A 216,132-nucleotide genomic window follows, 5' to 3' on the forward strand; every position below is an offset into this window, starting at 1 on the left:
CGAGCCACCACATCCACTGTCCAGGAGACTGGATGGGGGCCAGGTAGTAGAACAACCCGCTTACGGGTTGTCCCTGGGCGTACGTCCCGACCCAGCCGGGCATTCCGGCCCACTGGGCTTCGAGGATGCGCCCGAGGAACTGGATGTTCGCCTGCAGCGCGCGGACGAGAATCATGGGCAGGACGCTCGCGTAGATGAGCTTCACGGGGAAGCGACCCCGTGCACCCTTCACCCGGGAGTGGGAGAGGGGAATCTCCACGCGGACGCTCTCTGCGTACACGACCACGATGAAGATGAGCAGGGTCGTGATGAGCGCGAGAATCTGCCCTTCACCCATGAACAGGACCTGAAGGCCCTGTGGCGTCAGGAGGCTCGGAACGTCCACACTGCCGGTCAGCATGCCGAACCAGGTGGCGAAGAGGCCAGCCTCGTTCGACCCGATTCCGGGGACGGCGAAGAAGCCACCCACGAGACTCTGGCTGACACCGGCGATGATGAACAGGCCAATCCCTGACCCGACGCCCCACTTCGAGACGACCTCGTCCATGAACAGGATGAGGATACCGCCGACGAAGATTTGGGCGAAGATGAGCCACTTTACGCCACTCAGTCCAATTCCGAGATTCTGGGCGACCTGTGGGTCTGCGGGGAGGAAGTCTCCGGCGAAGACCATCGGGAGGCCGGTCAGACAGATCATCACCACCACCAGGAACTTCTGGAGGCCCTGATAGAGGATCTGGTCTCTCGGGTTGTTCGTATCGAGGCCCAAGAGGTCTGCGCCGCCGAGTAGCTGCAGCACAATGCTTGCGGTGACGATTGGACCGATACCGAGCTGCAGGATTGTCCCCTGACCACCCGCGAGGATGGAGCGGAACTGCCCGAACACGTCTGACTGCCCGGAGCCGAGTCCGTACAGGAACACGTTCGTCAGGAAGAAATACAACACCAGAATGCCGGCTGTCCAGCCGAGCTTGCGCCGGAATGGGACGTGTCCCTCCGGCCGACGGACTGACGGCATTCGGGTGAGCACCGGTTCAGCAGCCTCCTTCCAGCCCATTTGTCTACTCCGCGTCCTCGTCTTCGTCTTCGTCGTCTGCTTCGAGTTCAGCCTGGCGCTCTTCGCCGCGCTCACTGAGGATGGCGTCGCCGCCTTCGCCCTCGATGAGCTCGCGTGCGCTCTCGCTGAAGTCGTCAGCCGTTACGACGAGCTGGTTACGAATCTGGCTGCCACCGAGGACTTTGACGACGTCTACATCGTAGCCGTCCTCGACGATGTCGCGGACGTCCAGTTTGAAGCCGTTGTCTGTCTCTTCGGCGAGGCCGTCTGCGGCGTAAACGGCCGCGTTCTCGTCTAACGTCTGCACGTCGATGGTGCTGACGTCCTCACGGACGGCTGGTGGACGGGTGAACCCGTGCTTGCCAAGCGGTTCGTAGTTGTGGAACTCGTGTTTTGCGCGCCCCGCGCGACCACGGCCACCACGGTTACCGGCACCGCGCCGGTTCTTGTGGGTACCGCCGCCGTGAGTGCGAGAGCCACGCTGGCGTCGTTTCTTACTGGTCATGATTATCGCATCGCCTCGAGGAGCTGGTCGATCTCCTCTGTCGTGTGCTTACCGAGTTCGCCACCCTCTTTAGTGACGTGCTTGATGCCCTTGTGACCCTTGCGCGGTGGGTGCAGGCGAAGCACTGGAGAGAGGCCCTGCTCGCGGAGCGTCGTCTCGTCTGCGTAGATGGCGTCCGCGAGGGCTTCGATACTGTCGTAGTCGGTGTTCTCGGACACCCAGTCGTCGTCGACCGTCGCCTTGCCTTCGAGTGGCTCTGCGCGGGTGCGAATGAGCGTCTCGACGACCTCCTGGCTTGGGATGCCGTGGGCAACGTAGTCGTTGACCTTGGTGACCATGCCGCGGTAGGTCTCCGTCTCGGGGACGAAGGTTGCGTGGTTGACTTTGTGGATGTTGAGCATGGAGAGCGTGTCGCGGACGCTCTGTTCCATGTTCACTTCACCGCGAATCTGGACGAGTGCTCGCATTATTCGATCACCTCACGCTGTTCGCGGGCGTGCTGGGGCACGCGTGCCTCAGCCGTGTTGCGAAGCGCGTTGAAGGTTGCTTTCGCGAAGTTGACCGTCGTGCGGGTGTTCCCCGACGAGCGGGTCCAGATGTCTTCGATACCGGCGAGTTCGAGCACCGAACGGACGGTTTCCCCGCCCGCGAGTCCGAGCCCGCGTGGTGCGGGCTGGAGCTCGACCTCGACGCTGCCTGCCTTGCCGGACGTGCGGAGTGCGACGGTGTGGGGTCGCCCACAGCCACATTCCCACGACCCGCAGCCACGCGAGACGTCGATGATGTTCAGTTTTGCGCGCTCGATTGCCTTCTGGATGGAGCCACCGACCTGGTCGTCTCGTCCCTGGGCGTAGCCAACGTAACCGTCGCGGTTACCGATGGCGACGACCGAGCGGAACTTGACACGTCGGCCGGAGTCGGTCATGCGCTGGACCATGTTGATGTCCAGGACGTCGTCTTCGAGCCCCGGGAGGAGCTGGTCGACGATCTGGGGTTCCTTGAGCGGAAGCCCCGAGCTGAGGGCGTCTTCCATCGTGGTGATGTCGCCCTCTGCGACCTTCCGGCCGAGTCGGGTTCGTGGCTCCCAGCCGTTGTTGTTGCTCATAATTCGTTCTCCATTCGTTCACGCACTTCGTCGAAGTGCTCGGGGAGTTCGGTCGCGTCGAACTCGCCGCTGTAGAGTGGTTCGTCGAGCGATGCTGCGTACTCGGCAATGTGCTCGCCGCGGGTGCGAGACCAGTCTGCGAGGACGCTCTCGTTGTGCGGGATGTCGAGTCCCGCGTCGATTGCGCCTTCCTGAACTGCGAACACTTTGTTGCCGGGGGTTGCCGTGTTAAGGCCGATGTCGAGCACTGCCTCTTCGAGGCCTGCCTCGAGCGCGCGCTTGCCGGCGAGGAAGCCGGTCAGGTACGCGGCGGGCAGGTTACCAGTCGGAGCTTTCCAGCCGAAATCGGCGAGGTCGGCGGACGTCGCACTCGCGAGTGTTACGTCGCCTTCGTCTCCAGCCGTGATCAGCTGCGCCCTGATGTGCTGGTTGCTCTTGCGAGCGACCAGACGAGGCTTGCCGGATTTCAACAGGCGCAACCTCTGATGGTAGTCCGTTCGGACCTCGCGGCGGCGCCGCATCGGAACCTTGTATCGTGGTCCGTTAGCCATTATTCGTCACCGTACTGTTGTTCGATGTAGTTGAGCAGGTACTGGACACTGCGGAACTCGCCACCGCTTGCCTTGTTGTAGAGCGAGCGGTACTGCGTGCGGTCGAGTTCGCCCTCGTCGCGGAGTTCCTTGAGCTTCTTTCGCTGTGCGCGAATGCGGCTCGTCCAGTCCTTTTTCTTGTTCTGTCGTGCGCCAGCCTTCCCTTTGCGGGAACCGGGGCCTTTGCGGTGGCCGTAGGCGCGCTTCTCGTTGCGCTTTCGGGCACGGCCACGCGAGTTGCCTCGCTTGTCCTTCGCCTTGATAGACCCGTCCGCGACGAGTTCGCGGATGTCCTCGCGCGTGATTGCCTCTGCAATCTCGGCGGACGCTTCTGGGTCCATCCAGACTTTGTTCTTCCCGACGTCCAGGACGTCGGCAGCGAGTCGTCGCTGTGCTTTCAGGTCGCTCATTCGTCTGTCACCTCAACTTCGACGTAGGTTGGGTTGAGCACGCGAATGCCGCGGTCCTCCGCTTCCTCCTCGATGCGCTCGCGCTTGCGAGCACCGACCGTGGAGGCGATGCGGGCCGCCTGCGTGTCACCGTCGACGCCGTCTAAGTCGTCGACGTTGAAGACGCGGACTTCTTCGAAGCCGCTCGGGTGCCGCCCTCGAATCGATTTCGGGGTGCGGTAGCCGGCTTCGACCATCGGGCCCTTGCCCTTGATGCCGCGTCGCTGCTTCGAGAGGCCGCCGCGTGGCTTGCGCCACGAGGTCGGCGTCCGCTTTTTCTTGTGATAGTCCTGGCGGTTGAACTGCGGTTTGTTCACGCGAGCACGCTTCTGCAGGAGGCGTGCTTCCTCGTCGTCGAGGTCGGGGGTCTTGTTGACCAGTCCGCGTGGTTGCAGTTCGGTCTCGACGTCTTCGGCGTCGGCCTCCTCGGCCTCCGCGTCTTCGTCTTCGACTTCGGCGTCCGTCTCTTCTGAGACTTCGAGCCCGCCAACGTCCGCTTTGATACGGGCGGCGAGCGCGTTGCCGATGCCGTCGACCTCGGCGAGGTCAGCCTGGGAGGCACGGGCTACGTCTTCGACCGTCTCGTAGCCTGCTTCGCGGAGTGCCTCGGCTTTTGCCTCGCCGACACCGCTAATGTCGGTCAGTTCATTTGGTGCGTCTTCGTCTGCCATCAGGCGTCACCTCGCTGTGGTTTTTCGATGATGTAGACGCCGTCCTGGAACACCCGAGTGTCCTTGCCTTTGACGCGGGTGAGCTGTTCGATGTCCGCTGCGGTCTGGCCGACGTGTTCCTTGTCGGGACCGGAGAGGGTCACCTCTTCGCCGTCAACCTGGACTTCCGTGTCGCCGTGGATGGTGGTCCGTCGCGGGGACTTCTCACCGAGGAAGTTCTGGATGACGACGTCGTCACCTTCGACGCGAACCTGCATTGGGAAGTGAGAGTAGAAGACTTCCATCTTGTACTCCCAGCCCGCGGTCACGCCGTGGAACATGTTCTCGATGTGACTCGAGAACGTCCCGATGGTGGCGTTCGTCTTGGCTTTCTCTACGTCACTCTCGACGACGAGGACGTCGTCCTCGACCGTGATGGTGACGTTCGGGTACCAGAAGCGGCGCGTTACCGATCCTTCTGGGCCGCTAATTGTGACGTCGAAGCGATCTACTTCGGCCGTCACGTCGTCCGGAATTTCGAGTTCTACTCGTGCCATGGTTCAGTACACGTACGCGATGATCTGGCCACCGATGCCCTGTTCGCGGGCCTCGTAATGGCTCATGATCCCGTGGCTGGTGGTCACGACGAGGGTCCCGTAGTCACGGGCCGGGAGGAATCGCTTCTCCCATTTCTCGAAGTCGTCTGCACCCGCCGAGTAGCGGGGCTTGACCGAACCACATTCGTTTATCGCGCCTTTCAGTTCGACCTCGAATCGACCGGCTTTGCCGTCTTCGACGAACTCGAAGCCGTTGATGTACCCGCGGTCGTAGAAGACCTCAAGCACGCTGCCGATGATGTTCGAGGCGGGCTCAACTGTCTGGGTCAGATGACCGACACTCTCTGCATTGTCGATGCCCGAGAGTGCGCTGCTGAGTGGGTCGTTGTCCGCCATGTTACTTGTATTTCTTGAAGCCCATGCTTCGGGCAATCTCACGGAAGCACTGCCGGCAGAGCCAGATATCGTACTTGCTCACCAGGCCCTGCTTGCGACCGCATCGCTGGCACTGGTGGAGCTGGCCCGTTCGCTTCGTGGCGTGCTCGCCGAGTTCCTCGCTCATTTGTTCACCTCCACATCGTACGTCGATTCGAGGTACGCGATGGCGTCCTCGGCCGTCAGTCTGTGACCTGACGGAATCTGTCGGTTCACCTTGTCGCGCTTTGCGACGCGGTAGCCGGGACGGACGAGGTTGACGGTGACGTCAAGCCCGTAAATCCCGATGTTCGGGTCGTACTCCTGGCTCGGGAACTCGGTGTGTTCCGCGACCCCGAAGCTGAAGTTCCCGTTGTCGTCGAACTGGGTTTTCTTGAGGTCGACCAGCTTGAGCGCCGTCGTGAGGAACTCCGCTGCTTCGTCGTGGCGGAGCGTCACTTTCGCCCCGATTGGGTCACCCTCGCGGATGCCGAAGTCGGGGACCGTGCGCTTTGCGAGCGTCCGAACGCTCTCTTGGCCGGTCACGCTCTCTAAGATGTCCTCCGCGTTGGCGAGCTCGCGCCCACCGCGGCCGACGCCCATGTGGACGACGACCTTCTCGACGCGAGGCTGTCGCATCTCGTGGAATTCAGCTTCGCTCATTCGTCATCACCCGTGAAGTTCTCGTCGATGACGACGAGGTAGTCTTCGAGCGTTTCGAACGAGCCATCTTCCTGTTCGACGACGACGTGGTTCGGAGCCGACGACGGCGAAATCTCGATGGACGCGAGCGTCCCGATTTCGCCAGCGTGCTGGCCCTTCGTCGCGGTCACGAGCGCACCCTCTTCGTAGACGAAGTGGACGACGACTTCCCCGTCGCTGTCGACGACGAGCGAGTCCTTCGTGCTGTAGCCAGGGTCCTCGTCGAAGAGGAGCGTCTGGCCGTTGTGCAGTGCGAGCTGCGTCTTGCCGCCCTGCACGGTGCGCTTGCCGGTAATCTTCCCGAGCTTCGAGTCGGCTGCGTCCGCGGAAATCGCGGACAGTGCGAGACGGCCACCCTCGTCTGGGAAGACGCGGTAGTACTCGTCGCGCTCGGTGAACGACAGGATGTCGAACATACCGATTGGCCGGCGTTCGTCGGTTACGTGTGTTCCATTTACCAGCACCGTGCCCTGGTTGAGCGCGTAGCGTGCTTCTTTCTTCGAGTCGACGTAGCCGAGCACGTCGCGAAGGATGATGAGCAGCGGCACGCCCTCTTCGCCGTGGGGGCCTGCGCCCGCTTTCACGGTGAAGACGGCGGTCTTGCGCTCGACCGGCCAGGACTTTGGCACTGAGAGTCGCTTCTGGTGTTTACTCATTGTCTGCCTCCAGGCGCGTCTCGCGCACGTCGTCTTCCAGGTTCAGCTCGGTCACGCGGACGTTGCTGGTGTCGAGTGCACGGGGGACCTCTTCGCCGTCTGCCTTCTCGATGGTGACACCCTCGACGTGGATGACGACCTTCTTCAGGTCCACCTTGATGACTTCGCCTTCTTCGCCGGCGAAATCACCGCGCATGACCTCGACGATGTCGCCCACGTTGACGCGGACGTTTCGCTTGCCGTACTCCTCGCGGAGGTCGTCCGAGAGGGTCGCACGGACCTGGCGCTGACGCTCGTGCAGCGGTGCGCGCGCGGTCTGGTTTCGCTGTTTGGTTGGTTGTCGAGTCATACTATCATCGTAGCTGTGGAAGCGATGCTTCCGAAGCGTTCTGCGACCTCACGCCCGATTGGACCCTTGATTTCGGTCCCGCGTGGGTCTTCGTTCTCATCGACGATGACGGCGGCATTATCCTGGAACTTGACTCGCTGTCCGTCGGGACGGCGAATCGGTTTCCGCTGGCGGATAATGACGGCCTCGAGGACCTGCCGGCGCATTTCCGGGGTCCCCTTCGTCACGGAGACGGTCACCTTGTCCGCGAGCCCCGCTTTGGGGTGGCGGTTGATGGTGCCGGAGTAGCCGGCAACGCTGATGACCTTGAGTTCGCGTGCGCCCGTGTTGTCGGCACACGTGATAATCGAACCCTTCTCGAGTCCTTGCGTGATGTCAGCTTTGAGTGCTTTCATCAGGCATCGCCTCCTGTTGTCTCGACCACGACGTGTGCTTTCGTCTTCGAAAGCGGTCGTGTCTCTGCGATACGAACCGTGTCGCCGACCTCCAGACCCAGGCACTCAGGTGCGTGGGCCGGGATGCGCGAGCGTCGCTTCATGTACCGGTCGTATTTCGGTACTTTCACGTCGTACTCGCGTTCGACGATCACGGTTTTATCCATATCCGTCGAAGCTACTTTGCCTTCGAGGAGCTGGCCGCGCACGGACAGCGTGCCGTGGAACGGACAGTTCTCGTCAGCGCAGGTAGCTTCCGGTTCTGGTACGTTCAGTCCTAACGCCATTTGGAATCTCCTGTAGTTTCTGTGCGTAGAGCAGGGTGTGAGAGCAGTCGGGCCCCATCCACCGTAACGTAAGCCGCATCCTCGCCTGCTGGTTTGGATGCGGTCCCGGCCTCCTTGCGGTCGGCCGCAGCTTCATCTATGGGTCCGAATTCGAGTATCGAGGCCTGCTTGGGCACGTGCGTAACCCGAGACCCCACCTCGATGCGGAGCATCTGGGTGGTCTCACCGACGACACGCCCCGCTATCCCGACGAGGTCGGGGTTGGCGGCGGCAGCGACCCGCACGTGCAGGCCGATGAGTTCGTGTCGTGGGAGTGTCTCGGGTGTCAGCATTTCGTTATTCCTCGTCGAAGTCGCCTTCTTCCGCCTGAATCGTCTTGATTCGGGCGATCGTTCGGCGAAGTTCTGAAGTTCGACCGGGGTTCTCAGGCGCGCCACCGGCGGCCTGAATCGCGCGGTCGTTCAGCAGTTCGGTTTCGAGTTCTTCGAGTTCCGCCTCGCGCTCTGCGGGCGTCATGTCGCGAATCTCGTCTGTGTAGAGGATTGCCATTATGCTTCATCCTCCTCGTCTTCGTCGTCGGCTTCCATCTCGGAGAGCAGTTCCTCTGCTTCCTCCTCGACGGCTTCGTCGAGTTCTTCTTCGTCTTCGGCGGCTGCCTCCTCACCGTCTGGCGAGGTTGGGGCTTTGCCTTCTTCGTGCTCGACGTTCTCTTCGACGATTTCTTCCTCGGCGACCTCTGCGGCCTCGGCAGGCGTCTCGGCTTCGTCTTCGGGTTCCGCTTCCTCATCCTCGTCGGACTCGGCGAGCAGGTCCTCGACACCCTCGTCGTCGGTTTCGACTTCCGGCGCGTCTTCGACGTCGACGTCGTCGTAGATTTCGAAGTCGTCAGGCAGCTGGGCCTCTGGCGGGATGATTTTCACCGTCACGCCGATGGTCCCGAGCTTCATGACTGCGGTTGCCTGACCCTCGTCGACGATGGCCTCGGCGGGTTCACCGTTGTGCTTGATGTATCCACGGTTGAACTTCTCCACGCGCGAGCGTGCGCCGGTGACCTTTCCGGACAGGACGATTTCGGCGCCGAGTGCGCCGGCGTCCATGATGCGGTCGATGGTCGTGTGACCGGCTTTCCGGAAGTACCAGCCGCGTTCGAGCGCGTTGGCGAGGCGGTCTGCGACGATCTGCGCGTTCAGGTCAGGTTCTTCGACTTCCTGGACGTCGATCTGTGGGTCTTCTAAGTTGAAGCGGTCTTCGAGCTGGCGGGTGACCTTTCGGATGTTCTTCCCGCCTTTCCCGATGACCATCCCGGGCTTCTCGGCCTTGAGGATGATCTGGGTGCCCATTGGCGTCTTGGCGACTTCCATGCCGCCGTAGCCGGCGCGAGCGAGTTCTTCGCCGAAGAACTCGTCGATCTGGGTGCGCTGGAGACCGTCTTCGATGAACTGGTGTTCGTCTGCCATCAGTTCTCGACCTCCTGGACGATGATTTCGACGTCAACCTGTGGGGTGTTCCACGAGGTGGCGCGGCCCATGGCACGCGGTTTGCGGCCTGGCACTTCGCCAACCTTGTGGGCGGCGATGTGGATAATCTCCATCGTGTCGCCGTCGAAGCCCTGGTTGCTTGCGTTCGCGGAGACGTTTTCGAGCAGGTCGAGGAAAGCCTTCGAGGCCTTCTCTGGGTAGCGACCTGCGTCCCAACCGTCGATGTCCGACCGGTGGCCGACGCCCGAATTGTGGGACTTAAACGGCACCGAGCGCTTGCCTTCGACGACCTGTGAGAGGTAGTCTTTGGCTGCGCCGACGGTCATGCCCTTGATTTCGCGGGCAATCTCCTTGCTGTGCTTGTGACTCATGTGACGCTCCCGAAGCATCGCTTTCGCCGTGGTGTCCGGGTCCGCGTCCACGCTGTAGCTGATTCCCATGGTTTACTTGAGGGGCACGAACTTCGAGGAACGGGTTGCCCCGATACCAGCCTGTCCGTGGGTAACCGACTTGCGCGTGAGCTGGAACTCGCCCAGATAGTGGCCGATCATCTCCGGCTCGATACGCACGCGCTCGAACGACTGTCCCGTGTAGACGGAGAACGTCTTGCCGACGAACGCCGGCAGGACAGGCATGTTGCGCAGGTGCGTTCGAATCGGGTTGTCGGCCGACTCTTGCGCGTCTCGGCTCGCCGCCTTCTCCATGAGCTTCTCCTGCTCGATGGACAGGCCGCGTTTGATACTTCGCCGCATCCGTGCGGGGAGCAGTTCCGCAACTTCTTCGAGCTCCATGTCCTGCAGCTCGTCGAGCGTGTGACCGCGGTAGGTGAACTCACCCTCACGGCCGGTACGGTAGTCAGAACTCATTTGGAACCTCGCTTTCTGCCAGTGCGTTTGGAGGCGATGTCACCGACCTTGCGGCCAGGTGGTGCATTCCGGGAGACGGACTTCGGTCGTCCCGGGTGCTGGCGGCCACCGCCACCGAATGGGTGGTCGACGGCGTTCATCGCAACACCACGGACGCGCGGCCACTTCGAGCCGCGTGCCTTCATCTTGTGGTACTTCTTCCCGGCTTTGACGACCGGTTTCTCGGTCCGGCCACCACCAGCGACCACGCCAATCGTGGCGCGACACTGTGGGTCCAGACGCTTGATTTCGCCACTTGGCAGTTTGACGACTGCGTTCTGGCGGTTGTGGGTGATGAGCAGCGCGCTCACGCCGGATGCGCGAGCGAACTTGCCACCGTCACCAGGCTGGCGCTCTACGTTGCACACCGGAATCCCCTCGGGGACTTCGGCGAGCGGGAGCGTGTTGCCCGGCTTGATTTCGGCACTGATGCCGACCTGGACGGTGTCGCCCACACCGACGCCTTCGGCGACGAGGATGAGACGCTGGTCGCCGTCTTCGAATTCGACGGCGGCGACCGGTGCGCTCCGTGCTGGGTCGTGTTCGATGTCGACGACCGTGCCGGAGATGACGTCTTTGTCCTCGGTTTTGCGGTGCGAGAGTTCTGCCTTGTATCGGTGCGACGGGGCCCGGAACGTGGGCGTGCCGCGACCGCGTCGTTGACCAAGAATTCTGCGTCCCATGGTTAGAACACCCCAATTCGAGAGGCGACTTCCTGGGCGTCGTCGTCCTCAGACAGCGACACCGTGGCCTTCTTCGTGCCGTCTGGGGTCACCTGCGTGTTGACGGAGGTGACGGACACGTCGAAGCGCGTTGAAATCTCCTCTTTGATTTCGTCTTTGCTTGCGTCGAGGTCGACGATGAACTGGAGCTTGTTGTCGAAGTCCATGGCGTTCATCGCTTTCTCCGTCACGTACGGGTACTTGATGAGGCTCATCGGTTTGCGACCTCCTCGAGCGCGCTTTCGGTCCAGATGGTGAGGCGGCCGGCCTGCGTGCCGGGTGCCAGGTCCTCTGCGGACAGGTTCGCCGCGGTTGCGACGTCGACACCGGCGAGGTTGCGGGCTGCCTTCGATGGCTCACCAGCCGTGACGAAGAGGATGGACTTTGGACGGCGGTACTTGCGACCGCGCATCTTCCCTTTGCCTGCGCGCACCTTGCGGTTGTCCGCGCGTTCGATGTCGGCGTCGACACCGAGGGCTTCGAGGAGCGAAACGACTTCCTTCGTCTTCACGAGGTCCTCGAACTCGTCGGAGACGACGAGTGGGAGCGCGACATCCTCGTCGAACTTGTGACCGCGCTCGGTCACGAGTTCTTTGTCGGTCGTCGCAGCGATGGCGCTGCGGACGGCGAGTTTGCGCTCTTTCTTGTTGATGCTCAGCGAGCGGTCCTTCTCGGGTTTCGGTGGGTGCGCTGGGCGACCACCGACGGCCTGTGGCACGCGACGCCCGACGCCGTTCTGGCGCGGAACGTGAGCCATGCCACGGCCACTCCCCATCGATTCTGCGGGCGTTCTCAGCCCGGCGTATGGGTCGGACCCGTAGTCCTGTTTCCGGTTTGCCTGGGCGGCGAGGACAGCGCGCTTGATGAGGTCGGGACGGAATTCCGTCTCGAACACCTCGGGAAGGTCAAGCGAACCGGCCTCAGAGCCGTCCAGACTGCGAATTGTTGCCTTCATTATCCTTGGTTCGATGCGGTGGAGACGTAGCGCACCTCAGGGTCGAGGCGCGGTTGGTCGTTCGGTCGGATGGCCGGTCGGAAGCGCAGGAGGCGCTTGTCCGGGCCCGGAAGCGAGCCCTTGACGAGCGCGTATGGGCCGTCGACTTCGCCGTAGCCGACGAAACCGCCGTCGACGCTGGCATCGTCGCCGTCACCGAGCGCGATGAGCCGTTTGTTCAGCTCGGTGCGCTGGTGGTACCCCATCTGGCCCTGCTGTGGAACGGTCGAGCGAACGCGGCTCGGGTTCCATGGGCCGAGGTTACCGATGCGACGCCGCCATCCCTGGCGGGCGTGCTTGCCCTTGCGTTTCTGGACGCCCCAGCGCTTGACGGGACCCTGGGTACCCTTACCCTTGGTCACACCGCCAACGTCGAGGTACTCACCGGCGCGGAAGACGTCCGACATCTCGTGGACGCCGCCCTCGGCGATGAGCTCGAGTCCGTACTCGACGCGCTCTTCCATGGAACCGCCGCCGATGCGGGATTCCATGACGTCGGGGCGCTTCTTCGGAATGCTCTTGATGTCGGAGGGGACCGTGTGCGTGATGACACGCAGGTCCGCAATCGTTCCGGCCTCAAGGGCTTCCTGCAGCTCTTCTTTGGCACTTTCATCTTGCTCGCTTGGGACGTCCAGGACGCGGGAGAGTTCCGGGTGGAACTCGTCGGTCCAGACCTCCGTCAGCGGACGCTTTCCGTACGGCGTTTGTTCGTAGGCTCGGAGCGCGACGGCGCGCATTGGCGGCGTCTCCACGATGGTGACGGGGACGGTTTCCTCCATCCCGTTGCGAGGCGATTCTGCCTCGTCGTTAATCATCACCACGTGGGTCATGCCGGCTTTGTAACCTGCGAAGCCCTGCAGTGCGGGCTGGCCGTCGTCGGATGGCCATGAGCCGAACCGCGGGACTTCACTGGCCGCGCGTTTCCGCGGCCCGTAGCCCAGCGAACCTTTGCGTGGTCTGCTTGGTTGTGGCATCGTATCACTCTTTGAGTGTCAGGTAGGCAAGCACGGCGAACAGAGCCTCTTCCGTTCGCACGGTCTTGCTACCTTGATTCGGGATCGCATTGAGCCAAAGGTCGAACCGGCTGGGGGCGCCTGGTTCGACACGCGGCGTAGCCGCGTCTGTGTCCCAGATCCCGCTCCGATGAGCGGCGATCTCAGCTTCCTCAACGCCGAGTATTTCCACAAGCCCTCTATCGGGCGACCCAAATACGATGGTCGCGCCATCTGTTTGGATGCGTCCGGCCAGCGCCCCGAGTCGCCCCACGGAGAGTTCCTCCCCGTGGCGCGAGGTTGCAATTCGGAGCCCGGCGTCCTCACGGCCGAGAGCTTCTGGGAGGTCCATGCGTTCGACGGCAAACCCGGGTGGGGCTTGGTCGACGATTTTCGCACGGACCGGACGTCGCGAAGAGATCCTGATGGTCACGCGCTCCCCCACATCGGGCGTCTCCATCGATGGAGGCACGATGAGGGAGATCGGGTGTTGCAGGCCGCAATTGACCCGAACGCGCCCGTCAGGTCCGACCTCGGTCACGATTCCCTGTCTTATCGACTCCGAATCGTCTGATTCGGAGCCGGTCTGTGTCGCGGTGCGAAGCGGGGGGAGAATGCCCGCATACTGCAACTCGTCTCGTTTCCCCCACGCCTCCTTGCGGAGGTAGGGGGGCGTTGCGGCGTACCGCAACACGGTCTCGACGAAGTCGCCTCCCCATCGATTCTCCCCTGCTTCGTCGGGGAAGATGGACACACGGTCCACGTTGAATATCGTGGCCGCGCGGGCGACGTAGCCGATTTTTCGAGTTGCCTCGCGTTTGTCCTCAGCCTCTCTGACGAGAGACGAGGGGACGAGGATGCTGACAGTCATACTGTCCGCATTCGCGCCTCGACACTAGACTGTGCCGATTGTACCGTATCCTGTGTTAAAAAGGCCTCGCTTCGTCTGTGGGCTTGTGAGGGCCTGACACTCACGTTTGTGAGACTTTCGAGGGGTCCGTGGTTCGCCCCGCCCTCACACGATTTCGTACCCGATTCGCAACTCTTTTATTCCATCCTCCTCCTCTATTCGAATGCAGTTGAACGCCCCAACAGGCACGCGCTGATAGTGTAGTGGTATCACGTGACCTTGCCATGGTCACAACCTGGGTTCAAATCCCAGTCAGCGCACTTCTACCGAGAACAAAACCGTGAGCGACGCAAGCGTCGCTCACACGTTCGTTCGAGGATGCAGGCGGTACACTGGTGATTTGAATCAGGGAGCGAGAGGTGAGCGAAGCGAACGGGAGCGACCGTGGTTCAAATCCCGAAGTGGTCTGCGACCGCTACGATGTTCGCGAAAACTCCGTTTTCGCTCACCTCCAATGCGGAGAAGCCGCATCGAGGCTCGCAATTCCGAAGGAATTGCTCACTTCCCGGCGAACAAGTTCGCCGACGTTCGTGAAAGCGCTGCTTTCACTCACTCCTAGTCAGCGCACTTCTTCAAATTCAAATCCCTCCCAACGAACCCTCACGCGTGAGCGTATTCGCTCGCGCGAGTCAAGATAACAATAAAGAGCCACGTCAGCCGAAGAAAAGCCCCACCCCGGGAAAAAGTCGCCTCAGTCGTCGTCGGCTTCCAGTGCGACTTCCTGTGGAATGCCGTCCACGGTCACGCCGCCGGTGAGTTGGCGGTACGGGTACGGCATGTCGATGCCTTCCTCGTCGAACCGTTCTTTGACGGCCTGGACGTATTCGGACCGCGTTTTCACGAAGTCGGCGCGGTTCGGGTTCTTAATCCAGAATCGGGACTGGAGACCGACGGCACTGTCGCCGAGTTCCGTGACGCGGACCGTCGTGCCGGGGTCGTCGAGGATGCTTTCGATTTTCTCGGCTTCTTCGATGATGATGTCCGTCGCCTGGTTAATGTCGTCCTCGTAGCCGATGCCGAAGACGAACTTCTGGCGGAGGGTGTCGAAGGCGACGGGGTTAATCAGTGGGTTGTTCGCGAGGTCGGCGTTCGGGACGGTGATGAGCTGGTTGTCGAACGTCTTGACGCGGGTGACGCGCAGGTCGATGTCCTGGACGCGACCGGCGTAGCCCTCCCACTCAATCCAGTCGCCGATTTCGAACGGCCGGTCTTTCAGGATGAACAGTCCGGCGACGAAGTTGCTGAGTAGGTCCTGTGCGGCGAACCCGAAGGCCAGCGCGAGCGCACCGCCGAGGGTGGCGAAGGCGGCGAGGAATGCGCCGAACCCGGCCACTGTGAACGCCACGGCGAGCGCGAAAAAGAGGGTGAGGACGCCGACCACCTTTTCCGCGAGGTTCGCGATGGTGTCGTCGAAGCCGCGTCTGTCCATCGCCCGGTTGGCGAGTGGCGCGAGGATGAATCTGCCGATGAGGTAGACGACGACGAACGCGAGGATGAACGCCGCTACTTTCCCGAACAGTTCGGTATATTCGGCGAATAATTCTCCTACTGTCGGAAACCCTGCTTGCAGTAGCATGAACGTGTATCCGTCGGCAAGGACGGAGACGGTAAAGTAGTTCCGGCCAGTTGTCACGTGGCTCAATCTTCGCGCGGCGACCACCATACTTCGACGCCGACGGTTCCGTCGCCGAGGTGGAGCGGCGAGCGTTCGGTGTCGGTCGTCACCGTGAGCGGCCGCGGGAAGGTGATTTGCTCGCCATCGACGGTGACGGTAATCTCCTCTACGTCCTCGCGTTCGAGGAGTTCCTCCAGTTCGGAGAGGCGTTCGGTGAGGGTCGAACGTTCGATATCCGACTGTTTTGCGAGTGGTTCAATGCCCCCGATGACGGGCTGGATGTTCACGTCTTTGCTCCGATTCGAGAGGACGGCGTTGATTGCCGCCCCGACGAGGATGACGAGACCGCTGAAGTAGAGCCACGTCAGGAGGATGATGATGCCCGCGACGACGCCGCCTTCGCCGTCGGTTCGGAACTCGGTGTAGAAGCGAAACAGCGTCTCGAACAGCGCGAGGCCGACGGCGGCAAAGGTGACGCCGGGCAAGACTTCTCGCACGGAGACGTCCGTGTCGGGGAAGATGTAGAACATGGGGAAGAAGGCGAGCGAGAGGCCGACGACGAGGATTCCTCGCTGGACGACCCACCGAACTGCGGGTGACCCAAACTCTGGCAGACTCGTCTCGACCCACCCGCCGACGAGCAGGGCGACGGCCACCGCTGCGAGGACGATGAGACCGTCGCTGAGCGAGTCAAAGAAGGTGTTCTCGGCCTCCGTCTCGTAGATGTCCGAAAAGGCGGTGTCGAGGCCGCGGAAGATGCGCAAGGTCCCCCAGATGAGCACGACGAGACCGAGGATGGAAACGCTCGTCGAAGCGCCTCCGGTCTGGAGTTCCTCGACGAGAATGTTTCCCGCGTTTTCGGTCAACACGGCTTGCATCAACCGCAGGAATCCGTCCTGAAGCGTCTGGTTACCGACCGTCGAGATGACGGCGGTGACGAGCAAGAGGAGCGGGAGCAGGGAGACGAAGGCGTGGTAGGCGATAGAGCCCGCCATAAACGTAATATTCTCCGTCCGAATCTCGTGGACGACGGCGCGGGCCACGGTGACCGGCCGGTCGAGGCGCGCGTTCATATCCACTACACGTCACCATCCCGGAAAAACACGACGGCGAGGACAACGACTTTGCCGCCTGCCCGAGGGGTTGTCACTATGACCGTCGTTGCACTTCTCAGCGTCGCACCCGTCAAAGAAGGAAGTATGGCGAGCGAAGTCGCCAAAGCCGTCGCCGCCCTCGACGACTTCGACGTCGAATACGAGACGAATCCGATGGGGACCGTCATCGAAACCGAGGACGTAGACGAACTGTTCGCTGCCGTCAAGGCGGCCCACAAGGCGGTTTCGGGCGACCGCGTGAGCACGTTCCTGAAGATAGACGACAAGCGGACGAAGACCCAGTCCGCCCGCGACAAAGTCGCTGCCGTAGAGCGTGAACTCGGCCACGACGCCCGCAGCGACCGGTAGCCGCGGGCCGCTCGCCGCAGTCTCGAACTGATAAACGGTTTATCCGGCCAGTCGTAACCTGTCTGCATGGAGAGTCTCAATCGGATGACCTTAGAGCTCGTAGACGAGGCGCTCGACTTCGCCGACGAACTGGCGATCGAGGCGTTCGAACTCGACAACGAGGCGACGGTCATCGACTTCGGCGTCGAGGCGCTCGGCGGCATCGAAGCCGGCCTGTTGCTCACGGAGATACAGACCGCGGGCCTCGCGACCGTCCAGACCCGGATGGACGAGGTCGCCGGCGCACCGATGCCCCACGTCGAACTGTCTACCGACCACCCGGCGTTCGCCCTGCTCTGCTCGCAAAAGGCAGGCTGGGAACTCGCCGTCGACGACTTCGAGGGCCTCGGCAGCGGCCCCGCCCGTGCGCTCGTCGCAGAGGAAGACGAGTTTAGCCGGATTGGCTACCGCGACGACTTCGACTTCGCGACCCTCGCCGTCGAATCCAATACGCTCCCGACTGAGGCCGTCGCAGAACAGGTCGCGGAGATGGCCGACGTCCCGACCAACGCCGTCTTCCTGCCGGCTTTCTCGACAGCGAGCATCACCGGCAGCGTCAGTATCGCCGCCCGTGCCGCGGAACTCGCCGCGTTCCGGCTGTCTGAACTCGGCTACGATCCGCTCTCTATCCTCTCGGTGAGCGCGAGCGCGCCGGTCGCGCCCGTCGCCGGGTCCGAGGAGGGGGCCATCGCCCGCACGAACGACGCGCTGGCCTACGGCGGCCGGGTCCACCTCGTCGTCGAAGACGAGTTCGACCGCTTCGACGAGATTGTCTCGACCGCGACCGACGAGTTCGGGACGCCTTTCGCGGAAATCTTCGAATCGGTGGACTGGGACTTCTACAAGGTTCCAGAGTCGCTGTTCGCCCCGGCACAGGTCACGGTTGACGTAGTCGGCGGGCCGACCCACGTCTTCGGGGACACTCACGACGACCTGCTCGCGGAGAGTTTCGAACTGTGAAGTTCAAGGTCGTCCCCGTGCCCCCGGAGTCGCTTGACTTCGTCGAGACCGCTCACCGCGCCGTACCGCTCGTCGCCGGGTCGGTGGACGACTGCTGTGCGCGGATGATGGCGAAGGCGAACGTCCCGGCACGCGACCAGGCCCGCGAGTGGCTCACCTTCCTGCAGGCACTCGGCCTTGCCAAGGAGGGTGACTCCGGCTTCTCCCGCGTCCGCAAGGACTACGACACGGAGACGCTCGCCGCCGCCTTCCGCGAGCGCGTCTTCGGCGCGGACGAACTGATCACCCTCCTCGAAGACGCAGACGGCGTGCTCACCCCACTCGAGGCGTTCGACCGCTTCGAGGACACCGTCCCGAACTGGGAGCGTCACCGCCACCCGGAAACCTGGGAAGACATCTGGACGGAACGCGTCCGCCGACTGCTCGAATGGGCCGTCCTCCTCGACCTCGCCTCCCGGGCGGACGGTGGCTACCGAGCCTGAGCCTTTTACCTGTTGAGCGCGTTCGACAGAATGATGACTGCAGTCGACACGATTCTCTTCGATATCGACGACACCCTCTGTACCTATCGACGGTCTGCGGCCGAGATTCTCGACCACTCCTTCGACTCGACCGGCATCGACCCGTTCTTCACGGTCCAGGACTACTTCGCTCGCTTCCACGAGTTCACGGAAGCCGACACCATCGACGAACTGCGCGCGAACTGCTTCGCCGCCATCGCGACCGACGGTGGCTACGACGCCGACGTTGGTCGAAACGTCGCGGAGGCCTTTGCCGCCGAGCGCGACCACGGCGACGTGGTGTTTCTGCCGGGCGCACAGGAAGCCCTGGAGGCGCTGGCAGACCACCGCCTCGGCATCGTGACCAACGGGAGTCCGGACATGCAGACGCCGAAAATCGAGAGCCTCGGCATCGGCGACCACTTCGACGTGGTCGTCCACGCCGGGTACGACGGCCCTGCGAAACCGTCGCCCGACCCCTTTTATACGGCCTTAGACGCGCTCGATTCCGCTCCGGAACGGGCCGTCCACGTCGGCAACTCGCTCGAAGCGGACATTCCCGGCGCGCAGGCGGCGGGCGTCGGCGCAATCTGGGTGCCAGACCACACCGACGCGACGCCGACCGACTACCAGCCGGATTACACGGTCGAGACGCTCCACGACCTTATCGACAGGCCATGGTCTGCCTGAGATGGCAGCACCCGTCTCCATCTGCGAACGTCTCCCCTCGGTAGACGAATTTCTCGCGCTCCGCGAAGCCGCGGACATGGCTCCGCGCTCTCGGGAAGCGGTCGAACGAGGCCTCTCCAACTCGGTGTTCGGCGTCGTCGCCGTCCACGACGAGACTGATGAAGTGGTCGGCATGGGACGCATCGTCGGCGACGACGGGTCGGTCTACCACATCTGCGATATGGCCGTCCAACCGGAGTTACAGGAGCAGGGCATCGGGTCGCGAATCATGGACGCGCTGATGGCATACATCGAAGAAACCGCCCCACCGAAGGCATACGTCAACCTCATGGCCGACGTGGACGGCTTCTACGAACGCTGGGGGTTCGAACGCACGGCCCCCGCCTCGAAGGGGATGTATCGGCGAACCGAATAGACGCGAGCTTTTTGGGACTCCTCGGTGAATGCTCAGGTCATGGCTCCCGCGGGAACTCTCTCCGATACGTACCTCGCCGCCATCCAGCACGACCTCGCGGAGCTTCCGCCCGAGTCCACGCTGGTCGGCGTCGTCAGAAAGCCGACGCGCTGGTTTTCCGGCGCGGTCGATGAGAACATCCCCGAACTCGGCCCGCCCGACGCACTGCTTTCGGAAACCAAAATCCGACAGGAGGACATGAAGATGCAGGGCTTCTGTGACGAGGAGGCGCACAACGCGGCGTGGGAGGACTGTGATTTCGAGGCGAACTACCGCGAACACCTCCAGTCGGGGGAGGCACAGGAGGCGATGGCTCGGCTGCGTGAACGTCTCGACGCGGGGGAAAACCTCGCGCTCGTCTGTTTCGAGAATACCCAAAAGAAGCGGTGTCACCGGACGATTCTCCGCGAAGAACTCGACGCGAATCGGTGATTACTCGACGACCTTCGTGACCGTCCCGACGCCCTTGCTCCGGCCCTCACGGAAGACGAATCGCTGGCCGACTTCGACGTGATACGGACGGAACTTGAAGCGGACGCGAGTCTTCCCGGTGTCGCCGGGGAGCAACTGCCCCTCGTTTGGCGTGAACGTCACCGTCTCGCTGATGGTCTCTAGGTGGATGACTGGTTCGTAGCCGTCGCCGATCCGCGTCGGGTGATTGAGCACCATCACCTCGGCTTCGAACTCGCGGACGGCGGTCGGGGCGGCGTCCCGTCGGACGAGCACCATCCCGCGCTGGATGTCTCCTTCTTTGACCCCCTTGAGCGCGATGCCGACGATTCGCCCGGCCTTCGCGTGGTCGACGCGATGGTAGTGCATCTCGATAGAGCGCACCTCCACCTCTCGATACGTTCCGTCTGCCATCGGCCCGAGCAGCAACTCGTCGCCCGCATCGACCGTCCCCGACCGGATGGTTCCCGAGGCGACGGGGCCGACGCCGACGACGTTGTACGAGCGGTCTACGTACATCGAGAAGTCACCCTCGCCGAAGGCTGTCTTCGGCAACTGTTCGAACATCCGGTCTAACAGGTCGAGGCCGGCCATCGTCACGGAACTCGTCCGCAGAATTGGGATGACCTGCGGGTTTATCTCCTCGATTGCGGCCTCGACGCCGTGGCGCGACACCGAGAGCGGCGTCTTTCCGGCCATGCGGAGCATTCGCTCGATTTCGTGTTCGACCTCGACGACGCGCTCGTCGCTCACGGCGTCGGCTTTCGTGATGGCGACGATGGTCGGGAGGTCCATCGCGAGCAGGACGCCGAGGTGTTCTTTCGTCGTCTTCGTGGGGCCGTCGTCCGCGGCGACGACGAGCAGGCCGTAGTCGAGTTTCTGCCCGACGAGGCCACGAATCGTCGTCCGGAGCCACGGTTCGTGCCCGACCGTGTCCACGAAGGAGACGAGGCGGTCTGCTCGCTCGACGATTTGGGCGCGTTCCTCCTTTCTGAACGGGTTGTGCATTCGGAGCGGCCCCTCGTCGGTGAAGCCGTAGACACCGTAGGAGAGGTCAGCAGAGAGGCCGCGTTCGACTTCGTGTGGCTGGACGTCCAGATAGGCACGCGTGCCACCCTCGCCGTCGTCCGACTGGCCGGTGACGAGCGACCCGACGAGCGTGCTCTTGCCGTGGTCTACGTGGCCTGCCGTGCCGACAACGATGTGTTCGTCGTCGGTTTCGAGAACTGCGCCTTCGAGGATTGTGGCGACGCCGACGATGCCGCCGTTTATTCCCCAGGTCTGTACCGTCTCGATGTGCGCGCCTGCCTCTTCTGCCAGAAACGAGAGGACGTCCATCGACTCCGCGAATGCGTCGGGTTCTAAGCCCGCCAGCCCGCCGTCGTCGGTGACGCCAACGACGTACAGCGCCTCGCCGTCCCCCGAGAGGACGCGGTGGCGCAGTTGCGCCGCGAGGCTTTCGAGCCGGCCACCTGCCAGATGCAGGTCCTTGCTGAGCCGTTCTTTGAACTCGACGTTCCCATCCTCCTGTTCACCGCGTTTGAGTGCGCTTTCGAGGATGGCCCGGTCGGGGCTCATGCCCTCAGTTAGTTCACCGTCGAAGAAAAGTGTTGTCAGGTGTGTTAACAATAGTCATTCAAACCGATACCCGAGACACTGGCTTACACCCAGTTACGCGAGAATCTGGTCGATGGCTTCGAGAAAACCGTCGCCGTAGGCCCCGTCGGTGACCGAATCGGCCGCAGCCTTCGCCTGCTCGTCAGCGTTAGCCATGGCGAACGACCGGCCCACGACCTCGAAGGTGGACACGTCGTTCTCAGAATCGCCGATTGCGACGAAGTCCTCGGGGTCGAGGCCGAGGTGGGCCGCCGCGACGGTGAGCGCCTTCCCCTTGCTCATCTCGGTGTCCTTTACGTGGTAGGCAAAGCCCGTATCGACCACTTCGAGGCCGTGTCGTTCGGCGATTTCGTAGAGTGGTTCTTTCGGCGAGTCGAGTGAGACGGCGACTTCCGTCTCCCGCCAGCGGTTGACGAAGTCCGGCTTCCCCCAGCCGAGGTCGTAGCCGGCTTCGACGTACTCGTCTGCGACGGCCTGTGCGCCCTCGCGGTTGCCGAGGTGTTCGAGCAAGCTTTCTGCGGCAACCACACCGCCGTTTTCGGCGATGACGCGAATCGGAATCCCGATGAAATCACAGAGGCCGACAGGGTACGGCAGGGCCTTCCCGGTCGCGATGACGACGGGGGCGTCCCACCCGCGAATGACGGGAAACACCCGTTCGTCGAGAGACCGGTCTGCACGACTCAGCGTACCGTCGATGTCGAGGACGAGCGGCGGAACCATACCGCAAACTGTGTGCCCAGCGGCTTACAGGTTTCCGCTTTCGCCGAAAAAGAAGCGGTGCTCAGTTCGCGCGGAAGGTACCGAGCGTCTCGAAGCTCGAGCCCTGTGGGCCGGTCCAGAGGACGGTGAGTTCCGTCCCTGCGTTCACAGCGTACTTCGTGGTGTGGGAGTCGCCCGCCTTGATGGCGCTACCCGAGGGCATCCAAAACTCGAACTGGTCGTAGCCCTCGTCGTCTACGTACTCGAGATAGAGCACGTCGGTCACGTGGTCGCCACCCTGGTGGGTGACGGTGACCGTCCCGTCGGTGTTCTGTTCGAAACTGAACGAGACGGCGGGGACTTCCACGTCGCTTCCACTGGAGCCGTCGACGTAGCTGCCGCCGGAGCCGCCCATGAAGCCGCCGTCGGTCTCCTCTAAGTCTTCCCAGAGCGATTTGGTGTCCACGTCCGTGGTCACGACGACTGCCCGTCCGTCCTTGCTCACGGTGATTTCCGCGGTGTTCTCCTCGAACTCCTCGGATTCCTCTTTCATGCGCTCGATGAGGGCTTCGACGTTTTCGGCGCTCGCAGCCTCTTCTTCGTCGTAGACGAGGACGATTTTGTTCTCGGTCGTCTCGCCGTTGATGGTCGCACCCCAGCCCATCGCCTCTAAGTCGTCGAGAACAGCCTTGATTTCCTTTTCCTCGTCTGGGACCCAGTCCTTGAGGAGGCTGACTTCGAGGTTGAGGCCAATGGCCATCGTCGCGTCGCCGAGTTCCATCATCAGCGTCCTCGCGTTGTCGTTCGCGTCGTAGTACCGCTCTACGTCGCCCGCGTCGGACTGGACCATCTGTTTGATGGTCGTCTCTGCGCGCACGTCAGCGTCGAGGAGCATGCCGAGCAACAGGTTCTCGTCGCCGACGGCGAGGGTGCCGGACATGACTGCCTCAGACTCGCCGGACATCCCGTAGCCGTAGGGCGTCTCGTAGCTGTAGAGCGTGTACCCCTCGTAGGTGGACTTTGAGAGTTCCTCACCCGAGTTCTCCATCTCGGCTTCGATTTCGTCGACGATGGCCTTGCCGTTGAACTTACCCGAGACGACCATCGACATGCCTCCGCGGCTGAAGTCGGTCTCCGCGTAGCCGATTGCGGTGACGTGCTTCATCGCCTTGACGTCGACCGAGTCGATCTCATTGTCGAGTTCTTCGAGCCCCTCGAACAGTTCTGGTGGGAGCTGTTCTTCGTTCTCGTAGAAGCTCTGGACGTTGAGTGAGGCGAACAGGTGGTTATCGACGTTGAGGACTGCCTCTGGATCGTATAACCACGTCGAATAGGATGGCGGACCTCCCGCATTCCCCCCAATGTCTTCGAGTTGCGTGCAACCTGCTAGAGAACCAATGGACGCGAGTGCGAATGTAGCTCCCCCGGCTTTCAAAAAGTTTCGTCGCGATGCCATACATGTCATTCAACTTCAGTTATTATATATTTATTCATTCTCCAAAAATTATATATATGGAATAGTAATGTGCGAGACTATTTAGCTTAATTTTTAGAGAGGCGTTCGTACGCGGCGGTCACCCGTTTGAACGCCTCTTCGCTGCCGCGCTCGGTGTCGGGATGGGTCTCCTTTACGCGTTTTCGGTAGGCCTGTTTCACGCTTGCTTCGTCTGCACCGGGTTCGAGGCCGAGCACACGGTAGGCGTCTGCGAGCGACTGTTGGTTGCGCGACGGCGGCCGTCCCACGCGCCCGCGGGTTTGCGCCCCCTGTCTTCTACCCTGTCTCGGTCCCTGCCACTGCTGGCGCGGGCCGGCACCGAAGCCACCGCGCTCCTGGCGCGGGGGGCGTCGCGCCGCGTTGGCCTGTCGGTGGACCTGCTCCTGGAGTTTCCCGGACGCGTGGAACCAGAGCAGATACGTCGTCGCACCGAACAGCGCCGCCGCCACGAGCATCGCGGGCGAGAAGACGAAACTGAGCACCAGAAACAGCACCGTCATGCCCGCGAAGACGGAGACGAGTCCGATGAGGAGCCGCGACTGTGTCACGCCTATGCATTCGGCCTACACGACCCTAAAGTTCTCGCCCATCACAGTCAAGTGGCGGGCTGTGGTAGGTTTACACATGTCCGTCTCCGGTACCTGCCAGATCTGTGGGGAGCGCGAAATCACGGACGACTGTGGCCGTTGTGGTCGACTCGTCTGTGACGTCCACTTCGACGAGTCGCTCGGGTACTGCACCGAGTGCGCCACGGAGGTTCGCGGCGCGAAAGAACCGACGCCACAGCGCCAGCCTGACGACGACGACGATATCTTCCCGGACGAAGTCGAGAGACACCAGAGTTAGGGACGATATCGGTTCAACCGCTTTTTCAGCCGCTTTGCCGCCTCACCGGCGGCTTTGTCGAACGTTTCGCCCTCGCCAGCGAAGATAATACCCCGCGAGGAGTTTACGAGGCCGACGCCGTCTGCGAGGCCGAACTCGACCGCCGCCTCGGCGTCACCACCCTGTGCGCCCACGCCGGGGACGAGAAACGGAATGTCCGGAACCTGCTCGCGGACGGTTTCGAGGTCCTCCTGCGTCGTCGCCCCCACCACGAGGCCGACGTTTCCATTGGCGTTCCAGAGGTCGGCGAGGGCGGCCACGCGCTCGTAGAGTTTCTCGCCAGAGTCGAGCGTGAGGTTCTGTAAATCTGCTCCGCCGGGGTTCGAGGTGCGACAGAGGACGAACACGCCCTTTTCTGCCTGCGAGAGGAACGGTTCGAGCGTGTCGCGGCCCATGTAGGGGTTTACCGTGATGGCGTCTGCGTCGTCTAAGAGCTTCGCGTACTTTCGGGCAGTGTTCCCGATGTCGCCGCGTTTCGCGTCCAAGAGGACGGGGACGTCCTTCCCGTGTGCGTACGCGATGGTCTCTTTGAGTGCCAACCACCCGTCGCGGTCCTCGTAGAACGCCGCGTTCGGCTTGTACGCGACGGCGTGTTCGTGCGTCGCGTCGATGATGCGCCGGTTGAACGCCCACCGGGGCAGGTCGTACTCCTGAAGGTGGTCGGGGATGCGGTCTGCGTCCGCGTCGAGTCCCACGCACACGACGCTGTCCTTGGATTCGATACCCCGGGCAACCCAGTCGAAGAAGGCCTCGGTCATAGAATAGGGTCGTTCGGGGGGCTTTACCAGTGTATCCCTTCGCGGCAGATTCAACTGTGTGGCCCGCTTTCACTCGTATATGATACGCGCGGTCGGGTTCGACCTCGACTATACCCTCGCCGTTCCGGAACGCGACCGACAGACGCTGCTTCACGAGGCCGCAGCGGCCGTCGATGCTCCCCAACTCTCTCGGCAGGCCTATCTGGACGCCCACCGACGCAACCTCTCGAACGAGACGCGCGAACCCATCTTCGCAGACCTCCTCGCCGACCACGAAACGCAGGTTTCGCCCGCCGACCTCTCTGCGGCCTACCGGAACGCAATCAATAACGCGCTCGTCCCGGTGTCGGGTGCGAAGCGGCTGGTCGATACCCTCCGGAAATCCTACCGCGTCGGTCTCCTCACCGACGGCCCCATCGTCGCCCAGCAGGCGAAACTGGAACGGCTCGGCTGGCAGAACCTCTTCGACGCGACGCTCATCAGCGGGGCGCTTCCCGCTGGCAAACCCGACGGGCGCGCCTTCCGCGCGCTGCTCGCTGAACTCGACGCGGAACCGGCGGAGACCGTCTACATCGGTGACCATCCCGACCTCGACGTGCAGGGCGCGAAGGAAATGGCAATGTACGCGGTCCACGTCGTCGGCCCCGACGAGGAGCCATCTCCCGTCGCAGACGCGGTCATCGACCGCGCCGACCTGGTCGAGACGCTGCCGAAAGTGCTGAAATCGTTCTAATCAGGCCTCGACGGCCGCGGCGAACACGTCGAGAATCCATTTGACTTGCGCCCCGTCCTCGATGAAAACCAGTGCTTTCGGCGGTTCGGTCGCCTTCGGGCGCACGCGAAGGTTCGCTTCGTCCGCACTCGCCACAACCGCGTCCAGTCCAACCTCGAATTCGACGTGTGCCCGGTCGGGGTGGACGAACACCCGGGCGATGTGCTCGCCGTCGCGTTCGACGTCGTACGCCCGGGCGAGGTCCGAGAGCGGTCGCAGGTCGGCTGCGGCTACTGCGTTCGTCACCACGAGCGGGCCGAGGGGGCCCTGTTCGTGCCCCTCCAGTTCCGAGGCGAGCAACTGCGCGAGGCGGATGCCGTCTGTCTCGCGTTCTTTGACCATGGTTCGTCCACGTCGCGGGGCGGTTTATGCCTTCAGAGTTCTCCCAGCGCCGCCTTCGCTTCCGCGTCCACGGCGACGCCTCGGCGGTGGGCGAAGAGGACGGCCGCCGTCTCGATTGTCACGCCCAGCTCCCGCTGGAGTTCGTTGACCGCGGCGACGGCTTCCTGTTTACTGTGACCGTCCGCGATGAGGTGGTCTAATATCTTCTCGAAGGTAGACCGCTCTTGAAGGAGACTCGCGTCGGGGGCGAAGTTATCGGGAATCGTCACGTCGTCCGGGTCGAACTCACAGATGAGCGTGCCGTCGTCACGGCTGAGCAGGCCCTGGCTCACGGCGATGTCCACGAGCCGTTTCGCCTGGTCAGGAGAGAACCAGTCGCGGTCGAGCGAGAGGGCGACGACGAACTCGCTCTCTGCGAGTTTGCGCTTTCCTTTCGTGCGAAACGGTGCGGCGGCGGCTACCCGGAGACTCATCGTTTGTGACGACTTTCACGCGCCGGCGTAAGTTTGCCGGTGTCCACCGGTCGCGCGGGCCAAACGCGGGCCAGGCGAGCGTAGCGGTGCGAGTCGTGCGATTCAAGTACTCCGTTTGCCATTGATGGGATATGAAAGACCAGGGACGCTCCATGCGCAAACGCACGGGTGGGCGACGTCGCCCGTTCCGTAACAAGAAAAAGCACGAACTCGGCCGCCAGCCGACCGAGACGCACGTCGGCGAGCCGAAGTTCCGCGTGGTCGAAGGCCGCGGGAACACCGAAAAGCTTCGCGCCATCGCGACGAACGCCGTCACCATCGCGAAGGGCGACGGCTCCTCCGTCTCCGCGACCATCCAGAACGTCAAAGAAAACAACTCCGACCCGAACTACGCCCGTCGTAACATCATCACGAAGGGCGCAATCCTCGTCACGAACGAGGGCGAAGTCCGCGTCACCTCCCGTCCCGGTCAGGACGGACAGGTAAACGGCGTCATCGTCGAATAACCGCTCGAATTTCTCTTCACTTTCCGTTCGTCGAGCGACAGCCCTCTTACGGGCGCGGGGCCGCCTTCTGCAACGCCGTCTCCGCGATATTGCCGCCGTAGTCGGCACTCCGCGAAAGTGAGTCGACGATGAGGCCGAGCAACTGGGCGCGTTGTGGGTTCAGGTCGCGGATGAGGTTGTCCACGTTTCGGGTCTGCTCGTCGATGTCGCCGATTTGCTCGCTCGCGTCGTTCGCGAGGCGGGTGGCGCGTTCTGGGTCCTCTTCGAGGAGTGCGTCCATCGCCATCTCGACGATGGTCGCCGCGTCCTCGTAGAGCGTCTGAATCGCGCTCGCGGACTCCTCGGGAATCTCACCGAGTTCGAGCGTGATGTTCGCGATTTTCGAGGCGTGGTCCGCGATGCGTTCGAGCTGTCGGGCGCTCGAATGGTAATCGAACGTCGTCTCCCGGGGGAGGCCGATTTCCGTGGCGGCCGTCGGATTTCGCAGTGCAGAGCGGAAGACGCGAGAAATCATGAACCAGAGGCGGTCGACGTCGTCGTCACGCTCCATCACGTCGCGGGCGAGGTCGTCGTCGTTTTCGACGAGGGCGACGACGGCGTCTTTGAGCATCGTGAGGGCCACGAGCCGCATACGCGTGATGGCGTTTAGCACCGAGAGCTCGGCAGAGTCGAGGAGGTCCTGGAGAACCACGCGGTCTGCTGTCTCCTCTATCACTTCGAGGCCGACGAGTCCCTGCGTGGCCTGCCGGATGGCCCGGCGCTGTTCTGCCGTGACCCGAGAGGTTTCGAGCGTGATGATGTCGAACCCGCTTACGTACATCGTGACGATGGCGCGCATGAGTTCGTCGCCTTTGAGTCCGACGATGTCGAGGGTTCCCTCGATGTGGGTCGAGTCGTCGTTCGGCGTGAGAACCAGCGAATCGTCTTCTTTGAAGAACGCAACTTCGCTGCCGGCTTTGATTCCATTGTCCGTCGCCCACGACTTGGGAAGCGAGACGGTGAATGTCGAGCCTCCTGTGATTTGCACCTTCCGCGTTTCCATATACACCCTCTTATCCATCCCGGTGCACAATAAATCGTCCTATATCTACATATCTCAACGAATTTCTCCTTTCATCTCTCCGATACTCGAATACTGGCAGATAATTCAATCCGTGTAATAGTTGTAATTTGATTCTACGGAGAGTTTTCGGTCAGAACCTGAGGCTTGGCGATATTTGTAACCCACCCACGGTGACCGTAAACATTCTAAAACCCGTGAGTACCACGGTGACTGTATTCTTTGTTGAATTGTCTCATAATGAGTACTATATAGAAATCATAGGAGGGTATTTATTCCTCTCTCTGGTTTTCACAGGTGATGGCAGACAAACCTGACTTCGTTTCGCGTCGCAAATTTATCACCGCTACAGCAGGCGTCGGCGCACTGAGCATCGCAGGGTGTGTCAGTGAAGGTGGTTCCGGCGACGGGCAGAACAACAACGGCGACAACAACACGAGCGAAGGCGGCAATGGCGGCAACGGGGAACTCTCGGGTACGGTCGAAATTGCGGGTTCCTCCACTGTCTTCCCGCTCGCAGAGGCAGTCTCCGTCGAGTTCCGCAAAGAGCACCCGAACGTCGAGTTCAACATCCGCTCGACCGGGTCCGGTGGCGGCTTCAGCGACTTCTTCTGTCAGGACAAGACGCACTTCAACAACGCGTCCCGTCCGATGAAAGACAGCGAGAAGCAGCTCTGTGAAGACGCCGGTGTCGAGTGGCTCGAGTTGAACGTCGCGACTGACGCCCTCACCGTCGTCGTCCACAACGATGCCGACTGGGTCGACTGCGTGACCATCGAGGAACTCAAACAGATTTGGGAGCCAAACGGCGCGACCAAGTGGAGCGACATCCGCTCTGAGTGGCCAGACAAGGAGTTCGAACTCTACGGCGCAGCATCCACCTCCGGTACGTTCGACTACTTCACCGAGGCCGTCATCGGCGAAGAAGGCTCCCACCGTCAGGACTACACCGCGACCGAGAAAGACCGCTCCATCGTCCAGGGTGTCTCCGGCAGCCAGTACGCGATGGGTTACTTCGGCTTCTCGTACTACTACAACAACCCAGACACGGTGAAGGCGCTCAAAATCGACAACGGCGACGGCTGCATCGAGCCATCGCTCGAAACGGCCAAGGGTGGCGAATACACGCCGCTCGCCCGTCCGCTGTTCACCTACCCGAAAAAGAGCGCGCTCAAAGAGCCACACGTCGCCGAGTTCGCGAAGTTCTTCGTCGAGCAGAGCGCGAACCAGGAAATCGTCGCGAACCAGGTCGGCTACGTCCCGAACACCGAAGAGGACATGCAGAAACAACTCGACAAGCTGACCGCCGCAATCGAAGAAGTCCAGGGCTAAGCGCACCCGTTCGAAACGAAGCGCTTTTTTTGAAACCCCAAAAATTACCTCCACGTAAATGAGCACTGATTATCAAGCATCCGATATGACCACGCGTGTCGCGAATTCGCCGAGAGAGCGGCTAATTCGGTGGTTTTTCTTCGCGTGTGCGGCCGTATCGGTGTTGACCACGCTCGGAATCATCCTCGCGCTCGTGGGCGACGCGGCGAGGTTCTTCCGGGTTACGGGCACGACGCTGATGGGCATCGCACCGGAACAGACCGTTACGTTCACGCAGTTCTTCCTCGGTGAAACGTGGGCACCGGCGATTAGGCCGGTTCAGTTCGGTGTGCTTCCGCTCATCGCCGGCACACTCACCGTGATGGTTGGGTCCGCACTCGTCGCCCTTCCGCTCGGACTCGCCACGGCAATTTACCTGAGCGAGTACGCGAGCTCGTCCGTTCGCTCGGTGCTCAAACCGCTCCTCGAAGTGCTTGCCGGGGTCCCAACCGTCGTCTACGGGATTTTTGCACTCATCTACATCACCCCCGCGCTCAAGACGTTCATCCCGCAACTCGGCACGTTCAACGCGCTCTCTGCGTCGCTCATGGTCGGTATCATGATTATCCCGATGGTCTCTTCTATCAGCGAAGACGCGATGAGCGCGGTGCCAGACTCGCTCCGACAGGCCGGATACGGCCTCGGAGCCACCAAGTTCGACGTCTCGACTGGCATCGTCATCCCGGCGGCAATTTCGGGTATCGCCTCCTCGTTCATTCTCGCTCTGTCTCGCGCAATCGGGGAGACGATGATTGTGGTCGTCGCCGCGGGTGCGACGCCAAAACTCGTGAATCCGCTCCTGCCGAACGCCTACCTCGAATCGATTCAGACGATGACTGCAGCCATGATTCAACTCGGCGTCGGCGACATCGCGGCCCAGGGACCGGCCTACCGCAGCCTGTTCGCGATTGGGCTCACCCTGTTCGTCATCACGCTCGCTATGAACTTCGTCAGTAACCTCATCGCACAACACTACCGGGAGAGCTACGAATAATGGCGACACAGACTGGCACCCAGCAACAGACGGACTTCGGGCAAGTGAGCCGCACGAAGGGCATCATCTTCAAAAACGCGCTGCTCGCTTCGGCCCTCATCGGTATCGTCTCGCTCGCCACGCTGCTCGTGTACGTCACCTTAGACGCGGTTCGACCGGAAACCGCGAGTACGGGTTGGTCTATCACCTACCTCGCGTACGTCCTCGTCGCGCTCGGGACGGTTGGCTACTTCTCGCTTCGAAACAGAGAGGGGCTTCAGGTCGGATTTTCCACCACCGGCCTCCCAATCGCCGGCGTCATGCTCGGCGCGGCGATTCTCGTCATCTTCGTGGACGTGTTGGACGACGACGTGTGGTTCTACCACATGGTCGGCTTCGCTCTCGCTGGCGCACTCGTCTACGCTCACCGAAAGCTTCGCTCGTCGTCGAGCGCTTACGAGCGCCTGCTCGTTGGCCTCGTCGTGTTCGGCTATGTGATGCTCGGCATTCCGGGATACTTCTACAGCGTTCCAGAAATTCTGCTCATCTTCGTACCATTCGAACCCGTCCGATGGTTCTCCCTACTCTCGACGTTCAGCGTCGCGGCGGCGATTCTCACGGGCCGATACATGGCTGGGAAGTACGACAGCCAACGAACGGGACTCATCGCCGGCGCGCTCGTGTTCGGGGCCTCGCTCGTGAGCACCTTCGCGTTCATGTTCGCCGGTCTCGACCCGAGCATCGGGACGATTTTCGCACTCACCGTCGGCGTGCCGACGGCGCTCTACGTCGAACACCTGTACAGCGATCCTGAATCCGTCGGGTCGCGGTCTGGACTGCTCATCCCCGTCGTCGTCCTCGCCGGTCTGCTCGTGGTCGAAACCCTCGTCGGCGTGCTCGGCTTCGCCGGTCCGGAGGCGTGGATCGACTGGCAGTTCCTCACGAGCCTGCCCCATCCCGAAGCCGAGCAGGCAGGGATTTACCCAGCGCTCGTCGGCTCCGTGATGCTAATGGCCGTCGTCGTCGTGCTCGCGTTCCCAATCGGCGTCGGCGCGGCAGTGTACTTAGAAGAGTACGCCCCGGACAACCGCTACACGCGGTTCATCCAGCTCAACATCGCGAACCTCGCCGGCGTTCCGTCGGTCGTGTACGGCCTGCTCGGACTCGGCCTGTTCATCAACTTCCTGAACATGGGTATCGGGTCCGTGCTCGTCGGCGGGATTACGCTGTCACTGCTCATCCTGCCAATCGTCATCATCTCCTCGCAGGAAGCGATTCGCGCCGTGCCAGACTCGCTTCGGCAGGCGTCCTACGGGATGGGCGCGACGAAGTGGCAGACCATCCGCGAGGTCGTCCTCCCCCGGTCGATTCCGGGCATCCTCACCGGGACGATTCTCGCCATCGGTCGCGCACTCGGCGAAACCGCGCCGCTCATCATGATTGCCGCTCCGACGGTCACCTACTCGGTTCCGGCGAAGCTCTCTGACGCGGCCAGCGCGATGCCGCTCATGATCTTCAACTGGGCGGACCGGCCACAGGACGACTTCCAGTATGGTGTGCTCGCGGCGGGCGTCGTGACGGTGCTCGTCGTCCTCCTGACGATGAACTCCATCGCGATTGTGCTCCGCAACAGGTATCAGAGCGAGAACTAACCATGTCACAAGAGAATATGACTTCGAACGAAGAGGTAGAGACAGACGACCCAACCAACGACGGGATGTTGCTCGAAACAGACGTCACTGCCGGTCTCTCGGGCGACGCCTCCTCGTTGAGTACGGGTCGCGCAGTCGTCGAAGCACGCGACATCAACGTGTTTTACCACGACGACCAGGCACTACAGAACATCGACCTCGCCATCCCCGAAAAGCAGGTCACGGCGCTCATCGGCCCCTCGGGCTGTGGGAAGTCCACCTTCCTGCGCTGTATCAACCGCATGAACGACCTCATCGACGCCGCGCGCGTCGAGGGCGAACTCCTGCTCGAGGGCAAGAACGTCTACGACGACGACGTGGACCCCGTGGCGCTCCGTCGCCGCGTCGGCATGGTGTTCCAGCACCCGAACCCGTTCCCGAAGAGCATCTACGACAACGTCGCCTACGGGCTGAAGATTCAGGGCAAGACCGACAACATGGACGAGAAGGTCGAAAACGCCCTCAAAGCCGCGGCCCTCTGGGACGAGGTCAAAGACCGCCTCGACGAATCCGGGCTCGAACTCTCGGGTGGCCAACAACAGCGCCTCTGTATCGCCCGCGCTATCGCCGTGGACCCGGAAGTCATCCTGATGGACGAACCGGCGAGTGCGCTCGACCCCGTCGCAACCTCGCAAATCGAGGACCTCATCGAGGAACTCTCCGAGCAGTACACCGTCATCATCGTCACCCACAACATGCAGCAGGCAGCGCGCATCTCTGACAAGACGGCGGTGTTCCTGACCGGCGGGGAACTCGTCGAGTTCGACGACACGAACAAAATCTTCGAGAACCCCGAGAGCCAGCGGGTCGAAGATTACATTACTGGCAAGTTCGGATAAAAACCATGGCACGACAAACGTTCCAAGAGCAGATGGGGACGCTCCGAGAGGACGTTCTCTACATGAGCGAGGTCGTCCTCGAACGGCTCCGCATGGGCTTAGACGCCTTAGAACAGAAAGACCGCGAACTCGCCCAGGAAGTCATCGACGGCGACGACGAGGTCAACCAGCTCTATCTTGACTTAGAACAGGACTGCATCGACCTCATCGCCCTCCAGCAGCCAGTCGCCTCCGACCTGCGCTTTATCGCCTCTTCGTTCAAAATCATCACCGACTTAGAGCGCATCGCGGACCTCGCGACCAACCTCGGCCAGTATACCCTCTCTGCTTCCCGGGACATGTTCCCCGAAGTCGACATCCAGGAAATCGGCTCCTTCACCATGGAAATGGTCGAAGACGCCATGGACGCCTACGCCGACAACGACGCCGACGCAACCTTCGAAATCTCCGAACGCGACGACGAACTCGACGCACTCTGTGAGCGCGCCTCCAGCCTCGTCGTCCGCGACCTCATCGAGACCGAAGTCGACGACGCAACCAGCGAGAAAGAAGTCGAGAAACTCATGCAGGACGTTTCCCGACTCCTCCTCACCATCCGCGACTTAGAACGCGTCGGCGACCACGCAGTCAACATCTCGGCCCGGACGCTCTACATGGTCGAGAACGACGACACCCTGATCTACTGACCGCATCTTTTTCCGCTTAGGGTTCGCTGCGCGAACCGCTCAGCGCAAAAACACGCCTGAAAAAGGCCGGTCACTCGCTTCGCTCGTGACCGGTAGACTAACTGGACCGCGACCGCAGAACCGCATTTTCGAATAAAACTGAGACGTGGTCAGTCACGCTGCCGGTTGCGTCGCTCCGGGTCGGAGGTATCCACCCGCGAAGTCCGGAATGTGGGTAAGCGTAGTCCCAGGCGTCCCTTCTAATACGGCGAGTGCCTCCTCGTTTGGTTCACCGAATACTTCGTACAGCTTGAATTCGAGGAGTTCTGCGGCCTTCTTTACGCGGTCATCGACGCCGCCCATGTGGGCGTCCATCGCGGCCGCGTCCGGGAACACGTGAATCGTGGTCACCTCCGTCTCGTCTTCGTTGAAGTACGAGAGGTGCACGACGGTCCCGGGCTTGTCCTGTTCTAACTGCTTCGTCACCGACTGAATGAGTTCCTTGTACTCGGCGGCTTTGCCGTCCTTGATGCGATGCGTGCTTCTAAATACGATTGGGTTTGCCATCTCTATCCCCTCGCGTTCTCCTGAACGCCACGTAGGACTACGCCTTCGAGACGCTTAACCGCGCATTCAACTTGTGTTCGTGGCGGATTGTCGTCTCATCTCTCAACATAGAGTCCGAACAAAATCACTGGCAAGCAGTTCTACCGCGAGCGAAGCGAGCGGCCTTTTTCATGGCGGGCGAGACGCGCACCGTCTCGCTGCTTCCGCGAATCTCCGATTCGCAGAACAAGTTTTTCGAGGAGCGGGTCGCGAAGCGACCCCGACGAAGAAAAAGTTGCTATTGGAAGCCGATTCTGGAGTGCCGACCCGCAGTCGGCTCCGTCGCACCGCCCTTGAACTCGTCTTTCATGCGCTCGAAGTACTCCATCATGTCGTCGTTGATGGTCGGGCGGACGTTCTCCATGGCCTTGCGGAAGTGGCGCATCTCCACGACGTCCGCGTCGTCGTCCTCGCGCAGCGCCTGGATGGCGGCTTCACGCGCGATGGATTCGAGGTCGGAGCCGACGTAGCCCTCGGTAATCTCGGCGATTTCTTTGAGGCTCACGTCCGCGGCGAGCGGCATGTTCTTCGTGTGGATTTCTAAGATTTCCTCGCGGCCTTCTTCGCTTGGCTCGCCGATGAGGACGAGGCGGTCGAAGCGACCCGAGCGGATGAGCGCGGGGTCGATCATGTCCGGGCGATTGGTCGCGGCGATGACCATGACGTTGCCACGGTCTTCGAGGCCGTCCAGTTCCGTCAGGAGCTGGTTGACGACGCGCTCTGAGACGTTCGAGCCCACGTCGCGGCCACGGCTTGGCGCGAGGCTGTCGAGTTCGTCGAAGAAGATGACCGTCGGGGCGACCTGCCGCGCCTTGCGGAAGGTCTGACGGATGGCCTTCTCAGATTCGCCGACCCACTTAGAGAGCAGCTGCGGGCCGCGCACCGAGATGAAGTTCGCGTTCGTCTCGTTTGCGACGGCTTTCGCGATGAGCGTCTTGCCCGTGCCGGGTGGGCCGTAGAGCAGCACACCGGCTGGTGGGTCGATGCCCATGCGGGTGAACTTCTCGGGTGAGTTCATCGGCCACTCGACGGACTCCTTGACGTTCTGCTTGGCCTCTGCGAGGCCGCCGACGTCGTCCCAGGTAATCTTCGGGAGTTCGACGAGCACCTCGCGCATCGCCGAGGGGTCCACTTCCGTGAGCGCGCCCCGGAAGTCGGACCACTTGATAATCATGCGGTCGATGAGCGACGGCGGAATGTCCTCTTCGTCTAAGTCGATTTCAGGCAGGTACCGCCGGAGGGCCTTCATCGCGGCTTCCTTCGTGAGCGACTCGATGTCGGCACCGACGAAGCCGTGGGTCTCCTCTGCGAGTCCGTCGAGACTCACGTCGTCTGCGAGGGGCATCCCGCGAGTGTGGACCTGTAGGATTTCCTTGCGGCCTTCCTCGTCGGGAACGCCGATTTCGATTTCGCGGTCGAAGCGGCCTGGTCTGCGGAGGGCGGGGTCCACGGAATCGACGCGGTTGGTCGCCGCGATGACGATGACGTTGCCCCGGGCTTCTAAGCCGTCCATCATCGTGAGCAACTGGGCGACGACGCGGCGTTCGACTTCCCCGGTCACGTCCTCGCGCTTTGGCGCGATGGAGTCGAGTTCGTCGATGAAGATGATAGATGGCGACTCCTCTGCGGCGTCTTCGAAGATTTCGCGCAGTTGCTGTTCGGATTCGCCGTAGTACTTGGAGATAATCTCAGGACCAGCGATGGAGAAGAAACTCGCGCTGGTTTCGTTGGCGACGGCTTTGGCGAGCAGCGTCTTGCCCGTCCCCGGCGGGCCGTGCAGGAGCACACCTTGCGGTGGCTCGATGCCCAGTTTCTTGAATATCTGGGGATGCTTCATCGGCAGTTCGACCATCTCGCGGACGCGCTGAATCTCTTGTTGGAGGCCACCGATGTCCTCGTAGGTGATGCCACCGCCGGTCTTCTCGAAGCCGCTGATTGGCTCCTCGCGGAGTTCGACCTCCGTGTCCTCGGTGATGAGGACGACGCCTTCTGGGTCCGTCTCGACGGCGATGAGCGGGATGGCCTGGCCGGGAGAGCGCATGAACGGGTGGTTCGTGCTCGACATTACGGGGACGATGTCGCGCTCGACCACCGGGCGCTTCAGAATCTGGCGCTTGACCATGCCGGCCGCGTCGGAGCCGAACTGGACGCTCGCATCCTCTGGTGGGGCGAGGACCAGTTTCTCTGCCTTCTTCGCCTCGGCTTTGCGGATGGTGACCCGCTCGCCGATGCCGACGTCTGCGTTCTGTCGGGTGAACCCGTCGATACGGACCGTATCAGTGTTCCAGTCCTGCCGGTCCGCCCGCCACACCTTCGCCGCCGTCACATCGCCGCCCTCGATTTGGATGATATCGCCCGGGCTGAGCTTCAAATGTAACAGCGTATCCGGGTCGAGGCGGGCGATGCCCCGGCCCGAGTCATTTGGGTACGCTTTCGCGACCTCTAGTTGAACTTCATTCATGCTAGTTTCACGTTCGGGGAGATGAGTATACTCTGTCTTCGACGGCGATATGCTTTTTGCTCCCAGCACTCACGGGGTATCACGTTTTCGCCTGCCTGCGCAGGGTCCCTGCCAGCGGCTGACACGCGTCTGACGCCACGTCGATACCGGGTGCTTTTCTCACCGGGCCGCGTCCCCTCGCGTATGCGAACAGTTGCGTTCGACGGCCGAATGGGAGCGAGCGGGGACATGCTCCTCGGCGCGCTGCTGGCGGCGGGTGCGTCTCCCGACGCCCTTGCGCCGGTCGAAGCCGCGCTCGACATCCGCTACGACGTTCGAACCGTGGACAAAAACGGCATCTCGGCGACGAAGGTGGACGTCCTCCTCACCGACCAGCCGGAGGCTGCCCGCCGCACCCACGAGGATGCGGAGGGCTACGACTACGACGAGGACGACGAGACGGAGCACGAGCATAGCCACGAGGACGGACACGACCATTCCCACGAGCATGGCCACGCACACGACCACGAACATGACCACGGCCACGAACACGGTCATACCCATTCACATGACCACGCTCACGACCACAGCCACGGGCACACACACGCCGAAGGTGCCGGCCCCCACCGCACCTACGCCGAAGTAATCGAAATCGTCGAGCGGATGGAACTCCCGACGGCCGTCGAGCAGGACGCGAAAGCGGTCTTCAAAATCCTCGGTGAGGCCGAGGCGACGGTCCACGACACCGACTTGGACGATACGCATTTCCATGAGGTCGGTGCCGACGACGCCATCGCTGACGTGGTGGGCGCGTGTCTCCTCTTCGCCGACATCGCCCCCGAGCAAGTCGTGACGACGCCGCTTTCGGTCGGCGGCGGCGAGGCGGACATGGCCCACGGGCGGTATCCGATTCCGACCCCTGCGGTCGTCGAAATTGCGGCGCAGGCCGACTGGGAACTGCAGGGCGGTCCTGTCGAGGCCGAACTGCTCACGCCTACGGGCGCGGCGATTCTCGCCCACTTCGCGACGGGTGTCGACTCCCTGCCCGCGCTGAAACTCGAACAGTCCGGCTACGGCGCTGGCGGCTGGTCGTTCCCAGACCGTCCGAACGTCCTGCGGGCGATGGTCGGCGCGGCCCGCGGCGGCCTCGTCCAGGAGTCCATCACCGTTCTCGAAACGAACGTGGACGACGTTTCTCCCGAGATTCTCGGCGGCCTCCAGGACGCACTCTCCGAACGCGGCGCGCTCGACGTGAGCATCATCCCGATGACGATGAAGAAAGCACGCCCCGGCCACCTCGTGAAGGTCGTCGTCCGCGCGGAGGACGCAGACCGCGTCGCGAGGAAACTCGCAGAAGAGACGGGCACGCTCGGCGTTCGCGAGATGGTCGTTCGCCATCGCTGGACGGCCAAGCGACACTTCGAGACGGTCACCCTCGACATCGATGGCGAAACGTACGACGTATCGGTCAAGCTGGCGACCGACACCGACGACGTCCGCTATGACGTGAGCGCGGAGTACGAGGACGCTGCGGCGGTGGCGGAGGCGACGGGCCTGCCAATCCGCGAAATCATGCGCCGGGCGGAGAACGCCGTCGACGACGCCTAATTCTCGCGTCGGTCGATTTCTGCTTTGTGTTCGACGAGTGCCTCTTCGAGCGTGAGTTCGCCCGTCGCGACTCGGCGGGCGAGTGCTTCCCCGATGGTTCGGTTCTCATCGGATTGCTCGCGCGAGCGGTTTTTGATGACCTGTAACTCCCCGGCGGTCGGTTCGATGGTGCGCTCGGTCACGCGTTCGCCCGAGAGGTGGGCGATGTTGATGGCGGCGATGACGTCGCCCATCCCTCGCGCACCCGTCCCGAGGTAGGGAGTCGTACCAGTCTCGTCTACGAGTTCGATGGGAATGCCGTCCAGGTCGTCGATGAGTTTTGCCCCCTGTAATCGCGCGCCATCGCCGATTCTGACGAGCGGGTCGACCGCACCCTCGATTTCTTTCAGGATGATTGCTGCGGCCTGCGCCAGTGGGACGTGGAACGTGGCGATGATCATCTCACCGTTCAACACCGCGATGCCGGGGCGTTCGCCGGGGTCGATGCCGACGATGGTGCGGCCGCCGCCGCTTCGCATGAGTGCAAGCGCCTCCTCGACGGCCTGTCGGCACTCGTCTCCCGTCGTTCTGACGACGCTCACGTCGGTCGCCACCTCGTCGTTTTCGCCTGTGATGACGACCTTCGTCCCTGCTGGCAGGTCGTCGTCGGGTTCGATGGTGGTGAACTGCACCCCGCGCTCGCGCAGTTCCGCAACCGCCTCGTGATACACTTCGAAATCCGCAGTAGCGACGACTATCACTCCCCTACTATCTGCGCCCCAGGTGACTAAATCCTTCGGCAGACCGGACCCTTTTTGCTGAAGACGGCAAAAGGAAACCTGTGTCTAACGAGCCCGTTCCGACTGGTTGTGCTCCACTCGATTCGTTGCTCGGCGGCGGCTTCGAGCGCGGCACCGTGACCCAGATTTACGGCCCGCCAGCGTCCGGAAAGACCAATCTGGCGCTCGCCGCGGCCGTCGAAACCGCTGCCGCCGGTCGGACCGTCCTCTACATCGATACGGAAGGGCTCTCCATCGACCGATTTCAGCAACTCGCGGAGGGCCGGGGTGAAGATGTCTCCGAACTCGCCGCCAACATCGTCATCTCCGAGGCCCACGACTTCGCAGAACAGGAGGCTGCGGTCCGGGATGCGACTGAGCTCGCCGCCCGCGCGGACCTCATCGTCCTCGACAGCGCGACCGGTTTCTACCGCCTCGAACGGACGACCGAGGAGGAAGGCGAGGCCCTCAGGAAGGTCGCCAGACAGATGACGCACTTGCTGTCACTGGCCCGGAAACACGACCTCGCCGTGGTCATCACCAATCAGGTATTCACCGACCCTGAGGGAGATTCAGCGCGACCCCTCGGCGGACACACCCTCGCCCACTGGACGGGGACGGTCCTCCGCCTCGACCGGTTCCGCGGCGGCAATCGCCGGGCGACCATCGAGAAACACCGGGCGAAAGCGACCGGTGAGTCGGCGCGATTCCAGATTACACAGCAGGGGCTCGTCGGCGTGGACGACATCTAAAAAACGAGACTGCGGGGTGTTCTCTATAATTCGCCGAGTTTACGAAGCAACTGCCCCTTGTAAATCTCGTCTGAACGCATGTCTTTCATCTCGATGACGTTGCGTTCGAGTTTATCGAGTGCGACGTAGAAGGCGTTCTCTGCGCCGTAGCCTTCGCCGGAGCCGGCTACCTGGCCGCGGTCAGACCGAATGCGAATCTGACACTGGATGAGCGGGGTGCCGCGGAGTTTCTCCTTGTGTTCGTGGAACCGAACGTGGGCGTGCTGGACCGTCATCCGCTGGTACTTGTCCACGACGGCTTCGATGCTCTCGCGAATCTCGTCGCGGCTGAGCGTTTCGAGCAGGTTGACGTTGGTAATCTGGACGTCGAGGTGTTCTTCCTCCGTGTAACTCAGTGCACGCAGGACGTCGGTCTTGGTCAGCACGCCGGCGATGAGATTGTCGTTCTCCTCGGGCGTGACGACGAGGCCTGCGTAGTCGTTTTCGAGCATCCCGGAGACGGCGTCACGCACAGACGCGCCGAGCGTAATCGTGCGCACGGGACTGCTCATGATGTCGTAAACGGGCAGGTCGAGCATTCGCTCGATGTCGCCGGAGCGCTCGCCCGTCGTCGCTTTGTTCATGTCGCGAACGACGAAATCGACGATGTCGTGGGTCGTGACCATCCCGGTCAAGTGGCCGTCGTCGTTGACCACGGGGAGGCGGGAGACGCCGTGTTCGCGCAGGAGGTTGATGGCCTGCCCGACCCGGTCTGTCTCGTGGACGGAGACGACGTTATCGGTATAGATCTGGTCGACGGTGAGGACGTCTAAGTTCTCCAGGACGGCTTCCAGAATGGCGTCTGCGGTGACGATTCCCCAGAGCGCATCGGCTTCGAAGACGGGGGCGACTTTCGTCCCGCCTTCGACCAGCATCCGGGCGACTTCGCGGATGTTGGTGGTTCGTTCGACCTTCGGGGCGGACTTCATCAACGCGGCCACTTTCGTCGAGTCTTCGACGTGTGACTGGAGCAGTTCGCGCTGGGTCACGAGGCCGGCGTACTCGCCGTCGTTCGTGACGATGATACCCTTCGGGTTCTCCCGTTCGAAAATTGACCGCACTTTACCCAGTCGCTGGTCGACATCGACTTCGACAAAATCGTTAGTGGCAATATCAGCAATGTCCATCAATTCATCCCCAGATTGTCAAAGGTGCGCAGGCCTAATGAAATCTAGGGCCAACCCGGCGACAAGACCTATATCGTGCGAGTCCCTATCACACCGAGTGATACCGGACATTGGGGTGTTCGGCCCGTACACGTATCTCGTCACAGAACTCCTCTGGGGGTCGGTGGCGCTTGTTCTTCTCTGGTACTCGAACGCCTGGCGAGCGGCGGCCAGAACCGTCGCGGTTCTCTACCCCTTCGCGTACGTCTGGGACTGGTATACGCTCACCGTCGGCGTCTTCGCGATTCCGCTCCGAACGGGGGTCGATTTGCTAGGAATTCCCATCGAGGAACACATCTTCATGCTCGTCGTGCCAGCGATGGTCATCGGCACGCACGAGTCACTGAAAAAGCGGCTCGACGACTCAGAGTAGGGCGGCGACGAGCCAGCCCGTACCGACCGCCAGCAAGCAGGCCGCGAGATTCCCCGCCGCGTTCAGGGCCGTGAGTCCGTGTTCGCCACGCTCCCAGAGCAGACTCGTCTCGACCGAGAACGACGAGAACGTCGTGAACGCGCCACAGGCCCCTGTCCCGACGAGGAGCATGACGTCGTCGCCCACACCGACGAAGGTGAGCGTCCCGAGGACGAAACTCCCGACGACGTTGACGGTGAGGTTGCCATAGGGCAGTCGTCCCTCGGGGACTCGTCCCGCGACGAGGTAGCGGGCCATCGCGCCGAGTGCTCCGCCGAGACCGACGAGGTACGCGGGATTCACGACTCCACCTCTCGATTCCCCGGGGTGGCACCGGGGAGGGATTGTGCGAGGAACCGTCCGACGAACACGGCGGCGAAGCCGAGTGCGTAGTTCGCGACGACGTTCACCAGCGCGAGTTCCGGCGAGAGCGCCGTCTCGACGGCGAACGTGGAGTAGGTCGTGAGCGAGGAGAGAAATCCGGTCGTCATGGCGAGGCGAAGTGGTCGGGAGACGACGCCGAGAAATCGCTGTTCGTAGACGAAAAAGCCGAGCAGCAGACTGCCGACGACGTTCACGACCAGCGTGCCCGGAATCCCCGGGAGCACCGTACTCGTGGCGTAGCGAAGGTTCGCACCCGCAAAGCCCCCCACCGCGATGAGCGTGAGTGCTTCTGCGGTCGCGAGGGGGTGGTCTCTACTCATGCGACTATTCGAGGGTGGGTGAGGCCAGTATAAGATTGTGGTGAAGTCACGGGCGAGACCAATACTGTCAAATAGCTAACCACAAGTTGGTAGTTTGCACTGAAACGATGTCCTCCACCATCGATGCAGCTGCCCTCACGAAGCGATACGGGCAGACAACGGCCGTCGACGCCCTCTCCCTCTCGATTCCCGCCGGCACCGTGTACGGCTTTCTCGGCCCGAACGGCGCAGGAAAAACGACCACAATGCGGATGCTCACGGGCCTCACGCGCCCGACGAGCGGCACGGTCCGCATCAACGGCATCGAGGCGAACAACCGCACTGCGATTCGGTCGCAGTTCGGCTACCTCCCCGAAGAACCGCCCCTTTACGACGAGTTGACCGGATTCGAGCAACTCGACTACATCGCCGGTCTCAGGGATTTAGACCCGGAAACGGCGCGAGCACGCGCCGACGACCTCCTCTCACGACTCGACCTCGCTGCCGACGCCGGAGAACCCATCGGCGAGTACTCGAAAGGGATGCGCCAGAAACTCGCCTTCGTTCAGGCCGTCCTCCACGACCCGCCCGTCCTCCTGCTCGACGAACCGACGAGTGGCCTCGACCCCCGCGCGGCGCGGACGCTGCGCGAGCTAATCACCGCGTACGCAGACGAAGGGACGACCATCTTCCTCTCTACGCACATTCTCCCCGTCGTCGAGGAACTCGCGGATACCATCGGCGTCCTCGCCGACGGGAAACTCGTCGCTGAGGGGGCACCCGAGACGCTCACGCGCCGGGCCGAAACCGGCGAGGAGCGCACCCTCGAGGAGGCGTTCCTCGAAGTGACGGACGAACTGCGGCCCGAAGACGGAGCGACCGATGCCTGAGGCGGACTGGCTCAGGCAGGGCGGCTCCATCGGACGCACCGAATTTCGCCGGACCGTCCGGGCGCTTCGCGCAGACCGGGCGCGCTTCGCGCTCATCGGCTTCGGACTGGTCGCGATGACCCTGTTCATGTCCGCAGGTGCGTTCTTCTTCGCGGTCGTCCTTCGGGACGTTTCGACGCCCATCGAACTCCCCGCGACAGTCTACGGGACGCTGTCGCTGTTCTGGTTCTTCGCCGTGTTCTTGTTCACCCAGCGAATCAGCTCTCAGCGCCCGCGCATCGACGCAGACGAACTCATGCGTGCGACCGTCTCGACTCGCGCGATCGCCACCGGCCTCGTCATCGCCGAGTTCTTCCGGGCGGCCACCTACCTCACGCTCCCGTCGCTGCTCCTCTCCGGGGCGGTCGTCTACGGGCTTCGTGCCCCCCTGCTCCTCGTCTCACTCCCCGTCGCGGTGCTGGTCTGGGTGCTCACCGCCGTCATCGTCGGGGCCGTCCTCGGATTCGGCGGCGCGTTGCTCGTCGCCAAATCCCGCTTCGTCGCCCGCCACAAGACCGTCCTCGGGTCGGTCGCGGCCCTCCTCGCCATGGGTGGCTATTTCGTCTTTCAGATTCCACAGGGTCCGTCGGTAGCACTCCTCGCGTGGACGCCCTTCGGCTGGTTCATCGACGTCGTGACGCTCGGCTCGCCCATCGCGAGTTCACCCCTCCGAGTAGTCGGTGGCCTGCTCACCGTCGGTTGTCTCGTCGTCGGCGGTGGCTGGCTAGTCGAACGCATCACCGCAGAACTGTGGTTCACCGACCCGGTAGACCCGGACGAAACGCCTGCTGAACCCGCTCGCGCGACGGCTCCGACCGCCGATTCGCTCGCCGAAGCGACCCACCCGCTCTCGATACCGGCTGGTATCCTGAGCCAGCCGACCCGCCGCGTGGCCCAGCTCGCGCTCGTTCGAACCCGCAGAGACCCTCATCGGCTCTTGTTCCTGTTTTTCCCACTGATTTTCCTCACGAGTTTCCTCGGCCCGGTGGTCAGGAACCCGGAACTGCTCCGCTTGGTCGCGCCGCCGGCACTCGCGCTCCTCCTTCCATGGCTCGCAGGCGGCCTGTTCGCGCTGAACCCACTCGGCGATGAAGGCGCCCTGCTGCCGGGAACGCTGACCGCCATCCCCTCTGGCAGTCACTACGTCCGCGGCCTCGCCTCCCCTGGACTCCTGCTCTGTTTGCCACTCGCGCTCGCCCTGCCTGCGGTGTCGGGGCTGGTCAGCCCCTACTCACTGAGACAAATCGGCGCACTCACCGCGTTGAGTGCGCTCCTCACGCTCTGTGCGGTCGCGCTCGCACCCGCTATCGGCATGCGGTTTCCTCGGTTCAGCGCGATAACGACCCGCCGCAGCCGCGACATCGTTCCCCCGAGCCTGTCGGCTGTGGCGCTCTACTCGCTGTCTACGGCCGGTCTCGGCGCGGTGGCCGCGGCGTCGCTACTCGTTCCCGCGACGGCGCGAATGCTCGCCAGAGTCGTCTTCTCGCTCATCCCCGGGGCGATTCTCTCCATCCTGGCGAACCAGGGACTTTCCGTGCTCTCTGGTCCGGCATATTGGTTCGCGGGCGTTGGCCCCCACATCACCGACCTCTCGCTCTCCGCGGTTCGGTGGGGCGGGTACGCCGTCCCAATGGCGCTCGCCTGCTTGCTCGCACTCGTCGGGTACCGCAACGCGGTTACCCGTTTCAACCGATACACCATCGCGTAGCCACTGTGGCGGCCTACATGACGTACAACTTATCAAAACCCAGTAACACATTTTATTGCTCGGTCGGTCGAACTAGCAGGGGCAATGACCGCTGTAAAAATCATCAAAGTGCTCGGCACGTCGTCTGAATCCTGGGAAGCCGCCGCGAAGGAGGCCGTCAAAGTAGCCGCCAAGTCGGTCGAAGACATCCACGGCGTCGAAGTCGAAGATTGGACGGCAGACGTAGAAAACGGGGAAATCGTGATGTACAAGGCGACGGTGGAAATCGCCTTCCCAGTCCACGAGGAAATGTAACCGCGAAAAAATACGTCCGAAGGGGAGTTGGCAATGGGGGTACGGGCTCCAGTTTTTACATCCCGTAGTCGGGATTCGACTCGACGAGGAACAGGGTGTTCCCCTCCACGTCTCTTGCGATGGCCTCGGTGCCGTAGTCTTGCGTTTTTGGCTCGCTAACGAACTCGACGCCCCGAGCGCGCAGGTCCTCGTAGGCGGCTTGACAGTCCTCCACCGCGTAGACGAGCATCGGGTTGTTTCCCACGAGGGGACGCAGTTGTTCCTCGTCTCGTCCGCCGTACCACGAGATGTCGTGTAGTGCGATTTCAACGCCCTCCTGTCCCGGTACGGCGATGGTCACCCACCGGTCGCCCTCCTCCTCCATTGGGATGTCAGCCTTCAGTTCGAAGCCGAGTTTCTCCGTGTAGAACGCGAGAACGGCATCCTGGTCTTCGACGATTAACGACGCGTGGGTCAGGCCCGAAATCGGGCTCATCTGGGTCTTGCTCATGGTGACTTCCTCCGCAAATTGAGTACGACGGAAGTGGGGTTATTCGTGCGCCAAGTGCGGAGTGAAAGTGATTTTCAGAGGTGGTGATTTTGCCCGTCTGAGCCACCCGAAAGCACTTGTTCTCTCCTGTCAACCCCTCAAGTATGCTGTACGATGTCCCCTCCCCTACCCACGGCTACATGCCCGTCGTCCTCGTATTCTGGCTGTACGTCGGGGTGACGCTCGCCATCACGCTTGCCATCACCTTCGCGCTGGGGGCCGTTGGCGTTCCCTTCAACATGGGAGTCCTGGTGTTCGTCGGGGTCGGCATCCTTCTGCTCCCGGTGTTCCTCCCCAAGTTCCGACAACGATTGCCGGGACGAGTCGAGGCGGAGTGAAGACGGCTGGAACTTCGATTGTTTCTTGGTAGATTTGAACCTCGGTCGCTAGTGCTCCCAAATTCAATCTGAGTTGAGTGCCATCAGAAAGTAGTAGGTTCGAGCAGATGTTGAACCACGGTCGCTCGCTCTGCTCGCTCCCTGGTTCAAACTGCCCTCACGTCAAAACGTCACTCAGCGCAGCCGACTCGCTGTGCTCGTCGGATTTGCGCTGAGATAAGTGAGTGGGTTCGGGCAGATTTGAACTGCCGATCTCCTCCATGTCAAGGAGGTGTCATAACCAGCCTAGACCACGAACCCTTGCTGGTGTGCTTCCAACTGCATTCCTTCGTAACCCGCCGGGGTAATTGAAGGTTTCGAATCGGGAGCGAATACACCGCCGCCGGAGTGCGTTTTTCTCCTACCATTCCTCGAACCACGACGAATCACGATTCTCCCGCCTCGAAGACACAATTCTCGCCAGCGATGCGCACACGCCTCACCAGTGCCATCGACGACACGGCGACACGCTTAAGTTGATGTACGAATTTGTACATTGTAAGACAAAGAAGTACATTGGTGATACAATGAGGGAATTTATCGAGCGTGTGACGGAGGGCGAGGACTTGACCATCGAACAGGCCAGAGAAGCGGCGACGCGCATCTTCGACGGCGCGACGGAGGCGCAGATGGGGGCGCTGCTCACCGCGCTCCGGGCCAAGGGCGAGACGGAGGACGAGATCGCGGGCTTCGCACAGGGCATGCGAGAGGCCGCACTCACCATCGAACCGGCACGAAACGGCAAGCCGCTCGTGGACACCTGTGGGACCGGCGGCGACGACTACGACACCATCAACGTCTCCACGACGAGTGCCGTCGTGGCCTCGGGCGCGGGCGTCGCCATCGCGAAACACGGCAACTACTCCGTCTCCTCGTCGTCGGGGAGTGCGGACGTGCTCGAAACGCTCGGCGTGAACGTGAAGGCAGACCCCGCGGACGTGGAGGCGGCCATCGAACGCGACGGCATCGGCTTCATGCTCGCGCAGGTGTTCCACCCGGCGATGAAGGCCGTCATCGGCCCACGCCGCGAACTCGGCATCCGGACCATCTTCAACGTCCTCGGACCGCTCACCAACCCTGCCGGGGCCGACGCACAGGTCATCGGCGTCTACGACCCCGACCTCGTACCCGTCATCGCCCGCGCTCTCTCGCACATGGACGTCGAACGCGCACTCGTCGTCCACGGCGCTGGTCTCGACGAAATCGCCATCCACGACGAGACAGTCGTCGCGGAGGTCACGGGCGAGGACATCGAGGAGTACACCATCACGCCCGCCGACCTCGGCCTCGAGGCACACCCAATCGAAGCCGTCGCCGGGAGCACGCCCGAAGCCAACGCCCGCGACCTCGAGGGCATCGTCGCAGGCGAGGTTACGGGCGCGAAACGTGACATCATCCTCGCGAACGCTGGCGCGGCAATCTACATCTCCGGGGAGGCCACGTCGCTCGAAGCCGGCGTCGACCGCGCACGCGAGGCCATCGACTCCGGTGCCGCGCTGGAAAAACTGAACAAACTCCGCCAGACTGTGGTGGCATGACGCGGGTGAAAATCTGCGGACTCACGACAGAAGACGACCTGCAGGCCGCAGTTACGGCGGGTGCGGACGCCGTCGGCTTCATCTGTGACGTCCCAGTCGAGACACCTCGCGAAGTCGACCCGCACGAAGCAGCAACGCTCGCCCAGGCGACGCCGCCGTTCGTCACCAGCGTGCTCGTCACCATGCCGGAATCCGTCGACCGGGTTTGTTCCCTCGTCGCCCGGGTCGAACCGGACGCGGTCCAACTCCACACGACACTCACTCCCGACGAAGTGGGCGAAATCAGTCGCCGGACGAACGTCACCGTCGTCCAGCGCGTAGAGGCGGACGACGCCCGCGTACCGAAGTACGCTGCCGTCGCGGACGCGCTCCTCGTCGATTCCGTCGACGAGCAGGGCGCGGGCGGTACGGGAACCACCGCAGACTGGTCACAGACCGCTGGCCTCGTCGCGTCTATCGACGCACCGGTCGTCCTCGCAGGTGGCCTCACGCCCGAGAACGTCGCGACGGCCATTGACCAGGTCAGCCCGTTCGCCGTCGATGTCGCGAGCGGCGTCGAGACGAGACCGGGCCACAAGGACCACGAGAAATTACACGCCTTTGTCCGCGCCACCCACCGGCAGGTGATGGTTCGGTGACGACCCGTTCGCTCACGCGCGATGCATTCGTCGCGCTCGCAGCAGAGGAGCGCCCTGCGGTTGTGCGACTCGCCGTCGAACTGGACGCGAACATCGACCCGCTCGCTGCGCACGCGGAACTCGCAGAGGGCGACTACTCGTTCCTCCTCGAAAGCGCAGAGAAGGTCGCCTCGAGCGACCCAGCCGGCGCGTTTTCCCCAGACACCGACGACCGCCACGCCCGCTACTCCTTCGTGGGCTACGACCCAGACGGTGTCGTGACGATTTCGCCAAACGAAGCTACGACAGAAGGGTTCGACGGCGCACTTGCCTCGCTCTCGCCGCCGGGTGAGGGAGACGTCCTCGACACACTATGTGAAACGCTCCCTGACCTCCCGCTTCGCGGCTTCGAGGCCGCTGGCCGCCAGCACCTTCAGGGCGGGTTGGTCGGGTTCATCTCGTACGATGCGGTGTACGACCTCTGGCTGGACGAAGTGGGCGTCGAACGACCCGCGTGCCCACTGCCGGACGCACAGTTCGTTCTCTCTACGAAGACGGTCGTCTTCGACCACGCAGAGGAGTCGATTTCGCTGGTGTTCACGCCGGTCGTCACTCCGGACACCGACGCTGGAGACCTCTACGACGACCTCGTCGCGGAGGCGGCCCGCGTCGAATCCCGCCTGCAAGCGGCGGACGCCGTCTCCCTTGGTCGGTTCACCCGCGAAGACGAACACGCAGACCCACGCGACGAGTACGAGGCGGCCGTCGACCGGGCGAAAGAACACGTCCTCGACGGCGACATCTATCAGGGCGTCATCTCCCGAAAGCGCGAACTCACGGGCGACGTGGACCCGAAGGCGCTCTACGCCGCGCTTCGAGAGGTCAACCCTTCGCCCTACATGTACCTCCTGCGTGCGGGCGACCTGAGCGTCGTCGGCGCGAGTCCGGAGACGCTCGTCTCTGTCAGCGGCGATACCGTCGTGAGCAACCCCATCGCGGGGACGTGCGGGCGCGGTGGGAGTCCCGGCGAGGACCGCCGACTAGCCGGCGAGATGCTCGCGGACGACAAGGAACGGGCGGAGCACACGATGCTCGTGGACCTCGCGCGAAACGACGTCCGCCGGGTGGCAGAACCCGGGTCCGTCCGGGTCGAGGAGTTCATGAACGTCCTCAAATATTCCCACGTCCAGCACATCGAGAGCACCGTCACGGGACGGTTGGCTCCCGAGTACGACGCCTTCGACGCGACGCGGGCGTCCTTCCCGGCGGGAACGCTCTCCGGTGCGCCCAAAGTCCGGGCGATGGAACTCATCCACGACCTCGAAGCCGGGCCGCGCGGCCTCTACGGCGGCGGCGTCGGCTACTACTCGTGGACGGGAGACGCGGACTTCGCCATCGTCATTCGGACGGCGACCATCGACCACGGGGAGACAGACCGGGTGACGATTCAGGCTGGCGCTGGCATCGTCGCCGACTCGGACCCGGCGAGCGAGTACGAGGAGACAGAAAAGAAGATGGGCGGCGTCCTCGCCGCCATCGAGCGGCTCGAACTGCCTGAGGTGACGCCATGACCGAGGTGCTGTTCGTCGATAACTTCGACTCGTTCACCTACAACCTCGTCGAGTACGTGAGCACGCACGCGGAGACGACGGTCGTGAAGAATACAGTCTCTCTCGACGAAATTCGGGCCGCAGACCCGGACGCCCTGATTCTCAGTCCGGGGCCGGGGCACCCGAAAAACGAGCGTGACGTGGGGGTCACGCGAGCGGTGCTTCGGGAACTGAGCCCCGAGATTCCGACGCTCGGCGTCTGTCTGGGGCTCGAAGCCGCCGTCTACGAGTACGGCGGGGAGATCGGTCGTGCGCCATTTCCCGTCCACGGGAAAGCCTCGGCCATCTCGCACGACGGGGCGGGGGTCTTTTCGGGGCTACCGCAGGGCTTTCGCGCCGGGCGCTATCACTCGCTCGTCGCGACTGCGGTGCCAGACTGTTTTACCGTGGCTGCGCGGTCGGACGACGACCTCGTGATGGGCGTCAGGCACACCGAGTATCCACTCGAGTGTGTGCAGTTTCATCCGGAAAGCGTGCTCACCGAACGGGGTCACGACGTCATCGAGAACTTTCTCGCGGGCGTTTAGAGGAAGACGCCGAGCACCCAGAGTATCGCCACCGCGCCGATGGCGAGCAGGAGAAGTTTCCAGGCGATGTGAAGGAGCACCCGACCCACGAGTACCATCGCTGCCAGTAACACGAGCGTCATGAGCAGCGCCGGCGGCGACGTGAGGCCTTCGAGCGCGAGTGGAATCATGATACGACCGGTATGAGATGGCGACGGATAATCGTATGGGCTGAAAACCCCCCATCGTTTCTGCTGAACCATCCCCTCACTCTGCCGATTATTCGCGAAATGATTCACTTTCACCCCGGTCTGGTGAGGGTTATTAGTGTCACACGCGTACCTACAAGTGGAGCCAAAATCAGCAACATCTCCCGCAATGGAGGTGTGAAATAAACAGCTGAGTTACAACTTCCCAATTGCCCTGAAAATCGCGAATGCCAAAGGGTTATTTGGGTGGACTCAGTACAAAATCGCCGTTACAAATGTCGCGTATGATGCCACACTTTGAAAGTCGTATCGCCCGACAGAGTGCCTCTGTCGGTTGTCGAGGGGAGTTATGAGCCGCGCAAACCTCTCCGCCGACGAGATTACCCTGCCACGAAAACGAACCGATGGTGAGACGCTCGCAGACCGGATGACCGCGAATGCGTACAACAACATCTTGCCTGCTCGATACCTTCGCAAGGACGCAAACGGGGACCTCATTGAGACCCAGGAGGACCTGTTCGTCCGCGTCGCGAAGAACATCGCACTCGCAGAAGCCGTCTACGAGGCCGAAAACCGCGGAATCGAACTCACCGCCCGCCCCGAGCAGCTGAAGCCCCGCCACCCCCGCCGCGACGAGCTCGCCGCGGAAGTGTTCGGTGACGGGACAAAAGCCACGGACGACGTAACGGTCGTCCTCACCGAGCGCAACGTCAACAAGTTCGACTACGATACCATCGTCCCGGAACTCCCTGCAGAAATCAAGGAGACGGTCGAATCCGTCCGCACCGAGTTCCAGGACCTGATGGAGGGGCTCAATTTCATCCCGAACTCGCCGACACTGATGAACGCGGGCGACGAACTCCAGCAACTCTCTGCCTGTTTCGTCGATTCGCCCGCAGACGACCTCACGGACATCCACAAGACGGCCATGGAGGCCGCAGAAGTGTTCCAGTCTGGCGGCGGCATGGGGTACGCCTTCTGGCAACTCCGCCCGTACGGTGACGCAGTCGGTTCGACCGGCGGCATCGCCTCCGGTCCGATCACGTTCATGCGGACGTTCGACCAGATGTGCGAGACCATCGCGCAGGGTGGGACGCGCCGTGGCGCACAGATGGGCGTCATGCGCGTCAGTCACCCGGACGTCATCGAATTTCTCCACGCGAAGAACAAGGACGTCTCGCTCGCGGTCACGCTCCGTCTCAACGACCCAGACGACTACACGTACACGAGCTTCAACGAGGCGCTCGAAGAAGCTCGCACCCTCATCGACGAGGAAGGGCGGGTGCCAAAGCACCTGCGCAACGCCGTCGAGGGCCATCTTTCTAATTTCAACATCTCGGTGGGCATCACCGACGACTTCATGGACGCACTCTACAACGAGGAGGAGTTCGTCTTCACCAACCCACGCACCGAACAGCCACACATCGCCACGAAAGAGACCAAGGAGATGTACGACCGCTACGGTCTCGGTCACTACGTCACCCCTGGCGAGGAACTCAAGATTCCGGCCGTCGAAATCTGGGACCACATCATCGACGGGTCGTGGGAGAACGGCGAACCCGGCGTCATCTACTTAGAGCGCGTCAACAAGGAGCACTCCTTCGACGTCGAGAAACACCCAGACCACCGCATCCTCGCGACGAATCCATGCGGCGAACAGCCGCTCGAAGAATACGAGGCGTGTAACCTCGGCCACATCAATCTCTCTACCATCGCCGACCTCGACGCGCCCGACTGGCGCGTCTGGTACGACGAGCACGGCGAGAACTACGGCTCGACCGAGGAGGCCATGCAGGCGTTCCTCGCCGACGCCATCGACTGGGACGAGTTCGACCACCGCATCGAGTGGGGGACGCGCTTCCTCGAAAACGTCGTCACCATGTCCGACTTCCCGGTGCCGAAAATCGAAGAGAAGGTCCGCAACATGCGGAAAATCGGCCTCGGCGTCATGGGTCTCGCCCAACTCTACATCCAGCTTGGCATCCGCTACGGCTCTGAGGAGGGCAACGAACTCGTCCGCCAGCTCATGATGCACATCAACCACGGCTCGAAGTGGGCCTCCCACGAACTCGCGGAAGACCGCGGGTCGTTCAACGACTGGGGAGATTCGAAGTACGCGAACCCGACCGAGTACCGCGACTGGTTCGAACACCACACCGGCCTCTCGGCCGACGAGTGGGCAGACGGCTTCTCAATTCGCAACCACAACACGACGACAGTCGCCCCGACCGGGACGACATCCATGGTCGGCAACACGACCGGAGGCATCGAGCCAATCTACAACGTCGCCTACTTCAAGAACGTCTCCGACGACGTGCAGGGCGACGAGATGCTCGTCGAGTTCGACGACTACTTCCTGCGCGTTTTGGAGGCAAACGACATCGACGCCGAGGCCGTACAGGAGGAAGCAGTCGAGCAGATGCAAAGCAACACCTTCGAGGGCGTCACGTCGCTCTCGACGGTCCCTGACGCGATTGGCGAACTGTTCGTCGTCACCGCAGACCTCACCGGCCTCGAACACGCAGGCGTCCAGTGTGCCGCACAGGCTGGCGTGGACTCGGCGATTTCGAAGACCTGCAACTTCCCGAACTCCGCGAGCAAGGAAGACATGGACGAGGTGTACCGCTACATCTACGACAACGGCGGGAAGGGCGTCACCGTCTACCGCGACGGCACCCGCAGCAAGCAGGTGCTCACGACGCGGGCGAAGAACGCAGACTTCGCCGACGACGACGAGGCCGCAGAAGCCATCGTCGAGCAGATTACGGAGGTCTTCGGGTCGATGGAGGAGTTCTTAGACCACGAGGAGGTCAAAGCCGCACTCGACGCGCAACTCGACTCCGTCGCCGCCTCGGCCGCGAAGGGCAATCTCTACGCCGAGAAGCGCCCGCGCCCGGACGTCCTCTACGGCGTCACCCAGCGCATTTCGACCGGCTACGGCAAACTGTACGTCAACATCAACGAGGACGAACAGGGCCGACCGTTCGAACTGTTCGCGAACATCGGCAACTCTGGCGGGTTCACCGCGAGCTTCACCGAGTCGCTCGCGAAGACCGTCTCCACCGCCCTGCGTTCGGGCGTCGACCCAGAAGAGATTGCTGGCGAACTGAAAGGCATCCGCTCGCCGAAAATCGCCTGGGACAAGGGCGAACAGATTCAGTCCATCCCGGACGCCATCGGCACCGCGATGCGCCGGTATCTGGACGGCGAAATCGACAAGACCTACCCACAGCAGCGCAACCTCGCCGAGATTGCAAAAGAGAGCGCGCCACAAGCCGACGACACGGAGACCGACGGTGGCGCAGCCGCGAAGCCAGCCGACGACGACGCGACGCAGTCGCTCATCGACGCCGGCGAGAGTCCGGAGTGTCCCGACTGTGGCTCGATGACGCTCTACTTCTCTGAAGGCTGCAAGACCTGCGAATCCTGTGGCTGGTCCGAGTGCAGTTAAGCGAACCATAGCGGAACGCGACTTCTCCGATTTTTCTCACGCCGTGACTGGCAAGGCGTGGCCTGCTATCGTTAAGCGGCAACCAGAATGACGGTCGGAAACGCGGATTCTCGATTGTTTACAACCGCTCTACCGACGAAATTTGAATGTTGTCAATAGGTCTAACAGAGTCCATGTGCGTCACTCCAGAGCGGTCTGATTCGAAACGGTGGGCGAGATTAGTTGTTCTGCCGAAATTTAGTGTTGCTGTGACCGACTAACTGACTGGCCGGTCCGGTCAAACCCGCCGAGTGATAGTGTTTCCGACACTATTAGTTAGTAATCCAACAAGTTTTTACAGTTGGCTCTTTGACATCGGTTCATGCCCTCCCCCCGCAGTTCGTCTCCCTCCAATAGCACCCGCCGCAGGCTCCTTTCGCTCACGGGGTCTGCGATTCTCGGGTCGCTCGCTGGCTGTGTTGACCGCGTTCCCTTGTTTTCGGACAGGGACACGGAATCTAAGCCGACGACTGGCAACCCCCAGACAGACCTCGAACCACGACCGGAGACGGAAACGGGGACGCCCGAGCCCGAACTCGCGCTCCACACCGAATACAATTCCCGAGAGCGGTTTGGGTCGCCCGGCGACTCGTTCGACGACTTCGAAGACCTCTCGTCGTGGCAGGCGGTCGAAGGCAAACTCTCGGTGGACACAGAAACGTACGTCACCGGGTCCCAGAGCATGCGAGTGACTGGTCCGGCGGACGAGAAAGCGGTTTTCGACCGCCACCTCGAAACGCCGCTGAACCTGGCCGAAAACGACCTGTCGTTCGAGTTTCGCTCGGAGAACCCGGGGAAAGTGGCCGTGCTCGTCTACGCCTACGACGCCGACGACAACTGGGCGGTGCTCGAACTCCGGAGCGTCACCTACCGGCCACCGGACGTCGGCTGGTTCCGGACGTGTCCAGGCGTGTTCAAGACGAGCGAGACGGACCCCGACCTCTCGCAGGTCGAACGCCTCCACGTCGAGGTCATCAACACCGCAGACACGGACACGAACTCGTGGCTGGACGACATGCGCGTCGTCCCGAAGGCGGACACCGGCTACGTCGTACTGAGTTGGGACGACGGCTTCACCAACTTCTACGAGCAGGGTGCGCCGCTGCACGACGAATACGACGTGCCTGCGGTTCACGCCTATCCACCCTACGCAGAGGAGTCGCCCGGCGTCTCGTTCATGACCGAAGCACAGATTCGCGAACGACAGGAGGCAGGCGACGAAATCGTCTCCCACGCGACCATCCAGAAGCGATTCTCCGAGATTTCGCCCGACCGCCTCGCGGAGAAACTCGAACGCAACAAGCAGTGGCTCGTCGACCGCGAGTTCGAGGGAGCGGACTTCATCGTCTACCCGGCAAACGACTTCGACCGGGCCGCCCTCGACACCATCTCCGAGTACCACTATATGGGTGGAATGAATCAGTCGGGAAGTACCAACACGACGAGCGTCTACGGCTTCGACCCGCTCGTCCTCCCGCGAACCATCGGCCACGACCTCGACATCTCGAAGCGGGCAGTCGATATGGCCGCCGCGCACAACCAGTGTGCAATCCTCAACTTCCATCACTTCAAGAAACGGCACACGATGCCGGTTGCGGACTACGAAAAACTCCTCCAGCACATCACGGAGAAGCAGGGCATCGAGGTGATTACCTTCTCCGACCTGTGGGAGTTGCGAAAAACTGGCCCCTGACTGCGCTCACTTGACCGTGACCCACGTCAGGAAGACGAGCGCGACGAACTGCAGCGCACGCAGGACGGCGACCGCCCCTTGAACCGTCGGGTCGGAGCCGTAGAACATCTGCATGGTGAAGAAGAAATACAGCGCCATGGCGTTCTCTACGAGCATCACCGCGCCGAAGGCGATGAGGCCGAGGATGGTGTTCGTCCGGAACGTCCGATAGTTGCGCGCCCACACGAAGGTGAGCGCCGCGAGCAGGAGAATGTTGAGTCCTGCGAGCGTGCTTGCGATCAGTAGTTCAGTTCCCATTGCCATCGTGAGTCACTCCATTTGGTCGGTGATTCGTTCGAATGTGTCCCGGTGGTGCTCGAACTGGTCCGTGAGGAAGTAGAGCGCACCGTAGCCGTCCCCGCCCGGTTCGACGACGCCGTGTTCGACCAGCATGTCGAGGTGGTGGCGTATCGTGTTGTAGTCCACGTCGAGTTCCGTCGAGAGTTGGTTCGCGTTGTGGGGGCGTTCTGAGAGGGTTCTGATGATGCGGACGCGGTTTGCGCCCCCTCGCATGCCCACGAGCAGGTACCACAGCACCTTTTCCATCGGTCGTCTACAGGGTGTTCAGTTGGTGGCAACGACAAAAGTCTCTCTCATCTGACTGTCTGGGAGACCCAGCCGCTTGGCCCACTCGGGAAGGCGGGAAGTTCTTCGCGCGACTGGACCGTCCCGTCCCCGGCCACCGCTCGCGCAGTGACCCGGTGTTGGGAACCGGGGTGGTCGTAGGTGTAGGTCCACTGTCGCCAGACGTCCTCGCCGGGGAGCGGTTCGGAAAGCGTCGCCTGCTCCCAATTTCCGCCACCCGTGGTGACCTCGACAGCTGAAATGTCCCTGAGGCCGGCGTAGGCGTGGCCGCCGACGGTCACGGTCCCGTCGCCGTTGTCGTTCACGAGCCAGAGTTTCGCCACGAGGTTCACCGGCCCGGTGCCGTGCCAGCCGCGTTCTTCCCAGTAGCCGTCTACCTGTTTGTCGAGGAATTCGATTTCTGTGAGCCACTTGACGTTGACTTCGCCCCAGTGGCCCGGAATGAGCACCCTGACGGGCGCACCGTGACTCCGCGGCAGTGGATTGCCGTTCATCCCGTACGTGAGGAACCCAGTGCGCAGGGCGGCAATCGGGAACTCGACGTAGTAGCCGTCTCCGGCGTGGAGCATCGCGCACTCACACCCCGACGCGGGCGTCACGCGGTCGAGGATGGGCGCGAGCGGTGTCCCGGTCCAGAGGGCGGTGTCCATCTTCTGTCCGTTGAGCGAGTCACCGACACACCGGAGGGTGACGAACCGTTGTTCGACGGGGAGTGCCCGCAAGTCGTCGTACGTGATGGTCAGGTCCTCGTCGACTGCGCCGGTGAGGGTGAGCGTCCACTCTTCTGCGGCCAGCCGAGGATTCACCGCGGCGATGTCCACCTCGTAGAACGACGTACTCACGAGAGGTTCGAGTCCGGCCACGGCGAGCGATTTCACTTCAGCCTCGGCGAGAAGCGTTTGAATCTCCTGGGTCTGGTCCGGGGTGAGACCAAGTGGTTGGTCCGCCGTCTCGTCTGCGTCACGCGACCCGAGGACGTACGAGAGGAGTGAGAAGCCAGCCACGCCGGCGATGGCAGTGAGCACACGTCTGCGAGCCCGTGAGTCTGCCCCACTGGTCGAGACGCCCGATTCGGTGAGTGCGAGGACGGCGGCTGCCGGAATCGCCGCGGCGAGGGCGAGAACCGGTTCGGCGGTGAGCAGCGTGACGGCCGCCCACGTCAGGCCGAGGGCCGTGGTCACGGAAACGAACCTGCTTCGCTGACGCCACCCGGTCGCCAGCGCGGCGGCCGAGAGACACGCAATGAGGAGGACTGCGAGGGTTATGGCGGCAAAGAGGTTCAGTTTCTGGCCGAGGTCCCCGAGGACGACGATGGCGAACGTGACGAGCGATGCCGGCGCGACCCGCGAAAGTGTCGCTTCGAGTGGTGCGCCCACGAACCCGGGGGTAAAGCCAGCGGCTGCGTACGACCCCGCCACGGCCGCGACGCCCGCGAGCAGGACGCGGGCGATACCGATGCGAACCAGTCGACTTCGTGGGAGCAAGTTCATCGGCGATTAGCTCCGGATGCGGGCGACGACCAGCGCGACGCCAATGAGGGCTACGAGGGCGACGCCGATGGCTGCGGTCGGACTGAGCAGTCCGCCGGCCGACTCGTCCATGTTGTCACCGGACATGTCGTCGCCAGCCATCTCGTCTTCGGTCATGTCCTCAGCCATGTCTCCGTCGGTCATAGCGTCGTCGGACATGGTCTCATCTGACATACTGTCGTCCGTCATCGAGTCGTCAGACATATTGTCACCAGTCATCTCGTCGTCGCCCATCCCGTCGTCGGTCATATTGTCGTCAGTCATGTTGTCTTCCTGGGCGAAGCTAGCCTCTGTCGCCGCGCCGACACCGCCGACGGTGAGGGCGATTGCGACGAGGAGAATTCCTACCGCTGTCACGAGTTTCTGCATGGTCAGGTGAACAGAGTCTTCGGGGGTGTATACGGATTTTTCAACATCTGGACAAACTTATTCTAGAATTTCTTCCGATTCCACGACACAACGCTCAAGCGTCTCGCGCGGGGAGTGGATGTATGGCGCAGGAAGTCGGCGGCCGCCCGTGTCCGCTCTGTGAAGAGCCAATGTACCACCGCCACTGCAAATACGTCTGTCCGAATCACGGCGTCATCTACGACTGTGCGGACACCTTCTGGTAGCTACTCGGCTGCATGCAGGCGTCTCAAGAGCGGCCCGGCGACGAGCAGGAAGGCGAGGGCCGCCGCGCCAAGCACAACCGGAAGCCCGACTCCCGAGACGCCTTCTGTCGTGAGTGTCTCCATCGAACTCCCAGCGAGGACGCCCGCAATCGCCCACGGAGCCTCACCGACGAGCGTTCCGACGACGAACGGCCACGTTCTGACTCCGGCGAGGCCCGCACTGTAGGAGATGATGTCCGTCGGGATGGGGATGAGTCGCGAGGCGATGACCCCGCGTGTCTCGCCCGTCGCGGAGAAGAACTGCGACCCCACGTCGCGGGCCTTCCCGATGATGCCATTCTCTGGGAAGTACCGTACGAGGAAGAACGGCGGGACGGCGGTCACTACGATTCCGACCAGCGCGATGGGGATGCCCACCGTGACACCGTAGACGTAGCCGACGACGATGGAGAGCGGTGTGACCGGCCAGGCGACGAGCGGTCGAAGGAGATAGGCAAGCGCGAGTACGACGGCGAAGCGCACCGGGTCGTCTGTGAGTCGGGCGAACGCAGTGAACAACTCGCGCGGGGAGAAGGCGAGCGAGGCGACGAGGATGGCGCTCCCCACGAGCGCGATGCCCACGAGTTGCCGCCGCGTCGCCCGGTCCATGTCGGTTCTCTGCCGGAACGGGGTAAACCAGTTTTGGCTCACCGGTTTGCTTTTTACCGTTTCGCGTGAACGACGAGTGTGCCCACACGCGATACGGTCGAACTCGGGGTGGAACTCCTCTCGAAGCTCGAACTGGAGGAACTCACGCTCGCCGAGGCGATAGACCGCATCGAAACCATCACGACGAACCCGGCGACGACGCGCGAGATTCTGGACGTCGCGGAGATGCGCGGCGTCATCGAGCGCGACGGGACGCTTCTCAGACCGCAGAGTGGCAACTACGTCAAATTCGAGAGTGAGGTCGTCACAAAGGAGGGGGAATTCACCTGCCGACGGTGCAACGCGGCTATCACGACGGGTTACTTTATCAAGATGCAGGCGGGAGAACTCGGGCCGTTTGGGTCCTCGTGTATCCGGAAGGTCACCGGCCGCGACTGAGTTCGTCGATGAGCTGTTCTATGAGTGCCTGCTGTTGTTCTAAGAGCGCGCTCTGCTGTTCTACGGCCGCTGTCAGTGCTTCGAGTTGTGCCTGAACGTCGTCTGCGTCAGCTGCGGGCGCTGCAACCTCGGTCGGTGGGGATTCGTCGGATTCCGCCTCGTGGTCACCGAACATCGCCGTGACCTGTCGTTGGTCGTCCGGTGATTCGCTCTCGGTTTCAGCCGCCTCAGCGCGGCCACTGCCGAGGGGTTTCAGCCCACTCTCTTCGAAGTCGTCTTCGATGGACTCGTGGGTCGGTTCCTGTTCATCAGGCGCGACCTGCGCGTTGAACGCTTCGAGCGTGGGCACGTCGTAGTAGTCGAACAGCTCCGATTCGAGCGTCTGACGAACGAGCCGGGCCTTCTCGTTCGGGCACTTGATGCGCTCGGGTCTGCCCGCACGCGAGAGGACGATTGCCGTGGCGACGCTCCCGTCTTCGAACGAGAGGCCAGTCAACTCGTCGAAGGGATAGTCATCGAACTCTGCGTCCCAGACGGCCTGCCCGACGTGCTTGACCAGGCGCTTGCTCGTGATGGCGAGCGTGAGTTCGCTAAACCGGTAGGCCGCGGCGAGCGTCTCGTCTGCGTCCATCACGCCGGCGGCAGCGAGGATGCCCGCGAGCAGCGGCTGGAGGATGTCGTCGGTTCGCTTTCCCGGCACGGTGAACGACTCCGTCCGGTCTACGTACTCCAGTTCGAAGGTGTCCTTTCGCCGCCCGCTCGCGACGGCGAGGCGGTCTACGTCGTGGCCGAACTCCGTGACGGATTCGTCGCTGAGGAGGCCCTCCGCGCGGTAGACGAGCGTGCGCGTCGGGGTGACGTAGACCCGGTCGTCACCCCCGAGGTGGACGTTGGCCGTGACCTGCTCGTCCCCAAGATGTTGGTGGACGAGGTCTGGCAGATTCATGGTAATTCATGTGATGGAATAGGTATAAAACCGCATGATGACTCGGGTGAAGATGAGAAGCTTAAAGAAGTCCCTCCTGCTACGGAAAAATGAGCCCGGGTGGCTTAGCTGGACATAGCGCCGCACTCATAGGGTTACGAGATTCGGTGCGGAGCCTTGGAAGCTCCCGACATGTTCCCGGAGGCTTTGCCGAGCCTCTAACCTGGGACATGCGGAGATCGAGGGTTCGGAGCCCTCCCCGGGCATTAATTCTGCAATCGTCGCTCACTCTGTGAGCGACACGGCTGGCAGAATTCTGGGTCGGAAATGCGACGAACCCGTAGGTGTGACGCGAACAGCGTGAGCGTCATGCAGGGAGCACCGTAGGTGCGACCGTGGTTCGGAGCCCCCTTCTCACCCGAACGAGGGGCCGTCGTTGACCAACGGCCCGAATTCGTCGATTGGAACGCCTTCCATCGTCTGGAGGCTGAGGCCGTGACGCCGGACAATCATCGCCAGGTCGAACGCCGAGGCGCGGTCGGGGGCCTCGTAGATGCAGAGGAAGTCGTAGTCGCCGAGCAGGGCGAGGGTCGTCTCGATTTCGATGGGCAAGGTTTCGGTCTCGCGGTAAATCTCACCCCACGACGACGCGAGTTCCTGCATGTTCTGGTAGTCTTTGTCGATGACGTCGACGAGCGAAACCCAGGTGGGCATGTGTTAGTCTCACACTAACAGACGTAAAAATAATTTGGGCGGCTTGGAGAACAATCTTCGGTGACGACCGGTCGGCTCACCCGACCAGTCTAAGTTGCTGTGGTGTTGTTCCGGTTACGCGTTCGATGACGTCCTCGTTTTCGAGGTCCAGTTTCACCCTCGTCACGAACCAGAGGACAGAGCCGTCGAACGCCTCGCCGATGTGGGCGTCCACGTCGTCGACGAGTTCGGCGAAGGTCAAGGCTCCGTGTTCGCCGAGGCAGGCTTTGATCGCGTCGCGCACTGCCCCGTATTTCTCGTCGTCGATACTTGCGTCGTCACGGTCGAAGTCGGGATACTGCGTGGAGATTGGTTGGTGCATGCTAGCACAGATGCTGGCCGAGATAATAGACGTGACTGCTGTAGTGGCACCGTCGTTGTCACAATAGCACTCGATGGGCATATATTCGAAAATAAAGAATCAAAAATAAATTCATTATTTTAACGAAATTTAAGACGGGACGCTGTGAGCGCTCCGTATGGACGTTTCCAGGCGGTCGTGGTTGAAACGCATCGGTGCGGTCGGAACTGGCGCGGTGCTCAGTAGTTCGCTCGCTTCGGCGGCGACGAAGCCGTCTGTCGATTGGCGACCTGCGGATTCCTCGAACTACACGAACACGTCTCGGACGGCGGCGGACATCGACTGGGTGGTCGTCCACACCATCGAGGGTAGCGACGAGACTGGCATCTCTGTTTTCCAGGACCCGGATTCGAACGTGAGCGCCCACTACGTCGTCGACGACGATGGCTATCAGGCTCAGTGTGTCTACGACGAGGACGAGGCGTGGCACGCGGGCAACAGCGATTACAACGCCCAGTCAATCGGCATTGAGCACGGCGGTAATGCCAGCCAGTCGAGTTTCCCGGACGTGCAGTATCAGGCGTCGGCTGAAATCTGCGCGTACGTCTGTGATGCCTACGACATCCCGAAAGAACACGTCGCCGGCATCCCCGACTGCAACGCCGCGGGCGGCGGCATCATTGGCCACGACCAGGTCCCGGACCCGTACAACTGCTCGCAGGGTGGCGGCGCGAGCAACCACACGGACCCCGGTGACAATTGGGACTGGGATTACTACATGGAACTCGTCGGCGGGACGAACAACGGCGGTGGCGGGTCGTACAGTTGGCCAACGTACTCCTACGGTGACCAGGCGGAGGCCGTCTACTCGATTCAGTATCTCCTCGAAGACCACGGCTACGCGCTTCAGTATCACGATGGCATCTACGGCTCCGAAGTCGAGAGCACCGTCGAACAGTTCCAGGCCGACACCGGCCTCGCGGTCGATGGAATCTGCGGACCGAACACGTGGGAACATCTCTACGTGGTCGTCTCCGGGCCGAACGACGACCCGTACTGGGCGACCTACGGCGCACAGCACCACCTCAAGCACGGCGAGGGCTATTCCATCGCCGTCGACGGCTACTACGGCGCAGAGACAGAGGGCGCAATCGAGGACTTCCAGTCGAGCGCTGGACTGACCGTAGACGGCGTCGTCGGCCACGACACCTGGCAGGCGCTCGTCGACATCTAAGCAGGCGATTTTTCTCCCACTGGCGCGTGGCACCGACCATGCACATCCGCCTCGCCACGCCGGCCGACGCACCGGAAGTGGCCGCCATCTACGCGCCGATGGTCCGCGAGACCACGGTCTCCTTCGAAACCGACCCACCCACGGAAACCGAGATGCGCGTTCGCATCGAGAAAACGCTCCCGGGCCACCCGTGGCTCGTGTGCGAAGGTGACGGCGGGACGATTCTCGGCTACGCCTACGCGGGCACTCACAACTCGCGTGAAGCCTATCAGTGGACAGTCAACGTCTCCGTGTACATCCACGAGGACGCCCGTGGGCAAGGACTGGGCCGGCGCCTCTACGAGACGCTGTTCGAAATTCTCCGTCTCCAGGGGTTCTACACGGCGTTCGCCATCATCACTGTCCCGAACGATGCGAGCGTCGCGCTCCACGAGTCGCTGGGCTTCGAATCGGTCGGTGTCATCGAATCGGCCGGCTACAAACACGGCGGCTGGCACGATGTCTCCTATTGGCGGCGCACGCTCACCGTCCCACTCGACGACCCGACGCCACCGCGCTCGCTCGACCAGCTTGATTCCGCCGTACTCGACGGGATCCTCGACACGCCAACGTCCTGAGTCCGGCAGGGTATGTTGTGCTGATCGCTGTGCGGCACTGTCGCACACTTTCTCTATATTTCTGTCGTTTCGAGGTCCGAACGTGCGTATCTGGCGAAGACCGCCTTTTTGTGGCCTTCAGACGACACATTGGCGCGTCTGAGCTTATGAACTTATTTAAACAATTCTGGCTACGTTTAATACCTCGTGAAGAGATTAGACAGTTGGCGCGGGAGTCCGATTGTTATACTTCCCCCCTAACATCCTTCCCCCCCGACTCCCCGCGTCCACTATTGTACGTCGAAGCGTGCCTTCCAGTCGGCGACGAGGTCGTTTGCGGCCGTTTCTGTCGCGACCATCTCGTGTCTGTAGTGTTCGCCCTCCGGTGCCTGAATCAGGCGGTCGAACGAGACGGCCCAGTCGCCCGCTCTCGTTTGTCTGAGACTGATGGTGGCGTAGCCGTCGTCACGCCGCCACTCGCGTTTGCTCCCGATAGGGTCACGTTCGGTCCAGCTCATACCTATTCCTATGCAGTCACTAAGGTAAGCCCCGCGAACCGAATACGCTCTTTAGGCTCCGCCGCCTACCTCGACCGATGCCCTCCCACCCGTCGGACTACCGAGTCATTCGGTCTCTCGCGGTCACGGCCAACGATGTCGTGATGGCCTATGAGACCAACCGGTCCCGTCGTGACCAGCAGGCGGTCATCAGAGTCACGCCGCCGTTTAACGGTCGGATGCGTGCGCGACTCCATCTCGTCCGGCACGGAGACACCTACGATTCAGCCAGTGTCGAACCGCTCCACATCGACCCCGCCGCGCTCGTCACCAACCCGCCCGCTTACCCGCATGCGACGGACACAGAAGCCGAACTCAGAGCCGACCCATCGACGCCGTACTCGGTCGACGCCCACTACGAGTACCACCGAAACGCCATTTCAGCGTGGCGCAGTGCCGTTTCCAGTCGGATTGGGGAAACAGTCACGCATTCTGGTAGGCACGGCCCACACACCGTTCTCGTGAAGGTTCTTGGAAAGGAATCCGGCAATGTAGAATAATTGGTTCTCCACGGGCTTTGAAGGTTTTAGTCCATTTTTAGGGAGTCATGAAACGTTTTCAGACTGTTTTCTTAGCGTGAAATGGGCGAAAACTGTCCAAACGCTCCACCCATTATATGCTACCTCCTATCGTAGACATGTGTGAGGTAATTGGGGTGTCCTCCATGAACGAATCCGCCATGAATGATAACAGGTCCTCACTCGCCGCCCGCCCCGACGCGGGCGACTCCGGAGACCCGACTGCATCGCTCGCAACCGTATCCGCGAAGTACAGAGACGAACTCGTCCGCTCGTTCGAGGCTGTGGCCTTCTGGTCAGCAATCGCACTTCCCTTCCTCCACGTGCCATTGCTCGTTGACGGACTCGACACGCCTCCAAAGCAGGTCGCGTTCGCCGCCCTCCTCGTCCTCAACGTCGTGATGCTCGTCGTGGGCCATTCCCACCACGACCGCGAACGCTGAGGATTTATTCCCGTTCGGGAGCAATTTCCGAGCATGGATCTCGACGTCGTCCCGCTCGGCCGTACCGGTTTACACGTTTCAGAAGTCGCCTTCGGGACGTGGCGCTTCGGTCGTGAGAACGACCGCGGCGACATCGAAGTGGGCGAAGACCGCGCCCACGAACTGTTAGACGCCTACGCAGAGCACGGCGGCCGCTTTATCGATACTGCAGACATCTACGGTGATGGCCGGGCAGAGGAGTACATCGGCGACTGGCTCGCGGGCCGCGACCGCGAAGAGTTCACTATCGCCTCGAAGATTTACTGGCCGACCCGGCAGGACCCGAACGGCCGCGGGCTGAACCGAAAGCACATCCGAAAGGAGATAGACCGGATTTTAGAGCGTCTCGGAACGAGTTTCGTGGACATCCTCTACATCCACCGCTGGGACGACGACACTCCGCCCGAGCAGTTCATGCGAACCCTGAACGGCCTCGTCGAAGACGGGAAGGTAAACCACCTCGGCACCTCCACGTTCGAACCGAACGCCTGGAAGGTCACCCGCGCGAACGAAATCGCAGACCGGCGGGGCTACGAACCGTTCACCGTCGCTCAACCGCGATACAACCTCGTCAACCGGGAAATCGAGGGGAATTATCTGGAGATGGCCTCTCACTACGGGCTCGCTATCGTCCCGTGGAGTCCGCTCGCCGGCGGGTTCCTCTCTGGAAAATACAAACGAACCGAGGAACCGCCCGAGGGAACTCGTGGCGCGACCGACTCCCAGTTCGCGGACACCTACCTCACGAGCGCGAACTTCGACGTGATGGAGGAAGTCTCTGAGGTCGCCCGCGAAGTCGGCACGTCACCGGTCGCGGTCAGTCTCGCCTGGTTGCTTCACCACGACGCGGTGACGGCTCCGATTATCGGCGCACGCACCGTAGAGCAGTTAGAAGAGAACCTCGCGGCCACCGACATCACCCTCTCGCGGACGCAGTTCGAACGCCTCGCAAACGCGAAATAACGGTTATCCTGTTCCCGAACCAACGTATTGGGGATGAACACGTCTTCGATGGATTCGATCGTCGAAAAGCTCCGCTCGGCTGCAACCGTGTCGTCGGTGTACGGTGAACCGGTCGAACACGGTGAAAAGACCGTGATTCCGGTCGCCCGCATCGCCTTCGGCTTCGGCGGTGGCTACGGGTCGAGTGAGGAACACGAAGCGGACGACGAGGAGGCGACCGAACACGAGACTGAGGAGGGTGGCGGTGCTGGCGGCGGTGTCGTCGCGATGCCCCTCGGCGTCGTGGAAATCACGGAGGCGGACACACGATTCATTCGATTCAGCGACCGAAAACGCGCCGCGAGAAACCTTATCCTCGGGATATTCATTGGGCTCCTGCTCAGCCGCAGCTTGCGAAGGCGAAGTTAGTAGCCGTGGCATCACACTTCGACACCGTTGACCGAATCAGTGTGAGCTCCTGTCTGGATACTATTTTGAGGTGGTGCGCAGCATGACTAGCTGATTCCGATCGATTTTCTAGGTCGATTGTGCGTGGCTGTGTACACGTTGTACTACAGATATCCAAGATCGGACAGTCGATCCTCTATCTGATCGTCAAGCACATTGTCCACTTCACCCGTCCGATACGTAAGCGACTCGTACTCGTCATATTCGATGTCTTTGCGAACTAACTTTGACGGGACACGTCCTGTCATTCTCGTTGGTACGGGCACGTCTGCAGTTGCAAGCGTGATTGGAGCGACATCGATTAACTCTAAACTCCCGTTCCAGTCCAGATTGAACGCCGGGCCGCTCCCAATGAACACGCCCACCGTCTTGTGGTCGAACACATTGGTTTTGATGAATCTCTTCCCGAATAGTTTCGTTTTCACCGGATTGTTCATCTTGTTTGGATAGAACAAGATATCACACGCGCTATTGGTGTACGGTCCCGAGTAAACGTCTTCTCTCCGCACGACGCGTTCGAACGCCGATTCTCCATCGGGTGTTTCAATTGTAGATAATAACTCGATTATCTCGTCTCGAATCGTTTCGTATTCGTTCAGGTCTACGATACCACTCGCCTCTCTACCTTTGACATTTAGTCGAATACCTAGTTCGGAGCTGCTTCGGCAATAGGCAACCGATGATTCCACTTCGACGACGACCTCTATTGCCTTTTTTACGTTGTAGGGGAGCATCGAAAGCGTGATCTCCCCAAGTCCAACCCGCTGAAGCACTGCATACATCTGTCCCGGAGAGATGCCCATCCCCCGTAAGAGGCGTACCGTGTGTTGAATCGCAGTAGTGGTACTCTCAGTTCGGTCCGAGCGGTTCACCTGTGTCAACGTCTGCTTTGCCGAACGAAGCGAATGATCGTGACGGGTCGTTGTGGTTTCAACATATCCTGCGTCTCGAAGAATTTCGTTGATGTAGATTGTATAGCCGTTGGCCGGTCCGATGCCATGGTCTGAACAAACGATTATCGTATCATCAGTATCTACGATGCTCACTAACTCACCAACAAACTCGTCGGCTTTTTTGTAAACTTGGAGGAACTCCTCGTCCGTATCGAAATTATGAAATACCGCGTCCGTCTTTTGCACCTGGATGATTCCGACATCCCACTCGTAGTTCGTCAGCAGGTATTTTGCCGCCTTCGTTCGCATTTCTATCAGATTCACATAATCATTGAGTTTTTTCTCGGCATCGTTGCTCAATTCGTACTCGGCATAGATTCGATATGTTTCGCCGATTGCCTGACTAATCTCCGACCGAATATTCGCTGGATAACCCGGTGCTTTCTCGGGTGCAAGATAGCCTGGAACGATTACCCCATTAATTTCCTCAACTGGATGCGTAACTGGAAGATTCAATACAATGGACTGGCGGTTTTTTTCAGTTAAATAATTCCACAGTGCTGGTGCCCGGACATCATTTCGCGTTATCAGTGTTGACTCTGTTGGAGCCCTTGCATCATGAGAGAAAAAATCGTAGACACTGTGGTAGCTTGGATCTACGCCCGTGTACATCGAAGGCCAGGCGCTTCCCGTCCATGGCGGCATCGTCGACGCAAGCGGTGTCGCTACGCCTTTCGAACGGAGCGAAGCGAAATTGGGGAGTTCATCAGAAAACCTGTTTAAATACTCAAAGTCAAGTGCGTCGAATCCAAGAACGAGGGTTTTTCCAGACATGTCAATTATTAATGTTCGACTGCTATCCGTATTAAGCTTTGGTAGAGCCCCCCAAATCTGGTACTCCACGTTCAGGAAATAATGATATAATTATGTCTATTTGGGGAATTTTCAGCTATTCTATCATTAAACGCTGGTGATAAGCAATACAGAGATCTCTGCGGTGTGTTGCTACTCGGCTGTTTCGTTGCTCTGGGTAGTCCCCAACAGTTCGGTATGGATGTCCCGCCCCTTGAGCAGCAGGAAGCCGGTGAAGATGACGAGGAATCCGGCGGCAGTGTAGACGTCGATGACCTCGTCCAAGAACAGGAACCCACTGAGCGCCGCGAAGATGGGTGCGACGTAGGAGACGAGGTTGATTTCGACGGGGCCGAGGCGGTCTAACAGGTCGAAGTAGATGAGAAAGCCAATCGCACTCGCCACGAGGGAGAGGTACGCAAGTGCGAGCAGCCCCTCGTTCGTCCAGACGACGTCTCCGAGCGACTCGTTTGGGAGGGCGAGACTCACAGCGTGCATGAGCACGGCCCCACCGAGCATCGACCACGCCTCCATCGTCTCGATGGGGAGGTCTGCCTCGATGCGGCGGGTAAGCACGCTCCCGAAGGAAAATGAGAGCGCGGCGAGGAAGACGAGGAACTTCGCGACCACGTCCTCGGTGAGGAGGTTAGCAGGGTCTGGGCGTGCGAGGATGGTGACGCCGACGAGGGCGATGACCATGCCGACTACACCGGCGACGGTGAGGCGCTGACTCGGCAACAGCGCACGAGCGAACGAGGTGGTCAGGATGGGTGAGAGGCTGATGATGACGGCGGCGGCGGCGCTCGTCGTCTGCGTCTCGCCGATGAACAGGAAGATGTGGTAGCCAGCGATGAGCAGGACTGCGCCGACGATTACGAGATACCACTCCTCGCGCGTCCGTGGAAGCCAGTGGTCGGTCACGTACACGGCGTAGGCGAGCATGAACACCGCCGCGATGTCGTAGCGGAGGGCGGCGAACAGCACGGGTGGGAAGAAGTCGAGGCCCGCCTTGATAGCCATGAACGCAGACCCCCAGATTGCGGCGAGGACGACGAACAGCAGGAGATTCCGATAGCGCACACCGGTGATGGAGTGTCAGCGTGCCTCAACCTTTCGTTAGGGAACGCGCTCGCCGCGAAGTGCGATGAGGATGTCCTCGCGCGTGATGATGCCGACGAGGACGTTGTTTTCGACCACCGGGAGGCGATTGATGTCGCGCTCTACGTCGGTCACGAGGTCGATGATGTGGTCTAAGTCGTCGTCAGGGGAGACGGTCACCACGTCGGTGGTCATCACGTCCCTGATTGGCTTGCCTGCGTTCTTCACGAGGTCGATGTTCACGTCGAGTTCGTTCCACGAGAGGTCGAAGCCGTAGGTCTGGCTTTCGAGAAACGGTGGGAAGCCAATGGGAATCCAGAGGGTGCGGTGGGAGGGCTGGAAGATTTCGACGAGGTCGCCCTGCGTGACGATGCCGACGACGTGGTCCGCCTCGTCCACGACCGGGAAACCGTTGAAATCAGCCTGCGCGAGTCGCGTGAGTACGGAACTCACCTCGTCGTCTGGGTGGACCGTCTCTACGTCGGTCGTCATGATGTCGCGTGCGAGGAGTGCCATGTGCAAACACACATCTTCCGAGGCCGTAGTGGTTGCGGTACCCTGAAATATCAGTGAGCTATCCTAAAACACACATTTAAATCATCTGGGAACATACCAGCAGGCATGGCCGTGTACGGCCGATGCACCCTTCGTAACCTGTTCGACGATTCGCCCACGCCGCACATCGCACACCCTCCTCGCACTCACCATCGCCATTTTTACGTCGCGACTGATGGGTCCTACCGGGAGTCGGGTGGCGGGCTTGGGGTCGTCATCGAAACGCACGACGGCGAGCGCGTGGCTCGGCTTTCGGTGCCCGATTCGCCGCCGGACAACAACGTCGCCGAGTACCGGGCGCTCCACCTCGGACTCGACGTGCTCGCCGCGCGTGCGCCGCCGACGGCGCGGGTCGGCGTGCTCGTGGACCACGCGAATCTCGCGGCGAACGTGAACACGGCGACCATCCTCGCCCAGGACGCAGACTGGCTGCCACACCACCAGTTCACGATTCCGACCCGCGCAGAACACCACTGGCGGGGGATTCGAGCGCGCATCTGTGGGTTCGCGGAACTGCGCGCCGCCCAGATTTCCTCTGGCGACAACCCGGCGCACTCGCTTGCGAACGCGCCGGACCAGTACGGTCACGTCAATAACGAGCCACCGCGTTGCGTGCTGCCACAGCCCTTTGACGTGCCCCACTCCCCGAGCGAGACGGGCGTGCCGCCGCCGTCTCGCGCCGACCGTCACGCCGGAGATTAACCTATGACCTACGCCGAGGAACTCGACGTCCAGCGCGCCAGCAAAGACGAATTTTTCAAGCGACACCCACACTCGCCCATCCCGCACGACCAGCGCGAGGGGTTCCGTGGCCTGTCCTACTACGACCCGAACCCGGACCTCCGGTTCGTCGTCCCGCTCCACGAACACGAGGAGAAAGAAGAACTCTTGCTCGACACGAGCACCGAGGGCGTCCGCCAGTACCTCCGCTGGGGCGAGTTCCGCGTCGAAATCGACGGCGAGGAGGTTGCGATTCAGGCCTACCGAACCGACGAACACGAACAGCGCCTGTTCATCCCCTTCCGCGACCGGACGAGCGGCAACGAGACCTACGGCGCGGGTCGCTACCTCGATTTAGAGGGCGACGACCGCGACGGCGAGCAGTGGGTTCTCGATTTCAACCTCGCGTACAATCCGTACTGTGCGTACTCGGAGGCCTACGAGTGTCCGCTGCCACCGGGTGAAAACTGGCTGCAAGTGCCGGTGAAAGCCGGCGAGAAGAACTACGAACCGGCGTGAGCGATTAGTTGTTCTCCTGGGCGTCCACGACGGCCACGGATGCCAGATTCACGATGTCCTTGACCTCGTCGCCGCGCTGGAGGACGTGGACAGGTTTGTTCATGCCGACGAGCATCGGCCCGATGGCCTCCGCGCCGCCGAGGCGCTGCAGTAGTTTGTACGCGATGTTCCCCGCCTCCAGATTTGGGAACACGAGTACGTTGGCCGACTTCTTCAGATCCGAGAACGAGTACGTCCCGTCGAGAATGCTCTTGACGACGGCGGTGTCGGCCTGCATCTCCCCGTCAACCGGGAAGTCCACGGTTGGGTCGGCGCGGAGCGTGCGGGCCGCGCGGCGGACCTTCGCCGTGCCCTCGTTGTCCACCGAACCGAAGTTCGAGTACGAGAGCAGGGCCGCACGCGGTTCGACGTTGAAGCGGCGTGCGAGCGTCGCCGTGTGCTTGGTAATCTCTGCGAGCACTTCTTCGGTTGGGTCCAGATTGACCGTGGTGTCCACGCAGAAGATGACGCGGTTCTTGAACGTGAGCATGTACACCCCGGCGGCGTAGTTGGCGTCTTCTGCCGTGCCGATGACCTGCAGCGGCGGGCGCAGCGCGGAGGGGTAGTGGTGGGTGAGGCCGGTGAGCATCGCGTCGGCGTCGCCCATCTCGACCATCACGCTGCCGAGGTAGTTGCCGTCGGCGATGAGTTCGTCCGCCTCACGCCGGGTGACGCCCTTGCGCCGACGCAGTTCGTAGAGACGCTCTGCGTACGGTTTCAGGTTGCTCTCGTCTGGGTCCACGATTTCGGGTTCGAATTCGAGACCGAGACGCTGGGCGGTCTGCCAGATTTCCTCCTGACTGCCGATGAGGATTGGCTCCGCGATGCCCTGCTCGACGAGCTGGTAGGCCGCACGCACCATCTTCTCGTCGTCGCCTTCTGCGAGGACGACGCGCTTTGGGTCGAGTTTCGCCTTGTTGAGGACGACGCGCATCATCTCGCGGGACTTCCCGAGGCGCGCTTCGAGTTTCTCGACGTAGCGGTCGATGTCGAGGTCGATGCGAGCGGCGTCGCTCTTGATGGCCGCTTTCGCGACGGCCGGAGCCACCTCGAACAGCACGCGCGGGTCGACCGGTTTCGGAATGATGTAATCCGGGCCGAACTGAATCGGCTGGTCGCCGTAGGCCTTGACCACGGCGTCGGGGACGTCCTGTCGGGCGAGGCGGGCGAGGGCTTCTGCGGCGGCGACCTTCATCTCCTCGTTGATCTCGCTGGCGCGCACATCGAGTGCGCCCCGGAAGATGAAGGGGAACCCGAGGACGTTGTTCACCTGATTCGGGTAGTCAGAGCGGCCCGTCGCCATAATCACCGTGTCCTGTCGGGCGTCTTTGGCGTCCTCGTAGGTGATTTCTGGGTCGGGGTTCGCCATCGCGAAGATGACAGGGTCGTTCGCCATCGACCGAACCATATCTTGGCTCACGATGCCGGCGACCGAGAGGCCGACGAACACGTCTGCGCCTTCCATCGCGTCGGCGAGGTCGCCCTCGGGGATGTCGCGGGCGAATTGGCGTTTGTACTGGTTCACCTCGCCTGCCTCGGCACGTTGTTCGGTGATGATGCCCGAGGAATCGCACATGGTGATGTTCTCTTTTTTTGCGCCGAGTGAGACGTAGAACCGGGCGGTTGCGATGGCGCTCGCCCCAGCCCCGGAAAACACGATGTCGAGTTTGTCGATGTCCTTGCCCACCACGTCCGTCGCGTTGAGCAGGGCGGCCCCAGAGATGATGGCCGTCCCGTGCTGGTCGTCGTGGAACACGGGGATGTTCATCTCCTTTCGCAGGCGCTCCTCGATGGTGAAACACTCGGGGGCCTTGATGTCCTCTAAGTTGATGCCCCCGAACGTCGGTTCCATCGCCTTCGTCGCGGCGATGATGGCCTCCGGGTCATCGAGGTCGAGTTCGATGTCGAAGACGTCGATGTCGGCGAACCGCTTGAACAGGACGCCCTTGCCCTCCATCACCGGTTTCGAGGCCTGTGCGCCGATGTCCCCAAGGCCGAGCACCGCAGACCCGTTCGACACCACGCCCACCATGTTCCCCTTCGCGGTGTAGGTGTAGGCGTCGTCGGGATTTTTCTCGATTTCGAGACACGGTGCGGCCACCCCGGGCGAGTACGCGAGGCTCAGGTCGCGTTGGGTGTTCGTTGGCTTTGTCGTCGAAATCTCCAGTTTGCCTGGCGGGTCGCGCTTGTGGTATGCGAGAGAATCCTCATCAAGTCCCATGGGTGTACTCCCGCAGGGTTCCCTAAAAAGCTATGCGAAGTCAGAGTTCGACGACTGTCGAAAACAGGGTGTGCCGCGGCAAACCTTACGCGAATCGGTCGTCGGTCGTGTCGCTATCGTCACCGTTCACGTCGCCCAGCGATTCTTCGTCATCCATCGGTCCGACTTCGTCCGTCGATTCATCTTCGGCCCGCACGGCCCGCCGCTGGGCCGGGATGAGGTCGAACTCGCCGTAAGAGTCGCCGAGCACGAACAGCGCGTAGTACCGGAAGAACACGGCAAATGGCACCTGCACGAACAGGATGTAGAGCAACACCAGCAGTCCGAGCGGAATGGCCAGGATGACGAGGAAGGCGAGCACTGCGGTGCTCAGGCCACCTGCCGCCGTGAATATCCCGAAGCCGAGTAGTGCCGCGATGCCGAGTACGGGCAACAATACGACGGCGAGTGCGATGGCGGCGAGGATGCCCGCAGCAAAACCGAGCAACCACCGGAGAATAACGAAGAGACCGTACTGCTTCCACTGAGCACGAAGAATTGGCCAGAAACGCCGCCACCCGGCGATTACGCCGAGGTCTTCGCGCATCATCACGGGGACGACGAAGTCCGTGGTGAGCGTGAGCCCGATACCGAGCAAGAGCGCGATGATGAGCAAGAACGGAATCAGGAGGATGAGAAACAGCGGCGAGAAGGCGAAGATGAACACTGCGCCGATTGCGAGAAACGGCGCGAGGATGAGCAAGACGAGGACGAGGGTGAACACGAACAGGCGCACGCCCTTTCCGAACCAGCGGTTGAACGGTCCGCGGATGCGGACTTCCTCGCTTCGCACGGCGTCCACGAAGACGAACTGGAAGACGGAACTCAACACTCCGAACAGAAGCGCGAGTAACCCGACGACGACGCCGATGACGAGCACGATGGCGAGAATGTCACCCTGCCCGTCGATGGGTGGAATCTCGCCGCCCGGTGTGTCTCCGGCTGGAACCGAGAAGTTCGTGCCACCCCCACCGCCGCTGACGCCGCCGATGAAGAAGACGATGAGCGCGAGTTTGAGCCACTTGCGGAAGTCGAACGGAAAGAGGAACTCTCGAGTCGCCTGAATGGAGTCCTCGATCCCGTCGATAGCGTACCACGACATGTCAGGTGAATCAAAAGTCACGCAGGGGTAAGAAGCTACCCCTGACCCGACTCGGACACATCTAAGTACTACCGGGACTGAGTTCCGACCAATGAACCTCCGTTACCGGCATCTGGCCGCCGTTACGGCGGGGCTGACCTACCTCCTCATCCTACTTGGGGTGTACACGAGTCTGATGGGCGCAGGAGCATCGTGCAGTTTGCAGTGGCCACTCTGTGACGGCGGCTTCCTGCCCCAGACCGCCGCCGGCTGGATCGAGTGGACCCACCGACTGGTCGCGATGATAACCGGCTTCTTCATCCTCGGGACGGCCTACGGCGCGTGGAAGCACAAATCCGACCCACGCCTGAAGAAGGCCACCGCCGTCGCGACGGTGTTTCTCCCGACGCAGATTCTGCTCGGCGCAGTCACGGTGAAGGGCTACATCTGGTTCGGCAACATCCAGCACCTCGTCGTGCTCGCCCACCACGGAACGGCGATGATTATCTTCGCCGCAACCGTGGCCACGACGGCCTGGGCCTATTCGGCTGACAGGAGCGAGAAAACCACGGTTCCGTCACGCAATTCTGCCCCTGCAGACGACTAACATCACGAAACGTTATTATCTGTCAGGTGGCCTTTTTACTGCATGGACCGCAAGGTAGCTGCTGACATGGATCGCCGCGCATATCTGAAACTCGTCGGAGCCGGCGGAGCCGCCGGAATGATGGGTCTCGCTGGCTGTACCGGTGGCGGTGGGGACGGCACCCCGACCACGACCACGACCGAAGACGGTGGCAACGGAACCACGACCACTGGTGACGGAAACGGCGACGTGACGACTATTACGCCCGGCACCGCGCCCGGATTCGCCCCCTTCGAGTTCAAGCAAGGCGACGAACTGGTCGGCTTCGACATCGACCTGACCGCGGCCGTCGTGGAGAACATGGACGGCTACGAACTCGGTGAGTGGCAGGAGTTCGAGTTCGCGTCGCTCATCCCCGCGCTCACGAGCGAGAACATCGACCTCATCGCCGCCGCGATGACGATAAACGACGAACGTAAACAGACGATTGCGTTCTCCGACCCCTACTACGAGGCAGACCAGTCGGTGCTCGTCGCCGCTGGCGGTGACTTCTCGCCGTCCTCGCTCGACGACCTGAACGGCCACCCGGTCGGGGCACAGAAGGGGACCACTGGCGAATCCATCGTTCAGGAACAGGTTCCGGACGCAACCTACCGCGGCTACGACAACTACGTCCTCGCGGTGCGTGACCTCGAGAACGGCAACGTAGACGCCGTCGTGCTCGACAAGCCGGTCGCCGAAAACTTCGCCTCGAACTCCAACGTCGAAGTCGCGTTCGTCGAGGAAACCGGCGAACAGTACGGCCTTGGTGTGCGCCAGGATTCAGACTTCCTCGACGCGCTCAATCAGGCGCTCGCCACCGTGCAGGACGACGGCACCTACGACGAACTCGTGAACAAGTGGTTCGGACAGGAATAAGCCAGTAGATGACAGCCACAGCCCCTATCTTGCAGGCGAGTGACTGGGCGTTCATCGCCGAGAACGCCGAGTTTATCATCGATGGGCTGGTGGTCACGATTCTGCTTACACTTTCGAGTATCACACTCGGGTTCCTCATCGGTTTTCCAGCTGGAGCCATCGAAGTGTACGGAAGCGGCCCGCTCAAGTGGGCCGTCGAGACGGCGGGTGTCGTCATTCGCGGCATCCCAATCGTCGTCATCCTCGTGTACATTTTCTTCGTGCTCTCGCTGAGTAACGACCCCTTCTGGGCGGCGACAATCGGGCTCGGCCTCCGTGGTGGGGCATATCAGTCGCAGATTTTCCGCGGTGCGTTCCAGAGCGTGTCGACCGGACAGATGGAAGCCGCGCGGTCGATTGGCCTCTCGCGTCTGCAGGCGATTCGCCACGTCATCGTCCCGCAGGCGCTCCGTCGGAGCGTCCCCGGATTCCAGAACGAGTTCACCATCGTGCTGAAAGACACGAGTGTCGCACTCGTGGTGGGGCTCTCCGAGATGCTCACGCGCGGCCGGGACCTCTACCTCCAGCCAGAGGGTGGGTCTGCCGTGCTCGAAGTGTTCTTGACCATCAGCGCCATCTACTTCGTCCTCACGTTCGTGACCAACCGCAGCCTCGACAAACTCAACGATTACTATGCAATTCCCGGAGGGAACTCACGATGACTGACCCACTGCTTCGCGTCGAAAACATCTCTAAGTCCTACGGCGACGAGGAGGTGCTTCGCGACATTAGCTTCGAGATGGACGCCGGTGACGTCGAAGTGCTCATCGGGCCGTCAGGCAGCGGGAAGTCTACGATGCTTCGGTGTGTGAACCGCCTCACCGAAATCGACTCAGGTGCTATCTATCTGGACGGCGAGGAAGTCACCGCACCCGGCTACGACGTGAACAAACTCCGCCGCGAAGTGGGCATGGTGTTCCAGGACTTCAACCTCTTTGCCCACCTCAAAGCCCGCGAGAACATCACGCTTGGCCTGCGGAAAGTCCGCGGCATGAGCAAGGAAGAGGCGAACGAACGGGCGATGCGACACTTAGAGCAAGTCGGTCTCGCCAATCAGGCGGACTCCTACCCGGCGCAACTCTCCGGCGGGCAGAAACAGCGCGTCGGCATCGCCCGGGCGCTCGCGATGGACCCAAAACTCATGTTGTTCGACGAACCGACGAGTGCACTCGACCCCGAACTCATCGGCGAGGTGCTCGCCGTCATGCGAAAACTCGCAGAAGAGGGCATGACCATGCTCGTTGTCACCCACGAGATGAGCTTCGCGCGTGAAGTGGCCTCCGGCATCTCGTTTCTCGCCGGTGGCTCGCTCGTCGAGCGCGGCCCACCCGAACAGCTGTTCAGGAACCCGGAACACGAACGCACCCGTCAGTTCCTGAGCCGCCTCTCGACGACGGAGTCACACGGATGAGCGACGCGGCGACCCGCCGAAACCGCCGCCAACTTCTCGGGCGAACAGGCCGACTGCTCGCCCTCGCCGTTGGCGTCCTCTTCTGGGGGTGGCTCATTGCCCGCTGGCTGAACGCGTGGCTGTTCTCCGGCGTGACGGGCATCGGCCCCGACGAGCCGTTCGTCTCACCCGGCATCTTCGCTGGCCTCGCGGAGACGTTCACCTCGACGGCCGCCATGCTCGGCCCGTTCGGCGGGCCGGTGAACCTCGTCGGCGAGTTGTTCCTCTACGCCGCCCAGACGCCGCAGGGACTTCCGCAACTCGCCGGTGCGGTGTGGCTCACCATCGTCCTCACCGTCCTCGGCCTCGCGTTCGGTCTCGTCATCGCGATTCCCCTCTCGGTCGCCCGCGTCTACGGCGGCCCATTCGCTCGGGGTATTGCACTTGGCTACATCGAGTTGATTCGCGGGACGCCGCTGCTCGCACAGTTGTTCGTCCTCCACTTCGGGACGGGGCTTTCGGGTTTCATCCGCGAGTTCCCCGGCGTCGGCCAGAGCATCATCCCCGACCAGTTCGTCTGGGTGGCCATCATCGGCTTTACCATCAACAGCGCGGCGTATCAGGCCGAGTATATCCGGTCTGCGCTGCTCTCGGTCGAAGCCGGCCAGCTGACGGCGGCCAGAGCGGTCGGCCTCTCGCAACTCGAAGCGATTCGCTACGTCGTGCTTCCACAGGGGCTTCGCTTTGCGATTCCTGGCTGGTCGAACGAGTTCGTCTACCTCATCAAGTACTCCTCGCTCGCGGCGTTCATCACCGTCCCCGAACTGTTCTTCACCTCCCAGGAACTCGCAACGGTCGGCTATCAGATTACCGTCGTCTACACGCTGGCGGCGCTCATCTATCTCGCGCTCGTCCTCTCTGCGTCGAAGCTGATGGGACGGGTCGAAGCAGTCGTCTCGATTCCGGGACTTGGGCACGTCGAAGGACGAACCCACTGACCTCTTTCGTTTTAGAAGAAATCAGAGAGGCCAGACTGGGAGTCTGAACTCTCTTTCTCGCTGTCGTCGTCCGCGCTCGCTTCGTCTTCTTCGTCAGCCGTCTCCTCGTCTGCTTCCGGTTCCATCTCGGTGCGGTGTGCGCCCTCGAACGCCCCTCCCGAGTGCTCGACTGCCTGTGCTTCCTTCAGTTCTTCTGCGTCTTCGATGATGCCCTGGACCTTGTTCGTGTCCTTGCCACTGCCCGTGAGGAAGGAGAGGTGGTCTGCGTCGAGGTTGTACCGCGCTGCAACTGCCACCGTCAGGTCTCGGTTCTTGCAGTGGTAGGTCATCCCCGCGAGATACGGCAGGATGTCCCGGCGGGCGGTGCCCATCGAGACGCCGCTCGTCTCGGCGATTTTCTGGGCGATGTAGTCACGCTTGTTCCGGGTGCCCTTCGAGCGACCGAGTTTCGACCAGTAACTCGGCGGTCCGTAGCGCGTCCACCCGCCTTTCGTGCCGTTGCGCGAGGCGGCGACGCCCGCCGTCATGTTGTCGCCCGCGTAGCGCCAGTAGGAGTAGTTCTGGGTCTTGCGAACCCGCCCGAGCCAGATGTCCGCCTTTCCGAGGTGGTCGTAGGCGTCTGCGAGTTCCTCGCCCGCGTAGTCTTTGGGCATGTTGTCCTCGATCCAGTTGATGAGGTCGTCGGGCGTCTCGTCTACGTCGTAGGACTGTTTGAGCGCCTCCTCCGCGCCGAGCTTCTTGATAACGTTGTCGAGGTAGTCGAAGATGCCCGTAGACCGGTCGCGCTCGCCCGTGACGACCTTGTCCGCGGTCAGGCGGTCGGTCGATTCGGCGAGTGCCTGCAGGTCGTTTACCGCCCCACGGAGGTCGCCCTTGTTCGCCTCCGCTATCTTTTCGAGCGCCTCGTCCTCGAACTCGACGTCCTCCTTGCGACAGATGTCCCGGAGGACGGGCACGATAGAGCGCATCCGCACGTCGCGAAACTGGATGTTCTCACAGGCGTTGCGAAGCGAGTTCGACATGTCGTAGTACTCGTTGGCGATGAGCACCATGGGCTGGCTCGCTTCCTTTACGAGCCGCGTGAGCGCCCGCGCCCCGCCGCGGTCTGCGTTGCCGTGGATGTTGTCGGCTTCGTCTAAGATGATGAGTCGTCGCTCCGCCGCGCCCGTCTGGGTGAGCGTTCCGCTCTTTGCGGCCTCGCCCGCGACCCGCTCGATGACGCTCGCCGTCCGCTGGTCAGAGGCGTTGAGTTCGATGGTGTCCCACCCGAAGTCCGCGGCGAGCGCGTGGACCGCGGACGTCTTGCCGACGCCGGGACTGCCGTGGACGATGGCGGCTTTCCGGTGTGAGTCCCAGCCCTGTGCCCACTCCTTGAGTTCGGTTCTGGCACTGTCGTTGCCGCGAACTTCAGAAAGCGTCTTCGGGCGGTACTTCTCCGTCCAATCCATTGACGCAGGGTACGCGCGAGCGGCGTTTAGTGGTTGCGGAGTCCCGGTTACCCACCCGAAAAAACAGTGTCCGCGCTGTTCAGACCGCTGGCGTCGCGTCCGCGCGGAGTTGTGCGCCGAGGGCGACCCACGCCGCACCGAAGGGCGCGCCGAATGCGAGCCACGCGAGGTCGATTCCGATGACGGTTCCGAGCGCGCTCAGAGCGACGAGCCCACCGATGAACAGGGGCAGGTTGACGACGAGCAGACCCGCACCGAGGCGCGAGACGCCAGCACGCCAGAGGACGATGCCGTAACCCGTCGCGAGGATGAGCGTGGCGAACATCGCGAGTCCCCAGATAGTCCCGCCGAGCGTCGCGCCCTCCTGGGTGGGGTCGACGAGCGTCGGGGCCAGGACGTTCATCGCGCTGCCGACGATCATGGTCGCGAGCGTGAGCGTTATGAGGTAGACGAGCGCCGTCCCGACCCGACCGTACTGCTGGCTAAAGCGGGAGTGGACCGCCCAGAGGCCGACTGCGATGAGGCCGTAGGCCGTGATGGCGACGAGGCCGAGCAGCCAGTAGAGCGACCCACCCGGCGAAATCGCCGGAATCGTGTTTTCGAGATAGGTGAGCGCGTAGAGAACGCCGCCCACGATGGCCGCGAGGGCAGCGATGCGCACCCGGTCTGTCGTCCACGCGGACGACGGAAGGGTGACTGATTCGGTTTGAACCATAGTGAAACCTCTGTGCCCGACTCGGGAGTCGCGTTTCAGTACCCGACCACCGTTCGAGTCACCGTGAATATCTACCGCTCAGATAATAAACACTATTCTCGATTTTTGACCCGATACGGGAGAATTCGGCGTTTTCGGGGGCTAGCGCCTGTCCTGAGCGCGTCGCGTCCACTCCACCCGAGCGAGTTACGCGTTCTCCCGGTCGACGTGAATTTCGTGGGCCTCCACGTCTTCTAACGCGGCGACCTGTCCGCCCACTTCGACGGGGCCGTCTGCGGTTTCGACCACGAGGTGTGCCGTCTTTCGGCTGTCTCCGAACGACGCTTCGACGACGGTTCCCTCGACGAGGCGGCTCTTCCCGGATTCGACGTCCCGGCCGCGAATCGTTGCGTAGAACGTCTCGTCGCGACCCAGCAGGTCGCTCACGCAGCGACGAATCGTGGCGTACCGGCGGGGGAAGGGCCGGTCTTCTGCCTGTTCAGCGACGGGTTCTGCCGTCGTCCACAGGAGCGTGTTGAAAAAGCCAGAGACGAGGAAGCCGAGTGCAGAGCGGTTGAAGATGACGCCGTAGCGGTCTGCGTCCTGCCCATCGGTGAGCGCTTCGCGCGGGGCGTACACTGAATAGTTGCCGTCGGCGACGGCGATGATTGGCGTCGTGATGCCGCTTCGGGCCTGCACCGTCGTCGCCACCGAATTGTAGTCGTAGGACTCCGCGCTCGGTAACTCGCGACTCGGTGAGAGTAGGAGGTCGATGGTGACGCCGTCGTCGATTTTCGCGGCGAGCGCGTCCTCGAACGTCGCGAGGAGGTCGGGCGAGAGCGAGAGGATGAGTTCGTATTCGGCCGTCTGAATGACGTCTTCGAGGTAGCGGTTTATCGTCGCGCTGGATTTCACCAGTGACGCGGCCTCGGTCTGGCGTTTCGGCGCGGTATAGAGGTCTTCGAGGCCCGTCACGACGGATTCGAGCGAGGTGCGGTAGTCGGCAAACGCCTCTTCGGGGTCTATGGCGAGGACGCGAAGCGGTCTGGTCTCCTGGAGTTCGACCAGTCCGTGGTCGCTCAGCGTGCGGACGGTGTCGTAGACGCGTGGCTGGGGGATGTCCGTGTACTCAGAAATCTCCGACGCCGTCACCTCGCCGTGTTCGAGGATGGTGAGATACGCTCTCGTCTCGTACTCTCCGAAGGAGAATCGCGAGGAAAGCGCCTCTAGCGAGCGATAGAGGTCCGTGGTCATGCTATTGCGATGTTTTCGCGGCTAAATCAGTGTGTTCATTCGTGCCACGAGAGGGGTGCCGGCTATCGGTCTGCGACCGGAATGACCTCTACCAGCGAGTGGATTGGCACGTCAGCGATTTCCCCGACGCCTTCCTTGTCCACGAGGACGACGCCAGCGACGGGGGTGCCACCCGCCTCACGGACGGCCTCGATGGTCTCGCGCATCGTCGTCCCGCTCGTGATTGTGTCGTCGACGACGAAACAGCGTTCGCCTTCGACGGCGGTGAAGTTCCGTGAGAACGACCCGCTCGTCTCCGCCTCGTCGTCGTCCCACTGGTGTTTCGCCGGGGCGTAGGCGGCGAGCGACGTCTCCAGTTGTTGGGCGACGGCCGTTCCGAGGGGAACGCCGGCCTTTTCGATGCCCACCGTGACTGTGGCGTCCGCGGCCTCCGTGGCGAGGACGTTTGCCATCGCGGCGCTCACCTGCGATAGGCGGGTGTTGTGCTGGCCGATGGTGCTCCAGTCGACGTGCACGTCGTCCGCGCCGGTCGATTCTGGGGTTGGCTGCTCGTCGGTCGCACTTCGGGAGACGAGCCAACTGGCCGTCCGCCGCGAGACGTTCAGTTCGTCTGCGATTTCGCCCTTCGAGAGGCCGTTTTCGGTCAACTGCGCTGCGTTTTCGATGAGGTCGTCGATGTTCTTCATAGCTGGTCGAATTCGATTGCGGTCTTGATGGTTCGTTCGTCGGTTCGGAAGGCCTTCTCGTACGAGTCGAGGTCGTACACGCCGGTGACGAGGTCTGAGCAGAACCACTCGGGGAGCGAATCGAGCGTCTCGGTTGCGGCTTCGAAGTGCTGACGGCCCGAGTTCACGCTTCCGACGAGCGCCTTGTTCTGGAGGACGAACTCGCGGTGAAGGTCGCTCCCGGCGACTTCGAAGTCCCAGCCGCCGGCGGGGACGCCGAGGAGCGCGCCGACGCCGTTGGGCGCGAGCGCCTCGATGGTCTCGAAGGCGTGTTTGGCGTAGCCGGTCGCCTCGTAGACGAGGTCCATCGCCTCGTACGCGCGCGGAATCTCGGAAACTGGTGTCTCTCGCGAGTCGATGTAGGTCGCCCCCAGTTTCTCGATGATGTCGATAGTCGGGTCCGGCCGGTCGCGCTTGCCGAGGCAGTAGGTCGAATCGTAGTCAGAGAGCATCGCGAGCGTGAGCAGGCCGAGCGACCCATTCCCGAGGACGAGAGCGCTCTCCGGAGTCCATTCGAACGACGCGCGAGACGCGGCGGCGAGTTCCAGCGCCTTCTCGGTGATGCTAATCGGTTCGACGAGGAAGCCAAATTCGGCGAGATGGTCGGGGATGGGAACGAGGTATTCGACGTGACTCGTGAAGTATTCGGCCATGAAGCCGTCGCCGCCGTCGATGCCGCGTTCTACGTACTCCCCGGGTGGGGCCATGTCGGCCTCGCCGCGGTCGAAGTAGGCGTTCGACTCGCCGACTGCGGGCGGGCGGCGCACGGTCGGGACCACCACGTCACCGGCCGAGAGGGCGGCGTCTTCGGGGGCCGTTTCGACCACGCCGACGGCCTCGTGGCCGAGGACGAGCGAATCGGCTCCGGCCGGGAAGCCGCCGTGGCCACCGCTCAGCACCTCATGGTCGGTGCCGTCTACGCCCACGCGGAGGGTCCGGACGAGTGCCTCGCCGGGCCCAGCCTCCGGTTTTGGCCGCTCTACCAGCCTCGGTCGTTGTTCCCCTTTGCGAACGGCGATGGCGTGCATGGGAACGTGTAGGACCCCCAGGGATAAAATATTTATTCTATTCCGAGTAAGTATTTTCCACGCCGAAAGCTGGATGATGGCGACAACCGTGCGCCTATATAGCACGACACAGAACTCATGACAGACCATCGACCGCACGCCGGAGATTTACAAATGGAACGCTACGACAGACTGTACGACCTCTACGACCGCGTCGATACCGCGACCCTGCGGGCCTATCAGGAGTTCGTCGACCTGTTCCCGATGGTCGATTCGATGGTCGCCCTCGAATACTGGGAGGAGGCCCAGGAGGAACTCACTGACCGGAAATCGAAGATTAGCGAGACGTATCCCGAGGGTGAAACCTTCGCGGAAATCGCCGCCTACGCAGAGCGCGAACAGGCGTTTACCGCCCTCGACCTCTTCAACAAGTACGAACGCGGCGTGAACGTACTCGTCCTCGACGTAGACGAGACGCTCCGCAGCGCGGGCGAGACGGACAACGAGATTCCCCGCGAAACGCTCCACGTGCTCACCGAGTTCTACGAACGCGGCGTCCCCATCGTCATCTGCACGGGCCAGACCTTAGAGAACGTGAAAGGATTCATGATCCAGGGTCTGGGCAACGAACTCGTCCACTCGGGCGATTTCAGCATCGTCTACGAGGGCGGCACGGGCGTCTTCACGCCGGGCCACGGGGCGGACACGAAGCAGTTGCTGTACGAGGATTTAGACGCAGCCATCACCAGCGTGTTCGACGAGGTTCTCACCCGAGTGCTGCCCGAGGCCCCAGAGCGGCTCCGGCGTGGTTGTCACCTGCAGGGCAACGAGTTCAACGTCACCCTCAAACCGAACTACGACATCGGGAGCGACCAGGCCGTCGAAATCATCGACGAGGCACTCGTCTACCTGCTCGACCTGCTCGGAGAGGCGACGGCTGGCGAGGCGGGCAGCGAGTGGGCACGTGCCTACTACGCCGACGCCGACCCGGAGATTCACGAGGTGCTCGCCGCCCACGACGCACTCGTCGAGAGAGACCCGGCGGATGCCCCCGCCGAGGTGCGCGAAACGCTCGACCGAATCGACGTCGGTTACTACGAGGGCGACGCCGTCGAAATCGTGAGCCGCGAGCTGAACAAGGTAACCGGTGTCCGCGCCGCCTTCGACGTGCTCTCGGTGGACGACCCGTTCGCCCTCGTGATGGGCGACAGCAAGAGCGACCTCCGGGTGATGGAGTGGGTGGCAGACAACGACTGTGGCATCGCCGCCGCACCCGAACACGCCTCAGAGCGCGTTCTCGACCACGTTAGGCAAACGGACGAACTCGTCTTCCCCGAAGGCGTCGCCGGCGACATCCTCTGGACCGTCCACGCACTGAACCGACTCGCAGCGTAACCGACCGATACCATGCACGAACACGAACGACGAACCGAATCAGGAGACCCACTGGGCCTCCACGGGGTCGTACCACCGACGGTCACGGCCTTCCACGACGACGAATCGCTCGACGAACAGACAACTGCCGCCCACGCCCGCTACGTCGTCGACCGCGGCGCACACGGCGTGTTCCCTCTCGGGACGAACGGCGAGTTCCCGCTGCTCACTCCCGACGAACGGGAACGGGCGCTCGACGCCGTCGTCACGGAAGTCGGCGGCGACGTGCCGGTCATCGCAGGCGTCGGCGCACCGAGCACCCGCGAAACCGTCCAGAACGCCCGGGCGGCCGCGGATGTGGGCACAGACGCCCTCGTCGTCGTCACGCCCTTCTACTTCCCGCTCGACCACGACGCGGCGGTGACCCACTACCGACGAGTCGCAGAAGCCACCGACCTCCCGGTGTACATCTACCACATCCCCGGGCGGACCGGAAACGCGCTGTCGCTCGACACCCTCGCCGACCTCGCGTCCATCGAGAACGTCGCCGGCCTCAAGGATTCGAGCAAGGACGTGCCGTGGCTCACGCAGGCCATCGACGCGAACCCGAACCTCACGTTCTTCGTCGGGTCTGACTCCCTGCTGTTCTCGGGGCTCTCACTGGGCTGCCACGGGATGGTGAGCGCCGTGGCGAACGTCTTCCCGGAACTCGTCTGCGACCTCTACGACGCCCACGAAGCGGGCGACCTGTCCCGGTCGCGCGACCTCCAGCGCACCGTCTTCGGCGTCCGGCGGGCGCTCAAGTCCGGCCCGTACATGGCGGGCGTAAAGACGGCCCTCCGCCTTCGCGGCTTCGACGCCGGGCCGCTTCGCTCGCCGCTTCGCACCATGGACGACGCCCAGCAGGCGTCGCTCGAATCGAAACTTTCCGAACTCGAACTGCTGTAACCGAGACAAATGACACGAGACTACGCAACACTGCACGACCCGAACTCAGAATACACGATGCGCGAACTCTCATCGGCGACGATGGGGCTCGCGAACGACCGCGGCCCGCGCGACGTCGAAATCACGGACGTTCAGACCACGATGGTCGACGGCAACTTCCCGTGGACGCTCGTCCGCATCTACACCGACGCGGGCGTCGTCGGCACGGGCGAAGCTTACTGGGGCGCGGGCGTCCCCGAACTCGTCGAACGCATGACGCCGTTCGTCGTTGGCGAGAACCCACTCGACATCGACCGCCTCTTCGAGCATCTCGTCCAGAAGATGTCTGGCGAAGGGTCGCTCAGCGGCGTGACCGTCACTGCCATCTCCGGCATCGAAATCGCCCTGCACGACCTCGCGGGCAAACTGCTCGACGTGCCAGCCTACCAGTTGCTCGGCGGCAAGTACCGCGACGAAGTGCGCGTCTACTGTGATTGCCACGCGGGCGACGAGAGCGAACCCGAGAGCAACGCCGCGGAGGCAGAACGCGTCGTCGACGAACTCGGATACGACGCGCTGAAGTTCGACCTCGACGTGCCCTCCGGCCACGAGAAAGACCGCGCGAACCGCCACCTTCGCGGGCCGGAAGTCGAGCACAAGGCCGAAATCGTCCGTGCCGTGACCGAGCGAATCGGCGACCGCGCCGATGTGGCCTTCGACTGCCACTGGACGTTCTCGGGCGGGAGCGCAAAGCGCCTCGCTCGCGCCGTCGAGGACTGCGACATCTGGTGGCTCGAAGACCCCGTCCCACCGGAGAACCACGACGTCCAGCGCGAAGTCACCCAGTCCACGACGACGCCAATCGCCGCCGGCGAGAACGTCTACCGCAAGCACGGCCACCGCCGACTCTTAGAGGAGCAGGCGGTGGACATCATCGCCCCCGACCTGCCGAAGGTTGGCGGGATGCGCGAAACGCGGAAGATTGCGGACATGGCCGACACCTACTACGTGCCCGTCGCCATGCACAACGTCTCCTCGCCCGTCGCGACGATGGCGAGCGCGCAGGTCGGGGCGGCCATCCCGAACTCGCTGGCCGTCGAGTTCCACTCCTACCAGCTCGGCTGGTGGTCGGACCTCGTCGAGGAGACGGTCATCAGCGACGGCCGCATCGAGATTCCAGAACGACCCGGCCTCGGCCTCACCCTCGACCTCGATACCGTCGAGGAACACATGGTCGAGGGTGAGACCCTCTTCGACGAAGCATGAGCGACCTCGTGACGTTCGGCGAGACGATGCTCCGTCTCTCACCGACGCCCGGCGACCGCCTCGAAACCGCAGACTCGCTCGACATGCGAATCGGCGGCGCAGAGAGCAACGTCGCCGTGACGGCCCAGCGCCTCGGCCTGGATTCGACGTGGCAGTCCGGACTCCCGGACTCCCCGCTCGGCCGGCGAGTCGTCAACGAGTTGCGCCAGCACGGCCTCGCCGTGGACATCTCGTGGCAGACCAGCGAGGCTGCGAGACAGGGTCTTTACTTCATCGAACCCGGCGGCGCACCTCGCGGCACGGACGTCATCTACGACCGCAAAAACGCCGCCGTGACCACGGTGACGACGGACGACATCGACGTAGACAGTATCCGTGGGGCGAAGGCGTTCTACACGAGCGGTATCACGCCAGCGCTCTCGGACACCCTGCGTGAGACCACCGCCGAACTGCTCGACGCCGCACAGGCGGCGAACACGACGACGGCGTTCGACCTGAACTACCGGTCGAAACTCTGGACGCCCGCAGAAGCGAAGGAGGCGTTCGACGACCTCCTCCCGAAAGTGGACGTGCTCGTCGCGGCAAAACGCGATGCGGCGACCGTCCTCGGGTTCGAGGGTGATGCAGAAACCGTCGCCCGCGACCTTACAGCGGCGTACGATTTCGAGACGGTCGTGGTCACCCGCGGCGAGGAGGGCGCACTCGCCATCGCAGACGGCGAGGTTTTCGAACAACCCGTCTACGAGGCGGACACGCTCGACCCAATCGGGACGGGCGACGCCTTCGTCGGCGGCCTGCTCACGAAACTCGTCGAAGGCGAGTCGGTAGCAGGCGGCCTCGCGTTCGGGGCGGCCGCCGCGGCGCTCAAACGAACCATCAGCGGAGACGTGGCCGCCATCACCCGCGCCGAGGTCGAACGCGTCATCGACGCGGGTGCGGCGGACATCTCTCGATAAGTCAGACGTCGCCGATTTCGGGGTTCCAGACGGGAGTTTTTGGGGCTTCGAGCCGTTCGATTTTCTCGTCGCTCAGGGACACTTCGAGTGCGTTCACACTCTCTTCTAGGTGCTGGACGGTTCGCGGTCCGATAATGGGCGCATCGACCACTTCCTTGTGCAACAACCACGCGAGGCTGACCTGCGATTCCGTCACGCCCTTCTCTTCGGCCACGGTCCGTACTTCGTCCAGTACGGTCCAGTTCTCCTCGGTGAATCGCTTTTGCATGAACTCGTCGCCAGCGGCCCGTCCCTCGGTGACATCTGCACCTCGTTCGTACTTCCCAGTGAGGAATCCTCCGGCCAGCGGTGACCACGGGACGACGCCAATACCTTCACTCCGACAGGTCGGGAGCACGTTCGCTTCTTCGTGGCGGTCGACGAGGTTGTACTCTGCCTGCATCGAGACGAACCGCTCGAAGTTGTTCAGGTCACTCTCGTAGAGTGCTTTCGTGAATTTCCAGGCGGGCATCGTACTCGCACCCACGTACCGGACTTTGCCCTGGCTGACGAGGGTATCGAGTGCCGAGAGCGTCTCCGTGATGGGCGTCTCGTCGTCCCAGCGGTGAATCTGGTAGAGGTCGATGTAGTCGGTTCCGAGACGGTCGAGACTGGCTTCGACCTGTTCTAAAATGTGGCGGCGCGAGAGGCCCTGCCCGTTCGGTCTGTCGGCCACCTTGCTAAACACTTTCGTCGCGAGGACCACCTCGTCACGACGACCAGACAGTGCCTCGCCGACGATTTCCTCGCTCTCGCCGTGTGAGTAGACGTTCGCCGTATCGAGGAAGTTGATGCCGAGTTCGAGGGCACGGTCGATTACGTCGTGGCTCTGTTCGTGGTTGTTTATCATCCACGGTTGACCAGACCCGAAGTTCATGCACCCGAGGCACAGTCTCGAAACTTCGAGTCCGGTTTCACCGAGCGTCGTGTATTCCATCGCACTCATACAAATTACACTACTCTTGGACGAGTAAAAATTATAGGTTACTTCTGCTGTCAGCGACGACGGTTCTGGAACACTCGAACTGCCTCGCGGGTCGGCAACGCGGTAATCGCGCCGGGTTCCGTCGTCGTGAGGGCGGCAACGGCGTTCGCGAATTCGAGTACCGACTCCGGCGCGGTTTCGCCACGCGCTAACTGCGACAGCACGCCCGCGACGAAGGCGTCGCCAGCGCCGGTCGTATCGACCGCATTCACCGGGTAGCCAGGGTGGGTCGTGACCGTCTCGCCCCACGGCGCGTCGGCCGTCGAGACGACGCGAGAGCCACCTTCGCCAATCGTCAGAAATGCGGTGTGTGGCCCCGCTCGCGTGAGGTTCTTTGCTACCACCATCGGACTCTCGTCGTGAAACGCCGTCACAGTGAGGTCCTCGACGGAAGTCTTGACCACGTCTACGAGTCCGACCATGCGCTCGATGACCTGCTCGAACTCTTCGTCACTCTCCCAGAGTTCGGGGCGGTAGTTCGGGTCGAAGACGACCGAACAGTCCTGTTCACGGGCGCGTTCGACCAACCTGAAGGCGGCCGACCGTGCCGGTTCCGCAGCGAGAATGACGCCGCCGACGTACAGCCACGCGCAGTCTGCGAGCGTGTTATCGCCGACTCGCTCTTGCGGGAGAACCGTGTCTGCCGTGTGATCGCGGTAGAACGTGAAGTCGCTGCCAGCGGATTCGTCGTGGCTCACGAACGCGAGGGTCGTCTTTCGCTCCTCGTCGCGCGTCACGAACTCCGTGGGGACGCCGTTTTCTGCGAGCGTCTCCGCGAGAAACTCGCCGAACGGGTCGGTCGAGAGATTGCTGAGGAAGTACGGCGCGGTTTCCAGTTGGGAGAGGGCGATGGCGACGTTCGCGGGTGCGCCCCCGGCGCGGCGGCTAAACGATTCGACTTCACCGAGGGGGCCTGCGGATTCGGGGAGGAAATCGACGAGCGTCTCGCCCGCGACGAGGATGGTCGGCGTGGTCATGTGCTCAGACAGACACTCGTTCCCCGCGCTCGTCACTCTTCTCGATGGCGTCGAGGACGCGCTGGACGGCCAGGCCGTCGGCGAAACTCGGCGCGAACGTGCCGCCTTCCGCGACGGTCGAGAGGAACTCGTAGTTCTCGTGGATGAAGGTGTGTTCCCACCCGATGACGTGGCCGGGCGGCCACCAGGCGTCGATGTAGGGGTCGTCTTCGTCCGTGACGAGAACCGTCTCGTAGCCCCGGTTTCCCTCGCAGAGCACCTCTAACTCGTTCAATCGTTCGAGCGAGAAGCGGAGGCTTCCCGCAGAACCGTGAATCTCGATGTGGTGGTCGTTCTTGTGACCGGTAGCGAACCGAGAGGCTTCGAACGTCCCGACAGCGCCGTTCTCGAATTCGGCCTGCGCGGTGTACGCGTCGTCCACGGTGACGGGGCGCGTTTCGTCGCTGCCCTCTACAGGTCGCTCCTCGACGAACGTTTTCAGGTTTCCACTCACGCTGGCGAGGTCGCCAACGAGGAAGTGCGCGAGGTCCACGGTGTGTGCACCGAGGTCGCCGAGCGCGCCGCTGCCGGCCAGTTCCGCGTCGTTGCGCCACGACCACGGAGCCTCGGGGTCCGCGAGCCAATCTTGCAGGTAGGTCCCCCGAAAGTGACGAATCTCACCGAGTTCGCCCGCGTCGATGAGTCGCTTTGCGTACTGGATGGCCGGGACGAACCGGTAGTTGAACGCACACCCGGCGAGCGCGTCGCTGTCCGAGGCCGACGTGGCCATCGCCGTCGCGTCCGCGGTGGTCGTCGCGAGCGGTTTTTCACAGAACACGTGCGTCCCCGCGTCGAGGGCGGCGATGGAGGGTTCTGCGTGCAGGTGGTTCGGGCCGAGGTTGTAGAACACGTCCACTTCCTCGACCACGTCCCGCCAGTCGGTGGCGGTGCGAGCGAAGCCGAAGCGGTCTGCCGCCTCGGAGAGCGCCTGCTCGTCGCGCCCGACCAGCACGTCGCGTTCGATTTCGGGGGCGTCCGGGAAGAACATGGGCAGGCGAGCCAGCGCGTTCGCGTGGGCCTTGCCCATGAATCGATAGCCGAGGATGCCGATTTGGAGGCTCATTCCGCCCAGTACGCCTCGCCGGGTTGGGTCTCGAAGACGGCACGCTGGAGCACGTCGACGGCCTTTTCGAGGCCTTCGCGGGAACTCGTGAGCGCGTCTTCGTGTTCGATGCTGAGTGCGCCGTCGTAACCGACCATCCGGAGGGTGCTGACCACGTCTTTCCAGTGGGCCTCACCGTGGCCGTAACCCACGGACCGAAACAGCCACGCGCGCTCTGTCTGCTGGTCGTAGGGAGTCATGTCGAAGACGCCTTTCGTCCGGGCGTTTGCCTCGTACACCTTCGTGTCCTTGGCGTGGACGTGGTGGATGGCGTCGTCTTCGCCGAGGAATCGGATGGCCTCGGTCACGTCGATGCCCTGCCAGTAGAGGTGCGAGGGGTCGAAGTTCGCGCCGATGCGCTCGTTCGTGGCGTCACGGAGCCGTTGCATCCCGTGAGGTTCGTAGACGAGCATGTTCGGGTGCATCTCGATGGCCACGTCCACGCCCTGTTCGTCCGCGTAGTCGGCGAGGTCGGTCCAGTAAGCGATGGCGACCTCCCACTGGTAGTCGTGGGCGTCCGAGTGCTCGGTCGGCCACGGCGCGGTCACCCAGTTCGGGACCTCGTCGTTCGGGCCGCCGGCTGGCAGTCCCGAGAAGCAGGTGACGGTCCCGACGTCGAGTTGTACGGCGAGGTCGATGGCTTCGCGCAGTTCTTCGTCTGCGCGGGCCGCGTGGTCGTCGTCCGGGTGGATGGGATTGTTGTGCGTCGCGAGTGCGCTCATCCGGAGGTCGTGGTCTGCGAGGAGGCCGTGTAACTCGGCCTGTGCGTCCTCGTCGTCGAGGTACTGGTCTCGGGAGAGGTGGTCGTCGCCGGGGTTGCCACCACAGCCGAGTTCGACGGCCCCGACGCCGATGTCGGCTAAGTACGCGAGGGTGTCTGCGAGCGATTCGTCGCCGAATGGAACGGTGAGTACGCCAATATCCATGAGTGTGTACTGTGAGTAGTCGTCTGTCGATTCTTCAGTCGAGTCGGACGGCCCGCTGTTCTGCGTCAGAGCGGTAGATGCCGTCGATGATTCGCTGGACTGCGAGCGCCTGGTCGACCGTGTTTCGCTGCGGTGGGTCGCCGGTCCCCACCGCCTCCAGGAACGTACGGTCTTCTGCCTTGTGAAGGTCGATGTCGGTCGTCTCGATGGTCGAATCCGAGAAGTGGTCGATGCCGGCCCGCCCGGTCTCGAAGATTTCGAGGGCGCCGGTCTCGCGGTCGAAGTGCGCCCCGGCGTTCGAACCGTCGATGTGGAAGCCGTGATTCTTCCGCCGGTTGGTCGCCCACGCGACTTCGAGCGAGATGGTCTTGCCGTCGGCACACCGGATGAGTGCGGTAGCCGCGTCTTCGACGTCGAACCCACTCGCGCCGGCGTCTTCGCCCCACATCTCCAAGTAGGCGTAGTCGTCGCGCGACCCGAACTCGGCGTGGGTCGTGCCCGAAACTTCAACCACCTCGGGGAAGTCCAGAAAGTACATCGCGAGGTCGATGGCGTGGACGCCGATGTCGATGAGCGACCCGCCACCGGCGATTTCCTTGGTCGTGAACCACGACCCGCGTCCTGGCACGCCACGTCGGCGGACGTAGTTCGCCTCGACGTGGTTCACCTCGCCAAAGCGCCCTGCTCGCTGGTAGGATTTGAACACCTCCACGGCGGGCGCAAAGCGGTTGTTGAAGCCGACCATGCAGAAGCCGTCTGCGTCGTGGGCCGCTTGCGCGATTCGCTCTGCGCTTTCGAGCGTGTGGGCGAGTGGCTTCTCGAGGAGCACATCGTAACCGGCTTCGAGCGCCGCGACGGCGTACTTCTCGTGGTACTTGTTCGGGGTGGTGATGACGATTGCCTCTACGTCCGTGTCGATGAGTTCGACGAAACTCGCGTACGTATCGACGTCGTACTTTCGAGCGAACGACTCACGGGCGGGTTCGCTCACGTCGACGCCGGCGACGATGTTGTGGCCGAGTTCCGTGATACGCTCTGAGTGATGATTGCCGATGCCGCCGAGACCGACGATACCGACGTTTACGGGTGCTTCGATAGAGTCTGTCATGTGGGGGTGAAACGAAATTTGTTCAGTATAACTGCTGTCGTTGGTCGTCGTGCTGTGCAGGTTGGTCGTCCGCGTCGCTTTCCTCGCGCTGCCCTCGAAGGGCCAACAGCGCCGGAATGAAGCGGTTCTTCAGGTCGCGGGCGAACGAGACGATGCCGTAGGCCCAGAAGAAAAACAGGAGTGTTCCACCGGCGAGGTAGAACCACCCGGCCGTGGTCACCACGGTCAGCGTCCCTCCATCTGGTCGCCCGAAATCCAGCCGTCGCCGCCGGGCAGTCCGTGTAGGAGCGCGTCTCCGGTCTTTCCGGAGAAGAGGTGCGCTCGCGTTCGGTCGATGACGACTTCGACGCGCTCGTCGGCCTCGATGTCGGCGTCCGGGTCGACGCTCATCAGGAGTTGCGAATCTGCATCCGGGTCCATGCCCTCGACCGAGCGACCCTCCGGCGTGAGGTAGACGAAAATCTCGTCGCCCATCGGCTCGAGCACGTCCGTCTCCATCGCTATCGGCTCCGTTTTGGCGGGCACGTCACCGGCGGCTTCGGCGAGGTGCACGTCCTCCGGACGCACGCCGAAAGTAAACTGGTCGCCTTCGTCGGCGTCGAGCGGTGCATCGTCGAGTGAGACGTCGAACACCTCGGTTTCGAGCGTGTCGCCGTGAACCGTCCCGTCGAGGAAGTTCATGCTCGGCGACCCGATGAACCCGGCGACGAACCGGTTTGCCGGTTCGTTGTAACAGTCGAGCGGGGGCGCACATTGCTGGAGTTCGCCGTCGTTCAACACGGCGATGCGGTCCGACATCGTCATCGCTTCAGCCTGGTCGTGGGTGACGTAGATGATAGTCGTGTCGAGTTCCTTGTGCAATCGCTGGAGTTCCGTCCGCATGTGGACGCGGAGTTTGGCGTCCAGATTCGCGAGCGGTTCGTCCATCAGGAACACGGCGGGTTCGCGCACGATGGCGCGGGCGATGGCGACGCGCTGGCGCTGGCCGCCGGACATCTCGTCGGGCATCCGGTCTAACATCCCTTCCAGCTGGACGATTTCCGCGGCACGTTCGACGCGGCGGTCGATTTCCGCCTTGTCGTACTTGCGAAGGCGGAGGCCAAACGAGATGTTGTCGTAGACGTCCATGTGGGGGAACAGCGCGATGTTCTGGAACACCATCGCGATGCCCCGGTCCTTTGGCGGGAGGTTCGTGACCTCGTGACCGGCGATGGCAATCTCGCCGTCTGACGGCATCGTCAGCCCGGCGATCGTTTCGAGCGTGGTCGATTTGCCACAGCCAGACGGTCCGACGAGCGTGACGAACTCGCCGTCTTCGATTTCTAGGTTCACATCGTCGACGGCGACGACGTCGCTGTACTGCTTTGCTACGCTATCGAGTGTGACTTTTCCCATAGTGAATCACTCCTTGAGTGCCCCCGAGGTGAGGCCGCTCACGATTTTTTCCTGTGCGACGACGACGAGAATGGCGACGGGGAGCACGCCGACGATGCTCGCGGCGGCCATGAGATTGTACGGCGTCTCGTGGTGGCCGCGGTAGCCGAGAATCCCCTCGACGATGGGTGCCCAGTTCTGCCAGGCGCCGTTGGTCATCAGCGAGGAGAAGAAATACTCGTTGTAGACAGTGATGAACGTGAGCACGCCAGCAGTTGCAATGCCGGGTGCAGAGAGGGGCACGATGACGCGGGCGAGTGCGCCGAGTCGGGTCGTCCCTTCGATTCTCGCGGCGTCCTCTAGGCCGTCCGGAATCTGGCCGTAGAACGTGGTGAGGATGAAGATAGACAGCGGCAAGAACAGCGCGCTGAACGGCATCACCATCGGCCACGGGGAGTTGTAGAGGTCCGGACTCTGGAGGCCGATGGTAATGGCGGACGTCTGGAAGTAGAGCGCCTTCCCGCCGGTGAACAGCGAGAACAGCGGCAACAGGAACGCCGCGGGCGGGAAATAGGAGATGGCCAGGATGACGAGCATGAGTGGCTTCTTCCCCGGGAAGTCGAGGCGGCCGAACACGTAGCCCGCGAGGCTCGCGAGCACGAGGACGATGATGGTCGTCGCCGTGGCGATGAGCAGGCTGTTGATGACGAACCGGTGGAACGGTATTGCCTGGAACACCTCGACGAACGCGCCGACGTTGGTTCCCTTCGGTAGGAGGCCCATGTCCACGATTTGCTCGTTCGGCGTGAGCGCGAGGACGACGAGCCAGTAGAACGGGAACAGCGTCGTGACGAGGAAAAAGCCGGTCACGAGGTAGAACATCGCCTGATAGACGTTTTCTGGATTCGATATCGAGCGGTTGACCCACGACTCGAACGGGCCGCGTTTTAGATCTGCGGTGTCGGTTGTGGGTGTGGTGTCTGTATCCTGTGACATGAGTTAGTCACCTCCGACCGAACTGCGAGCGAACTTCGCGATGTACACGGAGACAGCGACGCCGATGATGGCGGCGGTCACGAACGCGACGGTCGCGGCCGTGCCAATCTGTCGCTGGCTGAACCCCGCGACGACCATACAGGAAAGTGACGGCACGGTCTGGCAACTCGACACGGAATCGATGATGCCGTACACCCGCATCGCCGCGATGGTGCGAAACAGCATCGCGATGAGGACCGTCGGCAACACGAGCGGGAGCGTAATCAGCTTGAACTGTTGCCACTTCGACGCGCCGGCCACGCGAGCGACTTCGTACAGGTTGCGGTCGATGCTCTGGAGGCCCGCGAGGATGAGCAGGGCCATGAACGCCGAGGTCTTCCACACGTCGGCGACGATGATGATGAGCATCGTCTCGCCCGCGTTAGCGAGCGGCGTCTTGCCGAAGATGCCGAGTTGCTGGAGAATCGTCTGCTGAGCGTCGCCGATGAGGAAGCCGATGTTCGGCTGGAACAGCAGGTAGAAAATCATCCCCTGGATGACGACGGGCACGGCCCACGGGATGATGATGGCGACGCGAACCCACCGACGGCCCGTAAAGTCCTGGTCCAGAACGAGCGCCTGACCGAAGCCGATGATGGTCTCGAAGAAGACGCTCACCACGGTGAACACGAGCGTCGCGCCGAGTGCCGTCGTGAACCAGCCCGTGACGTACGGGAACGTCCCCGTCAGCTTCGGCAGGAACGGCGCGGGCAGTGCGTAGGATTTCTGTCCGGTGAACAGTTCGACGTAGTTCTGGAGGCCGACGAACGAGCCGAGTTGGGCCGACCCGGTGAGGTTGTCCGCGAACAGCGACATGCGGAACGTGCTGAGCAGCGGCCAGAGCGCGATGACGGCGAGCAACAGCAACGCCGGCGTGAGCAGGAGGTAGGCGAACTGCGTCTCGCTTAACCCCTCCATCCAGCGCACTGCTGCGACGTAGGGGCCACTCCGGTCGCTGTCCCGGGGGCCGTCGTATGAATCGGTTTGTGTAGCCATGGGCGGGTTCTGGAGATTACTCGCCCTGACCCGCTTTCTGCTCGATCGTTTCGAGCGACGATTTGATTTCCTCGGTTGCGTCCTCGGGTGCGACTTCGCCGGCGATACAGGCGTTTATCCGGTCTGCAATCTTCCCCTTCTGCTGGGGCCAGACGACCGTCGTCGGACGCGGGATGGAGTTCTCCGCGGCGATTTTGAGGGTGTCCATGTACCGGCCCATGACGGGGACCTCCTTTGCCTTCTCCGAGTTGAACAGCGACGGAATCGGTGGCAACAACCCCATGATTTCCAGTAAATCGAGGCGGAACTGCTCGTTCATGAGCGCCTTAATGACTTGCAACGAAGCGGCCTTCTTTTTCGAATTCGGATTCATCGAGACGTGCCACCCGCCAAGCGAGGAGGTGTGCCCGCCGATGTTCTCGTAGTTCGACTCGGATTCGCTCACGGCGTGGGGAATCGGCATGATGCCGAGGTCCTCGCCGAACGCTTCCTCCTTGCCGTTTATCTTGATGGCGTAGGCCCAGTTGCGGTGGGCGACCGCCTGGCCGTTCGTGAAGGGCTTTCGCGATGGTTCCTCCGACCACTGGAGGACGGCGTTCGGGGCGAACCCGCCCGCGTAGCCTTCCATCGCGTGTTCGTCGTCCGCGCCGTGAACGAACGTCCGAATCATGCGCAGTGCGTCGTTGACCGGTTTCTCGTCCACCGTGATGGGGCGTTCGCCGACCGGGCCAAACAGGTTCTGCGTCCCGCCGAAGTACGCGCCACCCCAGCTGTGCATGAACTCGGGGAAGGTACAGCACGCGAGCCCTTCGTACACCTTCGCCTGGAAGGAAAAGCCGTACTTGGTCCCTGTCTGTTCTTTCGTTTTGGAGATAACTTCCGAGAACTGCTTCCATGACATACCCTCTTTTGCCCAGTTTTCACCCTCCGGATCGTACCCCGCTTCCTTCACGAGGTCTTTTCGGTACAGAATGGTCGCCACGGAGGGAAACAGCGGAATCCCGTAGAGGTCGCCGTCCATCTTCGCGGACTCGACCATCCGCGGGAGGTACTCGTTTTCGACCGGATCTATCATCTCCGCGGGGAGCGTCGCAGAGAGGTTCTGTAACTGCCCCCGGGCGATGAACGGAATCGTCCATCCGCTGTCCATCATCAGGAGGTCCGGCTCGCTCTGTCCCGCACGCAACCACTGCTGGTACTGAGACTGGCGCTTGTCCGTAACCTGCGATCCGGCGAGGATGTCGACGGTGATGTTGTCGGGAAGGCCCGCTTCGTGGAGCGCCGCCTTCACCTTTGGTGCGTTGTCCTTCATCCGGGAGTCTGCGGCCCACTGGACGGTCACCTCCTCCGTCGGCGCGGTCGTGTCGATGGGGGTTTCGGTATCGCCCCCGTTTCCTTTCGGTTTATTCTGATTTGCACCCTCTTTCGGGTCGGTAGTGATGCACCCGGCGACGCCCGCGACTGTCCCGGCAGCGCCCGTGTACTTCACGAACTCTCGGCGCGAGAGCCTGCGACGACGTTGATTCTGGCTACCATCTACCATGGTCGTTCATCAAAATGTGACAATCCATTATATAGCTTATGTCTTTTACTACTGTAGTTGTAAATAAATATTATTTACATGCATAGCTCCGCAGTCTGCTAATTACGACAATACTGTGTCAATAGTTGTATTCTTACAATGGCTAAATCAAACGTCTTTTGGCTACCGAATCAAGCTAAATCCCTACCATTGAAGGGCGTCACCCCAGAGGCAGTCACTATGGAACACCGCGACCGCCTCGACGCGTACCTCGCCACACGCGACCTCGAGGAACTCTGGTTCGCCCACCCGGCCTCGTTCGCGTGGCTGACCGGCGGAGACAACGTCGTGGACGCCCACGCTCCCGTCGGCGTCGCCGCCGCCGGCTACGACGGCGACCACGTCGAAGTGGTCACGAACACCATCGAGGCAGAGCGCCTCGCGACCGAAGAACTCCCCTCCGAGACGCTCGTCACGGCCTACGACTGGCACGAGTGGTCGCTCGCCGAGATGGTCCAGGCCCAGTCGAACGCCCCAGCAGCCGCCGACTTCGACGTTCCCGGGTTCGATTCACTGGACGCGAGTGCCCTGCGCCAACCACTCACCGAGGCAGACGTGGCCCGCTACCGGTCGCTCGGACGGGACACCGCCGCCGCCGTCGAGTCGGTCTGTCGCGACACCGACTCAGAGATGACCGAACAGGCCGTGGTGGCGGACCTCCGCCACACACTCGCCCAGCGGGGAATCGACGCTCCCGTCGCGCTCGTCGGTAGCGGGTCGCGTGCACCGCGCTACCGCCACTACACGCCAACCGAGACAGCACTTGGCTCGTACGCGCTCGTCTCCGTGACCGCAACGCGCGACGGACTCTACGCGAGCACCACCCGGACCGTCGCATTCGACCCGCCTGAATGGCTGCAACGTCGCCACGAACAGGCGGCCCGTGTCCAGACCACCGCCCTCGCCGCGACCCGCGAGACCGGCCGAGATGGGGGGACGGCTGGTGCGGTGTTTTCGGACATTCAAGCCGCCTACGCCCGTCTTGGACACGACGGCGAGTGGGAACACCACCATCAGGGCGGCGCGGCGGGCTACGCGGGCCGCGAGTGGATTGCGACGCCGGACTTCGACGAACCGGTGTCTCTGCCCATGGCCTACGCCTGGAATCCGACGATTCAGGGCGCAAAAAGCGAGGACACGTGGCTCGTGACCGAAGACGGCTTCGAGTGCCTCACCCGTACCGGCGAGTGGGAGACGACGCGACGCGACGCCGTCGGGTACGACTGCCGACTCGACCACCCGGACATCCTCACCCGCGCGTGAACCTGCAGCAACGACATCTTTTTCGCACTACTCCGCGCCTTTCAAGCTATGTTCCCCGAGGAATTCGAGACCGAGCGCCTGCGATTCGTTCAGGTCTCTCTCGACACGGTTGACCCCCTCGAACTCTACCCCTATCACTCGACGGAGGAAGGTATCGAGGAGGCGACCCAGTACATGTCGTGGAACCCCCACCAGACGCTCAAGGACACGTGGGATTTCGTGAAGCAGGTCGGTGACGCCGTCGAGGCCGGAAACGGCGCCGTATACGCCCTCTACCCGAAAGAATCAGAGAATGGGGCGGGTGAGTTCGCGGGCACGACTGGCCTCCACTGCGACTGGGACAAGCACACCGCCCGGTTCGGTATCTGGCTCAGAAAGACGTTCTGGGGCCGGGGCTACTCCGGCGAGCGGGCAACGAAACTCATGGAGATTGCCTTCGAGGACTTGGACCTGGACCTCGTCGCCGTCGAACACGCCGTCGAGAACGAAAAATCGAGGCGCGCCATCGAAAAGTACGTCGCCGCCCACGGTGGTCGCCTCGACGGAATGATTCGAAACCACCTCGTCCTCGACGGCGAACCCCACGACGGGCTGCGCTACAGCATCTCGCGCGAGGAGTGGGAGGCGAGCAGATGAGCCACCTGTTCCCGGACGAACTGAAGTCAGAACGCCTCACCTTCCACAGACTCAGCCGTGACAACCTCTCGGTTCGGGAATTCTACGACGCCTGCAAGCAATCCCCGGAGATGGAGACAGTGACCGAGTACATGCCGTGGGAACCCCACCAGACGATGAAGCCGAGTCGCGAGTTCCTCGAACGCCGCGAGAAGTTATGGGACGAGGGCGACGAGGCGACGTACTTCATCGTCCCGAAGGCTGGCGAAGACGGCGCGGGCGAGTTCGCGGGCGTGGCGACGCTCCACTGCCACTGGGACCGCCGCGTCGGCGGCCTCGGAACGTGGTTGAAAAAGGCCTACTGGGGGCGGGGCTACTCCGGTGAACGCGCCGGCGTGCTCATGGAACTCGCCTTCGAACGCCTCGACTTGGACTACGTGGAGGTCACCCACCACGCGGAGAACACGAAATCACAACGGGCCATCGAGAAGTACATGGCCGCCCACGGCGGTCAGCAGGACGCCATCCTGCGAAACTGGTTGCCCTACTCCGACCACGTCGCAGACGAGGTGTACTACTCGGTGAGTCAGGACCAGTGGCGCGAGGCGGTCTCGGCGGAATCATGAGGTCCCTGTTCCCGACCCGTGCCGAAAGCGACAGGCTTCGCTACGAACCGCTCCACGAGTCGCGTTCGCCGATGGAGTTGTACGAACTGCATCGCTCCGGCGAACTGGACGCGGTGATGCGTCCGCTCGGAGACCGCGTTCACGAAACGCCAAAACAGAGCCTCGACGAACTGACCGCCGTCCGCGAGAAGTGGGAGTCGGGCGACCGCGCGACCTACGCCATCGTGCAGCGGGCTGACGACGAGTTCGTCGGCGTCGCGGAACTCTGGCTGGAGTGGGACAAACGCACGGCGTCGTTCGGCACGTGGATTCGGAAACCGTTCTGGGGGCAGGGCTACTCCGGCGAACGCGCTGGCGTTCTGCTCGCCATCGCGTTCGACTGGCTCGATTTAGCCTTCGTGTCCGTCGGCCACGAACCCGACAACGACCAGTCGAGACGGGCCATCGAGAAGTACGTCGCCGCCTACGGGGGACAACAGGACGCCGTCTTGCGAAACTGGCTCCCACCAGGCGACACCGGCGGCCCCCGCGACCTGCGCACCTACAGCATCTCGCAGTTGCAGTGGCGCGAGGCTGTTACGGAGGCGGAACTGGCGAAGCTTCAGCTCGAACGCTAGCGCGGCAGGTAGTCGCGCGCTACAACTCCCGACAGACCAGTTCGCCCCAGTGGGCGAACTCGTGGCGGTCGTAGAACGCTTGCGCCCGGTCGTTTTGACGGTCCACGTCGAGGACGATTCGGTCGAGTGGGAGGTCCTGATCGCGGGCAAGCGCCAGTGCTCCCGCCATCAGGTCGTCGGCGACGCCCGTGCCCCGGTGTGCTTCGGCGACGAACAGTTCGTTGAGCACCGCGGCGTCCCAGATCATCGCCATCGTCTCGGGGAGGACGAACACGTAGCCGACGAGTTCGCCGTCCACCTCGGCGACGGTGATGCAGCGTTCGTCAGACTCGCAGCACCGCGCCGCCCACGACAGATACCGCTCTCGGTACTCGTCGGTGAGTTTTCCCTCGTACAGCTCCAGTTTGTCGTCGCCACCGGTCTCGCTGCCGAGGCCGAGTTCGAACTGTCGTTTCAGTGCCCAGAACCCATCGCGGTCGGTTGCGGGGTCGTACGGTCGAATCATACCAGTTCTCTCTCGGCAGGGGAGTCAAACCTTTGGCTCCTCGCGGAGTCGTCCCCACAGCACGATGCAACTGGTTACGATGAGCAGGAGTTGCCAGCCCGATTGGGCGACCGGGAAAATGCGGTCCACCCCCTCCGGTTCCGCCCCGCGATTCGGGTCGATACCGCTGTTGACGTGGACTTCGCTCGACGACCCAATCGCGCCGGGGTCGGGACTGCCAGTCGAGAAATCGACGAACGTCTGGACGAGGCCCCGGTTGGTCGAGTAGATGAGTTCCCCGGAGACGCGGTAAAACTGGTCGTGAACCGGATAGAACACGTTCGCTCCGGCGGTAAAGAGGTCGAGGCCGATACCCGCAACGGCGAAGGCGACGATGCTCACCCACGCCACCCGGACGCCGCGACGCCCCCACCGCTCCGCGAGCCACGAGGACTCCCGGCGGGTGTCGAGGTAGACGACGCCTGCTGCCGCGAGCGGGATAAGGAAGGTGTGCAAGACCGACCGGTGACCGCCGTCTACGAAGAATCCGGCGAACACGTCGAGGTCAGGAATGATTGTCACGCCGAGAACGACAGCGAGTGCCCGCCGGTCGAAGGCATCCCCGAGCAAGCCGGCGGCCAGCAGTCCAGCGAGCGCGAGGTGGACGACGGTCGAAGGCATGTCAACTCGTACCACTCGCGTCGCCCTGAGCATTTCGAACGAAACGTCGAAATCATTATCCGTCGAACGACGAAGGCCTACTTCAATGACCGAACGCGGCCCGCGGCGGGACCTCGCCGAGAAGATTGCCGGCGAAATCACGCTCAGCGACGACCCCGGCGCGACGCTTCGAAAGTGGCGCACCGATTTCGACGTTTCCCAGACCGACCTCGCCACCCAACTCGACGTCTCCTCCTCCGTCATCTCTGACTACGAGAGTGGCCGGCGAAAGAGCCCCGGCATCGGCGTCATTCGGCGCATCGTCGAGGCGCTCATCGCCATCGACGAACACCGCGGCGGTGGCCGCGTTCGTCAGTATGCCCGCGTCATCTCCGCCGGGTTCGAAAGCGACATCGTCCAGGACTTACGTGAGTATCCGACGACCATCCCGCTCACAAAATTCTACGACGCCATCGACGCGACGGAGGTGGCCACGGGGAAGCAGGATACCATCGCCGGACACACCGTGGTCAACAGCATCGAGGCCATCACCCGCCTGTCGAGCGAGGAGTTCTACCGGCTCTACGGACAGAGTACGAACCGAGCACTCGTCTTTACGCACGTCACCCGTGGAGAGTCGCCACTCGTCGCCATGCGCGTCGTCACGCCGACGCCGAACGCGGTGGTCCTCCACGGACTCACGGAGGACGACCTCTGGGAACACGCACCCGCCCTCGCTCGCATCGACGGCTTCTCGCTCGCGGTGACGACCAAGGACTTAGGCGATATGCTAGACGCGCTTCGCCAACTCCCCTAGAACTGGCGCTCTGCGTCTCGCAACCCCTTCGCGATCGCCTCGCGCATCTCCTCGTTCAACTCCTCGACTTCCATCATCACGTCTTCCGTGAGGACCTCCTCCGGTTCCATGTTCTCGCGCTCTGCACGCTGGCGCGCGCGGTCGACGGCGTCGTAGGTGACTGTCCCGACGAGGTCGTCACCCTCGAGGACGAGCGCCTGGTCGACGCTATAATTGTCCATCAGTTCCCCCGCCCGGACCACGGATGTCCGGGGCGAAACGGTCACGAAATCTCGGCTTCCGATACGGACGTGTTTGCCAGTCATGGGTAGGTTTCTGGGATGAGTGTCCCAGCGTAGGTGACACTTGGGCGGCTTGGGGTAAGAAGTAATGGTGGGATGGGGCATTTGCAGACTGCACCGCTTGCTCGCTGCGCTCGAAAAATCTGACCTGTGAAGCGTCGCTTCACAGGGTCAGCGAGACGCGGTGCGTCTCGCCCGACCCCAAAAAAGGGGAAAAGTCGGATTGAAGCTTACTCGACGAACCGGTACTTGCGCTCGTTCATGCGACCCCAGCCGTCGAACACGAATTCGTTTTGCGGGGCCGTGAACTCCTCTACGTCGACGTCCTTCTCGTGGTTGTGGACGTCGTGGATGTGCTCGTAGTCGTCGAAGCTAATCTCGTAGCGCGATTCGAGCTGGTCCATGATGTCCATCGCCTCCATCTCCTCCTTCCAGCCTTCCTGGACGATTTCGGAGTGGACCTCAGCCTGTGCGCCACTGCCGTAGGACCCGACGAGGAGTTGTTCGCCGGTCATGTCCGTGCCGGCTTCGAGGGCCTTGAGCAGGCCGCTGACGCGGGCGACGTGGACCGACCCGGTGTACCAGTTGCCGACGTGGCGTGCGAGGTAGAGCGTTGGGTCGACAGTCTCTGCGTACCAGGTCTGGTAGGCGTCGGTGCCCTTCAGGTCGTCCATGTACGCGCGGATGGCCTCGGTGTAATCTTCCTCCGAGTCGAACTCTTCTTCGCGTGGCTGGCGGCCGATTTCCGGCGCAAGTTCGTCCTCGACCTCGGTGTCGCGAATGATGTGGCGGAAGCCGAGCAGTGCGGCCTTGCGGACCATTCCGGGGAACGGCGTGTGGAATGGCGCGAGGGCAACGTCGTCGAGTTCGACCTTCCCGGCGACCGATTCGTAGTCTTCGAGCGCCTCGCGCATTCGGGCGAGGTAGACCTGCACCGAGCGCTTGCCGTCCACGCTCGGGAACTGCTGGTTCGGCTTCAGGAAGTCCGTCTCGTCTGCGCTGCCGAAGCCCTGCTCTGCGCTGAGCGAAACCAGTGACGGGTCCTCGCTGATGAGCATGGCCACCGCGCCAGCGCCCTGGGTCGCCTCACCGGGGTCGCCACGGGCGTAGAGGGCCGTGTCCGTGGCGATGACGATGGCCGAGCGGCCGCGGTTGCGGCCAGCGCGAATCCAGTTGTACGCGTCGTCGATGGACTGGGTCCCCGCGACGCAGGCGAACTTGCGCTCGCCCTTGTTCGCGTGGTGGAAGTCGCCGTCGAACACCTGTTCGAGACACCCGGCGATGTACGTCGAAACGGGCTTCGAGTTGTCGAACGCACTCTCCGTCGCGACGTCAATGCGACCGATGTCCTCGGGCGTGAGGCCCTTTCGCTCCATCAGCTTGTAGGCAGCGTTCGCCCCCATCGTCACGATGTCCTCGTACACGTCCGGGAAGGAACTCGCGTGGAGGCCAAGCCCCTTCGTGTACTTTTCGGGGTCGTCGCCCATCTCAGGGGCGAAGACCTCCGCGAGGTCCATTTTCAGCTTACCCGTGTAAATTTCAACCGCGTCAATCCCGACTTTTGTCATGGCTGTATCCTGTGTAGACCAGGTATATGTGTTTGTCGACTGGACTATCGACAGGTGTCGAAAAATACGCTATGTCACGGCATGGGCATCGTGCCTGACTGGTTGGGTTACGCCTCTAATCTCAGTTGTAGGAATTGATCAGAATCGTCGTTCAGGCTTTATCAGGTGCAAGGAAGTACGTTGCACTTTCACCGTTGGAGAAGGTGACCGAAACGACGATGAAATCGCCCTCTTTCACGTCGTGCTGCTTAGATTGCTTCGTATCTCCCCAAAATTCTAGTTGAACTCTGGTTGTGGCATCGTTTCCAGGCAACCCGATTTCTGGAGATAAATCGACGAATTCTCCTCTCACTTTCAAGGTAGTTCCACCGGAACCATCTGCTTGCCGAATTTTCGCATTATCGACCTCACCACTACCAGTCCCCGCGTCGTAGTAGAAACTGATTCGTGCCGAGGTGATTTGTGTTGTACTTGACCCCGTATTTTGGAGGACAAATTCTAGAATACTCTTGTCGCCGCCAATACCGTACTCAGAATCGAGCAGTCGAATATCCCCTGATTCACTCGGGTTAATCGCGTCCGTACCATCGTCATCATCGCCACCAGCCCCCGCACCGTCGCTCACGGTCACGTCGAACGTCACGTGCTCGTAGGCCTCATCGTCGTCGAGAATCGAGACGGTCGCCGAATCGGACCCCTCCGAACTCGGTGCGGTGTACTCGAACACCATCTCGCCGTTCTCGTCGGTCGCTTCCGTCACCGGTTCAAGATTCGATTCGCTCTCGTTCACGACGAGCCCGCTCACCGGGTTGTTGTACTGGTCTTTGACCGTCACGGTGAACCGCTCGGTCGCGCCGGGTGCGACCGTCGGATTGGGCGTGTCCGTGGTGACGTACGTCGCGCCCTCTTCTTCGACCTGCGTCCCGACGCCGACCTTTGCGAGGCGGAGGTTGTACGTCTCGTCGCCCGTGAGCACGAGGGAAATCGTGCTCGGACTACCGGCGGTGTAAGTTGTCTCGTCTAAGTCAACGTACCCACCGTTTGCCACCGACTGGTCTTCGAGCGTCTCCATCCACTGCTCTTCGCTCATGCGCGTCGGAATCGTGATGGTCACCGGTTCGTCGGGCGCGGTGTTCGTCACCGCCACCGTCTCGGAGGAGACGCTCACCGGTCGGGCGTTGAGCGTGACGCTCCCAGAGGTCGATTCCTGGTAGGAGCCATCAAGGGTGATGAGCGTAATCTGTCGCCCGTTGACGATGCTCTGGTCTGCGAGGATGGTGTTGCGCGAGTCCTCGAACTGGTTGTAGAGCAGCGAGTGTTCGTACACCGTGTTCGGGGCGTTCTGGTACTCGTTGTAGGTGGGCCGGTACTGGAGGCCATTCGTCTCGTACTCGTGAGTGGTCCCAGAGCTCCAGTATGCGTTCTCGCCCACCGAGACGGCGTTCTCGATGGTCACGGTTCCGAGCGAGACGGTTTCGAGTGTCCCCCCCGGTGGCCCCGGATTCACTGCGAAGACGCGCTCGTCGTATTGGGTGCCGAGGGTGATGGAGACGGGTTGTTCGGTCCCCGTCGCCGCCGTCCGAACGATGGCGTTTCGCATGTCCTCCAGTTGGTCTAACACCCGGAGGTTGTGGTTGAACTCGACGTCCTTGTTGTTTTGCGGGACGACGTTCGCCTGATACAGCGAGAGTGCGATGATAAGTGTCGCAAAGAGGAGTATTGCACCTATCTGAATTGCCTGCCCCCGGCTGTCGCCCCACAGTCGCATGGGCTATGTCCGCGCGGGATAGATAAAAAGTCTCTGTCGAATGACTGTCCAGAAAAGCGAGTTATTCGTCGTCTTCTTCGACGACTTCGGGGTCGCTCATCGCGTTGTGGAGGCTGTCGAGGCCGTTTACCCACTCGGCGACGAGGCCGTATTCGATTTCCTCCGCGACAGAGAGGTCCAAGTCGTTGCCGTCGATGATGCGCGTCCCGGCCTGCACGCAGTATCCGAGCGCGGCATCAAGGTCGTCCTCTGCCTCCGCGTCGCCCGCGGCGAGGATGTACTCCTCCACGCTCGCGTCCTCGGCCGCCCCGTCGAGGATGTACTGCTCTGCGGCGTAGAACACGCAGAGCAGGGACGTCTGGACCCCATCGACGAGCATGACCTTTTCCTCGTCTTCGAACTCGACGTCCGCGAGGACGATGTCGCGAATCTTCCCGAGTTCTTCCTGCGCGGTGTCCGCGTCGATGTCACCGTCGTCGTAACTGGTCACGACCTTCACGATTGCGATGGCCGTGTCGTCCTGCAGGTTGAGCAGCAGGCGTGCTGAGTCTTCGTCTTCTGGGTCGATGTCCTCTTCTTTGATCCGGTCCAGCCAGTTCTGCCACCGGTCTTCGGTGTAGAACTCTCCAGGGGGCGTGCTCATACCGAGAGGAAACGGGTGATACGTGATAAGCCCTGTGTTCAGAAATCTGCCGTGTCAATGTCGTACACGGCCTTCGGCGTCTCGACGTGTGCGACCCTGACGGCGTCCTCGTGGCCCGATTCGAGCAGCCAGTTCACCCGTCGTGGCACCGTCTTCGGGCCGAGAACCGCGCCGGGACGGTCGGGGTCGTCGATGAAGTCGGTCTCCATCAGGAACGGTTCGTCCTGTTCCAGTGCAACCTCCAGTCGGTCGCGGTCAGCGAGCACGCTCGGCGTCGGCCCCGCCAGTTTCCCGACCGAGTAGTGTTTCACTACTTTGTGGCGCGGGAGGCCGCGTTCCTCGGCCCACTCGGCCACTTCGGTGAGGTCTTCGCTCGTCTCGGTGTGGAGTTGCACGGCGCAGTCGTGGTCAGCGCCGAGCGAGAAGGCGTGTTTCATCACGTCGTTCGACGCCTCCCACACGTCGTCTGAAACATCGTAGTGCGGGCGACCCGATTTGAGCGCGAGTGCCTCGTCGTCCGCGACGAACTCTGCGGCTACGTCGAGGCCCGTCTGCATCAGGTCGCACGCCTCGCCGGGAGTGAATCCGCGCTCGCCAACCAGCCGCGAGATGAGTGCGGGGTGGACGCCGAGGACGGCCCACGCCCGCCCCGCCAAAATCTCGGTCGCCTGTTCGACTGCGCCGATGGTCAGTTCGAACACTTCCCTGAAATCGCCGGGGCCTTCGACCTCGCGGTCCAGCAGGTGCCACGACGGTTTGTTGACGACGAGCATGTGGGTTCCGCCCGCGCGGGCGAAGTCCTTGACTGCTTCCTCGTTTCGCCCGTAGACGGGGTCGAGATGCAGGTGATTGTCGAGAATCGGCGTGTCGGGCATACCTGAGTGCGGGAGGCGCACGAAAAAAGGTCTTACTCGATGGTGATGGAGTCGTGGGCGGCGTTTCGTAGTGCGTCGGAGCGCCCGTGTTCGCCGGGGGCGATGGCGAGTGTCCGAACCCCGTAGCGGGCGGCCATTTCGAGCAACGGCTTGAAGTCGGTGTCTCGGGAGGCGATGGCGAGGACGTCGATCGACTCGGTCACGATGAATTCAGCCGCATCGACGGCGAGTTTCACGTCCACGTCGCCGCTCGTGATGACCACCTCGAAGCCGCGGGCCTCTGCGGCCTGGATGAGCGCGGGCGTCGCGTGTTCGTCGAGGTAGAGCCGCCGCGTCGCTAGCCAGCCTGCGGCCGTCCCCGCCTCTCGCACGTCGTCTAAGTCGACGTTGAATTCGTCACGCAACACGTTCGGCCCATCGACGAACAACCCAACTTTGGGTTCGTCGTGGTCCCCAACCAATTCATCGTTCCCACCGGGCATGGCCGGGCTAGGATGGGTACGCTAAAAGCGGTGGCGATTGGCGAACCTGTCAACTGAATTTCACCAGACTGTGAGCGAGTCTCTTCGGCGCCCAGGCTGCAGAATAATCGGGTCATCCACAGGGAAATCGCCCGTAGGAATGAAGCCCACCCGGCTTGCAGCCGGTGGGCGAAGTGGATGTGGTCGGTGCGGGAGATGACCCGCACGAACCGGATGACAGACACGTGTAGGTTGGATGACAGACACGCGTGTGGCCTGCGAACAGGCCGGGTGTTCCGTGATAGCCGAATCAGGCGGAGGTAGCGTTCACGGAGCCGTTTCCGCTCCCTTCGAGGACGGTTCCGTCTTCGGAGACGGACCCGTTCGTGAGGGCACCGAGGGTTGCGTTCAGTTCGTAGGCTGGGGTCTGAATCGTCACCTCAGTGTCAGCAGAGACGTTGACGAACCGGATGTTGAGTTCGTAGCTGCCGTCTTCTGCGATTTCGGTGGCCTCCTTCTGGTCCTGGTAGTAGGCCCAGGCGGCCTCGCCCGCGTGTTCCGGGTCGACTTGTCCGGTCACGGTCCAGGTCTTCGGGGCGTCCTTCGGGCTGGAGCCCTCCATCGGGTAGCCCTTCGAGCGCCACGCGCCGTAGCCCTCGTAGATGACGTACACGTTGCTGTAGCCTTCAGCCTTGAGAGCCGCGGCACGAATCGACGAGAGGTGGTGTGGGCAGTCGCAGTAGGCGACGATTTTGTCGTCCTTCGGCCAACTGGCCACCGGGTCGTCCTCCATGTCGCTTTTCGCGGGGCTGACGACCGCGCCGTAGATGTGGGAGACGTCGTACTCAGACTGGCTGCGGGCGTCGAGGAACCGCGCCTCGCCGCGGACGTACCAGTAGTAGGCGACGTCGAAGGGAACCAGCGTAATGTCGGTTTCCTCGATCGTGTTGGTTTCCCAGCGGGACTCGTCGACTTCGTAGTCTTCGAGCTTGATGTTGAACTCCGGCGGGTAGCCGTCGTTCGGGTCGGGGTCTTCTGGGAGGTCCATCTCGTTGGTTGGACCGTCGAACGCGAGACGCCCCTCTGCGGACATCTCGACTGCGACCTCCTGCTGGGCGGTGGTCGTCTCCGCCGCCGTGGTCGTCGCGTTCTCGGTCAGCTCCTGGGTACTCGTCGAGTTGTCCGAGCTACCGCCGTTCGAACAGCCTGCGAGCCCGGCAATAGCGGCCGCGCCGGACACCTGTAAGAAACGCCGGCGGGTCGTATTTCGATTCGTCATCGTCGTCATGGCGTTACCGACCATCCCCTATAATTATAGGGCTGGTAAGGTCACCCCACACGAAGCTTATCACCTCCATAAGCGCGTGTGAGTGTCTCGCACGCGCTTTTTCACTGTTTTCCCAATTCCCGTAGCTAACTGTTCAAAACATCGAAATTCAAAACTTTACGTAGAAACTGTCATGTGTGGCCGAACGATGGGACGCGCGCAACACCAAAACGTTACTTGGCGGGGGTGCGACCGGATGTGTATGGGTCTTCTCAAACCACCACTGCACGGCGTCCACGACGCCCGCGGTGCGAAGTTCACCGAGTTCGGCGGCTGGGATATGCCAGTCGAGTTCGACTCTATCCGAACCGAACACGAGAGTGTTCGGGAGGCCGCTGGCATCTTCGACGTGAGCCACATGGGCGAAATCATCGTCTCCGGCCCCGACGCCGAGGCGCTCATGCAGCGACTCACCTCGAACGACGTCACCGTCCTCTCGCCGGGCGACGCACAGTACTCGATGATTACGAACGAAGACGGCGTCATCATCGACGACACCGTCGTGTATCGGCTCCCCGACGCTATCGAGGGCGACTACCTGTTCATCCCGAACGCCGGGCACGACGGCGAGATGCAACGGCGATGGGAAACCCACCGCGACGAGTGGGGCCTCGACGCCAGCGTCGAGAACGTCACGTCAGACTGGGCGATGTTCGCGCTCCAGGGCCCCGACGCGGAAAAGTTGCTCATGGCAGCGGTCGACGAGCACACGCCCGCCGAACCGACCGCCGTCCAGAACCTGAAGTCGTTCACGGCGACGGTGCTCTCGTTCGACGGCGCGGAGTGCATCGTCGCCCGGACGGGCTACACCGGCGAGGACGGGTTCGAAATCCTCGCACCGTGGGACGACGCAGAAGCCGTGTGGGAGCTGTTCGACGTGCAGCCGTGTGGACTCGGCGCACGCGACACCCTGCGCATGGAGATGGGCTTTCTCCTCTCCGGGCAGGACTTCCACCCGGAGGACAACCCGCGAACGCCCTACGAGGCGGGGCTCAGTTTCACCGTCAAACTCGACACCGAGTTCGTGGGCCGCGACGCGCTCGAACGCCAGCACGCAGAGGGCGTAGCGGAGAAGTTCGTCGGCTTCCAGCTCCTGGAGCGCGGCGTCCCGCGACACGGGTACGATATTACTAACACAGATGAGGAGCATATCGGCACAGTGACGAGCGGGACGATGAGTCCGACACTGGGCGAACCAATCGGACTCGGGTACGTTCCCGTCGACTATGCGGACCCGGACACGACGATTCACGTCCTCGTCCGTGGTAATCCGAAGAAAGCAGTCATCAAATCACTCCCCTTCAACCAATGACATTCGAAGTACCAGACGACCTCAAGTATCAGGAATCACACGAGTGGGCACGCGCAGCAGACGGAACGGCCAAAATCGGCATCACCGACTTCGCCCAGGACGAACTCGGCGACATCGTGTTCGTCGAACTGCCCGACGTCGGGGACGACGTGAGCAAGGGTGCGGAGTTCGGCGTCGTCGAATCCATCAAAGCCGTCTCCGACCTCTACGCACCGGTCTCCGGGACGGTCACCGCGGTCAACGACCAGGTGTTCGACGCCCCGGAACTCGTAAACGACGACCCGTACGGCGACGGCTGGATGCTGGAAGTCGAACTCACGGACGAATCTGAACTCGACTCCCTGCTCACACCGGACGACTACGAAGACCAGATCGCCTGACCCGGCGAGCGACTTTTTTGCGCCTCACCGAAGCGTGTCAGTCAAACACAATGCACGGGTGTGTATCGTCTGTCCCGGCAACCGCGTCGGATGGACACTGTCGTGATAATCGACGCAATCATATGCGATAGTCTGTAACCAACTACCATCGTGCGGCCACAAACCGGACAACAGCGGTTCTTCGCAAACTATGAGTGATTCAGCAACCCCCGGCAGTCCTTTCGCCCCGCACACGCCAGACGAGACGCAGGCGATGCTCGACGTTCTCGGCGTGGCGAGCGAAGAGGACCTGTTCGACATCCCAGACGACGTCGCGTTCGACGGCACGTTCGGCATCCCACAGCGCAGTGAGCAATCCGTTCGCGCACGCGCAGACAAGATGCTCAACCGAAACGCAAATCTGACCGAGTTCCTCGGGCGAGGCCACTACAGCCACTACATCCCCTCGCTCGTGGACAACCTCTCTATCCGGTCTGAGTTTCTGACCTCCTACACCCAATACCAGCCGGAAGTCGCCCAGGGCTTCCTGCAGGTGCTGTTCGAGTACCAGTCGATGCTCGCGGAACTCACGGGCCTCGAAATCGCCAATTGCTCGATGTACGACGCGGCGACCGCCCTCGGCGAGGCGGCCACGCTCGCAAATCGCCTGCGCAAGACGTCAGGCCACCGCGTGCTCGTCCCGAAAGCCATCTCCGTGGGTCGCCGCGACGTGCTCGAAAACTACGTCGATGGCTCCGAGATGGTCGTCGAATCCTACGCCATGGACGACGGAAACGCGGACCTCGACGTGCTCACCGACCTCGTAGACGACGACGTGGTCATGATTTACGCCGAGAATCCGACCGTCCGGGGGACGATAGAGGAGGGGCTCGCCAAACTCGGCAAACTCGCCCACGACAACGACGCCATCTTCACCCTCGGCAGCGACCCCGTCGCGCTCTCGCTGCTCGAAAAACCGTCCGACGTCGGCGCAGACGTGGTCGTCGGCGACGCCTCGACGCTCGGCATCCCGACGAGTTTCGGCATGGGCCTCGGCATCTTCGCCTGCCGCGAGGACTTCCTGCGGCAGGTTCCCGGTCGCCTCGTCGGCATCTCCGAGGATTCTGCGGGCATGCGCGCCTACACGCTCACGCTTCAGACGCGCGAACAGCACATCCGCCGCGAGCGGGCCACCTCGAACATCTGTTCGAACCAGGCGTGGGTCGCCCTCCGGGCGGCGATGCATATTGCCATGCTCGGCCCGGACGGCCTCGTGGACCTCGCGAGGGACTGCGTCACCCGTCCCGAGGAACTCGCAGAACGTCTCGACGATATCAGCGGGATTCAGGCCCCGGTTCACGACCGGTATCACTTCCGGGAGTTCGTCGCCCACACGGACCAACCTGCGAAGGCCATCGTTTCAGACCTCGCGGGCAAGGGCTTCGCCGTCCACCGGGTCGGCGAACACGAGGTGCAGGTGTGTGTGACCGAGACCAACGCCATCGCCGTAGACGAGTTCGTCGCGGCATTCGAGGAGGTAGCCTAGATGTTCTACGACCAGGCTCGCTGGACCCACGACTCAGAAGACGTGTACGAACCGCTGCTCTCTGAAAAGAGCACGAAGACGGTGAAAATCGACGAGTCACCGCTCCCGCCGTCGCTCACGCGCGACGACCTCGAACTGCCGAATCTCTCGGAGCCGGAACTCGCCCGCCACTACACCCGGCTGAGCCAGATGAACTACGGCATCGAGTCGGGGCCGTTCCCGCTCGGCAGTTGTACGATGAAGTACAACCCGAAATTCACCGACGACATCTCGACGATTCCGGCGGGAGCCGTCCACCCGGAGCGTCCAGACGAGACGATTCAGGGGACGCTCGAACTACTCTACAAGCTCCAGGACTACCTCGGGCGCATCGGTGGCATGGACGCGGTTACGCTCCAGCCACCTGCGGGCGCGGCCGGTGAGTTCACGGGCATCCTCATCGCCAAAGCCTTCCACGAGGCAAACGGCGACGACGAGCGGACGGAAATCATCATCCCCGACTCCGCTCACGGGACGAACTTCGCGACCGCTGCGCTCGCCGGCTACGACGTGGTTTCGCTGCCGAGCGACGAGGACGGGCGCGTGGACTTAGAAGCCCTCGAAGTCGCCGTCTCCAACCAGACGGCCGCGCTCATGCTCACGAATCCGAACACACTCGGACTGTTCGAGCGAAACATCGAGGAAATCGCCACCATCGTCCACGACGCGGGCGGCCTGCTCTACTACGACGGGGCGAATCTGAACGCCCTCCTCGGGCGGGCCCGTCCGGGTGACATGGGCTTCGACATCATGCACTACAACGTTCACAAGACGTTCGCGACGCCCCACGGCGGTGGCGGACCCGGGGCTGGACCGGTCGGGGTCACCGAACGCCTCGCCGAGTTCCTGCCACGTCCGCACATCAAACAGCACAAGGGCGGGTACCGACTGTACGACCCAGAACAGTCGGTCGGCAAGGTTCACGGCTTCCACGGCAACTGGCTCGTCCTCGTTCGTGCGTTCGCCTACATCGACCGTCTGGGTGACGCCGGTCTCGCCGACGCGAGCGCGAAAGCAGTGCTTAATGCGAACTATCTCGCGAGCCAGATAGACTACGACGTGCCGTACGGGCCGTTCCACCACGAGTTCGTCGCGAGCGCGGGCGACCAGGACGCAGCCGACGTGGCAAAGCGGATGCTCGACTTCGGCGTCCACCCGCCGACGACGAAGTGGCCGGACATCGTCTCACAGGCGCTGATGACCGAACCGACGGAAATCGAGAACCGCGAGACGCTCGACCAACTCGCAACTGCCTTCAACGCCGTCGTCGGCGAGGACGACGACGTACTCGAATCGGCCCCGTCTCGGACGGCGGCTCGCCGTATCGACCAGGTGCAGGCCGCGCGCAACCCGCGCCTGTCGTGGCACGCACTCGAGACGGAGGACTGAAGAAAGCCAGCCTTTTCTGAACATTTCGGGCACAATAAATAAAGTAACGCATGCCTCTAGTTCCGGTATGGATGATTGAGAAACTGGACCGGCGACGACTGGTGATTCTGTTCACGCTCGTCGTCGTCTTACTCTCGACACTGGTCCTCGCCCAGCCAACCACGGTCCAGGATGCTGCCCCTCCCGCAGAACTCAGGCAGACACCGGAGGGAGTTCACCTCGTCGAAGGCGCTCCGAACAGTTCGGCGATGCTCTGGCCCTACACGAGTCGCTCTCACTCGTTCTCCCAGCGGACGCTCCCGATAAATATGATCGTCCACGGGAACGCCTCGCGGGTTCGGTATATCCTGATGGAACAGACTGACGCCAAGTGGAACGTCACCAGAGACGAGTGGGTTCCGGCCCAACCCGAAGAGCAATTGGAAGGACAGCGCGGTCCGCGCATCGACTGGGGGTCTACCCGCGGTGCTGACCGCTTCGTCTACATCCACAACCCGGTCAGTCGGACCGGCCAGGTGGGTGTTGACCCCGAAACCGAAGGCGGCGGCCTCTGGGTTCCGGAGACGTATCAGGTCCACGACGGCACCTACCTCGGGACGCGCACGCACATCCGTCTCTACGCGGGCGGCTCTGGCGATTCGGCGTGGACCGCGATGCAGATTCACCACGAACACTGGGACTGGTTCCGCCTGCGACACACGGTCGGGAGTCTGGAGAAGGGGCGCACTGAGGTCGAACGCGACCTCATCGGTGCGCCCTTCGTGACGGACGTGACCCGTGAGTACCACGGCACGCGCCGCACCATCGACGCCGACGGCTGGACGACCATCATCGACCTCGATAGTCGCAACGGCACCGCGACCGGATTGTCGGTCGCACCGCTGCTCGGCCTCCTGTTCGTCCCGGCGCTTACCCGTCGGCTCGACGACGTCGCCATGCAGGTGAGAAAACGCACCCGCCACTGGCCGCTTCCGCCACGAAGCGTGCTCCTGTTCGGGTCGATGGTCGGACTGATGCTGTTCGTCCGCATCGGCGCGGTCACCGTGGAATCGTGGAACGTGACCGAATCGCCGAAACTCATCGCGGGGTTCTTCTACCCGTTCCTCGCTGCTGGGATTCCACTCGCGGCGTACAAGCTCGCCCAGGGACTGGAGCGCGACGACGCGTTCTTGCTCGCCATGTTCGGTCTCGGCTTTGGCATCCTCGCGGACTACGCCTACCTCGACATCGAGGTGATTCCCGTGAACGTGATGCTCCACCGCATCGTGCTCGCGGTGGCAATCGGCGTCCTCGCCGCTGGCGGTGCGCGCTACGGCGCTGGCGAGTCTCGGCTCAACAGACACCTCGTGGGCGGTCTCGTCCTCTGGATTTGCTCGCTCGTCTGGCCGCTGCTCGGCTGGGTGTGAGAAATCTACAATCTTTTTAGTGTTCGTTCAGTACAACGAAACACGTCAACCACGCTGTATTAGGCCCCCCGTAGTAACTGTGTAGAACGTATTGGAATGAAACGTACAACTATATCCCGGCACATACATCTACTCCCGAAAATGATTCACGGCATTCGAAAAACAGCGTAGAAAACGCTTTCATCTAACGAGCGACTCACGTTCACTGAACGAGACGCACGCCGATTTCGCCACCCCCATACCATGCCCCCTGACCCCTCATCTGCCCCTGCCCCTCCGCGCGCGCTCTCCCGTCGGACACTGCTGGCCGGTCTCGCGACGGGTAGTCTCGCCGCGACCAGCGGTTGCATTCGCCAACTGCGCACACTCGCGAACCGCGACGCCCCAGACCAGGTCTCACTCGAAATCAAAACCGCCCCGGCCGATGCCGACCCGCGGTCCATCTACATCGCCCGCTTTCTCTCCTCGAACCTGAACGCCGTCGGCATCGAGACGTCCATCGTCCCGATGAGCCTCGAGGAACTCCTGCGCGACGTGCTGTTGAACCAGTCGTTCGACATCTACGTGATGCGCCATCCGCGGACCGCCAGTCCGAACTTCGTCTACTCGCTGTTGCACTCGCGATTCGACGCGGAACCCGGCTGGCAGAACCCCTTCGGCTACGCCAACCTCGGCGTCGACGACATGCTTGACGAACAGCGCACCCAATCGGGCGACGCCCGCGAGGCGACGCTCCACGAGATACAGTCGGCCGTCGCACGCGACCAACCGTTCGCCCCAATCGCCATCCCCGACGAGATACGGGCGACGCGTGGCGACCGCTTTTCTGGCTGGTCGGCTGCCGACATGCACACGCTGCTCGGCTACCTCAGACTCCGTCCAACGACGACCGAGACCCCCGAACAACCGCAGAACGGACCCACCAACGAGACGACGACAGAGACGTCACAGCAGACGACGGCCCCGCCGCTCCGGATGACGCTCAAGGACCCTCGTGCGACGCGCAACCTCAACCCCATCGCGGTCGAGTTCCGCGGCGACGGTGACATCACCGAGATGCTGTACGACCCGCTTGCCCGCCCCATCGGTGGGGACCTCGTCCCGTGGCTCGCCCACGAGTGGTCGTGGGTCGATTCAGACACCGCCGGGCCCGCAGTCGAGGTCACGCTTCGCGAAGATTTGCTCTGGCACGACGCCACGCCACTCACGGCGGCCGACGTTGCCTTCACGTTCGACTTCCTCAGAGACACGTCAGGCGGGGCACTCGACAGTCCGGTGCCGGCCCCCCGCTATCGGGACCGTTCGACGTTGGTTACGCAGGCCGTCGAAACCGGTAGACGAACCGTCCGCATCGAGTTCGAACCGGTGAGTCGGGAAGTTGCCCAGACGGCGTTTTCACTCCCGCTGTTGCCAAAGCACATCTGGGAGACGAAGACGGGGCAGGCGACCATCGCGGGCCTCGATACCATCGGCGGCGTGACCGAGGCGCTCATCTGGAGTAACTCCAACCCGGTCGGGTCGGGGCCGCTTCGGTTCGTGAGCGCAACCGATGGCGAATCACTCACCCTCGCGCCGTTTGACGACCACTTCCTCACCCGGGACGTCTCGGATGGGCCGCTCGCCCCGTTCCAGGGTGGATTCGAACCGTCGGAACTCGAATTCGTCGTCGTCCCCTCCGACGGAGCCGCCCTCGCGCTGATGGAACAGGACGATGCGGACGCGACTGCCTCGCCGCTCGGCGCGGAGTCCATCTCACAGATTGGGCAGTCGGACGTCTTGCGCCTGCACGTCTCGAAGCCCACCTCGTTTTACCACGTCGGGTTCAACGTGCGCCAGTCGCCGCTCAGCAACCCGCGATTTCGTCGGGCGGTCGCGCAGCTGCTCGACAAACAGCACATCGTAAACGAGGTGTTCGGCGGCTACGCATCCGCCATCGCCACGCCACTCGCGCCCTATCCCGTGGCTGCGCCCGCCCTGCGCTGGGAGGGCGAAGACCCTGAGCTGCCGTTCCCCGGGGAAGATGGAGAACTCGACATCGAATTGGCGAAAGAGTCATTCCGGTCTGCTGGTTATCGATACAACGAAGCAGGCGAGCTGCTGAGGCGATAACTCGATGGCCCTGTTCGAAATCCTCGCGTATCTCGCGATCGGCGTCGGCGTCATGATTGCCATCGGGTCGGTGACGTTCATCGGCCCCAGTCAGCTCTCGGTGTTGCGCGAAAACTGGCGCTTCCGGTTGCGCGAGGTTTCCCCCTACCTTGGCTTACTTGCCGGTATCCTCGCGATAAACAAGGTCGCTCGCCAAGTCGGCCCCGAGATATCGTGGGTCGTCGGCCTCAACATCACGAGCTACATCTATCGCATCGAGGGTGACTTCGTCGCGTTCGTCCAATCAATCGCCACAGACCAGCTCACGGTGTATTTCTCGTTCATCTACCTCTACGGCTACGTGTTCTTGCTCGTGTTCCCGTTCATCCTCACGTTCGCGCTTCGGGAGACGAAGTACCTGAAACAGACGGCGGTCGCCTTCGCGCTCAACTACTCGCTCGGCCTCATCTTCTATATCCTGTTCGTCTCCTATGGGCCGCGAAATCTGATTCCGGACCTCGTGGACCCTCTCATGTACTCGATGTATCCACAATCACAACTCCTGACCGGGGAGGTGAACTCGAACACGAACGTCTTCCCGTCGCTGCACACCTCGCTTTCGGTGACGGTGGCGTACCTCGCGTGGTTCACCCGCGACCGGTTCCCCTACTGGTTCGTCACGAGTTGCTTCCTCGCCGCGAGCGTGGTTATGGCGACGATGTACCTCGGCATCCACTGGGGGACGGACGTCGTCGCCGGGACGATACTCGGCCTCGGCAGCGTCCACATCGCGAGAAAGCACTACGAAATCTTCGAGTTCCTCCGGGTTGACCTCTGGTCCCTCCCGGTCTTCAATCGACTGCGCTGAATTCTCCCTCCCGCTCGAAAGCGAGCGCGGAGTAGTACAGTGGCAGGTCGATTTCTTCGGTGCGGTCGAACCCACCCAGTGTCGCCACCGCAGCGGTTTCGTCGGTGCCATGTGTAAGGATTCTGCGGAGCCGCACTGCTCGCCGGCGACCACTGTTTCACTTCGCGGTCGGTCGTTTGACGACGACGAACCGACCGTCCGGTGAGCGCACGCCGAACCTCGCCGGCGAATGCCTGCTGATCTTCGACCCGTGATGGTGTTCGCCACGAGGACGATGTCGACCGCTGGCACGAGTGCACTGCGTTCGCGTGCGTCACCGGGTTGGCGTTCGACGTTCTCGACGTCGCGGGCCGAGAGTGCCGCGTCGAGTTCTGCGCGGAGTGATTCGTCGAGTTCGACGGCGGAGCCCGTTTCGTTACCGACGAGTGTCGCCCCGGGAATCGTGAAGTAGCCGTTGCCACAGCCAACGTCTGCGAGCGTGACCCCGGGGGTTTTGCCCACGGTTTCGAGAATCCTGCAGGTCGGACCAGAGTCTGCCTCACCACGCCCAGTCTGGCTGGTTCGTGCTCTGAAACCGGTCTACAGCGGTGCTACGCGACGGGCGCAGTAAATAGCACTGCCTCGAACACCGAATTCTCAATTTCATATCCCAGTATTTGGTTTATTCGTTCGCTCTCGACGGAGTAGCTTCGGGCACCTGACGCTCAGAACGCGGGAATTTCTCAAGATTTGGGTAACGTTCGCGATGTGCAACGGTGCCCGTGGGAAAGAGACACGCGCTGGCTGCACCACGCTCTTGCCCCCGCCAACCCCTGAGGTGGCGCACTCAGCGTTTCCACTCGCTGGTCGAGACGAAGAGAAGGGTGTGCTCAGGCGGAGACGCTGGAGTCGATGCCGTTGATCTTGATGAACGCGTAGTTGCACTCTGGACAGCGCCACTTGGTCTTCGTGCCGAGGTGGACCGTCATGCTCGCGGCCTTGTAGAACGTCCGCGTCTCCCCACACTGCGGGCAGTCGTGCTCGAGTTCGAGGCTCATATTCGTCCATCTATCCCCATCGCAATTTAACGTACTGGTTCGGTTACGGTGCAGGCTATGTACGCAACGATAGCACCCGAACAGTCCGCCCCGCGGTGGCCGCACGTGCGGCCACCAGGCAACTGAATTTGCTCGCATAAATGGTATGCGACGATACAAATTATTTCCTCAGGGATGTGCCCATCTATCTCCTAAAACCTGGCCACTTGAGTGCAATACGACCGCAGGAACTTCACCGAGTGTTGAATATAGAGAGTATGCAGCAGAAGATTCTGTTCAGCTATTAGCTGCGCTGCTAAATAGAGGGGCAGTTCTTAGTCGCTGTTCAGTGTGAGCACGCCTATGCGGAATTATCGAGTGTATTCGGGCGTCGGAATCGCAATCTGTCTCGCGGTGTCTGCACTCACGCTCGCTGCAGCCCCACAATTCATGCCAGAAGGCTACTCCTGGGTTAGCCACACGACCAGTGAGGCGGCGGCACAGGGGGTCTCGGCAGCGTGGGTTGCCCGACTCGGATTTCTCCTGTTCGGTCTCGGGGTTCTCTGGTTGACAGCAGAGCGACGCGTAGCCTGGAACCGGTTGCCAACAGTATTCCACTCCGGATTCGGCGCCTTCATGGTCGCAACAGCGGTGTTCTCGACGAGGTCGTGGGACGCTGCGGTAGCATACAATCCAGTGGAGGATGCCTTTCACTCAGCTACCGCCACCCTCCTGGGGTTCTGTTTCGCATTTGGCGTGTTGACGCTCGTACGACGACGCCAGAAGGACAAACTTGACGTTCGATGGTTCGATTTGTTCGCTCTTAGTTCGACTGTCGTGTTACCGGCAATGATGACGCTGTTAGCCCAATTCGCTGGCGTGTTTCAACGAATCATGTTCCTCGTGGCTTACGTTTGGTACCTGCGAGAGGACTATCTGTTTTCGAGTCGCTCTGACCCCGACACGAGGCAATAGTTGTGACCGACTCGCACACTGAGTTCAGCACGGCCACAGAAACGGTCAGAATCAGCGTGCAGCACTCAGAGGGCATGTTCATCGAAAAAGAACTCGGCATCTATTCTTTGCGCCAGTGAATCGTTATTTCCAATCAAGTCATTTATCCATTATGGGGCTCAGTAGTCTGCCGGACGTAGTGAAAGTAAACCTCATTATCTGGGGGTCACTGATTGCGGCCCTCAGTATCATTCTGTGGGATAAGATGTTCCTCGCTCAAGCAGTGCCATTGGCCTTCCTCGCTGCGATTGCCAGCAATCTCTTCCTCCTACGAGGGGCACGGAAAATGCGTGAAAAAGCGGCGGCTTGAGACCCAAATATCGATTTTTTGTCGTGTTAGACTGGGTTCAATCCCGTTCGAGAACTGGTCGGTGAATCGATTAATGATGGATAGTATTTCTATTCAGTTCGACCGCTGAGACTATCCAGCCGTTGTTAGAATCGGCGTGCAACAAATAGAGGGTGTGTTCAGCAAACGCGCCACCCTCTGTTCCATGTATTCAGTATGTCGACTGAGAAACATTCGTACGAACTAAATGATTCAGTGGTCTCATTCGTCGAATGTTGCACCGGAGGCTACAACCAACGACGCCCCCAATCCCATTCTCACCGCGCTTCCCAATGCGATTCCGAGCGCGATATTATCTAGTACGACACCGAGGCCCGATTCGAGACCGGTTCCGAGAGCCATTCCCAATACAATCCACATCGACCAGCGATTCGTCGCTGAATCCCGCAGAGTCATCGCCACACATACCTGTTAGGTCGTCCCTGTGCCCAAAGTTTGTTTCCTCTGTAGTACGTAGAAATGGAAGGCAGTCGTGTGATCAACACGCGTACTTCAGCATGGCCGAAGAAACCTACGTGGGTTCTATCAGCAGATACGCGCTGCAGCAAACGGAGCCCACCTATTCCAACCGATTATTTGAGACGTGCCTGAAAGCAGTGTCCCCTGTGAGGAAGTGCCACACGTTTCAGGCACGAGTACTTACGATTTTTTGTCCAATAGCGACAAGCAAAGATGTATGAACGATTCGAGGGGGCGTCGCGGCGAATGACCACGGTGGGTGACTGGAACCCGCGTAGTCAACAATTCGTCTCGGCTCCGCCGCTATGAGGCTGCGCGTCGATTGGCGCGTCAGCGTCGCCTTCGTCGGCACGATAATCAAGTGGCTGTCGGTCCCGCTTCTGGTGCCGCTCATCGTCGCGATGTTCGACGGCACCTCGGTGTTCCCGTTCGTGTTGCCGATGGTCGGAACCGTGATACTGGGCGTCGCGCTCGAACAGCTCTCCGTCCGCCGGGACCTCGGCGCGAGAGAGGGGTTCCTGATGGTGTCTCTGACCTGGTTGAGTATCGCCGTCGTCGGGGCAGTTCCCTTCATCATCGCTGGCGAGGGGGTACTCGCTGAACCGGTGAACGCCCTGTTCGAGGCGATGAGTGGCATCACGACCACGGGTGCGACGGTGATACTCGACTTCGGCCTTCATTCCCGAGCGATTCTTATGTGGCGGGCAATCATCCAGTGGCTCGGCGGCCTTGGCGTTCTCGTCCTCGCGACGGCGGTGCTCTCGCAGTTGGCAGTCGGTGGGGCACAGCTCATGGAGACCGAAACGCAGACCCGCGACGTGAACAAACTCACGCCGCGAATATCGGAGACAGCGAGTCTGCTCTGGCAACTCTACCTCGGGTTGACCGGGCTTAATATCGCTGCGCTCTACGGGCTTCACCTCGTCGGCCTCGCGCCGGAGATGACTTTCTACGACGCCGTTGCCCACGCCTTCACGACGATTTCGACCAGCGGGTTCTCCCCGCGCCCGGAGAGTCTCGCCGCGTTCTCCCCGGTCGTCCAGTGGGTGACGATTCCGTTCATGGCCATCGGGGCGACGAGTTTCATCCTCATGTATTTCGTCTTGCAGGGGAACGTAGCCCGCCTTCGCAAAAGCGACGAGTTTCGCTTCTACGTGAGCATCCTCGCCCTGTTCACCCTCGGCGTGGCCGGCATCCTCATCGCGGACGGCGGTCCGCACACGGAACTCGAAGAAATCGTCCGCCACTCGCTGTTTCAGGTCGTCTCCATCGTGACCACTACGGGGTACGCGAGTACCGACTTCAACCTCTGGTCGTCGGGCGCGAAACACCTGCTGTTCGTCTGTATGTTCATCGGCGGGATGGCGGGCAGCACGACGTGTTCGATAAAGGCCCTCCGGTGGCTGGTCGTGTTGAAAGCCTTCCGTCGGGACCTGTTCACCGCCGCCCAGCCGAGTGTCATCCGACCAGTTCGACTGAGCGGGAGCGTCATCACCGAGGAGACAATCCGTGACATCTACGCCTACACACTGGTGAGCCTCGTCATCTTCATCTTCGCGACGATTCTGGTCGTCGTCAATTCGTCGCGTGTCGGCTCGCCCGTCACGGAGTTCGAGGCGATGAGCGCCGCCGCCTCGACGTTCTTCAACGTCGGTCCCGCCTTCGGCATCGCCGGCCCGTTCGCGAGCTACGAGCCGTTCCCCGAGACGACGAAACTCCTGATGACGTTCCTCATGTGGGTCGGGCGCATCGAAATCATTCCCGTGCTCGTGTTGCTCACGCCATCGTTCTGGCGTGGCTGACGAGTTTTAGCCCGAGTCTGACCCGAGAGAAAGTGCCTCCCCAGCGATGAAAAACGCGCCGACGATGATGATGGTCACCCACCCGAACACGAGCAGTGCGAGGACGAGCACGTCCAGTTCAGACTCGACGGGGAGCATGAGCAAGACGACGGTGCTCGCGACCAGTACGTAGACGAACCCCACCGCCAGAACCGCACGCAAACGAATGCGTGGCTCCCAGACGGAGACGGCAGAACCCCATCTCGAAACGCGCATATCTGACTAGACGCTCGCTGACCGGAAAGCCTTACAGCCGCGTTGCTCTGGCTGTGTACTACTCGAAAAACGGTGGTCCCGTACTTAGCCGAACAGCGAGCCGAGACCCTCGCCGGAGACGTCCTCTTCGTCCTCCTCTTCGTCTTCGTCACCGCCGGCTTCGGCTTCTTCGTCGGCTGCTTCGCTCTCGTCTGCGTCGCCCGAAGCGCCACCCGTCGAGGCGGCTGCGGCGGGCATGGCCGCTGCGTTGGCCATCGCGTCTTCGATGTCGACGTCTTCGAGCGCGGCGACGAGCGCCTTCACTCGGGATTCTTCGACGTCGAGTCCGGCGGCTTCGAGGACTGCCGTGACGTTTTCTTCGTTGATTTCACTCTCTGCTTCGTGCAGAATCATGGCTGCGTAGATGTATTCCATCAGTGTTCTCCCTCGGGTACATTGGTCTGCGACAGCGTAGGTGCTCACTTTCGTCGTGACGGACCCCGTTACTGGCGTAACTCCCCCTCCCCGATTACTCCTATATTCACGCTCAGTGATATTAGCTACTTCGCTGCCGCAGAAAAAGAAACCCTCTTACAACCGGTCGCGACCGGACCCAGCGTCGTCGAGACGGGACCGGAGCCAGTCGTGGATTCGAAGCCGAAGCGACGACTGCTCGCGGCGACTCGTGCGGTTGCGGCGAGGTGCTTCGTTTCGTGCGCGAATTCGTGCGACTCCCCAGCGTGACAGCGTCGGGAGCGTCGGAAGCGTCAGTCCAAATATACCTGTGACCCACCACGCCGGCGCGAAGAGTGCGACGAAGATGCCGACCGAGAGAAACCAGACGCCAACGACGGCCATCAGGTGATTGACCGTGACGAGTTTCGCCGCTGCCTGTTCTCGTTCGCGTCGCGCAGATGTGGCGAGCGGCGAGTGCCCAGATTGGTCGCTATGGCGATACGATCCGCCAAGTTGCCCTGCCATACGTGAATATTCCGTGGCACCCACAAAAACCCCCGTCAGACCGAAGTCTGACGTGTTTCGAGCCGCGTACAGGTAATCGAAGACAACGTACCAGCTGTGTGGTGTGTTACCAGTCCATCCCACGCGGCGACTCAGGGGGCGAAAGCGGACTTTTCGGGAGGTCGGGCGTTGGCTCCGGGCGGTTGTACTCTTTAGGTGCCACGTCGTTCGCCGCGTCGGGGTAGAACAACGAGGCGAGCGCGTGGATGTGCTCGCGTCCGACGTCCAGTTCGAACTGGCCGCCGCCGTACAGTTGTATTCCGGCTTCCTGGCAGTATTCGATGCTCTCTAGCACCGATTCGACGCTGCCAAAGCGCGAGGGCTTGATGTTGAGCCAGTCGGGTTCCCACGGCAGGTTCGTGATGTCGTCGAGTCCGTGGATGGCCGCGTCCCACGAGACGCGCCCCTCGTGGCCCTCGAACAGCGGGCGCGTCTCCGGGGTGAGCGCAGGGTCCTCGATGACCGCCTCGGGGAGCCCTTCGATGACGCGCCGATAGAGTTCGGGGTCGGGTTCCTGGTCTACGTCCGTCCCCTCGTACTGGCCTTTCAGGTCGCAGACGCGCACCGCGCCGGTCGCCGCGAGTTCGGCGACGAGGGCGTCGTCCCACTCGCTGGTCGGGTCGAGTTTGAACTCGTAGTCTCCATCGAACGAGAGCCACGTCTCGATGCGGTCTATCGAGGCGTCGGGGAGGCGCGTCGAGACGACGAACCGGACCGGGTCGTAGGTCAGGTCAAGCGCCTCGGCGAGGTTGGTGTCGGCCTGCCTGAGCGCGAGGTCGAGGGCGGCGCTCTCGAATCCCCACCGCCGGTATTCACGAAAGTCGGGGCGGCCCGGCTCGCGGCCGTGAAAGAGGTCCGTCTCGCCGAGGTGAGCGGAGAACTCAGCAAACGTCCACTCACCTTCGAGGTCGAACGTGGGGGCGGCGTCCACGAGGGCGCGGTGGTCTTCGGCCTCGTAAGTCACGTCTTCGCCACGACCGGTTTCACCGTCCCCGGACAGGGAGACTGTGGTCGAAAGTCGGGTGAAGTCACTCGATGTTTCTGCTTCGTGGAGGTCGTACGAGACCGCGGAGATGGTGAGCGGCAGGTCTGAAAGCGCATCGAACAGTGCCATGTACCCGCTTCGGGTGGAATGCAGAAAAGTTAGGTCCCGCGCCAGTCCGTGACGACGGCGTAGATTTCGTAGGCGAAGATGGCGATGACGAGTGCCACCGACCCCCAGGCGAGGGCGGTAAACAGCGTCTGTCCAATTGCGCTCATCGTTCTTCACCGCCGTCCGTTCGCAGGTCGTCGATTTGCCGCACTTCTCGCGAGAGTTGTCCGAGGTCGAAGCGCCCGGGAGTCACCTGTGAGAGCACGAGAATTGCGACGCCGGACACGACTGCCGCGCCGACGAACGAGTTGAAGAACGACGCCGTCGGGAGTTGGTCGCCAACCACTGGCAGGAGTGCGAGTGGGGCGCGCAGCGTCGGGAAGTACGCGAGGCCGACGACGAGGCCGAGTAGACTCGATACGAGTGCGCCCACGCCAGTCGCCTTCGCCGAGTAAAGTCCGTAGAGCAGCGGGATGAACGTCGCGGCGGCGAGCAGGTCGGCGACGAGGAAGATAGTCAGGACGCTGTAGCCCTGCGCGCCGACGAAGATTGCGGCGAGCGCGACGACGACGGTGAGCGCACGCGCCGCTTTGGTGAGCGTAGACCGGTCGGGGTCGTCCATGATGAGCGGCAGGTCGGCAGTGACGATGCTCGCGATGGCGTTGAACAGCGTGTCTGCGGTGCTCATCACGAGCAGGATGGCGAGGATGACGACGACGAGCGTCACCCACTCGGGGAACGCGGCGTCCAGCACGAGGAAAAAGGAGATGTCCGCGTTGTAGCCCGCGCCGAACTCCGTGGTGACGAGGCCGAGGCCTGAAGCGGCGAGACCGAACAACCCGGCGAGGAACACCATCGGAATCACGGTAATCGCGGCGATGGTGAACGACCGGGCGAGCGTGCGCTCGTCTTTCGCGGCGTAGATGCGCTGCCACCACGCCTGATTCAGCATTTCCGCTGCGAGTACGGCGACAGCGATGTACGCGCCGAATTCGAGGCCCGGCAGGAAGCCGGGGTCGAGCAGACTCGGGTTCGTGTCCGCGACGGTCTGGTAGATTTCGCCCGTCCCGCCGAGGGCGAGCAGTGCCCCGGCGAAGCCGATGGCGAGGATGGGCAGGATGACGAGCGTCTGGACGGTGTCCGTGAAGATGCTCGCCTTCAGGCCGCCGTAGCCGGTGTACGCGAGGACGAACAGGCCAACGAGCGCCGCCGTCTGCCACGTCGGTACTCCGGCGACGAGCGAGAGCGCGCCGGCGATGCCGGTCATCTCCGCGGCGAGGAAGATGAACATGTACGTGATGCTCACGATGAGGACGTAGGCGTACATCGCGCCACCGTAGCGCGCGAGGGTGTACTCGGTGATGGAGTGGCCCTCGGGGATGAGTTCGCGGATGCGCGGCCCGATGACGATGAAGGCGAACAGCGGAAGGGCGCTGCCGATGGCGTAGCCGAGCACGGCCGTCAGTCCGCCGAAGGCCGCCCCTGCCTCGGCCGGACTGAAGAGAATCCACGCGCCCATCCCGGAGGCGATGAGCGTCGCGGTGGTCATTCCACTGCCCGTCGAGTTGCGGGCAGTGATGAAGTCTTCCACCGAATTAATGCGGCCGCGAGCGTACCACGTGCCGAGCGCGGCAAAGACGAACAGCGTGAGGACGGTGAGGCCGAGAGCGAGGCCCGCACTTACCATCGTCTCACCTCAGTGCGATTAGTCATACACCTCTCTCTGACAGGGGCGCAATTAAACGTTGGTAATACCACTCAATTATACCTGGTCGTAGGCGGCGTCGAAGAAATCGACTTCGAGGTCGACAGTCCGGGTGAACAGGCGACGAACGCGCTCCTTGCGCCGAGGCGAGAGCGTTCGTCCACACTCGTCGACCTGTGTTCGAAGCCACTCGACGAACGCCGTGAATTCGGGCGTCGCGTGCATCGAAATCCACTCGTCGTGGTAGAATCGTTTCGGGGTCGCGTCCGCGTGGGCAGTGGCCCAGGTGAGATACACCCACTCGGCAGGCAACAACACGGCGAGCGATTCTGCGTACCCGCCTTGATGGGTCGCCCGGACGAACAAGTCTTCGAGAGACTGCGTGACCGGCAGCAGTTTCGGATTGGTCCACTCTTCCTCCGGGACTGCGAGCGCGTCGAACGACCGCTCGAAGTAGTCGTTCTCCTCACCTGTGAGCGTGGCGAGAAACGACGTGAGCCGACGTTTTTCGGCCATCGTCGTGGCGTCTGCGATGGCACTCCCGACGAGTCCGGCGAGCGCTTCCACGAACGCGAAATCCTGCACCAGATATCGGCGAAACACGTCGTTCGGAAGCGTTCAGTCTGCCAGTTCTCGGGTGAACCGATGCTCCGTGGCCGCGGTCCACGCGGGCTCAGACTGACTCCGAAGGGAGGCAGAAAACCGTGGCTGGTCGCTCACACAGACCACTGCTCCTCGCGCCACGCTGCGTCCCAGAAGCGGTACTCGTAGCGAAACGAGGTGAGAAAGCGGTCGGTGAACTGCTCGCGGTCTGCCGGACTGGCCCGACCGGCCACCTCGTCAAGCAGGTCGAGACACCATTCGGTGAGTTCGGTGAACTCCTCACTCGCGTACATCTCGATCCACGCGGCGTACTGCTCGTGGTCTGGTTTCCCGCGCACGTCGAGGTGTCTGCCGGTCTGATTGAACCCCCACATACACGGCAAGAGTGCGGCGACGAGGTTACCGAAGGACTCGGTTGCGGCCGTCCGGACGAGGAAATCGGTGTACGCCTGCGTGGTCGGCGAGGGTTTCGTTCGTTCCAGGTCGGCTTCGCTGATTCCGAATTCGGCGGCGTACTCGCGGTGGAGGTCCATCTCGGTGTTGACGGTCTCTTCGAGAAGCGTTGCGAAGGTTCCCATCTCGTCGAGCGACGGGGCATTTGCGGCTCCGAGCGCGAACACGCGACTGTAGTCGACGAGGTAGACGTAGTCCTGTTTCACCCAGTATTCGAACGGGTCCGTAGAAAGCGTCCCCTCGCCGAGTTCGACGACCATCGGGTGGTCGAGAATCGCTTCGAGGATGGGGCGGCCCTCCTCGCAGAGTGATTCTGCGAATGACATAACTGGCCTTCGCAGACCGACGGGAAAACTATTCGCCCCGGCCTGGCCCGGCTATAAGTCGGTCCCGCCCCTCGATACGGACATGAAGATTTACACCAAACGCGGCGACGAGGGGAAGACCGACCTCTCGAACATGGCGCGCGTCTCGAAGGCGAGCCACCGAATCGAAGCCTACGGGAGCGTAGACGAGGTGAACGCGCTGGTCGGCGTTGTCCGACCGACGGGCTACGACGACGTAGACGAGATGCTTCGGTCGATTCAGAATCACCTCCACATCGTGCAGGCGGACTTCGCGAATCCCGACCCGAAGGCGGACGCGCCCGTGATTCGCGACGAACACGTCGAACAATTGGAGACGTGGATGGACGACCTCGATACGGAACTCGACCCGCTCAAGAGCTTCATCCTGCCCTCGGGCAGCGAACCCGGCGCGAAACTCCACCACGCCCGGGCGGTCTGTCGCCGGGCAGAGCGTCGTGCCGTCGCGCTCATCAACGAAGAGGAGGCGAACCCGGCGGCGGTGAAGTACCTGAACCGGCTCTCTGACGCGCTGTTCGTCCTCGCACGCGTGGTCAACAAACGCGAGGGCGTCCCCGAAGAGTCCCCCACCTACTGAGCGTCGGGCGTCAACCCGACCAGTTCCTGTGCCAGCACGTCCGCGTAGCCGTGTGGGGTCAGCTTGAGGGTGGGGACGCCGAGGAAGGTGAGCGTCGCCACCGCGAGCATCGGCTGGTCGGCTTCGACGCCGCGCTCCCAGAGCGCCTCGCGCACCGCCCGCACGCCTGCTGCGGCCTCCTCGATTGGGACGTCTGCGACGACGCCCGCGACCCGGCAGCGGTGTTCGGCGATGATTTCGCCCTCGTCCACCACGGCCCACCCGCCGCCGATTTTTGCGACGTGGGCTATCGCTTGCTGTATCGCCTCGTCGGTCGCGCCGACGGCGACGGTCATTCCTGCCTCCCAGACGGTGGTCGTCGCCACCGCACCTGAGCCGAGGCCGAAGCCCGTGAGAAAGCCCACGAACGCCTCGTGGTCGCTGTCGGGGTGGCGGTCGATGGCGACGACTTTGAGCACGTCGCGCTCCGGTGCGGCCCTGAGTGTGCCCTCTGCCTCGGCGGGTTCGACCGTCGCCATCCTCGAGAACAGGCCGGTGACGTACTCGATGGCGCGAACGCGTCCGCCTCGTGTGACGGTGGCTGGGACGCTCAGGTCGAGCGAGTCGGGGAGACCCACGCTATCGTAGAAGTGGGCGGGGTAGTCGTGGGGTCGGGGAGAGACAGTTGCGTCTCCGTTCTCGACGACGAATTCACCTCCCGAGATGACGGTTTCGACCGCGACCGATTCGAGGTCGGAGAGAAGGACGACGTCCGCCCGTGCGCCCGGCGAGAGGGTTCCTCGGTCGCGAAAGCCGAAGTGGCGGGCCGGATTGAGAGTGGCCATGCGGACGGCGTCTTCCGGGCTGACACCTGCTTCGATGGCACGGCGGACCACCCGGTCCATGCAGGTTCCTGCCTGCAGGTCGTCGGGCCAGAGGCTGTCGGTCGAGAGCGAAAGGTCCGCCGCGCCGACCTCCTGGTAGGCGTCTGCAATGGCCGCCGTGTCGTCGCGGATGGTTCCCGACCGCCCGATGACGTGGATGCCGTTTTCGAGGCGTTCTATCACCTCGTCGCCGGAAATCGCCTCGTGGTCGTTGTCGATGACCGAAGCGAACGCTTGCAGATTGGTCCCTTTGCAGCCAGCCCCATGGCCGCTGATTGGCTTCCCTGCCTCGCGGGCGCGTTCGTAGAGGTCGAAAAGTGGCGGGTCGCGCCCGACGACGTGAATCCAGTCCACCTCCCCGACGCCAACGACGCTGGGGTGCGAGAGAAGTGCGGTGAGTGCGTCTTTCTCCGCGTCGTCCGCCCACGCGGGACTGAAGGTGTTCACGAGCGGCTGTGGCGTGAGCGTGGCGAACACCGAGACGGGGAGGCCGTCGGTGGCGGAGAGCAGCTCCGAGACGCCTTCCGCTCCGTACATCGGCCCCATTCCCGTCACCTCGGTGACGACGCTGGTCGTCCCGCCTTCGAGGACGGAGGGGTAGGCGTATTCGAAGGCGTGCTGGGCCTCTATGTGCGTGTGGGCGTCGATGAACCCGGGGACGGCGACCTGCCCCGTGGCATCCACGACGGTGGTGTCGGGGCCGACCACTGACCCTGAGTCTGCGGGCAGCGCGGCGATGCGATCACCGACGATTGCGATGGCGCGGTCGTGTTGGTCGCCCGTCTCTGGGAGCAGGACGCTCGCGTTCTGGATGACGAGGTCTGCGGGGGTGTTGCCGAGGGCCACGTCCTGTAGACGGGTCATGTTCGCTCGTAGACGATGACCCCGCCGTTTTCGTGGGCCGTGACCTTCCCGCGCGATTCGAGGACGTCCAAATGGCCCACGGCCTCGCTCATGCCTGGGAAGAACTCGGTGACGGGGAGGTCGCCGAACAACTCACCCATGATTTCGACCGCCGTCGTCGGCCCGTCTACGAGGCCGTACACCTTCTCCGTCCGCGCTTCGTGGGCGTCGAGCATCTCTCCGATTCGCTCGGTGGGATTCTCGATAATGGTCCGGTGGCCAGGGAGGAAGCGGTCGTACTCCGCTTCTTCGAGTCGGCGTAGCGATTCGTTGAACGCAGGAAGGGGACGTGGCCGTTCGTCTTCGCCGGGTTCCGGCGGCTGAAGCAGCGGATTCGGCGTAATCTCGTTCAGGACGTTGTCGCCGACGATGGCATGACGCTCGTTACCCTCGTCGAACGCGAAGATGAGTTCGCCGATTGCGTGGCCCGTCACCCGCTTTGCGACGAGGGGTTCGCCGTTGATTTCGATGCGGTCGTCCTCTGTGACTTCCGTGTCCGTCTCGACGCTCGGCGCGTAGGAGAGGTAGGATTCGGGAAGGTCCACGACCGCGTTGGCCGTCGCCGCGGACATCCCGTTGCGCTCGAAGAAATCGGCGAAGAACGTCTGCTCGTGCTGCAGTCGTCCGGGGAAGTCGGCCATGATGCGGGCAGCCTCGGGACTCACGACGACGCTCGCGCCCTCGGCTTTCAGTCGTGAAGCCAGTCCGAAGTGGTCGGGGTGGGGATGGGTGACGACGACCTGTCGGAGGTCTGCCGGCGTCATTCCGTTCGCTTCGAGTCCGTCCAGGAGAGCCGCCCACGCCTCCTCGCTATCGGGACCGGGATCGACGACCGTCCGGCCCGAGAGATAGGCGTTTACCGCCCCGACCCGAAACGGCGTGGGAATCGAAAGCCGTGTGAACATATCACGAACTTCCGGCCGCGTCGCTAAAACAATTTGTGACAGGGCGGCATGGGACGGGTGCCTCAGAACGGGTGATGCCCACGGCCTGTAGGGGGTGTTCGCCGCACTCATCCAAGTCGGCATTGGGACAGACGCCGACTGCGACGAACGGTCGTCCACCGCCTGCAAGTTTAGGTCTGCCTAAAACAACCAAAAGTGTTGTGGTTTCGGTTCCGACGTTGATTTTTTCGAGGTGTCCCGTATCTGAAAATCCTTGACGAGAGTACTGTGAGTGGCACAAGGGTTTTATTTGGTGTTATCGTTATAACAGGTATGAACAAGCACTTTGAAGATACCCAGTACTACCTGAAGCGCGCGAGTGAGACGGCAAAGCGCGGCGTCACGGAAGAACTCTCTCCAGTTCAGGAGAAATTCCGCTCGATTACCGGCCGCGAGGAGGAGCCAGAACTATCCCGAATCGACGAAATTCGAGAGGAGCTTCGAAAGCTGCAGGACCGCGCCGAGGGTGAAACCCGCGAGGCAATCGCGAGTGCGCGCTCGCGCCTCGACGACTACCGAAGCCAGCGCTCGGAAGCGTCCGACTGAGCTGTTTTTTCGGCAGTCGAAAGTAACCCTTAAGGTTAGCCGCCGGAAACGAGGTACTGCAGAGGGTTGGTGATCTAGTCTGGTTATGATACCTCCTTCACACGGAGGAAGTCGGCAGTTCAAATCTGCCCCAACCCACTACTTCTGTCGCGAGCAACTCCGCGAGCGACTGCTGTTGTGACGCGGGGCAGTTTGAACCAGGGAGCGAGCAGCGCGAGCGACCAAGGTTCAAATCTGCCCCAACCTGTTGTCACACTACAAGCCCAATCGACACGAGTAGAAAGCCGAACAGTCCGAGAACTGAGGCGGAGACATACGCGTAGTCTCGTTGTTTCTTCGCGGCTTTTTCGGGGTCGGTTTGCCACTCCGCACCGTCGACCCAGTTTCGAGAGAATGACTGTGGGGCGAGCGCGCTCCCGGCAGCGAGCGCGAACATGAAGAGCCCAGTAACGACGACGAGCGGTTCCATGGCGATACTTGTTGACTGGGTGTCATGAACGTTCGGAAGGACACCGGCGTGCGTCCTAGCTGAGCCATGGTCAGTCGGTCGTTCACCTCCTATCGGCTCAGTTGGCCGTCTCGGTCGGCCCGGTCAACAGCCACCCCGAGCAGGAGCATTCCGAGGCCGAACGGCCACGTGAACAGGATCGGTGCGAGGTCGAAGCCGAGTGCGGTAGCCATCGGGTCCCAGAGGAGTTTGTCGGTGACGGCGAGCATCGGCAGCGAGACGGTCAGGAGCCAGGTGGCGGCGCGTGGGCCGTCGGTGCGGAGCAGGGAGATGCCGAGGAGCGTCCCGGCGGCCACGGCAAACGGGAAGGCGGCGAACACGAGTAGTCTACCGATGGCGGGATTCACGAGTCCGGCCACGCCGCCGGCGACCATGGCGGCGAACGCGAGTGCCATCGCGAAGACGGCCACCTTTCCGGTCCAACCTCGGACGAAGGTGGCGGCCACGCCGGGTAGCGACCCGAGGAGAAGGGCAGCAGCAACGGCGACCCACACCTGTCCGACGGTGTTCGTCGCGGGGATGGGCAGGCCGTTGAACTGGCCGGTGAGGAGGACGCCGAAGACGAGCAGTCCGGAGCGCGCGCCGTGCCGTTTCGAACCCACGGCTGGGGCGTCCCGTCGAAGCGTCGTATTCATACCCACAAGAACCGTGCGCTCAGGACAAAACTGTTGTTCGGGTTGCACGAACGCACGGCTGGTTGCCGTGGTGCATTCTGGCGGTGGCAGTGAGGCGAGGGGTGGGTTCGCTACTTGCGAATTCCCTCGTCGGTGGCGGCCACGCCGAGGATGTAATCGCAGGTCGGGCAGACCCACTGGGAGACGAGGATTTGTCCCTCCTCGATGACTTCTTCGACGGCCGAGACGGTGTTTTCGCAGTATGGACAGATTCCCATGGCCGGAGATGTGGGGGGTTGAGAATAGCTCTTTTCGCCGTAACGAGTCTCTGATGCCCGCTCGCTACTGACACCGATGGGCACGCGGAACGTGGGGCGTTTGAAATCCCCGTAGCCCAAATTCTCTTTTGTCGCCGAGTCCAAAACTCGCGCATGGAAGACGAACCAGAGATGCCGCGACTCGGTCTCGGCACCTACGACATGAAGGGCGACGAGGCGGCTGACGCCGTCGAGACGGCCATCGACATTGGCTATCGCCACATCGACACGGCCCAGCACTACGACAACGAGGAGGCGGTCGGACGAGGGATTGCGCGGGCTGACGTCCCGCGCGAAGACCTGTTCGTCGCGACCAAAATCTGGCACGACGACCTCGGATACGACGACGTCATCGAGGGCGCACAGGAGAGCCTCGACCGACTCGGCCTCGATTACATCGACCTGCTGTACGTCCACTGGCCGGCGGGCGACTACGACGCAAAAGACACGCTCGCTGCGTTCGACGAACTGTACGAGGAGGGCGTCATCCGCCACGTCGGCGTCTCCAACTTCACGACCGACCTGCTCGACGAGGCACAGGAATACCTCGACGCGCCAATCTTCGCCCATCAGGTCGAGTGCCACCCGCTGCTCCAACAGCGTAACCTCCGCATCTACGCCGCTGGTCACGACATCGAGCTGGTCGCCTACTCGCCGATTGCTCGCAACGAAGTTGCAGAAAACGAGGACATCAAGGCCGTCGCCGAGAACTACGACGCGACGCCCGCCCAGATCAGTCTCGCGTGGCTGCTCGCGAACGGCATCGTCCCGATTCCGAAATCGAGCGACGAGGAACATCTGCGGGCGAACTACGAGAGTCTCGACATCGAACTCACGCAGGAGGACAAAGAGCGCCTCGACAACCTAGACGACGAAGAGCGCCTCATCGACCCGGACTTCGCCCCCTGGTAATTCGGTCAGACCGGTCAGACGTGCTTCGTCAGGCCGCCGTCTACCCGGAGATTCTGTCCGGTGACGTAACTCGATTCGTCTGAGACGAGGTACGCGACGGCGTCGGCGATTTCTTCTGTCCTCGCGGCGCGATTCATTGGAATCTGCGCGCGAGTTTCGTCATCGATTTCGTAACTGTCTGCGAACCCGGGGAGCACGGCGTTCATGCGGATTCCCTCGCTCGCGTAGCGGTCTGCGTAGAGTTTCGTGTAACTGCCGAGCGCCGCCCGAAGCACGGAGGAGACGGGGAACTCGGGACTCGGCTCGAACGCAGAGAAGGTGGAGATGTTGACGATTGCTCCGCCACTGTCCTGCTGGCGCATGATGGGCGTGACGAGGCGGGCCATTCGAACCGCGTTCAAGAAGACGAGTTCGAACCCTGTCTGCCAATCTTCGTCCGGAATCTCGCCGATGGGGCCTTTCGGCGGGTGGCCGGTGTTGTTCACCACGGCGTCGATGCGGCCGTAGGTGTCGCGGGCGGCCTCGACCAGCGCGGCGAGGTCGTCGGAGTCGGTCACCGACCCCTCGAAACCGACGCCGCCGAGGGCTTCTGCCACGTCGATTGCTCCACCGGACTTCGAGAGAAGAACGGGTGTATAGCCGTCTGCGGCCAATTTTCGGGCGCTCGCGGCACCGATACCGCTGCCCGCCGCGGTCACGATTGCAACTCTGGAAGCGTCCATACAGTACCCACAGTGGTACTGACTTTGTGGGTTCTGAAAGCGGAAGGGGTTCCCGGTGACGTTCAGTCGTCTGCGGGTGCGGGCACTTCGTGGTCGCTGATGGTCGCCTTCGGTAGGAGCGTCTTCTCGAAGTCGAACTCGTCGAGGGCCTTGCCTTCGCGAACCTTCGTCGGCCAGTCTGGGTTCGCCAGTGCGCTCGTGCCGAGGGTGATGAGCGCGGACCCTGACTCGATTACGTCGCGGGCGCTCGCCGGGTCGCCGAGGCCGCCGTTTGCAATGACTGGTGCGTCACCGTGCTCGACTGCCGCCTCAGCGAGCGTTGGGCCGTCGTCGGCAAACGTCGCTGCTGTCGCGTCGCCGTCGATCGTGTGGATGTAGTCTGCGCCGGTCTCACTGACCGCGCGGAAATAGACTTCGGCGTCGTCCTCGCCGCCGTCCCATTTGTGTTCTTCGTCGCTCACCATCGCCTGCGAGAGGCGGACGCCGACGACGAAGTCCTCGGGAGTCGCGTTCTGAACCGCCTCGATGACCTCTCGGGTGAGTCGAACGCGGTTCTCGGCGGAACCGCCGTATCCGTCTTCGCGTTCGTTGTACTCGGCGGAGAGGAATGTATTGAGGAGGTAACCGTTCGCGCTGTGAATCTCGACGCCGTCGAATCCCGCCGCTGTGGCCCGTTCTGCGGACGCGGCGAATCCCGCTACGACGGCGTCGATGTGGTCGGTCGTCATCTCGGTCGGGACGGGAAATTCGCCTTCACCGCCGTAGAGTGGGCTCTGTTCGCCCTTCGGCTGGACGGCGGAAGGGGCGATGGTCTCGTCGGTGTAGCGGTTACCCTGCGCCTGCGACCCGGCGTGCATGAGCTGGGCGAAGACGGCACTGTCCTCGTCGTGAATCTTCTCGATTACCGGCTCCCAGGCGGCCGCCTGCTCGTCGGTGGCGAGTCCGGGCTGATTGTGGTAACCCTGGCTGTGTGCCTCGTCGGTGTACACGCCCTCGGTGATGAGAAACGAGAAGCCGCCGCGAGCGAACTTGGCGTAGTAGCGAGCCATCTCAGGTGTGGCGTGCCCGTCTGCCGTGGCGCTCGTGCGGGTCATCGGCGCGAGGCCGACACGGTTGTCGAGAGTGAGCGATTCGAGATCGAACGGATCGAAGAGGGTATCGTCTGTTGGCATGACCGGATTCTGGGCACGGACGGCAAAAGCCGGCGGGCGGGTGTGCGAACCAGCTACCGTCCCGCCGTGATTGATTGTGTGATATCTCAACTGAGACGTTCGGACGATTGGCCAGTGGACGACTCTCGCTCCGTCGGTTGCTTTTCGGTCGTGAAATCCGCCGAGTGTACGCTTCGGCGACGGTGGCGGTATAGAAAATAGAAGATTTTGAAATTTATCGGAAATTCTCCTCTAAACGTTTCTATATTCTCTGTCTTACTAGGCACCTTCGATACTAAAACGACCTATTATTGACCTTATAGCCAACTTTTATCACCCCGTTCGTCCTTGCTGTGGATGTAATGTGTGAAACAGACGCGAAACGAGGTGGGGGTGGTCGATAGGACTCGCCACCCTCGGATCGATTACCACAATGACCACCATGGTCGTGCAAGCTGTACTATGGGTTAGCCACCCGGACTGACGCTGGGATGCGTCAGTCGCCTCTTTTGCTGGGTCAGGCACCAGGCCTCCCCTGGCATTTTACGTCAACGAACTGTCAACCTAACCGACGGTAAGGATACTCGCTGTGTGATATACTTTCTCCCATTCAGTGCACGCTGACTGTCGGCAAAACTATCGCGTTAAGGTCGGCTGAAACCGGGAGACTGAGACGGTGAGAAACGTTGACACCCACAATTATTCCACCCTCTTCGATGATACGATAATCTCCAACAATCATGTACGCTTACGAGACATCTTTTTCTCCTCAGCGTGCATTGTTTTATTCGGTGTAATACCATGCAGTATGAAGGCAGAATTCGGGCAAACTTCCTGGACTGGGCCTCGCTCATCCTCGTCATCGTGGGTGCGTTAAACTGGGGTCTGATCGGGATTGGGGGCTTTATCAATGCAAACTGGAACGTGGTGAATCTCATCTTCGGGTCCATCCCGACGCTTGAGAACCTCATCTACCTCCTCGTCGGCCTCGCGGGCGTCTACGAGCTGTACTTCGCGTACCAGCTCTACGACGCACGCAGCGAGCGCCCGATGACCGAAAAGCCCGCCTAAGCTTCGACTTTTTCGACGACACACCACCCCGTGAGCGGTCGCTCACGCCGTCAGTAAAAGAAAGGAAAAACCGAGTTAGAGGAACTCTTCGATGTGGTCTGCGACTTCCTCTGGAGTGTCGCCCACTGGAACGCCCGCGTCGTTGAGGGCGTTGATTTTGGACTCTGCGGTGCCCGTTCCAGAGCCGGAGACGATCGCGCCCGCGTGGCCCATGCGCTTTCCTGGCGGGGCCGTGCGACCGGCGATGAAGCCAGCGACTGGCGTGTCCATGTTCTCTGCGATGTACGCAGCGGCTTCCTCTTCGTCCTCGCCACCGATTTCACCGCACATGACGACGGCTTCGGTCTCTGGGTCGTTTTCGAACGCTTCGAGCGCGTCGACGAACGACGTGCCGATGATTGGGTCGCCACCGATACCGATGGCCGTGGTCTGGCCGATGCCGCGCTGGGTCAGGTTGTCGACGACCTGGTAGGTGAGCGTCCCCGAGCGGGAGACGAGACCGACGTTCCCGTCGGAGAAGATGTTGCCTGGCAGGATGCCGAGTTTCGCCTCGCCCGGCGTGATGAGGCCTGGACAGTTTGGCCCGATGAGTCGGGTGTCGACTTCCTGCAGACGCTTGTAGACCTTCGCCATGTCCTGGGTCGGAACGCCTTCCGTGATGGCGACGACGAGGTCCAAGTCGGAGTCGAGTGCCTCGAAGATGGCGTCCGCGGCGAACGCCGGTGGGACGAAGACGACAGAGGCGTCTGCGTCTTCTTCTTCGACGGCTTCACTGACGGTGTCGTAGACGGGAACGCCCTTTACTTCCTGCCCGCCCTTGCCTGGCACGGCGCCGGCGACGACGTTCGTCCCGTACTCCATCATCTGTTCAGTGTGGAACTTGCCTTCGCCGCCCGTAATCCCCTGGACGACGACGCGAGTGTCCTTGTCTACGAATACACTCATTGCTGGACCTCCTTTGCGCGTGCAACGGCCGCTTGAACGGCGGATTCGAGCGTGCCTTCGACCTGCACGAGGTCGGTGTTCAGAATCTCCATGCCCTCTTCTGCGTTCGTCCCGGCGAGACGCACGACGACGGGCTTTGGAATCTCGTCGAAGCTTTCGAGTGCCTCGTTGATACCCTTCGCCACCTCGTCACCGCGGGTGATGCCGCCGAAGATGTTGAAGACGACCGAATCGACGTTCGGGTCGGAGAAGACCATGTCCAGTGCGTTCGCCACACGGGAGGCCTTCGCACCGCCACCGATGTCGAGGAAGTTGGCTGGTTTGCCGCCGTAGTAGTCGACGAGGTCGAGCGTCGTCATGACGAGGCCCGCACCGTTGCCGATGATGCCGACGTTACCCTTGAGGCGGACGTAGTCGAAGCCGTACTCGCCGGCTTTGCGCTCTAAGTCGTCCTCGTAGGCTTCTTCTTCGAGTTCGGCGAGTTCCGGCTGGCGAAACAGCGCGTCGTCGTCGATGTTCATGACCGCGTCGGCCGCGATGACGTCGCCGTCCGAGGTGACCATGAGCGGGTTGACTTCGATGTCGCTCGCGTCCTTGTCGTCCCAGAGCTGGAACAGCGTCTGGAGAATCGAGGAGACTTCGCGGGCGACGTCTGCGTCCACACCGGCCCCGTAGACTGCACGACGGGCCTGGTATGGGTGCATGCCAAACGCCGGGTCGATGTGCTCGCGGGCGATGGCCTCGGGCGTTTCTGCTGCGACCTCTTCGATGTTGACGCCACCTTTCGTGGAGACCATGGCGACGGGTTTGCCCTCGCCGCGGTCCATCGTCACACCGACGTAGAGTTCGTCGACGAAGTCCACGGCTTCCTCTACGAGGACGCTCTCTACGGTGTACCCTTTGAGGTCCATGCCGAGGATGTCGTCGGCTGCCGCTCGCGCCTCGTCCTCGTCGGATACGAGTTTGATGCCTCCGGCCTTGCCACGTCCGCCCACGTGGACCTGCGCCTTTACAGCGACGGGATATCCAAGCGACTCTGCAGCCTCGACAACCTCGTCTACGGTGGTTGCGAGCTGGGAGTCCGGCGTTGGAATCCCCGCGTTTGCGAAGATGTCCTTCGCTTGATACTCGTGCAGCTTCATACGTATATTACCGTGTGAACACGTCGCTTAAATCCCTTTCATTCGGACTCCCGGTTCTTGCCGCTACCAGTCCCCGTGTGGCAATATCTGCGGGGATTGCCAGCACGAGACACACTACCGTCGCCATCGAATCTCCGACAGGCGTACGCTTTTGCGGAGGGCGGCCGTCAACTCGGCCATGCGCGCCGTACGGTATCACGAACACGGTGGAACAGACGTACTCACCACAGAGGAACTGATGCGCCCGGAACCGGCAGCAAACGAACTGCTGGTCGCGGTTCACGCGGCCGGAATCAACCCCGTCGACACCTACTTCCGCGAGGGATCGTACAAACCCGCCACGCTCCCGTGGATTCCCGGCTCCGACGTCGCCGGCGTCGTTTCCGCCGTCGGGGACGACGTGACTGAATTCAAGGCAGGCGACGAAATCTACGCGACCGGTCTCGGGAACGACCACCCCGGAACCTGCGCCGAGTACGCCACGGTTCCCGTCGAACTGGCCGCGAGTCTTCCCGACTCGGTCAGCTTCGAGCAGGCCGCCGCCGGGGCACTCGTCGGCGTCACCGCCTGGCAGTCGCTCATCGCGACAGCGAATCTCCAGCCAGCCGAGACGGTGCTCATCCACGGCGGGAGCGGCGGCGTTGGTCACATGGCCGTCCAGATTGCGAACGCGACCGGCGCGACGGTGGTCACGACCGCCTCGCCGAAGTACCACGACGACCTCGACGCGATGGGTGCAGACGTGGTCCTCGACTACGCGCGCGACGACCTAGAGGACGCAATCGAGGAAGTCGGCAAGCCGGACGTCATCCTCGACCACCGCCTCGACGAGTATCTCCCGCTCGACTGTGCGGTCGCGGCGAAGGGCTGTCGCATCGTCGCCATCGGCAACGAGGACCAAGAAGCGACGTTCCCGAGCGTGCCAGCCGCCCGCGCGAAGACGCTGTCGGTCCACCACGTCTCGATGTTCAACACGCCCGACATCGGCGACGTTCTCTCGCGACTCGCCACGCTCATGGAGGCGGGGGCCCTCACGCCGCGAGTGCACCAGACGTACGACTTAGCCGAGGTCGGTGCGGCCCACGACGACGTGTTGGCGGAGAGTTTCCTCGGGAAACTCGTGGTCACGCCCTGACCCGGCCGCCCCACCTTTATCCTGTTTCCGCACTAACCGGTTGCTATGAGTGTCGAGTTCGATTTCTCGGGAACGGTGGTCGTGGTAACCGGCGCGAGCGGTGCGCTCGGAAGCACTGTCGCAAACGAGTTCGCGAAAGCCGGCGCGACAGTCTGCGCGGCGGACGTGGTCGAACCGGACGAGGGGACGCTCGTCTCGGGAATTACGTTCTACGAGGGCGATTTCACGGACGAAACGGACGTCAAATCGACGTTCGACGAAATCGCAGATACCCACGGACAGGTGGATGCCCTCATCAACATTGCCGGGACCTGGAAGGGCGGAACGCACATCGAAGAAACCGACGTGGACACCTTCGACATGCTGTTCTCGGTCAACCTGAAGACGATGTTCCTCGCGAGCAAGCACGCGATTCCGCACCTCAAAGAGACTGAGGGTGCAATCGTCTCGACGAGTGCCCGCGCCTCGCTCGAAGGCGGCGAGGGTGACGGCCCCTATCGTGCCGCGAAGGCCGGTGTTCGACTCTTGACGGAGACGATTGCAGAGGAGAACAAGGGAACCGTCCGGGCAAACGCCATCATGCCGAGCGTCATCGACACGCCACAGAACCGGGAGGCGATGCCCGATGCCGACCACGATAAATGGGTCGAACCAGCAGAAATCGCCCGCGTCATCATGTTCCTCTGTAGCGACGCCGCCGATGTGACCAGCGGCGCGGCGGTGCCGGTGTACGGCGAAGCTTGAGCCGTCTCCGACATCGCGTGACGGCGGGTCGAACCATTCAGTGATGTCGAACACGTTCTGATTTTTGCATGAAATTTAACATTGAAAGCTAGCGGCGGCGACTGCAACGCGTCCAGGTTTGCTCCCATAGACTTTATGTTCGTGCAATATTTGCTAGTTGGTACGTCGCTGGTCGCTAGATTCTCTGCTGCTGGTTTTACTATGATTGAATATTGATAAATCCGACTAGCCTCGGTGGGTGGTATTCTGTGGCGACCGTTCCGTGTCGTCATTTCACACATGTCCGATTAGGAAACCTAACAGTCATGTGGTTGGTAGGTCGCGGAAAATCGGGACATTTATTTGACCGATACTGATAGGGGGTTTCACACATGAGTGAAAGAGAGACATGGGCAACGCGGATGGGGTTCATCCTCGCGGCCGTCGGCAGCGCCGTCGGCCTCGGGAACCTCTGGCAGTTCCCCTTCAAGACGGCGACCAACGGTGGGGCGGCGTTCCTCATCGTTTACATCGGCGCGGTCCTCGCCATCGGTTTCCCGGCGATGCTCGCCGAGTTCGTCATCGGGCGACGAACCAACCTGAACACGATTAGCGCGTTCAAGAAACTCGGCTACGGCAACTGGCGCATCGTCGGCGCGCTCGGCCTCTTCACCGGGTTCTGGATTCTGTCGTACTACTCCGTGGTTGGCGGCTGGGTACTTCGCTACCTCGGCGGCAGCGCCACGGGCGCGTACTTCAGTGCGCCCGGTGAGTACTTCGCCACGATTTCGATGGGACCAGAGGCACTCGCACTCCACGCCGTGTTCATGGGCATCACCATCGGCATCGTCGCCTTCGGCATCGAGGGCGGCATCGAGAAGGCAACGAAGCTGATGGTTCCGTCCATCATCTTCATCATGGTCGGCCTCGCCGTCTTCGCGTTCATCAGCGACTCGGGCGCGGCCATGGAAGCGTACGCATACTTCCTCAACCCCGACCTGAGCGTCGTCCGAGCGAACTTCGGCGACATCGTCCCGTTCGCCGTCGGACAGGCGTTCTTCTCACTTTCACTCGGCATGGGTGCGATGATTACCTACGCTTCGTACCTCGGTAACGACGACAATCTCGCGAAAGACGGCCTCGCTATCGTCTTCCTTAATTCGGTCGTCGGCATCCTCGCAGGCCTCGTCGTCTTCCCGTTCCTGTTCGCACAGGGCATCAGCCCTGACACGAGCGGCCCCGGCGCGCTGTTCGTCGCCGTCGCCGGCGCGCTCGCCGAACTCGGAGCCATCGGACAGGTCGTCGGCGTCGTCTTTTTCTTCGTCGTCCTGATTGCTGCTCTCTCGTCGGCAATCAGCCTGCTCGAAGTCGTCGTCGCCTACGTCGTGGACAACACCAGCGTCAGCCGCAAACCCGCTGCCTTTGCCATCGGGGGCGTCATCTTCGCCCTCGGTATCCCTTCTGCACTCGACACGGCGTGGCTCGGCTGGTTCGACACGCTCGCCTACAAGTTCCTCTTGCCATTCGGCGTCCTCCTGCTCCTGCTGTTCGTCGGCTGGGTGCTCGGAGGCACTGCGAGTACAGAACTGCTCAAAGGTATGAAAGACCGAACGACCTTCAGCCTGACGTGGCTCTGGACGGTTAGAACGCTCGTTCTCCTTGGCGTCGTCGTGACCCTCGGCTTCGGCATCCAGACGCTGATGGAAGAAGGCATCATGCCGCCGGTTTAAGGGCGCTAATCCTCACCATTTTTACCCCGAAATCGGCCGCCTGAGCGGCTGTATCGCCATGTTATTGGGGAGTTGACTAATCGCAACTCGAAAGTAACTTAGGTGCGCCTTTGCGAGTGCGTTCCAATGACACGAGAAACCTGGGCAACCCGAGTTGGGTTCATTCTCGCGGCCGTCGGCAGCGCCGTCGGACTGGGGAACATCTGGCGGTTCCCCTGGATGACGGCGGAAAACGGCGGCAGTGCCTTTCTCATCGTCTATCTCGGTATCGTGCTCCTCGTCGGCGTCCCCGGTTTGCTGGGCGAATTCGTCATCGGACGGCGGGCGAAACGCAACCCTGCGGGCGCACTCAAGAAACTCTCTGGCTCCCGGGCGTGGGAACTCGTCGGTGGGTTCAGCGTCGTCACCGCGGTCGTCTTGCTGTCGTTCTACAGTGTCGTCGGCGGGTGGATTCTGCGCTACTTCCTCGCCAGTCCGACCGGCGCGTACTTCGGGTCGCCGGGTGGGTACTACGACTCCATCGCATTCGGAACCACCGGGTCCGTCGGTTTCGGCCTTGTCTTCCTCGTGCTGACCGGTATCATCGTCTTTGCCGGTGTGCGCCGGGGCATCGAAGTCGCCACGAAAGTGATGATGCCGGCCATCGTCGCCCTGTTGCTCGCGCTCGCCGGGTGGGCGTTCTTCCAGCCGAACGCGATGGCGGGGTACGATTTCTACCTCGGGGCCGACTGGGGCTACCTGCAAGCGAACTTCTTTGACATCCTTCCGGCCGCCGCCGGACAGGCGCTGTTCACCCTCTCCATCGGTGCGGGGACGATGATTACCTACGCCTCGTACCTCGGCGAGGACCGGTCGCTCCCGTTCGACGGGTCGGCAATCGCCGTCCTCAACACGTTCGTCGGTGTGCTCGCGGGCCTCGTCGTCTTCCCACTGCTGTTCAGTTTCGCCCCCGACGCGGCGGGCACGAGCGGGCCGGGCGCGCTGTTCGTCGGCATCGCCGGAGCGTTCGCGAACCTTCCGTCCGTCGGTGGGATTTCGACGGGAATCCTCATCGCCACCCTGTTTTTCGGTGTGGTGACCCTCGCGGCACTGTCGAGTTCCATCAGTATGCTCGAAATCCCTGTCTCATTCCTCGTGGATGAGTTCGGCATCGAGCGCAAGTACGCCACCGGCGGGATGCTCGCGCTGGTGTCGCTCACGATGACGGTCAATGCACTCCGGCCGCCGGTGTTCGAGTTCATCGCGGGCACGCTCGTCGACCTGATGCTCACCGCTGGACTGCTCGCGTTCCTGTTGTTCGTCGGCTGGGTGCTCGGCCGGGACGCCATCGACGAATTCGCGAAGGGAGCGTCCGATTTCGGTCGCTCACTCGCGTCGCCGTGGCTGCTCGCCGTCGGCGTCCTCCTCCCGCTGTTCTTGCTGTTCACGCTGCTCACGGGCATCTTCGGGGCGCTCGGCATGGCGGGTGCAATCGAGACGTGGATGACCGTTGTGCTCAGCGTCGCCCTTGGACTGGTGGCCTTCGCCGGCCTCCGGGGTCCGACCTCCGTCCTGTAAATTCGACAACTGTCGAAGGGAGATTTGCCTCCTTGCGGAACCCTTTTTGTGGCGCTTCTGTATCGACCTAGCATGAATGCGGTATGGGGTGATTCCCCGTGACCATGGAAGAGAAGATCGAGGAGCTACGCGAGAAACACGAGGAAGCCCTCCTTGGCGGCGGCGAAGACCGAATCGAAGCCCAGCACGACAAGGGCAAACTCACCGCGCGCGAGCGCATCGACTACTTCTTAGACGACGATACGTTCACCGAGTTCGACCAGTTGCGCACCCACCGGTCGCACAACTTCGGGATGGAAGAACAGCAAATTCCCGGCGACGGCGTCGTGACGGGCTACGGCGAAGTGGACGGGCGCACTGTCTTCGTGTTCGCTCACGACTTCACCGTCTTCGGCGGGTCGCTCGGTGAAGTGTTCGCCGAGAAGGTCGTGAAGGTGATGGACAAAGCCATGGAAGTCGGCGCTCCAATCATCGGGCTAAACGACTCTGCCGGCGCGCGGATTCAGGAAGGCGTCGTCTCGCTCGCGGGCTACGCGGACATCTTCCACCGCAACCAACAGGCGTCGGGCGTCATCCCACAGATTTCGGCAATCATGGGGCCGTGTGCCGGCGGCGCGGTGTACTCCCCCGCCATCACGGACTTCATCCTGATGGTCGAGGACACGAGCCACATGATGATTACCGGCCCGGAGGTCATCAAGACCGTCACGGGCGAAGAAATCACGATGGAAGAACTCGGCGGGGCGGGCGCTCACAACACGAAGAGTGGCGTCGCCCAGTTCTCGACGGCCGACGAAAAGGAAGCCCTCGACGACATTCGTCGCCTGCTCTCGTACATGCCCTCGAACAACGTCGAGGACCCACCACGCGTCGAACCGTGGGACGACCCAGAGCGGATGGACGACGAACTCAAGGAAGTCGTCCCGGACCAGCCACAGAAGCCCTACGACATCGTCAACGTCATCGACAAAGTCGTCGACGAGGGTTCGTTCTTCGAAGTTGCGGAGAAGTACGCACGAAACATCACCATCGGCTTCGCCCGACTCGACGGCCACGCCGTCGGCGTCGTGGCGAACCAGCCGAAGATTAACGCAGGCACCCTCGACATCGACTCCAGTCTGAAGGGCTCTCGCTTCGTGCGCTTCTGTGACGCCTTCAACATCCCAATCGTGACGTTCGTGGACGTGCCCGGGTTCATGCCCGGCACCGACCAGGAGCACAACGGCATCATCAAACACGGCGCGAAACTGCTCTACGCCTACTCCGAGGCCACGGTGCCACTGCTCACCGTCATCACGCGCAAGGCCTACGGCGGCGCCTACGACGTGATGGCCTCGAAGCACCTCGGGGCGGACGTGAACTACGCCTGGCCGACGGCGGAACTCGCCGTGATGGGGCCACAGGGCGCAGTGAACATCCTCTACCGCAAGGAACTGGCCGACGCAGACGACGTGGAGGAAAAGCGCCAGCAACTCATCGACGAGTACCGCGACGCCTTCGCGAACCCCTACGAGGCCGCGGAGAAGGGCTACGTAGACGACGTCATCGAGCCACAGGAGACGCGTCCGCGCCTCATCCAGGACCTGAAGATGCTCCGGACGAAACGCAAGAGCCAGCCGGACCGCAAACACGGCAACATCCCACTCTGAGATGAACGTAGAAGACCTCCTCGCCGCACTCGACATCGACGACGCGGACGCAGACGAGGCCGCCGCCATCGCCGCCTCCATCGGCGCGCACTTACAGGACCTCGCCGCCGCCGCGGCGGACGCAGACGAGGAGACGTGGGAGGGCCAGCGCTGGACGTTCGCTGGCCGGATGGAGGCGCTCCAACAACGTACCGTTCGGGTTCCCGACGGTGCCCCGCAAAGCGCGTGGGCGGCCGCAGGCCGAACCGATAGAATGAGATAACCGGATATTCAACACACCCATATTCACAAATGTTCGATAAGGTTCTCGTCGCCAACCGAGGTGAAATCGCAGTCCGCGTCATGCGTGCCTGTGAAGAGCTCGGTATCGGCACCGTCGCAGTGTACAGTGATGCAGACAAAAACGCCGGTCACGTCCGCTACGCGGACGAAGCGTACAACATCGGTCCAGCCCGCGCCGCGGAGTCCTACCTCGACCACGAGGCTGTCATCGAGGCCGCAGAGAAGGCTGATGCAGATGCCATCCACCCCGGCTACGGTTTCCTCGCGGAGAACGCAGAGTTCGCCGGCAAAGTCGCCGACGCGGGCATCACCTGGGTCGGCCCGAGTTCGGAATCGATGGAGCAACTCGGCGAGAAGACGAAGGCTCGCAAACTGATGGAGGCCGCAGGCGTCCCAATCGTCCCCGGGACGACGGACCCCGTCACCTCCGGCGAGGAAGTCGAAGCCTTCGGCGAGGAACACGGCTTCCCCGTCGCCATCAAGGCAGAGGGTGGCGGTGGCGGCCGCGGGATGAAGGTCGTCAACTCCGCGGAGGAAGCGCAGGACAAGTTCGAGTCGGCCCAGCGCGAGGGTGAAGCCTACTTCGACAATCCGTCCGTATACGTCGAAAAGTACCTCGAAGCGCCACGCCACATCGAGGTGCAGATTATCGCAGACCAGCACGGCAACGTGCGCCACCTCGGCGAGCGCGACTGTTCGCTCCAGCGCCGCCATCAGAAGGTCATCGAAGAGGGGCCAAGTCCGGCCCTCTCCGACGAACTCCGCGCCGAAATCGGCGAGGCCGCCCGCCAGGGTGTCATGGCCTCCGACTACGTGAACGCGGGGACCGTCGAGTTCCTCGTCGAGGACGGCGAGTTCTACTTCCTCGAAGTGAACACCCGGATTCAGGTCGAACACTGCGTGACCGAGGAAATCACGGGCATCGACATCGTGAAGTGGCAACTGCGAGTCGCCATGGGCGAAGAACTCGGCTTCGAACAGGAGGACGTCGAAATCGAGGGCCACGCGATGGAGTTCCGCATCAACGCCGAGAACGCGGCGAACAACTTCGCACCCGCCACCGGCACACTCGAGACGTACGCCCCGCCGGGCGGCATCGGCGTCCGCATGGACGACGCGCTCCGCCAGGGCGACAAAATCGGCGGCGACTACGACTCGATGATTGGCAAGCTCATCGTGTACGGCAAAGACCGCGAGGAGTGTATCGCCCGGTCGAAGCGCGCGCTCAAGGAGTTCGACATTGAGGGCATCGTGACGGTCATCCCGTTCCACCGCCTCATGCTCACCGACGAGCAGTTCGTCGCGGGTACGCACACGACGAAGTACCTCGACGAGGAACTCGACGTCGAACGCATCAAGGACGCTCAGGAAAAGTGGGGGCCGACGAAGACCGGCGACGCCGAAGACGAGGAGACGGTCGAACGCGAGTTCGTCGTCGAAGTCAACGGCAAGCGCTTCGAGGTCAATCTGGAGGAACACGGCGCACCGGCCGTCGCCGCAACCGCGTCGAGCGGCAAGAAGCAGTCCTCCGCCCCGCGCCCATCGAGCAAGAACGGCGACGACAGTGACTCTGGAAGCGCCCCGACAGACGGCCAGCAGGTCAAAGCCGAGATGCAGGGTACCATCCTCGCCGTCAACGTAGACGAGGGCGACGAGGTCACCTCCGGCGACGTCGTCTGCGTCTTGGAAGCCATGAAGATGGAGAACGACGTGGTCGCCAGTGCCTCTGGTACTGTCACACACGTCAGCGTCTCCGAAGGCGAGAGCGTCAACATGGGCGACGTGCTCATCGTCATCGAATAATCGCGTCTCGCTTTTCGATTTTTCAGGCGGTGAGCGACTGCATCACTCGACCAAACCCAAAAGAGCCTCGCGCACCAATACACCGCCATGAGCGAGCAACCAGCCACCCGAGAGGTCCCAAAATCTGACGACGAGTGGCGAGAAATCCTCACCGAGGAGGAGTACAAAGTCCTCCGCGAGCAGGGGACGGAACCGAAGTACACCGGAGAGTTCATCGACAAGGACGACCCCGGCACATACACCTGCAAGGGATGCGGCCAGAAGTTGTTCACCTCGGATACGAAGTTCACCTCCTCGGGGTGGCCGAGTTTCTACGACGCCATCGAGGGGGCAGTCGAGTTCGAGCGTGACACCAGTCACGGGATGGTTCGCACCGAGGTCCACTGCGCGAACTGCGGCAGCCACCTCGGGCACATCTTCGACGACGGGCCGAACCCCACTGGGAAACGCTACTGCATCAACTCCATCTGCCTCAACTTCGAAGAAGAGGCTTGAGTTACTGGTTCCACGGCGCGGCGTCGAATTCGACGGTGCGCTCCTCGCGCTCGATGCCGTCTATCTTCGCGATATCTGCGTCGGTGAGCGTCAGGTCACGCGCGGCAAAGTTGTCGGCGATGTGCTCGCGGCTGGTCGCCTTCGGGATGACCTTCGCACCCTTTTCGCGGAGCCACGCGAGGCTGACCTGAGCTTCGCTCACGTCGTGCTCGCTGGCGATTTCCTGCAGTTCTGGAATGTCGAACACCTCATCCTGCGCGAGTGGCGAGTAGGCGACGAAGTGGTGGTCCTCGTTTTCTGCCATCGCTCTGAGTTCGTCCTGCTGGCAGAGCGGGTTCATCTCGACCTGATGGGCGTAGAGCGGTGCGGAGAGCTGGCCGAGCGCCTCGTCGAGCAGGTCCGGGGTGAAATTCGAGAGCCCGACGTGGCGAATGAGGCCGTCGTCGTACAGTTCGTCGAACGCCCGCAGGGTTCCCTCGGGGTCGTACTCCCCGAGTGGCCAGTGGACGTAGAGCAGATCGAGGGTGTCCACGCCGAGCCTGTCGAGGCTCTCGCGAGTCGTGGAGAGAACGTCTTCGTAGGCGAGATTTCCGGTCTCGACTTTGGAGGCGAGGAAGACGTCCTCGCGTGGAACTGCCGCGTTCTCGATTGCTTCGCCGGCAGCGGCTTCGTTGCCGTACTCCTGGGCGGTGTCGATGTGGCGATAGCCGACGTCGAGTGCCGTTTCGACGCTCGCGACACACTGGTCGTGGTCGTCTTGAAGGTACGTCCCGAGGCCGAATGCGGGGAGGTCGTTCATGGTTCGTGAAAGCGGTGTGGGAAAGTTAACGAGTTCGACTCGGTGGCGCTGTCATTCGCCTGGGTAACGGGTCTAAAATGACGTCCGTCGAGGAAACCGGTGAGCGTACGATTCAGTCCGGTCGGCGTAACTCGACGGGAGTCGCGTGCCTCTGACGGTTGCGGTAAGTCAGCACGCCCGTGTCGGGGGGACGCCACGGGCGGTTGAGGTGGGTGGGGGTAGGGGTACACTTCGATTTCGGTCCACGAAGCGTGGGATTGCTCACTTTCCGCAACTGCACTCAGTACTCTTCGAGACATAGGTTCGTACACTAGTCATTTCGTACGATGGACGGTGTGAACTCTAGTCACCTAGAGTCGCCTCGAATACGAGTTCGAACAGTTTGCGCTCTGCGGCCCGCAGATGGTAGAGATACGTCGGCGAGGAGATGTCGAGATGGTCTGCGAGTTCTTCCGCCGAACTGTGTCGTGGCCATTCGAAAAAGCCCCCGTAGTACGCGATTTTGACCGCCTCTGCCTGGCGGGGCGTCAGGCCTTCGAGGAATCGGCCGCGAATCTCGGTCACCGATTTTGCGGGCCGCGAGACCTCTCTTCGCGCGACGAGTCGAATCCGGGGATAGACGTCTTTGAGGGCGTGGACGAACGCTCGAACGGGCGCGGTCGCTGGCAGGCGGATGACGAGCGTGGAGTTCCCGTCGGTCGATTCGTGTGATTCGAGTGACGCACCAAATCTGGCGATGACGGGCAGGATGTTCAGTTCCGTGATGACTGCCTCGTATATCGCGCTCGTCGTTTCTGCCACCAGTAGACGCACGGACTCGATGGTCTCGGAGACGGCGAGGAACTCGGCTTCGGAGCGCTCTCCGCCGTCCTGGACGCCGATATATGCGATTGCCGTCTCGGTATCTTCGGGGACGTATCCCTCCAGGGTTACCGTACAGCCGAATCCCGCAGAGAGCTGGTTGAGCAACGAACTCTCGTCGTCGCTTTCGAGTTCGAGTTCGAGGGCTGATTCGGTGAGCGTCGAGGATTTTCGCACAATCGATTCGAGCGCGTAGCCGATGAGCTGGCCGAGTTCCCCGATTATCTCCTGTTCTCGCTCTCCGAAGGTGAACGCCTCCTCTGCGTGTAAAAAGAGGATACTCTCTGCCATGTGGCGGCCAATCGGAACCGCGGCGACGGCGTTGTAGGACCCGGAGAGTGCGTCCTTGCGCAGCGACCGCCACTCGGGCACGGCGAGGACGTTCTGGACCACCTGAACGACGTTCGTATCGAGCGCGTCTTGCCCGAGTGCGAACAGTGGGGCGTCCGGGCCGGCGGCGGCTTCGAGCTGTGCGGCGTACTGGGAGGAAATCCCCGCCTGCACCACCTGCGTGAACCCGCCGTTTACGGGTTCCCCGACCCAGGCGAACGCGTACTTCGACGACGCCTGCAACTGCTCGCAGACGGCGTGGAGTATCTCTTCGCGACTCCGCGCCTGCAACAGCGACCGGTTGATGCGTCGAATCGTGTCGTTGATCTGGTTCAGGTGAGCGAGCGCCTCGGTCTGTTCTGCCAGTCTGCGGTCGCGGTCGCGTATCGCGCGCTCGGTGTCTGCTCGTTCGAGGGCGTTCTCGACGTACACAGAGAGGAGGTTCGCCAGTTCTTTCGCCGAGGTGGAGAGCTTTGGCTCGGTCTGGGACCCGGCGACGAAGACGCTGTGGACGCCGATTGGTATCGCCAGACAGCTGCGAAGCGGTTTGTCGATGGGGCTGTCGTCCGGGTCTGCGTCCTCGATGTACGCCGGTTCGCCTGAAACGAAGATGTTCCAGAGGTTCGAGCCGCGTGGTTCGGCGTTCCGTTCACCGTCCAGTGTCGGCGTGGCATCGACGAGTGTGTCACCGGTTTCGTCGAGGTGATAGAAGGTACTGACAGGGAGTCCGATGATGTCTTTCGCCGCCCCGATTGCGACGTTGTACACCGCCGGGGCCGTCGTACAGGTGATAAACTGGGTCGCCGTTCGGTGGAGTTCGGTGAGTGCTCGTTCGTAGCGCGCCTGGTCCGTGATATCCTTGATGTGTGCGAGAAGCGCCCGCTCGCCGTCGAAGACGATGGGTTTCGAGATGGCTTCGACGATTCGCTGCTGTCCATTTATCAACACCTCACGCTGGAGTGGCATTTCGACGTCCCCACCAGTGAGCAACTGCTCGATGAGTTCTGTCGCCTCGTCGTGGTCGTCCTGTGGGAGGAAATCGAAGATTCGCGCACCGAGGACGGTTTCGCGGTCCTGACTGACCATCGAGAGGAACGCTTCGTTCGCGAACACGAGCGTGTCGTCCGTCGTTACGACGATCGGGTCCGGCGAACCTTCGACGAGCGTCCGATATCGGGTCTCGCTCTCTTCGAGTGCCCGTTCTCGGACCACTTGCTCCGATATGTCGCGACCGATGCCACAGCGACCGATTGGCGCTCCATCCGGGCCGGAAAGCGGGATGCTCCGGAACTCGTAGGGCAACCGGTCGCCGCCTTTCGTGTACACGTCCATCTCGATGACGACCGGCTCAGTCGCCGGGAGCGCCTGCAGGTGTTGTCTGACCCGGTCTCTTTCTTCCGGGGCGACGAGTTCGACGATGTCGATTGCCGCGAGTTCCTCGTCCGTGTATCCGCTCACCGTTCGCAGGGCACCGTTCCACTTCACGAGCCGGTTTTCCGGGCTGTAGATGTAGAAGATGTCCTCGATGCCGTCCAGAATCGTCTGCTCTCCGTCGGCGATTGCGCCGTTGTCGGCCGCTCGTTCGACGGCGCTTTCGATTCTGTCCGGCAGTGTGAACAGGGCTGTGGTCGGGACGTAATCGATAGCGGGGTCTGCGGCGACGAGTGACGCGACGTGAATTGGGGCTGACTCGGCGACGCAGATGAGGGGAAGCGTCGGAAATGCGGGACGGAGCCGTTTGACGGACTCGAAAAACTCGTCTCCAGCGACGAGGACGAGGCAATCGAACACATCCCGCTGTAGTCGCGCTTCGATGGCGTCGCTGTCCGGTTCGAGGCTGGTAGAAAACGTGGTCGAAGGTACGGACTCTTCGAGCACTGCAAGCACCGGGCCCGACTCGCCGTCACCCCCTACCAACACCGCGTATTCGCGGGAACGCGAGTCCGCAGGGTACATCGCGGACACGATAGTGTTGGTACGCTGGGAGGTGAGATAATCTCGCCGTTTCTCACGGTGGACGATTGTACAGAGAATCAAACCCTTTAACCACGGGCCACGGCAACCGGGACTATGGACCGAGAGGAGCGCGTACACCTCGTTTCGCGCAATACAGAGGAGGTCGTCACCGAGGAGGAACTGGAGGCCATTTTCGACGAAAAGGAGACGCCCACTGTCTACATCGGGTACGCTCCGACCGGCGAGATGCACATCGGGCACTTCACGACGATGCGAAAGCTTGCGGACTTTCTCAACGCTGGCCTGAAGGTGAAGGTGCTGGTCGCCGACCTGCACGCTCATCTGGACGACGAGAAGAGTCCGTTCGACTTGCTCGACGCCCGGACCGACTACTATCAGGAGGCCATCGAGGGCATGATCGACGCCGCCGGTGCGGACGGGTCGCAAATCGAGTTCGTCCGGGGACGCGACTTCGAACTCGATAGCTGGTACTCCCTCGACTTGCTTCGCATGGCCGCGGACACGACCATCAGTCGCGTCCAGCGTGCGGGCAGCGAAGTCGTCCGCCAGAGCGACAACCCGAAACTCGGCGGCCTCATCTACCCGCTGATGCAGACGCTCGACATCCCCGCGCTCGACGCCGACATCGCCTACGGTGGCATCGACCAGCGCGGCATCTACATGCTCAGCCGCGAGATTCTCCCAGAACACGGCTACGAGGCTCCTATCTGCGTGTTCGCCCCGCTGCTCTCCGGCCTCACGGGCGGCAAGATGAGCGCTTCGGACGAATCCTCGAAGGTGAACCTCACCGACGACGAGGACGACGTCATCGTGAAGATAAACGACGCCTACTGCCCGCAGGGTGAAGTCGAGGAAAACGGCGTCCTCGAATACCTCCGCTTCCTCGTCTTCCCGATTCTCGCAGAGCGCGGCGAGACCTTCGTCATCGAGCGCCCGGAGAAGTACGGCGGCAACATCGTCTACGAGTCGTACGACGAACTCGAAGCCGATTTTGTGTCAGAAGAACTGCACCCGCTCGACCTGAAGAACGCGACGGGTGCGTACATCTCGGACATCATCGACCCGATTCGCGAACGCTTCGCCGACCAGCATGACCTCCTCGCCGACGCCTACCCCGAGAAATACGCCTGAGCGCGACACTGCTTTTCGCCGTGTGACCCCGTAGCAATTACATTCGTGTAACGTGGGGGCATCTATCCACCCTGGTTACACCAATGTCAGCTAAATCATATATTCGCGTGGGTCCGAGCCAGTAACGTGATGCAACCAGCTACCCACACGAAATTCAGTATCGTCGTGCAACCTCGTCGGCCCGAGGAGGTGCGCAAATAATGGTGTTCGAGACGACCGGTGCGGCGGTCGCGTTCCTGCTCGCTCGTGTCCTGCTCGGCGGGATGCTCGCGTTCACCGGATTCAACCACTTCATGCAGACCGAACAGATGACTGGCTACGCTGACATGAAGGGCGTGCCCGCGCCGAAGCTCTCGGTGCTCCTCTCTGGAGGCCTCCTCGTCTTCGGCGGCCTCTCGGTGATTCTCGGGTTCTATCCCGTCGTCGGAGCCGGCGCGCTCGCGGTGTTCCTCCTCGTCACGACGCCGAAGATGCACGACTTCTGGAATGCGCCGGCAGACCAGCAGCAGTCGGAAATGACGGCCTTCCTGAAAAACGTCGGCCTGCTCGGTGGCGTGCTCCTCTTGCTCGCCCTCGGCGGCGTGACGTGGCCCTACGCGGTGGGCGTGGGCCTGTTCTGAGCGTCGGCTAGCACATCTCTTCGACGCTGACGAACGACCCCTCCGCCGCGGAAATCCACGTCGTCAGCCGCGCCTCCTCGCTCGCGTTGAGCGGGAAGAGCGTACACTCGTCGGGTTCGTCTTCGTATGGTTCGACGATGTGGCAGAGTGGCTCTGCCACGTCAAGTGCTGCCCACGCATCGCCGGTCGTTTCCACCCCACTCCCCTCTCCTACTGCGTTGTTGAACATGGTGTTATATCGGTTGTTAGTCACCGTTCGACCCCCCAGTCTCTCACTGACAGTCCCACGTGCCAGTGATATCGCTTGTGTAATCAGCAGTCTCCTATAAAACCCTGCCTACTTTTGGCTGAACAACCATGAGGGTCGTACACGTTCCGTCACCAGCACCCTCATTTGTACCCGGCGCTGAACCACAGGCATCTCGCAGGCGGGGCGATCCCGTCCGGGCACACTACTCATGGAAATCGACCCAACCACGCTCGATGGAACGTTGTACAGAACGCTCGCCGCCGGCGTCGTCCCCCGGCCAATCGCGTGGGTGAGTACCCGCAGCGAAGCCGGCGTCGATAACCTCGCGCCGTACTCGTTTTTCAACGTCGTGAGCGTCGACCCGCCGACGATAATGTTCGCGCCCGTGGACCGCGGCGACGACCTCAAAGACACGCCGAAGAACGTCCTCGACACCGAGGAGTTCGTCGTGAACGTCGTCACCGAGGAGTTCGCGACACAGATGAACGAGAGTTCCGCGACGCTCCCTCACGGCGAAAGCGAGTTCGACCACGCCGGCTTGGACCGCGTGGCATCGACGAAGGTGGCTCCACCGCGCGTCGCAGGCATCAAGGTCGCCTACGAGTGTCGCCTCACCGACTTCGTGGACGTCGGCGCGTCCTCGATGGTCCTCGGCGAAGTCGTGAACGTGTACGTCGACGATTCGGTGACGACAGGCGGCAAACTCGACGTGGAGAAACTCGATGCCGTGGGCCGTCTCTCTGGAAGTTGGTACGCGAAGACGACGGACCGATTCTCGCTCGAACGCCCGGAGTAATCAGAACTGGTAGCGACGCTCGTCGTCGCGCTGGGGGTAGTCGTAGCCGCCGCCGGTCATGTCCTCGTAGGTCATCCCAGAGAGGTACTCGTCGTAGGTCACGTCGTAGCGCCGTCGGAGGTGGAAATCGAGCGTCCCGCGGTCGACGATGGACTGGAACAACAGGTGGACCGCCCGGCGGACGAGCTCGTCCGGGTTGTCAGGTTCGAGGGCGGTGGTGAGCATGGCGAGTTCGTTTTTCGTCTCCCGGTCGAGCGACACGGGCAGCGAATCGTCGAGTGCGGTATACTGATGCTCGATGTCTTCCGACAGGTCGTCGAGACTCATAGCGGGTAGGTGGGTGGCCGTGGCAAAACGATTTTCGCCTGCTCACTCGGTGGTGCGATTTTCTGCGTCGATAATCGACCCGAACACGTACCAGAACAGGGCACCGAAGACGGCGGAGAAGCCAAAAATCGTCGCTCCACTATCGCGAGAGAAAACCCCCACAACGAGGCGCACAATCCTCACCAGAAAGAGTGCGACGCGCCTGGTTTCCATACCCTCCACCCGAGGCGGGTTTCAGGAACCTTCTCAAAGTGGTGGCTCTGTAACCACGGCCTCGGCTTCGATTTCGACGAGCATCGCCGGGTCGATGAGTCGGCGTACCTCCACCATGCTCGTCGCCGGGCGAATCTCTCCGAACACCTCGCCGTGAGCTCGGCCAATCGCCTCCCAGTCGTCGATGTCGGTCACGTAGATGCGCGTTCGAATCACATCTTCGAAGCCTGCGCCAGCTTTTTCGAGCGCCTTGCCCACATTTTCGAGGGTTTGCTTCGTCTGGGCGGCGGGGTCGTCTTTGCCGACGATGGTCCCCGATTCGTCTGTGGCTGTCGTTCCCGAGACGGACACGCGGTTTCCGACACGAACCGCCCGCGAATACCCTACAAGCTGTTCCCACTCCGTCCCACTCGACACGTTCTGTCGGTCCATGCTGTCTCCACCACGGGATACCAGAAAATCACTACCCCTAAACGCGCGCTTTTCCTACCCCTCGGCATGTCTGATGTTCAGTGGTCCCTGTCCGAGGACCTGCCTGCGGTCCAGCAGGCGCTGGTCGAGTGGTACGAGGCGGACCACCGCGACTTCCCGTGGCGGCGGACCGACGACCCCTACGCCATTCTCGTCTCCGAGGTGATGAGCCAGCAGACGCAACTGGGGCGCGTCGTCGAGGCGTGGGAGGCGTTTCTCGAAAACTGGCCGACTCCGCAGGCGCTCGCCGACGCAGACCGCGCCGACGTGGTTGGCTTCTGGAGCGAAATGAGCCTCGGGTACAACAACCGGGCGAAGTACCTCCACGAGGCCGCCCGGCAGGTGGTCGAGGAGTTCGACGGCAAGTTCCCAGAGACTCCCGACACCCTCCAGGAACTGATGGGCGTCGGCCCGTACACCGCCAATGCGGTGGCAAGTTTCGCCTTCAACAAGGGCGACGCCGTGGTCGACACGAACGTAAAGCGCGTCACGTACCGTGCCTTCGACCTACCCGACGACGATGCCGTCTTCGAGGAAGCGGCCAACCGGCTCATGCCCGAGGGCGACTCCCGCGTCTGGAACAACGCCATCATGGAACTCGGCGGGATTGCGTGCGGAAAAGTCCCCGACTGCGACGGGGCGCAGTGCCCGTGGCGAGCGTGGTGTCACGCCTACGAGACGGGCGACTTCACCGCGCCGGACGTGCCAACTCAGCCGAAATTCGAAGGGAGTAGACGACAGTTCCGCGGGCGCGTCGTGAACGTCCTGAAGGAGTACGATTCGCTCACCCTCGACGAACTCGGCCCACGCGTCCGGGTCGATTACACACCCGAGGGTGACCACGGCCGCGAGTGGCTCGCCGGACTCCTCTCCGACCTCGACGCGGACGAACTGGTCGAGTTCGACGCCGCGACGGGCGAGGCGTCCCTGCGTCGCTGACGGCAGAAACCACCTCACTTTTGACGACCCGGCGGCGAATCGAGACTATGGCACCTACCCCTCACGTCGTCGCCGTTTGTGGAAGTCTGCGCGACGAGAGTTTCACCAGAATCGCCCTGCGTCACGCACTCGACGAGGCGGAGCTAGCGGGGGCGACGACGGAACTCGTTGACCCTCGCGGGCTCGACATCCCGATTTTCGACGCCGATAACAGGGAACCCGGCGACGTGCCGGAACTCATGGCAACCCTCCAGCAGGCAGATGCCATCATCCTCGGGACGCCTATGTACCACGGGTCGTACTCCTCGCCGCTCAAGACCATCCTCGACTACGCTGGATTCGACGAATTCGACGACAAGACGGTCGGGTTGCTCGCGGTCTCTGGCGGACGTTTCCCGACCACCGCCCTCGAACATCTCCGGAGCGTCGGCCGGTCGCTCGGCGCGTGGGTACTCCCCCACCAGGCCGCGATTCCGGGCGTCCGAAACCAGTTCTACGACGAGGAGTTCGTCGACGAAGACATGGAAAAGCGGGTTCGCACGCTGGGCCGTCGTGTGGTGCAGTTCTGGAACATCGAGGCTGACCCGGACACGGTCGAGAGCGAAGAGAACGTCGGCGCGAGCGACTAGCGGTTCCTGACTGTCTGCCCGCCGTGATTGACAACTATTTTGATGCTAGCTCGTTCGTCTACAGGGTATGCACGCAATCACCAACAGCGGGTGGATCGAGGTGGTCTCCGGCTGTATGTTCTCCGGGAAGACAGAGGAGTTGCTCCGCCGACTCAGGCGCGCTGAAATCGCCGGGCAAGAGGTGGCGGCGTTCAAACCCTCCATCGACGACCGCTACGGAACCGAAACCATCGGCTCGCACGACGGCGCGAAGTGGGAGGCGCTCGTCGTGGACCCTGACGACCCCGGGCCGGAAATCTTCGAGGCACTGAACGGCGAGCAGGTCGTGGGCATCGACGAGGCCAATTTCTTCTCCGACGAACTCGTCGCCGTCTGCGAGGACCTCGCGGCTGACGGTCGCCGGGTCATCGCGAGCGGGCTGGACCAGACCTTCCGAGGCGACCCGTTCGACCCGGTTCCTGACCTCATCGCCGTCGCCGAGTACGTGGACAAGGTTCAGGCCATCTGCGTCGAGTGTGGCGAACCGGCGACCCGCACCCAGCGGTTCATCGACGGCGTTCCAGCCCACGAAGACGACCCGACGATTCTCGTGGGCGCAGAGGAGAGCTACGAGGCGCGCTGTCGCAACTGTCATACCCTTCGCAGCGACTAGACCACCTGTGACTCAGTGGGTCGAAAACCCGACCGGCGGACGTGACCGCGGCCCGGTCGCGCTCGCGCAGGCGTGGGTCGAAGTGCTCGTCCGCCCTCGACGATTCTTCCGCGCAGCGGTCGCGCCCGGCGACCAGGCTCCTGGCCTCGTGTTCGCCGCGCTCGTCGTCAGCGTGGAGGAAGCGACTCGCTTTCTGCTCGTCGAGAACGCCTATCCCGTCCTCGGCGGGCAACCCGCGCTCTCGTTCGTTTTCGCGCTCGCGCTCGCCGCCCTCCTCGTCGCACCGGCGGCGCTGCACCTGACCGCGGCGGTCCAGACGCTCATCCTGATTCCGTTCGCGCCCGAGCGCGGCGGCGTGAGCGAGACGGTGCAGTTGCTCGCCTATTCTGCGGCCCCCTGCGTGTTCGCGGGACTTCCGATACCCGAACTCCGGGTCGCCTGTACGGCGTACGGTGCGTTTTTGCTCATCCTCGGCGTTCACCGCGTCCACCGCGTCTCGATGCCGCGTGCGGCCGTCCTCGGTGCGATTCCCGCGGCCATCATCTTCGGCTTCGGGTTCCGCGGTTTCGCGGCGCTCGAAACGGTGCTCCTCGGTATCGTTTAGACCCCGCGCCCACAAGGGGCGGGCATGCTCACGCTCAGCCTCTCTGAGTTCATGGTCGAGTTGAAAGACGGCGCGCTCAAGAACGTCGGGCCGGCGAACAAGTCCGCGACGGCGAAGTTGTTCGACGTGACCGAGGCGGAAGTACGGGAGTTTGGCGACAAACGCGTCAAACTCGTGTTCCACGACGAGGAGGGAAACGAGGTGCAGGTCGCCCTGTTCCCCGAGGACGCCCGAAACATCCGTGAGGGACTCCAGTCGCTCGAAGCAGACAGTCCGGTGTTCGAGTAGTTTGCTGACAGCAGGAATCCGATAACCGTTTTAGGCCGGGACCGTTTTTACCGGCTAATGGATAAGTGTATCATCTGTGGGGCCGATGCTAACGGCCCAATTTGCGACGTCCACCAGGAGGACGTCGTCTTCGAGTTCACTGGTAACCGACCCGGACAACTGAAACCCGGCCGCTTCTACAAAGGCTCGGTCGACGGCTTCGCCGAGTTCGGTGTGTTCATCGACATCGGCGACCACGTCACTGGTCTGCTGCACAAGAGCGAACTGGACCGGCGCCTCGACTCCCTCGACTGGGACACCGACGACGCCGTCTACGTGCAGGTCAAGAAGGTTCACAACAACGGCAACATCGACCTCGCGTGGTCCATCCGGCAGGCGGACAACGAGTTCCGCGGCAAACTCATTCAGACGCCAAGCGGCGACGAACTCCCCGAGAACTCGCCGAAGAAAGAAAAGCGCGCCGTCGTCCGACAGACGCTTTCTGACAAGCAGAAAGCCAAACAGGAAAAGGACGAGGCACGCCGCAAGCAAAAGCAGGCAGAACAGCAAACGGAACGACAGTCTGAACAGCAAGCAGACCAGCAAACCGAAACCGAGACCGAGCGCGAAACGCCAGACGAGACGCCCGCGACGCCGGCAGAATCCGACGAAGACGACGGCGTCACCTACGAGCGCGTCGAAATCGGCACCCTCTCTGACCACGTCGGCCAGAAAGCCCGCCTCGAAGGCACCGTGACCGGTGTCCGACAGACGAGCGGCCCGACCGTGTTCACCGTCCGCGACGAGACTGGCACCGTCGATGCGGCCGCGTTCGTTGAAGCAGGCGTCCGCGCCTACCCCGAAGTCGAAGTCGGCGACATCGTCGGCCTGAACGGAGAAGTCGAGATGCGCCGCGACGAACTCCAGGTCGAAACCGAAGACCTCGACATCCTCGAAGGTGGCGAGCGCGACGCCGTCGAAGGCCGACTCAAGAACGCTCTCGACGCCCGTGCCCGTCCCGAAGCGGCCGAACCGCTCGCAGAAGACGAAATCGTCTCCGCCCTCTCCGAAGAAATCCGAGACGTCGCGACGGCCATCCGCCGCGCAGTCATCGAGGGTCGCCCAGTCATCGTCCGCCACAGCGCGACGGTAGACGGCTACCTCACCGGGGCCGCAATCGAGCGTGCGACGCTGCCTCTCATCCGCGAGGAACACGCCCGCGAAGACGCGGTTTACCACTACTTCGACCGCCGCCCGCTCCAGGACGGCGTCTACGGCATGGACGACGCAACCGGCGACGTCACCAACATGCTCTCAAACCGCGACCGCCACGACGAGCAGTTCCCACTGTTCGTGCTCGCCGCCGCTGGCTCCACGAAGGAGTCCTTAGACGGCCTCGAACTGCTCGACATCTACGGCGCGCCGAAGGTCGTCATCGACGCGGCCGTCGCAGACGAGGAGATTGCAGCCGTGGTTGACACCATCGTCAACCCGAACCTCGCAGACGAGTCCTTCGACGCGAACGTCACGAGCACCGTTCTCGGCGCGAACGTCGCCGCGAACGTCAACAACGGCGTCCGCGACGATCTCGCACACCTTCCCGCGGTTAGCTTCTGGGAGAACGCCCCGGCACAGTACGTCGACCTCGCCGCCGAGGCTGGCTACGACGAAGCAGCCACGCGCGAACTCCGTGAAGCAATCGCGCTCGAAGCCTACTACCAGTCCTACGAGGACAAACGCGAGGTCATCACCGACCTCCTGTTCGGCGAAGTCGGCGGCCTCGCGAGCCACATCGCCCAGCAGTTCCGCACGAAACTCGACGACGAACTCGAAACCGCAGAGGCCAACTTAGATTACGTGGACGAAGGCGGCGTCAACTTCGCCGTCCTCGACACCGACGCTTACACGAACCGGTTCGACTTCCCGCCGACGGAACTCCTCTTAGACGAGGTCCACCGTCGCAACCGCGAGGGCGAACCGTTCGTGACCATCGGCCTCGCAGACGACGAGATTCACATCCGCTCGACCACGGCTGTTGACGTCCGCGAAATCGCCGAAGCCGCCCGCCTCCGCGTCCCGAACGCGGGTGTCACGCCGCGCAGCGCACACGACGGAAAACTCGAATTCCTCGTCGGCGAACGCGACGCCGTTCTCGACGCCGTCATCGCGACGGTTGCAGAAAAGCTCGCGTAATCGGACCTTCTCTCCGTTCTCACCACCCGTGAGTGACTACGTTGCGTCGAGGTCGAAACGCACGATTGGACGGGTCTTCTTGCGCCGGGCGACTTCGACGAACCCCGCCTCCGCGAACGCGCTCGCAAAGCCGTACCACGCCGAGGTGGGTGAAACGCGCTCGCCCTGCGGGTCCACTGGGTAGCCTTCGAGCACGGAGCCACCCTGCTCGCGGACGTACTCTTTTGCGGCTTCGAGGAGGGCGACGGTGAGTCCCCTCCCACGCGCGGCGCGGTCGACGTAGAAGCATACGATGGACCAGACGAGCGTGTCGTCTATGGGCTTCATGACGGGCGAACGGGCGAGTCTGCCAAATGTCTCGCGTGGGGCGACCGAGCACCAGCCCGCCGGTTCCCCATCGAGAAATGCGAGGATACCCGGTCTTCCGTCGTCGTGGATGATGTCGTGCATCTGCTGGCGGTTTGCCGCGCCGCGGTTCGCGTTGTACTCCGCTTGTGTCTGTCGGTTCCACATACACCAGCAGCCGTCACAGGCCCCGCTCTCGCCGAACAGGGTCTCGAAGTCCTCCCAGCGGTCGGGCGTGACGACGTGGAATTCGAGGACTTCGGGCGGATTTACGGTGGGACGCGCCATGGTGCCACTACAGCGGGTGGCCACAAATACGTGTGCCAACTGGGGCCACGGACCCCGAACCGACGGTTTTCGAGCGACAATCTTATTCGCAACACGCCACGACCTACCCATAGCAACAGCTGATGCGAACTGACACGCAAGACCCGACGGAGACCGAGGCGTTCGAGCAGGCCTGTGCTGAGCTCGTAGACCGGATTCTCGCCGGCGACATCACGAGCGACAATTTGGAGAAAGAGAAACTGAACGTCTGTTCTGCGTTCTCCTCACCGAAGGTTCCAAAGAACACCGAATTGCTCGATTATGGCCCGTTCGAGCGTCGTGAGGAACTCATCGAAGTCCTCCAGCGAAAGCCGGTTCGGACCGCCTCCGGCGTCTCGCCGGTGGCCATCATGACCAGTCCGCACATGTGCCCCCACGGGAAGTGTCTGTACTGCCCCGGCGGGCCAGCCTCCGAGTTCTCCAGTTCGCAAAGCTACACCGGTCACGAACCCGCCGCCGCCCGCGGCGTCCAGAACGACTACGACCCCTACGGGCAGGTCACACTCCGCCTCGAACAGTTGCGTGAGATCGGCCACCCCGTGGACAAGGTCGAACTCATCCTGATGGGCGGGACGATGACCGCCCGGAGCCACGACTATCAGGAGTGGTTCGTCAAACGCGCACTCGAAGCCCTGAACGACTACGACGTTGACAAGCGCCCAGAACCAGCAGAGGGCGTGAGCTTCGCCCAGGATTTTGACGACTACGAATTCAAATATCTCGAAGATGTCATTGCCGAAAACGAGACGGGCGACATCCGCAACATCGGGACCACCTTCGAGACGAAACCAGATTGGTGTGACCCGGAGCAAATCGACCGGATGCTCGACCTCGGCGGGACGAAAGTCGAGGTGGGCGTTCAGACGACCTACGAGCGCGTAAACCGCGATATGCATCGTGGGCACGGGATTCAGGCGTCGCTCGACGCCAACCAGCGCCTGCGCGATGCCGCGTTTAAGGTCGGCTTCCACATGATGCCCGGCCAGCCCGGGATGACACGCGAGATGTGTGTCGAGGACTTCCGCCAACTGTTCGAGAAACCAGACTGGCGGCCCGACTTCCTCAAAATCTACCCGACGCTCGTGGTTCGGGACACCATCACCTACGATATGTGGCGACGCGACGAGTACGAGCCACTCGACAACGAGGAGGCCGCGGACATCGTCGCCGAGGTCATGGACATGATTCCGCCGTACACCCGTCTCCAGCGCGTCCAGCGCGACATCCCCGCGGACTTCATCGACGCCGGCGTCTGGAAGTCCAACCTCCGTCAACTCGCAGAACAGCGACTGGAGGAAAAGGGTGGTAAATGCCGCGACATCCGCGCCCGCGAAGTCGGCATGAACGACGAGGACCCCGACCCCGAGAACATCGAGTTACAGGTTCTCGAATACGAAGCCGCAGGCGGTACAGAACACTTCATCAGCTTCGAGGACCCCGTAAAGGACCTCCTCATCGGCTTCTGTCGCCTACGCTTCCCCGGTAACACGGTGCGCCGGGAACTCGACAACGCCGCGCTCATCCGCGAACTCCACGTCTACGGCAACGAAATCGGCGTTGGGAAAGGCGAGGGCGACTGGCAACACCGCGGCTACGGGAAGAAACTCCTCGCCCATGCGGAGGAACTCGCCCGCGACGCCGGCTACGACAAGATGAGCGTCATCTCCGGCGTCGGCGTCCGCGAGTACTACCGGAAGAAACTGGGCTATCACCAGGACGGTCCGTACGTCTCGAAACACCTCTGAGGGCGCTCCCGGAGACCGTTTCACGGATTATGCCGAGAATAACGACTGTTCTACGCGCCTGATAATAAATACCCCCTGATGCTAACACACGTACAATAAATGGCAGCGAGAGGACGCAGGCGAGCAGTGTTGGCCGCAATCGTAGCCGTCGTCGTGGTCGCGAGTGCAGGCGCCGCGCTTTTTGCAACCGGTGACGGGTCGGCTCCCTTGGACGCTGATGCGGTCCCTGACCCACCGGGTGCAGCGGGTGCCCAGCAGACGACAGCGACCACGCCGCGCACGCCGTGGCCGACGCCCGAACCGTTCCCGAACCCCGACATGCAGGTCCTCTCGGAGTCCGACAACCAGACCGTTTCGACGTACAAACTGGCCCCCGGAACGGTGAACGAGACGGAGGTGTACGTCGTCGAATCGAGCGAACCGGGACCGACCGCGCTCGTCGTCGGTGGGATGCACGGCAACGAGGTGTCGGGCTTTACCGCGGCTCACAACATCGCCAACTGGACGATAGAACGGGGCACGCTCGTCGTGATTCCAGAGGCTAACAAGGCCGCGGTGACGACCCGGACGCGCAAAGCCTTCGGCACCGACCTGAACGACGAGTTCCCCGTCGGCGGCGTGTCCAACTCCACGCTCGCCAACGCCATCTGGACCGCCGTCGAGTACCACGACCCGGACGTCGTCATCGACCTCCATAGCTCGAAGGGCATCTACAAGGTGGACGAAGGCGGCGTCGGGCAGGCAATCTTCCCCGGCGCGACGGGCACCGCCCGCGAAGACACCGCCGCGGCAATCAACTATCTCAACGAAAACGAGGTACCCGACGAGATGCAGGAGCACAAGTTCAAACGCGGAAACATCCTCAAAGGCTCCGGCAAATCGCTGACCCGACGGGTGGTCGGCGACCTCGGCGCGTCGGCCATCCTGATTGAAACTGCAAAACGCGACACGACACTCGACCAACGCGTCCGCTGGACCGAGGTAGCGGTGCGAGTGATTCTGTCCCGACACGGGATGGTGGCCGCGCCCGGGACGTGATTGAAGCTGGAGTACGCGGGTCGGCCGTGGCGGATTTCTTCGGTCACGCGCCGGCATGGCTTCGCTGTCGGCGCGGACTAGTTCACGCCACGGCACGGCTTGCCTCGCCAACTGGCTCGGCGCTGCTGCCGGCGGAGTAGTTTCTCTGGTCACTCCACGGCATCGAATGCGCCACCTCCCGGTGGCGCGAGTCAGCCGTGGAGGACACTACTAACGACATATCTTTCCCACACCACCCGCTTGTACCGATATGGACCAAAAACGGGAACTGACGAGCGTCGACCTCGCCGCGCTCGTCACGGAGTTCGGGTCGTACGAGGGGGCCAAAATCGACAAGGCCTACCTCTACGACGACGACCTGCTCCGGCTGAAGATGCGTGATTTCGAACGGGGGCGCATCGAACTGATGATCGAAGTCGGCGAGCAAAAGCGCGCACATCTCCTCGCGCCAGAGCACGTCCCGGACGCGCCGGGCCGCCCGCCGAACTTCGCGATGATGCTCAGAAACCGGCTGTCGGGGGCTGATTTTGCCGGCGTCGAACAGTTCGAATTCGACCGCATCCTCTCGTTCCACTTCACGCGCGAGGACCAGGACACGACTATCGTCGCAGAACTGTTCGGCCAGGGGAATCTCGCCGTCCTGAACGAGGACAACGAGGTCATCAGCAGCTTGGAGACTGTTCGGCTGAAGTCGCGGACGGTCGCACCGGGGTCGATTTACGAGTTCCCCTCCTCGCGATTCCACCCGTTCAAGGCGAGTTTCGAGCAGTTCGTCGCGCGAATGGAGCAATCCGACACGGACCTCGTGCGGACGCTCGCGACCCAACTCAACTTCGGGGGCCTCTACGCTGAGGAACTCTGTACTCGCGCCGGCGTCGAGAAGGCGAAGGACATCGGGAACGCCACCGAAGACGAGTTCCAGGCGCTCTACGACGCACTGACGCGACTGAAGGACTCGCTCACGCCGGGCAATCTGGAACCCCGTCTCTACACCGACGAGGACGGCCGGCCCGTGGACGTGACGCCGATTCCGCTCGAAGAGCACGAGGACCTCGACGCCGAGGCGTACCAGACGTTCAACGCGGCGCTCGACGAGTACTTCGTCAAACTCGAAGCCGACGACGCGAAACAGCGCGGGAAACCCAAACAGAGCGCCGGGAGCAATCGACCCGATTTCGAGGAACGAATCGAACGCCAACAGCGCATTATCGAACAGCAGGAACAGGCCATCTCCGGGTTCGATGAGCGCGCGGACGCAGAGCGAGCACGCGCAGAACTGCTCTACCGCGAATACGACCTCGTAAACGACATCCTCTCGACGGTCAAGGGCGCCCGCGAGGAGGGCGTCCCGTGGCGCGAAATCGAGGAGAAGTTCGCAGAGGGCAAAGAACGAGGGATTCCTGCCGCCGAATCCGTCGTGAACGTGGATGGCTCCACCTCGACGGTCACGATTACTATCGACGACTACAAAATCGACCTCGACACGACGCAGGGAGTCGAACACAACGCAGACCGCCTCTACACCGAGGCAAAGCGCATCGCGGAGAAGAAGGAAGGTGCGCTCGCGGCTATCGAAGACACTCGCGAGGAACTCGAAGACCTCGAGCGCCAGCGCGACGAGTGGGAAGCGGGCGACGAAGACGACGCGGACGAAACCGAGGAAGCAGAAGAAATCGACTGGCTCACAGAACAATCGATTCCGATTCGCAAGAACGAGCAGTGGTACGAGCGCTTCCGCTGGTTCCACACGTCGGACGGCTTCCTCGTCATCGGCGGGCGCAACGCAAACGACAACGAGGAACTCGTAAAGAAATACCTCGACAAGGGCGACCTGTTCTTCCACACGCAGGCCCACGGTGGCCCAATCACGATTCTCAAGGCGACCGGCCCGAGCGAACCGGCCCGCGACGTAGACATCCCCGAACAGAGCAAAAAGGAGGCAGCGCAGTTCGCCGTCTCCTACTCTTCGGTCTGGAAAGACGGCCGCTTCGCTGACGAAGCGTACATGGTGAACAAAGACCAGGTGTCGAAGACGCCCGAGAGTGGCGAATACTTAGAGAAGGGCGCGTTCACGATTCGTGGCGACCGGACCTACTTCAAGAACACCGAAGTCGGCGTCGCCGTTGGAATCCGTTGTGAACCGCGAACCGAAGTCATCGGCGGGCCGCCGTCGGCTATCGAGAAGCAGGCGGTGACCACCATCGAACTCGAACCCGGCCAGTTCGCCCAGAACGACATGGCGAAGATGTGCTATCGCGAGTTCCGTGAGCGCTTTACGGACACGTCGTTCGTCAGGAAAGTGGCGTCACCGGACAAAATTCAGGAGTTCCTCCCGCCGGGTGGGAGTCGGATGCGCGAGTAGGCTCAGGCGATTCTGTCCGCGAGTCCTGCGGCGATGGGGATGCGCGGGGTCTTGCCCTGGTAGGCCCGGACCATCATGTAGATCCACAGCGCGAACGAGCCGACGGCGAACACGAGGTACACGAGGCCGAGCAGCAGCGACAGGATGCTGAACAGGGCGAACGACCCGCCGTTGCCGACGAACAGCAACGACGTGAGTATCGTCCCAATGAAGCTCAGGACGATGCTGATGACGACGATGACCGCAGAGAGCGCGATGCTCTGGGCAGCGTGGAAGCGCACGAACTCGTTTTCGGGCTCGACGAAGTACATGATGATACCCGTGATGAATCCGAGGAGGTACGAGAGCGCTCCCGCGACGTTTTCGTCTAACCCGGTTCCCGATTCACGGGTTACTTGCGTCTCGTCCATTGGTTGAGTGGTTTCAGTAGCCATAGACCCTAGAGAGACGGTGTGACGAGGCTATTGGTATGCGGGGCTTACATTTTAGAAGTCCGACAGATGGGTGGCGGCAATCGATTCATCATCAGTTAATTTGAACGGTCTGTCGAAATTGTCTGTGACACCAGTGCGAGCAGTCGGCGCGCTAATATTTCCCACATTGTTTAGTATAAAATATAAGATGTATGGCGGCCAAGGGCTAGTCGTAATGCTTAGTGAAGCACTGTCATATCCGCGGAACGGTGACAACTGGCTCAAGACCATCGCGATCGGAGGTGTTCTGACGTTGCTCAGTTTCCTCATCGTCCCCATCTTCCTGGTGCAGGGATACTTCATGCGAATCCTGCGCTCGGCAGTGCGGGGTGAGGCGGGCGCACCGGAGTTCGACGAGTGGATGGACCTGCTGACCGAAGGGCTCATGTCGTTCGTCATCGCCCTCGTGTACGTCGGCATCCCCGGCATCATCTTCACCGTCGGGATGTTCGTGCTGGGATTCGGCGCGGTAGCAGGCGCACAGACTGGGTCGAGCGGCCTGATGGCTGGCCTCGGCATCGTCGGCCTCCTGTTCGGCCTCGTGATGTTCGTCGTCCTGTTGCTCGCCGGGTACGTCGTCCCAGCGGCGATGGCGAACTTCGCGACCAAGCAGTCGTTCGGCGCTGGCTTCGAGTTCGGGACCGTCATGAGCATCGCGCTCACCAGCGACTACCTCGTCGCCTGGTTGCTCGCCATCGTCGTCTCCATCGTTCTCGGAACTATTGCAGGGATGCTCACGGCGATTCTCGTCGGCATCTTCCTGCTGTTCTACGTCCAGATGATGGTGTACTACCTCTACGGACGGGGCTACGCGAACGCACAGGAGACGACTGGTCCGCGGCCCACGGCACAGACTGCTGACTAATCAGTAGGCACTTACGGTCGCAGAGACGACCAATAGGCAATGCGAATCGCGAGCCGGACACGGACAGAGGGCGGCCGCGAGCGAATCGTGCTCGTGCCCGAAAGCCTCGACGACCTCTGGCATCTCACCTATATTTTAGAACCCGGAGACCACGTCTCGGGCGACACGACCCGCCGCATCCAGCGCGACGACGACATGATGCGCGACACGGGCGGCGAACGCGAACACATGAACGTCACCATCGAAGTTGACGAGACGGAGTTCCACAAGTTCGCGAACCGCTTGCGGGTTGGCGGCACCATCGTCGGCTGTTCGCGCGAAGACCAACTCGGCTTCCACCACACGCTCAACGTGGAGGAACGCGAGGAAATCACGGTCGAGAAAGTGTGGCAGGCAGACCAGTTAGACCGACTCGAAGACGCCGTCGAAGCCACCGAGAATCCCGACGTGGCCATCGTGACGGTCGAGGAGGCGCAGGCCTACGTCCACACCGTCGCCCAGTACGGCACGGAGGAGTACGCCTCGATTTCCGGGCCGACGGGGAAAGGCGAGTACGCTCGCTCTCGAAGCGAACTGTTCGAGGAGATTGCGAGCGTCCTCTCGCACTTGGAGGTGGACGCCATCATCCTCGCGGGACCGGGATTCACCAAGCAAGACGCGCTCAAGTTCCTCCAGGAGAACGCGAAGGACATCGCCGAGAAGATTACGACGGTGGACACGAGTTCCGTCGGCGACCGCGGGGTCCACGAAGTCCTGAAGCGTGGGGCGGTCGACCAGGTGCAGGCGGAGACCCGAATCGCCGAGGAGGCCGAACTCATCGACACGCTGATGGAGAACATCGCACAGGACGCGAAAGCCGCCTACGGCGTCGAAGAAGTGCAGAAAGCCTCCGACTACGGCGCAATCGAGAACCTGCTCATCTTGGACGAACGCCTCCGCATGGAACGGGGCGGACAAGGCGACTGGGACTTCGACGTGAACGACCTGATTCAGGCCGTAGAACAGAAAGGCGGCGAAGTCACCGTCTTCTCCAGTGAGTTCCCACCGGGCGAGCAACTCTCGAATTTAGGCGGGATTGCGGCGATTCTCCGCTACCGGTTGCAGTAGTCACTCTTCGTCGATACCGAGCGACAGTCCATCTTTCGCGAACCGTACGTCTCCCTCGTAGTGTTTTCCGATGGAATCGAGCATCTCGCGGTGTTTGCCGTCGGTGTGGGGGTAGAGGTGCGTCAGATAAACTCGTCCAATGTCGAGACCAGCGAGCGACTCGCCGAGCTGGCTCGGCGTCGGGTGGTTCGACACGTCGATTTCGTCCGGGAAGGAACAGTCGTGAGCCAACACGGCGGAGCCTTCTGCAAACTCGGCCAGTTCGCGGATCGCCTCTGAATCGCCCGAGAAGGTGAACACTGGGCCGTCGCTGCCGGTCGGGGTGAATCGGTAGGCGAGACAGTACATGGAGTGGATGGTCTCCCTCGCAGTGATGTCGAAGCCCTTGAGCGTGAATGGTGCATCCGGGTCGACTTCTTGAAGTTCCAGTTCGACTCGGCCTTTCAGATAGTCGTGAACGTCGAGCAGGTCGCTCACGAGGTCCGCGGTTCCTTGCGGTCCGACCACCGTCAGCGATTCTTCCCCCGCCAACCAGCGGGCCTTGAGGAGAGGCAGGAGGTCCGCGATGTGGTCTAAGTGGTGGTGGGTCAGCAAAACTGTGTCAACGGCTTCGTAGCCCGCTTCCGTGCGAGCGAGCGCGTTGAGGACGCCACTCCCACAGTCCACGAGCAGTCGCTCGCCGTTCGATTCGAGGAGGATGCCGGTCTGGTTGCGCTCCCCTGTCGGCATTGCGCTGCCAGTCCCGAGAAACGTCAGTCGCATACAGAACCAGACGCCCGCCTGCGGAAAAGGACTTTTCCTCGCTACCTCGCCCACTCGACCATGCGGGCGTAGAGGTCCATCGTCGAGAGCGCACCCTCGTCGCCGACGAGGACGAGTGCCTTTTTCGCCCGGGTGAGGGCGACGTTCACGCGGCGGTGGTCCTTGAAAATGGGGCTGTCGAGCGTCTCCGTCGTCACGAACGAGACGATGATGACCTCCTTGCTCGACCCCTGGAATCGGTCTACCGTGTCCACAGCAACCGCTTCCGGCACTGCTCGCGAGATTTCTGCTACCTGCGCCCGATACGGCGCGATGACGCCGATGTCCTCGTGGGGGACGCCAGCGGCGGCGTAGGCAGCCACCACGTCAGCGACGGCCGTCGCTTCGTCCGGGTTCGTGTTCCCGACCGCCTTTCCGTCCGGGTCCACGAACGAGACGGTTTCGCTGAGATGCGCTGGGAGCGCCGTCGCGTCCACGCCCGGCAGTTGATCGATGCGCTGGGCGGCCACCTCCGGGGTCGCCGGACGGAGTTTGCCGCCGTAAAATTCCCGCGAGGAGAACGCCTGAATCTTCTGTGCCATGCGGTACTGGCGGTCGAGCATCACCGAGGCCTCGGGAAACTGCTCGTGGAGTCGCTCGAACAGCGACCGCGAGAGGTCGCGGTCTTCGTCTTCGGGTTCGGATTGCACGACTGGCGGCAGTTGCTCGTGGTCGCCGACGAGGACGAACCGCGTTACGAGGTTGATGGCCGCGAGGGTTCCCGGTTCGGTGAGTTGGGCCGCTTCGTCGACGAGCGCCACGTCGAATTCCTGTTCGCGCATCATCCGCGAGCCGCAGGCCGCCGTCGTGGCCGCGACGACGGGGGCGTCGTTGACTTTCGCCGCCTGCGCGGTTGGGTCCCCGCGCGTCTCCAGGCGTTTGTCCTGCATGTCGTGGCGAACGCCAGTTTCTGACCCGACGCGCACGAAGTCCTCGAATCCCTGGTCGCGGAGGGCTTCGAGGGCGTTGTCCACCGCGCGATTCGTGAACGCAGAGAGGAGCACGCGGTCGCCGCGCTCTACGAGAGCCCGAATAATTCGGGCGATGGTGTACGTCTTCCCCGTCCCGGGCGGGCCGTGAATCAGGGCGCAGTCTTCACAGGTGACGGCGAGGTTCACTGCGGCGTTCTGTGATTCGTTATTGTCGATGTACGTGACCTGTTCGTCGCGGAATTCGGGTTCGCGACGGCCGAAGAGGATGTCCTTGCGGCGGACCTCACCCGTGAGAATCGCGTCGTGGAGCGCGACGAGCATCCGGTCTGCCGAGAGTTCGGATGGATACACGTCGAGACGCCGAAATTCGACTGGTTCGTCGGTGACGACGGTGATGTCGGAGCCGAGTTTCTGGATGCGCCCGAGTTCGGCGTGGCCCTGGACCGGGTCGCCGTCGCTCGCGAGTACGACGTCGCCCTCTCTCAGCTTCGACACTGGGTCCTCACACGTCGCGTAACACTCCCAGCGACCGTCGTCGAGTTGCTGCTGGCCGGCGGGTTCCAACTCGATGAGTGCGAGGTCGGCGTCTGCACGCTCTGCTGCCGTCTGTTTCCAGAGTTTCGCGTACTCCGCGTGGACGGCACGGCGCTCGTGTTCGACGAGACGGTAGAACTGCTCGAAGTAGTCGCGTTCCTCGTCGGGGACGGATGCGCCAATCGTCCCGGCTTTCGAGTGCTGGCCGAGTCGCCCGGCGATGACCATGCAACTGTCGCGCTCGAAGCAGTACTCGCACTTCGCGTTCGCCTCTTCGCCGGTCGGGACGGACATGTCGTACTCCATCGCGGCGATTTCGTTGCGTTTTCGCAGGACGAACGCGAGAAAGCCCTTGCCCATCGAGAACTCTTTGGCTGGCGAGAGGTCGCCGGTGGCCTCTGCGCGGTCGAGCGCGGCATTTTTCGTGTAAAGCAGGGTTCCCGTGTCGGGCATCTCCCCACGGTCTGAGAGCAGGAGCGAGTAGCAGGCGACCTGCACCTTGTCGTGGAATCGAGGCTCTCGATTCGTGTTCTTCCCGGTCTTCAGTTCGACGGGATTTCCCCGGCGGAGGGCGTCGGCGCGGCCCTTGATGCCGTAGGTCTGGCTGATGAGCATCTGCTCGCTGCGCCAGTTATCTTCGGTTCCGAGCGTGCCCTGGGCCAGCCAGCCTTCGATGGCGCGGGCGTTCGCTTTCACGTCCTCGCGAACCTCCTCGACGTCTTTTTCGAGCAATCCGAGGTCGAGACCAGCCTCCTCAACGCGGTCTGCGACGGCTTCGTCCAAGTTGCCTCCCCGAAGGAGGTCGCCGAACACCTCGTGGACGATGGTCCCCTTGATGACGGGGTAGTTGAGCGGGATGCCGGTAATCTTGTTGAGGTAGTACATCCGCGGGCACTGCACCCACGAGCGGATGTCGGTCACGTTCACGAGGAAGGCGGGCTCGACGACGACCATCGTCTCCTTGGTCGTCGAGTACTGCGTTTCACCCTGATACTCGCGCTCGCTTGCGTCCTTCACCACGAGTTCCATGCCGGGTTCGAGATAGTCGGCGGTCTCTGCCCACTTCCCCCAGAGCGTGAGTTTCACGGGGTCTGCCTGCCCGTCTTCGGGGCGGAGCGTGACCTCTGCGAGGTCGCTCTCGCCGTATTTCGTGTTGACTTGTCGAACGTCCCCTACCTCGACGACGGGTCCCCGTAGATGCACGCCTGCACTCTGTGGCGAGCGGGCAAAAATCCTGCCCGTTTCAGCCACCTGCTGCGTTCGGAAGGGCTATTCGACGGGTGTCCCGAATTCGTGTGTACAAAGAGACCAGTTGCAGTTCTACGCCCTCTATCTCACCCGGTTTGCCGCCGGCTTTGGTCTCGTGACCCTACTCACGTTGCTTTCTGAATATATCGACCTGCTCAACCCCTCCAGGTTCGTCCTCGGCCTGTTCGTCACCTCGCTCACGCTCGCCCAGACCGTCGCCGTCATTCCGCTCGCCTACGGTGGCGACCGCTTCGACAAACGGCTCATCCTCGTCGGGAGTCTCCTCGTCAGCATCGCGGCCTACGTCGGGTTCGCGCTGGTCGATTCGACGACTGGCTTCCTCCTTGCCCGCGTTCCTCCCGCTGGTCGCCCTGAGTGGTCTGCTCGGTGTCGCAGACAGCCTCCGTGAACCGGCGAGCATGGCGCTGTTCGCACACGAGGGGAGCGAGGGTGGCGGCGTGGCGTCCAGTTTCGGTATCCGCGAACTCGTCTGGCGACCGGGCAGCGTCGTCGCGCCCATCGTGGCGGGCGTCGTCTGGGCCCGTTTCGGCATCGAGTGGGTGTTCTTCATCGGCGGCGGGGCGGCCCTCTCGGGCGTGCTCACCTTCGCCGGCATCCTCTACGCCACCCACGGAACGGACGCACTGAGCAGTTGGTAGGATTCCAGCAAGGTATCTGCGCCACCCTGCAAACGGGCAAAAAGTGATGAGGGGCGATACATTCATCCTCGCCCCCGGACTACGAGTGGTATGCGCGTACGGGACTGGCAGGACATTCTCGCAGACGTCGTCGAGAGCGGCGCGGACGCGGGCGACTGGCGGGCCGTCGCTGGCAATCGGTCGCGGGGCCTCGGCGAGGATTTGTACATCGGGCACCCGAAAGCCGGCGTCTTCCAACTCAAGACGTACGCGAAAAACCCCTTCGAGGTGAAGGGCGTTGGCACGCGCGTCGCCCGACGAATCGACGACGACATCGAGCCCTTCTTCCCGAACGAGAAGGTCGGCGGACGCTTTGGCATTCAATCTCCTATTGACGAGTCGAAGGCAGAACGGGCGGGGAAGAAACTCACGGAGATTCTGAACGCTCACGCCGCCGCGCCGACGACGCCGAACGACTTCTTCGAGGACGTCATGGGCGCACTGGAAAGTCCTGCCTTCGGCCCCCTCGAATTCGACCGCACCGAGCGGTCTGCAAAACTCGGGGACCTCGCGTCGACGTTTGAGGAGGCGGAGAAACTGCTCTCGGCCGAACTCGACGACCTCATCGAGGAAGACGAGGTCGGCCGCGGCTTCATGTGACCGGCGATCGAACGCACGGACGTTAAGATGCAGGCGGCCGTTTTCCGACGTATGACTCTCTGCGAGGAATTCCACTGATGGTCGGGCCCTTATCGAGCGAGGAGCGAACGGAGGCGACGACGCGGCTGAAAATTGGGTTCGTGTTGCTGGTCGGCTTCTCGGCCGGGCTGATCACCCTTCCTTCTGAGCCGACGTTCGTCGAATTCGGTGTGGCGTTCCTCGCCGGGTCGGCGCTCGGCGTGTTGCTCGTCTGGCTCGTGTTTCCCGGAACTGGCGACATCGCGGGCGACGCACGCAGACGCCGGTGAAGCGGACAGCGATGTCGGAATCACACGATTGATTACCGTGAAAATGAGAGTTCCAGTGAGAACAGATGGCACGAGCAAGCATCGTGGGAGCCGGCATGACGAAGTTCGGCGTCCACGAGGAAACCTTACCTGAACTCTTCTCCGAAGCAGCCCTTCCAGCGATGGACGACGCCGGTGTCGGAGCCGGAGACGTAGACGCATTCTATCTCGGCAACGCGATGGGCGGACAGACAGAAAACGACACGCACCTCGCGCCGACGCTCGCCTCGCACGTCGGCATCGCGGGCGTTCCGTGTCAGCGCTTCGAGGACGCGTGTGCGACCTCTTCGAACGCCTTCAAACACGCCGTCCAGGACGTGGAGTCCGGACTCCACGACGTGGTCCTCGTCGGCGGGGTCGAACGCTGTACCCCTGAGACGGGCCTCGGCACCGGCGAGATGACGCGCATCTTCGCCTCCGCCAGTCACCGCCAGTACGAACAACCGACGGGGCTCACCTTCCCCGGCGTGTTCGCGCTTCTGACGAAACGACACATGTTCGAGTACGGCACGACCGAGGAGCAACTGGCCGCCGTCGCCGTCAAGAACCACGCTCACGGTGCGCTCAACCCGCGCGCACACTTCGGCCGAGACATCACCGTCGAGGACGTCGTCGACTCGCCTATCATCGCCGACCCGTTCCACCTGATGGACTGCTGTCCATTCTCCGACGGCGCGAGCGCGGTCATCGTCGTCTCCGACGACCTCGCAGCGAGTTTCGACGCAGAACCCGTGGACGTGACCGGCGTCGGCCACGGCACGGACATCGTTCCGCTCTCCGACAAACCCGACCTCCCGGCCACGATGTCGGCCCGGCGGGCCGCACAGCAGGCCTACAAGCAGGCGGGTATCACGGCCGATGACGTAGACTTCGCCGAAGTCCACGACTGCTTCACCGGCGCGGAGGTCATGGCCTCCGAGGCACTCGGCCTGTTCGAGGACGGACAGGGAGGCCCGGCTGCGGCAGAGGGACGCACTCGCATTGACGGCGACATGCCAATCAACCCGAGTGGCGGCCTGAAAGCGAAGGGCCACCCGATTGGGGCGACTGGCACGGCACAGATCGTCGAACTCGTCGAACAACTCCGCGGCGACGCTGGCGACCGGCAAATCGAAGATGTCGAAACGGGTATCGCCCACAACCTCGGTGGCGACGCCGGTACCACGCTCGTCTCGGTCCTGGAGGTGCGCGCATGAGCCAACTCGAGATTCCCGAACACCTGAAGTACGACAGCTGGAGTGAAGCACTGAAACAGGGCACGCTGCTCGGCCAGGAGTGTGCCGACTGCGGCCACCAGACCGCCGCGCCGAAAGCCGCGTGCGTCCGCTGTGGTAGCCGCGATATCGAAACCATCGAACTCGAAACCACCGGCGAAGTGTACTCCGAGACGACCATCGCCGTCTCTCCCGTCGGTTTCGAAGCCGGCTACAAAATCGCCATCGTCCACCTCGGCGAGGCCAAAGCGGTCGGCCGCGTTTCCGGCGACGTGGAGATCGGCGACACGGTGACGTTCTCCGGCGCGTTCGAACACGACGGCCAGCCGACGCCGCAATTCGAAGTCGTCTCCGAATAACCCACACTCGTCTTTTTCTCTCGAAACAGCGGTTCTGTTACTGTGCGAGCAGTCGTCGCAATGGTTGGCTAGCCTGCCAACTCTCGCCGAAGCAACACGACGCCAGCACGGACGAGAATGCCGACACTGAACGCGAGCGACCCGAGGACGACGCCGGCGATGGCGAAGAAGGCAAGTCCATCCCACTCGAAAACGACGGAAAGCTGCTCGCGAATCGATAGCCTCGAAATCCCGAAGAAAGCGTGGTCTGCGGTGAAGCCGAGGAGCGAGGCAAAGGTGCCGAGCCACGCGAACAGGAGGCCGTTCTGGGAGTAGCCGATTCCGAAGGCGGCAGCCATCCCGACGAGCGCCGCGTCGCCCGGGATAATCATGAGACAGCCCCCGACTTCGAAGAAACCGAGCGCGTACCCGGCGAAGGTGAACAGGAACAGGGAACTGCAGAGGGCTGCCCAGAACATTCGGTACGATGCGGTTCGATTCGTACCGAGGAGGACCGATTGGAGGGACGGGCGCATATCTCCAGTTTATTGGTCAATTACTTACCAGTTCGTCCGGACCAGTGTCCCGATAGCCGTCAACCTATCAGATTGCCTGAAAGCATTTATGGGCACATTTGAATGGTGGAATTATGTCCCCCCGTTCTCGCAGACACGTCCTCCGGTCCGGCGTCGTTTTCGCCGCCGCACTCGCGGGATGTGTCTCTGACTCGCCGCCACTTGGTGGCGATGGTGAAACGACCACGCAGGGACCGACTGCTACCGACGCGTCGACGCAGACAGCCGCGACTCCAACCGAAACACAGACTCCGGCGTACGACACGTCGGTGCTCACGACCAGTGCGAGTGTCGTTACGCAAGCGACCGCGGACCATCCGGCAGTCGTCAAGCTGCGCCTCACGAACGAAGGCGAGGAGGCGATTCCCATCCAACCCACGGAGGGCGGCGGCTATCCGCTCGAATACTTCCCCACGCTCGACGGCTCCGAGACGAACCTCGTGCTGTACCCGCGGGAACCGACTCACTGGCAGTTCTTCGGGGGCGACGAACTCGCCGACTCACAAACGAACGGCTGCTGGCGGTTCGTCACGGAGGAAGGTGAGAAGCCTCGGGAGGGGGTCCAGCAGCTGGGGTCTGCGGTGACCATCGAACCTAGGAAGTCGTACACCATTCGCCACGAGGTGTACGACCAATCCCCAGAGGGGCCGTGTAGGTCGGCCGGTGAGTATCGTTCGTCACAATCGCTCATGCTTGCGGAGACGCACGAAGAGGGGCCGACGAAAGCGTTCGAGTACACGCTGACCGTCGCCGGGTCGGGCGATATCTCCGTCGTCGCCAATAAACAGTAACCGCCCGCAACCGCTCGGTTTCTGCGATTCAGGCGACCCGGGCAATCCAGCGTGCCGGGTTCTCCAACTCGTCTTTCGTCGGTAGGTTCTCTGGCCGTTCCCAGACCAGTGCGGCCGTCTCGATGTCGCGGACTTCGGCCACCGTCTCGAAGAACTCTTTACCGAGTTCGTACTGACGGCGTTTCATTCCCATGCCGAGCATTCGGCGGACCAGTTGTGCGACGGGGCCGCCGCCCTTGCGTTTCTCGTCTAGTTTCCGTCGGAGGTCTGCGTACTCGCCGTCGAAGGCGTGGTCCATGATGAGTTCTGCATACCCCTCGACGGAGGTCATCGCCACGTTCAGTTCGGTGAACGCCTCGCGGTTCAGGTGTCCGCCGGAGAGGTCTTCGATGCCCTCGCGCATCTGCGCTTCGAGATGGTCAGAGAGCCACGGTGCAGCGCCGAACTCGGCGGCGTGGGCCACTTCGTGGAAGGCAATCCACCGGCGGAAACGCGGGAACGGGACGTCGAGCATGTCGGCCACCTTCTCGATGTTCGGGTGGACGAAGTAGAGGCCGTGGTCGATTTGCTCCTTGGATTCCTCTGCGAGCAGGAGCGGGTCGTACTGCCCAAGGACGTTGTTCGCGAGGAAGGAGAGCGCGAAGGCCATCGTCGCCGTGTTCACGACCCGGGCGACGCCCGGAATCATCGACAGCTGCTGGTCTTCGAGCGGGGCCATGACGCGCTCGAAGGTGGTGATGTTCGCGTCTACCCAGTGGTGTCGGTGCTGGATTTCGACGGTTCGGGGCACGTCGAAATCGATGCCGGACACCTCACGAACCCGCGAGCGGGCGTCGCGGACGTCGTCCGCATAGCCCTGCTGGGTTGACTCGTCTAGCGACAGGTCGCCGGGGTCAGTCGCGGCCTTGGTCGCCTCCGCGACAGCGTGCCAGTCGATGGGGCCGTCGCCCGAGGCGTTGGTGACCGCTCTGACGCTACGAAAGAAGTTCACGGATTGTCTTGGGATGGGCTGGTAAAATGGGTTGTGCCTACTCCAGGTCGACTTCCGACTCGCCGCCCTTGAGTTTCTTTACGACCATCGCCGCGCCGACGAGGAACAGAAGCGCGAGGAGGACGCCTTTCCCACCGACTGGTTTCGCGCGTCCGGACTCGTCGTCGCCGTCTTCGATTTCGATTTCCGTCTCCGATTCGGTATCGATTTTGTCGATGTTACTTTCGCTGTCCTTGTCCGAGCGGCGAAGGCGGCTGAGCCGCCCTCCTTTCTTCGACTCGGACGACTCGTCTGCAGTCGATTTACTGCCCTTTTTGCCACTCGTCTTGCTGAAGGACGGTTTGATGTCGAAATTACCGTCTTCGCCGTGCAGGTGGACCTCGAACAGGGTGAAGTTCGCCATACTATACCCTTGGCTCACCAACTGTTTAGTGGTTGTGGCCTGCTTCGGGAGATTGATACGTTACCCTCACCGAAACTGGGCCATGGACGACACACACCGCGCCTTTCTCGACTCGTTGCTCGACGCGGCGAGTCCATCCGGTTTCGAACTCCCGGCCCAGCGCGTCTGGGTGGAGTACGTCTCGCAGTTCGCAGACGAGGTCACCACCGACGCCTACGGCAACGCCATCGCCGTCTACGAAGGCGGCGACCCCAAACTCGCACTCACGGGGCACGCAGACGAAATCGGGTTCATCGTCCGAACTATCACGGACGACGGCTACGTCATGCTCGACCGAATCGGTGGGGCGGACAAGACCGTCTCGCGTGGTCAGCACATCATGGTTCACGCCGGAGACGGGCCGGTTCCGGGCGTCGTCGGCCAGGCAGCCATCCACCTGCGCGACCCCGAAGACGAGAAAATCTCCGACATCACCGAACAGCACGTCGACATCGGCGCGAGCGACCGGGAGGAGGCCGAGGAACTCGTCGAAATCGGTGACGCCGTCACCTTCTCGACGACGCGTCAGGACCTCCACGGGACGCGCCTCGCCGCCCGGGGAATGGACAACCGCATCGGCATCTGGGCCGCCGCAGAGGGACTCAGGCGGGCGGTGGAGGCGGACGTGGACGCGACGGTGTACGCGGTGAGCACCGTCATGGAAGAGATTGGTCTACAAGGTGCGAAGATGATCGCCCACGACCTGAACCCGGACGTGGCCATCGCCGTGGACGTGACCCACGCGACGGACAGTCCCGACGCGCCCTCGAACAAGGGCGGCGACATTTCACTGGGCGAGGGACCGGTCGTCGCCCGCGGGTCGGCCAACCACCCGACAGTGGTGGACCTGGCCCGACAGGCAGCGGAGAAGGCCGAAATCGACGTGCAATTGCAGGCGGCGGGGTCGTTCACCGGCACAGACGCTGACGCCTTTTTCACGACTCGCGGGGGCATTCCCTCCCTCAATATTGGGCTGCCGAACCGCTACATGCACACGCCGGTCGAGGTCATCGACACCGAGGACCTCTCTGCGATGGCTGACCTGCTCTGTGCTATCGCGGACCATGCCTCCGAATACGGGGAGTTCTCCGTCTCGCTTTGAGACAGGCCGGTACGTTTAATACCGCGACGAAGGGCCGTATGGGTATGAGTGGACGACCGCTCGACGTCCTCGAGGCGTCGTTAGGGGAGGAAGTCACCGTTCGCCTGAAAGACGGCGAGGTGTTCACCGGCGAGCTTGCCGGCTACGACCAGCATATGAATCTCGTGGTTGAGTCGGATGAAGACACAACCATTATACGCGGCGATAACGTCGTCACGATTACTCCATGACTGGTGCAGGCACTCCAAGCCAGGGTAAGAAGAACAAGACGACGCACGTAAAGTGTCGTCGCTGCGGGAACAAGTCCTACCACATCAAGAAGAAGGTCTGTGCGTCCTGCGGCTTCGGGAAAACGGCAAAGCGCCGTGAGTACGCCTGGCAGTCGAAAGCCGGCGAATAGACGCGACGAACGTGCGGCCGCGGTTGCGGCCGCGTAGCAGTTCTCTCTATGCTTCCTGTGGGACCAGCCCACAGGGTGCGTGTTGTTCTCATCCGACCCAGCGCACCGCTACCCGTACCACTCTCCATAAGCGGGCGTTCCCCACCATCGAATATACACGAACGTGTATATTTGCGTGAAAACTACAGGCGATTACGACACAATGGCGGGGGTTTTTAGGGTTGGCCACCACACCATCGACCATGGCAGATGGGCGGGATTCCCCACACACCCAATACGGCTTGACCGAAAAGTGCGGCGTCGTCGGCATCTCGCTGGCCGACCGGGCCGCCGCTCGACCCCTCTACTACTCCCTGTACGCACTCCAGCACCGCGGCCAGGAGTCTGCGGGCATCGTGACTCACGACGGCTTCCAGCAGTACAGCCACGTCGAGATGGGCCTCGTCGGCGACGCCTTTACGCTTTCAGACCTCTCGGGCCTCCACGGGCGCGTCGGTATCGGTCACGTTCGCTACCCGACGGCGGGCAGCGTCGATTCGAGTTGTGCCCAGCCCTTTTCGGTCTCGTTCAAGAGCGGGTCGCTCGGCCTCGCCCACAACGGCAATCTGGTAAACGCAGACCAAATTCGCGAAGAACTCGAAGGCCAGGGCCACGCCTTTACCTCCGACGGCGACACCGAGGTCATCGCCCACGACCTCGCGCGAAACCTCTTAGACGGCGACCTGATTCGAGCCGTGAAGAAGACCATGAACCGCATCCACGGGTCGTACGCACTCACCATCATGCACGACGACACGGTGATGGGCGTCCGTGACCCGGAGGGGAATCGCCCACTCGTCCTCGGCAAACTCGAAGACGGCTACGTGCTGGCCTCCGAAAGCGCGGCCATCGACACGCTGGACGGCGAACTCGTCCGCGACGTTCGACCGGGCGAACTCATCGTCCTCGCCGAAGACGGGTCCGAGTACGACTCCTACCAACTCGTCGAACAGGAGAACACGGCACACTGCTTTTTCGAATACGTCTACTTCGCCCGCCCGGATTCGGTCATCGACGGCAAACTCGTCTACGAGGTGCGTCGGGAACTCGGGCGCAAACTCTGGGAGGAGAGCGGCATCGAGACGGACGTCGTCATGCCCGTGCCCGACTCCGGCCGCGCGTTCGCCTCCGGCTACGCGGACGCCGCTGGCGACGGCGTCGAGTTCGCAGAAGGCCTGATGAAGAATCGCTACGTCGGGCGGACGTTTATCATGCCGACACAGGACGAACGCGAGCGAGCAGTCCGACTCAAATTGAACCCCATCAAGTCCACCGTCGAGGGCAAGACGGTCACCCTCATCGACGACAGTATCGTCCGGGGGACGACCTCGAACCAACTCGTCCAGTTGCTCAAAGACGCTGGCGCGACGGAGGTCCACATGCGCATCGGCGCACCCGCCATCATCGCGCCGTGTTACATGGGTATCAACATGGCTACTCGCGAGGAACTCATCGCCGCCGACAAGACGACGGCGGAGATTCGCGACGTCATCAACGCCGATAGCCTCTCCTATCTCTCCATCGACGCAATTGCGGAGACGCTCGACAAAGAGCGCCTCGACCTCTGTCTCGGCTGTGTCACTGGAGAGTATCCGTACGATATCGACGGTGAAGAGACCGACCGGAACGTCGCCAGACCGGTGCTGTCGGACGATTGAACGTCCGTCAGAAGATGATGTAGAGCAGCAGGTAGACGCCGATTCCCATCGAGAACGACACGAGCCAGAGCGCCGCGGCGACCCGGCCGACGCGCTTGTGGTTCGATTTCGGAATCTCGTTGATGGGGCGCGTCACCGCCGTCAGTACCACGTAGTAGAGCAGCGGGATGCAGACGATGGCGAACACCATGTGGACGGCGAGAAACGGGTAGTAGAGGTAGAGTTTTACCGTCTCTGGACCCGCAAAGCTGGTCGTCCCGACGGAGGCGATGCGATAGAGATAGAGTAGCAGGAACAGGGCGAACAGGCCGAGCGCCGTGAGCATGGCTGCGCGGTGTTTCAGAATCTGTCCCTGTCGAATCCAGCGCCATCCCTGGACGATGGTGAGGATGGCGACGAAGCTGATGGCGGCGTTCGCGTGGGGAATTGCGTCGTAAACCCATGCTGGTGCGCGTGGCAGGACGCCTGCTGGAATCGCGCCGAGGACGGCCCCGAACACGAGCGCCAGCGAGATGGCCGTGAGCAGGCCGGTAAGGGCTGGCACACGGTCTCTGGTGAGGACCTCCATGCGTCTTCTTGCGCTTGCGGACGGATAGCCGTTACTCGTTGCTTTCAGCCGACGGCGCGATTTAACTCAGTTATAACCATCATCGTGTCGCGCCACCTATACGAGCAGATGACGCTACGCCGCCGCCACTTCCTCGTGACTGCTGGACTGCTCTCTCTTTCAGGCTGCTCCGTCACCCAGCCGGAACCGACCACGACCACGCGCACGGGAGACGACGAACCGACGACCACGACCACGACGCAGACGAGCACCCCCACAGCGACTCCAACGGAGACCCCCACCCCGACGGAAACCGAAACGCCGACCGAAACCCCCACCGAGACAGAAACGCCGACTGAGACGCCCGTCGAGACACCAGCAGAAAACGAAGACGCACGAGCAGCCCTCACTCGCGCCGACTTCCACGTCGCCGAGGCCGTCGAGATTTACAGCGACTTCGGGAACGGCGGGTTGATTCTCGGCGTGACCGGCGCGACCGAGGGATTCTCCTGGACGCGCGTCGCCAACAAGGTCCGCGAATCGTGGGACGAACTCGACACCGCGGACGCACTCGGTTCGGACGCCCAGCGCGAGCGCAGCGCACAGCTTCGTGACGTTGGCGAGTTCCTCCGCCTCGCAGCGCGGTGTCAGGACCGCCTCGTCGTCGCCTATCAGGAGACGGTCCGGGCGACCGACGGGCTTTACGCAGCCGACAATTTCGAGTTTACGGCGGGCCTCAACCGCGCCTCGGATGCGAGGACCAGCGCGACGAACATCCTCGAACGGATTCGCGAGGACACAGATCCCGAGAACACCCGTGCGACGGAGGCGCTCTCTATCTCCGAGTACGAGCAGAAACTCGCCCAGTTCGAAGACGAACTCACGGCGAATGCGGCGCTCGCCGACCTGCTCCGCGACCTCGACACGGCACTCGGGATCTACGAGGAGGCGGTTTCCGCGCTGTTCGCGACAGAGTACGCCACTGCGATGGAGGACTTCGAGGAGGTCATCGGCGAACTCGACGTGCTCATCGAGGATTTCGCGGACCTCGATCGCCCACGGGCCTACGACTCGCTCGTCTCCGAGCTGGAAGCCGCCACGTCGGTCTTACAGGACGCAGCAGAAGACCTGCGCGACAGCGCGATTGCCGGCGACGAAGACGACGACGCCACCCGCGACGACGCCCTCGAGGACGCGAGAGCGCGCCTCATGGCGAACGCAACGGTCGCCGAAATGGCACTCGCGGAAGCCGTCGTGGACGGCGAATTCAGCGCCTGACAACAACGGGTTTACGTCCCGGGCGGTCTCTCCTTTTCGTATGCGCATCGAGAACAGTTTCATTCCCGTTCGGGGGGTCGGTGAAGGGACCGAGCGCTCTCTCTGGCAGTCGGGAATCACCCACTGGGACGAGTTCGACCGCGACGCCGTCTCGGCGCGGAAAGCCGACGCGATAGAGCAGTTCATCGAGACGGGGTACGAACGCCTGGACGCAGGCGACGCCCGCCACTTCGACGACATCTTCCCGTCCGGCGAGCAGTGGCGTATTTACGAGAACTTCGCAGACGACGTCTGCTTTTTCGACATCGAAACGACGGGCCTCAGCCACCACAATTCCGTCGTAACGACGGTGAGCTTTCACCAGAACGGCGAGACGACCACACTCGTCCGCGACGACGACCTGACCGCTGACGCACTCTCTGCCATCTTCGACGACGCGAAGGTCATCGCCTCGTTCAACGGCAAGCGCTTCGACGTGCCGTTTCTCGAAGGGTCGTTCGACGTGAACATCGACCACCCTCACATCGACCTCATGTACACCTGCAAGAAGCTTGGCCTCTCCGGCGGGCTGAAGCAGATTGAGAAAGATATCGGCATCGACCGTGACGAACCCGACATCACGGGCCGAGACGCCGTTCGCCTCTGGAAGGAACACGAACGCGGGAAAGACGGGTCGCTCGACACGCTCGTCAAGTACAATCGCGCCGACACGGTGAATCTGGAGACGCTGATGCAGACGGCCACTCGCCGCCTCCACGAGAACGTGTTCGAGGCTGGCTGCAACGGGAACTGAACGACTTTTTCACTTCGCTCACGCGGTTCGACGTTCGTACTCAGCGAGCCGACTGCTCACCGATGGACCTCTACAGGACACTATCTGTCGAGACTACCGGCTGTTGAATATTGGTTCCGTAGTAAGTTTGTGCGTGGGTGCTGTCTCTGAGACGAGCACCCGCACTGTGGCGCAAATGAATGCGCCGGGCAGTGCGTGGGACCGGATTTGAACCGGCGGACCTCTACAGGACAGCGCCCTCAACGCTGCGCCGTTGGCCTGGCTTGGCTACCCACGCAAGCCGTTCTTTGTAAGCAATCTTTGTTTTCTCGGGGGTAAATAAAAGGGTGTTCATTTTCTGTCGGGGTCGGGAGGCGGTCACATGGCAGACGGCGGCCTGATTTGGCGGTCGGCTGTGCCCCGCTCACGAACGAGAAGTGCTTTTTCTCTCCGGCCGATACTCTCAGTTATGCGACCCCGGACGGTCCTCGCCCTCGCCCTCGTTGTGGTCACCCTCGGCAGCCTGGTCGTCCTCGGCGCGACGAGCGTGTTGAACCCGAGTGGCACTCTCACCGAGCAGTGGGTCTCTGACACCGGGCGGTCCGTCCAATCGAATCATCACGCCCCCGCCGCGGGTCGGATTCACGGGCAACCGTGGGTGTACGCCCCCGTGAGCGGCCCCACTGACCCCGAGGGCTGTGCGCTGGTCGCCCTCTCGGGTAGCGACGGACAGACGCGCTGGACTCACGAAATTCCCGAGGAAGGCTGTGAAATCCACTCCGTCGCCGACCCGGCGCTCGCCGACTACGACGGCGACGGTACCCGCGAGGTCATCGCGGCCACGACCGAGCAGGCCGTCATCGCCTTCGACCCACTGACCGGCGACGAGGAGCTGCGCTACGAACTCGGTTCGTATGGCTACACCCAGCCTGTCGTCGCGGACGTGACCGGTGACGGCGCGTCTGAAATCGTCGTCGTGGACATCAAGGGAACCGTCGCGGTCATCCGCCCGGACGGGACCGCCCTCTGGACGACGAACCTCTCTACGTACGTGTGGGGTCAACCCGCCGTCGCGGACTTCGACGGCGACGGGGAGGGGGCAGAAATCGCCCTCAGTCTGTCGAATGGCGAGATTCGCCTGTACGAAGCGGACGGGACGGAACAGTGGACGAAACAACCGTTCGACGGGTCGATAACCTGGATGACCACCGGGCAGGCAGACGACGACCCACAACACGAAATGGTCGTGGCGACAACCGCCGGAGTGGTCGGAATGGTCGATGGGGCGGACGGCACAATCGAGTGGGAGCACTCCTTTGGCCGTCTCGCTGCGGTTCACGCCTTTGGCGACGGCGACCGCGACGGCGACTCAGAGGTGTACGCCACGGCCAAGGACGGGAAACTCCGAAGCATGGACGCCGCCACGGGCGACATCGAGTGGGAGACGACCCTCACCACCGAGTCGGTCCAGATGATGCCGCCGCCGAAACTCGGCGACGTGGACGGCGACGGCGAGGACGAACTGGTCGCCGTTTCGAACGACGGTATCGTGTCGGTCGTCGACCCAGTTTCGGGCGACGTCCTCGGCTCTAGCCAGCGGGACGTGCAGATTTTCACCCACCCGGCGCTCGCGGACACAGACGGTGACGGAAAAGCAGAAATTTACGTCATGTACGGCGACGGACGGGTCTTTGCCTTCGACTACGACGAGCGCTGAAACGTCATCGGTTCCATGTCGATGAACGCGGTTTCGTACCCTTCGTGGCGGGCGACCTGCGGGACGATGTCCACGGTGACGCCGAGTTCGTCCCACGAGGCGTCCGCGTCTACGAGGGCTCCGTAGTGGTAGTTCAGAGCTGGGTCGAGCGTCCGCGTGAACTGGAGTTCCGAAACCGTCTCACCGGCCGCAGAGAGCGTTCCAGAGAGCCCCATCGCAGGGATGACGTACTGATTGTACGGCGTCCGCGCGGACAGGGCGAGGTAGGCGTCGCCGTCAATTCCCGCGGGTACCTCGTCGCCCGAGAGCAGAGTCGCGAGGAAGAAGGCATCCCCGCTCGTCGCCTCACCGACGAGCGTCCCCGGAAGGTCGTCTTTCGCCGGGACGGTGCCGTTCGGCATCATCTCCATGTTCATCGGTTCGAGCGCCCCGCGATTTCCAGCCTCGTCTTCGAGGAGACGGTAGGGCAGTTCCTCCAGTTTCGATTGGCTGAACTCGAAGTCGATATCGACGGACGCCGGGTCGCCGAATTTGTCCTGGAACGCGCCGGTTCGGCGGATGTTGATCCCGCCCACCGAGATGGTCGCGGTGTAGGTGCCGTCACCGGACAGCGGCATGTTGTCCCCGTAGTGGAAGCCCATCTGCTGGGCGAGCATCGGGTAGATAACCTCCTCTTCGCCGTCGATTTCGACCGACAGGCCCGTCTCGGGGAGGACGACGCCCGTTTCCGGGTCCCAGACGGTGGCCATCAGGTGAACCGAATCGTCAGACTGTGCGTCCGTCCGCTGGGTAGCGCCCTCGTTCATGTTCCAGAAACGGTGGGGATAGCTGTACATCAGGGCGAACTGGTAGTCCCCGGATTTGCCCATGCCGACCATCTCCATGCCCTCTGCGTGCGTTGGAAGATAGACCGCGTTCGGGCGGAAGTCAGCGAGTGGGGGTTCGCGGACCGACCGAGTTTCGAACATCCCGGTACAGCCCGCGAGCGCGGCGGTTCCGACGACGCCGCTCGCCCGGAGAAAGGTGCGCCGATTCATTGCCGATTTCTTCGAACGGGCAAAGAAAGACGCTTCTGGTTCAGTTATCGAATGCGTGAACCAGTCTCATGCGACGGGGTTGAGAGGACGGTGGTTCGCTGCCAACCACGTCGAAAGCCCATCGAGGCCCGGAAAGAGCGTTCGGTGGTTGACGTTAGAGCGGTCGTGCCGGGCGCGAACCTCCCGTTTTCGCTCGGCGAGAAATTATCCTGGGCGGCTTTCGACTCTCGACAGCCCGGTTTTCACCGCTTGCGCCCGAGGAGGACGCTGAGGAGGGTCACGCCAGCGATGGCGCTCAACAGCCCGAAACCAGGCCCGTCGGTCGAAGTCGTCGTGGTTGCGGCGGGTTCTGTCGTCTCGGTGGCCGACTGGGTAGCGGTCGCAGACGGTGTGTTCACCAGTCCCCCGTCGCCGTTGTCGTTTCCGAGTGGCTTTTTGACCGTGAACAGCGACGCGACGGGTTGGTCGCCTGCGGTCACGAGTCGGTCCGTCTCGGGGTCGAACGTCCCGTCGCCGTCGTCAGCGTACACCGTCGCCCAGAGTAGGAACTGAGCCTGCTGGTCGTCGTAGTAGGCCAGGTCCACCGCGACAGAGACGTTGGTCGTCGTGCCGGCTTCGAGGGCGGTGTGGCCGACGATGGTCCCGGGCTGGCCATTCGTGTTCGTCTTCAGGACGACGAAACTCGACTGGCTCGTGGTGATCTGCGGGAGGAACACGGTGCCGTTCTGTGCCTCCTTCACGCTAAACCCGGAGGCAGCGACGGCGACTGACCCTGCACCCTTCCGGACGGTAATCGGGGTGGCAGCGGCTCCGCCAAAGCCCTGGAGTTCGCCATCGGTTTCGGGGTCGAACGTGCCGTCGCCGTTGTCCTCGTGAAGCACTGCCCACACGGTTTCGTTGCCGCTCATCGACCCCCAGAACTCGTCGCTCATGTTCACGCTAATCGGCGAGTGGAAGCCGCGGCGTAGTGGCTTGTGGCCGATGACCTCCCCCGGTTCGCCTTCGTCGTCTGCGTGCAGGACGAGGTACGAGTCCTGGTCGACGAACAGTCGTTCCACCATCACCGACCCGTCGCCGGATACCTGGCTGTCGGCACTGAGGTGGTTTCCGTGAGCGCTAACCGCTGTGGCTCCGGCGAGGAGGGACGCCGCGACGACCACTGCCACGACCACTCGACTGGCGCGTTTCATCGATTGTCGCCACGTTCTCGTTCGGCAGATAAAACCTCACTGCCCGGTCAGTGAGATTTCCATCTCACGCATCTGGAGGAACGCCTTCTCGTAGCCTTCGTGACGGGCGACCTGCGGCGGCGTGTCCACCGTCACCGTCAGCGTATCGCCCGGTTCGACGCCGGAGACGCCCGCTCCATAGTGATAGTTGAGCGTCGGGTCAAGCGTCCGTTCGAAGGTTCCACTATAAATCTCTTCGCCACCGCGCGAAAGTGTTCCACTGAGCGCCATCGCCGGGATGACAAAGCGGTTGTAGGGCGTGCGCGCCGAGACGGCGAGATAGTGGTCGGCGTCGATTCCCGCCGGTACTTCGTCGCCTTCGAGGTGGGTCACGACGAACACGGCGTCGTCGCTCGTCCCCTCGCCGAGGACAGTTCCCGGCAGTTCCTCGCGGGTCGGCGCATAGCCGAGGGGCATCATCATGTCCATCGGTTTGACCGCGCCGGGGTCCCCCGCCTGCTCGATTTCGGTGATTGAAATCTGCTCGCGGGTGTCCTTGTTGAACTCGAAGTCGATGTCCGCGCTCGCGGGGTCGCCGAATTTGTCCTGGAACGCGCCGGTTCGGCGGATGTTGATCCCGCCCACCGAGATGGTCGCGGTGTACGTCCCGTCACCCGAAAGTGGGATGTTGTCCCCGTAGTGAAACCCCATTCGCTGGGAGAGCATGGGGTAGATAACCTCCTCCTGCCCATCGACCTCGACGGAGACGCCGGTTTCGGGCAACACAGTTCCCGTTTCGGGGTCCCAGACCGTAGTCATCAGGTGAACCGAGTCGGATTCCTCGATGGTCGTCTTGCTCAGTTGACTCCCGTTTACGTTCCAGAAGTCGTGGGTGACGGTGTACATCAGGCCCACCTTGTACGGGCCAGCGTCGGCCATCCCGGCCATGTGCATCCCCTCGACGAACGACTGGATGTAGACGCCGTCTGCGTCAGGTTGTCCGGTGGTCGTCGGGGACTGGTCGCCGGCCGTCGTCGTGGCTGTGTCGGTTTCAGCGGGAGTGCCCTGGTCCAGACACCCCGCGAGGCCGACGCTGCCGAGGGCGCAGAGATGGAGGAGGTGGCGGCGATTCATGCCTGAGTGCGTGTGACCATGCTACATAGTCATTCTGGTCGGATTGTCGAACGGCCCGGAAAACAGTGAGAAGCGCGCATTTTTTACAGTCAGTTTACCTAAACCCGGACATGGCCAAGTACTCGACCGGCAGCAACCGCGGGGGCGGCGGTGGCGACTCGTGTGAGCTCTGTGGCAAGACCACCGGCGATTTGCGGACGGAAACGATAGCCGGGGCTGAGTTACTCGTCTGTCGCGACTGTGCGCCCCACGGCGACTCGAAGCGCGAACGAAAGGAGCGCGCAAACGAACCCGAGGAGCGCCGCGAAAGCCGCAAGAAACGCGCCGCACGGAACGTCGCGCGGATGGCGGATGCGCGAAAGGGGGACCCGACCCACTGGGAGAAAGAGGGAACCCACTATGACGAGGACCCACTTCCGTACCTCGTGAAGGGATACGGCGACCTCGTGACCGCCGCGCGCCAGGAGGCGGGTCTCACGGTCTCGGACCTCGCTGAAGACCTCGAACTCGACGAAGACGACGTCCTTGCGGTCGAACAGGGTCGCGCGACGAGTGCCGGCGTCGGCGGGTCGGTCATCGAAGCCCTGGAAGAACGCTTCGACCTGACGCTCGCCGAGTGAGGAAAGGGGCAACTTTTTCGACCCGCACTCCAGATTGTGGGTATGGAACTCACGCCAGAACAACAGGCGATACAGGAGGCCGTCCGCGAGTTTTCGCTAAACGAGATTCGGCCCACCGCCGAGGAGGCAGACCGCGAGCAGGTATTCCCGGAGGAGGTCTGGCAGGGCCTCGCCGACCTCGACCTGCTCGGGCTCAACATTCCCGAGGAGTTCGGCGGGTTCGGTGGCGACCGGATGACCTACAGCATCGTGAACGAGGAAGTCGCCTACGGGATGCTGGCGGCGGCGACGGCGATGTCCGTCCAGTACCTCGTAAACGCCTGTATCGACGAGTTCGGCAGCGACGACCACCGCGAGCAGTGGCTGCCCCGACTGGCGAGTGGCAAATCCATCGGCGCGTTCTGTCTCTCTGAACCAGGTGCGGGTTCGAACCCGGCACAGATGGAAACCGAAGCCAAGCGCGAGGGCGACGAGTACGTCATCAACGGCAAGAAACAGTGGATTACGAACGGCCAGCGTTCGGACGTCGCGGTCGTGTTCGCCAAAACTGACCGCGCCGACCCCCGCAGCGTCACGCAGTTCCTCGTCCCGAAGGACACCCCGGGCGTCGAAGTCGGGAAGAAAGAGGACAAACTCGGACTTCGGGCGAGCGACACGACGGGCCTCCTGTTCGACGACGTGCGTATTCCGGCGGAAAATCGGCTGACAGAGGAGGGCAAAGGCCTCTCGGCCGCACTCTCGATTCTTACGGGCGGGCGCATCGCCATCGCCTCACAGGCAGTGGGCGTCGCTCAGTCAGCGCTCGACGAGGCCGTCTCGTACGCACAGGAACGCGAGCAGTTTGGCAACCCCATCTCCGAGATTCAGACAATCCAGCACAAACTCGCCGACATGCAGACGAAAGTGCAGGCGGGGCGGTTGCTCGCTCGCGACGCCGCCCGCCGCGACGACGCCGGCGAGGACGTTCAGATGGCCGCGAGCATGGCGAAGTACTTCGCGAGCGAGAACGCCGTGCAGGTAGCCAATCAGGCCGTCCAGATTCACGGCGGTTACGGCTACACCACCGATTTCCCCGTCGAACGGATGTACCGCGACGCGAAGGTTACGACCATCTACGAGGGAACGTCGGAGATTCAAAAATTGGTCATCGCCCGGAACCTGCTCGGGTGAGCGTCTGACACCAGGAAACACGACAATCAGCTATACAGCAACCTTTTATCAATCTCCCGCGAAGGGTGTGTAAATGGTTCTCACGGGAACACCGTCGGTCGTCGGCTTCGACGTCGAATCGGCCATCGAAGCCGCACACGCCGTCGTCGGTGACGACCTGCTCATCGGCGTTGAGTACGATCGCGAGGCGTTCAACATCCTCTACGTCACCGAACCCGTCTCGTCGCTCTACACTGACGATGCGCAGATGGAGTCACACTTCGACAGCATCCACTCCTACGTCCACCTCGATTTCACCGAACGCGAACTGTTCAAAGACCTGTTCGTCGACCCCGTGGGCGTCCGGGCGTTCGTCACCTACATGGGGAACATGATTGCCATCCGGTTCATGGCCGGTGAGGATGGACTGTTTCTCGGGCTCGCGCCCGGAGCCGAAGTGACCGACGTGGTCTCGCAGGTGGAAGCCGCCATCGAAACCTGATGGCCGAAGGGGTTTTGAGCGGAGGGATGGATGATATGGCTGTGAATTCCTCCTCGCTCGCGTCGGCGGATGCGATCGTGTACGACCTCGACGGGACGCTGGTACGACTCGATGTCGATTGGAAGGTGGTTCGGGACAACGTGACCGCGGCGCTCGAAAAGAAGGGCGTCGAGACGAATGGCGAGGACCTCTGGGGCCTGCTCGACCTCGGGAGAGAGACGGGCAACGGCCCGCTCGTCGAATCGATAATCGCCGACCACGAGCGAACCGGCGCACAGACCTCGACGCGCCTCTTTCTAGCTGATGCGATTCCGACGACCGTGCCGGTTGGTGTCTGCTCGCTCAACTGCGCTTCTGCGGTCCACATCGCGCTCGAAGCCCACGACCTCACAGAGCGCGTCGCTGCTGTCGTCGGCCGCGACTCGCTCCCGGAGCAAAAACCCCATCCAGACCCGTTGCTCGCGGTCATCGAGGAACTGGGCGCTGACCCGGAGAACACGGTGTTCGTCGGGGATTCGAAGAGCGACGCAGAGACGGCAGAACGAGCGGGGACGAAGTTCGTCTACGTCGAGGCGCTTCGCCGGGCGTAGGTGTAGACGGAAAGCGCCGTGCAAATCCAGATGATGGCACCGATGCGGATGGCGAACGAGGCGCGGGCCGACCACGTCGGGAGCGAGTAGGGAATCGAGAGGACCGTCACGACGGGCGCGCCGATGAGGATGGTGAGGACGAACGTGACCTGCATTATCCACGTGTAGTCGATACCATCGACTTCGGTCGTCTCGACGCGTGTTGGCACAGGGTGACGTAGCGGGGGTGGGAGGTTAACGGTTGCCGTTTCGGGCCTGTCGGCGACCGAATACGTTTAATCCTCCCCCATCCACGTTTGGGATATGCCCACGACGGTCACGGATATCCGCAAGATGGCGGGCACGGCGCGCATCGCGATGATGACGGCGTACGATGCGCCGACCGCGAAAATCGCGGACGAACAGGGCCTCGACATCCTCCTCGTCGGCGACAGCCTCGGGAACACCTCCCTCGGGTACGATTCGACGCTGCCGGTGACGGTAGACGACACGGTTCGCCACACGGCGGCGGTCGCGCGCGCCGCGAAAAACGCACTCGTCGTCGCCGACATGCCGTTTCTGAGTTTCGGCGTGGACGACGCAGAAAGCGTCACGAACGCCGGACGGATGATAAAAGAGGCCGGCGCGAAGGCGGTCAAAATCGAGAGCGGACCGCACACCGTCGAACTCACGCGCAAGCTGACCCAGCTCGGAATTCCGGTCATGGCGCATCTCGGGTTGACGCCCCAGCAGGTGAACCAACTCGGCGGGTACACCCGGCAGGGGACGACTCGCGAGTCAGCGACCCAGATTCTCGACCTCGCAAAACATCACGAAGAGGCGGGCGCATTCTCGCTCGTCCTCGAACACGTCCCGGCCAACCTCGCCGCGCAGGTGACCGAGGCGCTCGAAATTCCTACTATCGGCATCGGTGCGGGCCCGGACACGGACGGGCAGGTGCTCGTCGTGGACGACGTCGTCGGCTTGAGCGACTGGCAACCGCCGTTCGCAAAACAGTTCGGCAACGTCCGCAAGGAGATGGAGCAGGCAATCGGAACGTACGCAGACGAGGTCCGGTCCGGGTCCTTCCCCGACCCCGAACACAGCCACGTCGAAGAAGACTTAGACGACCTCTACTGAGCGAGGAAGCGTTCGATTGCGTTCGCGAACGCAGCAGGTTGTTCTATCATCGCGAGATGGGCCGCATCTTCTATCATGGCAAGCGTCGCGTTCGGCATGTGTTCGACCAGATACTCGTGGTAGGACACGGGTGTCAGCCGGTCGTATTCGCCGACGAGCGCGAGCGTCGGCGTCTCCACGTTGTCGAGTTGGTCGCGAACGTCGAATCGGTGGCAGGTACGAAAGTCACGCTCTGTGACCGCGCTTCCGACGGCGTTCATCGTGGCTTTCGAATGGTCGACGACCGTGCTCGTGGTGTCGTGAAACAGCATGTCTTCGCCGTGGAGGAACTCGACCGCTCGCTCGTAGTCGTCGTCCAGCCAGCGGAGCAAGTCGTCGAGGACGGAGAGTTTCGCGCCCGTCCCCGCGAGGACGGCGGCTTCGAGTTCGACGTCGCGCTCGACCAGCAGGTGGAGGATGACCGCGCCGCCGAGTGAGTTGCCGACGAGGACGGACGCGCCCGTTTCTTCGACGACGGCGAGCACGTCGTCAGCGTAGGCCGCGAGCGTGCTAAAGCCAGGCTCTGCGTCGATGTCGTCGGATTCGCCGTGGCCACTCAGGTCGAGGGCGACGGCGGGTCGAGTATTCGCCCGCCGGCCATAGATGCCCGTCCACACGCGGTGGGTTCCACCGCTCCCGTGGACGTAGCAGATTGGCTGGCCAGCGTCGCCGAAATCGGTGCGTCGATACGCCGTCTCGCGGCCGTGGTGGGAAACTGTCTTCATACCGGACCAACACAGGCGCGATAGATAAATTTAGGACCCCTGAACCGCAATACTACCACAATCGATCGACCCCGTGCAGTACGCCGATTACCGGCGACAGTTTTAAATATTAATATGACTAACTTAATGTTAGTATGAAAATCTCGCTACACGACAGTCCGAGCGGCGATGAGGGGGCATTCACCCGCTACGACTACGCCGGGACGACCGTCTTCGCGGCGGACCTCGGCATGCGCGGTAACGCGTCGGTCGATCTCGTCGACCACACCGCAATCGTCGTCTGGGACGACGACGAACAACTCGAATTCGAGATTCCCGTCGAGGGTGCGGCACGAGCGTTTATCAAAAATGGCGTGCTAACAATCGAGGTAGACCGATGAAGCTCACCGTCAAGCCCCTGAAGCAAAAAGACGCCGGCCGCGGTCTGGCCGCCATCGACCGCGCAGCAATGGCCGAACTCGATCTCGAAAACGGCGATTACATCGTCATCGAAGGGAAAGACGGCGGCCGCGCCGTCGCACGCGTCTGGCCCGGCTATCCGGAAGACGAAAATCGCAACATCATCCGCATCGACGGCCGCCTCCGTCAGGAAGCCACCGTTGGCATCGACGACCGCGTGACGGTCGAAAAGGCGGACGTAAAGCCCGCCAAGAAGGTTACTGTCGCCCTCCCACAGAATCTTCGTATCCGCGGAAACATCGGCCCGTACATCCGCGACAAACTCGCTGGACAGGCCATCACGAAGGGGCAGACGGTCCCCTTCTCGCTCGGCTTCGGCCCGATGACGAGCATGTCGAACCAGAAGATTCCGCTGCGCATCGCTGGCGTCTCCCCCTCCGGGACGGTCGTGGTGACCGACTCGACGGAAATCGACATCAGCGAGAAGCCCGCGGAGCAGATTTCGGGCGCAGAGCGCACCAGCCCGCTCGGCGGCCCCTCCATCACCTACGAGGACATCGGCGGCCTCGACAAGGAGTTAGAGCAGGTTCGCGAGATGATCGAATTGCCGATGCGCCACCCGGAACTGTTCAAACAACTCGGCATCGAACCGCCAAAGGGCGTGCTCCTGCACGGCCCACCGGGGACGGGCAAGACGCTCATCGCGAAGGCCGTCGCCAACGAAATCGACGCCACTTTCGAGACCATCTCCGGCCCCGAAATCATGTCGAAGTACTACGGGGAATCGGAAGAACAACTCCGTGAGGTGTTCGAACGCGCAGAAGAGGGCGCACCGGCCATCGTCTTCATCGACGAACTCGACTCCATCGCGCCAAAGCGCGGTGAGACGTCGGGTGACGTCGAACGTCGCGTGGTCGCCCAACTCCTGTCGCTCATGGACGGCCTGAACGAGCGCGGACAGGTGACGGTCATCGGTGCGACCAACCGTCTCAACGCCATCGACCCGGCGCTGCGCCGCGGCGGCCGGTTCGACCGCGAAATCGAAATCGGCGTCCCCGACAAACAGGGGCGCAAGGAAATCCTGCAGGTCCACACCCGCGGGATGCCCCTCGCAGACGGCATCGAACTCGACATGTACGCCGCGAACACGCACGGGTTCGTCGGCGCGGACTTAGAATCGCTCGCCCGAGAGGCGGCGATGAACGCGCTGCGACGTATCCGCCCCGAACTCGATCTCGAGGCCGACGAAATCGACGCGGACATCCTGGAGACGATTCGCGTTACCGAAGACGACTTCAAACAGGCACTCAAGGGTATCTCGCCCTCGGCGCTTCGCGAGGTGTTCGTCGAAGCCCCGGACGTGACCTGGGAAGACGTCGGCGGTCTCGAGGACACCAAAGAACGCCTCCGCGAGACCATCCAGTGGCCGCTCGAATATCCCGAAGTGTTCGAGACCATGGGCATGGAAGCCGCAAAAGGCGTCCTCCTCTACGGCCCACCGGGCACGGGGAAGACGCTGCTCGCGAAGGCGGTCGCCAACGAGGCGGAGTCGAACTTCATCTCCATCAAAGGCCCCGAACTGCTCAACAAGTTCGTCGGCGAATCGGAGAAGGGTGTCCGCGAAGTGTTCGCCAAAGCCCGCGAGAACGCCCCGACGGTGGTGTTCTTCGACGAAATCGACTCCATCGCCTCCGAACGCGGCCAACGCATGGGTGATTCGGGCGTCTCAGAGCGCATGGTTTCACAGTTGCTGACGGAACTCGACGGCCTCGAAGAACTCGAAGACGTCGTCGTCATCGCGACGACCAACCGGCCTGACCTCATCGACTCGGCGCTCCTTCGACCGGGTCGCCTGGACCGCCACATCCACGTGCCCGTCCCGGACGAAGACGCCCGTCGCGCCATCCTCGACGTCCACACCACGGACAAGCCAATCGCCGACGACGTGGACTTAGACTGGCTCGCAAAGGAGACTGAGGGATACGTCGGGGCCGACTTAGAAGCGCTCGTCCGCGAGGCGTCGCTGGCCGCAAGCCGCGAGTTCATCAAGAGCGTCTCGAGAGAAGAGGTCGCAAAGAGCGTCGGCAACGTTCGCGTCAACCGCGAGCACTTCGAGAAGGCGCTCAAGGAGATTCAACCGTCGGTCACCGACGAGACGGTTCGCCGCTACGAGGAAATCGAACAGCGCTTCCAACAGCGCGAACCCGAAACCGAAGAGCGGGAGTTCAGCCGGACGTTCCAATAGCAACTTTTTGAGTGCGCGGCACGAGTCCGCGCACCAAAAACTTGCATGAAAAAACCGCTGTGATGGGCGTGTATTCCCCTCGCAATTTGAAAACGTTCATAGAAGCAGGAGACCTGCTTCGAGCCCTCGTTCGCTACGCTCACGAAGACGTGAAAAAGGGTTGCGAGCACTCCGTGCTCGCACGAAGAGGGTTCGAGATACGACTTTTGATTATTGAGCTTTGAGATTGTTGAAGTTCGAGATTGTAGAGGTTTGAGGATAGCCGTGTCGAGAGAATTCGCTTTGGGGAGCCGCCTGTAACGCGGTTCAGCCCTGCGCTTCGACTTCTTCGTGGTCGTACTTCGTCCGGAACTCCTGGATGAGCGTTCCCATCTTCGCGTACCAGTCGTTGAGCAGTCGCTGGAGGTCGTCTGCGACATCGTCTGCGTTCGCAATCTTGTACACGTGGTGGTAGCCGCCCTGTTCGTAGTTCACCTGCTCTTTCTGGACGAAACCTGCCGTGAGCAATCGCTGGACGGCCCGGTAGGCGGTCGATCGCTCGCGCCCCACGCGGGTCGCGATTTCGTCTATCGTGAGTGGTTCGTCGGTGGTCGCGAGCACCTGAAAGCATTCCCGGTCGAGTTCGCGAAGGCCGTGGAAACATTCGAGGAGCCCCTCACACTCCATGTCCTTTCGCAGTAGTTCTGCCATCGAGTCGGGCATCGGTTATCACTACCTACTCGGCGGAACGGCAATAATGGTTCGTATGCGGACCGTTGGAGGGTGTCGGGCGACCAATCATTCATCTCGCCAGTGCGCGAAGTATCTGGTATGGTTGCTCGCATCTCCGCTTCGGATCTCCGTCGGCTCGTCGACGACGACGCCGATTTCGAACTCATCGACACGCGCCCGCCGGACAACTTCGCGGCGTGGCACGCCCCCGGTGCGCGAAACGTGCCGTTCAAACCGGGAGACGTAGACGTCGCCCAACGGCTCCGCGAGCAAACCGGGCTCGAACCCGACGCCCGAATCGTCACCATCTGCGCGATGGGTATCACCTCGGACCACTTCGCCACGGCACTCGAACAGGCAGGCTACGAGAACGTCACCGTCGTCGAGGGTGGAATGCGCGCGTGGAGCGCCGTCTACGACACGGTCACCGTCCCGACAGACGCAGACGACGTGACCATCATTCAGGTTCAACGCCGGGCGAAGGGTTGTCTCGGCTACCTCGTCATCTCCCGTCGAACCGGAACCGCCGCGGTCATCGACCCGACCAGACACACGGCCGAGTTCGTCTCGCTCGCAGACCGCCACGAGGTCGAAATCACGGACGTCTTCGACACCCACGTCCACGCAGACCACATCAGCGGTGGCCGAAAACTCGCGGACGAAGTCGGGGCGACGTACCACCTCGGCGAACGTGCGACGGAGCGTGGCGTCCAGTACGAGTTCGACCCGCTCTCGCGAAACGACGTCGTCACTGTGGGCGACCTCTCGATAAAGGCGCTCGCCGTGCCGGGACACACCACCGAAATGGCGAACTATCTCGTAAACGACGTCGCCGTCTTCACCGGGGATACGCTGTTCACCGCGTCGGTTGGGCGAACGGAACTCCAATTTGGCGACGCGGCGGCCGCAGACGGTGCGGCGCTCCTCTACGACTCACTCCACGGCACCCTGCTCGCAGAACCGGACAGCGTCCTCGTCTGCCCTGGGCATTTCGCCCTCGAAGCCGACGGAACGTCCTCCGAGGTGACGCCGGGCGAACCGGTGTTCGCGACGATTCGAGCCCTCCGCACGGCGGCTCCGTTGCTCCAGTTGCCCGAGGCAGAGTTCGTCGCTCGACTCACGGCCAACCTCCCGGAGAAACCGCCGAACTACGAGACGGTCATCGCCATCAACACGGGGGCGCGGGACCTGACGGACGAACAGGAGGCGACGAAGTTGGAACTCGGGCCGAACAACTGCGCGATAGCCGAACAGACCTAGCTGAAGAATAGCCCTAGTTGAGTGGTTCCGCCGCGTCGCGGTCGACGAGCGGTTTTGCGTTCGCAGACGGCAGCGTCACCACGTCTTCGGCCGAGAGGAAGTAGGTTCGCTGGTCGATACCGAAGATTTCGCCGATGTCCTTCGTGATGCGGACGGTCGTGCGCTCGTCGTCTGCGTCGGCAGCCGATTCGTCCGCGTCCTCCGGCGATTCCTCGCCGTCGGTTGCTGTCGGTGCGTCTCCGGCGACCGCATCCGCTTCGGCCTCCTCGACGGCGTCCGGTCGATTCCCGTCCGGGTGTTCTGGCTCGTCTGGTGGCACTTCGGGTGTGGGGTCGTCCGGGGCTGGTTCGTCCGGCGGAATCGGTTGCGTCTCGTGGTCGGTTGCTGTCTCGTCGCCCGCGCCCATCATTTCGGCGGCGCTCACGCCGCCGGTCGATTTCGTCGGCTCCGATTCTGGGTCCGCGTCCGGTTCCGGGCCGTCGCTCGACTGTGGGCCTTCACCTGCAAGCACTGAGAGGACGTGGGCACGATTTTCCTCGATGGCGGTGACGAGCGTCTCGTAGACGCCCTGTTCCTCTGCGGTCAGGCCGTCGTCGTCCACCGGCATCCCGGCGGCGTCGAGACTCGCCATCTTCACGAGTTTCCCGATTCGACGCTCGTAGACGGCTTCGACGGTGCTCTCTGCGGTTTTGATGTCGTCCGAGAGCCGCCTGACCTCCGGTGAATCGAAGGGGTCGTCGGCACGCGCGGCGGCGGCCTCGCGCTCGTCGCGTAGCGACTGGATGAACTCCGCGGCATCTGCATAAAAGGTCTCGCGAAGATGCTGCAGGCTGTCCTTTTGGCGCTCTTTGCTCCGGACAGATTGCAGGTCGTCTAAATTCATTCTTTCCCCTTCTCGGCACGCCCTCTGGCCATGAGGAAGATGCCGAGATACTCTGGAACTGTAACATCTCCTTCTGACAGTGTAAAACTATCGCCACCGAGTTCGACCTCGCCGCCCGTTGTCACTTCGACCGTGATATCGTGTCCGACGAACGTGTCCGGAACCGCGGCGCGGAGCGGGTCGAAGTCGTCGAGTTCGTCGCGTTCGAGCCTGAGAACCTGCAAGCCACTGCCACCGTGGAGGCTCCCCGGCAGGCGGATGAGTCGGTTCGTGTCAGTCGTCACCGGTTCGTCGATGGGTGCGTTGTCGAGTTCGACGACCTCTGTCATCACGCTGCGGGCGATGCGGTAGAAGGCGGCGTGAACGTCGATGTTGCCTGTGGCGATGGCGTCTCGATTCGACTGGATTGCCGTGTAGGCGGCTTTCGCTCGGCCCTCGCCGACGCCCTCGATTGACTGGAGTCGAGCGAGCGCCGCCTCTTCTTCTGCTTCCAGCACGTCGTCTACGAACGCCATGAGGTGGCGGTGTGCTCGCTTGCCCCAGCCACCTCGGGTGCGGAGGGTTCGTTTGTCTGCGGGCGTCTTTCGACCCAATCCCTGAACCGATTCGGTCGCGATGAGTTCGTCGAAGTCGAGGCCGATGCCGCGGACGTAATCGACGATTTCGCGCCGTTCCTCGCGTTCGAGTGCGTTCACGCTCTCGTCTCTGACGTGGACGTGGTAGCCTCGGCCGCCGGAGAAGACCACCTGCATATTCGAAAACCCGAAGTCGTCTTCGAGAAACGAGAGCAGGCGAAGGAGTGCTGCCTTACATTTCGCGAGCATCTCCGCGTAGGAGTCCTCCCCGAGCGTCACTGCGGGCAGGTGGTCCGCGTCGAGGTCGAACACGAGGTCGGAGCCCTGCCAGCGTTTCTTCTGCATCGAGTTCGCACTCGGGTCTGCGTACTGCCCGGCCGAGAAGTAGACGTGGCGCGGACGCTTGTGTCTGAGAAACTCACCGAGGTCGCCTAAATCGAGCAGCGACCGGTGGCGAACCATCGTCGTGCCCGGACTGTCGGTCCACGGGATGAATCCCCACTCTCGCTCGTGGGCGTTCGGTGGTGGCGTTATCTCGTGGCGTCTGTAGTAGTCGCGAAAGCGGCCACGGAGATACGCACGCGTACGCTCTTCCATCGACCGGGATTCGTCGTACGGTTAGAAAGGACTTGCCCTTCACCGTCGCATGAACTCGGAGAATCGACTCGTAATCGAGTTGTTCCCGAGTCGCAAGTAATAGGCCGCACCGCCGTCTTCGTAGTAGTTCGTGACCTCCCGGACCACCCGGAAGCCGACGTGTTTGTAGAAGCCGAGCGCCCGCTCGTTCGTCGTCCGTGCGTGGCAACTCACCGACCCGTACTCCTCTGCGACAGCGCCGATGAGTTGTTCGGCGAACCCTTCGCCGCGATAGTCGGCGTCGATTGCGAGAAAGAGTATGTACCCGTCACGACGGACCGAGCAGAAACCGACGAGTTTCTCGACCGGTCCGTCTTCGATGAGGAGGTACGCCGTAGACCGGCGGTAGGCGTCCATGAAAAAGCCACGTCGCTGGCGCAGGAACCCCTCGTTCTTACGGATGTGTTCTTTGAGCTCCCAGGCCTCCTCCGCGAAAGCGTCATTGCCAGGCCCGGCGACGCGCAGTTCGATGTTGACGCTCACTACCACGGATGATAGCGACGGAGTTGATATAATACCACCGCCCCTGCCACAACATTTTCGGTAGTGCACCCATTCGACATGGCTAATGGAATCCGGAGACGGCGAAGCGAATCTACAACGCGGTCACGCGCAGGGGGCCAAACAACGGCTCCGTCAAGTGTTTTTAAGCGGTGCGGCGTTGACGATTCCACTCATCATCACGTTCATCGTTCTGGGATTCGTCATCAGATTCGTTTCTGACATTTTGGCTCCGTTCGTGATGGTCGCGAACATGGTCTGGACCATCAACATGCCGGGGTATCTGGTGCAGGCGACGGCAATCGTCGCGACGGTCATGCTCATCTTCATCGTCGGCATCATCTCCGAAGGGACGAGCGGCCAGCACATGGCCGACCGTTTCCACACGCTCGTCGAAGCCATCCCAGGCGTCGGCGGCGTCTACCACAGTTTCCGACGGATGAGCGACGTACTCATCGAGAGCGACACCCAGAGTTTTCAGGAGGTCAAAATCGTCGAGTTCCCACACGAAGGGGCCTACACCATCGGTTTCCTCACCGCGGACACACCCGAAGAAATCGAGACGGCTGCGGGTCACTCCGACATGCAGACGCTGTTTCTCCCGCTCGCACCGAATCCCGTGATGGGCGGGTTTCTGGTTCACCTTCCGGCCGACAAAGTCCACGACGTGGACATGACCGTCGAGGAAGGCGTCCGGGCCATCGTCACGAGTGGGGTCGCCGTGGGTAAATCCGGGGAGTCACACGCCGCGCTCTCCTCTGACCAACTCACCCGTCTCACGGGGATGTCCACGGCGGGCGAAGTCGAACCTGACGACAGCGAACAGGGCGTCACCGCACCGAATTCGGAGGGAACCGGCGGACAGAAAGGCGACGGTAGCTAATTGGGCAATATGACCGATTCCGAGGACGCACGATTCGAACTCCGTGAACACACCGCAGACGTCGGCGTCGCGGCCACGGGCGACACCCTCGGCGACCTCTTTGCGGCCTTCGGTGACGGCCTCACCGCCTGCATGTGTGACGCGTTTCCGGACACCGGCGAACGCTTTTCGTTTACCGTCCGCGCAGAGAACCGCGAGGCCGCCCTGTTCGACTATCTGGACCAACTCATCTACGAACGCGACGTGCGCCTCGTCCTCCCCGTGGACAACGAAGCGATCGTCAGCGAGGAGGACGGCGAGTGGGTCGTCGAGGCGAGCGCCCGCGGCGTCCCGCTCGCCGACGTCACCGCCCGCGACATCAAGGCGGTCACGTACGCCGAGATGCGAATCGAGGAGACGCCAGCGGGCTGGGAGGGCTACGTCGTATTTGACGCCTGACCGGGAGATGAAAACCTAAACCGGGTGGCGCTCGTAGAGTCAGCTATGACTACCTACGAAGCCGGTGACATCACGCTTCACAAGGTGCGCGAGTTCGTCTGGGAGATTCCCAAAGAAGGCGACATGCGCGTCCCCGCTCGCGTCCTCGCGAGCGAAGCCCTCTTAGACGAAATCAGCGACGACCTGACCCTCTCGCAACTCAAAAACTCGACGCACCTGCCGGGTATCCAGAAGCACGCCGTCTGTATGCCGGACGGTCATCAGGGGTACGGCTTCCCGGTCGGCGGCGTCGCCGGTATCGACACCGAAAACGGCTGTATTTCGCCCGGAGCGGTCGGGTACGACATCAATTGCGGCGTCAGAATGATGAAGACGAACCTCACCTACGACGACCTCAAAGGCCACGAGGAGGAACTCGTAGACGCGCTGTTTCGGGCCATCCCGTCGGGCCTCGGCGGCGGCGGCGTCGTCGAAGACGACATCGACACGGTGAACGACGTGCTCGAAAACGGGATGCGGTGGGCGTTAGAAAACGGCTTCGCAACCGAAGCCGACCTCGCCCACTGCGAAGACGAGGGATTCCGCCCGGACGCGCAACCGGATAAGGTCTCCGAGAAGGCGAAAAACCGTGGCCGAAACCAACTCGGGTCGCTCGGCTCTGGGAATCACTTCCTCGAAGTCCAGCGCGTGACCGACGTGTTCCGTGAGGACGTGGCAGAAGCGTTTGGCCTGTACGAGGACCAAATCGTCGTCCTCATCCACTGTGGGTCGCGCGGCCTCGGGCACCAGGTCTGTACTGATTACCTGCGGAAAATCGAGAAACAACACAGCGGCCTGCTCTCGCAGTTGCCCGACCGGGAACTCGCCGCCGCGCCCGCCGGGAGCCAACTGGCCGAGGACTACTACGGCGCGATGTGTGCGGCCATCAACTTCGCGTGGGTGAACCGCCAGCTCATCATGCACCGCACCCGGCAGGTGTTCGCACAGGTGTTCGACCGGCCGTGGGAGGACATGGAGATGGAACTGCTCTACGACGTGGCCCACAACATCGCCAAGAAGGAGCTGCACGACGTAGACGGCGAACAGCGCGAACTGTACGTTCACCGGAAAGGGGCCACGCGGGCGTTCCCCGCCGGGCGACCGGAACTCCCGCCCGCCTACCGGGACGTGGGCCAGCCAATCATCATTCCGGGGTCGATGGGCACCCACAGCTACATCCTGCGGGGCGGGGAGAACTCCCTCGACCTCACCTTTGGCTCGACCGCTCACGGTGCGGGCCGAGTCATGAGTCGGACGAAGGCGAAACAGCAGTTCTGGGGTGAGACGGTCCAGGAGGAACTGCGCGACCAGCAACAGATTTTCGTCAAGGCCCAGTCCGGCGCGACGGTGGCCGAGGAGGCCCCCGGCGTGTACAAGGACATCGACGAGGTCATCCGCGTCTCGGACGCGCTCGGCATCGGCGACCGCGTCGCCCGCACGTTCCCCGTCTGCAACATCAAGGGGTGAGACGCGGACCCAGAAGTTCTTTTGCCCCGAACGAGAAGCCTCAGGTATGATAGACGAGACGGTCGAGGAGATTCTCGAGATGCAGACCCACAGCTCCTCGGTGGTCGCGGTGAAAGCCGCAACTGCGCTCGCAGACCTCACGGACCGCGAGTTCGTAACCGTAGAGGAGTACATCCGTGACCTGGAACGAAACAGCAGCGCGCTTCGCCGGGCGAACCCCTCGCACGCCTCGCTGTTCAACACGCAACGGCAGATCGTCGACCTCGTCACGGAGGGCAACCCCGAATCGGTCGAGGAAGCGAAAAAGCTCACCATCGCCGCCATCGAGGAGGTCGTAGACCAGGTCGAGAAGGCAAAAGACCGCGCCGCGGAGAACGCCGCGAACGCCATCGAAGACGGGATGACGATTCTCACCCACGACTACTCCTCGACCGTCCTCGAAGCCATCGAACTCGCGGTCCGCGACGGCAAGCACCTGACGGTCTACGTCACCGAGGCCAGACCACGCTACCTCGGACGAAAGACCGCCCGCGTCCTCTCGGGGATGGACCGCGTCGAAACGCACCTCATGGTCGACAGTGCATGCGGTCACTTCCTGCCCGACTGTGACGTGGTGCTGTTCGGGATGGACTGCATCGTCGGCGACCAGTTTTACAACCGCGTCGGCACGTTCCCGATTTCTGCGACGGCCGCGCAGGTGGACGTCCCTGTCGTCGTCATCGGGTCGCGGGCGAAAATCATCGAGGACGGCTTCGTCTTCGAAAACGAGATTCGCTCGGGCAGCGAGGTCATGCTCGAACCGGCAGAGGGCTTCAAACTGGAGAACCCCGCCTACGACGCGACGCCGATTCGCCTCATCGAGTCCGTCATCACCGACCACGGCACCCAGCAGTTCTAGCCGAGCAGTTTCTCTTTGAGGTCGGCCGGTCCGTTCGCCACGTCGTCTGCTGCCGTGAGATTCTGCCCGGGTGAATCGGGTGCGTAGCCGATGCAGTACATCCCCGCCGCAACGGCCGCCTGGACGCCGTGGGTCGAATCTTCGACGACCACGCAGGCCGACGGCTCGACAGAGAGCCGTGAGGCGGCGTGGAGGAAGATGTCCGGTTCCGGCTTGCTCGCGCCGTCGATGTCCTCTGCGCTCACGACGAGGTCAAACGCCTCGTGTAAGTCGAATCGGTCGAGGACCATTTCGATCCAGTCGTGTTTCGACGAGGAGACGAGGGCGACTTTCACGCCCGCCGCTCGCAGCGAGGCGACGAGGTCGCGAAAGCCCTCCATTAGCGCGACTTCTTCGCGGTAGATGTGAGAGGCTGCGGTGTCGTAGCGACCGAGGAACTCGGCCTTCGACACCAATGTCTCGAACTCCGCGTCGAGGAAGTCGTAGATGTCTTCGACGTTCATTCCGGTCGTTTCTTCGGGTGTGATGTCACCTTCGACCGTCTCCGGGAAGATGTGGTCACGTTCCTGTTGTATCCAGTAGCGTTCCGAATCGACTATGACGCCGTCCATGTCGAACAGCACGGCTTCAGTCTGGTTCACACCGTGTCCCACCGCAGATTCGATAAAATAACTACCGGGCGTGGGTTCGTCTCCCTCCCGCGTCCCGCCTCACATGTACATTCGGTCTTCGGGTTTGGCCTTCGATTCGACCTTTTCGAGCCGATTCGCGAGGTCGGCGTAGTGTTGCTGGACGGCCTTCGCGAACGATTCGAGCGGCTCTGTGTCCACCTTCAGGTCGTACACCTGGTTCATCGCCTCTAACAGTCTGAGCGCGGCTTCCACGTCGGGGGCCTGCCCGTGGACTGGCGTCGTGTAGACGCAGGCGGAGAGCGACGAGTCGATGCCGCGCTCGATGATGCTCCCGTTGATGCCGTCGAGATAGCCGTTTGCCATTGCGGGGATGGTCGCTCCGTCGAGTCTGCGCTTTCTGTAGTCTTCCGTCGCGATGTAGAACGTGCGGTGGTCGTCCGGTCCGTGAGGGACGGGAACGCCCGAGAGGATGCAAATCTCGTCGACGTCGCTTTCGTCTGCCCACTTGAGAATCGCGTCCGCGAACGGGTCGGCCGCCCAGACGGGGACGAACAGTTCGCCCACGAGGAACGTGATGTCGAGGCCATCGCGGGAGAACAGTCGCGTGTGGTGGCGCGGACGACCGTTTTTGAACGGCGTTATCGACGGCAGGGCGTCGGTCGTGATGTAGCCGGTCTGGCGGAGGTCGAGATGTTCGACGAGGTAGTCGACCGCCGTCAGGCCGGCGAGTCCTGGCTGGGAGAACCCCGCGACGAGCGTCGAGGACGGCTCTTCTTCCTGTGTGACATTGAACATGCGTTCGAAGGCGGCAGGCATTCGATAGTCCATAGGTTCGTGTTCACACGCAACCCGTTTAGTCGTTGTCGCGGGGCGGTACGCAACGCTTTTTTCGCCGGCCGGTGACGGGGTGAACATGACGAGACTGGGATGGGTGGTGCTCCAGAGTACGGAGACGACGACGGCAGCGGGCGACCAGCCGTCGCTGTTCGACGGACTCCCCGGATTCATCCCTGAGATTATTCCGAGAATAATCATCGCTGTCGCCATCGTCGTGGTGGCGTATTTCGCCTCACGGACGCTCGTCCAGTTACTGAGTCGCCGTATTGCGCGGCGCTTTCGTCGGCCCAGCCTCACGCGAACCGTCCTGCGGTCGATTCAGACCCTCATTCTGCTGGCCGCCGGGTTCCTCGCCATGTTCATTCTCGGGCTCGAAATCTCTGACCTCACGCTCTCTGTGACCGTGTTCTCCGCAGCGGTCGGTTTCATCCTCGCGCCCATCATCGGGAGCATCGTAAACGGCCTGTTCGTCCTCTCTGACCAGGCCTACGAAATCGGCGACATGATCGAACTCGTAGACCGGGGTCAGACTGGCTTCGTCGAGGACATCACGCTCCGGTACACCAAGATTTTCACTCTCGACAACACCTTCCTCGTCATCCCGAACGGACAGATTCGGGACCGCGACGTCGTCAACTACTCCGCGGAGGACGAACGGACCCGGCTCGCTCTCGACATGACGGTCACCTACGAGGGGGATTTGACCGAGGCCCGCAGGCTCATGGAACAGGCGGCAGCGGAGGTCCCCGACGTCATCGAAGGCGGCCCGGACATCCGCATCGGGAGCGCCCGGTATCCCGCGAAACCCACCTGTTACATCGACACCTTCGCAGACCACGGGGTGAACCTGCGGCTTCGTTACTGGGTGAAACAGCCGTACAAACTGCTCTCTGCGCGGTCTGCGGTTCAGGAGAACGTGTGGGAACGCCTCGACGAAGCCGACGTGTCGATTCCGTACCCCCACTCACACGTGGTGTTCGACGAGACGAGCGGCGAACTCAACGTCTCGATGGACGAGGGACTCAGGCAGCAGACGCGGTAATCACTTTGCAGTCTAACTTTTCGTTCAGGTAGCGCTCGATGTCCGGGTCGTCGATGAGCGCCCGAACCATGCGCCGCCAGCGACTCACCTGTTTGCGTCCGATGACGACCACGTCCGCGCCCTCCGCGGCGACTTCGTCGAGGATGGTCTCCTCTACGAGAAAGCCCTCACGGGTGACGTAGCGGGCGCGGGGCAGGCGTCCGAACTCGCGTTCGACGGCGGCCTTCAGGTCCGTGCGAGAGATGTGCCGACCGGACTGGTAGAGATTCACGTGTAACACCGTGAGGTCTGCGTCCTGCTCGTCTGCGACCTGAATCGCTTTCTCGACTGTAGCGCGTGAGTGCTCGGTCAGTGGGAACCGGACAGGGACGATGACGAGCGTCATTGCCTGTGCGAACACGGGCGAACGGCCTGAACCTTTTGTTTACGGCCCACATCGTTTGACACGTTTCGCCACAAGCGGAGATGGGACAGTTCTTTATCGAATGCCGTCGAAACTACCCGACATGGACGCGATTGCGACCGATAGCGGTGAGACGCTCTACGTGACAGAGTCGAATGCCGAGCGCGGGTCTAAGGGTCCGTTTTTCGTCGTCTTCGAATCTGAGAGTGGCGAGGAACGCTGGGGCTACTACTGTACGAACTGTGAGTCGCTGAACACGGCCATGGATTCGATGGGCCGAATCAAGTGCAACGACTGTGGGAACCTCCACAAAGCCGACGAGTGGGACGCGGCCCACGAGTAAGGCACCTGGCTGCTTGCGTGCGGTTTCTGGAACGGGCCGAACAGTTAAGAGCCTCGCCGTGGTAAAATATGTCGAATGGGGCCTGTTAACACGCCACCAGTCGAGGAGGCGCGGTCGATTTTCACCACGCTCGGATACACGGTGTCCGGGTCCGGCACTGAGTTCACGGCGGAGCGCAAGTGGCGCACGGTAAACGTCACTGCCACCGACGGCGAGGGACGACTACCGTCGTCCGGCACATTGCGTTGTTTCGTGACCTGGCGACAGCGCGCCGACCCGCTGCGCCGTCGCCTGCTCGAAGAAAAACCGGACTACGACTGGGCGATTATCAGCGTCGACGCAGACGACGATTACGAGGTCATTCACCCTGTCGTCGGCCCAGCCCCCGTCGCGTAACTCAGAGCGCGTCGTTCGCCGCGGCGAGGCCCGCAGACACGTCCACGTCGACACCCTTTTCGTCTAAGACGCTTCCGAGCGCCCCGAGCAGCGAGAGCACGTTCTTCGGGCGCGCTGCGTGTCCCATACAGCCGATGCGGAAGATTTCTCCGGAGAGGTCACCGAGACCGCCCGCGATTTCGATGTCGTACTCGTCGAGGAGCGCCGAGATGACTTCGCCGTCGGTCACGCCGCCGGGAACGCGCACGGCATTCAGACTCGGGAGCCAGTACTCGTCGGGGGCGTTCATTTCGAGGCCCATCGCTTCGACGCCCGCTTTGAGGCCGCCTGCGACCCGACGGTGGCGGCTCCACCGCTCTTCGATACCTTCCTCTGCCACGAGTCGCAACGCCTCACGCAGCGCGTAGACGTTCGTGATGGGCGCGGTGTGGTGGTACGACCGGTCGTCGCCCCAGTAGCCCTGCAACAGCGAGAGGTCGAGGTACCACGAGCGGGTGTCTTCTTCGCGGGAGAGCACCTTGTCCATCGCCTGGTCGTTGAGCGTGAGCGGGCTCGCTCCCGGCGGACAGGAGAGACACTTCTGTGGCCCGGAGTACGCGACGTCTACGTCCCAGTCGTCGACGCGCAGTTCGACGCCGCCGAGGCTGGTGACGGTGTCTGCGATGACCAGCGCGTCGTGGTCGTGGGCGATGTCCGTGAGTTCGGGGACGTTCGGCTGGAGGACGCCCGTGCTCGTCTCCGCGTGGACGAACCCGAACACGTCCGGCTGGTGTTCGTCGAACGCGGCTTCCACGTCCGCCGGGTCGAGCGGTTCGCCCCACGGTGCGTCCACCTCGACGACGGACCCGCCCGCCCGGCGCGCCATCGAGGCCATCCGGCCGCCGAAGTAGCCGTTCGTCGGCACGAGGACGGTGTCGCCGGGTTCGGTGAGATTACCGATGGCCGCTTCCATGGCGGCGGAACCGGTCCCGCTAACCGGAATCGTCCACTGGTTCTCCGTCCGGAACGTGTACCGAAGCAAGTCCTGTACCTCGGTCATGATGTCGATGAAGTACGGGTCTAGGTGGCCCACGAGGGGCGTGCTCATCGCTTTGAGGACGCGGGGGTGTACGTCGCTCGGCCCGGGACCCATGAGCGTCCGCTCAGGGGGTGCTAACTCGTCTACGTCAGGTCGCTTCATATCACGCCAGACGAACTGATGGGCAAAAAATGATGGCTCCCCGGCAGACGGCCACGGGAATTAATGGCGCACCTCTCACAATGTAGGATACATGATAGCTCTGCAGACTGGAACAGAGTTGGTACAGACCGCTTTCGACCAGTTCATCTCCAACATCACGACGGCGCTTCCGGACCTCATCAGCGGACTCGTCTTCCTCGTCATTGCGGGCACGTTCGTCCAACTAATCATGTTCGTGGTGAAGTCGTTGTTGAAACGAACAATCGCGGGTGATTCGCCCGTCTACCGCCAGTTCATCGCGACGGTTATCGCGGTTTTCCTCTGGTTCGGCGTCGCCCTGTCGTTTCTCTCCATCGTCGGCCTCACGGCCATCGCCGCCTCCCTCGGGACGGCGACGGGCTTTCTCGCCCTCGGCGTCTCCTACGCGCTCTCGGGGATGATAAAGGACGCCGTCGCGGGCGTCTACCTGCTTCGCGACCCTGATTTCATGCCCGGAGACACGGTGAAGACGAGCGACACCGAAGGCATCGTCAAGTCCATCGAACTTCGCAAAACGCGCCTCTCGGTGGATGGTAACACCGTCATCCGGGCCAACGGCGATATCGAACAAAAGTGGACGAAAGTCGACGACGAGACGTAATCGTGCCACGCTGACCCCCGCGAAGTTTATATTTTTCCTCGTCGCAGTTGCATGCGATGTTCGTCGGTCACGCGATGGTCGCGTTCGCCATCGCCGCCGCCGTTGGCGCGCGATTTGGGCTTCCGAGAGAGCGCGCGCTCGCGCTCGGCTTCGCCGCCGGAGCGTTCGCCACCGTCCCCGACGTGGATATGAGCTACGCCGTTTTCGGTCTCGTCAAGACGAGTACGACCGGCGTGTTCGACGCGGCGGAGACGTTCTGGGCGTCGAGTACGCTCGTCCACCGCGTCGTCACCCACTCGCTCGTCGTGGGGTTCGTCGCGGCAATTGGCGTCGCCGCGTGGAGTCGCGCCGATGCTGGCGACTGGTGGGCCTACCCGGTGACCGGCCTCGTCTTCGCGGGCTTACTCGTCGCGGCGTTCGCCACCACCGGCCTCCTCGGGGGCGCTGTCATGCTCGCCTTCGTCGTCGCCGCACTCGCCGTGACGACCGCGATGCGCCGTCTCGCAGGGCTCTCGGGTTCCGTTCTGTTCGCCACCGCTCTCCTCGGCTTCTTGAGCCACCCGTTCGGTGACCTCTTTACGGGGAGTGCCCCGCACTTGCTCTACCCGCTCGACATGACCGTACTGGCCGGACGGGTGACGCTCCACCCCGACCCGACGGTGCACCTCGTCTGTGCGTTCCTCGTCGAACTCACAACTATCTGGCTCGCCCTCTGGGTGTACCTCTCGCTCGACGGGCGCTCGCCGGTCGCCTATCTGAACCAGCGAGCGACCCTCGGTGGCGGGTACGCCGCGGCCGCCTTCCTGCTCCCCGCACCCACGCTCGATACGTCCTATCACTTCGTGTTCAGCGTCCTCGCGCTCGGCGTCGTCGGAGTGCGTCCCCGGCGGCCGACCCGGTGGTCGATTACCGAACCCAACCTGCTCGAAACGCTGGTGACTGGACTCGCGGCAATTACCATCGCCGTGGTTGGCTACACCGCGGTGTATCTTGCGCTTTGAGGGAAGGTTACTAACCCCTCCGCCCTATAGTGAATGTATGGCACGGACGGGAAAACTCGGGAGCGTCGTCGAAGATGCGAGTCTCAACGCCGTTCTCTCGTGGTTTCTAGTTGGATTCGTCCTGGTCGTAATCGGCGAAAGTTTGCTCGGTGGCGACCTCCTCTGGGCAGTGTTCGCGCTGGGCGTGGCCGTGCTCGCACTCATTCCCGCCATTTCGTACCGAAACCCGCGAGCGATGCTTCCGTGGGAAGTGCTCGTCCTCGCCGTCCTCCCGATGCTTGGGAGGGCGTTTTCGACCATCCCGGTCACGGGCGAACTCGCCACCTACCTCTCTGTGGCCGCGCTCGCGCTCATCGTCGCGGTGGAACTCCACGTGTTCACGCCCGTCCAGATGACCCACGGGTTCGCCGTCCTGTTCGTCGTCATCGCGACGATGGCCGCCGCGGGCGTCTGGGCTGTGACCCGATGGGTCGCAGACCTCTACCTCGGAACGGGCTTCATCCTGAACGAGGAGGCGCTGATGTGGGAGTTCGTCTGGTCGACGGCGGCAGGCGTGCTCGCAGGCATCATCTTCGACCTCTACTTCCGGCGTCGGGCACCCATCGAGGTTCGCCTTCCGGACGGCCTCGGAGGGATGGGTCGATGAAACTGCGCCACCGACTCGGCATCTCGAAGCATCGCCAGCGCCAGCTCACCCGCCTGATGGAGATTCTGCTCGTCGGGATGTTCTTCATCGGTCTCGAACGTCGTAACGGTGGTATCATGGTCAACACGGCCGTCGCGCTCCTCGTCGTCCAGCTGCCGCCGCTGCTCGAACGCGACTACAACATCCCGATGGATGCCGGTCTGACGCTCTGGATCACTTCCGCGGTGTTCCTCCACGCACTCGGCACAGTCGGCATCCCCGGCACCGGAATCGAGAGTTTCTACCGATACACCGGCACCTGGTGGTGGGACCACCTCACCCACGCCCTCTCGTCGTCCATCGTCGCCGCCGTCGGCTACGCCACCGCGCGGGCCATCGACGAGCACTCGGACAACATCACCCTGCCGCCGAAGTTCATGTTCGTCTATATCCTGCTGTTCGTCCTCGCCTTCGGCGTGTTCTGGGAGGTCATCGAGTTCACGCTCGACCAGACCGCACGCATGCTCGGCGTCGGGGGCGTCCTCACCCAATACGGCCTCGAAGACACCATGCTCGACCTCATCTTCGACACCATCGGTGCGGTCGTCGTGGCCATCTGGGGCACCGCCCACCTCACGGGTGTCGTCGACGCGGTGCGGGTCAGACTGGATTCGCGGACCGCCGATTAATTGCGATTGGCGACTACCTTTTTAAAATAGTATCACGAACCATCACTCGATGGTCTTCAAGAAGATAACGCTCATCGGGAGCAGCGAGGAGAGTTTCGACGAAGCCGTAGACGACGCCGTAGAGCGCGCAAAGGAGACGCTCAACAACGTCCAGTGGGTGGAAGTAAAAGAACTCAGCGTCGAAGTTGCCTCTGTCGAGGGGCACCAGTACCAGGCAGAAGTAGAAGTCGCGTTCAGACTCGAATAGGCTTCAGGTGCGGAAGCTTTCGCCGCAGCCGCACTCACTCACGACGTTCGGATTTTCGACGTGGAACCCGGCACCCTGGAGGCCGTCCTCGAAGTCGAGGACGCTCCCCTGGATGTAGTTCATACTCGCCGGGTCCACGAAGATTCGCAGGCCGTGGTGGGTGAACACCCGGTCGTCTTCTTCCGGTTCGGTGTCGAATCGCATCCCGTAGGAGAGGCCGGCACAGCCGCCTTGCTGGACGTACAGACGGAGGCCCGCCTCGTCGGTCGGGAGTCCCTCGTTCTCGATGAGTGAGAGGGCTTTCGCCGCCGCAGGCTCGGTCACCTCGATGAAGGTCTCAGAGCCGCTTTCGGCCGTACCTGTGCTCATAGCTACCTATTCTTGGTCCACGGTGTTAACCCTGACGCCGATTTCACGCCGTCGCCTCGGTCGATGGCGTCGATTCGAGTTCGCCCTTGAGAATTTCTAATTCCTTCCCGAGTTGCCCGGCCATCAGCCGGCGCATCAACGGCCCGAGGACGGTGAACATGACCTTCGTGAACCGGCCGTCGGCACCGGCATCGATGCTGTTCGTGACGCGCGTCCCGG

General features: G+C 62.3%; 245 protein-coding genes, 5 tRNA genes and 1 pseudogene (2 of these 251 only partly in view). 122 read left to right on the forward strand and 129 right to left on the reverse strand.

The features are described 5' to 3' along the window. The 25 genes in view from secY to P1M51_RS03055 are tightly spaced (at most 4 nt apart) and all read right to left on the reverse strand, a layout consistent with a single transcriptional unit that may run on beyond the window. On the reverse strand, positions 1 to 1,057 hold the 5' portion of the coding sequence (gene secY / locus P1M51_RS02935; RefSeq protein ID WP_276246701.1) for a preprotein translocase subunit SecY. The gene continues 416 nt to the left of window position 1, outside the view; 1,057 of the gene's 1,473 nt are visible here — the first part of the coding sequence; the start codon lies at positions 1,055 to 1,057; its stop codon lies off the left edge, out of view. A 4-nt stretch (positions 1,058 to 1,061) separates the two neighbouring features. Then, positions 1,062 to 1,562, reverse strand: coding sequence for an uL15m family ribosomal protein (locus P1M51_RS02940; RefSeq protein WP_276246702.1), 501 nt, complete (start codon positions 1,560 to 1,562; stop codon positions 1,062 to 1,064). 2 nt (positions 1,563 to 1,564) lie between these two features. After that, entirely contained in the window at positions 1,565 to 2,029 is a 465-nt protein-coding gene (gene rpmD / locus P1M51_RS02945; protein WP_276246703.1) for a 50S ribosomal protein L30, read from the reverse strand. Next, entirely contained in the window at positions 2,029 to 2,667 is a 639-nt protein-coding gene (locus P1M51_RS02950) for a 30S ribosomal protein S5 (protein ID WP_276246704.1), read from the reverse strand. The genes rpmD and P1M51_RS02950 overlap by 1 nt, the downstream gene beginning before the upstream one ends. Further along, positions 2,664 to 3,218: a 50S ribosomal protein L18 gene (locus tag P1M51_RS02955; protein ID WP_276246705.1), complete on the reverse strand. Its 555-nt coding sequence runs from the start codon at positions 3,216 to 3,218 to the stop codon at positions 2,664 to 2,666. Before P1M51_RS02955 ends, P1M51_RS02950 begins: the two co-directional genes overlap by 4 nt. After that, positions 3,218 to 3,667, reverse strand: coding sequence for a 50S ribosomal protein L19e (locus tag P1M51_RS02960; RefSeq protein ID WP_276246706.1), 450 nt, complete (start codon positions 3,665 to 3,667; stop codon positions 3,218 to 3,220). Before P1M51_RS02960 ends, P1M51_RS02955 begins: the two co-directional genes overlap by 1 nt. Further along, positions 3,664 to 4,377 (reverse strand): 50S ribosomal protein L32e, encoded by a 714-nt coding sequence (locus P1M51_RS02965; protein ID WP_276246707.1) that lies wholly within the window; start codon positions 4,375 to 4,377, stop codon positions 3,664 to 3,666. The genes P1M51_RS02960 and P1M51_RS02965 overlap by 4 nt, the downstream gene beginning before the upstream one ends. Further along, positions 4,377 to 4,913: a 50S ribosomal protein L6 gene (locus P1M51_RS02970; RefSeq protein ID WP_276246708.1), complete on the reverse strand. Its 537-nt coding sequence runs from the start codon at positions 4,911 to 4,913 to the stop codon at positions 4,377 to 4,379. Before P1M51_RS02970 ends, P1M51_RS02965 begins: the two co-directional genes overlap by 1 nt. A 3-nt stretch (positions 4,914 to 4,916) precedes the next feature. Continuing rightward, entirely contained in the window at positions 4,917 to 5,309 is a 393-nt protein-coding gene (locus P1M51_RS02975) for a 30S ribosomal protein S8 (RefSeq protein ID WP_276246709.1), read from the reverse strand. A gap of 1 nt (position 5,310) precedes the next feature. Continuing rightward, positions 5,311 to 5,475 carry a 30S ribosomal protein S14 gene (locus P1M51_RS02980; protein WP_276246710.1) on the reverse strand — a complete coding sequence of 55 codons (165 nt, stop codon included), beginning with the start codon at positions 5,473 to 5,475 and terminating at the stop codon, positions 5,311 to 5,313. Continuing rightward, positions 5,472 to 5,990 (reverse strand): 50S ribosomal protein L5, encoded by a 519-nt coding sequence (locus P1M51_RS02985; protein ID WP_276246711.1) that lies wholly within the window; start codon positions 5,988 to 5,990, stop codon positions 5,472 to 5,474. Before P1M51_RS02985 ends, P1M51_RS02980 begins: the two co-directional genes overlap by 4 nt. Next, a complete protein-coding gene (locus P1M51_RS02990) occupies positions 5,987 to 6,685 on the reverse strand; it encodes a 30S ribosomal protein S4e (RefSeq protein WP_276246712.1) in 699 nt (232 codons plus the stop codon). The genes P1M51_RS02985 and P1M51_RS02990 overlap by 4 nt, the downstream gene beginning before the upstream one ends. Continuing rightward, positions 6,678 to 7,034 (reverse strand): 50S ribosomal protein L24, encoded by a 357-nt coding sequence (gene rplX / locus P1M51_RS02995; protein WP_276246713.1) that lies wholly within the window; start codon positions 7,032 to 7,034, stop codon positions 6,678 to 6,680. The genes P1M51_RS02990 and rplX overlap by 8 nt, the downstream gene beginning before the upstream one ends. Then, positions 7,031 to 7,429: a 50S ribosomal protein L14 gene (locus P1M51_RS03000; RefSeq protein WP_276246714.1), complete on the reverse strand. Its 399-nt coding sequence runs from the start codon at positions 7,427 to 7,429 to the stop codon at positions 7,031 to 7,033. The genes rplX and P1M51_RS03000 overlap by 4 nt, the downstream gene beginning before the upstream one ends. Then, positions 7,429 to 7,755, reverse strand: coding sequence for a 30S ribosomal protein S17 (locus P1M51_RS03005; protein ID WP_276246715.1), 327 nt, complete (start codon positions 7,753 to 7,755; stop codon positions 7,429 to 7,431). The genes P1M51_RS03000 and P1M51_RS03005 overlap by 1 nt, the downstream gene beginning before the upstream one ends. Further along, positions 7,746 to 8,087, reverse strand: a complete 342-nt coding sequence (locus P1M51_RS03010; protein ID WP_276246716.1) for a ribonuclease P protein component 1 — start codon at positions 8,085 to 8,087, stop codon at positions 7,746 to 7,748. Before P1M51_RS03010 ends, P1M51_RS03005 begins: the two co-directional genes overlap by 10 nt. Before the next feature lie 4 nt (positions 8,088 to 8,091). Next, positions 8,092 to 8,304: a 50S ribosomal protein L29 gene (gene rpmC / locus P1M51_RS03015; RefSeq protein WP_276246717.1), complete on the reverse strand. Its 213-nt coding sequence runs from the start codon at positions 8,302 to 8,304 to the stop codon at positions 8,092 to 8,094. Continuing rightward, entirely contained in the window at positions 8,304 to 9,212 is a 909-nt protein-coding gene (locus tag P1M51_RS03020; RefSeq protein WP_276246718.1) for a 30S ribosomal protein S3, read from the reverse strand. Before P1M51_RS03020 ends, rpmC begins: the two co-directional genes overlap by 1 nt. After that, positions 9,212 to 9,673: a 50S ribosomal protein L22 gene (locus P1M51_RS03025; protein ID WP_276246719.1), complete on the reverse strand. Its 462-nt coding sequence runs from the start codon at positions 9,671 to 9,673 to the stop codon at positions 9,212 to 9,214. Before P1M51_RS03025 ends, P1M51_RS03020 begins: the two co-directional genes overlap by 1 nt. 3 nt (positions 9,674 to 9,676) lie before the next feature. Then, entirely contained in the window at positions 9,677 to 10,099 is a 423-nt protein-coding gene (locus P1M51_RS03030; RefSeq protein ID WP_276246720.1) for a 30S ribosomal protein S19, read from the reverse strand. Then, on the reverse strand, positions 10,096 to 10,821 hold the full coding sequence (locus P1M51_RS03035) for a 50S ribosomal protein L2 (protein ID WP_276246721.1): 726 nt from the start codon (positions 10,819 to 10,821) through the stop codon (positions 10,096 to 10,098). Before P1M51_RS03035 ends, P1M51_RS03030 begins: the two co-directional genes overlap by 4 nt. A gap of 2 nt (positions 10,822 to 10,823) precedes the next feature. Continuing rightward, positions 10,824 to 11,075 (reverse strand): 50S ribosomal protein L23, encoded by a 252-nt coding sequence (locus tag P1M51_RS03040; RefSeq protein WP_276246722.1) that lies wholly within the window; start codon positions 11,073 to 11,075, stop codon positions 10,824 to 10,826. Next, entirely contained in the window at positions 11,072 to 11,815 is a 744-nt protein-coding gene (rpl4p, locus tag P1M51_RS03045; RefSeq protein WP_276246723.1) for a 50S ribosomal protein L4, read from the reverse strand. Before rpl4p ends, P1M51_RS03040 begins: the two co-directional genes overlap by 4 nt. After that, the gene (locus P1M51_RS03050; RefSeq protein WP_276246724.1) at positions 11,815 to 12,828 is read right to left on the reverse strand and encodes a 50S ribosomal protein L3; all 1,014 of its coding nucleotides are present in this window, start codon (positions 12,826 to 12,828) and stop codon (positions 11,815 to 11,817) included. Before P1M51_RS03050 ends, rpl4p begins: the two co-directional genes overlap by 1 nt. A 4-nt stretch (positions 12,829 to 12,832) precedes the next feature. Further along, positions 12,833 to 13,717 carry an RNA methyltransferase gene (locus tag P1M51_RS03055; RefSeq protein WP_276274811.1) on the reverse strand — a complete coding sequence of 295 codons (885 nt, stop codon included), beginning with the start codon at positions 13,715 to 13,717 and terminating at the stop codon, positions 12,833 to 12,835. Positions 13,718 to 13,945: 228 nt separating this feature from the next. Here P1M51_RS03055 and P1M51_RS03060 point away from each other — a divergent pair. Continuing rightward, positions 13,946 to 14,016, forward strand: a tRNA-Gly gene (locus P1M51_RS03060). Between the two features lie 431 nt (positions 14,017 to 14,447). On the opposite strand, the gene P1M51_RS03065 is transcribed toward P1M51_RS03060, so the two are convergent. Further along, positions 14,448 to 15,389: a mechanosensitive ion channel family protein gene (locus tag P1M51_RS03065; protein WP_276246726.1), complete on the reverse strand. Its 942-nt coding sequence runs from the start codon at positions 15,387 to 15,389 to the stop codon at positions 14,448 to 14,450. A 5-nt stretch (positions 15,390 to 15,394) separates the two neighbouring features. Continuing rightward, positions 15,395 to 16,444: a YihY/virulence factor BrkB family protein gene (locus tag P1M51_RS03070; RefSeq protein WP_276246727.1), complete on the reverse strand. Its 1,050-nt coding sequence runs from the start codon at positions 16,442 to 16,444 to the stop codon at positions 15,395 to 15,397. A 78-nt stretch (positions 16,445 to 16,522) separates the two neighbouring features. On the opposite strand from P1M51_RS03070, the gene P1M51_RS03075 reads away from it, so the two are divergent. The 6 genes from P1M51_RS03075 (at position 16,523) to P1M51_RS03100 (ending at position 19,909) form a co-directional block, all read left to right on the forward strand. Next, positions 16,523 to 16,834 (forward strand): MTH1187 family thiamine-binding protein, encoded by a 312-nt coding sequence (locus P1M51_RS03075; RefSeq protein ID WP_276246728.1) that lies wholly within the window; start codon positions 16,523 to 16,525, stop codon positions 16,832 to 16,834. A 66-nt stretch (positions 16,835 to 16,900) separates the two neighbouring features. Next, on the forward strand, positions 16,901 to 17,833 hold the full coding sequence (gene mch, locus P1M51_RS03080) for a methenyltetrahydromethanopterin cyclohydrolase (protein WP_276246729.1): 933 nt from the start codon (positions 16,901 to 16,903) through the stop codon (positions 17,831 to 17,833). Next, on the forward strand, positions 17,830 to 18,315 hold the full coding sequence (locus tag P1M51_RS03085; protein WP_276246730.1) for a hypothetical protein: 486 nt from the start codon (positions 17,830 to 17,832) through the stop codon (positions 18,313 to 18,315). The genes mch and P1M51_RS03085 overlap by 4 nt, the downstream gene beginning before the upstream one ends. Positions 18,316 to 18,348: 33 nt before the next feature. Beyond that, positions 18,349 to 19,023 carry an HAD family hydrolase gene (locus tag P1M51_RS03090; RefSeq protein WP_276246731.1) on the forward strand — a complete coding sequence of 225 codons (675 nt, stop codon included), beginning with the start codon at positions 18,349 to 18,351 and terminating at the stop codon, positions 19,021 to 19,023. Position 19,024: 1 nt separating this feature from the next. Continuing rightward, positions 19,025 to 19,438, forward strand: coding sequence for a GNAT family N-acetyltransferase (locus P1M51_RS03095; RefSeq protein WP_276274812.1), 414 nt, complete (start codon positions 19,025 to 19,027; stop codon positions 19,436 to 19,438). A 39-nt stretch (positions 19,439 to 19,477) separates the two neighbouring features. Next, positions 19,478 to 19,909 (forward strand): DUF488 family protein, encoded by a 432-nt coding sequence (locus tag P1M51_RS03100; RefSeq protein ID WP_276246733.1) that lies wholly within the window; start codon positions 19,478 to 19,480, stop codon positions 19,907 to 19,909. Here P1M51_RS03100 and P1M51_RS03105 read toward each other — a convergent pair whose 3' ends face one another. From P1M51_RS03105 to P1M51_RS03120, 4 genes are all read right to left on the reverse strand, one after another. Beyond that, on the reverse strand, positions 19,910 to 21,505 hold the full coding sequence (locus P1M51_RS03105; RefSeq protein ID WP_276246734.1) for a GTPBP1 family GTP-binding protein: 1,596 nt from the start codon (positions 21,503 to 21,505) through the stop codon (positions 19,910 to 19,912). It abuts the gene before it with no gap. Positions 21,506 to 21,598: 93 nt separating this feature from the next. Beyond that, a complete protein-coding gene (locus P1M51_RS03110) occupies positions 21,599 to 22,267 on the reverse strand; it encodes a phosphoglycolate phosphatase (protein ID WP_276246735.1) in 669 nt (222 codons plus the stop codon). 61 nt (positions 22,268 to 22,328) lie between these two features. Beyond that, complete coding sequence (locus tag P1M51_RS03115) at positions 22,329 to 23,702, reverse strand: twin-arginine translocation signal domain-containing protein (RefSeq protein ID WP_276246736.1); 1,374 nt, start codon at positions 23,700 to 23,702, stop codon at positions 22,329 to 22,331. Between the two features lie 86 nt (positions 23,703 to 23,788). Then, entirely contained in the window at positions 23,789 to 24,289 is a 501-nt protein-coding gene (locus P1M51_RS03120) for a J domain-containing protein (protein ID WP_276246737.1), read from the reverse strand. 76 nt (positions 24,290 to 24,365) lie between these two features. Here P1M51_RS03120 and P1M51_RS03125 point away from each other — a divergent pair, with 76 nt between their 5' ends. Next, on the forward strand, positions 24,366 to 24,587 hold the full coding sequence (locus P1M51_RS03125) for a hypothetical protein (protein WP_276246738.1): 222 nt from the start codon (positions 24,366 to 24,368) through the stop codon (positions 24,585 to 24,587). On the opposite strand, the gene pyrF is transcribed toward P1M51_RS03125, so the two are convergent. Continuing rightward, complete coding sequence (gene pyrF / locus P1M51_RS03130; protein ID WP_276246739.1) at positions 24,584 to 25,384, reverse strand: orotidine-5'-phosphate decarboxylase; 801 nt, start codon at positions 25,382 to 25,384, stop codon at positions 24,584 to 24,586. The two genes, P1M51_RS03125 and pyrF, sit on opposite strands and share 4 nt — an antisense overlap. 79 nt (positions 25,385 to 25,463) lie before the next feature. Here pyrF and P1M51_RS03135 point away from each other — a divergent pair, with 79 nt between their 5' ends. Continuing rightward, positions 25,464 to 26,117: an HAD family hydrolase gene (locus P1M51_RS03135; RefSeq protein WP_276246740.1), complete on the forward strand. Its 654-nt coding sequence runs from the start codon at positions 25,464 to 25,466 to the stop codon at positions 26,115 to 26,117. On the opposite strand, the gene P1M51_RS03140 is transcribed toward P1M51_RS03135, so the two are convergent. Both P1M51_RS03140 and P1M51_RS03145 read right to left on the reverse strand, forming a co-directional pair. Continuing rightward, entirely contained in the window at positions 26,118 to 26,498 is a 381-nt protein-coding gene (locus P1M51_RS03140; RefSeq protein WP_276246741.1) for a hypothetical protein, read from the reverse strand. Between the two features lie 32 nt (positions 26,499 to 26,530). Beyond that, positions 26,531 to 26,971 carry a DUF2240 family protein gene (locus P1M51_RS03145; RefSeq protein ID WP_276246742.1) on the reverse strand — a complete coding sequence of 147 codons (441 nt, stop codon included), beginning with the start codon at positions 26,969 to 26,971 and terminating at the stop codon, positions 26,531 to 26,533. Positions 26,972 to 27,102: 131 nt separating this feature from the next. Between P1M51_RS03145 and P1M51_RS03150 the strand changes: the two genes are divergently transcribed. Beyond that, complete coding sequence (locus P1M51_RS03150; RefSeq protein ID WP_276246743.1) at positions 27,103 to 27,477, forward strand: 30S ribosomal protein S8e; 375 nt, start codon at positions 27,103 to 27,105, stop codon at positions 27,475 to 27,477. 46 nt (positions 27,478 to 27,523) lie between these two features. On the opposite strand, the gene P1M51_RS03155 is transcribed toward P1M51_RS03150, so the two are convergent. Beyond that, positions 27,524 to 28,519 (reverse strand): phosphate uptake regulator PhoU, encoded by a 996-nt coding sequence (locus P1M51_RS03155; RefSeq protein ID WP_276246744.1) that lies wholly within the window; start codon positions 28,517 to 28,519, stop codon positions 27,524 to 27,526. Positions 28,520 to 28,837: 318 nt separating this feature from the next. On the opposite strand from P1M51_RS03155, the gene P1M51_RS03160 reads away from it, so the two are divergent. The 5 genes from P1M51_RS03160 to phoU all read left to right on the forward strand — a co-directional run bounded on the left by P1M51_RS03160 (position 28,838) and on the right by phoU (position 34,097). Next, positions 28,838 to 29,869, forward strand: coding sequence for a PstS family phosphate ABC transporter substrate-binding protein (locus P1M51_RS03160; RefSeq protein ID WP_276246745.1), 1,032 nt, complete (start codon positions 28,838 to 28,840; stop codon positions 29,867 to 29,869). A gap of 85 nt (positions 29,870 to 29,954) precedes the next feature. Beyond that, entirely contained in the window at positions 29,955 to 30,902 is a 948-nt protein-coding gene (gene pstC / locus P1M51_RS03165) for a phosphate ABC transporter permease subunit PstC (protein WP_369685080.1), read from the forward strand. Then, entirely contained in the window at positions 30,902 to 32,533 is a 1,632-nt protein-coding gene (pstA, locus tag P1M51_RS03170) for a phosphate ABC transporter permease PstA (protein ID WP_276246747.1), read from the forward strand. The genes pstC and pstA overlap by 1 nt, the downstream gene beginning before the upstream one ends. Before the next feature lie 2 nt (positions 32,534 to 32,535). Beyond that, positions 32,536 to 33,411: a phosphate ABC transporter ATP-binding protein PstB gene (gene pstB, locus P1M51_RS03175; protein ID WP_276274813.1), complete on the forward strand. Its 876-nt coding sequence runs from the start codon at positions 32,536 to 32,538 to the stop codon at positions 33,409 to 33,411. Positions 33,412 to 33,416: 5 nt separating this feature from the next. Beyond that, positions 33,417 to 34,097 carry a phosphate signaling complex protein PhoU gene (phoU, locus tag P1M51_RS03180; protein ID WP_276246748.1) on the forward strand — a complete coding sequence of 227 codons (681 nt, stop codon included), beginning with the start codon at positions 33,417 to 33,419 and terminating at the stop codon, positions 34,095 to 34,097. Between the two features lie 153 nt (positions 34,098 to 34,250). Here phoU and P1M51_RS03185 read toward each other — a convergent pair whose 3' ends face one another. Both P1M51_RS03185 and P1M51_RS03190 read right to left on the reverse strand, forming a co-directional pair. Beyond that, positions 34,251 to 34,643, reverse strand: a complete 393-nt coding sequence (locus P1M51_RS03185) for a putative quinol monooxygenase (RefSeq protein WP_276246749.1) — start codon at positions 34,641 to 34,643, stop codon at positions 34,251 to 34,253. A 277-nt stretch (positions 34,644 to 34,920) separates the two neighbouring features. Beyond that, positions 34,921 to 37,143 (reverse strand): CDC48 family AAA ATPase, encoded by a 2,223-nt coding sequence (locus tag P1M51_RS03190; RefSeq protein WP_276246750.1) that lies wholly within the window; start codon positions 37,141 to 37,143, stop codon positions 34,921 to 34,923. A 183-nt stretch (positions 37,144 to 37,326) separates the two neighbouring features. On the opposite strand from P1M51_RS03190, the gene larC reads away from it, so the two are divergent. After that, positions 37,327 to 38,730, forward strand: a complete 1,404-nt coding sequence (gene larC / locus P1M51_RS03195) for a nickel pincer cofactor biosynthesis protein LarC (protein ID WP_276246751.1) — start codon at positions 37,327 to 37,329, stop codon at positions 38,728 to 38,730. On the opposite strand, the gene P1M51_RS03200 is transcribed toward larC, so the two are convergent. Continuing rightward, entirely contained in the window at positions 38,727 to 39,470 is a 744-nt protein-coding gene (locus P1M51_RS03200; protein WP_276246752.1) for a hypothetical protein, read from the reverse strand. The two genes, larC and P1M51_RS03200, sit on opposite strands and share 4 nt — an antisense overlap. 80 nt (positions 39,471 to 39,550) lie before the next feature. Here P1M51_RS03200 and radB point away from each other — a divergent pair, with 80 nt between their 5' ends. Further along, on the forward strand, positions 39,551 to 40,240 hold the full coding sequence (gene radB, locus P1M51_RS03205) for a DNA repair and recombination protein RadB (protein ID WP_276246753.1): 690 nt from the start codon (positions 39,551 to 39,553) through the stop codon (positions 40,238 to 40,240). A 23-nt stretch (positions 40,241 to 40,263) separates the two neighbouring features. Here the strand turns inward: radB and P1M51_RS03210 are convergent, their stop codons facing one another. Continuing rightward, on the reverse strand, positions 40,264 to 41,406 hold the full coding sequence (locus P1M51_RS03210; RefSeq protein WP_276246754.1) for a CBS domain-containing protein: 1,143 nt from the start codon (positions 41,404 to 41,406) through the stop codon (positions 40,264 to 40,266). 97 nt (positions 41,407 to 41,503) lie between these two features. Between P1M51_RS03210 and P1M51_RS03215 the strand changes: the two genes are divergently transcribed. After that, on the forward strand, positions 41,504 to 41,818 hold the full coding sequence (locus P1M51_RS03215; RefSeq protein ID WP_276246755.1) for a lycopene cyclase domain-containing protein: 315 nt from the start codon (positions 41,504 to 41,506) through the stop codon (positions 41,816 to 41,818). On the opposite strand, the gene P1M51_RS03220 is transcribed toward P1M51_RS03215, so the two are convergent. Further along, positions 41,810 to 42,115: a CrcB family protein gene (locus P1M51_RS03220; RefSeq protein WP_276274989.1), complete on the reverse strand. Its 306-nt coding sequence runs from the start codon at positions 42,113 to 42,115 to the stop codon at positions 41,810 to 41,812. The genes P1M51_RS03215 and P1M51_RS03220 overlap by 9 nt on opposite strands. Positions 42,116 to 42,156: 41 nt before the next feature. Further along, positions 42,157 to 42,561 (reverse strand): CrcB family protein, encoded by a 405-nt coding sequence (locus tag P1M51_RS03225; protein ID WP_276246756.1) that lies wholly within the window; start codon positions 42,559 to 42,561, stop codon positions 42,157 to 42,159. Between the two features lie 107 nt (positions 42,562 to 42,668). On the opposite strand from P1M51_RS03225, the gene P1M51_RS03230 reads away from it, so the two are divergent. From P1M51_RS03230 to P1M51_RS03240, 3 genes are all read left to right on the forward strand, one after another. Then, complete coding sequence (locus P1M51_RS03230; protein ID WP_276246757.1) at positions 42,669 to 43,430, forward strand: ABC transporter ATP-binding protein; 762 nt, start codon at positions 42,669 to 42,671, stop codon at positions 43,428 to 43,430. Continuing rightward, positions 43,423 to 45,177: a hypothetical protein gene (locus P1M51_RS03235; RefSeq protein WP_276246758.1), complete on the forward strand. Its 1,755-nt coding sequence runs from the start codon at positions 43,423 to 43,425 to the stop codon at positions 45,175 to 45,177. Before P1M51_RS03230 ends, P1M51_RS03235 begins: the two co-directional genes overlap by 8 nt. 84 nt (positions 45,178 to 45,261) lie before the next feature. Further along, a complete protein-coding gene (locus P1M51_RS03240) occupies positions 45,262 to 45,471 on the forward strand; it encodes a dodecin family protein (RefSeq protein ID WP_276246759.1) in 210 nt (69 codons plus the stop codon). Between the two features lie 55 nt (positions 45,472 to 45,526). Here P1M51_RS03240 and P1M51_RS03245 read toward each other — a convergent pair whose 3' ends face one another. Further along, positions 45,527 to 45,961: a VOC family protein gene (locus tag P1M51_RS03245; protein ID WP_276246760.1), complete on the reverse strand. Its 435-nt coding sequence runs from the start codon at positions 45,959 to 45,961 to the stop codon at positions 45,527 to 45,529. A 143-nt stretch (positions 45,962 to 46,104) separates the two neighbouring features. Here P1M51_RS03245 and P1M51_RS03250 point away from each other — a divergent pair, with 143 nt between their 5' ends. Continuing rightward, entirely contained in the window at positions 46,105 to 46,338 is a 234-nt protein-coding gene (locus P1M51_RS03250; protein WP_276246761.1) for a hypothetical protein, read from the forward strand. Between the two features lie 225 nt (positions 46,339 to 46,563). On the opposite strand, the gene P1M51_RS03255 is transcribed toward P1M51_RS03250, so the two are convergent. Then, positions 46,564 to 46,638, reverse strand: a tRNA-Val gene (locus P1M51_RS03255). 266 nt (positions 46,639 to 46,904) lie between these two features. Here P1M51_RS03255 and trpD point away from each other — a divergent pair. Genes trpD through trpG form a run of 4 tightly spaced genes read left to right on the forward strand, consistent with a single transcriptional unit; the run spans position 46,905 to position 50,669 of the window. After that, positions 46,905 to 47,915: an anthranilate phosphoribosyltransferase gene (trpD, locus tag P1M51_RS03260; protein WP_276246762.1), complete on the forward strand. Its 1,011-nt coding sequence runs from the start codon at positions 46,905 to 46,907 to the stop codon at positions 47,913 to 47,915. Continuing rightward, positions 47,912 to 48,553, forward strand: coding sequence for a phosphoribosylanthranilate isomerase (locus P1M51_RS03265; protein ID WP_276246763.1), 642 nt, complete (start codon positions 47,912 to 47,914; stop codon positions 48,551 to 48,553). The genes trpD and P1M51_RS03265 overlap by 4 nt, the downstream gene beginning before the upstream one ends. Then, on the forward strand, positions 48,550 to 50,103 hold the full coding sequence (gene trpE, locus P1M51_RS03270) for an anthranilate synthase component I (protein WP_276246764.1): 1,554 nt from the start codon (positions 48,550 to 48,552) through the stop codon (positions 50,101 to 50,103). Before P1M51_RS03265 ends, trpE begins: the two co-directional genes overlap by 4 nt. After that, on the forward strand, positions 50,100 to 50,669 hold the full coding sequence (gene trpG, locus P1M51_RS03275; RefSeq protein ID WP_276246765.1) for an anthranilate synthase component II: 570 nt from the start codon (positions 50,100 to 50,102) through the stop codon (positions 50,667 to 50,669). Before trpE ends, trpG begins: the two co-directional genes overlap by 4 nt. On the opposite strand, the gene P1M51_RS03280 is transcribed toward trpG, so the two are convergent. Beyond that, positions 50,666 to 50,839, reverse strand: coding sequence for a hypothetical protein (locus tag P1M51_RS03280; RefSeq protein WP_276246766.1), 174 nt, complete (start codon positions 50,837 to 50,839; stop codon positions 50,666 to 50,668). The two genes, trpG and P1M51_RS03280, sit on opposite strands and share 4 nt — an antisense overlap. A gap of 367 nt (positions 50,840 to 51,206) precedes the next feature. Between P1M51_RS03280 and P1M51_RS03285 the strand changes: the two genes are divergently transcribed. After that, positions 51,207 to 54,308: an adenosylcobalamin-dependent ribonucleoside-diphosphate reductase gene (locus P1M51_RS03285; protein ID WP_276246767.1), complete on the forward strand. Its 3,102-nt coding sequence runs from the start codon at positions 51,207 to 51,209 to the stop codon at positions 54,306 to 54,308. 361 nt (positions 54,309 to 54,669) lie between these two features. After that, entirely contained in the window at positions 54,670 to 56,040 is a 1,371-nt protein-coding gene (locus tag P1M51_RS03290) for a polysaccharide deacetylase family protein (protein WP_276274814.1), read from the forward strand. A 6-nt stretch (positions 56,041 to 56,046) separates the two neighbouring features. On the opposite strand, the gene P1M51_RS03295 is transcribed toward P1M51_RS03290, so the two are convergent. From P1M51_RS03295 to P1M51_RS03310, 4 genes are read right to left on the reverse strand one after another with little or no spacing between them, the layout of a single operon-like run. Then, entirely contained in the window at positions 56,047 to 56,337 is a 291-nt protein-coding gene (locus tag P1M51_RS03295) for a hypothetical protein (protein WP_369685111.1), read from the reverse strand. Between the two features lie 12 nt (positions 56,338 to 56,349). Continuing rightward, positions 56,350 to 56,625: a winged helix-turn-helix domain-containing protein gene (locus tag P1M51_RS03300; RefSeq protein ID WP_276246770.1), complete on the reverse strand. Its 276-nt coding sequence runs from the start codon at positions 56,623 to 56,625 to the stop codon at positions 56,350 to 56,352. A gap of 47 nt (positions 56,626 to 56,672) precedes the next feature. Further along, positions 56,673 to 58,154, reverse strand: a complete 1,482-nt coding sequence (locus tag P1M51_RS03305; RefSeq protein ID WP_276274815.1) for a molybdopterin-dependent oxidoreductase — start codon at positions 58,152 to 58,154, stop codon at positions 56,673 to 56,675. Between the two features lie 6 nt (positions 58,155 to 58,160). After that, positions 58,161 to 58,562: a pentapeptide MXKDX repeat protein gene (locus P1M51_RS03310; RefSeq protein ID WP_276246772.1), complete on the reverse strand. Its 402-nt coding sequence runs from the start codon at positions 58,560 to 58,562 to the stop codon at positions 58,161 to 58,163. A 122-nt stretch (positions 58,563 to 58,684) separates the two neighbouring features. Here P1M51_RS03310 and P1M51_RS03315 point away from each other — a divergent pair, with 122 nt between their 5' ends. Beyond that, positions 58,685 to 58,807, forward strand: a complete 123-nt coding sequence (locus tag P1M51_RS03315) for an HVO_2523 family zinc finger protein (RefSeq protein WP_276246773.1) — start codon at positions 58,685 to 58,687, stop codon at positions 58,805 to 58,807. Here P1M51_RS03315 and P1M51_RS03320 read toward each other — a convergent pair whose 3' ends face one another. Then, a complete protein-coding gene (locus tag P1M51_RS03320; protein ID WP_276246774.1) occupies positions 58,808 to 59,455 on the reverse strand; it encodes a TVP38/TMEM64 family protein in 648 nt (215 codons plus the stop codon). It lies immediately after the preceding gene. A 78-nt stretch (positions 59,456 to 59,533) separates the two neighbouring features. Here P1M51_RS03320 and P1M51_RS03325 point away from each other — a divergent pair, with 78 nt between their 5' ends. After that, complete coding sequence (locus P1M51_RS03325) at positions 59,534 to 59,893, forward strand: DUF5830 family protein (RefSeq protein WP_276246775.1); 360 nt, start codon at positions 59,534 to 59,536, stop codon at positions 59,891 to 59,893. Here P1M51_RS03325 and P1M51_RS03330 read toward each other — a convergent pair. Then, on the reverse strand, positions 59,877 to 60,839 hold the full coding sequence (locus P1M51_RS03330) for a hypothetical protein (RefSeq protein WP_276246776.1): 963 nt from the start codon (positions 60,837 to 60,839) through the stop codon (positions 59,877 to 59,879). The two genes, P1M51_RS03325 and P1M51_RS03330, sit on opposite strands and share 17 nt — an antisense overlap. Before the next feature lie 93 nt (positions 60,840 to 60,932). On the opposite strand from P1M51_RS03330, the gene P1M51_RS03335 reads away from it, so the two are divergent. Next, positions 60,933 to 61,084: transfer RNA gene (locus P1M51_RS03335), tRNA-Met, on the forward strand. 148 nt (positions 61,085 to 61,232) lie between these two features. Here P1M51_RS03335 and P1M51_RS03340 read toward each other — a convergent pair. Further along, positions 61,233 to 61,532 (reverse strand): GYD domain-containing protein, encoded by a 300-nt coding sequence (locus P1M51_RS03340; RefSeq protein WP_276246777.1) that lies wholly within the window; start codon positions 61,530 to 61,532, stop codon positions 61,233 to 61,235. A gap of 76 nt (positions 61,533 to 61,608) precedes the next feature. Continuing rightward, positions 61,609 to 61,893, reverse strand: a complete 285-nt coding sequence (locus P1M51_RS03345) for a hypothetical protein (protein WP_276246778.1) — start codon at positions 61,891 to 61,893, stop codon at positions 61,609 to 61,611. A 157-nt stretch (positions 61,894 to 62,050) separates the two neighbouring features. On the opposite strand from P1M51_RS03345, the gene P1M51_RS03350 reads away from it, so the two are divergent. Beyond that, on the forward strand, positions 62,051 to 63,106 hold the full coding sequence (locus tag P1M51_RS03350; protein ID WP_276274816.1) for an N-acetylmuramoyl-L-alanine amidase: 1,056 nt from the start codon (positions 62,051 to 62,053) through the stop codon (positions 63,104 to 63,106). Positions 63,107 to 63,132: 26 nt separating this feature from the next. Continuing rightward, positions 63,133 to 63,723, forward strand: a complete 591-nt coding sequence (locus P1M51_RS03355) for an arsinothricin resistance N-acetyltransferase ArsN1 family B (RefSeq protein ID WP_276274817.1) — start codon at positions 63,133 to 63,135, stop codon at positions 63,721 to 63,723. Positions 63,724 to 63,992: 269 nt separating this feature from the next. Here P1M51_RS03355 and P1M51_RS03360 read toward each other — a convergent pair whose 3' ends face one another. Continuing rightward, on the reverse strand, positions 63,993 to 64,220 hold the full coding sequence (locus P1M51_RS03360) for a hypothetical protein (protein ID WP_276246781.1): 228 nt from the start codon (positions 64,218 to 64,220) through the stop codon (positions 63,993 to 63,995). A gap of 77 nt (positions 64,221 to 64,297) precedes the next feature. Between P1M51_RS03360 and P1M51_RS03365 the strand changes: the two genes are divergently transcribed. The 4 genes from P1M51_RS03365 (at position 64,298) to P1M51_RS03380 (ending at position 66,630) form a co-directional block, all read left to right on the forward strand. Further along, positions 64,298 to 64,759, forward strand: coding sequence for a hypothetical protein (locus tag P1M51_RS03365; RefSeq protein WP_276246782.1), 462 nt, complete (start codon positions 64,298 to 64,300; stop codon positions 64,757 to 64,759). Between the two features lie 179 nt (positions 64,760 to 64,938). Continuing rightward, on the forward strand, positions 64,939 to 65,220 hold the full coding sequence (locus P1M51_RS03370) for a hypothetical protein (protein WP_276246783.1): 282 nt from the start codon (positions 64,939 to 64,941) through the stop codon (positions 65,218 to 65,220). A 33-nt stretch (positions 65,221 to 65,253) separates the two neighbouring features. Then, positions 65,254 to 66,222 (forward strand): aldo/keto reductase, encoded by a 969-nt coding sequence (locus P1M51_RS03375; protein WP_276246784.1) that lies wholly within the window; start codon positions 65,254 to 65,256, stop codon positions 66,220 to 66,222. A gap of 33 nt (positions 66,223 to 66,255) precedes the next feature. Beyond that, entirely contained in the window at positions 66,256 to 66,630 is a 375-nt protein-coding gene (locus P1M51_RS03380; RefSeq protein ID WP_276246785.1) for a GerW family sporulation protein, read from the forward strand. Positions 66,631 to 66,773: 143 nt separating this feature from the next. Here P1M51_RS03380 and P1M51_RS03385 read toward each other — a convergent pair whose 3' ends face one another. The 3 genes from P1M51_RS03385 to P1M51_RS03395 form a co-directional block, all read right to left on the reverse strand. Further along, positions 66,774 to 68,396, reverse strand: coding sequence for an alkaline phosphatase family protein (locus tag P1M51_RS03385; protein WP_276246786.1), 1,623 nt, complete (start codon positions 68,394 to 68,396; stop codon positions 66,774 to 66,776). A 171-nt stretch (positions 68,397 to 68,567) separates the two neighbouring features. Continuing rightward, a complete protein-coding gene (locus tag P1M51_RS03390; RefSeq protein ID WP_369685112.1) occupies positions 68,568 to 69,434 on the reverse strand; it encodes a DMT family transporter in 867 nt (288 codons plus the stop codon). 96 nt (positions 69,435 to 69,530) lie between these two features. Next, positions 69,531 to 70,028 carry a CBS domain-containing protein gene (locus P1M51_RS03395; protein WP_276246788.1) on the reverse strand — a complete coding sequence of 166 codons (498 nt, stop codon included), beginning with the start codon at positions 70,026 to 70,028 and terminating at the stop codon, positions 69,531 to 69,533. Between the two features lie 105 nt (positions 70,029 to 70,133). Between P1M51_RS03395 and P1M51_RS03400 the strand changes: the two genes are divergently transcribed. Together P1M51_RS03400 and P1M51_RS03405 are read left to right on the forward strand one after the other, a co-directional pair. Beyond that, positions 70,134 to 70,769 carry a ribonuclease H gene (locus P1M51_RS03400; protein ID WP_276246789.1) on the forward strand — a complete coding sequence of 212 codons (636 nt, stop codon included), beginning with the start codon at positions 70,134 to 70,136 and terminating at the stop codon, positions 70,767 to 70,769. A 3-nt stretch (positions 70,770 to 70,772) separates the two neighbouring features. Continuing rightward, the gene (locus tag P1M51_RS03405; protein WP_276246790.1) at positions 70,773 to 71,306 is read left to right on the forward strand and encodes a DUF1684 domain-containing protein; all 534 of its coding nucleotides are present in this window, start codon (positions 70,773 to 70,775) and stop codon (positions 71,304 to 71,306) included. Positions 71,307 to 71,310: 4 nt separating this feature from the next. On the opposite strand, the gene P1M51_RS03410 is transcribed toward P1M51_RS03405, so the two are convergent. After that, complete coding sequence (locus tag P1M51_RS03410; protein WP_276246791.1) at positions 71,311 to 73,566, reverse strand: NADP-dependent malic enzyme; 2,256 nt, start codon at positions 73,564 to 73,566, stop codon at positions 71,311 to 71,313. A gap of 85 nt (positions 73,567 to 73,651) precedes the next feature. Continuing rightward, positions 73,652 to 74,707 (reverse strand): hypothetical protein, encoded by a 1,056-nt coding sequence (locus tag P1M51_RS03415; RefSeq protein WP_276246792.1) that lies wholly within the window; start codon positions 74,705 to 74,707, stop codon positions 73,652 to 73,654. A 91-nt stretch (positions 74,708 to 74,798) separates the two neighbouring features. Between P1M51_RS03415 and P1M51_RS03420 the strand changes: the two genes are divergently transcribed. Genes P1M51_RS03420 through P1M51_RS03440 form a run of 5 tightly spaced genes read left to right on the forward strand, consistent with a single transcriptional unit; the run spans position 74,799 to position 78,617 of the window. Continuing rightward, complete coding sequence (locus P1M51_RS03420; RefSeq protein ID WP_276246793.1) at positions 74,799 to 75,293, forward strand: heme A synthase; 495 nt, start codon at positions 74,799 to 74,801, stop codon at positions 75,291 to 75,293. A gap of 42 nt (positions 75,294 to 75,335) precedes the next feature. Continuing rightward, the gene (locus P1M51_RS03425; protein ID WP_276246794.1) at positions 75,336 to 76,190 is read left to right on the forward strand and encodes a basic amino acid ABC transporter substrate-binding protein; all 855 of its coding nucleotides are present in this window, start codon (positions 75,336 to 75,338) and stop codon (positions 76,188 to 76,190) included. Positions 76,191 to 76,198: 8 nt separating this feature from the next. Next, complete coding sequence (locus P1M51_RS03430) at positions 76,199 to 76,891, forward strand: amino acid ABC transporter permease (protein ID WP_276246795.1); 693 nt, start codon at positions 76,199 to 76,201, stop codon at positions 76,889 to 76,891. Next, positions 76,888 to 77,640 (forward strand): amino acid ABC transporter ATP-binding protein, encoded by a 753-nt coding sequence (locus P1M51_RS03435; protein ID WP_276246796.1) that lies wholly within the window; start codon positions 76,888 to 76,890, stop codon positions 77,638 to 77,640. The genes P1M51_RS03430 and P1M51_RS03435 overlap by 4 nt, the downstream gene beginning before the upstream one ends. Continuing rightward, positions 77,637 to 78,617 (forward strand): amino acid ABC transporter permease, encoded by a 981-nt coding sequence (locus P1M51_RS03440; protein WP_276246797.1) that lies wholly within the window; start codon positions 77,637 to 77,639, stop codon positions 78,615 to 78,617. The genes P1M51_RS03435 and P1M51_RS03440 overlap by 4 nt, the downstream gene beginning before the upstream one ends. 11 nt (positions 78,618 to 78,628) lie before the next feature. On the opposite strand, the gene P1M51_RS03445 is transcribed toward P1M51_RS03440, so the two are convergent. The 5 genes from P1M51_RS03445 to P1M51_RS03465 all read right to left on the reverse strand — a co-directional run bounded on the left by P1M51_RS03445 (position 78,629) and on the right by P1M51_RS03465 (position 83,766). After that, the gene (locus P1M51_RS03445) at positions 78,629 to 80,065 is read right to left on the reverse strand and encodes a replication factor C large subunit (RefSeq protein ID WP_276246798.1); all 1,437 of its coding nucleotides are present in this window, start codon (positions 80,063 to 80,065) and stop codon (positions 78,629 to 78,631) included. A gap of 79 nt (positions 80,066 to 80,144) precedes the next feature. Further along, positions 80,145 to 80,780 (reverse strand): hypothetical protein, encoded by a 636-nt coding sequence (locus tag P1M51_RS03450; RefSeq protein WP_276246799.1) that lies wholly within the window; start codon positions 80,778 to 80,780, stop codon positions 80,145 to 80,147. A 186-nt stretch (positions 80,781 to 80,966) separates the two neighbouring features. Continuing rightward, entirely contained in the window at positions 80,967 to 82,013 is a 1,047-nt protein-coding gene (locus tag P1M51_RS03455; protein WP_276246800.1) for an HTH-type sugar sensing transcriptional regulator TrmB, read from the reverse strand. Positions 82,014 to 82,075: 62 nt separating this feature from the next. Next, positions 82,076 to 82,699: a transcriptional regulator GfcR gene (gene gfcR / locus P1M51_RS03460; RefSeq protein ID WP_276246801.1), complete on the reverse strand. Its 624-nt coding sequence runs from the start codon at positions 82,697 to 82,699 to the stop codon at positions 82,076 to 82,078. Next, on the reverse strand, positions 82,696 to 83,766 hold the full coding sequence (locus P1M51_RS03465) for a glucose 1-dehydrogenase (protein ID WP_276248458.1): 1,071 nt from the start codon (positions 83,764 to 83,766) through the stop codon (positions 82,696 to 82,698). The genes gfcR and P1M51_RS03465 overlap by 4 nt, the downstream gene beginning before the upstream one ends. A gap of 153 nt (positions 83,767 to 83,919) precedes the next feature. On the opposite strand from P1M51_RS03465, the gene P1M51_RS03470 reads away from it, so the two are divergent. From P1M51_RS03470 to kdgK1, 4 genes are read left to right on the forward strand one after another with little or no spacing between them, the layout of a single operon-like run. Next, positions 83,920 to 85,140, forward strand: coding sequence for an HAD hydrolase family protein (locus tag P1M51_RS03470; RefSeq protein ID WP_276246802.1), 1,221 nt, complete (start codon positions 83,920 to 83,922; stop codon positions 85,138 to 85,140). A 12-nt stretch (positions 85,141 to 85,152) separates the two neighbouring features. Beyond that, on the forward strand, positions 85,153 to 86,067 hold the full coding sequence (locus P1M51_RS03475) for a dihydrodipicolinate synthase family protein (RefSeq protein ID WP_276246803.1): 915 nt from the start codon (positions 85,153 to 85,155) through the stop codon (positions 86,065 to 86,067). 9 nt (positions 86,068 to 86,076) lie between these two features. Beyond that, a complete protein-coding gene (locus tag P1M51_RS03480) occupies positions 86,077 to 87,312 on the forward strand; it encodes a mandelate racemase/muconate lactonizing enzyme family protein (RefSeq protein WP_276246804.1) in 1,236 nt (411 codons plus the stop codon). Next, complete coding sequence (gene kdgK1 / locus P1M51_RS03485; protein WP_276246805.1) at positions 87,309 to 88,268, forward strand: bifunctional 2-dehydro-3-deoxygluconokinase/2-dehydro-3-deoxygalactonokinase; 960 nt, start codon at positions 87,309 to 87,311, stop codon at positions 88,266 to 88,268. Before P1M51_RS03480 ends, kdgK1 begins: the two co-directional genes overlap by 4 nt. 1 nt (position 88,269) lies before the next feature. On the opposite strand, the gene P1M51_RS03490 is transcribed toward kdgK1, so the two are convergent. From P1M51_RS03490 to P1M51_RS03535, 10 genes are all read right to left on the reverse strand, one after another. After that, on the reverse strand, positions 88,270 to 89,244 hold the full coding sequence (locus P1M51_RS03490; protein WP_369685113.1) for an aldo/keto reductase: 975 nt from the start codon (positions 89,242 to 89,244) through the stop codon (positions 88,270 to 88,272). Between the two features lie 59 nt (positions 89,245 to 89,303). Continuing rightward, entirely contained in the window at positions 89,304 to 90,269 is a 966-nt protein-coding gene (locus tag P1M51_RS03495; RefSeq protein WP_276246806.1) for a carbohydrate kinase, read from the reverse strand. 4 nt (positions 90,270 to 90,273) lie between these two features. Continuing rightward, positions 90,274 to 91,371, reverse strand: coding sequence for a Gfo/Idh/MocA family protein (locus tag P1M51_RS03500; RefSeq protein WP_276246807.1), 1,098 nt, complete (start codon positions 91,369 to 91,371; stop codon positions 90,274 to 90,276). Beyond that, the gene (locus tag P1M51_RS03505) at positions 91,368 to 92,336 is read right to left on the reverse strand and encodes a sugar phosphate isomerase/epimerase (protein ID WP_276274818.1); all 969 of its coding nucleotides are present in this window, start codon (positions 92,334 to 92,336) and stop codon (positions 91,368 to 91,370) included. Before P1M51_RS03505 ends, P1M51_RS03500 begins: the two co-directional genes overlap by 4 nt. A 34-nt stretch (positions 92,337 to 92,370) precedes the next feature. After that, complete coding sequence (locus P1M51_RS03510) at positions 92,371 to 93,444, reverse strand: Gfo/Idh/MocA family protein (RefSeq protein WP_276246809.1); 1,074 nt, start codon at positions 93,442 to 93,444, stop codon at positions 92,371 to 92,373. Positions 93,445 to 93,466: 22 nt separating this feature from the next. Further along, positions 93,467 to 93,664, reverse strand: a complete 198-nt coding sequence (locus tag P1M51_RS03515) for a hypothetical protein (protein ID WP_276246810.1) — start codon at positions 93,662 to 93,664, stop codon at positions 93,467 to 93,469. Between the two features lie 5 nt (positions 93,665 to 93,669). Then, the gene (locus tag P1M51_RS03520; protein ID WP_276246811.1) at positions 93,670 to 94,839 is read right to left on the reverse strand and encodes an ABC transporter ATP-binding protein; all 1,170 of its coding nucleotides are present in this window, start codon (positions 94,837 to 94,839) and stop codon (positions 93,670 to 93,672) included. Positions 94,840 to 94,845: 6 nt separating this feature from the next. Next, on the reverse strand, positions 94,846 to 95,814 hold the full coding sequence (locus P1M51_RS03525; protein ID WP_276246812.1) for a carbohydrate ABC transporter permease: 969 nt from the start codon (positions 95,812 to 95,814) through the stop codon (positions 94,846 to 94,848). Positions 95,815 to 95,817: 3 nt separating this feature from the next. Then, on the reverse strand, positions 95,818 to 96,771 hold the full coding sequence (locus P1M51_RS03530; protein WP_369685114.1) for a carbohydrate ABC transporter permease: 954 nt from the start codon (positions 96,769 to 96,771) through the stop codon (positions 95,818 to 95,820). Positions 96,772 to 96,865: 94 nt separating this feature from the next. Further along, positions 96,866 to 98,392, reverse strand: coding sequence for an extracellular solute-binding protein (locus tag P1M51_RS03535; RefSeq protein ID WP_276246814.1), 1,527 nt, complete (start codon positions 98,390 to 98,392; stop codon positions 96,866 to 96,868). 219 nt (positions 98,393 to 98,611) lie between these two features. On the opposite strand from P1M51_RS03535, the gene P1M51_RS03540 reads away from it, so the two are divergent. The 4 genes from P1M51_RS03540 to P1M51_RS03555 are packed head-to-tail and all read left to right on the forward strand — an operon-like array spanning position 98,612 to position 101,552. Beyond that, positions 98,612 to 99,694, forward strand: a complete 1,083-nt coding sequence (locus P1M51_RS03540) for a Xaa-Pro peptidase family protein (protein WP_276246815.1) — start codon at positions 98,612 to 98,614, stop codon at positions 99,692 to 99,694. A gap of 48 nt (positions 99,695 to 99,742) precedes the next feature. Next, positions 99,743 to 100,330, forward strand: coding sequence for a GNAT family N-acetyltransferase (locus tag P1M51_RS03545; RefSeq protein WP_276246816.1), 588 nt, complete (start codon positions 99,743 to 99,745; stop codon positions 100,328 to 100,330). Next, positions 100,327 to 100,935 (forward strand): GNAT family N-acetyltransferase, encoded by a 609-nt coding sequence (locus P1M51_RS03550; RefSeq protein WP_369685082.1) that lies wholly within the window; start codon positions 100,327 to 100,329, stop codon positions 100,933 to 100,935. The genes P1M51_RS03545 and P1M51_RS03550 overlap by 4 nt, the downstream gene beginning before the upstream one ends. Next, the gene (locus P1M51_RS03555) at positions 100,932 to 101,552 is read left to right on the forward strand and encodes a GNAT family N-acetyltransferase (protein ID WP_276246817.1); all 621 of its coding nucleotides are present in this window, start codon (positions 100,932 to 100,934) and stop codon (positions 101,550 to 101,552) included. Before P1M51_RS03550 ends, P1M51_RS03555 begins: the two co-directional genes overlap by 4 nt. A gap of 19 nt (positions 101,553 to 101,571) precedes the next feature. Here P1M51_RS03555 and P1M51_RS03560 read toward each other — a convergent pair whose 3' ends face one another. Both P1M51_RS03560 and P1M51_RS03565 read right to left on the reverse strand, forming a co-directional pair. Continuing rightward, positions 101,572 to 102,057, reverse strand: coding sequence for a GNAT family N-acetyltransferase (locus P1M51_RS03560; protein ID WP_276246818.1), 486 nt, complete (start codon positions 102,055 to 102,057; stop codon positions 101,572 to 101,574). 24 nt (positions 102,058 to 102,081) lie between these two features. Beyond that, positions 102,082 to 102,717, reverse strand: a complete 636-nt coding sequence (locus tag P1M51_RS03565) for a metal-dependent hydrolase (protein ID WP_276246819.1) — start codon at positions 102,715 to 102,717, stop codon at positions 102,082 to 102,084. 85 nt (positions 102,718 to 102,802) lie between these two features. Here P1M51_RS03565 and P1M51_RS03570 point away from each other — a divergent pair, with 85 nt between their 5' ends. Further along, positions 102,803 to 103,513, forward strand: a complete 711-nt coding sequence (locus P1M51_RS03570) for a helix-turn-helix domain-containing protein (protein ID WP_276246820.1) — start codon at positions 102,803 to 102,805, stop codon at positions 103,511 to 103,513. On the opposite strand, the gene P1M51_RS03575 is transcribed toward P1M51_RS03570, so the two are convergent. The 7 genes from P1M51_RS03575 to P1M51_RS03605 form a co-directional block, all read right to left on the reverse strand. After that, the gene (locus P1M51_RS03575) at positions 103,510 to 103,734 is read right to left on the reverse strand and encodes a hypothetical protein (protein ID WP_276246821.1); all 225 of its coding nucleotides are present in this window, start codon (positions 103,732 to 103,734) and stop codon (positions 103,510 to 103,512) included. The two genes, P1M51_RS03570 and P1M51_RS03575, sit on opposite strands and share 4 nt — an antisense overlap. Before the next feature lie 290 nt (positions 103,735 to 104,024). After that, positions 104,025 to 105,362, reverse strand: a complete 1,338-nt coding sequence (gene hmgB / locus P1M51_RS03580; RefSeq protein WP_276246822.1) for a hydroxymethylglutaryl-CoA synthase — start codon at positions 105,360 to 105,362, stop codon at positions 104,025 to 104,027. 151 nt (positions 105,363 to 105,513) lie between these two features. After that, positions 105,514 to 107,130: an Ig-like domain-containing protein gene (locus P1M51_RS03585; RefSeq protein ID WP_276246823.1), complete on the reverse strand. Its 1,617-nt coding sequence runs from the start codon at positions 107,128 to 107,130 to the stop codon at positions 105,514 to 105,516. Positions 107,131 to 107,191: 61 nt separating this feature from the next. Beyond that, positions 107,192 to 107,773: a DUF2150 family protein gene (locus P1M51_RS03590; RefSeq protein WP_276246824.1), complete on the reverse strand. Its 582-nt coding sequence runs from the start codon at positions 107,771 to 107,773 to the stop codon at positions 107,192 to 107,194. Positions 107,774 to 107,811: 38 nt separating this feature from the next. Further along, positions 107,812 to 108,648 carry a TatD family hydrolase gene (locus P1M51_RS03595; RefSeq protein ID WP_276246825.1) on the reverse strand — a complete coding sequence of 279 codons (837 nt, stop codon included), beginning with the start codon at positions 108,646 to 108,648 and terminating at the stop codon, positions 107,812 to 107,814. A gap of 32 nt (positions 108,649 to 108,680) precedes the next feature. Continuing rightward, on the reverse strand, positions 108,681 to 109,130 hold the full coding sequence (locus P1M51_RS03600; RefSeq protein ID WP_276246826.1) for an NYN domain-containing protein: 450 nt from the start codon (positions 109,128 to 109,130) through the stop codon (positions 108,681 to 108,683). A 289-nt stretch (positions 109,131 to 109,419) separates the two neighbouring features. Next, entirely contained in the window at positions 109,420 to 110,397 is a 978-nt protein-coding gene (locus P1M51_RS03605; protein ID WP_276246827.1) for a rhodanese-like domain-containing protein, read from the reverse strand. 241 nt (positions 110,398 to 110,638) lie between these two features. Between P1M51_RS03605 and gcvT the strand changes: the two genes are divergently transcribed. From gcvT to P1M51_RS03640, 7 genes are all read left to right on the forward strand, one after another. Continuing rightward, complete coding sequence (gene gcvT / locus P1M51_RS03610; protein WP_276246828.1) at positions 110,639 to 111,748, forward strand: glycine cleavage system aminomethyltransferase GcvT; 1,110 nt, start codon at positions 110,639 to 110,641, stop codon at positions 111,746 to 111,748. After that, positions 111,745 to 112,128, forward strand: coding sequence for a glycine cleavage system protein GcvH (gcvH, locus tag P1M51_RS03615; protein ID WP_276246829.1), 384 nt, complete (start codon positions 111,745 to 111,747; stop codon positions 112,126 to 112,128). Before gcvT ends, gcvH begins: the two co-directional genes overlap by 4 nt. 190 nt (positions 112,129 to 112,318) lie before the next feature. Continuing rightward, positions 112,319 to 113,653 carry an aminomethyl-transferring glycine dehydrogenase subunit GcvPA gene (gene gcvPA, locus P1M51_RS03620; protein ID WP_276246830.1) on the forward strand — a complete coding sequence of 445 codons (1,335 nt, stop codon included), beginning with the start codon at positions 112,319 to 112,321 and terminating at the stop codon, positions 113,651 to 113,653. Continuing rightward, entirely contained in the window at positions 113,654 to 115,081 is a 1,428-nt protein-coding gene (gene gcvPB, locus P1M51_RS03625; protein WP_276246831.1) for an aminomethyl-transferring glycine dehydrogenase subunit GcvPB, read from the forward strand. A 71-nt stretch (positions 115,082 to 115,152) separates the two neighbouring features. Next, complete coding sequence (locus tag P1M51_RS03630) at positions 115,153 to 116,487, forward strand: hypothetical protein (protein ID WP_276246832.1); 1,335 nt, start codon at positions 115,153 to 115,155, stop codon at positions 116,485 to 116,487. Between the two features lie 243 nt (positions 116,488 to 116,730). Beyond that, positions 116,731 to 118,596 (forward strand): ABC transporter substrate-binding protein, encoded by a 1,866-nt coding sequence (locus tag P1M51_RS03635; RefSeq protein ID WP_276246833.1) that lies wholly within the window; start codon positions 116,731 to 116,733, stop codon positions 118,594 to 118,596. A 4-nt stretch (positions 118,597 to 118,600) separates the two neighbouring features. After that, a complete protein-coding gene (locus tag P1M51_RS03640) occupies positions 118,601 to 119,443 on the forward strand; it encodes a phosphatase PAP2 family protein (RefSeq protein WP_276246834.1) in 843 nt (280 codons plus the stop codon). Between the two features lie 869 nt (positions 119,444 to 120,312). Here the strand turns inward: P1M51_RS03640 and P1M51_RS03645 are convergent. Next, a complete protein-coding gene (locus P1M51_RS03645) occupies positions 120,313 to 120,480 on the reverse strand; it encodes a hypothetical protein (RefSeq protein WP_276246835.1) in 168 nt (55 codons plus the stop codon). 429 nt (positions 120,481 to 120,909) lie between these two features. On the opposite strand from P1M51_RS03645, the gene P1M51_RS20095 reads away from it, so the two are divergent. Both P1M51_RS20095 and P1M51_RS03650 read left to right on the forward strand, forming a co-directional pair. Next, complete coding sequence (locus P1M51_RS20095; RefSeq protein WP_369685115.1) at positions 120,910 to 121,434, forward strand: DUF998 domain-containing protein; 525 nt, start codon at positions 120,910 to 120,912, stop codon at positions 121,432 to 121,434. A gap of 1,152 nt (positions 121,435 to 122,586) precedes the next feature. Continuing rightward, positions 122,587 to 124,083 carry a TrkH family potassium uptake protein gene (locus P1M51_RS03650; protein ID WP_276246836.1) on the forward strand — a complete coding sequence of 499 codons (1,497 nt, stop codon included), beginning with the start codon at positions 122,587 to 122,589 and terminating at the stop codon, positions 124,081 to 124,083. Between the two features lie 6 nt (positions 124,084 to 124,089). Here P1M51_RS03650 and P1M51_RS03655 read toward each other — a convergent pair whose 3' ends face one another. The 7 genes from P1M51_RS03655 to tenA all read right to left on the reverse strand — a co-directional run bounded on the left by P1M51_RS03655 (position 124,090) and on the right by tenA (position 129,517). After that, positions 124,090 to 124,338 (reverse strand): hypothetical protein, encoded by a 249-nt coding sequence (locus P1M51_RS03655; protein WP_276246837.1) that lies wholly within the window; start codon positions 124,336 to 124,338, stop codon positions 124,090 to 124,092. An 84-nt stretch (positions 124,339 to 124,422) separates the two neighbouring features. Beyond that, a complete protein-coding gene (rpl12p, locus tag P1M51_RS03660) occupies positions 124,423 to 124,752 on the reverse strand; it encodes a 50S ribosomal protein P1 (protein ID WP_276246838.1) in 330 nt (109 codons plus the stop codon). A gap of 156 nt (positions 124,753 to 124,908) precedes the next feature. Continuing rightward, entirely contained in the window at positions 124,909 to 125,298 is a 390-nt protein-coding gene (locus P1M51_RS03665) for a hypothetical protein (RefSeq protein ID WP_276246839.1), read from the reverse strand. 106 nt (positions 125,299 to 125,404) lie between these two features. Next, positions 125,405 to 126,451, reverse strand: coding sequence for a hypothetical protein (locus tag P1M51_RS03670; RefSeq protein WP_276246840.1), 1,047 nt, complete (start codon positions 126,449 to 126,451; stop codon positions 125,405 to 125,407). 142 nt (positions 126,452 to 126,593) lie between these two features. Beyond that, entirely contained in the window at positions 126,594 to 128,117 is a 1,524-nt protein-coding gene (locus P1M51_RS03675; RefSeq protein WP_276246841.1) for a sodium:proline symporter, read from the reverse strand. Between the two features lie 75 nt (positions 128,118 to 128,192). Beyond that, complete coding sequence (locus tag P1M51_RS03680) at positions 128,193 to 128,720, reverse strand: TenA family protein (RefSeq protein ID WP_369685083.1); 528 nt, start codon at positions 128,718 to 128,720, stop codon at positions 128,193 to 128,195. 131 nt (positions 128,721 to 128,851) lie between these two features. Beyond that, complete coding sequence (gene tenA / locus P1M51_RS03685) at positions 128,852 to 129,517, reverse strand: thiaminase II (RefSeq protein ID WP_276246842.1); 666 nt, start codon at positions 129,515 to 129,517, stop codon at positions 128,852 to 128,854. An 82-nt stretch (positions 129,518 to 129,599) separates the two neighbouring features. On the opposite strand from tenA, the gene P1M51_RS03690 reads away from it, so the two are divergent. Beyond that, a complete protein-coding gene (locus P1M51_RS03690) occupies positions 129,600 to 130,133 on the forward strand; it encodes a cob(I)yrinic acid a,c-diamide adenosyltransferase (RefSeq protein WP_276246843.1) in 534 nt (177 codons plus the stop codon). Here the strand turns inward: P1M51_RS03690 and P1M51_RS03695 are convergent. Both P1M51_RS03695 and P1M51_RS03700 read right to left on the reverse strand, forming a co-directional pair. Further along, positions 130,127 to 131,860 carry an adenine deaminase C-terminal domain-containing protein gene (locus P1M51_RS03695; RefSeq protein WP_276246844.1) on the reverse strand — a complete coding sequence of 578 codons (1,734 nt, stop codon included), beginning with the start codon at positions 131,858 to 131,860 and terminating at the stop codon, positions 130,127 to 130,129. The two genes, P1M51_RS03690 and P1M51_RS03695, sit on opposite strands and share 7 nt — an antisense overlap. Next, positions 131,857 to 132,804, reverse strand: a complete 948-nt coding sequence (locus P1M51_RS03700) for an MBL fold metallo-hydrolase (protein WP_276246845.1) — start codon at positions 132,802 to 132,804, stop codon at positions 131,857 to 131,859. The genes P1M51_RS03695 and P1M51_RS03700 overlap by 4 nt, the downstream gene beginning before the upstream one ends. Positions 132,805 to 133,116: 312 nt before the next feature. Here P1M51_RS03700 and P1M51_RS03705 point away from each other — a divergent pair, with 312 nt between their 5' ends. After that, on the forward strand, positions 133,117 to 133,389 hold the full coding sequence (locus P1M51_RS03705; protein ID WP_276246846.1) for a hypothetical protein: 273 nt from the start codon (positions 133,117 to 133,119) through the stop codon (positions 133,387 to 133,389). 63 nt (positions 133,390 to 133,452) lie between these two features. After that, a tRNA-Val gene (locus P1M51_RS03710) sits at positions 133,453 to 133,527 on the forward strand. Between the two features lie 112 nt (positions 133,528 to 133,639). Here the strand turns inward: P1M51_RS03710 and P1M51_RS03715 are convergent. From P1M51_RS03715 to P1M51_RS03725, 3 genes are all read right to left on the reverse strand, one after another. Next, entirely contained in the window at positions 133,640 to 133,858 is a 219-nt protein-coding gene (locus P1M51_RS03715; RefSeq protein ID WP_276246847.1) for a hypothetical protein, read from the reverse strand. 89 nt (positions 133,859 to 133,947) lie between these two features. Continuing rightward, entirely contained in the window at positions 133,948 to 134,532 is a 585-nt protein-coding gene (locus P1M51_RS03720) for a hypothetical protein (RefSeq protein WP_276246848.1), read from the reverse strand. Between the two features lie 110 nt (positions 134,533 to 134,642). After that, positions 134,643 to 134,789 carry a hypothetical protein gene (locus P1M51_RS03725; RefSeq protein WP_276246849.1) on the reverse strand — a complete coding sequence of 49 codons (147 nt, stop codon included), beginning with the start codon at positions 134,787 to 134,789 and terminating at the stop codon, positions 134,643 to 134,645. Positions 134,790 to 134,942: 153 nt separating this feature from the next. Here P1M51_RS03725 and P1M51_RS03730 point away from each other — a divergent pair, with 153 nt between their 5' ends. Next, positions 134,943 to 135,740: an aldo/keto reductase gene (locus P1M51_RS03730; RefSeq protein ID WP_276246850.1), complete on the forward strand. Its 798-nt coding sequence runs from the start codon at positions 134,943 to 134,945 to the stop codon at positions 135,738 to 135,740. Positions 135,741 to 135,754: 14 nt separating this feature from the next. Here the strand turns inward: P1M51_RS03730 and P1M51_RS03735 are convergent, their stop codons facing one another. Together P1M51_RS03735 and P1M51_RS03740 are read right to left on the reverse strand one after the other, a co-directional pair. Continuing rightward, on the reverse strand, positions 135,755 to 136,462 hold the full coding sequence (locus tag P1M51_RS03735) for an SDR family oxidoreductase (RefSeq protein ID WP_276246851.1): 708 nt from the start codon (positions 136,460 to 136,462) through the stop codon (positions 135,755 to 135,757). A 62-nt stretch (positions 136,463 to 136,524) separates the two neighbouring features. Continuing rightward, positions 136,525 to 137,634 carry an NADH:flavin oxidoreductase gene (locus tag P1M51_RS03740; protein WP_276246852.1) on the reverse strand — a complete coding sequence of 370 codons (1,110 nt, stop codon included), beginning with the start codon at positions 137,632 to 137,634 and terminating at the stop codon, positions 136,525 to 136,527. A 780-nt stretch (positions 137,635 to 138,414) separates the two neighbouring features. On the opposite strand from P1M51_RS03740, the gene P1M51_RS03745 reads away from it, so the two are divergent. Further along, positions 138,415 to 138,684 (forward strand): DUF378 domain-containing protein, encoded by a 270-nt coding sequence (locus P1M51_RS03745; RefSeq protein ID WP_276246853.1) that lies wholly within the window; start codon positions 138,415 to 138,417, stop codon positions 138,682 to 138,684. 75 nt (positions 138,685 to 138,759) lie between these two features. Here the strand turns inward: P1M51_RS03745 and sucD are convergent, their stop codons facing one another. Further along, entirely contained in the window at positions 138,760 to 139,629 is an 870-nt protein-coding gene (gene sucD / locus P1M51_RS03750) for a succinate--CoA ligase subunit alpha (protein WP_276246854.1), read from the reverse strand. Beyond that, complete coding sequence (gene sucC, locus P1M51_RS03755) at positions 139,626 to 140,771, reverse strand: ADP-forming succinate--CoA ligase subunit beta (RefSeq protein WP_276246855.1); 1,146 nt, start codon at positions 140,769 to 140,771, stop codon at positions 139,626 to 139,628. Before sucC ends, sucD begins: the two co-directional genes overlap by 4 nt. A gap of 178 nt (positions 140,772 to 140,949) precedes the next feature. Here sucC and P1M51_RS03760 point away from each other — a divergent pair, with 178 nt between their 5' ends. The 8 genes from P1M51_RS03760 to msrB all read left to right on the forward strand — a co-directional run bounded on the left by P1M51_RS03760 (position 140,950) and on the right by msrB (position 150,145). Then, a complete protein-coding gene (locus P1M51_RS03760) occupies positions 140,950 to 141,906 on the forward strand; it encodes an NADPH:quinone reductase (RefSeq protein WP_276274819.1) in 957 nt (318 codons plus the stop codon). Between the two features lie 45 nt (positions 141,907 to 141,951). Next, the gene (locus P1M51_RS03765; protein ID WP_276246857.1) at positions 141,952 to 142,650 is read left to right on the forward strand and encodes an SDR family oxidoreductase; all 699 of its coding nucleotides are present in this window, start codon (positions 141,952 to 141,954) and stop codon (positions 142,648 to 142,650) included. Positions 142,651 to 143,021: 371 nt separating this feature from the next. Then, the gene (locus P1M51_RS03770; protein WP_276246858.1) at positions 143,022 to 144,359 is read left to right on the forward strand and encodes a sodium-dependent transporter; all 1,338 of its coding nucleotides are present in this window, start codon (positions 143,022 to 143,024) and stop codon (positions 144,357 to 144,359) included. Between the two features lie 126 nt (positions 144,360 to 144,485). Continuing rightward, positions 144,486 to 145,916 carry a sodium-dependent transporter gene (locus P1M51_RS03775; RefSeq protein WP_276246859.1) on the forward strand — a complete coding sequence of 477 codons (1,431 nt, stop codon included), beginning with the start codon at positions 144,486 to 144,488 and terminating at the stop codon, positions 145,914 to 145,916. 104 nt (positions 145,917 to 146,020) lie between these two features. Continuing rightward, a complete protein-coding gene (locus P1M51_RS03780) occupies positions 146,021 to 147,565 on the forward strand; it encodes an acyl-CoA carboxylase subunit beta (RefSeq protein ID WP_369685084.1) in 1,545 nt (514 codons plus the stop codon). Position 147,566: 1 nt separating this feature from the next. Beyond that, a complete protein-coding gene (locus P1M51_RS03785; protein ID WP_276274820.1) occupies positions 147,567 to 147,827 on the forward strand; it encodes an acc operon protein in 261 nt (86 codons plus the stop codon). A 29-nt stretch (positions 147,828 to 147,856) separates the two neighbouring features. Then, a complete protein-coding gene (locus tag P1M51_RS03790) occupies positions 147,857 to 149,650 on the forward strand; it encodes an acetyl-CoA carboxylase biotin carboxylase subunit (RefSeq protein ID WP_276246862.1) in 1,794 nt (597 codons plus the stop codon). 87 nt (positions 149,651 to 149,737) lie between these two features. After that, positions 149,738 to 150,145, forward strand: coding sequence for a peptide-methionine (R)-S-oxide reductase MsrB (gene msrB / locus P1M51_RS03795; protein ID WP_276246863.1), 408 nt, complete (start codon positions 149,738 to 149,740; stop codon positions 150,143 to 150,145). Position 150,146: 1 nt separating this feature from the next. Here the strand turns inward: msrB and P1M51_RS03800 are convergent, their stop codons facing one another. Beyond that, complete coding sequence (locus P1M51_RS03800; protein ID WP_276246864.1) at positions 150,147 to 150,944, reverse strand: aldo/keto reductase; 798 nt, start codon at positions 150,942 to 150,944, stop codon at positions 150,147 to 150,149. Positions 150,945 to 151,286: 342 nt separating this feature from the next. Further along, positions 151,287 to 154,172 carry a PAS domain S-box protein gene (locus P1M51_RS03805; protein ID WP_276246865.1) on the reverse strand — a complete coding sequence of 962 codons (2,886 nt, stop codon included), beginning with the start codon at positions 154,170 to 154,172 and terminating at the stop codon, positions 151,287 to 151,289. A gap of 33 nt (positions 154,173 to 154,205) precedes the next feature. Here P1M51_RS03805 and P1M51_RS03810 point away from each other — a divergent pair, with 33 nt between their 5' ends. Both P1M51_RS03810 and P1M51_RS03815 read left to right on the forward strand, forming a co-directional pair. Then, the gene (locus tag P1M51_RS03810) at positions 154,206 to 155,243 is read left to right on the forward strand and encodes a tyrosine--tRNA ligase (protein ID WP_276246866.1); all 1,038 of its coding nucleotides are present in this window, start codon (positions 154,206 to 154,208) and stop codon (positions 155,241 to 155,243) included. 200 nt (positions 155,244 to 155,443) lie between these two features. Next, a complete protein-coding gene (locus P1M51_RS03815) occupies positions 155,444 to 155,863 on the forward strand; it encodes a DoxX family protein (RefSeq protein WP_276246867.1) in 420 nt (139 codons plus the stop codon). Positions 155,864 to 155,870: 7 nt separating this feature from the next. On the opposite strand, the gene P1M51_RS03820 is transcribed toward P1M51_RS03815, so the two are convergent. Next, the gene (locus tag P1M51_RS03820) at positions 155,871 to 156,116 is read right to left on the reverse strand and encodes a hypothetical protein (protein ID WP_276274821.1); all 246 of its coding nucleotides are present in this window, start codon (positions 156,114 to 156,116) and stop codon (positions 155,871 to 155,873) included. A gap of 205 nt (positions 156,117 to 156,321) precedes the next feature. Here P1M51_RS03820 and P1M51_RS03825 point away from each other — a divergent pair, with 205 nt between their 5' ends. Next, a complete protein-coding gene (locus P1M51_RS03825) occupies positions 156,322 to 156,909 on the forward strand; it encodes a flavin reductase family protein (RefSeq protein WP_276246869.1) in 588 nt (195 codons plus the stop codon). Here the strand turns inward: P1M51_RS03825 and P1M51_RS03830 are convergent, their stop codons facing one another. The 3 genes from P1M51_RS03830 to P1M51_RS03840 are packed head-to-tail and all read right to left on the reverse strand — an operon-like array spanning position 156,910 to position 157,881. Beyond that, positions 156,910 to 157,236 (reverse strand): hypothetical protein, encoded by a 327-nt coding sequence (locus P1M51_RS03830; protein WP_276246870.1) that lies wholly within the window; start codon positions 157,234 to 157,236, stop codon positions 156,910 to 156,912. Positions 157,237 to 157,278: 42 nt separating this feature from the next. Then, positions 157,279 to 157,449, reverse strand: a complete 171-nt coding sequence (locus P1M51_RS03835; RefSeq protein WP_276274822.1) for a hypothetical protein — start codon at positions 157,447 to 157,449, stop codon at positions 157,279 to 157,281. A gap of 33 nt (positions 157,450 to 157,482) precedes the next feature. Continuing rightward, positions 157,483 to 157,881: a RidA family protein gene (locus P1M51_RS03840; protein WP_276246872.1), complete on the reverse strand. Its 399-nt coding sequence runs from the start codon at positions 157,879 to 157,881 to the stop codon at positions 157,483 to 157,485. 66 nt (positions 157,882 to 157,947) lie between these two features. Here P1M51_RS03840 and P1M51_RS03845 point away from each other — a divergent pair, with 66 nt between their 5' ends. The 6 genes from P1M51_RS03845 (at position 157,948) to P1M51_RS03870 (ending at position 163,204) form a co-directional block, all read left to right on the forward strand. Continuing rightward, positions 157,948 to 158,859 (forward strand): A/G-specific adenine glycosylase, encoded by a 912-nt coding sequence (locus tag P1M51_RS03845; protein ID WP_276246873.1) that lies wholly within the window; start codon positions 157,948 to 157,950, stop codon positions 158,857 to 158,859. Between the two features lie 47 nt (positions 158,860 to 158,906). Then, entirely contained in the window at positions 158,907 to 159,488 is a 582-nt protein-coding gene (locus tag P1M51_RS03850) for an NADPH-dependent FMN reductase (protein ID WP_276246874.1), read from the forward strand. A gap of 67 nt (positions 159,489 to 159,555) precedes the next feature. Then, complete coding sequence (locus tag P1M51_RS03855; protein WP_276246875.1) at positions 159,556 to 160,140, forward strand: thymidine kinase; 585 nt, start codon at positions 159,556 to 159,558, stop codon at positions 160,138 to 160,140. A 7-nt stretch (positions 160,141 to 160,147) separates the two neighbouring features. Further along, positions 160,148 to 160,744 carry a YIP1 family protein gene (locus tag P1M51_RS03860; RefSeq protein WP_276246876.1) on the forward strand — a complete coding sequence of 199 codons (597 nt, stop codon included), beginning with the start codon at positions 160,148 to 160,150 and terminating at the stop codon, positions 160,742 to 160,744. 24 nt (positions 160,745 to 160,768) lie between these two features. Next, on the forward strand, positions 160,769 to 161,032 hold the full coding sequence (locus tag P1M51_RS03865) for a hypothetical protein (protein WP_276246877.1): 264 nt from the start codon (positions 160,769 to 160,771) through the stop codon (positions 161,030 to 161,032). Between the two features lie 57 nt (positions 161,033 to 161,089). Continuing rightward, positions 161,090 to 163,204 (forward strand): DHH family phosphoesterase, encoded by a 2,115-nt coding sequence (locus P1M51_RS03870; RefSeq protein ID WP_276246878.1) that lies wholly within the window; start codon positions 161,090 to 161,092, stop codon positions 163,202 to 163,204. A 36-nt stretch (positions 163,205 to 163,240) separates the two neighbouring features. On the opposite strand, the gene P1M51_RS03875 is transcribed toward P1M51_RS03870, so the two are convergent. Then, positions 163,241 to 163,837 (reverse strand): GNAT family N-acetyltransferase, encoded by a 597-nt coding sequence (locus P1M51_RS03875; protein WP_276246879.1) that lies wholly within the window; start codon positions 163,835 to 163,837, stop codon positions 163,241 to 163,243. A gap of 122 nt (positions 163,838 to 163,959) precedes the next feature. On the opposite strand from P1M51_RS03875, the gene P1M51_RS03880 reads away from it, so the two are divergent. The 3 genes from P1M51_RS03880 (at position 163,960) to rqcH (ending at position 169,021) form a co-directional block, all read left to right on the forward strand. Beyond that, positions 163,960 to 165,621, forward strand: coding sequence for a tRNA uridine(34) 5-carboxymethylaminomethyl modification radical SAM/GNAT enzyme Elp3 (locus P1M51_RS03880; protein WP_276246880.1), 1,662 nt, complete (start codon positions 163,960 to 163,962; stop codon positions 165,619 to 165,621). 99 nt (positions 165,622 to 165,720) lie between these two features. Beyond that, positions 165,721 to 166,659, forward strand: coding sequence for a succinylglutamate desuccinylase/aspartoacylase family protein (locus tag P1M51_RS03885; protein WP_276246881.1), 939 nt, complete (start codon positions 165,721 to 165,723; stop codon positions 166,657 to 166,659). A gap of 250 nt (positions 166,660 to 166,909) precedes the next feature. Then, positions 166,910 to 169,021, forward strand: a complete 2,112-nt coding sequence (gene rqcH / locus P1M51_RS03890) for a ribosome rescue protein RqcH (RefSeq protein ID WP_276274823.1) — start codon at positions 166,910 to 166,912, stop codon at positions 169,019 to 169,021. Between the two features lie 2 nt (positions 169,022 to 169,023). On the opposite strand, the gene P1M51_RS03895 is transcribed toward rqcH, so the two are convergent. Then, a complete protein-coding gene (locus P1M51_RS03895) occupies positions 169,024 to 169,431 on the reverse strand; it encodes a DUF4870 domain-containing protein (protein WP_276246883.1) in 408 nt (135 codons plus the stop codon). 238 nt (positions 169,432 to 169,669) lie between these two features. On the opposite strand from P1M51_RS03895, the gene P1M51_RS03900 reads away from it, so the two are divergent. Both P1M51_RS03900 and P1M51_RS03905 read left to right on the forward strand, forming a co-directional pair. Then, a complete protein-coding gene (locus P1M51_RS03900; RefSeq protein ID WP_276246884.1) occupies positions 169,670 to 170,359 on the forward strand; it encodes a DUF4013 domain-containing protein in 690 nt (229 codons plus the stop codon). A gap of 39 nt (positions 170,360 to 170,398) precedes the next feature. Next, a complete protein-coding gene (locus P1M51_RS03905) occupies positions 170,399 to 171,466 on the forward strand; it encodes an mRNA surveillance protein pelota (protein WP_276246885.1) in 1,068 nt (355 codons plus the stop codon). Here P1M51_RS03905 and P1M51_RS03910 read toward each other — a convergent pair whose 3' ends face one another. Beyond that, complete coding sequence (locus tag P1M51_RS03910) at positions 171,467 to 172,228, reverse strand: MBL fold metallo-hydrolase (protein WP_276246886.1); 762 nt, start codon at positions 172,226 to 172,228, stop codon at positions 171,467 to 171,469. A gap of 41 nt (positions 172,229 to 172,269) precedes the next feature. Continuing rightward, positions 172,270 to 174,936, reverse strand: coding sequence for an AAA domain-containing protein (locus P1M51_RS03915; RefSeq protein ID WP_276246887.1), 2,667 nt, complete (start codon positions 174,934 to 174,936; stop codon positions 172,270 to 172,272). A 109-nt stretch (positions 174,937 to 175,045) separates the two neighbouring features. Here P1M51_RS03915 and P1M51_RS03920 point away from each other — a divergent pair. The 5 genes and pseudogenes from P1M51_RS03920 (at position 175,046) to P1M51_RS03940 (ending at position 178,199) form a co-directional block, all read left to right on the forward strand. Continuing rightward, positions 175,046 to 175,640: pseudogene (locus P1M51_RS03920) on the forward strand (MFS transporter). A 90-nt stretch (positions 175,641 to 175,730) separates the two neighbouring features. Further along, the gene (locus tag P1M51_RS03925) at positions 175,731 to 176,279 is read left to right on the forward strand and encodes a hypothetical protein (RefSeq protein WP_276274824.1); all 549 of its coding nucleotides are present in this window, start codon (positions 175,731 to 175,733) and stop codon (positions 176,277 to 176,279) included. A gap of 77 nt (positions 176,280 to 176,356) precedes the next feature. Then, the gene (locus P1M51_RS03930; RefSeq protein WP_276246889.1) at positions 176,357 to 176,587 is read left to right on the forward strand and encodes a hypothetical protein; all 231 of its coding nucleotides are present in this window, start codon (positions 176,357 to 176,359) and stop codon (positions 176,585 to 176,587) included. Between the two features lie 65 nt (positions 176,588 to 176,652). Next, positions 176,653 to 177,822: a thiolase domain-containing protein gene (locus tag P1M51_RS03935; RefSeq protein WP_276246890.1), complete on the forward strand. Its 1,170-nt coding sequence runs from the start codon at positions 176,653 to 176,655 to the stop codon at positions 177,820 to 177,822. Next, the gene (locus P1M51_RS03940) at positions 177,819 to 178,199 is read left to right on the forward strand and encodes a Zn-ribbon domain-containing OB-fold protein (RefSeq protein WP_276246891.1); all 381 of its coding nucleotides are present in this window, start codon (positions 177,819 to 177,821) and stop codon (positions 178,197 to 178,199) included. The genes P1M51_RS03935 and P1M51_RS03940 overlap by 4 nt, the downstream gene beginning before the upstream one ends. Before the next feature lie 68 nt (positions 178,200 to 178,267). On the opposite strand, the gene P1M51_RS03945 is transcribed toward P1M51_RS03940, so the two are convergent. After that, a complete protein-coding gene (locus tag P1M51_RS03945) occupies positions 178,268 to 178,714 on the reverse strand; it encodes a hypothetical protein (RefSeq protein WP_276246892.1) in 447 nt (148 codons plus the stop codon). Positions 178,715 to 178,827: 113 nt separating this feature from the next. Between P1M51_RS03945 and P1M51_RS03950 the strand changes: the two genes are divergently transcribed. Next, positions 178,828 to 179,544, forward strand: a complete 717-nt coding sequence (locus P1M51_RS03950; protein WP_276246893.1) for a hypothetical protein — start codon at positions 178,828 to 178,830, stop codon at positions 179,542 to 179,544. Positions 179,545 to 179,572: 28 nt separating this feature from the next. Here P1M51_RS03950 and P1M51_RS03955 read toward each other — a convergent pair whose 3' ends face one another. Both P1M51_RS03955 and P1M51_RS03960 read right to left on the reverse strand, forming a co-directional pair. Further along, the gene (locus P1M51_RS03955) at positions 179,573 to 180,535 is read right to left on the reverse strand and encodes a zinc-dependent metalloprotease (protein ID WP_276246894.1); all 963 of its coding nucleotides are present in this window, start codon (positions 180,533 to 180,535) and stop codon (positions 179,573 to 179,575) included. A 37-nt stretch (positions 180,536 to 180,572) separates the two neighbouring features. Next, positions 180,573 to 180,938, reverse strand: coding sequence for a hypothetical protein (locus P1M51_RS03960; protein WP_276246895.1), 366 nt, complete (start codon positions 180,936 to 180,938; stop codon positions 180,573 to 180,575). Between the two features lie 82 nt (positions 180,939 to 181,020). On the opposite strand from P1M51_RS03960, the gene P1M51_RS03965 reads away from it, so the two are divergent. The 4 genes from P1M51_RS03965 to purF all read left to right on the forward strand — a co-directional run bounded on the left by P1M51_RS03965 (position 181,021) and on the right by purF (position 184,176). Then, complete coding sequence (locus P1M51_RS03965) at positions 181,021 to 182,079, forward strand: M20/M25/M40 family metallo-hydrolase (protein WP_276246896.1); 1,059 nt, start codon at positions 181,021 to 181,023, stop codon at positions 182,077 to 182,079. Between the two features lie 44 nt (positions 182,080 to 182,123). Beyond that, positions 182,124 to 182,309, forward strand: a complete 186-nt coding sequence (locus P1M51_RS03970; protein ID WP_276246897.1) for an LSM domain-containing protein — start codon at positions 182,124 to 182,126, stop codon at positions 182,307 to 182,309. Further along, complete coding sequence (locus P1M51_RS03975) at positions 182,306 to 182,479, forward strand: 50S ribosomal protein L37e (RefSeq protein ID WP_276246898.1); 174 nt, start codon at positions 182,306 to 182,308, stop codon at positions 182,477 to 182,479. Before P1M51_RS03970 ends, P1M51_RS03975 begins: the two co-directional genes overlap by 4 nt. 242 nt (positions 182,480 to 182,721) lie before the next feature. Further along, positions 182,722 to 184,176: an amidophosphoribosyltransferase gene (gene purF / locus P1M51_RS03980; RefSeq protein ID WP_369685085.1), complete on the forward strand. Its 1,455-nt coding sequence runs from the start codon at positions 182,722 to 182,724 to the stop codon at positions 184,174 to 184,176. A gap of 7 nt (positions 184,177 to 184,183) precedes the next feature. Here purF and P1M51_RS03985 read toward each other — a convergent pair whose 3' ends face one another. Continuing rightward, a complete protein-coding gene (locus P1M51_RS03985) occupies positions 184,184 to 184,744 on the reverse strand; it encodes a DUF420 domain-containing protein (protein WP_276246899.1) in 561 nt (186 codons plus the stop codon). A gap of 108 nt (positions 184,745 to 184,852) precedes the next feature. Here P1M51_RS03985 and P1M51_RS03990 point away from each other — a divergent pair, with 108 nt between their 5' ends. Beyond that, positions 184,853 to 186,001, forward strand: coding sequence for a hypothetical protein (locus P1M51_RS03990; protein WP_276246900.1), 1,149 nt, complete (start codon positions 184,853 to 184,855; stop codon positions 185,999 to 186,001). Positions 186,002 to 186,041: 40 nt separating this feature from the next. After that, positions 186,042 to 186,794: a ribonuclease H-like domain-containing protein gene (locus tag P1M51_RS03995; RefSeq protein WP_276246901.1), complete on the forward strand. Its 753-nt coding sequence runs from the start codon at positions 186,042 to 186,044 to the stop codon at positions 186,792 to 186,794. Between the two features lie 192 nt (positions 186,795 to 186,986). Here P1M51_RS03995 and P1M51_RS04000 read toward each other — a convergent pair. Then, a tRNA-Leu gene (locus P1M51_RS04000) sits at positions 186,987 to 187,071 on the reverse strand. A gap of 84 nt (positions 187,072 to 187,155) precedes the next feature. On the opposite strand from P1M51_RS04000, the gene P1M51_RS04005 reads away from it, so the two are divergent. Beyond that, positions 187,156 to 188,490 carry a PQQ-binding-like beta-propeller repeat protein gene (locus P1M51_RS04005; RefSeq protein ID WP_276246902.1) on the forward strand — a complete coding sequence of 445 codons (1,335 nt, stop codon included), beginning with the start codon at positions 187,156 to 187,158 and terminating at the stop codon, positions 188,488 to 188,490. On the opposite strand, the gene P1M51_RS04010 is transcribed toward P1M51_RS04005, so the two are convergent. From P1M51_RS04010 to P1M51_RS04020, 3 genes are all read right to left on the reverse strand, one after another. Continuing rightward, complete coding sequence (locus P1M51_RS04010) at positions 188,475 to 189,527, reverse strand: twin-arginine translocation signal domain-containing protein (RefSeq protein WP_276246903.1); 1,053 nt, start codon at positions 189,525 to 189,527, stop codon at positions 188,475 to 188,477. The two genes, P1M51_RS04005 and P1M51_RS04010, sit on opposite strands and share 16 nt — an antisense overlap. A 242-nt stretch (positions 189,528 to 189,769) precedes the next feature. After that, positions 189,770 to 190,717, reverse strand: a complete 948-nt coding sequence (locus P1M51_RS04015) for a hypothetical protein (protein ID WP_276246904.1) — start codon at positions 190,715 to 190,717, stop codon at positions 189,770 to 189,772. 36 nt (positions 190,718 to 190,753) lie between these two features. Further along, positions 190,754 to 191,830, reverse strand: a complete 1,077-nt coding sequence (locus P1M51_RS04020; protein ID WP_276246905.1) for a fe2+ transport protein — start codon at positions 191,828 to 191,830, stop codon at positions 190,754 to 190,756. Between the two features lie 110 nt (positions 191,831 to 191,940). Between P1M51_RS04020 and P1M51_RS04025 the strand changes: the two genes are divergently transcribed. From P1M51_RS04025 to P1M51_RS04040, 4 genes are all read left to right on the forward strand, one after another. After that, positions 191,941 to 192,450 (forward strand): multiprotein-bridging factor 1 family protein, encoded by a 510-nt coding sequence (locus tag P1M51_RS04025; RefSeq protein WP_276246906.1) that lies wholly within the window; start codon positions 191,941 to 191,943, stop codon positions 192,448 to 192,450. A 42-nt stretch (positions 192,451 to 192,492) separates the two neighbouring features. Further along, a complete protein-coding gene (locus P1M51_RS04030) occupies positions 192,493 to 193,620 on the forward strand; it encodes an acyl-CoA dehydrogenase family protein (RefSeq protein ID WP_276274825.1) in 1,128 nt (375 codons plus the stop codon). A 73-nt stretch (positions 193,621 to 193,693) separates the two neighbouring features. Continuing rightward, complete coding sequence (locus P1M51_RS04035; protein WP_276246908.1) at positions 193,694 to 194,101, forward strand: hypothetical protein; 408 nt, start codon at positions 193,694 to 193,696, stop codon at positions 194,099 to 194,101. Between the two features lie 35 nt (positions 194,102 to 194,136). After that, positions 194,137 to 194,691: an HAD family hydrolase gene (locus P1M51_RS04040; RefSeq protein WP_276246909.1), complete on the forward strand. Its 555-nt coding sequence runs from the start codon at positions 194,137 to 194,139 to the stop codon at positions 194,689 to 194,691. Here P1M51_RS04040 and P1M51_RS04045 read toward each other — a convergent pair. Next, on the reverse strand, positions 194,664 to 194,900 hold the full coding sequence (locus P1M51_RS04045) for a DUF5822 domain-containing protein (protein WP_276246910.1): 237 nt from the start codon (positions 194,898 to 194,900) through the stop codon (positions 194,664 to 194,666). The genes P1M51_RS04040 and P1M51_RS04045 overlap by 28 nt on opposite strands. Positions 194,901 to 194,994: 94 nt before the next feature. Here P1M51_RS04045 and panB point away from each other — a divergent pair, with 94 nt between their 5' ends. Further along, positions 194,995 to 195,810: a 3-methyl-2-oxobutanoate hydroxymethyltransferase gene (panB, locus tag P1M51_RS04050; RefSeq protein ID WP_276246911.1), complete on the forward strand. Its 816-nt coding sequence runs from the start codon at positions 194,995 to 194,997 to the stop codon at positions 195,808 to 195,810. Here panB and P1M51_RS04055 read toward each other — a convergent pair. Continuing rightward, on the reverse strand, positions 195,804 to 196,574 hold the full coding sequence (locus tag P1M51_RS04055) for an alpha/beta fold hydrolase (RefSeq protein WP_276246912.1): 771 nt from the start codon (positions 196,572 to 196,574) through the stop codon (positions 195,804 to 195,806). The two genes, panB and P1M51_RS04055, sit on opposite strands and share 7 nt — an antisense overlap. A gap of 134 nt (positions 196,575 to 196,708) precedes the next feature. Here P1M51_RS04055 and P1M51_RS04060 point away from each other — a divergent pair, with 134 nt between their 5' ends. Together P1M51_RS04060 and P1M51_RS04065 are read left to right on the forward strand one after the other, a co-directional pair. Beyond that, positions 196,709 to 196,954, forward strand: a complete 246-nt coding sequence (locus P1M51_RS04060) for a hypothetical protein (RefSeq protein WP_276246913.1) — start codon at positions 196,709 to 196,711, stop codon at positions 196,952 to 196,954. After that, a complete protein-coding gene (locus P1M51_RS04065; protein ID WP_276246914.1) occupies positions 196,951 to 199,218 on the forward strand; it encodes a CDC48 family AAA ATPase in 2,268 nt (755 codons plus the stop codon). The genes P1M51_RS04060 and P1M51_RS04065 overlap by 4 nt, the downstream gene beginning before the upstream one ends. 306 nt (positions 199,219 to 199,524) lie before the next feature. Here P1M51_RS04065 and P1M51_RS04070 read toward each other — a convergent pair whose 3' ends face one another. Then, positions 199,525 to 199,920 (reverse strand): helix-turn-helix domain-containing protein, encoded by a 396-nt coding sequence (locus tag P1M51_RS04070; protein WP_276246915.1) that lies wholly within the window; start codon positions 199,918 to 199,920, stop codon positions 199,525 to 199,527. A gap of 108 nt (positions 199,921 to 200,028) precedes the next feature. Here P1M51_RS04070 and P1M51_RS04075 point away from each other — a divergent pair, with 108 nt between their 5' ends. Beyond that, a complete protein-coding gene (locus tag P1M51_RS04075; RefSeq protein ID WP_276246916.1) occupies positions 200,029 to 201,189 on the forward strand; it encodes a rhodanese-like domain-containing protein in 1,161 nt (386 codons plus the stop codon). 13 nt (positions 201,190 to 201,202) lie between these two features. On the opposite strand, the gene P1M51_RS04080 is transcribed toward P1M51_RS04075, so the two are convergent. Genes P1M51_RS04080 through P1M51_RS04090 form a run of 3 tightly spaced genes read right to left on the reverse strand, consistent with a single transcriptional unit; the run spans position 201,203 to position 203,766 of the window. Further along, positions 201,203 to 202,072 carry a hypothetical protein gene (locus tag P1M51_RS04080; protein ID WP_276246917.1) on the reverse strand — a complete coding sequence of 290 codons (870 nt, stop codon included), beginning with the start codon at positions 202,070 to 202,072 and terminating at the stop codon, positions 201,203 to 201,205. Next, positions 202,069 to 203,244, reverse strand: a complete 1,176-nt coding sequence (priS, locus tag P1M51_RS04085; RefSeq protein ID WP_276246918.1) for a DNA primase small subunit PriS — start codon at positions 203,242 to 203,244, stop codon at positions 202,069 to 202,071. Before priS ends, P1M51_RS04080 begins: the two co-directional genes overlap by 4 nt. 39 nt (positions 203,245 to 203,283) lie before the next feature. Continuing rightward, a complete protein-coding gene (locus P1M51_RS04090) occupies positions 203,284 to 203,766 on the reverse strand; it encodes an N-acetyltransferase (RefSeq protein ID WP_276246919.1) in 483 nt (160 codons plus the stop codon). Between the two features lie 85 nt (positions 203,767 to 203,851). Between P1M51_RS04090 and P1M51_RS04095 the strand changes: the two genes are divergently transcribed. Genes P1M51_RS04095 through P1M51_RS04110 form a run of 4 tightly spaced genes read left to right on the forward strand, consistent with a single transcriptional unit; the run spans position 203,852 to position 207,509 of the window. Beyond that, entirely contained in the window at positions 203,852 to 204,667 is an 816-nt protein-coding gene (locus tag P1M51_RS04095) for a DUF502 domain-containing protein (protein ID WP_276246920.1), read from the forward strand. Between the two features lie 9 nt (positions 204,668 to 204,676). Further along, a complete protein-coding gene (locus tag P1M51_RS04100; protein WP_276246921.1) occupies positions 204,677 to 205,105 on the forward strand; it encodes an archease in 429 nt (142 codons plus the stop codon). Positions 205,106 to 205,150: 45 nt separating this feature from the next. Then, a complete protein-coding gene (locus P1M51_RS04105; RefSeq protein ID WP_276246922.1) occupies positions 205,151 to 206,611 on the forward strand; it encodes an RtcB family protein in 1,461 nt (486 codons plus the stop codon). A gap of 46 nt (positions 206,612 to 206,657) precedes the next feature. Then, positions 206,658 to 207,509, forward strand: coding sequence for a translation initiation factor eIF-2B (locus P1M51_RS04110; RefSeq protein ID WP_276246923.1), 852 nt, complete (start codon positions 206,658 to 206,660; stop codon positions 207,507 to 207,509). Here P1M51_RS04110 and P1M51_RS04115 read toward each other — a convergent pair. Together P1M51_RS04115 and P1M51_RS04120 are read right to left on the reverse strand one after the other, a co-directional pair. Beyond that, on the reverse strand, positions 207,506 to 208,150 hold the full coding sequence (locus P1M51_RS04115) for an HAD family phosphatase (RefSeq protein ID WP_276246924.1): 645 nt from the start codon (positions 208,148 to 208,150) through the stop codon (positions 207,506 to 207,508). The genes P1M51_RS04110 and P1M51_RS04115 overlap by 4 nt on opposite strands. A 69-nt stretch (positions 208,151 to 208,219) precedes the next feature. Then, the gene (locus P1M51_RS04120; RefSeq protein ID WP_276246925.1) at positions 208,220 to 208,969 is read right to left on the reverse strand and encodes a proteasome assembly chaperone family protein; all 750 of its coding nucleotides are present in this window, start codon (positions 208,967 to 208,969) and stop codon (positions 208,220 to 208,222) included. Positions 208,970 to 209,054: 85 nt separating this feature from the next. Between P1M51_RS04120 and P1M51_RS04125 the strand changes: the two genes are divergently transcribed. After that, entirely contained in the window at positions 209,055 to 210,020 is a 966-nt protein-coding gene (locus P1M51_RS04125) for a mechanosensitive ion channel family protein (RefSeq protein ID WP_276274826.1), read from the forward strand. Here P1M51_RS04125 and P1M51_RS04130 read toward each other — a convergent pair. Next, complete coding sequence (locus P1M51_RS04130; RefSeq protein WP_276246927.1) at positions 210,001 to 210,405, reverse strand: universal stress protein; 405 nt, start codon at positions 210,403 to 210,405, stop codon at positions 210,001 to 210,003. The genes P1M51_RS04125 and P1M51_RS04130 overlap by 20 nt on opposite strands. Positions 210,406 to 210,526: 121 nt before the next feature. On the opposite strand from P1M51_RS04130, the gene P1M51_RS04135 reads away from it, so the two are divergent. Both P1M51_RS04135 and P1M51_RS04140 read left to right on the forward strand, forming a co-directional pair. Beyond that, positions 210,527 to 210,766 (forward strand): DUF5816 domain-containing protein, encoded by a 240-nt coding sequence (locus tag P1M51_RS04135; RefSeq protein WP_276246928.1) that lies wholly within the window; start codon positions 210,527 to 210,529, stop codon positions 210,764 to 210,766. Positions 210,767 to 210,841: 75 nt separating this feature from the next. After that, positions 210,842 to 211,162: a hypothetical protein gene (locus P1M51_RS04140; RefSeq protein WP_276274827.1), complete on the forward strand. Its 321-nt coding sequence runs from the start codon at positions 210,842 to 210,844 to the stop codon at positions 211,160 to 211,162. 1 nt (position 211,163) lies between these two features. Here P1M51_RS04140 and P1M51_RS04145 read toward each other — a convergent pair whose 3' ends face one another. After that, entirely contained in the window at positions 211,164 to 212,342 is a 1,179-nt protein-coding gene (locus P1M51_RS04145) for an alanine--glyoxylate aminotransferase family protein (RefSeq protein ID WP_276246930.1), read from the reverse strand. A 100-nt stretch (positions 212,343 to 212,442) separates the two neighbouring features. Between P1M51_RS04145 and P1M51_RS04150 the strand changes: the two genes are divergently transcribed. Genes P1M51_RS04150 through P1M51_RS04170 form a run of 5 tightly spaced genes read left to right on the forward strand, consistent with a single transcriptional unit; the run spans position 212,443 to position 215,544 of the window. Next, the gene (locus tag P1M51_RS04150) at positions 212,443 to 212,982 is read left to right on the forward strand and encodes a mechanosensitive ion channel domain-containing protein (RefSeq protein WP_276248462.1); all 540 of its coding nucleotides are present in this window, start codon (positions 212,443 to 212,445) and stop codon (positions 212,980 to 212,982) included. Positions 212,983 to 213,038: 56 nt separating this feature from the next. After that, positions 213,039 to 213,983 (forward strand): metal-dependent hydrolase, encoded by a 945-nt coding sequence (locus P1M51_RS04155; protein ID WP_276246931.1) that lies wholly within the window; start codon positions 213,039 to 213,041, stop codon positions 213,981 to 213,983. A 37-nt stretch (positions 213,984 to 214,020) separates the two neighbouring features. Continuing rightward, complete coding sequence (locus tag P1M51_RS04160) at positions 214,021 to 214,629, forward strand: hypothetical protein (protein ID WP_276246932.1); 609 nt, start codon at positions 214,021 to 214,023, stop codon at positions 214,627 to 214,629. After that, on the forward strand, positions 214,626 to 215,297 hold the full coding sequence (locus P1M51_RS04165) for a hypothetical protein (RefSeq protein ID WP_276246933.1): 672 nt from the start codon (positions 214,626 to 214,628) through the stop codon (positions 215,295 to 215,297). The genes P1M51_RS04160 and P1M51_RS04165 overlap by 4 nt, the downstream gene beginning before the upstream one ends. Positions 215,298 to 215,346: 49 nt before the next feature. After that, on the forward strand, positions 215,347 to 215,544 hold the full coding sequence (locus P1M51_RS04170) for a dodecin (protein WP_276246934.1): 198 nt from the start codon (positions 215,347 to 215,349) through the stop codon (positions 215,542 to 215,544). Between the two features lie 3 nt (positions 215,545 to 215,547). On the opposite strand, the gene P1M51_RS04175 is transcribed toward P1M51_RS04170, so the two are convergent. Continuing rightward, positions 215,548 to 215,913 (reverse strand): iron-sulfur cluster assembly accessory protein, encoded by a 366-nt coding sequence (locus P1M51_RS04175; protein WP_276246935.1) that lies wholly within the window; start codon positions 215,911 to 215,913, stop codon positions 215,548 to 215,550. A gap of 43 nt (positions 215,914 to 215,956) precedes the next feature. Further along, on the reverse strand, positions 215,957 to 216,132 hold the 3' portion of the coding sequence (locus tag P1M51_RS04180; RefSeq protein WP_369685312.1) for an SRPBCC family protein. The gene runs 103 nt beyond the window's last position; 176 of the gene's 279 nt are visible here — the last part of the coding sequence; its start codon lies off the right edge, out of view; its stop codon occupies positions 215,957 to 215,959.

Source organism: Haladaptatus sp. QDMS2 (assembly GCF_029338295.1).
GTDB lineage: Archaea > Halobacteriota > Halobacteria > Halobacteriales > Halococcaceae > QDMS2.

What these genes read in the sequence shown, in the direction of transcription:
- P1M51_RS04140 (WP_276274827.1), top strand. Translation starts at nt 210,842, where the DNA reads ATGGGGCCTGTTAACACGCCACCAGTCGAGGAGGCGCGGTCGATTTTC.
- P1M51_RS03450 (WP_276246799.1), bottom strand. Translation starts at nt 80,780, where the DNA reads ATGGTTCAAACCGAATCAGTCACCCTTCCGTCGTCCGCGTGGACGACA.
- P1M51_RS03025 (WP_276246719.1), bottom strand. Translation starts at nt 9,673, where the DNA reads ATGGGAATCAGCTACAGCGTGGACGCGGACCCGGACACCACGGCGAAA.
- P1M51_RS03590 (WP_276246824.1), bottom strand. Translation starts at nt 107,773, where the DNA reads ATGAGCACGCCCCCTGGAGAGTTCTACACCGAAGACCGGTGGCAGAAC.
- P1M51_RS03440 (WP_276246797.1), top strand. Translation starts at nt 77,637, where the DNA reads ATGAGCGACGCGGCGACCCGCCGAAACCGCCGCCAACTTCTCGGGCGA.
- P1M51_RS03895 (WP_276246883.1), bottom strand. Translation starts at nt 169,431, where the DNA reads ATGGACGAGACGCAAGTAACCCGTGAATCGGGAACCGGGTTAGACGAA.
- P1M51_RS03185 (WP_276246749.1), bottom strand. Translation starts at nt 34,643, where the DNA reads ATGGCAAACCCAATCGTATTTAGAAGCACGCATCGCATCAAGGACGGC.
- P1M51_RS03995 (WP_276246901.1), top strand. Translation starts at nt 186,042, where the DNA reads ATGCGCATCGAGAACAGTTTCATTCCCGTTCGGGGGGTCGGTGAAGGG.
- P1M51_RS03735 (WP_276246851.1), bottom strand. Translation starts at nt 136,462, where the DNA reads ATGGACGCTTCCAGAGTTGCAATCGTGACCGCGGCGGGCAGCGGTATC.
- P1M51_RS03445 (WP_276246798.1), bottom strand. Translation starts at nt 80,065, where the DNA reads ATGGATTGGACGGAGAAGTACCGCCCGAAGACGCTTTCTGAAGTTCGC.
- P1M51_RS03070 (WP_276246727.1), bottom strand. Translation starts at nt 16,444, where the DNA reads ATGAACGCGCGCCTCGACCGGCCGGTCACCGTGGCCCGCGCCGTCGTC.
- rpl4p (WP_276246723.1), bottom strand. Translation starts at nt 11,815, where the DNA reads ATGAAGGCAACAATTCGCAGTCTGGACGGCTCTGAGGCCGGTTCGCTT.
- P1M51_RS03550 (WP_369685082.1), top strand. Translation starts at nt 100,327, where the DNA reads ATGAGCCACCTGTTCCCGGACGAACTGAAGTCAGAACGCCTCACCTTC.
- P1M51_RS03640 (WP_276246834.1), top strand. Translation starts at nt 118,601, where the DNA reads ATGGCCCTGTTCGAAATCCTCGCGTATCTCGCGATCGGCGTCGGCGTC.
- P1M51_RS04110 (WP_276246923.1), top strand. Translation starts at nt 206,658, where the DNA reads ATGATAGACGAGACGGTCGAGGAGATTCTCGAGATGCAGACCCACAGC.
- P1M51_RS03695 (WP_276246844.1), bottom strand. Translation starts at nt 131,860, where the DNA reads ATGACCCGTCTACAGGACGTGGCCCTCGGCAACACCCCCGCAGACCTC.
- P1M51_RS03525 (WP_276246812.1), bottom strand. Translation starts at nt 95,814, where the DNA reads ATGTCACAGGATACAGACACCACACCCACAACCGACACCGCAGATCTA.
- P1M51_RS03140 (WP_276246741.1), bottom strand. Translation starts at nt 26,498, where the DNA reads ATGGTCAAAGAACGCGAGACAGACGGCATCCGCCTCGCGCAGTTGCTC.
- P1M51_RS03280 (WP_276246766.1), bottom strand. Translation starts at nt 50,839, where the DNA reads ATGATTCCACTCGCGCTCGAAGGCCTCACGTCGCCGCCGGCGCTGCTC.
- P1M51_RS03760 (WP_276274819.1), top strand. Translation starts at nt 140,950, where the DNA reads ATGCGCGCCGTACGGTATCACGAACACGGTGGAACAGACGTACTCACC.
- rpmD (WP_276246703.1), bottom strand. Translation starts at nt 2,029, where the DNA reads ATGCGAGCACTCGTCCAGATTCGCGGTGAAGTGAACATGGAACAGAGC.
- P1M51_RS03880 (WP_276246880.1), top strand. Translation starts at nt 163,960, where the DNA reads ATGCGAACTGACACGCAAGACCCGACGGAGACCGAGGCGTTCGAGCAG.
- P1M51_RS03960 (WP_276246895.1), bottom strand. Translation starts at nt 180,938, where the DNA reads ATGGCGAACTTCACCCTGTTCGAGGTCCACCTGCACGGCGAAGACGGT.
- P1M51_RS03050 (WP_276246724.1), bottom strand. Translation starts at nt 12,828, where the DNA reads ATGCCACAACCAAGCAGACCACGCAAAGGTTCGCTGGGCTACGGGCCG.
- P1M51_RS03455 (WP_276246800.1), bottom strand. Translation starts at nt 82,013, where the DNA reads ATGACCACGGACCTCTATCGCTCGCTAGAGGCGCTTTCCTCGCGATTC.
- P1M51_RS02980 (WP_276246710.1), bottom strand. Translation starts at nt 5,475, where the DNA reads ATGAGCGAGGAACTCGGCGAGCACGCCACGAAGCGAACGGGCCAGCTC.
- P1M51_RS03090 (WP_276246731.1), top strand. Translation starts at nt 18,349, where the DNA reads ATGACTGCAGTCGACACGATTCTCTTCGATATCGACGACACCCTCTGT.
- P1M51_RS03020 (WP_276246718.1), bottom strand. Translation starts at nt 9,212, where the DNA reads ATGGCAGACGAACACCAGTTCATCGAAGACGGTCTCCAGCGCACCCAG.
- P1M51_RS03115 (WP_276246736.1), bottom strand. Translation starts at nt 23,702, where the DNA reads ATGGCATCGCGACGAAACTTTTTGAAAGCCGGGGGAGCTACATTCGCA.
- P1M51_RS03595 (WP_276246825.1), bottom strand. Translation starts at nt 108,648, where the DNA reads ATGCCCGACACGCCGATTCTCGACAATCACCTGCATCTCGACCCCGTC.
- P1M51_RS03825 (WP_276246869.1), top strand. Translation starts at nt 156,322, where the DNA reads ATGGAAATCGACCCAACCACGCTCGATGGAACGTTGTACAGAACGCTC.
- pstB (WP_276274813.1), top strand. Translation starts at nt 32,536, where the DNA reads ATGTCACAAGAGAATATGACTTCGAACGAAGAGGTAGAGACAGACGAC.
- P1M51_RS03495 (WP_276246806.1), bottom strand. Translation starts at nt 90,269, where the DNA reads ATGACCACGCCGACCATCCTCGTCGCGGGCGAGACGCTCGTCGATTTC.
- P1M51_RS03405 (WP_276246790.1), top strand. Translation starts at nt 70,773, where the DNA reads ATGACCTACGCCGAGGAACTCGACGTCCAGCGCGCCAGCAAAGACGAA.
- P1M51_RS03975 (WP_276246898.1), top strand. Translation starts at nt 182,306, where the DNA reads ATGACTGGTGCAGGCACTCCAAGCCAGGGTAAGAAGAACAAGACGACG.
- P1M51_RS03475 (WP_276246803.1), top strand. Translation starts at nt 85,153, where the DNA reads ATGCACGAACACGAACGACGAACCGAATCAGGAGACCCACTGGGCCTC.
- P1M51_RS03410 (WP_276246791.1), bottom strand. Translation starts at nt 73,566, where the DNA reads ATGGGACTTGATGAGGATTCTCTCGCATACCACAAGCGCGACCCGCCA.
- P1M51_RS03465 (WP_276248458.1), bottom strand. Translation starts at nt 83,766, where the DNA reads ATGCACGCCATCGCCGTTCGCAAAGGGGAACAACGACCGAGGCTGGTA.
- P1M51_RS03565 (WP_276246819.1), bottom strand. Translation starts at nt 102,717, where the DNA reads ATGCCTTCGACCGTCGTCCACCTCGCGCTCGCTGGACTGCTGGCCGCC.
- P1M51_RS03885 (WP_276246881.1), top strand. Translation starts at nt 165,721, where the DNA reads ATGGCAGCGAGAGGACGCAGGCGAGCAGTGTTGGCCGCAATCGTAGCC.
- P1M51_RS03835 (WP_276274822.1), bottom strand. Translation starts at nt 157,449, where the DNA reads ATGGAAACCAGGCGCGTCGCACTCTTTCTGGTGAGGATTGTGCGCCTC.
- P1M51_RS03385 (WP_276246786.1), bottom strand. Translation starts at nt 68,396, where the DNA reads ATGTCTGGAAAAACCCTCGTTCTTGGATTCGACGCACTTGACTTTGAG.
- P1M51_RS03780 (WP_369685084.1), top strand. Translation starts at nt 146,021, where the DNA reads ATGGAAGAGAAGATCGAGGAGCTACGCGAGAAACACGAGGAAGCCCTC.
- P1M51_RS03510 (WP_276246809.1), bottom strand. Translation starts at nt 93,444, where the DNA reads ATGACAGACTCTATCGAAGCACCCGTAAACGTCGGTATCGTCGGTCTC.
- P1M51_RS02965 (WP_276246707.1), bottom strand. Translation starts at nt 4,377, where the DNA reads ATGGCAGACGAAGACGCACCAAATGAACTGACCGACATTAGCGGTGTC.
- P1M51_RS03790 (WP_276246862.1), top strand. Translation starts at nt 147,857, where the DNA reads ATGTTCGATAAGGTTCTCGTCGCCAACCGAGGTGAAATCGCAGTCCGC.
- P1M51_RS03075 (WP_276246728.1), top strand. Translation starts at nt 16,523, where the DNA reads ATGACCGTCGTTGCACTTCTCAGCGTCGCACCCGTCAAAGAAGGAAGT.
- gcvPB (WP_276246831.1), top strand. Translation starts at nt 113,654, where the DNA reads ATGTTCTACGACCAGGCTCGCTGGACCCACGACTCAGAAGACGTGTAC.
- P1M51_RS03290 (WP_276274814.1), top strand. Translation starts at nt 54,670, where the DNA reads ATGCCCTCCCCCCGCAGTTCGTCTCCCTCCAATAGCACCCGCCGCAGG.
- P1M51_RS03390 (WP_369685112.1), bottom strand. Translation starts at nt 69,434, where the DNA reads ATGGCTATCAAGGCGGGCCTCGACTTCTTCCCACCCGTGCTGTTCGCC.
- P1M51_RS03400 (WP_276246789.1), top strand. Translation starts at nt 70,134, where the DNA reads ATGGCCGTGTACGGCCGATGCACCCTTCGTAACCTGTTCGACGATTCG.
- P1M51_RS04130 (WP_276246927.1), bottom strand. Translation starts at nt 210,405, where the DNA reads ATGACGCTCGTCATCGTCCCTGTCCGGTTCCCACTGACCGAGCACTCA.
- sucD (WP_276246854.1), bottom strand. Translation starts at nt 139,629, where the DNA reads ATGAGTGTATTCGTAGACAAGGACACTCGCGTCGTCGTCCAGGGGATT.
- sucC (WP_276246855.1), bottom strand. Translation starts at nt 140,771, where the DNA reads ATGAAGCTGCACGAGTATCAAGCGAAGGACATCTTCGCAAACGCGGGG.
- P1M51_RS03850 (WP_276246874.1), top strand. Translation starts at nt 158,907, where the DNA reads ATGGCACCTACCCCTCACGTCGTCGCCGTTTGTGGAAGTCTGCGCGAC.
- P1M51_RS03985 (WP_276246899.1), bottom strand. Translation starts at nt 184,744, where the DNA reads ATGGAGGTCCTCACCAGAGACCGTGTGCCAGCCCTTACCGGCCTGCTC.
- P1M51_RS20095 (WP_369685115.1), top strand. Translation starts at nt 120,910, where the DNA reads ATGCCAGAAGGCTACTCCTGGGTTAGCCACACGACCAGTGAGGCGGCG.
- P1M51_RS04035 (WP_276246908.1), top strand. Translation starts at nt 193,694, where the DNA reads ATGGTTCTCACGGGAACACCGTCGGTCGTCGGCTTCGACGTCGAATCG.
- P1M51_RS03225 (WP_276246756.1), bottom strand. Translation starts at nt 42,561, where the DNA reads ATGAGTAGAGACCACCCCCTCGCGACCGCAGAAGCACTCACGCTCATC.
- P1M51_RS03435 (WP_276246796.1), top strand. Translation starts at nt 76,888, where the DNA reads ATGACTGACCCACTGCTTCGCGTCGAAAACATCTCTAAGTCCTACGGC.
- P1M51_RS03340 (WP_276246777.1), bottom strand. Translation starts at nt 61,532, where the DNA reads ATGCCCACCTGGGTTTCGCTCGTCGACGTCATCGACAAAGACTACCAG.
- P1M51_RS03970 (WP_276246897.1), top strand. Translation starts at nt 182,124, where the DNA reads ATGAGTGGACGACCGCTCGACGTCCTCGAGGCGTCGTTAGGGGAGGAA.
- P1M51_RS03745 (WP_276246853.1), top strand. Translation starts at nt 138,415, where the DNA reads ATGCAGTATGAAGGCAGAATTCGGGCAAACTTCCTGGACTGGGCCTCG.
- P1M51_RS03295 (WP_369685111.1), bottom strand. Translation starts at nt 56,337, where the DNA reads ATGGGAACTGAACTACTGATCGCAAGCACGCTCGCAGGACTCAACATT.
- P1M51_RS03375 (WP_276246784.1), top strand. Translation starts at nt 65,254, where the DNA reads ATGGATCTCGACGTCGTCCCGCTCGGCCGTACCGGTTTACACGTTTCA.
- P1M51_RS03990 (WP_276246900.1), top strand. Translation starts at nt 184,853, where the DNA reads ATGACGCTACGCCGCCGCCACTTCCTCGTGACTGCTGGACTGCTCTCT.
- P1M51_RS02990 (WP_276246712.1), bottom strand. Translation starts at nt 6,685, where the DNA reads ATGAGTAAACACCAGAAGCGACTCTCAGTGCCAAAGTCCTGGCCGGTC.
- purF (WP_369685085.1), top strand. Translation starts at nt 182,722, where the DNA reads ATGGCAGATGGGCGGGATTCCCCACACACCCAATACGGCTTGACCGAA.
- P1M51_RS03700 (WP_276246845.1), bottom strand. Translation starts at nt 132,804, where the DNA reads ATGTTCACACGGCTTTCGATTCCCACGCCGTTTCGGGTCGGGGCGGTA.
- P1M51_RS03535 (WP_276246814.1), bottom strand. Translation starts at nt 98,392, where the DNA reads ATGGTAGATGGTAGCCAGAATCAACGTCGTCGCAGGCTCTCGCGCCGA.
- P1M51_RS03650 (WP_276246836.1), top strand. Translation starts at nt 122,587, where the DNA reads ATGAGGCTGCGCGTCGATTGGCGCGTCAGCGTCGCCTTCGTCGGCACG.
- P1M51_RS03865 (WP_276246877.1), top strand. Translation starts at nt 160,769, where the DNA reads ATGCTCACGCTCAGCCTCTCTGAGTTCATGGTCGAGTTGAAAGACGGC.
- P1M51_RS03035 (WP_276246721.1), bottom strand. Translation starts at nt 10,821, where the DNA reads ATGGGACGCAGAATTCTTGGTCAACGACGCGGTCGCGGCACGCCCACG.
- P1M51_RS04100 (WP_276246921.1), top strand. Translation starts at nt 204,677, where the DNA reads ATGACCGATTCCGAGGACGCACGATTCGAACTCCGTGAACACACCGCA.
- P1M51_RS03725 (WP_276246849.1), bottom strand. Translation starts at nt 134,789, where the DNA reads ATGGGAATCTGTCCATACTGCGAAAACACCGTCTCGGCCGTCGAAGAA.
- P1M51_RS04165 (WP_276246933.1), top strand. Translation starts at nt 214,626, where the DNA reads ATGAAACTGCGCCACCGACTCGGCATCTCGAAGCATCGCCAGCGCCAG.
- P1M51_RS03345 (WP_276246778.1), bottom strand. Translation starts at nt 61,893, where the DNA reads ATGCACCAACCAATCTCCACGCAGTATCCCGACTTCGACCGTGACGAC.
- P1M51_RS03570 (WP_276246820.1), top strand. Translation starts at nt 102,803, where the DNA reads ATGACCGAACGCGGCCCGCGGCGGGACCTCGCCGAGAAGATTGCCGGC.
- P1M51_RS02950 (WP_276246704.1), bottom strand. Translation starts at nt 2,667, where the DNA reads ATGAGCAACAACAACGGCTGGGAGCCACGAACCCGACTCGGCCGGAAG.
- P1M51_RS03935 (WP_276246890.1), top strand. Translation starts at nt 176,653, where the DNA reads ATGGCACGAGCAAGCATCGTGGGAGCCGGCATGACGAAGTTCGGCGTC.
- P1M51_RS03305 (WP_276274815.1), bottom strand. Translation starts at nt 58,154, where the DNA reads ATGAACTTGCTCCCACGAAGTCGACTGGTTCGCATCGGTATCGCCCGC.
- P1M51_RS04160 (WP_276246932.1), top strand. Translation starts at nt 214,021, where the DNA reads ATGGCACGGACGGGAAAACTCGGGAGCGTCGTCGAAGATGCGAGTCTC.
- P1M51_RS03240 (WP_276246759.1), top strand. Translation starts at nt 45,262, where the DNA reads ATGACCGCTGTAAAAATCATCAAAGTGCTCGGCACGTCGTCTGAATCC.
- P1M51_RS03845 (WP_276246873.1), top strand. Translation starts at nt 157,948, where the DNA reads ATGTCTGATGTTCAGTGGTCCCTGTCCGAGGACCTGCCTGCGGTCCAG.
- P1M51_RS03220 (WP_276274989.1), bottom strand. Translation starts at nt 42,115, where the DNA reads ATGGCCCGCTACCTCGTCGCGGGACGAGTCCCCGAGGGACGACTGCCC.
- P1M51_RS03105 (WP_276246734.1), bottom strand. Translation starts at nt 21,505, where the DNA reads ATGAGCCCCGACCGGGCCATCCTCGAAAGCGCACTCAAACGCGGTGAA.
- P1M51_RS03505 (WP_276274818.1), bottom strand. Translation starts at nt 92,336, where the DNA reads ATGGATATTGGCGTACTCACCGTTCCATTCGGCGACGAATCGCTCGCA.
- trpG (WP_276246765.1), top strand. Translation starts at nt 50,100, where the DNA reads ATGACCGAGGTGCTGTTCGTCGATAACTTCGACTCGTTCACCTACAAC.
- P1M51_RS04105 (WP_276246922.1), top strand. Translation starts at nt 205,151, where the DNA reads ATGACTACCTACGAAGCCGGTGACATCACGCTTCACAAGGTGCGCGAG.
- pstC (WP_369685080.1), top strand. Translation starts at nt 29,955, where the DNA reads ATGACCACGCGTGTCGCGAATTCGCCGAGAGAGCGGCTAATTCGGTGG.
- P1M51_RS04015 (WP_276246904.1), bottom strand. Translation starts at nt 190,717, where the DNA reads ATGAAACGCGCCAGTCGAGTGGTCGTGGCAGTGGTCGTCGCGGCGTCC.
- P1M51_RS03360 (WP_276246781.1), bottom strand. Translation starts at nt 64,220, where the DNA reads ATGAGCTGGACCGAACGTGACCCTATCGGGAGCAAACGCGAGTGGCGG.
- P1M51_RS03585 (WP_276246823.1), bottom strand. Translation starts at nt 107,130, where the DNA reads ATGCGACTGTGGGGCGACAGCCGGGGGCAGGCAATTCAGATAGGTGCA.
- P1M51_RS03830 (WP_276246870.1), bottom strand. Translation starts at nt 157,236, where the DNA reads ATGAGTCTCGACGACCTGTCGGAAGACATCGAGCATCAGTATACCGCA.
- P1M51_RS03785 (WP_276274820.1), top strand. Translation starts at nt 147,567, where the DNA reads ATGAACGTAGAAGACCTCCTCGCCGCACTCGACATCGACGACGCGGAC.
- P1M51_RS03765 (WP_276246857.1), top strand. Translation starts at nt 141,952, where the DNA reads ATGAGTGTCGAGTTCGATTTCTCGGGAACGGTGGTCGTGGTAACCGGC.
- P1M51_RS04120 (WP_276246925.1), bottom strand. Translation starts at nt 208,969, where the DNA reads ATGGACTATCGAATGCCTGCCGCCTTCGAACGCATGTTCAATGTCACA.
- P1M51_RS03670 (WP_276246840.1), bottom strand. Translation starts at nt 126,451, where the DNA reads ATGGCACTGTTCGATGCGCTTTCAGACCTGCCGCTCACCATCTCCGCG.
- P1M51_RS03770 (WP_276246858.1), top strand. Translation starts at nt 143,022, where the DNA reads ATGAGTGAAAGAGAGACATGGGCAACGCGGATGGGGTTCATCCTCGCG.
- P1M51_RS03540 (WP_276246815.1), top strand. Translation starts at nt 98,612, where the DNA reads ATGGAACACCGCGACCGCCTCGACGCGTACCTCGCCACACGCGACCTC.
- P1M51_RS03870 (WP_276246878.1), top strand. Translation starts at nt 161,090, where the DNA reads ATGGATAAGTGTATCATCTGTGGGGCCGATGCTAACGGCCCAATTTGC.
- P1M51_RS03010 (WP_276246716.1), bottom strand. Translation starts at nt 8,087, where the DNA reads ATGCTGACACCCGAGACACTCCCACGACACGAACTCATCGGCCTGCAC.
- msrB (WP_276246863.1), top strand. Translation starts at nt 149,738, where the DNA reads ATGAGCGAGCAACCAGCCACCCGAGAGGTCCCAAAATCTGACGACGAG.
- P1M51_RS03965 (WP_276246896.1), top strand. Translation starts at nt 181,021, where the DNA reads ATGGACGACACACACCGCGCCTTTCTCGACTCGTTGCTCGACGCGGCG.
- P1M51_RS03490 (WP_369685113.1), bottom strand. Translation starts at nt 89,244, where the DNA reads ATGGAATACACGACGCTCGGTGAAACCGGACTCGAAGTTTCGAGACTG.
- P1M51_RS03775 (WP_276246859.1), top strand. Translation starts at nt 144,486, where the DNA reads ATGACACGAGAAACCTGGGCAACCCGAGTTGGGTTCATTCTCGCGGCC.
- P1M51_RS04080 (WP_276246917.1), bottom strand. Translation starts at nt 202,072, where the DNA reads ATGAATTTAGACGACCTGCAATCTGTCCGGAGCAAAGAGCGCCAAAAG.
- pstA (WP_276246747.1), top strand. Translation starts at nt 30,902, where the DNA reads ATGGCGACACAGACTGGCACCCAGCAACAGACGGACTTCGGGCAAGTG.
- P1M51_RS03815 (WP_276246867.1), top strand. Translation starts at nt 155,444, where the DNA reads ATGGTGTTCGAGACGACCGGTGCGGCGGTCGCGTTCCTGCTCGCTCGT.
- P1M51_RS03380 (WP_276246785.1), top strand. Translation starts at nt 66,256, where the DNA reads ATGAACACGTCTTCGATGGATTCGATCGTCGAAAAGCTCCGCTCGGCT.
- P1M51_RS03320 (WP_276246774.1), bottom strand. Translation starts at nt 59,455, where the DNA reads ATGGACCGGGCGACGCGGCGGCAACTCGTGGGCATCGCGCTCGTGGGG.
- P1M51_RS04055 (WP_276246912.1), bottom strand. Translation starts at nt 196,574, where the DNA reads ATGAAGACAGTTTCCCACCACGGCCGCGAGACGGCGTATCGACGCACC.
- P1M51_RS03925 (WP_276274824.1), top strand. Translation starts at nt 175,731, where the DNA reads ATGCGCGTACGGGACTGGCAGGACATTCTCGCAGACGTCGTCGAGAGC.
- P1M51_RS03365 (WP_276246782.1), top strand. Translation starts at nt 64,298, where the DNA reads ATGCCCTCCCACCCGTCGGACTACCGAGTCATTCGGTCTCTCGCGGTC.
- P1M51_RS03250 (WP_276246761.1), top strand. Translation starts at nt 46,105, where the DNA reads ATGCTGTACGATGTCCCCTCCCCTACCCACGGCTACATGCCCGTCGTC.
- P1M51_RS02955 (WP_276246705.1), bottom strand. Translation starts at nt 3,218, where the DNA reads ATGGCTAACGGACCACGATACAAGGTTCCGATGCGGCGCCGCCGCGAG.
- P1M51_RS03230 (WP_276246757.1), top strand. Translation starts at nt 42,669, where the DNA reads ATGTCCTCCACCATCGATGCAGCTGCCCTCACGAAGCGATACGGGCAG.
- P1M51_RS03395 (WP_276246788.1), bottom strand. Translation starts at nt 70,028, where the DNA reads ATGGCACTCCTCGCACGCGACATCATGACGACCGACGTAGAGACGGTC.
- P1M51_RS03645 (WP_276246835.1), bottom strand. Translation starts at nt 120,480, where the DNA reads ATGAGCCTCGAACTCGAGCACGACTGCCCGCAGTGTGGGGAGACGCGG.
- P1M51_RS03330 (WP_276246776.1), bottom strand. Translation starts at nt 60,839, where the DNA reads ATGAATCTGCCAGACCTCGTCCACCAACATCTTGGGGACGAGCAGGTC.
- P1M51_RS04040 (WP_276246909.1), top strand. Translation starts at nt 194,137, where the DNA reads ATGGCTGTGAATTCCTCCTCGCTCGCGTCGGCGGATGCGATCGTGTAC.
- mch (WP_276246729.1), top strand. Translation starts at nt 16,901, where the DNA reads ATGGAGAGTCTCAATCGGATGACCTTAGAGCTCGTAGACGAGGCGCTC.
- P1M51_RS03470 (WP_276246802.1), top strand. Translation starts at nt 83,920, where the DNA reads ATGGAACGCTACGACAGACTGTACGACCTCTACGACCGCGTCGATACC.
- P1M51_RS03875 (WP_276246879.1), bottom strand. Translation starts at nt 163,837, where the DNA reads ATGGCGCGTCCCACCGTAAATCCGCCCGAAGTCCTCGAATTCCACGTC.
- P1M51_RS03910 (WP_276246886.1), bottom strand. Translation starts at nt 172,228, where the DNA reads ATGCGACTGACGTTTCTCGGGACTGGCAGCGCAATGCCGACAGGGGAG.
- P1M51_RS04155 (WP_276246931.1), top strand. Translation starts at nt 213,039, where the DNA reads ATGTTCGTCGGTCACGCGATGGTCGCGTTCGCCATCGCCGCCGCCGTT.
- P1M51_RS03840 (WP_276246872.1), bottom strand. Translation starts at nt 157,881, where the DNA reads ATGGACCGACAGAACGTGTCGAGTGGGACGGAGTGGGAACAGCTTGTA.
- P1M51_RS03855 (WP_276246875.1), top strand. Translation starts at nt 159,556, where the DNA reads ATGCACGCAATCACCAACAGCGGGTGGATCGAGGTGGTCTCCGGCTGT.
- P1M51_RS04065 (WP_276246914.1), top strand. Translation starts at nt 196,951, where the DNA reads ATGAAGCTCACCGTCAAGCCCCTGAAGCAAAAAGACGCCGGCCGCGGT.
- P1M51_RS03900 (WP_276246884.1), top strand. Translation starts at nt 169,670, where the DNA reads ATGCTTAGTGAAGCACTGTCATATCCGCGGAACGGTGACAACTGGCTC.
- gfcR (WP_276246801.1), bottom strand. Translation starts at nt 82,699, where the DNA reads ATGAAGAACATCGACGACCTCATCGAAAACGCAGCGCAGTTGACCGAA.
- P1M51_RS03150 (WP_276246743.1), top strand. Translation starts at nt 27,103, where the DNA reads ATGAAAGACCAGGGACGCTCCATGCGCAAACGCACGGGTGGGCGACGT.
- P1M51_RS03945 (WP_276246892.1), bottom strand. Translation starts at nt 178,714, where the DNA reads ATGCGCCCGTCCCTCCAATCGGTCCTCCTCGGTACGAATCGAACCGCA.
- P1M51_RS03800 (WP_276246864.1), bottom strand. Translation starts at nt 150,944, where the DNA reads ATGAACGACCTCCCCGCATTCGGCCTCGGGACGTACCTTCAAGACGAC.
- P1M51_RS03285 (WP_276246767.1), top strand. Translation starts at nt 51,207, where the DNA reads ATGAGCCGCGCAAACCTCTCCGCCGACGAGATTACCCTGCCACGAAAA.
- P1M51_RS03600 (WP_276246826.1), bottom strand. Translation starts at nt 109,130, where the DNA reads ATGCCCGGTGGGAACGATGAATTGGTTGGGGACCACGACGAACCCAAA.
- P1M51_RS03940 (WP_276246891.1), top strand. Translation starts at nt 177,819, where the DNA reads ATGAGCCAACTCGAGATTCCCGAACACCTGAAGTACGACAGCTGGAGT.
- P1M51_RS03155 (WP_276246744.1), bottom strand. Translation starts at nt 28,519, where the DNA reads ATGGAAACGCGGAAGGTGCAAATCACAGGAGGCTCGACATTCACCGTC.
- P1M51_RS03905 (WP_276246885.1), top strand. Translation starts at nt 170,399, where the DNA reads ATGCGAATCGCGAGCCGGACACGGACAGAGGGCGGCCGCGAGCGAATC.
- P1M51_RS03560 (WP_276246818.1), bottom strand. Translation starts at nt 102,057, where the DNA reads ATGATTCGACCGTACGACCCCGCAACCGACCGCGATGGGTTCTGGGCA.
- P1M51_RS02940 (WP_276246702.1), bottom strand. Translation starts at nt 1,562, where the DNA reads ATGACCAGTAAGAAACGACGCCAGCGTGGCTCTCGCACTCACGGCGGC.
- panB (WP_276246911.1), top strand. Translation starts at nt 194,995, where the DNA reads ATGCCCACGACGGTCACGGATATCCGCAAGATGGCGGGCACGGCGCGC.
- P1M51_RS02970 (WP_276246708.1), bottom strand. Translation starts at nt 4,913, where the DNA reads ATGGCACGAGTAGAACTCGAAATTCCGGACGACGTGACGGCCGAAGTA.
- gcvPA (WP_276246830.1), top strand. Translation starts at nt 112,319, where the DNA reads ATGAGTGATTCAGCAACCCCCGGCAGTCCTTTCGCCCCGCACACGCCA.
- P1M51_RS03055 (WP_276274811.1), bottom strand. Translation starts at nt 13,717, where the DNA reads ATGACTGTCAGCATCCTCGTCCCCTCGTCTCTCGTCAGAGAGGCTGAG.
- P1M51_RS04060 (WP_276246913.1), top strand. Translation starts at nt 196,709, where the DNA reads ATGAAAATCTCGCTACACGACAGTCCGAGCGGCGATGAGGGGGCATTC.
- P1M51_RS04005 (WP_276246902.1), top strand. Translation starts at nt 187,156, where the DNA reads ATGGCAGACGGCGGCCTGATTTGGCGGTCGGCTGTGCCCCGCTCACGA.
- P1M51_RS03005 (WP_276246715.1), bottom strand. Translation starts at nt 7,755, where the DNA reads ATGGCGTTAGGACTGAACGTACCAGAACCGGAAGCTACCTGCGCTGAC.
- P1M51_RS03930 (WP_276246889.1), top strand. Translation starts at nt 176,357, where the DNA reads ATGGTCGGGCCCTTATCGAGCGAGGAGCGAACGGAGGCGACGACGCGG.
- P1M51_RS04020 (WP_276246905.1), bottom strand. Translation starts at nt 191,830, where the DNA reads ATGAATCGCCGCCACCTCCTCCATCTCTGCGCCCTCGGCAGCGTCGGC.
- gcvH (WP_276246829.1), top strand. Translation starts at nt 111,745, where the DNA reads ATGACATTCGAAGTACCAGACGACCTCAAGTATCAGGAATCACACGAG.
- P1M51_RS04075 (WP_276246916.1), top strand. Translation starts at nt 200,029, where the DNA reads ATGGTTGCTCGCATCTCCGCTTCGGATCTCCGTCGGCTCGTCGACGAC.
- P1M51_RS03310 (WP_276246772.1), bottom strand. Translation starts at nt 58,562, where the DNA reads ATGCAGAAACTCGTGACAGCGGTAGGAATTCTCCTCGTCGCAATCGCC.
- P1M51_RS02975 (WP_276246709.1), bottom strand. Translation starts at nt 5,309, where the DNA reads ATGGCGGACAACGACCCACTCAGCAGCGCACTCTCGGGCATCGACAAT.
- P1M51_RS03545 (WP_276246816.1), top strand. Translation starts at nt 99,743, where the DNA reads ATGTTCCCCGAGGAATTCGAGACCGAGCGCCTGCGATTCGTTCAGGTC.
- P1M51_RS03500 (WP_276246807.1), bottom strand. Translation starts at nt 91,371, where the DNA reads ATGAGCCTCCAAATCGGCATCCTCGGCTATCGATTCATGGGCAAGGCC.
- P1M51_RS03520 (WP_276246811.1), bottom strand. Translation starts at nt 94,839, where the DNA reads ATGGGAAAAGTCACACTCGATAGCGTAGCAAAGCAGTACAGCGACGTC.
- P1M51_RS03425 (WP_276246794.1), top strand. Translation starts at nt 75,336, where the DNA reads ATGGACCGCAAGGTAGCTGCTGACATGGATCGCCGCGCATATCTGAAA.
- P1M51_RS03430 (WP_276246795.1), top strand. Translation starts at nt 76,199, where the DNA reads ATGACAGCCACAGCCCCTATCTTGCAGGCGAGTGACTGGGCGTTCATC.
- P1M51_RS03300 (WP_276246770.1), bottom strand. Translation starts at nt 56,625, where the DNA reads ATGGAAAAGGTGCTGTGGTACCTGCTCGTGGGCATGCGAGGGGGCGCA.
- P1M51_RS03715 (WP_276246847.1), bottom strand. Translation starts at nt 133,858, where the DNA reads ATGGAACCGCTCGTCGTCGTTACTGGGCTCTTCATGTTCGCGCTCGCT.
- P1M51_RS04025 (WP_276246906.1), top strand. Translation starts at nt 191,941, where the DNA reads ATGGCCAAGTACTCGACCGGCAGCAACCGCGGGGGCGGCGGTGGCGAC.
- P1M51_RS03135 (WP_276246740.1), top strand. Translation starts at nt 25,464, where the DNA reads ATGATACGCGCGGTCGGGTTCGACCTCGACTATACCCTCGCCGTTCCG.
- priS (WP_276246918.1), bottom strand. Translation starts at nt 203,244, where the DNA reads ATGGAAGAGCGTACGCGTGCGTATCTCCGTGGCCGCTTTCGCGACTAC.
- trpD (WP_276246762.1), top strand. Translation starts at nt 46,905, where the DNA reads ATGAGGGAATTTATCGAGCGTGTGACGGAGGGCGAGGACTTGACCATC.
- P1M51_RS03635 (WP_276246833.1), top strand. Translation starts at nt 116,731, where the DNA reads ATGCCCCCTGACCCCTCATCTGCCCCTGCCCCTCCGCGCGCGCTCTCC.
- P1M51_RS03040 (WP_276246722.1), bottom strand. Translation starts at nt 11,075, where the DNA reads ATGAGCCTCATCAAGTACCCGTACGTGACGGAGAAAGCGATGAACGCC.
- P1M51_RS03655 (WP_276246837.1), bottom strand. Translation starts at nt 124,338, where the DNA reads ATGCGCGTTTCGAGATGGGGTTCTGCCGTCTCCGTCTGGGAGCCACGC.
- pyrF (WP_276246739.1), bottom strand. Translation starts at nt 25,384, where the DNA reads ATGACCGAGGCCTTCTTCGACTGGGTTGCCCGGGGTATCGAATCCAAG.
- P1M51_RS02985 (WP_276246711.1), bottom strand. Translation starts at nt 5,990, where the DNA reads ATGAGCGAAGCTGAATTCCACGAGATGCGACAGCCTCGCGTCGAGAAG.
- phoU (WP_276246748.1), top strand. Translation starts at nt 33,417, where the DNA reads ATGGCACGACAAACGTTCCAAGAGCAGATGGGGACGCTCCGAGAGGAC.
- P1M51_RS04145 (WP_276246930.1), bottom strand. Translation starts at nt 212,342, where the DNA reads ATGAAGCGACCTGACGTAGACGAGTTAGCACCCCCTGAGCGGACGCTC.
- P1M51_RS03000 (WP_276246714.1), bottom strand. Translation starts at nt 7,429, where the DNA reads ATGAAAGCACTCAAAGCTGACATCACGCAAGGACTCGAGAAGGGTTCG.
- P1M51_RS04070 (WP_276246915.1), bottom strand. Translation starts at nt 199,920, where the DNA reads ATGCCCGACTCGATGGCAGAACTACTGCGAAAGGACATGGAGTGTGAG.
- gcvT (WP_276246828.1), top strand. Translation starts at nt 110,639, where the DNA reads ATGGGTCTTCTCAAACCACCACTGCACGGCGTCCACGACGCCCGCGGT.
- P1M51_RS03480 (WP_276246804.1), top strand. Translation starts at nt 86,077, where the DNA reads ATGACACGAGACTACGCAACACTGCACGACCCGAACTCAGAATACACG.
- P1M51_RS04010 (WP_276246903.1), bottom strand. Translation starts at nt 189,527, where the DNA reads ATGAATCGGCGCACCTTTCTCCGGGCGAGCGGCGTCGTCGGAACCGCC.
- rpl12p (WP_276246838.1), bottom strand. Translation starts at nt 124,752, where the DNA reads ATGGAATACATCTACGCAGCCATGATTCTGCACGAAGCAGAGAGTGAA.
- larC (WP_276246751.1), top strand. Translation starts at nt 37,327, where the DNA reads ATGCGAACAGTTGCGTTCGACGGCCGAATGGGAGCGAGCGGGGACATG.
- P1M51_RS03190 (WP_276246750.1), bottom strand. Translation starts at nt 37,143, where the DNA reads ATGAATGAAGTTCAACTAGAGGTCGCGAAAGCGTACCCAAATGACTCG.
- P1M51_RS03705 (WP_276246846.1), top strand. Translation starts at nt 133,117, where the DNA reads ATGAACAAGCACTTTGAAGATACCCAGTACTACCTGAAGCGCGCGAGT.
- tenA (WP_276246842.1), bottom strand. Translation starts at nt 129,517, where the DNA reads ATGTCATTCGCAGAATCACTCTGCGAGGAGGGCCGCCCCATCCTCGAA.
- P1M51_RS02960 (WP_276246706.1), bottom strand. Translation starts at nt 3,667, where the DNA reads ATGAGCGACCTGAAAGCACAGCGACGACTCGCTGCCGACGTCCTGGAC.
- rqcH (WP_276274823.1), top strand. Translation starts at nt 166,910, where the DNA reads ATGGACCAAAAACGGGAACTGACGAGCGTCGACCTCGCCGCGCTCGTC.
- P1M51_RS03125 (WP_276246738.1), top strand. Translation starts at nt 24,366, where the DNA reads ATGTCCGTCTCCGGTACCTGCCAGATCTGTGGGGAGCGCGAAATCACG.
- P1M51_RS03370 (WP_276246783.1), top strand. Translation starts at nt 64,939, where the DNA reads ATGAATGATAACAGGTCCTCACTCGCCGCCCGCCCCGACGCGGGCGAC.
- P1M51_RS03950 (WP_276246893.1), top strand. Translation starts at nt 178,828, where the DNA reads ATGTCCCCCCGTTCTCGCAGACACGTCCTCCGGTCCGGCGTCGTTTTC.
- P1M51_RS03415 (WP_276246792.1), bottom strand. Translation starts at nt 74,707, where the DNA reads ATGTCGTGGTACGCTATCGACGGGATCGAGGACTCCATTCAGGCGACT.
- P1M51_RS03665 (WP_276246839.1), bottom strand. Translation starts at nt 125,298, where the DNA reads ATGGCAGGGCAACTTGGCGGATCGTATCGCCATAGCGACCAATCTGGG.
- P1M51_RS03315 (WP_276246773.1), top strand. Translation starts at nt 58,685, where the DNA reads ATGGCGCAGGAAGTCGGCGGCCGCCCGTGTCCGCTCTGTGAAGAGCCA.
- P1M51_RS03720 (WP_276246848.1), bottom strand. Translation starts at nt 134,532, where the DNA reads ATGAATACGACGCTTCGACGGGACGCCCCAGCCGTGGGTTCGAAACGG.
- P1M51_RS03530 (WP_369685114.1), bottom strand. Translation starts at nt 96,771, where the DNA reads ATGGAGGGGTTAAGCGAGACGCAGTTCGCCTACCTCCTGCTCACGCCG.
- P1M51_RS04030 (WP_276274825.1), top strand. Translation starts at nt 192,493, where the DNA reads ATGGAACTCACGCCAGAACAACAGGCGATACAGGAGGCCGTCCGCGAG.
- P1M51_RS03630 (WP_276246832.1), top strand. Translation starts at nt 115,153, where the DNA reads ATGATTGAGAAACTGGACCGGCGACGACTGGTGATTCTGTTCACGCTC.
- P1M51_RS03110 (WP_276246735.1), bottom strand. Translation starts at nt 22,267, where the DNA reads ATGGTTCCGCCGCTCGTCCTCGACATCGACGGTACGCTGAGTCGTGCA.
- P1M51_RS03605 (WP_276246827.1), bottom strand. Translation starts at nt 110,397, where the DNA reads ATGACGACGATGACGAATCGAAATACGACCCGCCGGCGTTTCTTACAG.
- hmgB (WP_276246822.1), bottom strand. Translation starts at nt 105,362, where the DNA reads ATGACAAAAGTCGGGATTGACGCGGTTGAAATTTACACGGGTAAGCTG.
- rplX (WP_276246713.1), bottom strand. Translation starts at nt 7,034, where the DNA reads ATGACTCGACAACCAACCAAACAGCGAAACCAGACCGCGCGCGCACCG.
- P1M51_RS03210 (WP_276246754.1), bottom strand. Translation starts at nt 41,406, where the DNA reads ATGGACATTGCTGATATTGCCACTAACGATTTTGTCGAAGTCGATGTC.
- P1M51_RS03690 (WP_276246843.1), top strand. Translation starts at nt 129,600, where the DNA reads ATGAAGATTTACACCAAACGCGGCGACGAGGGGAAGACCGACCTCTCG.
- P1M51_RS04135 (WP_276246928.1), top strand. Translation starts at nt 210,527, where the DNA reads ATGGACGCGATTGCGACCGATAGCGGTGAGACGCTCTACGTGACAGAG.
- P1M51_RS03730 (WP_276246850.1), top strand. Translation starts at nt 134,943, where the DNA reads ATGGAAGACGAACCAGAGATGCCGCGACTCGGTCTCGGCACCTACGAC.
- P1M51_RS03740 (WP_276246852.1), bottom strand. Translation starts at nt 137,634, where the DNA reads ATGCCAACAGACGATACCCTCTTCGATCCGTTCGATCTCGAATCGCTC.
- P1M51_RS04170 (WP_276246934.1), top strand. Translation starts at nt 215,347, where the DNA reads ATGGTCTTCAAGAAGATAACGCTCATCGGGAGCAGCGAGGAGAGTTTC.
- rpmC (WP_276246717.1), bottom strand. Translation starts at nt 8,304, where the DNA reads ATGGCAATCCTCTACACAGACGAGATTCGCGACATGACGCCCGCAGAG.
- P1M51_RS03160 (WP_276246745.1), top strand. Translation starts at nt 28,838, where the DNA reads ATGGCAGACAAACCTGACTTCGTTTCGCGTCGCAAATTTATCACCGCT.
- P1M51_RS03030 (WP_276246720.1), bottom strand. Translation starts at nt 10,099, where the DNA reads ATGAGTTCTGACTACCGTACCGGCCGTGAGGGTGAGTTCACCTACCGC.
- P1M51_RS04175 (WP_276246935.1), bottom strand. Translation starts at nt 215,913, where the DNA reads ATGAGCACAGGTACGGCCGAAAGCGGCTCTGAGACCTTCATCGAGGTG.
- P1M51_RS03235 (WP_276246758.1), top strand. Translation starts at nt 43,423, where the DNA reads ATGCCTGAGGCGGACTGGCTCAGGCAGGGCGGCTCCATCGGACGCACC.
- P1M51_RS03245 (WP_276246760.1), bottom strand. Translation starts at nt 45,961, where the DNA reads ATGAGCAAGACCCAGATGAGCCCGATTTCGGGCCTGACCCACGCGTCG.
- P1M51_RS03675 (WP_276246841.1), bottom strand. Translation starts at nt 128,117, where the DNA reads ATGGTAAGTGCGGGCCTCGCTCTCGGCCTCACCGTCCTCACGCTGTTC.
- P1M51_RS03350 (WP_276274816.1), top strand. Translation starts at nt 62,051, where the DNA reads ATGGACGTTTCCAGGCGGTCGTGGTTGAAACGCATCGGTGCGGTCGGA.
- P1M51_RS03100 (WP_276246733.1), top strand. Translation starts at nt 19,478, where the DNA reads ATGGCTCCCGCGGGAACTCTCTCCGATACGTACCTCGCCGCCATCCAG.
- P1M51_RS03265 (WP_276246763.1), top strand. Translation starts at nt 47,912, where the DNA reads ATGACGCGGGTGAAAATCTGCGGACTCACGACAGAAGACGACCTGCAG.
- P1M51_RS03420 (WP_276246793.1), top strand. Translation starts at nt 74,799, where the DNA reads ATGAACCTCCGTTACCGGCATCTGGCCGCCGTTACGGCGGGGCTGACC.
- P1M51_RS03145 (WP_276246742.1), bottom strand. Translation starts at nt 26,971, where the DNA reads ATGAGTCTCCGGGTAGCCGCCGCCGCACCGTTTCGCACGAAAGGAAAG.
- kdgK1 (WP_276246805.1), top strand. Translation starts at nt 87,309, where the DNA reads ATGAGCGACCTCGTGACGTTCGGCGAGACGATGCTCCGTCTCTCACCG.
- P1M51_RS03095 (WP_276274812.1), top strand. Translation starts at nt 19,025, where the DNA reads ATGGCAGCACCCGTCTCCATCTGCGAACGTCTCCCCTCGGTAGACGAA.
- P1M51_RS03555 (WP_276246817.1), top strand. Translation starts at nt 100,932, where the DNA reads ATGAGGTCCCTGTTCCCGACCCGTGCCGAAAGCGACAGGCTTCGCTAC.
- P1M51_RS04095 (WP_276246920.1), top strand. Translation starts at nt 203,852, where the DNA reads ATGGAATCCGGAGACGGCGAAGCGAATCTACAACGCGGTCACGCGCAG.
- P1M51_RS04125 (WP_276274826.1), top strand. Translation starts at nt 209,055, where the DNA reads ATGACGAGACTGGGATGGGTGGTGCTCCAGAGTACGGAGACGACGACG.
- P1M51_RS03810 (WP_276246866.1), top strand. Translation starts at nt 154,206, where the DNA reads ATGGACCGAGAGGAGCGCGTACACCTCGTTTCGCGCAATACAGAGGAG.
- P1M51_RS03575 (WP_276246821.1), bottom strand. Translation starts at nt 103,734, where the DNA reads ATGGACAATTATAGCGTCGACCAGGCGCTCGTCCTCGAGGGTGACGAC.